Origin of the sequence: Rathayibacter sp. PhB186, from assembly GCF_003751825.1 — a bacterium.
Lineage (GTDB): Bacteria > Actinomycetota > Actinomycetes > Actinomycetales > Microbacteriaceae > Rathayibacter > Rathayibacter festucae.
Map to the genome: position 1 here is coordinate 1 of NZ_RJKO01000009.1, position 187,229 is coordinate 187,229.

A 187,229-nucleotide genomic window follows, 5' to 3' on the forward strand; every position below is an offset into this window, starting at 1 on the left:
AACGCCCTCCGAACCCTCGCGACCCTCGGCTACGACGTCACCCTCACCCCCAGAACCGCGTGAAAGGTCACCATCCCTTTCCAAGTAGATCCACCCGCGTCCGCAGACCCGCCGTGCTGATCACGGGGGTCTCGATGCGCCGCGGGTCGCGGCTGCTCGACCAGCATGTGCAGGCAGGCGCCTTCATGCTGATCGAGTAGCGCGCGCAGCGGGCGTATCGAGATCCACCCACGTCAGCAGGATGAGTCTGCAGACCCGCCCTGCTCATGACGGCGGGTCTCGATACGCGCCTGTGGCGCTACTCGACCAGCAGGGGGAGGACCGTCCGCCGCGCGGCCGATCACTGCTCGACCGATGCAGCGCCCTGCCCGGCTGCCGATCGAGTCGCCGCGAGGAACTGCTCGAGGGACAGCGGGGCGCGGCCCGTCAGGCGCTCGACGTCGCCGGAGACGTGCTGCATCTCGCCGGCGGCGACGGCGGTGTAGGTGCTGATCCAGGCGTCGAGCTGCCAGTCGGGGGCGTTCCAGCGGCGGCGGGAGGCGCGCGCCTCCTCGAGTGTCTCGTCGACGAAGACCGCGGGGTGGCCGGCGGCGGTGAGGACGGCCGCGATCTCGTCGAAGGTGAGGGCCTCGGGACCGGTCAGCTCGTAGGTCGCGCCGCGGTGCTCCTCGGGGGCGCGCAGGATCGCGGCGGCGGCGCGGGCGACGTCCTCGCGGGCGACGATCGCCGCGCGGCCGGTGCCGGCCGGGCCGCGGATCGCGCCGTCGTCGCCGAGCATCGCGGGGACGAAGTCCAGATAGAGGTTGTCACGGAGGAAGGTCCACGACATCCCGGAGGCGCGGATCGCCTCCTCCGTCGCGGCGTGGTCGCGCGCGAGCGTGAAGGTCGCGGTGGGGGAGGCGCCGGCGAAGGACGTGTAGACGACGTGCTCGACGCCCGCAGCGGCGGCGGCCGCGACCATCGAGAGGTGCTCGGCGAGCCGGTCCTCGTTCTCGGCCGCGGACACCATCAGCAGGAGGCGGACGCCGTCGAGCGCATCGCCCGGATCGGTGAAGGACGAGCGGACGGCCGTCGCCCCCGGCAGCTCGGGCGCACGCGAGGGGTCGCGGGCGAGGAGGCGGAGGGGGAGGCCGGCGTCGGCGAGCAGGCGCGCGACGCGGCCGCCCACCGCCCCGGTGGCTCCGGTCACTGCGATCGGGGGCTGAGGGGTCACGGCGGCGCTCATGCCCCCATGATCCTCCGCGGGCCCGGTCGCCGTCAGCTCCGCCTGCGTCCGTCCCCGCCGGACCGGCCGGTCCCTAGGCTGGACGCATGAGCGCCCACGCCTCCCTCCTCGCCATCGCCCGCTCGATCGCCGTCGAGGCGGCGCACCTCGCCCGGCAGCGCCGCCAGGACGGGGTCGAGATCGCCGCCTCGAAGTCGTCGCCGGAGGACGTGGTCACGGCCGCCGACCGCGAGGTCGAGCAGCTGATCCGCCGTCGGCTCGCCGAGGCGCGGCCGGACGACGGCTTCCTCGGCGAGGAGTCCGGCGCGGGCGGCGGGACGAGCGGACTCACCTGGGTCGTCGATCCGATCGACGGCACGGTCAACTACCTCTACGGCATCCCCTCCTACGCGGTCAGCATCGCCGTGGTCGAGGGCGAGCCGGAGCCGGAGACCTGGACGGCGCTCGCCGGGGCGGTCGTGAACGGCGCGACCGGCGAGGTCTACACCGCGAGCAAGGGCGGCGGGGCCGAGCGCGACGGGGTCGCGCTGCACGTCTCTCCGCCCGCCTCGCTCTCGCTGGCGCTGGTCGGCACGGGCTTCGGCTACGACGCCGGGCGCCGGATGCGCCAGGGCGCGGTCGTGCAGGAGCTGCTCGGCTCGGTGCGCGACATCCGCCGCATCGGCTCGGCGGCGCTCGACCTCTGCGCGGTCGCCTCCGGGTCGCTGAACGCGTACTACGAGCGCGGGCTGAACCCGTGGGACCTCGCGGCGGGCGCCCTCGTCGCGGAGGAGGCCGGAGCGATCGTCGCCGGCTTCGACGGCCGCCCGGCGGGCAACGGCCTGCTGATCGCGGCCCCGGAGCCGATCTTCAGCGAACTCGAGGCTCTGCTGCGGCGGCTGCGCGCCGACGAGGTCTGACGGGGGCTCGGTCCGCGCGGGGTCGATGCATGCGCGCGCATGATCACGCAGGATCCGAGCGCCGAGCGCGGATCGGATGACGAGGATCCGGCCTCTCACGGACCCGCTCTGGCCGGATCGGGAGTCCGTGGTTATCCTTTATGAATTCGTGACATTCGCACAGGATGCGGTCGCGGATCCCCGAGAAGCGCTTCGACTCCCTGGCGGAGCGCCGCTCGTCCCCCGCCCCCGACGGAAGATCCGGATTTCGTGAGCCCCGATTCGCCCTTGCCCGCTGCCTCCGCATCGACCCCCGGCGAATCCCTCCCACCCCTCACCCGTCGCGAGCTGCGCGAGCGCGAGCGCGCTCAGGCCCTCGCCGCCGACGTGCAGGACGGGGGAGTGCCGGTCGCCCCGGCCGAGCTCCGCGACGCCGAGCTGCGGGTCGCGTCCGTCCGCTCGGCGCCGCCGGCGCCCGTCTCCGCACCCCGCGTCGCACCGCTGCGACCCGTGCGGTCGAGCCGCCGGATCGGCGGGCTCGTCGCGCTGTCGTTCGTCGCCGCGATGGTGGCCGCGACCTCGCTGCCGGCCACGTCGCTCCTCACGGCTGAGGAGGTGCAGGCGCAGAACCTCGTCGTCGCGCCCGGCGGCACCGTCGACCGCGGAGCGCAGTCGTTCACCACCGGCGAGGTCAGCGCCGAGACCGTCGCCCGCGACGGCTTCGGCGTGCAGGAGCGCAAGACGCAGACGGACGTCACCGCCATCGGCCGCACCTCCGACGCCGGCTTCACCAACGACCCGAACGCCTCGATCCAGTGGCCCTTCGCCGTCGGCGTGCCGGTAGGCGACCGCTTCGGCTACCGCAACTGCGCGGGCTGCTCGGTCAACCACGGCGGCACCGACTTCAACCCGGGCAACGGCTCGCCGATCCAGGCGATCGCCGACGGCGTGGTCCGCACCGTGATCGACGGCGAGGGCTCGCTCGGCGTGCACGTCATCGTCGACCACGAGATCGACGGCCAGCTCGTCTCCAGCGTCTATGCGCACATGCAGCACGGCTCCGCGGCGGTGAACGAGGGCGACCCGGTCAAGGTCGGCCAGCTGCTCGGCCTCGTCGGCACGACCGGCATGTCGACCGGGCCGCACCTGCACTTCGAGATCCGCCTCGACGGCGTGACCAAGGTCGACTCCTACCTCTGGCTCAAGGCGAACGCCGGGCGCTGAGCCGCCGCGGGCCCGCCCGCTCCCGTTCGATCTGCAGGCGATCCGCGTCGCAGCACCCGTTCCGCCGCGGCAGCGCAGCCCGCGGCGGCGGATCACCTGCAGATCGAACTCTGGGACGTCAGTCCTGGCGCAGCCAGACCGTCGTGTCGCCCGGCAGTGCCGGCTCGTGCAGCTCCTCGGAGGAGAGCACGACCGTGCCGACCGGAAGCTCGACGAGCGATGAGCCGGTGTTCGCGATCACCGTGACGCCGCCGTTGCGGAACGCCACGACGTCCTCCGGGTAGCCCTCGAGCCACTCGATCGCGCCCGAACCGAGGTCCTCCGCGCGGCGCACCGCGAGGAGCGCCCGGTAGAGCTCGAGGGTCGACCCCTCGACGCCGGTCTGGCGGTCGCGCGCGAACGGCGCCCAGTCGCCGGGCTGGGGGAGCCAGGAGTCGCCGGAGTCGTTGAAGCCGTAGGCGGGCGCGTCCGCCTCCCAGGGCAGGGGCACGCGGCAGCCGTCGCGGCCGTAGCGCTCGCCGCCGGTGCGGAACCAGGTCGGGTCCTGGCGCGCCGCGTCGGGCAGGTCGATCGCCTCGGGCAGGCCGAGCTCCTCGCCCTGGTAGACGTAGGCGGAGCCGGGCAGCGCGAGCATCAGCGCGGTCGCGGCCCGCGCGCGGCGGAGGCCGAGCACCGGGTCGGGAAGGCCGGGGGTGCGCGGGCCGATGCCGTAGCCCTGCGGGTTGTCGGAGGTGAGGGCGAGGCGGCTGGCGTGGCGCACGACGTCGTGGTTCGAGAGGACCCAGGTCGAGGGTGCGCCGACCGCGGCGAACGAGCTCAGCGAGGAGTCGATGATGTCGCGCAGCGCGGGTCCGCCCCACGGCGTCTCGAGGTAGGCGAAGTTGAAGGCCTGGTGCATCTCGTCGGGGCGCACCCAGCGGGCGAGCTTCGAGAGCGGCTGCACCCACGCCTCCGCGCAGAGCACGCGGTCGGCCGGGTACTCGGCGAGCAGCGCATGCCAGTCGCGGTAGATCTCGTGCACGCCGTCCTGCGCCCAGTAGGGAGCGGTGACGGGCTCGGCGTCGTCGCCGGGCGCCACGCCGCCCATCGAGCCGCTGTCCGCGGGCGGGGTGTAGTCGGGCAGGCCCTCGGCCTTGATCATCCCGTGCGCCACGTCGACGCGGAAGCCGTCGACGCCGCGGTCCAGCCAGAAGCGCAGGACCTCGCGGAAGCGCTCGCGCACCCACTCGTTCGTCCAGTCGAAGTCGGGCTGCGAGGTGTCGAAGAGGTGCAGGTACCACTGGCCGAGGGTGCCGTCGGGTTCGGTGACCCGGGTCCAGGCGGGGCCGCCGAAGACCGACTCCCAGTTGTTCGGCGGCAGCTCGCCGGCGGCGCCGCGGCCGTCGCGGAAGAGGTAGCGGGCGCGCTCGTCGCTGCCGGCGGGAGCGGCCAGTGCGGCCTGGAACCAGCGGTGCGCGCTCGAGGAGTGGTTGGGGACGAGGTCGACGATCACCCGGATCCCGAGCGCGTGGGCGCGGGCGAGCATCGCGTCGAAGTCGGCCAGCGTGCCGAAGAGCGGGTCGACGTCGCAGTAGTCGGCGACGTCGTAGCCGGCGTCCTTCTGCGGGGAGGTCATGAACGGCGAGAGCCAGATCGCGTCGATGCCGAGCTCGGCCAGGCTGTCCAGGCGCGAGGTGATGCCGGGGAGGTCGCCGATCCCGTCGCCGTCGGCGTCCGCGAAGGAGCGCGGGTAGATCTGGTAGATGACCGCGGTGCGCCACCACTCCGCACCGGGCCGGCCGGCCGCCTCCGGGAACGAGACGGGCGAGCTCCCGGGAGCAGGGGAGTTCTCGGGCGCGCCGGAGAGAGCGGAGTCCAGGGTCATGGCATCAAGGGTAGCGGGCGCCCCGGAAGCGCCCGGCCCGGCGGAGGCGCCGCCTGGCCTAGGGTCGACGGGTGAGCGAAGAGACCCCGGAAGCCGCCCGCGCCCGACGCCGGAGGGCCCTGCTCTGGGTGGTGCCGCTGCTCGTGCTGCTGATCGGCGGGCTGTTCGCGGTGACGCTCGCAGTCGGCGGCTACGCGCTGCGGACGATGACCGGCGGCTAGGCGGTCGCGGCCGGTCCGTCCTCGTCCTCGGGCTGCGGGGCGCTCGAGCGCTCGGCGGCCTCCTCGGACGCGTGCGCCGTCTCCGGACCCGTCGCCCGCGAGGCGTCGTCCGCGCGCTGCACGGCGTCGGCGAGCTCGTCCGAGACGAGGAACCCGGTGGAGACGGCCTCGGCCCGGTAGGCCGCGCGGCCGACCATGTGCGCCGAGATCGGCACGGTCAGCAGCTGGAAGCCGATCACCAGGACGACGGTGCCCGCGGCGGCGAAGCCGGGGTTCCGGATCGCGACGGCGAGCATCACGCAGATGATGCCGAGCACCTGGGGCTTCGTGCCCGCGTGCATCCGCGAGAGCAGATCGCCGAAGCGGAGCAGGCCGATCGCGGCGACCAGCGAGAGCAGCCCGCCGACGGTGACGAGCACGGCGGTGACGACGTCGAAGAAGACGTCCATGTCAGTCCTCCTCGCGGTTGGCCATGAACTTGGCGACGCTGATCGAGCCGAACACCGCGAAGAGCGCGAGCCCGAGCGCGACCGGCAGCGTCGTCGCGTGGTGGTTGATCGCCATCTCGGCGCCGAGGCCGCAGAGGATCGTCGCCACCAGCACATCGGCGGCGACCACGCGGTCCAGGACCGACGGGCCGATCAGGATGCGCACGAGCGAGAGCAGGGCGGCCGCTCCGAAGATCGGCACCAGGATCCAGACGAGCCACTCGATCATCGGAGCACCCCCGCGTTCTCGCCCAGCGGCTCGCTGACCCGGGCGACGTCCTCGCGCGAGCCGATCGCGCGGACGATGCGCGCCTCGGTGCGCAGGACCGTGCGGCGGACCTCGTCGATCCGGTGGCCCTCGTCGTGAGTGACCCCGAGCACGTGCAGGTAGAGGACGTTCAGCTGGGGGTCGACGTCGATCACGAGCGAGCCGGGGACGAGCGAGACGGCCTCGGTCGTCCAGACCAGCATCCCCTCGGAGCGGCTGCGCAGGTGCACGGCCACGATCGCGTTGTGCACGGGGACCGGCAGGGTGAGGATCTGGTACGAGACGCGGACGGACGCGACCGCGATGTCCAGCGCGAGGCGCAGCAGGAAGACCAGCAGGTGCCAGGGGTTCACCCGGTTGGAGAACTCCACCGGCGGCAGGTAGAAGACCCGGGTGATGATCAGCGCGACCAGGAAGCCCGAGACGATCGAGAGCACCGAGACGTCGTCCCAGAGCAGGACCCAGATGCCGACGAGCGTCACGAACATCGCGAACCGGTTCCAGAAGTCGACGCGGCGGCGGGGGCTCATCGGGGGCCCTCCTCTCCGAAGGACGAGTCGCGGTAGACCGTGGCGATGTAGGTGGAGGGGTCGGCGATCGCGGCGGCGGCCTGCTCGCTGGCGTCGTAGAGCGGGCCGGCGGCGATCGTCAGGCCCACGCCGAAGACGACCATGCCGGCGGTCGCGAGGACCATCATCGGGGGGGAGTGCCGGGTGCGGACCGTGCCGGTGTCGTGCGGGTCCTCCTGCAGCTGGTCGATCAGCGGGGACTCGTAGCCGGGCACCTCCTCCTGGCGGCGCCAGAACGCCATGTTCCAGACGCGGGCGACGGCGTAGAGGGTGAGCAGCGAGGTGACCGCGCCCGCGGCGATGACCGCCCAGATCAGCCAGGACGGCTGCTCCGCGGCGGACTCGGTGCCGGCGACGAAGAGGCCGACCTTGCCGAGGAAGCCGGTGAAGGGCGGGATGCCGCCGAGGTTCATCGCGGGGATGAAGTAGAGCAGCGCGAGCAGCGGCGAGGCCTTCAGCAGGCCGCCCAGCCGGAGGATCGAGGTGGTGCCGCCGACGCGCTCGATCAGCCCGGTCGCGAGGAAGAGCGTGGTCTGCACGGTGATGTGGTGGATCACGTAGAAGATCGTCGCGGCGTAGCCCGCCTCCGTGCCGATCGCGATGCCGAAGACCATGTAGCCGATGTGCGACACCAGGGTGAAGGAGAGCATCCGCTTGATGTCCGCCTGCGCGACGGCGCCGAGGATGCCGACCACCAGCGTCAGCAGCGCGACCACCATCAGCACTTCCGTGAGCCTGCCGCCCGGGAAGAGCAGCGTCTCGGTGCGGATCAGCGCGTAGACGCCGACCTTGGTGAGCAGGCCGGCGAAGACGGCCGTGACCGGCGCCGGAGCGGTGGGGTAGGAGTCCGGCAGCCAGAACGACAGCGGGAAGACCGCGGCCTTGATCCCGAAGCCGAGCAGCAGCACCACGTGCAGCACGAGCTGGACGTCGGCGGGCAGCTCGGCGATGCGGATCGACAGCTGCGCCATGTTGATGGTGCCGGTGGCGCCGTAGAGCAGGCCGATCGCGGAGAGGAAGAACACGCTCGAGACCAGGCTGACGACCACGTAGGTCGTGCCCGCCCGGATCCGCGGCGCCGTGCCGCCGAGGGTGATCAGCACGTAGCTCGCCGCGAGCAGGATCTCGAAGCCGACGTAGAGGTTGAAGAGGTCGCCCGCGACGAAGGCGTTGAGGATGCCGGCCGAGAGGATCAGGTAGGTCGGGTGGAAGATCGTGACCGGCGTCTCGCGGTTGCCGTCGACCAGGCCCTGGCCGACCGAGAACAGCAGGACGCCGAGCAGCGTGACCGAGGTGATCACGAGCATCAGGGCGGCGAGCGGATCGACCACCAGCACGATGCCCCACGGCGGCTCCCAGCCGCCGACGTAGACGGCGCTGCCGCCCTCCTGGCCGGTGAGGACCAGGACGAGCAGCACGGAGGAGATCACGAGGACCGCGGACAGCGTGACGATGTTGACCGTGATCTGCGCGCGCCGGTGGCGGCCGAGCACGAGGGCGACGGCGGCTCCCAGCAGGGGGAGGGTGACGACGAGGGGGATCAGCACGTTCATCGGTCCTCCTTCCTGTCGTCGGTCATGGCGCTCTCGGCATGCTTGGCGGCGGTGCCCTCGTCGCTCGATTCGAGCAGGACGTCCAGGGCCCGGTCGTCCGCGGTGGTCTGCGCCGAGATGCCGGCCGCGTCCGCGCGGACGGAGGCGTCGGTCTCGTCGTCCTCGACCTGGTCGGCGTTGGCGAGGCGCCAGCGCCGGTAGATCATCGCGAGGAGGAAGGCGGACACCCCGAAGGTGATCACGATCGCCGTCAGGATCAGGGCCTGCGGCAGCGGGTCGGCCATCTCCTCGGCGATCTGCTCGTAGGAGCGGCCGTCGTCGGTGACGAACGGCGCGACGCCCGAGCGGCCCGCCATCAGCAGGATCAGGATGTTCGTCGCGTTGCCGACCAGGAGGAAGCCGATCAGGATCCGGGTGAGGCTGCGCTCGAGCATCTGGTAGACGCCCGCGGCGTACAGCACCGCCATCACGACGACGAGGACGAGGGTGATGCTCATGCGTCGTCCCCCCTGCCCGGTCCGCCGACGACGGTGGAGCCGGTCGGCAGCTTCGTCTCGAGGCCGTCGACGGTGCCGGCGCCGGGGCCGGGGGTGCTGTCGGTCGAGTGGGTGACGCCGTCGCCGGACGGGTCGCCCTGCTCGGCCTCCTCGCCGTGGCGGTCGACCTCGCCGCCGAGGCTGCGGAGGATGTCGAGGGTCAGGCCGATCACGATCAGGTACACGCCGATGTCGAAGAGGGTGGAGGTGCCCAGGTGCAGCTCGCCGAGGACCGGCAGGTAGAGGTCGAGCCAGCTCGACTCGAGCACCTCGAGGCCGAAGGCGAGCGAGGAGACGGCGGTGCCGACCGCGAAGAGCAGGCCGAGGCCGAGGACCTTGCCCGCGTCGATCGGCGCGGCCTCGCCGAGCTCGAACCGGCCACCGGCCAGGTAGCGCGCGACGAGGGCGAGACCGGCGAGCAGGCCGCCCGCGAAGCCTCCGCCCGGGGTGTTGTGACCGGTGAAGAGCAGGTAGACGGAGACGATCATCGCGGGGTGGAAGAGCAGGCGCACCAGCACCTCGAGCACGATCGAGCGGTTCTCGGGGCGGAGCGTGCGGCCGGCGACCAGCCAGGAGCCGCGGTCGCCGGTCTTCTCCGCGTCGGCCGAGGGGGCGGTGAGGTCGGTCGCGCGCTCCTCGCGGTCGGCCGCGCTCTGGTGCTCGAGGCGCGGAGCGCCGCCGGCTCGGCTGGAGAGGAAGATCAGGCTCGCGACACCGGTCGCCACGACGACCAGCACGGAGATCTCGCCCATGGTGTCCCAGGCGCGGATGTCGACGAGGAGGACGTTGACGATGTTGCGTCCCTTGCCCTCCTCGTAGGCCAGGCGGGGGAGGTCGACGGAGATCGGGGTCGCGGTGCGGGCGCCGAGGGCGATCGTCGCGGCGAGGGCCATCACGGCGCCGACCGCGATGCCGATGACGGCGCGCAGGCGCTTGCGCATCGGCTGGTGCTTCTGCGCGATCCGGGTCGGGAGGCGGCGCAGCACGAGGACGAAGACGACCAGGGTGATCGTCTCGATCAGCGCCTGGGTGAGCGCGAGGTCCGGGGCGCCCTGGATGGCGAAGAGGGCGACCATCCCGTAGCCGGTCGCACCGGCGAGCAGCACGGCGGCGACGCGGTTGCGCGCGACGGCGCAGAGGATCGCGGCGAGGATCATCACGGCCGCGACGGCGAGCTGGCCGGGGGAGTCCCAGAAGACGAGGTCGCCGGGCCAGGTGCGGTTGAGGGCCGCGGCGCCGCCGACTCCCAGCACGAAGACCGCGAAGATCACCGTGAGGTAGCGGGGGAGCGAGCCGCGCTGGACGAACTCGGTGACGGTGCTGGCCACGCGGTCGAGCCAGCGGACGGTGGCCCAGTAGCCCTCGGCGGAGTCGATGGTGTTCGGGACCTTGGACTGGATCCGCGCGACCGCGATCCGCTTGGCGAAGAGCAGCAGGCCGATCGCGATGACGATCGCGCTGAGCGCGAGGGCGGGCTCGAAGCCGTGCCAGAGCGCGAGGTGGTAGCCGCCGTGGTCGGACTCCTCGGCCGCCGCGGCGAGCCGCGGGTCGGCGTCGGGGGCACCGTAGGGGAGCGTGTCGGCGTAGACCGCGACCAGCGGGTCGAGGAGGGAGGCGCCGATGCCGCCGACGACGCTCGCGACGGCGAGGACGACGGTCGGGGCGGTGAAGGTCCACGGCTCCGCGTGCAGGTGGGTGTCCTCGAGGCCCTTCTTGCGGGCGAACGCGCCCCAGAAGAAGCGGGCCGAGTAGGCGACGGTGAGGATCGAGCCGAGGACGAGGCCGATCAGCGCGACCCAGGCCCAGAACGAGCCCTGCTCGATCGCGGACAGCAGGCTGGTGAAGACAGCCTCCTTCGCGACGAAGCCGAGCAGCGGCGGGATGCCGGCCATCGAGAGCACGCCGAGCAGCGCGGCACCCGCGAGCACCGGCGCCTGGCGGCCGAGACCGCTGAGCTTGCGCAGGTCGCGGGTGCCGGCCCGGTGGTCGACGATGCCGACGGCGAGGAACAGCAGCGCCTTGAACAGCGCGTGCCCGATCAGCAGGGTGAGGCCGGCGAGGGCCGCGTCGCGCGAGCCGAAGCCGACCGCGACAGTGAGGAAGCCGAGCTGGCTGACGGTGCCGTAGGCGAGGACGAGCTTGAGGTCGTACTGGCGGAGCGAGCGCCAGCCGCCGACGAGCATCGTCCAGACGCCGACGCTGACGATCACGGGCAGCCAGACGGCGTCGTCCGCGAAGCCGGGCGCGAGGCGGGCGACCAGGTAGATGCCGGCCTTCACCATCGCGGCGGCGTGCAGGTAGGCGCTGACCGGGGTGGGCGCGGCCATCGCGGCCGGCAGCCAGAAGTGGAAGGGGACCAGCGCCGACTTGGAGAAGGCACCGAGCAGGACGAGGACGAGGGCGACGGAGACGATCGGCCCGGACGGGGCCGCGGCGACGATGCCCGCGAGGCTCGAGGTGCCCGACTCGACGATGAGGATGATCACGCCGACGAGCATCGCCAGGCCGCCGAGGGTGGTGACCAGGAGGGCCTGGAGGCCGGCTCCGCGGCTCTCCTTGCGACCGCTGTAGTGCCCGATCAGCAGGTAGGAGAGGACGCTCGTCGCCTCCCAGAAGACGAAGAGGATGATCACGTCGTCGGCGGTGACGAGCCCGTACATCACGCCGGCGAAGGCGAAGAGCAGGGCGGCGAACCGGCCGAGCGACGGCTCGTCGCGCTTGAAGTAGCTGCCGCAGTAGGCGAGGACGAGGGCGCCGACGCCGCTGACGACGAGCGCGAGGACGATCGAGAGCGCGTCCAGCCGGAAGGAGAGCGAGATGTCGAGGGAGGGGATCCACGGGATCTCCTCGCGCAGCTCTCCGCCGGCGAGGACGGTCGGCAGCGAGGCGGCGGTCGAGACGAAGGTCGCGGCCGGCACGAGGGCGAGGGCGTAGAAGACCTTCGGACCGAAGCGGTCGACGATCCACGGCGTGATCACCGCGAGGGCGAACGTGATCGCGAGGGTGAGGAGCATCACACAGTCCTCCCCGGTTCCACTCAGCACAGTTGTCCAGACAAGGATAAGGGAGGCCGGGCGGCGGGAACCTGAGTGCGGACGGGCTTGACGACCCCCGTTCCCTTACCGTGGTGCGCATGGCCCGCTCACTGCTCCCCGCTCAGACCTGCCGGATCCGCGTGCTCGACGTCGCGAGCGGCGAGGTCACCACGGTCTTCTCCTCCGACTCGCTCCTCGTGGAGGCACCGAACTGGTCGCCGGACGGGTCGTTCCTGGTGGTCAACGGGGACGGCGGGCTGTTCCGGCTGCCGCTCGGGGACGCGCCGGTCGGTCCCGCCGGGCTCGAGGCGATCCCGCTCGACGGGGTGCCGGACGAGCTGAACAACGACCACGTTCTCGCTCCCGGTGGCGGCACCGCCTACGTCTCGGCTCGCGACGGCCATCTCTACGCGGTGGCGCTGGACGGCTCGGCGCGCGCCCGGCGGATCACGACCGAGGGCCCCGGTTCGCGCTTCAAGCACTACCTGCACGGCGTCTCGCCCGACGGCCGGCTGCTCGCGCTGATCGGCGGCGGCGAGGACGCCACCGGCCGCTGGGTCACCAACGTCTACACGATGCCGGCCGAGGGCGGCCCGCTCACCGCGCTCACCGCCGACGAGCACCCGGACGACGGCGTCGACTTCTCCGCCGACGGCGAGTGCCTGCACTTCAACTCCGAGCGGGAGGGCGGCGTCGCCCAGCTGTTCCGGATGCGGCGGGACGGCTCCGGGATCGAGCGGCTCGTGGTGTCGGACACGGTCGACTGGTTCCCGCACGAGTCGCCGGACGGCGCGCACCTGCTGTACCTCGCCTACCCCGAAGGGACGGCCGGGCACCCGGAGAACCTGCCGGTCGAGCTGCGGCTGATCGCGCTCGAGGGGCGCGCGGCCGGCGACACCTCGCCGGGCCGGGTGGTGCAGTCGCTCTTCGGCGGCCAGGGCACGATCAACGTCGCCGGCTGGTCGCCGGACGGGGCGCGCTTCGCCTACGCGGACTACCCGCTCGGCGGCTGACACCCGCCGCCCTGCGCGGGTGCGCGAGGCCCGCCCCACCTCCGGCTCGCGGAACCCCCTCCGGCTCGCGAGAACCGGCCGTTCCGGCGTGCCGGAGTCGGTTCCGCGTGCCGGAGGGTCCGCCGGTGCGCACCTCCGGCTCGTGGAACGTGCCCGGGCTCGCGAGAACCTGCTGTTCCGGCGTGCCGGAGTCGGTTCCGCGTGCCGGAGGTACTGCTCGGCGCCGGGTGGCTGAGTGCTTGCTCCGCATGCGCGGCGGGGGATCGGCAGTGCGGCCCGCGGCGAGTTGAATCGGGGGATGACGATCGACAGCGCAGCTCCGTCCCACGACTCCCTCACCCGCACGCCCCTGGGCGACTCCGGCATCGAGGTCTTCCCGCTCTCCCTCGGTGGCAACGTCTTCGGCTGGACCGCCGGGAAGCAGACCTCCTTCGACGTCCTCGACGGCTACGTCGCCGCGGGCGGCGACTTCATCGACACCGCCGACTCCTACTCCGCCTGGGTGCCCGGCAACCACGGTGGTGAGTCCGAGACGATCATCGGCGAGTGGCTCTCGCGCCGCTCGGGCTCCCGCGACGACGTCGTGATCGCGACCAAGGTCAGCAGGCACCCCGAGTTCCTCGGCCTCGCGCCCGACAACGTCCGCAAGGCCGCCCGCGCCTCGCTCCAGCGCCTGCGCACCGACCGGATCGACCTCTACTACGCGCACTTCGACGACGACGCCGTCCCGCTCGAGGACATCGTCCGAGTCTTCTCCGAGCTCGTCGATGACGGCCTCGTCCGCGCCATCGGCGTCTCGAACTTCAGCGCCGACCGCATCGCGGAGTGGCTGCGCCTCGCGAAGGAGGAGGGCCTGCACGCGCCGGTCGCCGTGCAGCCGCACTACAACCTCGTCGAGCGCGGCATAGAGGCGGACGTCCTGCCGCTCGCCCGCGAGGCCGGGCTCGCCGTCGTCCCGTACTACGCGCTCGCGTCCGGCTTCCTGACGGGCAAGTACCGCGACGGCTCGACGCCCGACAGCCCGCGCGCCTCGGGTGCCGCGCAGTACCTCGACGCCCGCGGGCGCCGCGTGCTGGCCGCCCTCGACGCGGCAGCGGCCGCCCACGACGCCGAGGTCGCGACCGTCGCCCTCGCCTGGCTGCGCTCGCAGGACGGCGTCGCCGCGCCGATCGCGAGCGCCCGCGTCATGGAGCAGCTGCCCGCCCTCGTCGCCTCCGCGACTCTCGAGCTGACGGCGGAGGAGCTGGCCGCACTCGACACGGCGAGCCGCTCGTAGGCGGGTCTCGATACGCCGCTGCGCGGCTGCTCGACCGGCATGAGGCCCCGCTGCGCGGCTGCTCCGCCCGCGCCTTCATGTTGATCGAGTAGCCCGCGAAGCGGGCTTATCGAGATCCACCCCGCCCGGACCACCCCCTCCACCCCGCGGTCAACACGGCCCCGTGGAGGTGCTATCGTCTAACGGTGCCAAATCGCGGGCACGCCCCGAGAGGGGCAGTCAGACCCGCAGGTGCGCCCCCTTAGCTCATTGGTAGAGCACTTCCTTGGTAAGGAAGAGGTAGTGGGTCCGATTCCCACAGGGGGCTCCGTTCCCGGCAGGCCAGCCTCCGGAAACGTGCGGCGGGGTAGCTCAGGTGGTTAGAGCACACGGCTCATAATCGTGGTGTCGCGGGTTCAAGTCCCGCTCCCGCTACATCGAGAAGGCCCCGGTTCGCACGTCGAGCCGGGGCCTTCGTCGTCCCCGCTGCCCTCCTCCCGCGAGATGCCACTTGTGCACGCGACACGCCGTGAAAGGCGTGCACAAGTGGCATCTCGCGGAGACGACCGGTCGTCAGAGCATCGAGATCGTGCGGTTCTCGATCCGGAGGACGCCGTCGCACTCGGCGAGGAAGTCCGCCTCGCCGTGCATCGTCAGCAGAACGGTGACGCCCTGAGCCACCCGCTCGCGGAGGACGTCCTTGACGACCGCGACGCTCTCCGTGTCGAGCGCGGTGAACGGCTCGTCGAGGAGGAGCACCTTCGGCTCCTCCATCAGGGCCTGCGCGAGAGACAGCTTCTGCTTCATCCCCGAGGAGAAGGTGCGGACCGCCGCGCGCCCCGTGCTCTGCAGACGTACCGAGGCGAGCGTCGCGCGGATCTCCTCGATCCCGATGCGCCTGCGGATCGCGGCCAGTCGCAAGAGGTTCTGCTCCGCGGAGAGGCCGGCGATGTAGGCGGGGCCGTCGATCGTGATCCCGAAGCTGTCCGGGAACGTCCGCCCCTCCGGCGAGATCGAAGGGTCGACGCTGATGCTGCCCGAGTCCGGCCTGAGGAAGCCGCAGAGCAGTCGCAGCAGGACCGACTTCCCGGAGCCGTTCGGACCGAGGAGGGCGTAGAGCCCGCCTCGGCGCAGCTCGAACGCGACCTCGCTGTAGAGCAGATTCCCGCGGATGCTCTTGGACACACCCTCGACCGTGATGGCGTTCGTCATGAGCGACCTCTTTCTGTTCTTGGATGCCTCTCGACCAGTCGAGACGCGATGACTGCTGCGATGAGGACGATGCAGGCGCTCCCCAGCGCCAGCGCCGTCCCGTGGAGGACGCTCGGCCAGCCCCCCGCGCTCCTCCACAGACCCGCGATGCCGAGCGGGTTGCCCTCGAGGAGCTCGCTCGGCAGGAAGGCCAATCCGGCCGAGAAGGCCGCGGGGGCCGCGCCCGATCCGGCGAGCGGCGCGAAGGCGGAGGCGGCGACCGCGACCAGTGTCAGCTGCAGCGTTCCGTTCACCAGGAGCTGATAGCCCACCACCGGGTCGACGAAGGACGCGAGCTCGCCGGGGGCGCCCCGCAGGAGCGCCTCGGCACCGGCCAGAGCGCCGACGAGCGCGCTCACTCCGAGTGCACGGGCGAGGAGCCCTGCGCCGAGTCGCCGATTCCGAGCGCCGCTCGATCCGAACCGGATCAGCTCGCAGCGGAGGATCGGGCGCCGGGGATCGAGCTCGCTGAGCTGCCAGGTCATCGCGAAGCCCGTGACGACGAGGACGGAGAGCAGGGTGGGTGCGAGAGCGCCCACTGGGCCCGCGAAGAGAGGACCGAGGACTCTTCCCTCGACCCCGGGTGCCGGATTCCCCTCGGAGACCGACTGGAGCCCCGTCGGCCCGAGCGTGGCCGTGCCGAGGAGGAGGACGTACGCCGCCCATCCGGCACCCCAGGACCGCGCCGCTCCGGACAGCCGGCGATCCTGGACCCGGACGGCGCCGAGGAGGACGACCTCGATCGAGAGGAGGACGACGACGGCGGCCAGCATGCCGAACGGCCGCCCGAGGTGGAGCGAGGAACTGGAGAGGAACGCCGAGCTGACGGCGGAGTCCCTCGGGAGTCCCCCCGCCGCCGAGACGGCGAACCAGCCGAGCAGCACCGTCGCCGCCGGCCCGACGAGGACACTCCCGCCTGAGAGCACCCAGCAGGCGGAGAGGAGGGACCCGATCGTCGCGAGGAAGAGCAGGAGGAGCGGGAGCTGGAGCAGCACTCCGACGGGCGGGGGCAGCGCAACGTCCGAGAGCAGCGCACTCACCGATCCGGGCACGCGCGCGACGTCGTTCACCAGCCCGAGGGAGCACACCCAGCACGTCGTCAGCACACCGAACAGGACGACCGCAGCACTCGCCGCGTCGCTGCGCAGGAGGACGAGGAGCACGTTCTTGAGGGATCCTGCCCGAATGCACACGGTTTCCGGAGGGAGGACCTCGACGCCAGGAAGAGGGCGATGCACCACGGCGCTCCCAGTCCGTAGCAGACGAAGAGCGGGTCGTTCACGACTTCGACCGCCACGTCGACGAATCCGAACGAGGAACCCGACGCGGTCCAGAGCATCCGCTGGTGGATCGAGTACGCGGCGGCAGCCGCGAGCGCCCAGCCGGCGAGCAGCAGGCGGACACGGCGGGAGAGCGAGGCGATCATGTCAGCGCCGGGAGTCGCTGGGCTCTGCCGAGGACCCGCCGTGCGGCGAGAACCGTCGCGGCTCCAGCGACCGCGAGCGGCAGGACCATGATGCCGATCGGTGACTGATCGAGACCGAACGGGAAGGCTCCGTACATGAATCCGAGAAGTGGATGGTCGACCAGAGCGACAGCCATCGTCTCGACGAAGAAGATCACTGCGGGCAGCACCATCGCCAGCCCCAGGTTCTTCAGTGCGACCAGTGCGAGCACCCCGGCCACCGCCGTGATCGCGCCCCAGGCACCCAGCACCGAGGAGTAGCCGATCAGGTACACCGGCCACCCGAAGGCGAGCAGCTGCGAGTAGTTCACGCGCTCCAGGGCGTTCCGTTCCACCTCGTCCGGTGCGAGTCCGTACACGACCGGATCGATGAAGGGCGCACCCAGCTCCGGCCAGATCCCGAAGGCGATCAGTCCGGGAAGGAGTGCGGCGACGAAGCCGAGCACGAATCCTCCGAGGGCGACGCTCATCATCCGGGTCGCCAGGTAGGACCGGAGATCCGTCCGCGCGCGGACGAGGACGACGAACCTGTTCCTGATCTCGGCAGCGGTGCCGCTGCAGCAGGCCGTCGTGATGAAGACGGGGAAGAGAATGATCATCGGGGAGATCATGAACTGGGAGTAGACGTCCAGCTCATCGCGGTAGACACCGCCGCCCACCTCCGCCAGCCCGAGAGCCGTCGGACCGAGGACGAGGATCGCACCGAGGAGCGCCTGCAGCCAGCGCAACGACGACCCCAGATCGGTGAGGACCAGTGCGAAGCGCGACGGCACGGTCGTGTCGATGGTCGGGTTCCGGCTCTACCAGGCCTGCCACTGACCGCGCACGTGCACCTGATAGATGGTGAAAGGGGTCGTTCGAAGCGCGGACGTGAGAGTCTCGGTACCCGCCGCATAACTGTTCGGGAGCCCGTGGACGATGTTGTCGTCGGTGATCGAGAAGATCTTCGTGCCTTTGTCGCAGTTGACGAGCGCCTGGCACATCTGCGCGTCCATCTTGTAGTCGCTGCCGATCTCCCGGAGCTGGATGGTGCCGTTGCGATTCGACTCGTACTTCGTCTGGTAAGTGGTCGACGTCGGCGACTGGAACCCGCCGGCGTTCTTGTCGAAGCTGTCAGCGAAGACGTTCGCCTGCGCCGTCGCCGCCATTCCGACGCTCAGCAGGACTGCTCCTGCGATGGAAGCGATTCGTGTCGATCTCTTCATGGCCGTCCCTCGATCCGTCGGTCGGACCCAGCGCCGCGACCACATCTATATGACCACTAAGCGAGGAAATATCACATACCCCTCTTCGAGGGTCAGACGAGCGACCGTGTACCGGCCTGTGCTCAGCACGGCTGACCTGTCGGCCTCTGGCGACGACCGCTCCGCCCGCCGACCCTCTACGGCGCGCCCGCTTCGTCCCTGCTGCGCGGGCTGCACCCCCTCCGCGAGATGCCACTTGTGCACGCGACACGCCGTGAAAGGCGTGCACAAGTGGCATCTCGCGGAGCTCATCGTCGGCGCGCTCCCGGATGCTCGAGGAGCGGCTGGGTAAGGTAAGCCTCACCAAACCCGGCGGTGCGTCCGCCCGCAGCACGGAGGCTCCGCATGGCCCGCTCGTCCGCCCCGACCCGCCCCACCGATCCGCAGGTCGTCACCGTCGAGGTCGTCCGCACCGCGCGCGTGACGCCGGGGATGCAGCGCGTCACCTTCGGCGGGCCCGGGGTCGCGCTGCTGCATCCGCTCGGCCACGACCAGTGGTTCCGCCTCTTCCTGCCGCGGCCCGGGCAGGAGGCGCTGCGGCTGCCGACCCGCTCGAGCGCGCTCTGGTACGCGCAGTACCTCGCGATGCCGAAGGCGCAGCGGCCGGTGGTCCGCAACTACACCGTGCGCCGCTACCGGGCCGAGGGTGCCGACGGCGGACCCGAGATCGACGTCGACTTCGTCGTGCACGGCGAGCCGGGGGAGGCGGGGCCCGCCGTGACCTTCGCCCTCACCGCCGCGGTCGGCGACCGGGTCGGCATCCTCGACCAGGGGCTCGGCTACCGCCGGGCCGACGGCTCCGACTGGTGCCTGCTCGTCGCCGACGAGACGGGTCTGCCGGCGGTCGCGGGCATCCTCGCCTCGCTGCCCGAGGACCGCGCCGCTCACGTCTTCCTCGAGCTGCCCTCCGAGGCGGACCGCCAGCCCGTCGTCGCCTCCGACGCCGTCACCCTGCACTGGCTGCCCCGTGCCGACGCGCACGCCCGCCCCGGCGAGCACGCGCTCGCCGTCCTCCGCGACGCGACCCTGCCCGCGGGTCGCCCCTCCGTCTTCGCCGTCGGTGAGTCCTCCCTCGCCACCGGCGCCCGCCGCCACCTCGTCGCGGACCGCGCCGTCGACAAGCGCGCCATCACCTTCATCGGCTACTGGCGCCACGGCGTCGTCGCCCCCTGACCGGCGCCCCCGCGAGATGCCACGTGTGCACGCGACACGCCGTGAAAGGCGTGCACAAGTGGCATCTCGCGGAGAAGCGTCAGACCTCGCAGCCGGCGAAGAGGACGTCGGGGGAGGAGACGAGGTCGTCGAGGGTCAGCAGGCGGGTCAGGTCGTGGCCGGCGGCCAGGGCGTTCGCGCGCTCGAGGGCGGTCTGCGGGGCGAGGCGGCCCTCCATCACGCCGCCGAGGGCGCGGACGGCGCAGGCGGCGACGACGCCCTCGGGCGTGCCGCCGATGCCGAGCACGAGGTCGACGCTGCCGTCCGGGTCCGCCGCCTCGATCGCGACCGAGACGTCGCCCTCGCCGCGCAGCGACAGCGCGACGCCGGCCTCCCGGAGGGCGGCGATCAGTCCGGCGTGCCGCGGCTTGTCCAGCACGGCGACCACCAGCTCGGAGACCGGCTTGCGAAGGGCGTCGGCCAGCCGCTGCGCGTTCTCGGAGGGCGGCAGGTCCAGCCCGACGACTCCCGCCCCCGCGCCGGAGCAGACCAGCTTGTCCATGTAGAACACGTCGCGCGGGTCGAGCATCGTGCCGCGCGGGGCGAGCGCGATGACGCAGACCGAGCCGGGGATCCCCTCCGCCGCCAGCCGCGTGCCGTCGAGCGGGTCGACCGCGACGTCGCAGGAGGGGGAGTCCGCCCGGCCGAGCCGCTCGCCGTTCGCGAGCATGGGCGCGTCGTCCTTCTCGCCCTCGCCGATGACGACGACGCCGGCGAACGGCGCCTCGGCCAGCACCGCGCGCATCGCCGCGACCGAGGCCGCGTCGGCGGCGAGCTTGTCGCCGCGGCCGTACCAGCCGCGCGCCGCCTCCGCCGCCGCCCGGACGCTCGCGGCCACCGCCTCCCGCAGCTCGGCGGAGTAGGACGGCGACGCGATCAGCCGCACGTCGCTCACGCGCGCGCCGGCTGCGAGGTCGCGGTGCGGACCAGTCGCTCGAGCGTGCGCAGGCCGTCGGACGACAGCACCGACTCGAGATGCCCCTGCACGGAGGCGACTCCCTCCCCGCGCAGCGCGTCCACGATCCCCGTCGCCGGGTCGCGCGAGATCTCGAGGTCGAGCAGCGGGGTGCTCGACACGTCCGCGCCGGCGACCGAGGAGAAGGTGTTGTAGAAGCCGATCGCCGCGTCCTCGCCGAACACGTCGACCGCGAGCCGCACGCCCTGCCGGGGCGCGGGCAGCGGCTCGACCGGCAGCCCCGCGAGCAGCGAGAGCATCTGGTGGCTGAGGCAGACGGCGAGCATCGGCCGCTCCGAGGCGAGCCGCTCCGTCATCAGGGCCCGCAGGCGCGCGATCCGCGGCTCGGAGTCGTCGCGCGGGTCGCCGGGGCCGGGGCCGAACACCACGAGGTCGTCGCTCAGCACGTCCTCGACGCTCGACCAGCGCTCGACCCGGGCGTCCATGCCGAGGTGGCGCAGCTGGTGCGCGAGCATCGTCGTGAACTGGTCCTCGTTGTCGACGATGAGCGCCGTGTGCCCGGCGAGCCCCTCGATGTGCTCCGGCGCCTGGGGCCGCAGCCAGAACGACGCGAGCCGCTCGTTGCGCGCCTCGAGCGCCTCCTGCACGCCGGGCTGCGCGTTGAGGTCGATCGCCGGCGGGATGTCGCGGTGGGGGAGCAGCCCCAGTGCGGAGAGCACCCCGGACGCCTTCGCGCGGGTCTCGGCGACCTCGCCCTCCGGCGTCGAGTGCCGCACGAGCGTCGCGCCGGCCGGCACGGTGAGCCGGCCGTCCTCGCGGAGGTACGCGGTGCGGATCAGGATCGGCGCGTCGACCGTGTAGCCGTGCTCCTCCGGCTCGAACAGGGCGAGGACACCGGAGTAGTAGCCGCGCGGTTCCTTCTCGTACTCCGCGATCACGGCGCAGGCGTTCTCCATCGGCGAGCCGGTGACGGTCGGCGCGAACATCGTGAGCCGCAGCACCTCGCGGACGTCGAGGTCGGTGCGCCCCTCGAGCAGGTACTCCGTGTGGCTGAGGCGCGACATCTGCTTGAGGAACGGCCCGAGGATCCGGCCGCCGTTCGGGCAGACCGCGCTCATCATCTTCATCTCCTCGTCGACCACCATGAAGAGCTCCTCGCTCTCCTTGACGTCGGCGAGGAACGCCAGCACCTCGGCGCCGGTCGGGCCGGCCGCGGGGTGGCGGAAGGTGCCGCTGATCGGGTTCATCATCGCCACGCCGTCGCGGACGGAGACGTGGCGCTCGGGCGTCGCGCCGACCGCGGTGACGGTCGGCGAGCCGTCGGAACCCGGGGTGTGGATCGCGAAGGTCCAGTAGGCGCCCGATTCGTCGGTCAGCAGCCGGCGGAACCAGGCCAGCACCGCCTCGACTGCGGGAGCGTCCGTGTGCGCGACGAACGCGCGGTTGATGACGAAGTTCGCGCCCTCGCCGCGGCCGATCTCGTCGTCGATCACCCGCCGCACGATCTCCGCGTACTCCTCGTCGGGCACGTCGAAGCCGCGCTCCTCGACCGGGATCTCGCGCTCGGGCAGCAGCCGCAGCACCTCGGTGAGCGGCACGCTCTCGCGCTCGCGGACGACGAGGTTCCGCAGCGGGGCGCCGTCGTCCTTGGCCGCGAAGCCGCGCTCGCGCACCTGGCGGTAGGGCACGAGGGTCAGCACGTCGGCGCCGTCGAGCGGGATGTCGGCGAGGCCCTCGACGTCGACGACGTCGCCGGTGAAGACGTCGACGTCCGTCCGGCCCTGCCGGAGGACGACCGCGAACGGCAGCGATCCGTCGGAGGCGAGGATGCGGGAGAGGAGCGAGGTCATCGTGGTCCTTGGGTCGGGGTGTCCCTCACCCGGGCCCCGACATGCAGAACGACCGCCCGGTCGAGGCGGTCGTGTGCGAGAGGAGTCTGCGCGTCGGCCTGCCTAGGAGGCGGGCCACCAGGGGCGGAGGGTCGACGTGAGCACGGGGGAAGTCTAGGGGAGGCGCCGCTCGGGCGGCCACCCGATCAGGCGGTCGCGGCGTCGGACGCCGGTTCGATCCGCTCCGTCGACTCGCCGCGGAGAGTGCGGAGCAGGAGGGTCGCTCCGGCCGTCGCCGCGGGTGTCGCGATCACCGCGCCGCCCGGGATGAGGAAGGCGAGGTAGACCGCGATGCCGAAGCCGAGCGACACCGCTCGGCGCTCGCCGAGGAGCCGGCGGCGGTCCCGGAGCGCGAGGCCCCGCGCGTCGCCGGCGAATCCGGTCAGCTCGAGGGCGAGCGCCCGGCCGCCGACGAGTGCGCCGGCGATCAGCCCGACCACCTGCCCGACGACCGGGATGATCCCGAGCAGCACCAGCACGACACCGATCGCCAGCGAGGTGCCGACCAGCACCGAGGAGTCGCGGAGCGAGCGCCCGAGTCCGCTCCAGAACCCCGTCTCGTGCTCGTCGGGCACACCGCCGAGCTCGTTCTCGACGCCGCGCCAGATCCGCTCGTAGAAGGGGTCGCCGACGAGCAGGGTCACCGCGGCGAAGAGGACGACGCCGAGTGCGATGATCGCCCCGACCGCGGCGATCGAGAGCAGGAGGCGGACGGTGCCGGCCGAGGCCTCGTCCCAGCCGTCCACGAACGGCGTCAGCGCGCGCACCACGGCGTCGATCCGGGTGACCACGAGCACCAGGACGCCGACGAAGACGAGCCCGACGATCAGCGGCGGGACCGCGCCGAGGAGCATCGCCCGGGGCGAGCGGAACCAGGTGCCGAACCCCCTGCCGAAGAGCCGTGCGCCGAGGGCCAGGTCGCGGAGGATCGCCATGGCTCGATCCTCCCAGAAGCGCCGTTACGCGATCGATGCAGAGCGTGGCCTCGCGGGGGATGTGCGGATGTTCAGGCCGCTGATAGACATCAGCCAGGCGCCACGGGGGCAGCTTCGGCGCCGATCCCGCTTCCACATTCTCGAGAAGGAATACATCCATGTCTCTCCGGGGGACCTCTCTCCGCTCGCGCTCGCGTCTCGCGTGCCTCACCCTCGTCGTCGGCCTCGCCGGCGGCCTGATCGCCCCGGCTGCCGCCGCGTCGACCAGCACTCCGGAGCCGACCGCGACCGCCGTTGCGACGTCGACTCCCACCGCTACCCCCACTCCGACGGCTGTCCCGACCGCGACTCCGCAGCCGACCGGAACCGCGATGCCGTCGGCGACGCCGACCGCGACTCCCACGGTCGTGCCCACGACGACCCCGTCCGCGACCCCCGAGCCGACGACGACCCCGACCGCGACTCCCGAGCCGACGCCTGCCGAGCCGCAGCCCGCCGCGCCCGGCTGCGACCCGTTCGTGCCGCCGGCTCTCCCCTTCGACGCCGCGGCTCTCACCGTCGACCTGACCCAGCCGGGGACCGTGACGGCGACCGTGCCGCCCTCCGAGCTGGCGGACTGCACCGATGGGTCGACGATCATCCTCGCGATCATGCCGACCCTCACCGAGACCACGGAGGACATCGCCAGCGCCGAGGTCGTCGTCGGAGACGAGGGCTACGCCGGCGGGACCCTGACCGTCCCGGTCCGCACCAGCCGCGAGTACACCGTCACCGTCACCGTCATCCAGTCGGTGGACGGGTCCCCGATGTGGATCCTCGAGCCCTACACGCAGGTGGCGACGCTCTACGCCACCGACCTCGAGGCCTGCCTCGGCGCGAACCGCAACTACGTCGTCGAGTCGCTCTCGGGCCCGGTGACCGCGACCGCCGGTGTCCGCTCCGTGACCGTGACCGTCCCCGAGCTCGACACCATCGCCTGCGTCCCGCGCGGTGAGATCCGGATCTTCTCCTTCGACTACGAGCGGCCGAACGAGCTCGACGACTTCACGCCAGTCCTCCTCGGCACGATCCCCTTCGACGGCAGCTACTTCCCCGGCGCGACGCGGACCTACGCGACCACTCCCGGTCACAACGACGTCCGCGTCACCATCGTCGGATTCGTGGACGGCGGTGAGACCGGACGCGAGTACGTCGGCGATCAGATCCACCTGACCGTCGCGTCCGGTGCCGTGACCACGACCTCGGGTGGCTCGGCGCTCGCCGAGACCGGTGTCGAGACCGCGGGCCTCGTCTCCGGTGCGGCCGCGCTGCTGGCCCTCGGCCTCGTGTCTCTCGTCGTGACGTGCCGTCGCCGGAGCGCTCAGCAGTCCTAGCCGCTGCACACGAAGGGCCCGGGAGCATCTGCTCCCGGGCCCTCTCGTGCGTCCCGCGTCGTGCGCTCGCCTCAGGTCAGCGCGAACGGGGCGAGCAGCCCCGTCATCTCCTTCGGGCGCGGCGCTGCGAACTCGTCGCGGCGCGAGGTACGGCTGTCCCGACCGCGACTTCGACCGCGACCCCCGAGCCGACCGGCACCGCAACGCCGACGCCGGCTGCGACCCCCACGGCCGTCGCGTCGACGTCCCCGGAACCCACTCCGGAGCCGACGGTCGCGCCCGGAACCGTGACATTCGACGGCGAGATCTCGGTCGCCACCGGCCCCGGGGCCATCGCACTGTCGGTGCCGGCGCGCTTCACCGCCGGGGCCCGGGAGTCGTCGCTTCCGGCCTTCGGCGTGCCCGCGGGAGGGTCCGGTCGGCAGCTGCTCGAGCCGCCCGAGACGTGTGTCCAGACCTGCCGGAAGCACCGTTACGCGATCGATGCAGAGCGTGGCCTCGCGGGGGATGTGCGGATGTTCAGGCCGCTGATAGACATCAGCCAGGCGCCACGGGGGCAGCTTCGGCGCCGATCCCGCTTCCACATTCTCGAGAAGGAATACATCCATGTCTCTCCGGGGGACCTCTCTCCGCTCGCGCTCGCGTCTCGCGTGCCTCACCCTCGTCGTCGGCCTCGCCGGCGGCATGATCGCCCCGGCCGCCGCCGCGTCGACCAGCACTCCGGAGCCGACCGCGACCGCCGTCGCGACGTCGACTCCGACCGCTGTCCCGACCGCGACTCCGACCACCCCGACCCCGACGGCTGTCCCGACCGCGACTCCGACCGCGACGACGGAGCCGACAGCGACCCCGACCCCCACGGCGACGCCGACGGCGACTCCCACCGCCGTCCCGACGACATCGCCGATTCCGTCGCCGGAGCCGTCGGCCACTGCGACCCCCACCGCGACGCCGGCCCCCGGCATCGACCCGATCTGCGACGTCCCCGGCGGCGGGCCGGTCGCGGAGGAGGTCATGGGCGACGTGTCGGCCACCCTGTCCGGCGCCGCGGTCAGCGTGACGATCCCGCCGATCCGCACCACGTCCTGCTGGGAGCGCGCGGAGCTGCGCGTCTGGAACCTCGATTACGAGCGCCCGACCGACCTGGGCTACTCGCTCGAGCTGCTGACGACGATCCCGATCGAGGGCCGCGACTTCCGCGGCGTCACCCTCGGGCTCGGCGACCTGCCCGCCGGCGATCAGGACATCCTCGTGGCGATCTACGGCTTCGACGGCGACGTCCAGGGCAGCACCCGCGAGACCATCGGCGAGCAGATCCACCTCGACGTCCCCGACGTCTCGGCCGAGCAGTACGAGGCCGACGCGGCCGCCTACCACGCGTGCCTCGCCCCGAACGACGGACGCATCGTGAAGAGCAAGAGCGGCGACGTCACCGCGAGCACGACGAACGGCGTCATGACCGTCGTCCTGCCGTCGGTCGAGACCGTCGACTGCCTCGACAGCATCACCTTCGTCATCTGGGCGGCCGACTACGACCGCCCGACCGAGGACCACCCCTTCGTCGCGGTGAAGCTCGATGAGATCGTGCTCGACTCCTCCTCCTACGCCGGCGGCACCTACAGCTACCCGGTGACCCCCGGCCACGTCGACGCCATGGTCACGATCGTCGGCACCCTGGGCGTCCTCGAGGGCGGTCTCGAGTACCTGCAGTACCGCGCTCACGTCCCGCAGCCCGGTGAGGGCACGACGACCACCGTCTCCACCACGGGCGGCAGCACCCGCGGCGGCTCGGCGCTCGCCGAGACCGGTGTCGAGACCGCGGGCCTCGTCTCCGGTGCGGCCGCGCTGCTGGCGCTCGGCCTCGTGTCGCTCGTCGTGACGCGCCGTCGCCGGAGCGCTCAGCAGTCCTAGCCGCTGCAGACGAAGGGCCCGGGAGCGTCTGCTCCCGGGCCCTTCGTGCGTCCCGTCTCGTGCGCTCGCCTCAGGCCAGCGCGAACGGGGCGAGCAGCCCCGTCATCTCCTTCGGGCGCGGTGCCGCGAACTCGTCGCGGCGCGAGGTCGTGACTCCCATCGCGACGAGGCCCTCGACCAGCCGGACCGCGGCGGCGACCCCGTCGATCACCGGGACGCCGAGCTCGCGCGAGAGGTCGCGGCAGAGGTCGGCCATCCCCGCGCAGCCCAGGACGATCACGTCCGAGCCGTCCGTCGCGAGCGCGGCCGCGCACTCCTCGAGGATCACCCGGCGCGCGTCGGAGTGCGGGTCGTCGAGCTCGAGCACCGGGATGTCGCAGGCGTGCACTCCCGCGCAGGCCCGGTCGAAGCCGGCCCTGTGCGCGATGTCCCAGGCCCGCCCGCTGGTGCGCGAGAGCGTGGTGACGACGCTGAACCGCCGGCCGACCAGGGACGCCATGTGCATCGCGGCCTCGGCGATGCCGATCACCGGTCCGCGGGCGAGCTCGCGGGCCGCGTCGATCCCCGGGTCGCCGAAGCACGCGACGACGTAGCCGTCACTGCCCTCGGCGTCGCCGCGGACGATCTCGTGCAGCAGCCCCGGGACGGCGAGCGCCTCGTCGTAGTGGCTCTCGATCGAGGCCGGTCCCATCGGCGGCGTGACGGCGACGATCTCGGTGCCGACGGAGGCGACGGACCGCGCGGCGCGGCCGATCGCCTCGGTCATGTGCTCGCTGGTGTTCGGGTTGACGACGGTGATGCGCACGGCGCTCCTCGGGATGCTGCGGGGGTGGAACGGCCGCCACGCCACCGGCCGGTCCTCGAAAGTCGCTGTAGTCACGCGCGACTACCGCAACTTCTGGAGGATGGAGTGGATGGCGAGGCGGGGTGGGGACGGGTGGGGAGGGCTCGGGTCAGACCGTGCTGCCGTCGCTGACGTTCGCGAGGTCCTCCTCGAGGCGGCCGATCCGCGGGGAGCGGCGCTCCAGGACGGCCATCGCGACGAAGCCGAGGCCGCAGCCGAGGAACCAGCTGTAGTCGCCGAGCCAGGTGAAGGACGGGCCGCCCGCCTCCTCGATCCAGCGCGGGACGAGCACCGACAGGACGGAGGGGAGGCCGCCGATCACGGTGGCCCAGACGGCGTTGGGGTTGAAGCCGCGGGAGAACCAGTAGCGGCCCTTCTCGCTCATCGTGTACAGGTCGTCGACCCAGACGCGCTGACGGCTGATCAGGTAGTAGCCGGCGATCAGGACGCCGAACAGCGGGCCGATCAGGGCGCCGAGGATGCCGAGCGTGTAGTGGATCGCGGTGTCGTTGGAGTACCAGTTCCACGGGGTGAGCAGCACCGAGCCGACGGCGGCGATCATGCCGCCCATCCGCCAGCTGATCTTCTTCGGGTTGACGTTGGAGAAGTCGAACGCCGGCGAGATGAAGTTGGCGACGATGTTGATGCCGATCGTCGCGATGACGAAGGTGAGCCCGCCGAGCAGGACGGCGAACCAGGTGTCGATCCGCTCGACGGTCTCGATCGGGTCGGTGATCAGCTCGCCGAAGACGGGGACCGTCGCGGAGGCGGTGATCACGGTGAGCAGGGAGAAGAAGAGGAAGTTGATCGGCAGGCCGAGGAGGTTGCCCTTCTTCACGGCGCGGTAGCTGCGGGCGTAGCGGGAGAAGTCGCCGAAGTTCAGCATCGGGCCGGAGAAGTAGGAGACGACCAGGGCGACCGCCGAGATCATCACGGGGATCGAGGCGCCGAGGTCGAGGGGCTCGCCCGAGCCGAGGCTCAGCGAGATGTTCTCCCAGCCGGCCTGCGACACGAGGTAGATCGCGAGCACGAGCATCACCACGTAGACGGCGGGGCCTGCCCAGTCGATGAAGCGGCGGATCGACTCCATGCCCCGCCAGAAGAGAGCGGCCTGGGCGACCCAGAGGATCGCGTAGGAGAGGTAGCCCAGGGCGGAGAGGCCGAGGAAGGAGGCTTCCGGGGTGTTCCAGGAGGCCATCGCCGGGAAGAACTTGAGGAACACGATGTTGAGCGACTGCGCGGCGAGGTAGGTCTGCACGCCGTACCAGGCGATGGCGATCAGCCCGCGGATGATCGCGGGGATGTTCGCCCCGCGGACGCCGAAGATCGCCCGGTTGATCACCGGGTAGGGGACGCCGGTGACCTGGCTGGGCTTCGCGACGAGGTTGCAGAAGACCTGCACGATCACGATGCCGACCACGAGGGCCACCAGCACCTGCCAGCCGGCGAGGCCGAGCGCGAAGAGCGAGCCGGCGGTGACGTAGCCGCCGACGCTGTGCACGTCCGACATCCAGAACGCGAAGATGTTGTAGCTCGACCAGCGCTGCTTGACGAGCGGGGCGAGGTCCTCGTTGGCGAGGCGGTCGTCGTAGCCCGGCTTGACGAGCGAGGGGCCGGCGAGCCCGGCGCTCTCGGCGGGCGGCGCGGTCGACGGGTCGATGCGGGGTGCAGTGGCGCGGTCGGTCATGGTGGATCCACCTCTCGGGCGGGCGTGCGCGGGTGGGCGCACGGAGCGGATGTGTCAGGGTGGTCGAGGCGGTCGGCCGTGGCGATCGGCCGCCTCCGCGCGAGCGGTGGGCGTTCGGATCGTGTGAAGTGATGACTTCACACGGGAGAACCTAGGGCTCCGCCGGGCCGAGTTCGTTTCGCCCCCGTTACAGCTGTGTGACGATCACCGAGGAGAGGACGGCGTCCCGCATGCCCACCGACGAGACCGCCCGGGATTCCGCGGACTCCGCGGCTCCGGACGTCGCCGCCGCGCTCCCCGGGGCGGTCCGCGAAGGCGTCGGCGCGCGCCTGCGCGAGCTGCGTCTCGCGTCAGGGATGTCGCTGCGCGCACTCGCCCGCGAGCTCGGAATCTCGGCCAGCGCCGTCTCGCAGATCGAGCGGGGGGCCATGCAGCCGTCGGTCGGGCGCCTCATCGCGATGGTCGGCGCCCTCGGCGTCCCGCTCTCCGCCGTCTTCGACGAGACCGCCGCCGGCGGCACGGCGGTCGGTGAGCCGGGCGGGCCCAGCGGCGGAGAGGGCGCGGGCCTGACGACGGCCGTCGTCCGCGCGGGCGAGGTCGCTCCCGTCCTCCTCGAGGGCGGCGTGCTGTTCCGCCGGCTGGCCCCGCAGCCCGTCGACGCGGTCGACTTCTTCGAGTCGACCTATCCGCCGGGGGCGACCTCGACCGCGCAGCGCCGGTTCCTGCGCCACGACGGGATCGAGATCGGGACCGTCACGCTCGGCGAGCTCACCGTCGAGTTCGAGGACGAGACCGTGGTCCTCGCCGCGGGGGACGCGATCACGTTCCCCTGCGAGCGCGGCCACCGGATGATCAACCGCGGTGCCACGACGGCCGTCGCGACCTGGCTGATCGTCCACCGCTGACGCGGCCCGCGGGCCCGCCATCCCGGTATGGCACAGTGACAGCATTCCTCCACAGGGGGGAGGTGCCGGGTGCCTGTCCACATCCCTGGGGGATCCGGTCGGCGGGCCCGCCGCGATGTCGGTGCCGCCTGGTGTGCTGTGCGCCTCGAACGATTGGTGCGGAACATGGACGGACGACAGAACAGGCGAGACGACGACGAGTGCCCCCGCTGGTGCGCAGGGGAGCACGACGAGATCGAGTGCCCCGAGGAGCGGCTGCACCGCTCCCGGGCGCAGTCGCTCCCGCTCGTGCTCTGGTGCGGTGAGGGTGCGGCGGGGGAGCCCGTCGCCGCCGTCGTGCACGTCTCGCTGTGCCGGCCCGGCGGCCGGGGCGAGGAGCGGCTGCGCCTCGAATCCGACGGGCTCGGCGCGGTGGACCTCGATCTCAGCGCGGCGGCGCGGCTGGCGCGCGGCGTCGAGGCGACGCTGCGGCTACTCGGCCCCGGCGGAGCCGGATGAGCGGGGCGGGTTCGGCGGCAGCAGGTCGGAGAGCTCGATGTCGAGAGCCTCGCAGAGGGCGAAGAGCGTCTTCAGCTGCGGGTTCGCGGGCGAGCCCGGCTTCGACTCGCCCTTCTCGAACTTCTGGTAGGTGTAGCCCGCCAGTCCGGCGGCGTGGGCGATGCGCTCCTGACTCTCGCCCTTGGCCATCCGGGCGCGGTGGAGGTTCGTGCCGAGCTCGCGGGCGTAGGTCATCCAGTCGCGTTCGGGGTCAGGTGTGGACATGCTCGCCAGCTTCGGAGAAGAATCGTCCGCGGTCACCCATACGCGCGTGGGTAATTGCCGATGGTCATACGTGCATGACCCTCGTCGAGGGGGGAGGGGTCTCGGAGGGGGCCGGGGGCCGTGGAGGGCTCCGAGACCAGCGCCTAAGATGGCCGGGTGCCAGTGAACCCCGACCTCACCGGGCGCGTCTTCGCGCCGACGGAGCCCTACCAGGTGGGCCGCGAGAAGGTGCGCGAGTTCGCGCGCGCCGTCTCCGCCGAGTCCCCTCTCCACCTCGACCCCGAGGCCGCGCGCCGTGCCGGCTACCGCGACGTCGTCGCCCCGCCGACCTTCGCCGTGGTGGTGCAGGAGTTCACCCTCGCCCAGCTGCTCGCCGCGCCCGACGCCGGCATCGACTTCAGCCGGGTCGTCCACGGCGATCAGCGCTTCAGCTACTCGCGTCCCATCGTCGCGGGTGACGAGCTGACCGCGACCCTCTCGGTCGCCGGCATCAAGCAGCTCGGCGCGCACTCGATGATCACCACGCAGTCGACCATGGTCGACGCCGACGGCGCCCACGTCGTCACCGCCGTGTCCACCCTCGTCGTCAGGGGAGACGAATGAGCGCCGAGCGCCCCGTCCTGTCCGAGCTCACCGTCGGCGACGTCGTCGGCGAGCGGCGCTTCCACCTCGAGCGCGGCTCGCTCGTGCGCTACGCCGGCGCCTCGGGTGACTTCAATCCGATCCACTACCGCGACGACGTCGCGGCCGAGGTCGGGCTGCCCGGCGTGCTCGCCCACGGCATGCTGACGATGGGCACCGCCGTGCAGGTCGTCGTCGACTGGGTCGGCGATCCCGGCCGTGTCGTCGACTACCAGGTCCGCTTCACGCGGCCCGTCGTCGTCGACCCGAAGGAGGGCGCCGAGCTCGACGTCGTCGCGAAGGTCGGGGCGCTCGACGCCGAGGCCGGGATCGCGCGCATCGACCTCGCCGTGACGTACGGCGGCCAGGCGGTGCTCGGCAAGGCGCAGGCGCGCGTCTCGCTGGCCTGACCCCGCACCGATGACGACACCCGCCCTCTCCACCCTCACCACGCTGCGCGTCGGGGGAGTCCCCGAGCGCCTGCTCGAGCCGGCCACCGAGGCCGAGCTGGTCGCCGCCCTCCGCGAGGTGTGGGCGGACGACGAGCCCTGGCTGCTGCTCGGCGGCGGCTCCAATCTCCTGGTCGGCGACGACGGAGTCGAGGGGACCGTGGTGCGCGTGCGCACGACCGGGATCGAGCGGCTCGAGACGGACCGGCCCGGCGCGGTCCACCTCCGCGTGCAGGCGGGCGAGTCGTGGGACGGCCTGGTCGCCGCGACCGTCGAGCGCGGCTGGGCGGGACTCGAGGCGCTCAGCGGCATCCCCGGGACGGTCGGCGCGTCGCCGGTGCAGAACATCGGCGCCTACGGCCAGGAGCTCTCCGACACCCTCGTCGCGGTCGACTTCCTCGACGAGGGCGCGCAGGAGCCCGTGCGGCTGACGGCGGCCGAGCTCGAGCTGGGCTACCGGACGTCCGCCGTCAAGCAGGGTCGACGCGGCGCCGTCCTCGCCGTCGAATTCGCCCTCGAGGACGTCGGTGGATCGGGTCTCGGTGCTCCCGTCGCCTACGGCCAGCTGGCCAGTGCGCTCGGCGTCGAGCTGGGCGACCGCGTGCCGCTCGCGGAAGTGCGCGCGAGCGTGCTGCGGCTGCGCGGCGCGAAGGGGATGGTGCTCGATCCGGAGGATCCGGACACCGCCAGTGCCGGCTCCTTCTTCACCAACCCGATCGTCACCGTCGCGGCCGCGAGCGGACTGCCGCCGACCGCGCCGCGCTGGCCGGAGACGCCGGCGAGCGAGGCCCCGCTGGTGACCGCCCTCGCCGACGTCGAGGCGGGGGCGCCGATCCGGCTGCCCGCCCCGACCTCGCCCGACGCGCTGGTCAAGCTCAGCGCCGCCTGGCTCATCGAGCACGCCGGGATCGCCCGCGGCTTCTCGCTCCCGGGCTCGCGCGCCGCGGTGTCGAGCAAGCACACCCTCGCGCTCACGAACCGCGGCGGAGCGACCGCCGAGCAGATCGCCGAGCTCGCCCGCTACGTGCAGGGCCGCGTGCTCGCCGAGTTCGGCATCCTGCTGCACCCCGAGCCCGTGGTGGTCGGCACCACCGTCTGACTCCCCGCGCCACGGACCGCGCGGCGCGCGCCAGCATGCTGATCGAGCAGCCCGCGAAGCGGGCCCCTGCATGCTGATCGAGTAGCCGGCGGAGCGGGCCCCTGCATGCTGATCGAGTAGCCCGCGGAGCGGGCGTATCGAGATCCACCGGCGTCAGGACGATGGTCTGCAGACCCGCCCTGCTGGGAACGGTGGGTCTCGATACGCCCCTGCGGGGCTACTCGACCAGCATGTGGGCGTCAGGCGTCGCGGCGGATCCAGCGGAAGGTGAGGCGGCTCGCGATCAGGCCCAGCACCAGCCAGATGCCGAGGGCGATCGCGACCCCGGTCAGGTCCCAGTCGCCGTTGACCTCGGCCTGCTCGAAGTCGGCCGGCAGGAAGACCGCCCGCATGCCCTGCGCGATCCACTTGAGCGGGAAGACGCTCGCGATCGTCTGCAGCCAGTCCGGCAGGGTCGTGAAGGAGAGGTAGGACCCCGAGACGAACTGCAGCACGAGCAGCGGTGGGACGATGACGGCCGTCGCGCTCTTCCCGGTGCGGGGGAGGGCGGAGACCGCGATGCCCAGGATCGCCGAGGTCGCCACTCCGGCCACATAGATCCAGGCGAAGGTCGCCCAGCGACCGCCGTCGGTCGGCAGCGGCACCGAGAAGACGGTCGCGGCGACAGCGAGCAGCAGCGCCGTCTGCGCGACGCTCGTCACGAGCACCTGGCCGAACTTGCCGAGGAAGTAGCTCAGGACGGGCAGCGGTGCTCCGGCGAGTCGCTTGAGCGTGCCGTCGCCGCGCTCGACGGCGATGTCGACGCCGAGGTTCTGCACCCCGGAGAGCAGGATGCCCGCCGCCGCGAGTCCCGGCACGTAGTACTCGGCCATGCTGATGCCCGGGTCCTGCGGGTCCGCCTGCATCACCGCGCCGTCGCCGAACGCGACCGAGAAGATCGCGAGCAGCAGCACCGGGAAGAGGAAGGTGAAGAAGACCTGGTCCGGCGCGCGGAAGTACGAGCGCACCTCGTAGCGGGCGCGGGCGGCGCCGAGCCGGAGGGTGCGGCCGACACCGGTGCGCAGCGCGGGGCGGGGGGCGGCAACGGCGCTCATGCCGGCTCTCCGATCACATCGAGGGCGGTGTCTCCGGCGCGGTCGTCGCGGATCAGGTCCAGGTAGATGTCCTCGAGGCTGGGCCGGAGGACCTCGAGGGCCGTCGGCTCGCCGAGGCGGGCGCTCAGCTCGGCGACGACGCGGGCCGGCTCCGGGGTGCGGAGGCGACGCTGCGCGCCGTCCTCCTGCCACTGGACGATCGGCACGCGGGCCTCGTCGCCGCCGATCTCGTCCATCCGCCCGATCGCGAGGAGGCGGCCGCCCGCGATGACCGCGGCCCGGTCGGCGAGGTGCGCGGCCTCGTCGAGGTAGTGCGTGGTGAGCAGGATGGTCGTGCCCTCGCTCTTGAGCAGCGCGACCAGGTCCCAGAACGCGTGCCGCGCCTCCGGGTCGAAGCCCGTCGTCGGCTCGTCGAGGAACACCAGCTCCGGACGGCCCACGATGCCCAGCGCCACGTCGACGCGGCGGCGCTGCCCGCCGGAGAGCTTGCCGATCCGCGAGCGCGCCTTCGCCGTGAGGCCGACCGCCTCGATCGTCTCGTCGACGTCGCGCGGGCTCGGGTAGAGGCTCGCGAAGTGGGCGATCTGCTCGCGGACCGTGGCGTTGCCTGATTCCCCGCTGGACTGCAGCACGATCCCGAGCCGCGACTTCCAGGCGAGGTCGCCGTGCCGCGGATCGACGCCGAGCACCGACGCCTCGCCGCCCGAGCGGTCGCGGTAGCCCTCGAGGATCTCGATCGTCGTCGACTTGCCGGCCCCGTTGGGCCCGAGCAGTGCGAACGTCTCGCCTCGCGCGATCTCGAACGACACCCCGGTGAGGGCGGGCGCACCGCCGTAGTCCTTCCGCAGATCACGGACACGAACGGCGTCGTCAGGCGTCATCCCCCCAGCGTGCCCTGTCCCACCCCCCGAGCACAGTCATCCACCCCCACAAGACGCCACTTGCGCACAATCCGTTCGGTGTGTCATGCCCACAACCGGCATCTCGCGAGACCTCACACCCCTGGCACGGACACGTCCCGCGAGGCGCGGCAGCAGTGCCGAGCGCAACCGGCGATTCGCGTGCTAGCGAATCGTCGTGGGCGGACGCGAGACGCTCTGCGAAACGCATCCACCTCAGGAAGCCGACCGCGGCTGATCGACGACGAAGGAGGAGATCAGCTCAGAGGCACCGTGCAACCGGCGATTCGCGTGCGAGCGAATCGTCGTGCGCGGACGTACGACGCTCTGCGGAACGCACCCGTCTCAGGACGCCGACCGCGGCTGACCGACGACGAAGGAGGAGATCAGCTAGTGGAACCGAACAGCGCTTGAAGGCGCTTCGCGCCTTCAAGCAGGGCGTCGTCGCCGAGCGCGTAGGAGAGGCGGAGGTAGCCGCTGGGTCCGAAGGCCTCGCCGGGGACCGTGGCGACCTCGGCCTTCTCGAGGATGAGGTCCGCGAGCTCCAGCGAGGTGGTCGGCGTCACGCCGTCCCACTCGCGGTTCAGCAGTCCGCGGACGTCCGGGTACACGTAGAACGCGCCACCGGGGGTCGGGCAGTCGACACCGTCGATGGCGTTCAGCGCGTCGACGATGGTGCGGCGGCGGCGGTCGAAGGCGAGGCGCATCTCCTCGGCCGGCTCCTGCGGGCCGGTGAGGGCGGCGATCGCGGCGCGCTGCGAGATGTTGGAGACGTTGCTGGAGAGGTGCGACTGCAGGTTCGAGGCGCCCTTGATCGCGTCGGCGGGGCCGACCATCCAGCCCACGCGCCAGCCGGTCATCGCGTAGGTCTTGGCGACGCCGTTGACGAGGATCGTGCGGTCGCGCAGGGCGGGGACGGCCTCGACGATCGAGGTGGCGCGGGTGAGCGGGCTCGCGTCGTCCTGGCCGTCGGCCGCGTAGACCAGGTTCTGGTAGATCTCGTCGGCGATCACCCAGAGGCCGTGCTCCTCGGCCCACTCGCCGATCTCGCGGGTCTGCTCGGCGGAGTAGACCGCGCCGGTGGGGTTCGAGGGGGAGACGAAGAGGAGGACCTTGGTGCGCTCGGTGCGCGCCGCCTCGAGCTGCTCGACGGTGACGAGGTAGCCCTGGTCCGCGCCGGCGAAGACGTCGACCTGGACGCCGCCGGCCAGCTTGATCGCCTCGGGGTAGGTGGTCCAGTAGGGGGTCGGCACGAGCACCTCGTCGCCGTCGTCGAGCAGGGTCTGGAACGCCTGGTAGACGGCCTGCTTGCCGCCGTTGGTGACGACGACCTGCGATGCCTCGACGGCCCAGCCGGAGTCGCGCGCGGTCTTCTCGGCGATGGCCTCGCGGAGGTCGGGCAGACCGGCCGCCGGCGTGTACCGGTAGTTCCTCGGGTCGAGCACCGCGGCCGACGCGGCCTCGACGATGTGCTGCGGCGTGGTGAAGTCGGGCTCGCCCGCGGCGTAGGAGATCACCGGCCGCCCCTGGGCCTGGAGGGCCTTCGCCTTCGCGTCGACCTTGAGGGTCGCGGACTCGGCGATGGCGGCGATGCGGGCGGAGATGCGCGTGGTGGAGGACACGACGGCCAGCGTATCGCGCGGGCGCGGGGGCCTCCAGGCGACGGGTCGCGCCCGGCTGGACACGTCCAGCGGGTCCACGTACACTCGTCTGCGGTAGTCGAACGCTGCCAGGATTCACAGCGCCCGAGGCGGTTGCTGAGGCTCCCGAAGACGTTCGACTCCTCCTCGGATGCTCGCAACGGCATCCATAGGGCGGTGGCTCAATTGGTAGAGCAGCGGTCTCCAAAACCGCAGGTTGCAGGTTCGAGCCCTGTCCGCCCTGCACATCGATGCCCGTCGCTCGCGGTCCCCGCGATGCAGCGGTCATCGGTCCAGGACCGCCCACGGGCGGTCGGCCACACCGGAGGTTCCGGTGCGGGAAAGGTGCGTGCAGGTGGCCGGGAAAGCAGTCGACGAGCCGAGCGAGGACGTCGTCGCGATCGCCAATCAGCAGCGCGAGGCGCGGCGCAGTCCGTTCGCGCGCATCGCCCTCTTCATCCGGCAGGTCATCGCCGAGCTGAAGAAGGTCGTCACGCCGACGCGCAAGGAGCTCGGCAACTACGTCGTCGTGGTCCTGATCTTCGTCGTGATCATGATGGCGCTGGTGTCGCTGCTGGACTGGGTGTTCGCGCTCGCCGTGACCTACGTGTTCGGCACACCGGCGTCCTGACCCCCGCCACCCGACCCGGGAGCGTCCCGTCCGCACGAGCGGGGGACGCCGACGGCAGCGGCACGCGAATCCCGACGGGACGCGGCCGATCGATCGAGAGAGAGTTACGAGTGTCTGACAGAAACCGCGACGACGTCGACTGGGCCACCGCCGCCGAGCAGTCGTCCGAGGTCGACGAGGTTCAGGAGGGCGACACCCAGATCCAGGCTGAGGACGCCGTCGAGCCCGCCGAGGAGGGCGCCCTGAGCGTCATCGACGAGAACGAGTCCGAGGACGACCTCGCGTCGGACCTCGAGGCCGCGCTCGACGCGATCGGCTCCGTGGACGACCCCGAGGCCGACTCGGCAGTCGACGAGGCCGCGCACATCGACACCGTCGAGGAGGCCGAAGCGGCCCTCGAGGCCGTCGAGGACGAGGCCGAGGTCGCCGCGGAGGACGCGGAGGCCGAGGGCGAGGACCTCGCCGACATCGACCCGTACGAGGCGTTCCGCGCCGAGCTGCGCGGCAAGATGGGCAAGTGGTACGTCATCCACTCCTACGCGGGCTTCGAGAAGCGCGTGAAGTCGAACATCGAGAACCGCAAGGTCTCCCTCGAGGCCGAGGACTACATCTTCGAGGTCCAGGTCCCGATGGAGGACGTGGTCGAGATCAAGAACGGCCAGCGCAAGATGGTCACCCGCGTGCGCATCCCCGGATACGTGCTGGTGCGCATGGACCTCAACGAGGACTCGTGGTCGGTCGTCCGCCACACTCCGGGCGTCACCGGCTTCGTGGGCAACGCCCACAACCCGACGCCGCTGCGCTTCGAGGAGGCCTTCACGATGCTGAAGAGCCTGGTCGAGATCAAGGAGGTCGCGCCGTCCAAGACGGCCGGCGTCAAGGGTCAGAAGCAGGCGCAGCGCGTGCTGCCCGCCGAGGTCGACTTCGAGATCGGCGAGACCATCACGATCAAGGAGGGCTCGTTCGCGGGTCTTCCCGGCTCGATCAGCGAGATCAAGCCCGAGAGCGGCAAGCTCACGGTCCTCGTCTCGCTCTTCGAGCGCGAGACCCCGGTCGAGCTCTCGTTCGACCAGGTCACCAAGCTCTGACGACGGACCCCCGTCCGGCCGAGGCCCTTCCCGCACTGTCGGGGAGGGCCTCCGCCGTGTAAGCTCGTACGGGTTTTCGTGTCGGCGCCCGTCCGCGTGCGCGCCGACCGACCCTCCTCCACCGCGATCCGGCTCCGTCGGATGCGCGGGAGAGCGGCCGGGAGCCCCCGACCGCTCGAACCCTGAGAAAAGGAATCCTGAATGGCCCCCAAGAAGAAGGTCACCGGCCTGATCAAGCTCCAGATCAAGGCGGGCGCCGCGAACCCGGCCCCCCCGATCGGTCCGGCGCTCGGTCAGCACGGCGTCAACATCATGGAGTTCTGCAAGGCGTACAACGCGCAGACCGAGTCGCAGCGCGGCAACGTCATCCCCGTCGAGATCACCGTCTACGAGGACCGCTCGTTCACCTTCATCCTGAAGACCCCGCCCGCGGCGGAGCTCATCAAGAAGGCCGCCGGCGTCGCCAAGGGCTCGTCGACCCCGCACACCGTGAAGGTCGCGAAGCTCACCATGGCGCAGGTCCGCGAGATCGCCGAGGCCAAGCAGGCCGACCTGAACGCGAACGACATCGAGGCCGCCTCGAAGATCATCGCCGGCACGGCTCGCTCGATGGGCATCACGGTCGAGGGCTAGTCCCTCCGCCTTTCCAGAACTCACACCGTGGGAGAGCCCGCCAGGCTCTAGAACCACATTCTCGTTTCAAGGAGAAACAACATGGCACAGAAGTCGAAGGCCTACCGGGCCGCCGCCGCCAAGCTCGAAGAGGGCAAGTTCTACACCGCCGACGAGGCCGTCGCGCTCGCGCGCGAGACCGGCTCCGCGAAGTTCAACAGCACCGTCGAGGTCGCGCTCAAGCTCGGGGTCGACCCGCGCAAGGCCGACCAGATGGTCCGCGGCACGGTCATCCTGCCGCACGGCACGGGCAAGACCGCCCGCGTCATCGTGTTCGCGACCGGTCCGGCCGCTGAGGCCGCGATCGCCGCGGGCGCCGACGAGGTCGGCGGCGCCGAGCTCATCGAGAAGGTCGCCGGCGGCTACACCTCGTTCGACTCCGCGGTCTCGACCCCGGAGCTCATGGGCCAGGTCGGCCGTCTCGGAAAGGTGCTCGGCCCCCGCGGCCTCATGCCCAACCCGAAGACCGGCACCGTGACCCCGGACGTGGCGCGCGCCGTGACCGAGATCAAGGGCGGCAAGATCGAGTTCCGCGTCGACAAGCACGCCAACGTGCACCTCGTCGTCGGCAAGGCCGCCTTCACGGAGGAGCAGCTCCAGGAGAACTTCAAGACGGCTCTCGACGAGATCGTCCGCCTGAAGCCGTCCTCCTCGAAGGGCCGCTACATCCAGAAGGCCGCCGTCTCGACGACCTTCGGCCCCGGCATCCCGCTGGACGTCAACGTCCTGGCCTGAGCCTCGGCACAGCACTGAGCTGCGCAGGCAGTGACGGGAGGGGATCCGCTTCGGCGGGTCCCCTCCTTCGTCGTTCCGGGGGAGTCGCGCGCGCCGGGCATACTGAACGGCGTGTCCGACTCCCTGCCCCCGAGTGCCGACCCCGTGACCGTCCGCCGCGCCTCGGCCGCTGACGCCGAGGAGCTCGCCGCGGTCGCGGCCGCGACGTTCCCGCTCGCCTGCCCGCCGCATGTCACGGAGGAGGCGAAGGCGGACTTCATCCGCACCGTGCTGTCGGTCGAGCGCTTCCGCGGCTACCTCGCCGATCCCGGCCGCGTGCTGTTCGTGGCGGAGGACGACTCCGGGGCGCTCGGCTACACGATGCTCGTGCGGGGCGAGCCGTACGACCCCGAGGCGGCGGTCGCGGTCACGGTCCGGCCGACGATCGAGCTGAGCAAGTGCTACGCGCTGCCCGACCGGCACGGCTCGGGGATCGCGGCGCGGCTGATGGCCGCGACCCTCGACGAGGCGCGCGCGATCGGCGCCCTCAGCGTCTGGCTCGGCGTGAACCAGGAGAACGAGCGCGCGCGCCGCTTCTACGCGAAGCACGGCTTCGCGCCCGTCGGCGTCCGGCACTTCCTCGTCGGCGGCCGCCTCGAGGAGGACTTCGTCCTCGAGCGCCCCCTGCCCTGACGTCCTGCTCCCCGCCGCGAGATGCCACTTGTGCACGCCCGACACGGCGTGTCGCGTGCACAAGTGGCATCTCGCGGGAGGGGAGGGGGTCAGCCCTCGGCGACCGTGAGGACGAGCTTGCCGCGGGTGTGGCCGGTCTCGAGCTGCGCGTGCGCGGCGCCGGCGGCGGAGAGCGGGAAGACGCCGTCGATGAAGACGCGGACGTCGCCGGACTCCAGCAGGCGTGAGACGACGCCGAGCGTGGCGCCGTCGGGGGCGACGCGGAAGGTGGAGGCGCGGACTCCCGCGGCCGCCGCCTCCTCGAAGAACTCCGGCCAGCTGCCGGTCGGCGCGTTGACGATCAGCCCACCGGGGCGCAGCACCGACAGTGAGCGGGAGCCCGTGCTGTCGTGCACGTTGCCGACGAGGTCGATCACCACGTCGACGCCGTGCAGCAGCTCGTCGAAGCGCTCCGTGGTGTGGTCGATGACCTGGTCGGCGCCGAGCTCGCGCAGCCACTGCAGGTTGCGGGTCGAGCCGGTCGCGATCACCGAGGCGCCGAAGTAGGCGGCGAACTGCACCGCGAAGTGCCCGACGCCGCCGGAGCCCGCGTGGATGAGGATCCGCTGGCCCTCGTGCGCCTTCGCCAGCTCGACGACCATGCCCCAGGCGGTCAGCGCGGCGAGCGGCACCCCGGCCGCCTCGACGTGCGAGAGCGTCGACGGCTTGCGGGCCAGGGAGACGCTCGGGACGCTGACGTACTCGGCGTAGGAGCCGGAGTAGCGCGGCACCATCACGAAGCCGTAGACCTCGTCACCGGGGCGCAGCGGGTGCGCCGGGGAGGGGCTCGAGACGACGATGCCGGAGAAGTCGTGGCCGAGCACCGCCGGGTAGGAGGGGATCTGCGCGGCGACTCCCTTGCCCGCTCGCGTCTTCACGTCGAGCGGGTTCACTCCCGCCGCGATCACCTTGACGGCGAACTCGGCGTTGATCGCGGTCGGCGTGGGCACCGTCGCCAGGTGGAGGACCGAGCAGTCGCCCGGGGCGTCGATGACCGCCGCCGTCATCGTCTCGGGGAGCACCACCTCCTCCGGGATGTCGCCGATCGCGAGGCCGTGGCCGAGCGCGCTGTTGTGCATCATCGCCCTTTCCTGATCCGGCGCCGGTGGTCCTTCGAGCAGGCGGGAGGCGGCTGTCCGCCCCGACCGACCCCGCTTCCGCGCGCCGCGTTCAGTCAAGCCCGGTAATGAGTCCGGGCTGTTTCGGCGGTGTCACCCCTCGGAGAAGAAAGCCCTCATGTCCCCCGTACGGGAGGGGTGGGCGCCCGGTCGTCTCCTGAGTGGCGCTCCAGGTGCGGTCTGGCACGATGAGGGGGTGCGACGACGAGCGAACGGCCCCCTTCTCGTGGTCGGGGCGCTCCTGGTCCTCGCGGGGCTTGCTCTGCTGCTGGCCGCGCGGTTCAGCATCGGCACGAGCCGCTGGGTCTACGTCAGCGAGATGGGCGCGCCGGACCTGCCGACCGCCGGGACGTTCCGCATCGCCCTGCTGCTGGTCGCGGCGGGCGGCGTCGCGATCGCGATCGGGGCGCGAGCGGTGCGGACGCGGCTGCTGCCCGGCTTCCGGCCCGCACTGGCGATCCTCCTCGCCGCTCTGTGCTTCGCGCTCGCCTCGCAGGTGACCTGCTCGGCGGGCTGCCCGCTCCCGGTCGGACCGCGGTTCAGCTGGCAGGACCTGATCCACACCTCCGCCGCGGTGCTCGGCTTCTCCGCGGCCTGCCTGGCGATGCTGCAGCTCGCCACGGCTCGGGAGCGGCCCGGCGTCGCCCGACTCTCGCTGGTCGCAGGAGTCGCGGTGGCCCTGGTCGCCGGGACCGGCGCGATCTTCTCGCTGCTGCGGCTGTGGCTGGGAGTCGGCGGCACCCTCGAGTTCGTCGCGACGGCGATCGCGGTGCTCTGGCTGGCCGTCGTCGGGCTCGTCCTCGCTGGCGAGGAGTTCAAGGGTGGGCGGGCGGGCGAGGAGTTCCGGGCGGCCGCGACCGGCCGGGAGCTCAGCGACCGAGCCACTCCCGGACGTGACCGCGGATCCGCTCCTGCTGCTGCGACAGACCTGCGTCCCGCGACGGGACCTGCTCGAGGTCTGCGTCCGGAAGAGCCCTAGCCCACTGCTCGGCGACCGCGACCGGGTGCACCGGGTCGCGGTCGGCCGCGATCACGAGCGTGCGCGCGATGACCTCGCCGAGCTCGCCGGAGTCGCGGTAGGCGGCGTTCCGCGGGATCTCGGCCAGGCGGACCGCGCGCTCCTGGGCCTGCGGCGAGCGGAACTGCAGGCAGAGCGCCTCCGCCGACGCGGGCGACACCTGGGCCGCGCGCTCGAAGAGGCCGGAGGCGCGGAAGAGCCGCTCGCCGCGCTTGGCGCCGTGGTCGTGCAGCAGCTGCGCGATGACGGGGAAGACCGTGAGGTTGTCCGGCAGCGGCTCCGCGGTGAAGGCGGGGCGGACGAACACGGCCCGGTCGATCGGCAGGACCTTCCTGCTGGCGAGCCGCAGGGCGATCGCGGCGCCCATCGAGATGCCGAGGACGGTGAGCGGCTTGTGCGCGGCTCCGGCCCGGATCACGTGCTCGGTCACCTCGTCCGCCAGGGCGTCGAGCGAGAAGTCGGCCGCGCCGCCGATCAACTCGGAGGCGCCGTGGGCGCGGACGTCCGGCGCGATGACCTCGGTGCCGGCCGGCAGTGCCGCGCGCAGGAGGCCGAGCGGCTGGGAGCGGTCGCCGCCCAGGCCGTGCAGGAGCAGGGCGGTCATCGCCGGCCCGCGCGCGTTCTCTCGTGCAGCTCGGCCATCAGCATGCCGGCGAGGCGGACCAGCACGTGGATCTCGTCCTCGTCGCGGTCGACCCAGCGGAACTCGGGGACGGCGTCGATCGGCACGAAATCGCGGTGCTGCTCCCAGACGACGAGGGTGCGCTCGGCGCCGAGGACGTACTGCTGCCAGAAGACCTGGCGCAGGTAGTGGCGCGGGATGCTGCGCCACTGCTTCGAGGTCGTCTTGATCTCGCAGAGCTCGAGGCGGCCGTCCTCGCGGAGGCCGATGCCGTCGGGAGTGGCCAGGTGGCGGCGCTCCTGACTCGCGTGGAAGAGGGTGCTGCTCGGCTCGATCGCGTGCTCGCGGAGCACCCAGGCGGCGATCTCCGGCTCGCGGGCGCGGCCGTGGTCGGTGAAGGCGTTGCCACTGAAGCTCGAGCCGTAGAGCTTGTCGAGCGCGGCGCGGTCGATCGCCGCGGGGGAGGACAGGCGCGCGACGTCGGTCGCGGTGATGCCCCGCGAGCGGGCGCGCAGCCAGGCGACGCGGTCGGAGGAGTCGGCCACGACCCGGCGGAGGTGCGGCGGCTTCGCGTCCACGAAGACGGGTTGCGTCTCCCAGGGGAACGAGAGCTGCAGATCGGGCACCGATTCATTCTCTGCCTGTCGGGCCGTCCTGCCCAACCGGCACGCCGTCGGCGGGGGGAGGTCGGCGCGGGTGCGGGCCGGGTCAGGCGCTGAGGAAGGCGTCGACCTCGGCGGGGGAGAGCAGGTGGCGGCGGACCATCAGGGCGGCGCCGCGGACGCCGCCGCCGGTGTCGCCGGAGGCCTGCACGATGTCGAGGGCGCGGGTCGCCAGGGGGAGGGAGCGGCGGTAGACCACCTCGCGGACGCCGGCGAGGACCTCGTGGCTCGCCTCCGCGATGCTGCCGCCGATGACGATGACGGAGGGGTTGAGCAGGTTGACGCAGGTCGCGAGCACCTCGCCGAGGTCGCGGCCGGCGGCGCGGGTCAGCTCGACGGTGGTCGGCTCGCCGGCGGTGAGCAGGGCGACGACGTCGGAGGTCCGGGCGACGGGGAGGCCGGCCGCGGTGTGCAGGCCTGCGGCGGTGAGGCGGCGGGCGATGGCCGAGCCGCTCGCGATCGCCTCGAGGTCGGCCTCGCCGCGGTCGCCGGGCACCTGCACGTGGCCGAGATCGCCCGCCGCGCCGAGGGCGCCGCGCTGGAGGGCGCCGCCGCTGACGATGCCGGCGCCGATGCCGGTGGAGACCTTCACGTAGAGGAGGTCGTCGACGTCGGCGTAGTGGGCGGCGTGCTCGCCGAGCGCGAGCAGGTTCACGTCGTTGTCGACGAGGACGGGGACGGCGAGGCGGCGGCCGACCGCGGCGGGGATGTCGAAGCGGTCCCAGCCGGGCATGATCGGCGGCTTCACCGGGCGGCCGGTCGCGTGCTCGACCGGGCCGGGGACGCCGACGCCGACGCCGACGAGCGGACCGGCGCCGGGGGTCTGCGCGAGCAGCGCGTCGGCGACGTCGAGGGCGTGGCCGAGGACGACCTGCGGGCCGTCGGCGATCGCGATCGCCTCGCGCCGCTCGGCCAGGACGCGGCCGTCGAGGTCCGTGAGGGCGACGGTGGCGTGCGCGGCACCGAAGTCGATGACGAGGAGGCTGCGTGCGCGGACGTCGAAGGCGACGCGGCCGGCCGGGCGCCCGCCGGAGGAGGGGGCGTCGTCGCGGCGGGCGACGAGGCCCGTCGCGATCAGCGCGTCGAGCTGCGCGGACACGGCGGCGCGGGGCAGGCCGGTCTCGGCGACGACGTCGGCCCGGGTGCGCGGCGCTCCGTCGGCGAGGAGGAGCAGCAGCTCGCCCACCGCGCTGATCGAGGAGCGGCGGCGCGGGGACATGGCTGGAGTCAACCACAGGGGGGTTGGCTTCTGCGCGTCGGGAGCACGCTTTCCCGCGCCGCGGCCCAGGGTTTTGCTTGGCGGGAAGCAAAAGTCCGCGTAGGGTCGGGGGACCAATGTTCGACGTCGATCAGGAGCACCCCCCGGTGGCCACACCCTCAGACCTCTCCGTCCAGCTCTACTCGGTCCGCGACGCGCTCGCGGAGGACCTGCCGGCCGCGCTGGACCGGCTCGCCGGACTCGGCTTCGCGAAGGTCGAGCTGTTCGACCTGGTGAACCGCGCCGACGCGTACCGCTCCGCCCTCCCGGCCGCCGGCCTCACGGCGCCGAGCGCGCACGCCCGGCTGCTCGAGACCGGGGCGCCGGTCGAGGAGATCCTCGACATCGCGGCCTCGCTCGGGGTGCAGACCGTGATCGACCCGATGGTCGACCCGGAGCGCTGGACCAGCGCCGACGGCGTGAAGGCGATCGCCGACGAGCTCAACGGGTTCGTCGACTCCGCCGCCTCGCGCGGGCTGGTGCTGGGCTACCACAACCACGCCTTCGAGTTCGAGAACCGCGTCGACGGCCGCAGCGCCTTCGAGCACCTCGCGGGCCTGCTCGACCCGCGCATCGTCCTCGAGCTGGACACCTACTGGGCCGCGGTCGGCGGTGACGACCCGGTCGAGGTGCTCGGCCGCCTCGGTGATCGCGTGCAGTTCCTGCACGTGAAGGACGGGCCGATCTCGAAGGAGACGTCCGAGCAACTGCCCGCGGGCGAGGGGGCGATGGACGTCCCGGCGATCCTCGCTGCAGCCCCGCAGGCCCTGGCCGTCCTCGAGTTCGACGCCTACGCGGGCGACGTCTTCGAGGGCCTCGCCTCCGGCCTCCGCTACGTCTCGGAGCTCAGCGCATGAGCGGCGCGGGGCGCGTCGGCGTCGGCGTCATCGGCGCCGGCAACATCAGCACGCAGTACCTGACCAACCTCACCGTCTTCCCCGACCTCGAGGTCCTCTTCGTCGCCGACATCGACCTCGAGCGCGCGAAGGCGCAGGCCGAGGCGTTCGGCGTGCCGGCCTCGGGCACGGTGGACGAGCTGCTCGCGCACCCCGGCATCGAGATCGTGGTGAACCTCACGATCCCGGCCGCGCACGTCGAGGTCGCGCGCAAGGCCGTCGAGGCGGGCAAGCACGTCTGGACCGAGAAGCCGTTCTCGCTCGACCGCGACAGCGGCGTCGAGCTGCTCGCGCTCGCGAAGGAGAAGGGGCTGCGCGTCGCCACAGCGCCCGACACCTTCCTCGGTGCCGGCCTGCAGACCGCGCAGCGCCTCATCGAGGGCGGAGCCATCGGCACACCGCTCTCGGCGATCACGCTCTTCCAGGGCCCCGGCCCCGAGGGCTGGCACCCGAACCCCGAGTTCTTCTTCACCACCGGCGGCGGACCGCTGCTGGACATGGGGCCGTACTACATCACGACCCTGGTGCAGAACCTCGGCCCGGTCGAGAGCGTCACCGCGGTCTCCTCGCAGGCCCGGGCGACCCGCACGGTCGGCTCCGGCCCGCGCGAGGGCACCGAGTTCCCCGTGACGATCCCCACGCACATCGGCGGGCTCCTGCGCTTCGAGTCCGGCGCCTCGGCGCAGGGCGTCTGGAGCTTCGAGTCGAGCCTGCCGCGGATGGGCTTCGTCGAGATCAACGGCTCGGAGGGCACCCTCGTGCTCCCCGACCCGAACATGCACGACGGCGAGCTGACGCTGTACCGGCGCGGCGAGTCCGAGCCGGAGGTCGTGCAGGCGACCGGCTCGACCGCCTCGCGCGGCACCGGCGTGCTCGAGCTCGCGCGCGCGATCCGCGCCGACCGTCCCGAGGCGGCCTCGGGCGATCTGGCCTACCACGTGACCGACGTGATGCTGTCGCTGCTCGAGGCCGCCGAGACCGGCGAGAAGGTGCTCGTCGAGAGCACCGTCGCGCCGCGCCCCGCTCTGCCCGAGGACTGGGACCCGAGCGAAGCGACGCTCGTCTGATGGGCGGACCCCTGCGGGTCGGCGTGCTCGGCGGCGGCTTCATGGCCGCCGTGCACAGCCGGGCGGCCCGCAGTGCGGGCGCGGTGCTCGCGGGCATCGCCTCCTCCAGCCCGGCGAAGGGCGAGCGGGCGGCCGGCGAGCTCGGCTTCGAGGTCGCCTACGACGATGCGCGCGCGCTGATCGAGGACGACTCGATCGACGTGGTGCACGTCTGCACGCCGAACGGGACGCACGCCGAGCTCGCCCTCGCGGCGATCGCGGCGGGCAAGCACGTGGTCTGCGAGAAGCCGCTCGCGGCGACGACGGCGGAGGCGACCGCGCTCGTCGACGCCGCGTCGGCCGCCGGGGTGGTCGCCACCGTGCCGTTCGCCTACCGGTTCCACCCGATGGTGCGCGAGGCGCGGGCCCGCGTCGCGGCCGGTGAGACCGGGCGGCTCGTGACGGTGCGCGGGAGCTATCTGCAGGACTGGCTGCTCGGCGCGTCCGACGACAACTGGCGCGTCGACCCGGCGGCGGGCGGGCGCTCCCGCGCCTTCGCCGACATCGGCTCGCACCTGGTCGACCTGCTCGAGTTCGTGACCGGCGAGCGGATCGCGGCGCTCGCGTCGCTCACGAGCACGGTGCACGCGGAGCGCGGCGGGCGTCGGGTCGAGACGGAGGACGCCGCCGGGGTGATCGTCCGCCTCGAGGGCGGCGCCGTCGGCACGCTGCTCGTCTCCCAGGTGACCGCCGGGCACCGCAACGAGCTGGTGCTCGAGGTGTCGGGGCTCGAGGAGTCGCTGCGGTTCGAGCAGGAGCTGCCCGAGACGCTGTGGGTCGGGCGGCGCGACAGCGCGACGCTCGTTCCGCGCGACGGGTCGATCCTCCGCCCTGATGCGGCGCGGCTCTCGATCGTGCCGAGCGGGCACCCGATGGGCTACCAGGACGCGTTCACCGCGTTCGCCCGGGACACCTACGCCGCCGTCGCGGGTGCCGAGGTCGAGGGTCTGCCGACCTTCGCGGACGGCCTGCGTGCCGCCCGCATCACCGACGCCGTCCTCGACGCCTCGGCGGCGGGCGCCTGGGTGGACGTGCCGGCCTAGCCCCCTCCGCGAGATGCCACTTGTGCACGCCTTTCACGGCGTGTCGCGTGCACAAGTGGCATCTCGCGGGAGTCCGGCTTACGCGGACTCGGCGTCCTTGGCGGCTCGCTCGGACTTCAGGCGGGCCTGCTCGCGGCGGACCTCGGCGTAGGAGTTCTGCTCGACGCGGAGCCACTCGGGGACCTCGTCGAGGAGGGCCTGGATCTGCTCGGTGGTCAGCGCCTCGTCGATGCCGCCGCGGGCGAGACCCGAGATCGAGACGTTGAGGCGCGAGGCGATGACGGGGCGCGGGTGCGGGCCGGTCTCGCGGAGCTTGGTCAGCCACTCCGGCGGGTTCGCGACGAGGTCGTCGTACTGCTCGCGCGTGATCGCCGACTCCTGGAACTCCTCCGGAGTCGCGGGGAGGAAGATCTGGAGCTTCTTCGCCGCGGTCGCAGCCTTCATCGTCTGTGTCGCCTTGGCCATGCGGCAACCCTACCGGTGGGCGCGCAGGACCTACCCTGGTCGGATGAGCGACGAGCCGGACCCCCGCGAGCAGCCGGCACCCCGCGAGGACGCGGTCGGCCTGGACGACGGGGCCGATGCCACTGAGACGGACGTGGAGACGCCTGCGCCGGACGCCACCGAGCCGGTTGACGTCGAGCCGGACGACGTCGAGCCGGAAGGTCCCGCGCTTCTGATCGCCCTGGTGCCCGGCGTCACGCCGACCAAGTGGACCCGGGTCTGGTCCGAGCGCCGCCCCGACCTGCGGCTCCGCGTGCTCCCGATCGCGGAGAGCGAGCAGGAGGAGGTGCTGCGCGACGGCCGCGCGCAGATCGTCTTCGTGCGCGGGGACCTGCGCAGCGACTCCGTCAGCTCGATCCTGCTCTACGAGGAGCAGCCCGTCGCGATCCTGCCCCGGGACCACCCGTTCGCGGACGCCGAGGAGATGGACGTCGCCGACCTCGCCGACGAGCACCTGCTGCAGGAGCCGGAGACGGTGCCGGAGTGGGCGGCGCTCGCCGCGGAGATCGCGGACGGCACCCGCCGGGCGCTGCCGCGGATGGCCGGCCTCGACGACGCCGTCGAGCAGGTCGCCGCAGGAGTCGGCGTGCTGATCGTGCCGCAGTCGGTCGCCCGCGTGCACAGCCGGAAGGACGTGCGGGTCGTCCCCGTCACCGGCGTCGCGCCCACCAGCATCCGCCTCGCCTGGGCGACCGAGGACAAGACCGACGACGTCGAGGACTTCATCGGCGTGGTCCGCGGCCGCAGCGCGAACACGACGCGCGGCACAGCGGCGACGCCGAAGGTCGAGTCGCGGGCGAAGGCGGCGAAGGCGAAGGCCCGCGAGGCGCGGGAGAAGCTGGAGAAGGCCGGCGGCGGGAAGAAGAAGCCCGCCCGCCCCGGCGGTACCGCACGGCCGGCTGTGCGGCGGACCCGGAAGCCCCGTGGGCGCTGAGCTCGACGGGGTTCCGCGCTGGAGCCTCCGGGCGGGGCGGCTCGACGACGCCCCGGTGATCGCCGAGCTGCGCGCCGTCGTGATGCGGCCCGACCTCGAGCGGCTCGACCGCTACGACGAGCACCGGGTGCGGCACCGCTTCCTGGACGGCTACCGGCCCGAGCACACCCGCGTGATCGAGGCGGACGGCCAGGTCGTCGGCTGCATCGCGTCGCGCCTCGAGGACGACGCGGTCTGGATCGAGCACTTCTACCTCGCGACCGCCGCGCAGGGGCGCGGGATCGGCGGGGCGGTCCTCCGGCGGGTGATGCTCGAGGACGGGCGCGCCGACCGGCCCTTCCGCCTCGACGTGCTGCGGGGGAGCGCCGCACGCCGGCTCTACGAGCGGCACGGCTTCCGCTGGGAGCGGCCCGAGGGGGAGTGGGACGAGATCCTCGTCGCGCCGCCGCTCGCGGCTGCCGTGGATTGACCGCGACTCCGGAGCACCTCCGGCTCGCGGAATCGGCTCCGGCTCGCGGGAATCGGCCGGTTCGACGAGCCGGACGAGGTTCCGCGTGCCGGAGGTCCATCGGTGGGCCCGCTCCCGGCCGGCGGGGCTAGGGTGCGCAGATGCCCACGAGCGATGAGACCTGGACCCTGGCCGACCACGATGTACCGGTGTACTGCAGCGGAGAGGGCGGGCGCGTCCTGATCCTGATCCACGAGGTGTGGGGGGTCGACGGCCACATCCGCTCGGTCGCCGACCGGTACGCGGCCGAGGGCTTCCAGGTCGTCGCGCCCGAGCTGCTCGCCGACAGCGGTCTGCTCGAGCAGCTCGAGACCGAGCAGCGCGCGGACTACGACCACCCGGTCCGCCGGCTGCCGCGCCAGGTGGAGCTGCGGACGTTCTTCGCCCCGGTGTTCACACCGCAGCACGCGGTGCGGACGATCGCGATCCTCCGGGCGCTGGTCGAGCGGCTCCTGCGCGAGGAGGGGACGACGAGCGTCTCCGTCACCGGCTTCTGCTACGGCGGCACCTTCAGCTGGGCCCTCGCGCTCGCGGAGCCGCGCGTGGCCGCGGCCGTGCCGTTCTACGGGCACAACACCGCCTCGGCGGAGGAGCTCGGCTCGCTGCGCGTGCCGGTCCTCGCGTTCTACGGCGAGCAGGACGAACCGCTGATGGCGCAGGTCCCCGGGATCCGCGAGGCGACCGCGGGCAAGGACGTGGAGATCGTCGTGTATCCGGGAGCCGGGCACGCGTTCTTCAACGACGCGAACGAGGGCATGTACCGGGCGGATGCGGCGACGGACGCGTGGCCGCGTGCGCTGGCGTTCCTGCGGGAGCACGCGGGCTGAGGCGGGGCCTCAGCGGGAGGCGCGGCCGACCGAGGAGCAGGCGCTTTCTGCTGGTCGAGTAGCGCGCAGCGCGTATCGAGACCCGCTGTTCGAACGGTGGTGGATCTCGATACGCCCGCTGCGCGTGCTACTCGATCAGCATGGCTGTGCTGCCTGCTGCCTGCTGCCTGCAGCTCCGCGCCGTGCATGCTGGTCGAGTGGCGCCGGAGGCGCGTATCGAGACCCGGCCTCGTCTGCGGTGGTGGATCTCGAAACGCCCGCTGCGCGGGCTACTCGATCAGCAGGACTGCGCTGCATGGTGCATGCAGCTCCTCGATCAGCATGGGCTCACGCGACGTCGCGGACGTGGCCGTTCTTGAGGTGCAGGCGGCGCTGGGCGCGGCGGGCGACGGCGGAGTCGTGGGTGACGATGACGAGGGTGAGGCCGAGGTCCTTCCAGAGGGTCTCGAGCAGCGTCATGATGTCGTCGCGGGTGTCCTCGTCGAGAGCGCCGGTCGGCTCGTCGGCGAGGAGCACCGTCGGGTTCTTGACCAGTGCGCGGGCGATCGCGACGCGCTGCTGCTGACCGCCGGAGAGCTCGGCGGGCAGGTGGTCGAGCCGGTCGGCGAGACCGACGGAGGCGAGGGCCGTCTTCGCCCGCTCGGCCCGCTCCGCCCGGGGGACGCGCTGGGGAGCGAGCGCCGTCTCCACGTTCTCGAGCGCGGTGAGCGTCGGGATCAGATTGAAGCTCTGGAAGACGATCCCCACCTCCCGCGCCCGGATCGAGGCGAGACGCGCGTCGCCCGCCGAGGAGATCTCGTGCTCGCCGAGGACGACGGTGCCCGAGGTGGGCCGGTCGAGGGCGCCGAGCATCTGCAGCAGCGTCGACTTGCCGCCACCGGTCGGTCCCTGGATCGCGACCATCTGCCCGTCCGGGATCGTGAGGGTGACGTCCTTCAGCGCGGTGACCGTCGTCTTCGCGCCGTCGTAGCTCTTGGTGACGTTCGTGAGGGTGTACATGCGGGTGTCCTTCCGGGGACGAGGAGTCGAGGGGACGAGGAGACGAGGGGGTCAGCCGACCGAGCGGAGCGCGGCCGCGGGGCGCAGACGCGAGGCGCGCCAGCCGCCGAGGGCTCCGGCGAGGAGTCCGCCGAGGACGGCGAGGCCGACCGCGAGCAGGATCACCGGCACGGTGACGGGGAGCGAGAGCGCCACCTCGGTGGCCGCGGCGGTCTGCGCGGCGCCGGGGCCGCCTCCGCCGAAGCCGCCGCCAGGACCGCCGGCGCCCATCGCCGAGGTGGTGGTGGAGGTGCCCGAGAGGGTGGGCGCGATCAGATTCACGATCGTGACGCCGACGAGCCCGAGGACGATGCCCGCGGCACCGCCGATCAGCCCCTGGACGACGGACTCGCCGGCCACCTGGCGGACGATCGCGCCGTTGCTCCAGCCGATCGCCTTGAGCGTGCCGAACTCGCGGGTGCGCCGGGTGACGCCCGAGACGGTGAACAGGATCGCGATCAGGAACGCGGCGGCGAGGACCAGCAGCGAGAGCCAGGTGCCGAGGTTCGCCACGAGGCTGCCCGCCGTGGAGAGCGAGCCGGAGACGCTCGAGGCGAGGTCGGCCTGCGTCGAGACGGTCGCGTCGGGCAGCGCGGTCTGCAGGGCGGTCTGGATCGAGGAGATGTCCGCGGAGGAGGCGGCCTGGACGTAGACGGAGGAGATCAGTCCGGCCTGGCCGGAGAGGGTCTGGGCGACGTCGAGCGGGATGTACGTGTCGGAGGCGGTGCTCGCGTCCGTGGAGTCGGTCGTGACGATGCCGATCACGCTGAAGTCGGTGCCGCCGATGTCGACGGTCGAGCCGACGGACAGCGCGGCCGTGGTCGCGTAGGAGGAGTCGACGACGACGACGTTCTGGCCCGCGTCGTCCGCGGTGAACGTGCGGCCGTCGGTGAGGCTCACGTCGGCCAGGGGGCCGATCGCGGAGCCGGCCGGGTCGAGGCCGAGCACCGAAAAGGAGTCGACGCCGAAGGAGGAGCCCCCCGCGCCGTCCGGGCCGCCCGTGGGCGCCTCGCCGGCCGCCGGAGCGGTGCCTGCGGCGCCCTGACCCGCGGTGCCGCCGGTGCCGCCCTGCTGGGCGGAGTCGGGCAGCTGCCCGCTGAAGGTCGTGTTGTTCAGCGCGAGGACGCCGATCGCGGCGGAGACGTCGGTCACGCCCTGCGCGGTGGCGACGGCCGAGGCGTCGAAGGTGGTCGTGCCGCGGTCGGCCTCGAGGCGCGACTGGCTGACGGAGGTGGTGCCGTCGTCGGTCGTCCCGTCGGTGGAGCCGAAGTCGAAGCGCTGGCCGGGGGCCTGCCCCTCCGTCGGGGCGACGGCGGCCTGGGTGACGGTGATGTCGGTGCCGACGCCGTAGACGGACTCGAGGACCGAGGCCTGGGCGCTGCGGACTCCGGCGGAGAACGAGGTGACGAGGATCACGAGGGCGATGGCGAGCGCCATTCCGGCGGCGATGATCATCGTCTGCCGGCGGCGGTTGGTCAGCTCTCGCCGGAGATAGGTGGCGAACATGGCGTCCTTCGGTCGGGGAGGCCGAGCGGTGGGGTCCGCTCGACGTCCCGACAGTAGGAAGGCGCGCTATGCAGCTCGTCTCGGTCGTCTATGAGTCGCCGATGTGCGCCGCCGGGCCCGTCGGCTCGCCGTGGGGTGCCGCGCCGGTCAGCGCCGCTCCGCGCCGGGACGGAGGAGCCCGGCGACCAGCTCGAAGGTCCGCTCCGGCGCCTCGAGGTGCAGGTCGTGGTGCACGCCGGGGACGCGCCGCACGCCCCAGCCCGCCGCCTCGAGCCGGTCGACGACGGCATCGGGCAGCACGGCGGGCGAGTCGTCGGAGAGCACGAGGACCGACGGCACGGCCGGAGCGCCGACCGCGACCGGGTGGAAGGCGACGTCGCGGAAGACGCCGATCGCCATCGAGGTGTCGAACCGGCCGCGCGCGTCGTCCAGCGAGGCGCGGATCTCCGGCGGGTAGGCGCGGCGCACCGCGGCCCCCTTGCGGGCCTGCACCAGGCCGGCGACGCCCATCGTGAGCTGCGGGACCGCCCAGAACAGCCGCCCCGCGACTCCGCTGGTCGGCAGCGCGAGCGCGAAGCCCGGATCGAGGTAGACCGCCTGCGCGGGGCGGAGGCGCGGCACCGCGCGCACCAGCACCGCGCCGCCGAGCGAGTGGCCGACGACGCCGTCCAGGCCCGCCGGCAGGGTCTCGACGAGGTCGTCGGCGAAGTCGTCGAGGCGGTAGCGGGAGGCGCGGTCGCTCAGGCCGTGCCCGCGGAGGTCGACCGTGGTGACGGTGTACTCGCCGGTCGCGAGCAGCCGCTCGGCGAGCGGCGCCCAGGTCGCCCCGTCGGCGCCGAGGCCGTGGACGAGGGCCAGCCGGCGCTCGCCGTCTCCGGTCGTCGTGGTGTGCAGTCGCATCGGTCCGTCTTTCTCGAGGGGCGGGCGGGGGAGCAGGGGGCGGCGGGCGCAGGTCGGCCCCGGGACCCCGCCGCGGGTCCCGGGGCCATGCCGGTCAGCGGACCGACTTGATCGGGATCACCGCGAGCGCTCCGAGCACCACGAACACGATGCCCGAGACGAACAGCACGGGGTAGCCGCCGGTGAGCGAGACGAGTCCGGCCGCGATCGACGGGCTGAGCGCCTGGGGGAGCGTCGTGGCGAGGCCGAGGATCGCGAGGTCGCGGCCCGCGGTGCTGGCGCCGGAGGTCATCGAGACGGGCAGCACCTCGGTCATCAGGGCGAGGTCGATCGAGATGTAGGCGCCGAAGCCGAGTCCGAGCAGGAAGCTGTAGATCAGGATGCCGGTGGTGGTCGGCAGCACCAGCGGGACGGCGAGGCCGATCGCCATGATCACCGAGGCCCAGACGATGAAGGGCTTGCGGCGCCCGATCCGGTCGGACAGCACTCCGCTGGTGAGCGCGGAGATCAGCACGCCGAGCAGGAGGACGATGCCGATCTGCGCGGCGAAGCCGTTGGACGCCTCGTCGCTGAGGCCGATGTAGTCGCGCAGGATGTAGAGCCCGAAGGTCTGCGCGCCGTAGAAGCCGATCACCATCAGGAAGCGCGCCGCGAAGGCCCAGGCGAAGTCGGGGTGCTTGCGGGGGTCGACCCAGAAGCCGCGGAGGAATTCGCCGAGGGTCTGGCGGGGCGCGGCGACGTCGTCGCGGCTGGAGCGGTCGGGGTTGACCACGACGAAGAGCGCGACGATCACGAGCAGGACCACGGCGAGGACGACGTAGGGCAGCGCACCCGAGCCGACCGTGGATCCGGCGATGACCGCGCCGGCCGCGTTGCCGACGGTGATGCCGAGGCCGATCATGCCGGAGACGCCGCCGCGCTTGGCCGCGGGGAAGCGGTCGGGCACCAGGGCGGTCGCCGCGGCCTGCAGGGCGTTGAGGCCGAGCTGGACCACGAGCCAGATCACGGCGACCATGACCACCGAGCTCGCCAGCGGGAGGCCGAGGACGAAGCCGCCCGCGAGCAGCGCCCCGCCGATCATCCAGGGGGAGCGGCGGCCGAAGCGCGAGCGGGTCGCGTCCGACAGCGCGCCGGCGATCGGCTGCGCGAAGACGTTGGCGAGGAAGGCGACCGTGGTGACGATCGCGAGGTTGCCGATCTTGTTCGCGGCGTCGAGGTCGGCGACGAGGTTCGGGATGAGGATGCCGAGGCCGCCGGAGTTGATCGCGAGGATCGCGACGTAGACGAGGGCGAGGCCGACCGAGAGCCGGCGCAGCCGGAGCGGTCCGGTGAGGACGGGCGGGGTGTCGGCGACGGCGGCGGGGCCGGCGCTGCCGGGCGTCGGCGCGACGTCGGAGAGGCCGTGATCGGGCTGGGGAACGACGTTGTTCATGGGGAGCTCCTGAGCTGGGGGCGGCGGTGCCGCTCGGGGACGCTCCACTCTCGGTCCTCCCCGCCCTCGCCGACAATGGACGGACCTTCCACTCTCGAGCCGCAGGGTGGAGGATGCCTCCATGGCACGGCAGCAGTGGCTCGACCTCCTCGCGGACCAGGCCGACCTGCCCGCGCTCGAGGCGCACCGCGTCGCGCTGCTGGCGGCGGGCGCTCAGGAGTCCGTCGTCGACGCCGAGGCGCGCGCGGCCGTCGAGATCGCGGTGCTGCTGCAGGAGCGGCGCCACCGCGCGGTCGAGCTGGCGGCACTGAACGACATCGCCGGCCGGCTCGCCTCCGTCGCCGATCCGGGCGAGCTGCTGGTCGAGGTGGTCGATCAGGCCCGGCGGCTGCTGGGCGTCGACCTGACCTACGTGGTGCTGATCGCCGAGGACGACCTCGAGATCCGGGTCGCCAGCGGGGACCGCTCGGCGCACCTGGTCGGCGTGCGCCTGCCGAGCTCGGCCGGGCTCGTCGGCGCCGTGCTCGAGGCGGGAGCGCCCCGGTGGACCTCGGACTACGCGGCGGACGAGACCCTCGTCCACGAGCCGCGCGCCGATCGCGCCGCCGCCGCCGAATCGATCCGCGGCCTGCTCGGCGTGCCGCTCAGCGTGCGCGGGCAGGTCCTCGGCGTGCTGCTCGCCGCCAAGCGGGAGGAGCGGCGCTTCGGGCAGCACGAGATCAGCCTGCTGACGGCGCTCGCCGCGCACGCGGCGGTCGCGCTCGACAACGCCAGCAGAGCGCAGGAGCTGCGGGACGCGCGCGACGGGCTGGCGGCGACGCTGCGCCTGGACGCCGAGCTCACCGCGGCCGTGCTCGCGGGCGGCGACCCCGACTCCCTCGTCGAGCGGGTGCGGGCGATGACGGACGCGCCGGTGCGCTGGTTCGCGCACCCCGGCGCCGGGCCGATCGGGGCGGCGCTCGCCCGGGCGGGCGAGTCGGGCGATCCGGGCCGGATCCGGGTGGGCGACGCGCTCGTGCAGCCGGTGCTGGCGGCGGGCACCCTCTTCGGCGCGCTGGTCGTCGACGACACGGAGCCCGGCGCGCCCGGCTCCGCTGCACCCGCCGTCGATGCGGCGCTGCTCGTCGAGCGCGCCGCTCCGCTGATCGCGCTGACCCTCGCCGGCGCTCGGGCGACCGCCCGCGCGGTGCAGCTCGGCCGCGACATCGCCACCATCGACCTGCTCAGCCGGAGCGAGGAGGACCCGGCCGCCGAGAGCCGGCGCTGGTGGGGAGCGGGCCTCGATCCCCGTCGAGCGCACCTCGTGGTGGTCGCGGGCGGCGACCCCGAGCGCGCCCGGCGGTTCGTGGCGGGCCTGCGCCTCGGCGAGCGCGTCGCCTCGGCAGTGCACCGCGGTCAGCTGGTGCTCGTCGTCCCCGCCGACCTCGACCTGTCTCTGCGCTGGGGCGGCGAGGAGGCGCCGGCGGCGGGCTTGGCCGGGCCGGTGCTCGAGCCCGCGGGGCTGCGAGCGGCGCACGCGGAGGCCAGCCGGACCGCGCGGGTCATGACGACGCTCGGCCGGACGGCCGTACTGGCGCGGGCCGCCGACCTCGGCGTCTTCGCGGTCCTGCTCAGCCGCACCGGTCGGCAGGAGCTGCGCGACCAGACGGCGCGCGAGCTGGGACCGGTGCTCGCCGAGGAGGCCGCGCGCGGCGTCCCGCTGCTCCGGACGCTCGAGGTGTTCCTCGACCAGGGCCGCCGGCCCACGGCCACCGCAGCGGCGCTGCGCGTGCACGTCAACACCGTCTATCAGCGGCTCGCGGCGCTCGACCGGCTGCTCGGACGGGAGTGGCGGGGGCGGGCGCTGGAGCTCCAGGTGCTGCTGCGGTTGCGGCGCGCCGCGGAGGACCTCGACGACGCCTGAACCGGCGGGACGTCCGGAGACGCGACCGGCGGGGGAACCGTCGGGGGCCGACAGCGGCGCGCTGTTTCGCGACGCCTGATCGGCCTCCTCGGCGGGTCGGCTCGCCTCGGCGAGGAACGCGACCGAGGTACCGGTCGCCGGAGCGGCGCTCGGTGGCGCCCGGAACGGCGCGGATCCTCGCGCGCGGCCGTGCAGGCGGCTCTCAGCCCGGAGACAGGTTCTTCCGGATTCGAGTGATCCTCGCCGCATTCGCCGGGATGGATCGAAAGGGGGACAGCTCCCTAGCTTTCCCCTTGTCCGGTCGCGGGGGTCTCCTCCGACGCACGGCCTCCGCTCCGACTCCTCGAAAGGGAACCCGTGCCCGAGAACTCCCTCTCCCGCCGCTCGCTCGCCAAGACCGCCGCCTGGAGCGTGCCGGTCGTCGCCGTCGCCATCGCCACTCCCGCTGCCGCCGCGTCGAACGCGACCGTCGACATCGTCGTCTCGCGCGCCTGCCGCACGCTCACGCTCGGCGGCTCCGTGCCGCGCTTCACGGTGTCCGCCGTGACGGGCAACATCCCCGCCGGCACGACCTTCACGCTGTCCAGCCCGCGCCTGGCGAACGTGAGCGTCTCGGCCGCGGGTGCGACCGTCGGCGTCCTCGTCAACAACACCATCACCTTCACCATCGCAACGGCGACCCCGTCGGCGATCATCGACATCACCGGCGTCCTGGGCGTCTTCGCGGTGGCCGAGTTCCGTCTCTCCCTCGCCAGTGTCCCCGCCGGCTTCACGGAGACCAACACGGGGAACAACACGGCGGCTGCGAACCTCACCGGTCTCTCCGCCTCCCCGCTGACCGGCTTCCTCGGGGTCTGCCTCGGGATCTAGGTCTCGATCACCTGAGCGGGCGACTTCGGTCGTCCCCGGTGACCGACCACCACAGAAGCGCCAGGACCGGTTCGGGGTCCTGGCGCTTCTGCGTTCCCGGACGCGATCGCGCCGTCGTTCCCGTCCTCGGGGCTTCCCCCTGCCTCCCGCGCGGCCCTAGGCTCACGCCACCCGGTACGAACCGATGGAGGCGCGATCATGACGGCGACCAGCGAGAAGACGGCACCTCCCGAGCTCAAGCGGGTCCTCGGCCCCAAGCTCCTCCTCCTCTTCGTGGTGGGGGACATCCTCGGCACCGGCATCTACGCGCTGACCGGGCAGGTCGCCTCGGAGGTGGGCGGTGCCGCCTGGCTGCCGTTCGTGATCGCCTTCGTCGTCGCGACGCTGACCGCCTGCTCCTACCTCGAGCTGGTGACCAAGTTCCCGCAGGCCGCCGGCGCCGCGCTCTACGCGCACAAGGCGTTCAGGATCCACTTCGTCACCTTCCTGGTCTGCTTCACCGTGATGGCGAGCGGGATCACCTCCGCCTCGGCCGCCTCCGGCGCGTTCGCCAGCAACTTCGCGATCGGCTTCGGCCTGGGCGACGGCGCGGGCACGCGGCTGAGCATCGCGCTGATCTTCATGGTCTGCATCGCGCTGGTCAACCTGCGCGGCGTCGCCGAGAGCGTCGGCCTGAACGTGGTGCTCACCCTGATCGAGCTGTCGGGCCTGCTGCTGGTGATCTTCGTCTGCTTCTTCGCGGTGTTCGGCGGCCAGGCCGACTTCTCCCGCGTCGTCGCGTTCGAGACGCCCGAGGACAAGTCGCTCCTGCTCGCGGTCAGCACCGCGACCTCGCTGGCCTTCTTCGCGATGGTCGGCTTCGAGGACTCGGTCAACATGGCGGAGGAGACCAAGGACCCGAGCCGCATCTTCCCGAAGGTGATGCTGACCGGACTCGGCATCACCGCCGTCGTCTACGTGCTGGTCTCGACGCTCGCCGTCGCGATCGTGCCGATCGGCGAGCTGGCCGGCAACGACACCCCGCTCGTGACGGTCGTGGAGACGGCCGCGCCGGACTTCCCGATCTCGACGCTGCTGCCCTTCATCTCGCTCTTCGCCGTCGCGAACAGCGCGCTGATCAACATGATGATGGCCAGCCGACTGCTCTACGGGATGAGCAAGCAGGGCGTGCTGCCGCCGTTCCTGAAGAACGTGCTGGCCGGCCGGCGGACGCCGTGGGCGGCGATCCTGTTCACCACGGTCCTCGCGCTGCTGCTCACCGCGTACGTGTCGCGCGACCCCTCCGACCCGATCGCGGTCCTGCTCGGCGGCACCACGTCGCTGCTGCTGCTCGCGGTCTTCGCGGTGGTGAACGTCGCGGTGCTCGTGCTGCGGCGCCAGCCGGTCGAGCACAAGCACTTCCGGACGCCGACGGTGCTGCCGGTGCTCGGCGCGATCGCCTGCCTCTACCTGGTGCTGCCGATCACCTCCGGCCGGGACATCGCGCAGTACGAGATCGCGGGCGTGCTGCTCGTGATCGGCGTGCTCCTCTGGTTCGCGACCTTCATCGACCGGCGCGTGCGCGGCTACGCCCGCTCGGCCGTCGTCGACCCGGAGGAGTTCGACGCGGACCCGGCCGACGAGCCGGCTCCGGGATCGAAGCGCTAGCTGCACTTGGCGCGAGAGTCGACGCGCACGTCCCTGCTGATCGAGTAGCCCGCGGAGCGGGCGTATCGAGATCCACCCGTGGCAGACGGCGGGTCTGCAGACCGCTCCACCGAGGATGGTGTGCTCCTCCTGTCGGGCGTCACGGCCCGGTGGGCCTCGAGCGCTCGGGTCCGGCGATCAGCTCGACGTCCGCGCCGACGCCCGCGAGGAGGTCCCAGAACTCGGGGCAGGTCTTGTCGACGGAGCGCGGGTGGTCGAGCGCTGCTCCCGCTCCGCCGAGAGCGACGAGGGCCGTGGACATGGCGACGCGGTGGTCGTCGCGGGTGCCGATCTCGGCGGAGCGCGGGGTCCCGGGGTGGATCAGCCAGCCGTCCGGGCGCTCCTCGACCTCGATCCCGAAGGCGGTCAACGCGGCTGTGAGTGCGTCGATCCGGTCGCACTCGTGCTGGCGGATGTGCTCCACTCCGACGATCTCGGTCGGGGCGTCGGCGAAGACGGCGAGCGCGGCGGTCGTCAGCGCGACGTCGGAGCAGTCGTTCAGATCCAGCCGCGCGCCGCCGCGCAGGCGGTCGAGATCGCCGGGCCGCGTCACCGTCAAGCCGCGACCTCCGTCGTCCCACACGGTCTCGCAGCCGAACCGCTCGAGGATCTCGAGGAAGCGGGTGTCCGGCTGCCGGCTCGCGCGCACCACGTTCGGCAGCCGGATCGACCCGCCGAGGATCGCGGGGAGCGCGGCGAAGTAGGAGGCGGTCGACGCGTCCGCCTCGATCTCCAGGTCGGTCGCAGAGGTGGGTCCCGCGTGCACGGTGATCGAGCGGCGGTCGGCGCTCCGCTCGACGGTCGCGCCGAAGCGGCGGAGCGAGTCGACGGTCATGTCGACATAGGCGCCCTGGACGACGGCGCCCCGCGCGCGGACGGTGACGTCGCGGTCGAGCAGCGGCGCCGAGAGGAGGAGCCCGCTGAGGTACTGGCTGGAGACGCCGCCGTCGACCTCGATCGCCGCGGGCACGCGGCCGCCGCCCCGGACGCGAAGCGGATAGCGGTCGGGCTCGCCGAGGGCGGTGAGGGCGCCGGGGAACGACTCGAGCGCGGCGAACAGGCCGGCCATCGGGCGCCGCGTCATCTGCTCGCTCGCGGTCAGCGTCCACTCGCCCGGCCCGCCGAAGGCGAGGAAGCAGGGCAGGAAGCGGGCGATCGTGCCCGCCGAGCCGACGTGGAGCTCCGCGTGATCGACAGGGCGAAGGGCACCGAGCCCGGTGATCGAGATCGTGTCGTCCTTGTCGATCGCGGTGGCGCCCAGTGCACGGGCGACGGTCGCGCCGTGCCGGGTGTCGTCGCTGCGGAGGGGGCGCCGCAGCACCGACGTGCCCCGCGCGGCGAGGGCGAGGACGATCGCCCGGTTCGTCAGGCTCTTGCTCCCGGGGACCGTGACGCAGCCCGAGACGGCGGCGTTCAGCGGCCGCACGATCGCGCGCGAGGAGTCCGGCATCGTTCTGCTCCGTCCGTTCGGGCGCGCGAGTGTGCGCCAGCTGCACGATAGCGGCGGGCGATCCGCCCGCTGTCCGTGATGGCGCGCGGTGCGGCGGTCACCGGCGCGCCTCTCCGGCCGCGCACAGTCGAGGCATCGCCAGGTCATAGCGCGCTCATAGGAAACTCCTGATACTGGGGAGACATGAGCACCCCGGCCCCCTCGAAGCATCTCGCCTCCGCGCAGCGCACCCGCCTCAAGCGAGCGGACGGCACGCCGATCCGCGTCCTCGTCGTCGACGACGAGAGCACCCTCACCGATCTGCTGCAGATGGCGCTGCGCTACGAGGGCTGGGAGGTGCGCACCGCCGCCGAGGGCCGCTCCGCGATCACGATCACCCGCGAGTTCCGCCCCGACGTCATCGTGCTCGACGTGATGCTGCCGGACATCGACGGGCTGCAGGTGCTCCAGCGGATCCGCGCCGACGGCAGCGAGACCCCGGTCCTCTTCCTCACCGCGAAGGACGCGCTCGACGACCGGATCGCCGGGCTCACCGCCGGCGGCGACGACTACGTCACCAAGCCGTTCTCCCTCGAGGAGCTCGTCGCCCGGATGCGCGGGCTCATCCGCCGCTCCACCCTGCTCGCCAACGACGCCGACGACCCCGAGGTCGTGGTGGGCGACCTCGTCCTCAACGAGGACAGCCACGAGGTGCGCCGGGCCGGCACCGACATCGAGCTGACCGCGACCGAGTTCGAGCTGCTGCGCTTCCTGATGCGCAACCCGCGCCGCGTGCTCAGCAAGGCGCAGATCCTCGACCGGGTCTGGTCCTACGACTTCGGCGGCAAGTCGAGCGTGGTCGAGATCTACATCTCCTACCTCCGCAAGAAGATCGACGCGGGCCGCTCGCCGATGATCCACACGGTCCGCGGCGCCGGCTACCTGCTGAAGCCCGCCGAGCAGTGACGACCGAGGGCGGGCGGCTGCGGCCCACACTCGGCGACTTCGCGACCCGGTCGGCACTGCGCCGTTCGAACGCCACCCGACGCGCGCCCTGGACGCTGCGGCGCCGGATGGTCGTCGCCGTCGTCGCGCTGGTCGCGGTGATCGCGGGGATCGTCGGGACGGTCAGCGTGCTGTCGCTGCGCGGCATCCTCTACGACAACGCGGAGACGCAGCTCTCGGAGTCGCTGGACCGGCTGGCCGGCTTCGACGGGCCGGGCCAGTTCGCCGGCTCCAGCGCGATCGAGCGGGCGACCACCTGCCCGAGCGGCGACTTCGAGGGACGCCCGAACCAGGACACCCAGACGATCACGGCGGTGCTCGGGGCGTCCGGTGCCTACACCGGCGCGTACATCGACAGCTCCGGGGCCTGCCAGGAGTTCGCCGACCCGGCCGACTCCGTGCTGGCCGCCGCGGTCGCCGACGCCGGTGACGCGACCACCCTCGATCTCGGCGACGCCCTCGGCCAGTACCGCGCAGAGGCGCGCGTGATCGACGGCTCGGTCGTGATCGTCGGAGTGCCCCTCGGCGAAGCCGAGGACACGCTCCGGACCCTGACCACCGTGGTGGTCGTCGTCGTCCTGCTCGCGATGCTGCTGGTCGCCCTGATCGCGACCGCGATCATCCGGGTGGCGCTGCGGCCGCTCGAGCGGGTGGAGGCGACCGCGACCCGTGTCGCCGAGCTGCCGCTCGAGCGCGGCGAGGTCGAGCTGATCGAGCGGGTGCCGGAGGAGGACGCCGACGTCCGCACCGAGGTCGGCCGGGTGGGCGCCGCCTTCAACCGCATGCTCGACCACGTCGGCGGTGCTCTGGAGTCGCGCCAGGCCAGCGAGAACAAGGTCCGCCAGTTCGTCGCCGACGCCTCGCACGAGCTGCGCACGCCGCTCGCGGCGATCCGCGGCTACGCCGAGCTGCCCCGCCGCGGCGACGTCGAGCTGTCGGAGTCGGCGAGCTACTCGCTCGACCGGATCGAGTCGGCCGCCACCCGGATGACCTCGCTGGTCGAGGACCTCCTCCTGCTCGCGCGCCTCGACGAGGGCCGCGATCTCGAGAAGGAGCCGGTCGACCTGACGATGGTGCTGATCGAGGCCGTGTCCGACGCCCACGTCGCCGGACCGGACCACGAGTGGGACCTCGACCTGCCGGAGGAGCCGATCGAGATCCGCGGCGACGGCTTCCGGCTGCACCAGGTGGTCGCGAACCTGCTGCGGAACGCCACCGTGCACACGCCGCCGGGCACGCGCGTCGTCGCGGCGCTCGCCGAGGACCGCGACGAGCGCGGCCGGCCGATCGCGGTGGTGACGGTCACCGACTCCGGTCTGGGGATCGACGAGGCGCTGGTGCCGGTGCTGTTCGAGCGCTTCGCCCGCGGCGACTCCTCGCGGGCGCGGACCACCGGCTCGACCGGGCTGGGCCTGGCGATCGTGGCGGCCGTGGTCGAGGCGCACGGCGGGCGCGTGCTGGTCGAGTCGGAGCCGGGGCGCACCAGCTTCCGGGTGGAGCTGCCCGCGGGCTGACGCGGCGGGTGCGATCTGCAGGCGATGCCGTCCGGAACGCGCTCTCCTCCGCGGGGGAGTGCCGCGCGGTTGGCGGATCGCCTGCAGATCGAACCGCTGTCGTCAGACCTCGACGCCCAGGCGGCGGCGCGCCTCGTCCAGCGTGCGCACCACCTGCACCGTCTCGTCCAGCGGGTGCACCGGCGACTCGGTGAGCCCCTCCGCTACGTACTCCGCGAGGTGCACCGCCTCCCACGCGAGGCCCTCGCCGCCCTGCAGCCCCGTCTCATCCCGCCACGAGGCGCTCTCGGAGCCGCGGGTCAGGGTGACGCCGCTCGGCGTCCAGAACGAGGGGTGCACGTCGATCCGCCCCTCGCTGCCCGCGACGCTCGCCGCGTGCAGGGTGTCGGCCAGCACGGTCGACGTCGCGACCGACTGGACCCCGTGCGCGTGCCGCCCGACGATCGTCGCCATCGCGTCCACGCCGGTCGAGGTCAGCGCGCCGGCGACGACGGTGCTCTGCGGCGCGCCCGCGACCATCGACACGAACGAGGAGGCGTAGACGCCCACGTCGAGCAGGCCGCCGCCCGCCAGCGCCGGATCGAAGATGCGGCTGGCCGGGTCGAACGCGAACGCTGCGCCGAAGTCGGCGGAGACCAGCGCGGGAGCGCCGACCGCGCCGTCCGCGAGGAGCTGCCGCACCACGTCCATCTGCGGCAGGTAGCGCATCCACATCGCTTCCATCGCGAAGACGCCGGCGTCGCGCGCCGCATGGACGATCATCTCGGCCTCGCCCGCCGTGGTGGCGAACGGCTTCTCGATGAGGACGTGCTTGCCCGCGGCGATCGCGCGCAGGGCCTGGCGCGCGTGCTCCGAGTTCGGCGAGGCGATGTAGACGACGTCGACCTCCGGGTCGTTCACGACCGCGTCGGAGCCGACCGAGGCCCGCTCGACGCCGAAGCGCCGCGCGAACTCCTCGGCGCGCTCCTGCGAGCGCGAGCCGACCGCGACCACGCGCTGCCGGGTGTGCTTCTGCAGCGCGGCGACGAAGGTGCCGGCGATCGAGCCGGGGGCGAGGACTCCCCAGCGCAGCACCGGGGAGTCGAGGAGCGAGGGGAGCCGGGGCTCGGGAAGCGTCAGTGCCATCCCGCCACGCTATGCCCTCCCCCTGGGCGGCTCCGAGCCCCCGCCACGCGGGCCCGGAGCTCCTGAGTCGCCCGAGAAGGCTCGTTCTCGGGCTGGAGAACGAGCCTTCCCGGGCGACTCAGCGGACTTCAGCGGAGTGCAGCAGACCTCAGTCGACCGCGGTCATCGCCGCTCCGAAGCCGCGCAGCCGGGCGACCGTCAGGGTGCCGATCGGCTGCGGGGCGCCCTCCGGCGAGAGGACGAACGCGTTGCGGGCGACGTAGAGAGCGCCGTCCCGCAGCTCGATCGCCGCGGGCGAGACGACCGCGAGTCCGGTGATCGGCGTCGAGGTGCGCGGCAGGATCAGCGCCACGCGTCCCGTGCCGTCCGGGCCGCCGAACAGCTCGGTCACCACGACCGTGCCGGTGACGCGGTCGACCGCGAGGCCGGTCGCGCTCAGCAGGCCGGTGGCCACCGTGCGGATCTCGCCGGTCGCCGGGTTCACCCGCACCACGGAGCCGCGAGCGCCGAGGCTGGCGTCCTCCGGTCCGCCGGGCAGCGTCGACACGTAGAGCCAGCCGCCGGGGCCGACCTCGACGTCGGTCGGGACGGGCTCGAACGAGTAGCGGTAGCCGGCTGTGCAGGCCGGGAAGCCGAAGGCCGCCGCCTGCTCCGCCGTGATCGTGATCGGGGCCGTGGGCGGCAGCACCGCCACGGTCGAGACGACGCCGTTCGGCGTGACCTTCAGGATCGCGTTGCCGGCCGCGTCGGCGACGTAGACGCCGGCGCTGGTCGCGGCCGACGCGTAGGGGTGCACGTCGATCCGGCCGGTGTAGGAGGCGGGGCCGGCGACCGCCGGGTCCACCTGGGCGGCGCACTCGGCGGGCAGGCCGAGGAAGCCGTAGCTGTTGCCCGCATCCGGGTTCGCGCTCGCCTCGTACGCGCCGAGGTCGGCGAGGGTCGTCGGCGCTCCGCCGCCGCTCGGCACCGATTGCAGCAGCGCCTCGCCCTCCTCCTGGACGCCCTCGCTGTAGTAGACGGTGGAGCCGCGGACCGAGACGGCCCCGATCTCGGTTCCGGGCGCACTGACCAGGGTCGAGGTCGCGCCGGAGGGAGCGACCTTGGTCAGCATTCCGGCGAAGTTCTGCGCGACGTAGGCGGTGCCGCCCGCATCGACGGCGAAGCTGAGCGGCGAGACGAGTCCGGTCGCTCGATCGGTGACGGAGACGAAGGACAGCGGGGAGGGGGTGGCCTGGGCGACGGGGGCCGAGACGAGAGTCGTGACCGCGACGGCGGCGGCCGCGGTGAGGAGGAGGCGTTTGTTCACGAGGTGCTCCTTTGCACTCGGGATGCGGGCAGAGCAGTGCTGCGGGTCGAACGATCCGCGGCTCCGACCGCGGCGACGGGAATCGCCGATGCGCACACCGTAGGACCGCGGTGGCCAGGAGTCCATGGGGCGGACCCCGTCACGCGGCAGACCCGCGTGGCGGCGCGGGTGCTCTGCGCCGGATCCTCCGCACCCCTAGGGTGTGAGAGCCCGCGCCGCCGCGGGCGGAGGAGGCGTCATGCCGGAGTGGTACACCCTCGGCGTCGTCGCCCTGGTCATCGTCGTGGTCGTCGTCGCGATCGTCCGCTTCCGCTTCAACCCGGTGCTCGCGCTCGCCGTGGGTGCGGCGGCCATCGGGCTGCTCACCGGGCTCGGCCCCGTCGACACCGTCTCGACGATGACCCGCGGCTTCGGCGAGGTGATGATGGAGGCGGGGCTCCTGATCGGCTGGGGGGTGCTGATCGGCGCGATGCTCAACGAGATGGGCGCGGTCGTCCGCCTCGTCGAGGGGCTGCTGCGGGTCTTCGGCAAGCGCGGCATCCCGTACGCGCTCGGGCTGTCCTTCGCCACCTATCTGCAGACGATCTTCGTCGACGCCCTGATCGTCATCGCGGCGCCGCTCGCCCGGCGGATCGCGCCGCGGCTCGGCCCCGCCGGCACGGGGATCGTCGCCGTCACCTTCGCCGTCGGCCTCGAGATGGGCATCGTGATGATGGTGCCGGGCTTCGCGGCCGTGGCGCTCGCCGGGCTGCTCGGCGTTCCGCTCGGCGTGATGCTGCTGGGCGGCTTCGTGGTGGTCGCACCGACCGTCGTGGTCACGATCCTGCTGATGTCGCTCGCCTTCCGCCTGGGCTTCTGGGATCCGGCGCGCGACGAGCAGCTCGTCGTGCGCGACGAGACCGCCGGGCTCGCGACGGTGCCCGCGGGGGAGCGGGCCGGGAGCGAGGCGGTCGGCGGATCCGGGTCGGCGGGGTCCGGGCGGTCCTCGAGCGGTGGCTCCGCGGCCGGTCGCTCCACCGCTGACGGCGACACAGACGCGCGCGACGCCGACGCCCCGCGCGAGCGCCCGCTGCTCCTGCTGTTCGCCCCGATGCTTCTCGCGCTGCTGCTCATCGCCGCGCAGGCCGTGCTCTCGGTCGCGGGCGCGGAGGTGCCGGTGCTGCAGTTCCTCGGCAACCCGGTGATCGCGCTGCTGCTCGCCGTGATCGCGACCGGCCTCGTCGGCCGCTCCGTCGTCGGGACTCCGCGGATGGAGAAGGCGGTCGCGAAGGGCTTCCAGGACGGCGGGCAGATCTTCCTGCTCACCGGCGTCGGCGGCGCGCTCGCAGCGGTGATCGCGGAGGGCGACCTCGGCGAGCTGCTCAAGGGCTACTTCTCGGCGAACGCCGCCGCGCCGCTGCTGCTGGTCTGGCTGATGGCGGCCGTGCTGCACATCGCCGTCGGCTCGGTCACCCTCTCGGCGATCACCGCCGCGGGCGTCGTGGCCCCGGTCGCCGCGACGCTCGGACTCGATCCGCTGCTGATCGCGCTCGCCGCCGGCTCCGGCGCGCTGTTCTGCATCCACGTCACCTCGAACACCTTCTGGCTGCTGCAGAGCTTCCTCGGCCAGTCCGTCCGCGGCGCCCTCAAGTCGGTGACGGTCGGCGTCTCCCTCGCCTCCGTCCTGGCCCTCGGCATGGTCCTCCTCCTCTCGCTGTTCCTGGGCTGACCCCCCTGCTGATCCCCGCCGCGAGATGCCACTTGTGCACGCCTTTCACGGCGTGTCGCGTGCACAAGTGGCATCTCGCGGAGGGGGACCGGCGTGACACGTGCCGGAAACACGGGTGGCCTAGGTTCCTGAGAGGGTTCACACGTTGCTCCGAGGTCGATGACGCAGGAGCGAGCGCGGAGCCTCGTCCGCGCCGACCTCCGACACGAAAGATCTCCGCTTGAGAACACGCACCGCCCTGACCTCCGGCTGCGCGGCCCTCGCGCTCGCCGCCGGCGGTCTGCTGATCGCGCCCGCCGCGACAGCGACCACCACCGCGACACCGACCACCGCCTCCGCCTTCGAGCGGGTGGACCTCGTCCGCCCCGCCTCCGCGCCGATCACCGAGCCCGCGAGCTACCCCTACCGGGAAGCCCTCACCGAGGTCGCGGTCGACCCGACCGACGCCTCGCTGACCCGCGGCGTCACGCCGTACGACCGGATCGCCCCAGCCCTGAACGACCTCGCTGCGCGCTCCGACCGCGTCTCGACCCAGGTGGTCGGGAAGTCGGGCCTCGGCCGCGACATCTACCTGGTCACCGTCACCGCTCCCGAGACCGCCGCCGAGACGGCGCAGCAGGCCGAGTGGCGCGACCGCCTGAAGAACGAGCCGGAGGCGGCCGCCGCCGACGCCGAGCTGATGGCCGAGTACAAGGTGCCGACCTGGTTCAACGGCAACATCCACGGCAACGAGTGGGAGGGATCCGACGCGATCCTGAACTACATCGAGAAGGTGGCCACCGCCGAGGACGCCGAGACCGAGGCGCTCCTCGAGGGCAACCGCCTCTACTTCACCGTCACCAACAACCCCGACGGCCGGGCCCTCGGCCAGCGCGCCGTCGCGGCCGGCTACGACCCCAATCGCGACATGATCACCGGCGCGACCAACGAGGCGGCCGTCATCCGCGACCTCTCCAGCGTCCTGCAGCCGACCTACTTCATCGACATCCACGGCTACACCGGCATCCTCCAGGTCGAGCCCTGCGGCCCGCCGCACGGCGAGAACTACGAGTACGACCTGTTCCTGCCGCACGCCTACGCGACCGCGCTCGAGATCGAGCGCCGCGTCGTCGAGGCGGACGTGCCCGGCAACACCTACAAGGCCGCCGACGGCAGCGTCACGACCGAGAACACCGGCCAGATCCTGATCCCCTACCGCGACATCCGCGCGGGCTGGGACGACTGGCCTCCGATCTTCGCGCCGCAGTACGTCGCCTTCCAGGGCGCGATCACCAACACGGTGGAGCTGCCGCTGGGCCGCACGGCGAACGAGACGCCCGAGGAGATCGCCGAGGGCCAGGCCAACGCGGACATCGACATCGAGGTCGCCGGGATCGTGATGGACGCCTCGGTCGACTACATCGAGGCCAACCGCGACGCCCTGCTGAGCAACCAGGTGCAGATCTTCGAGCGCGGCGTCACCGGCGCCCCCGCCGTCGAGATCCCCGCCGACGTCGCCGCGTCCGACCTGCCGGCCGGCACGCCGACCGAGTGGACCGAGATCTGGGACGAGACCGACGTCTACACGACCGAGTACCCCCGCGCCTACGTCATCCCCGCCGGTGACGCGCAGCGCTCCTCGTCCGACGCCGAGACCCTCGTCGCGCAGCTGCTCGCGCACGGCGTCGAGGTCGATCGCACGACCGCGGCGATGACCGCGGGCGGCACGACCTACGCCGCCGGCTCCTACGTCGTCGACATGCACCAGCCCGTCCGCGGCCTCGCGAACGTGCTGCTCGCCGACGGCACCGACATCTCCGACCGTGTGCCCGAGATGTACGACGTCTCGGCCTGGAGCCTCTCGCTGCTCTGGGGCGCCGACGTGATCCCGGTCGGCTCCACGCTCGACCCGATGCCCGCCGTCGAGCTCGAGCCGGTCACCGCCGTCGCCCCGAGCGGCAGCGTCCCCGCCGACGCCGGCTACCTCGCCTTCGAGCCGCGCGGCGTGCTCGAGTACCAGGCGGTGAACGCGCTCCTGGGCGCCGGAGTCGCGCTCGAGCAGTTCGCCGACGGCACGATCGCCCTCCGCGCCGACGCCGACGGTCTCGCCGCCGCGAAGGCCGCCGCCGCCGAGTTCGGCGTCGACTTCACGGCGACCACGGCGGAGCGTATCGAGGACGAGGACGGCACCGCGCTGTCCGCCGTCCGCGTCGCCTACTCCGGCTCGCACGAGGACCGCGACGCGCTGGCCAAGCTCGGCTTCGCCGACGCGGTCGCCGTCACGGCGGACACGCTCGCCTCGGGCGAGACCGTCCTCACTGACGCGGACGTGCTGCTGCTGGGCCGCGCGCTGTCCTTCACCCCGGAGCAGGCCGCGGGCCGCACCGCCGTCGAGGAGTTCCTCGCGGCGGGCGGCGACGTGGTCGGCCGCGGCGGAGCGGGAGCGGCCTTCGCGACCGACTTCGGCCTCGCGACGCTGACCGCGCAGACCGGTACGAGCGGCTCGAACGGCATCGTCTCGGTCGAGACGCCGGCCGACGGGATCCTCGGCGACTACCCGCAGGACACCGCCTTCGTCTCGCCGGCGCTCTGGTTCGAGGGCTTCGACGCGTCCGTGACGGTGGAGCAGAGCTACGCCGCCGAGGACACCTTCGTCGCCGGGCACTGGGTCGCGTCCGAGCGGCAGTCCCGGAGCGACGCGGCCGGGCAGGCCTCGGCCGTCTCGTTCGCGACGGAGTCGGGCACCGAGGGCTTCCTCTTCGGCACCTCGCCGGTCTTCCGCAACCACCCGGTCGGCGCGTTCAGCGACGTCGCCCGGGCGCTGTTCGCCGTGGCGCCCGAGGGCGCGGCCGTCGAGCTGCCGGGGACCCCGGAGCCGACGGCGACGCCGACCGCGACGCCGGAGCCCACGGCCACGCCTGAGCCGACGGCGACTCCCGAGCCGACCGCGACTCCGGAGCCGACGGTGACCCCGGAGCCCACCGCGACCCCGGAGCCGACCGCGACTCCTGAGCCGACGGTGACCCCGGAGCCCTCCGCGACTCCGGAACCGACCGCGACCGCCACGCCGACGGCCGCGCCCACCGCGGCTCCGGAGCCGACCGCCACGGCGACCGCGGCTCCCGTCGCGAAGCCGGGTACCGGCGGTCTCGCCTCGACCGGAGTCGAGACCGGCCCCTGGCTGCTGCTCTCGGGAGGTGCGCTCGTGCTCGGTCTCGGCGCCCTGCTGATCGCCCGCAGCCGCCGCGAGGTCGAGGAGGCGTAGCCTGCGCCGCGGGAGGGCCGGCGAGCACGATCCGCCGGCCCTCCCGCACTGCTCTCTCCGCACAACCCCACCACTGCACACCCGCGCCACCGCACCCGCACCACCGAGGAGTCCCGATGCCGCCCCGTACCGCCCGCACCCTCGGGATCGTCCTGGCCGTCCTCGGTCTCGTCGCCGTGATCGTCGCGATCGTCCTCCTCGTCCGCCCCGCCGACGGCGCCGGAGCCCCGACCTCCACCCCGGTCGCCCCCTCCGCCTCGGCCGCCGCCGCCCCGTCGACCGCGCCCACCGAGGCCGAGTCCACGGAGACCGCGACGGGACCGACGGCCACCGATGCCCCCGCGGAGACCTCCCCGACCGAGGGCGTCGTCGCCTCGGCCGCCCCCGGCTCCGCCGCCACTGCGGCCGCCGTCCTCTCCTTCACCGCCTCGCCCGCGACGATCGACTGCGCCGGCGACCGCACCGCCTCCGTCCCCGTCGCGCTCTCCTGGCAGACCGAGGGCGGCGTCTCGGCCCGCCTCGCCGTCGGTACCACCGACGCGCAGTCCGGCACCCCCGTCGACCTCAGCGCGACCGGCTACTCCGCCCTCTCCGTCCCCTGCCGCGACGCCGAGACCCTGATCACCCTCGCCGTCGAGTCCCCCGACGGAACCCTCACGCAGCGCACCCTCGTCCTCCCCACGGACTGATCTCCTCCCCGCCGCGAGATGCCACTTGTGCACGCGACACGCCGAGGAAAGCGTGCACAAGTGGCATCTCGCGGGGACGGCCGGACGCGCCCGCACGGCAGAATGGAGACGATGACCTCCACCCCGCCTCCGCTCGGCCTGCTCCTCGACGTCGACGGCCCGATCGCCAGCCCGATCAGCCGCACGATCGCCATCGACTCGATCGCCGACGACCTCGTCGCGCTCGCGAACGCCGGCATCCCGCTCGTCTTCAACACCGGCCGCTCCGACGCGTTCCTGCGCGAGCGCGTGCTGCCGCCGCTCCTCGAGCGCGGCGTCTCGGCCGACGCGCGGATCGTCTGCGTCTGCGAGAAGGGCGCCGTCTGGTTCACCGTCGACTACCGTGGCACCTCCGAGCCGATCGTCGACGAGTCGCTCGCGATCCCGGAGGCGGTCGCCCGCGACCTCGAGCGGATGATCCGCGAGGACTACGACGACCTGGTCTTCTTCGACGAGACCAAGCGCGCGATGGTCTCGGCCGAGCAGCTCGTCGACCTCTCCAGCGAGGACTACCTCGAGCGCCAGCTCGTCTTCGACGCCGACGCCCTGCAGATCATGACCGCGGCCGGCCTCGGCGTCGAGCGCCGCGGCATCCGCTACCCGAACGACACCGGCGCCGTCGAGTACCGCATCGACCCGACCGTGATCTCCACCGACATCGAGTCCAACCGCCTCGGCAAGGACCTCGGCGCCCAGCGCGCCGTCGAGCTGCTCGGCGCCACCGGCCCGATCCCGCAGCGCTGGCGCACGGTCGGCGATTCCCGCAGCGACTACGCCATGGCCGACTGGCTCTCCGAGCACGCCTACGACGTCGCCCACGTGGACGTCCGCCCCGCGGAGGGCGTCCCGGACAAGCCGTACCCGATCCTCGTGGTCGACGGCGCGATCAACGACGAGGCCGGCGCCGCCGTGCTGCGCCGCTGGACCGAGCTCGTCGCCGACGAGACGACGCCCGAGGTCGGCGGCGGCATCTCCCTCCACGTCGCGGGCTGATCCGCCAGCCCCTCGTCCGCAGGCCCGCGGCCCGTTAGCGTTCGAGGCATGAGAATCGCAGTCACCGGTGGATCCGGGAAACTCGGCCGCAGCGTCGTCACCCGTCTCCGCGAGTCCGGCCACGACGTCTTCGTCCTCGACCGCGCGGGAACCCGCGGCGAGGGCGTCATCAGCATCGACATCACCGACTACGGGCAGGTCGTCGACGCCCTGCAGGCCGTGGGCGACCGCTACGAGGGGATCGACGCGGTCGTGCACCTCGCGGCCGTCCCGGCGCCGGGCATCGTCCCGGACATCGCGACCTTCCAGAACAACATGTCGTCGACCTTCAACGTCTTCCACGCGGCGATCCGCGCGGGCATCCGCAGCATCGTCTACGCGTCCAGCGAGACCGTGCTCGGCCTGCCGTTCGACGTGCCGCCGCCGTACATCCCCGTCGACGAGAAGTACCCGGCCCGCCCGGAGTCGGTCTACTCGCTCACCAAGCACCTCGAGGAGCAGCTGGCGATCGAGCTCTGCCGCTGGCACGAGGACCTGACGATCATCGGCCTGCGCTTCTCCAACGTGATGAACGAGGAGGACTACGCCGAGTTCCCGTCCTTCGACGCCGACGCGACGCTGCGCAAGTGGAACCTCTGGGGCTACATCGACGGCCGCGACGGCGCCCAGGCGGTCGAGAAGGCCCTCGCGCACCGCGAGCCCGGCTTCGACCGCTTCATCATCGCGGCGGCCGACACCGTGATGACCCGCCCGAACGACGAGCTGGTCGCCGAGGTCTTCCCCGGCGTCGAGCTGCGCGGCGATCTCGGCGTCAACGACACGCTGCTCGCGATCGACCACGCCCGCGAGGTCCTCGGCTACGCCCCCGAGCACTCCTGGCGCGACTCGCAGTAGCCACCACCGCCTCCGCGCTGCTCCGGCTCGCGACACGCCCTCCGGCTCGCAGGAATCCACGGATCCCGCGAGCCGGAGCCGTTTCCGCGAGCCGGAGCTGTGCCCGGCCGACCTCGGGCTCGTGGAACGACGTCCGGCTCGCTGGAGTCCGCGGTTTCCGCGTGCCGACGGTGATTCCGCGTGCCGGAGGTGCGGTGCGGGGAGCTTCGGCTCGTGGAACGGTGTCCGGCTCGCTGGAGTCCGCGGTTTCTGCGTGCCGGGGGTGCTTCCGCGTGCCGGAGGTGGGGTGCGGGGAGCTTCGGCTCGTGGATCGGTGTCCGGCTCGCTGGAGTCCGCGGTTTCTACGTGCCGGGGGTGCTTCCGCGTGCCGGAGGTGCGGTGCGGGGAGCTTCGGCTCGTGGAACGGTGTCCGGCTCGCTGGAGTCCGCGGTTTCTGCGTGCCGTGGGTGCTTCCGCGTGCCGGAGGTGGGGTGCGGGGAGCTTCGGCTCGTGGATCGGTGTCCGGCTCGCTGGTGTCCGCGGTTCCCGCGTGCCGGGGGTGATTCCGCGTGCCGGAGGTACAGTCTGCGGAGCTTCGGCTCGTGGAACGGTGTCCGGCTCGCTGGTGTCCGCGGTTTCTGCGTGCCGGGGGTGCTTCCGCGTGCCGGAGGTGTGGTGCGGGGAGCTTCGGCTCGTGGATCGGTGTCCGGCTCGCTGGAATTCGCGGTTTCCGCGTGCCGAGGGTGATCCCGCGTGCCGGAGGTCTCCCACGGGAGGTTCGGCACGTGGAGACGCCTCCGGCTCGCGGGGATCCGAGGATCCCGCGAGCCGGAGGCGTGAGGGCGAGCCGGAGGTGCCGGCTCAGCAGCCGAGGGTCAGCTGGGGATGTAGTTGAACTCGTCCGGGTTCGGGCCGGTGCGCTCGTCGCGGTTGAGCGCGGAGATCGCCGTCATCGACTCGTCGTCCAGCTCGAAGTCGAAGAGCGCGAAGTTCTCCTCCACGCGCTTGCGGGTGACCGACTTCGGGAAGACGATGTCGCCGCGCTGGATGTGCCAGCGCAGGACGACCTGCGCGGGGGAGCGGTCGACGCTGTGCGCGATGCGGACGATCGCCTCGTCGTCCAGCACCTTGCCCTGCGCGATCGGCGACCAGGCCTCGGTCGCGATGCCGTGCTCGACGCCGTAGGCGCGGAGCTCCTCCTGCGTGAGGAAGGGGTGCACCTCGATCTGGTTCACGGCCGGGACGATCGTCGCCTCGGCGCGGAGCCGGTTGAGGTGGTTGGTCTGGAAGTTGGAGACGCCGATCGCCTTCGCCTTGCCGCTGCGATAGATCTCCTCCATCGCCTTCCAGGTCTCCAGGTAGTCGCCGACCTTCGGCAGCGGCCAGTGGATGAGGAAGAGGTCGACGTAGTCGAACTTCAGCTCGGCGAGGGTGTCGTCGATCGCCTGCAGGGCGTCCTCACGGGCGTGGAAGCCGTTGTTGAGCTTCGAGGTGACGAAGACCTCGGAGCGGTCGAGGCCGGAGGCGCGCACGGCCTCGCCGACGCCGGCCTCGTTGCCGTACATCTCGGCGGTGTCGATGTGGCGGTAGCCGACCTCGAGGGCGGCGAGCGTCGCGTCCTTGGTCTCGGCGGGGTCGATCTGGAAGACACCGAAGCCCAGCTGCGGGATCTCGACTCCGTTGTTGAGGGTGATCGTGGGGACAGTGTTCGCGTCCGTGCTCATACTCGAGCGTCCTTTCGTCCGGGGATCGGCCGCATCGGAGAGCTTGCGGCCGGAGTACAGTCCACGCCCCGGGGCCTCCCAGGTGCAAGGCCTTGCGCGTCCCGCGAACATCGGCGGTCGTCCGGCGCCGTCGGACGCCCGGGGAACGACGAAGGCCCCCGGCACGGATGCCGGGGGCCTTCGGGAGGCGCGTGATTACGCGCGGGACTTGCGGCCGGTGATCGCGCCGTAGATCAGCAGCACGATGATGGCGCCGACGACAGCGAGGATGATGCTGACGAGGTTGAAGCCCATCGGGTCGTCGCGCCCGAAGAGCGCGCCGCCGATGAATCCTCCGAGGAGGGCGCCGACGATGCCGAGGATGATGGTGATGATCCATCCGCCGCCCTGCTTGCCGGGCAGGATGAGCTTTGCGAGTGCGCCGGCGATGAGGCCGAGAACGATCCAACCGATGATGCCCATGATGTGTCTCCTTCGTAGTGTGCTCGACCGGCCGTTCCGGTGCGAGCGTCAACGCCTGTCGTGAAGGCGTCCTTGCAGATGATGTCGATCAGCGGAGTGAGCGCTGCACCTTCGCGCGTGCCTTGTCGGCGACCGCGGTGAAGTGCTTCGCCTCGCGCTTCGAGGTCTTCTTGAGCTTCTTGCGCGTCTTCTTCGTGGCCGGGTCGTTCCACACACCGAGTGCGAGATGGCGGAGCTCTTCGTAGCGTCCGCGGCCGGCGCGGGCGCCGAAGACGTACGCGGCGAGGGCGACGAGCGCCAGCAGGACGAGGCGGGGATTCATGCGGTGACCCTTCCATCGGAGAGAGCACAGGGTCGTGCTCGGCCCCCATTCCACTCTCCTGCGGATGCCGTGACAATTCAGGCCCGGACCGTTGACAACGGCCTCGCGGATCTGCTTGCGCCCGCGCGTAGTAGCAGAGGTCGTCCCCGACCGAAGCGGTCAGCAGACCGGAGCGTCCGCGAACCGGTCGTGCAGGTAGGGGCCGTAGCCGCCGTCCACGCGGTTGCGACGGCGTCCGGAGGTGGTCACCTCGCCGCGGTCGGTCGCTCCCACGCGGGCGCCGGCGGCGTGGAGGCGCTCGACCAGCAGGACGTCCTCGTGCAGCGGCTCGCCGCCGAACCCGCCCGCCGCCAGGTACGCGCTCGCGCGCACGCCGAGGTTCGCGCCGTGGATGCTGCCGATCGACTCCTCCCGCTCGCGGGTGCGCTGCCAGCGGCCGTACATCTCCGGCGAGAGGTCGGACGGGTCGGGCCGGACCGTGCCGACCAGCGCGTCGTGGTGGCGGGCGTGCTCGACGTGCTCGAGCAGCCACTCCTCCGGCACGACCGTGTCGGCGTCGGTGTTCGCGAGCCAGACCCGGTCGTCCGGGACGGAGCCGGAGACGGAGCCGAGGGCGTGCGCGATGCCGGCCGCCCGCGCCGCGCCGACTCCGCAGCGCTCGAGCTCGAGGACCTCGGCGCCCGCGGCCCGCGCACGCTCCACCGTCGCGTCCGTGCAGCCGTCCGCCACGACGATCAGCCGGACCGCGACGTCAGGGGCGGTCGTGGCGAGGTGCGCGGCGCTCCGGAGGACCGACGCGACGGTGGCGCCGATCCGCTCCTCCTCGTCGTGGGCCGGCACGACCACCAGCAGCTCCTCGATCCGGGTCACAGCAGCCCCGTCCGCCGGGCGACCGAGCGGCCGTCGCGCGAGTGGACCTCGAGCAGCAGGTCCTCCTCCTCGTGCCGGGCGATCCGGTGCAGGCCGAGACCGGCGACGGCGCTCTGGACGGCGTCGCCGTCGAGCTCGAGGCCGTCGATCGGGTGCCGCCAGTGCACGGTGACGAGCTCGCCGGACGCGGAGAGCCGGTCGCGCACCCCGCGCAGCGTGCGCTCGAGCGTCTCGCGCCCCAGGTAGTAGCCGACCTCGGAGAGCACGATCAGGTCGAACGGACCCTCCGGCACCCCGCGAGTGATGTCGTGGTGCTCGACCCGCACGTGCGCGAGCGGCGCGAGCCGGCGGGCGGCCCGCTCCACGGCGGCCACGGAGACGTCGATCGCCAGCAGGCGCTCGGCCCGCGCGGCGAGGGCCTCGGCCAGCACGCCGATCGAGGAGCCGATCTCGAGGACGGAGTCGTAGCGCCGCTCGGGCAGGCTCGCGAGGGTGAGGGCGCGCTTGCGCTCCTCGTACCAGCGGCTCGTGTACCCCCAGGGGTCCTCGTGCCGCTCGTACAGCTCGTCGAAGTAGCTCATCCCCGTGTCCTCGTCGCCGGGGCCGCGCCCGTCCGTCCCCCCGAGCCTAGGCAGGATCGGGGCTTCTCTCCGCCACTTGTCGGTCGGATCGCCGTGCGCTAGCTCCGGCCGGGCCATCAGCGGACCCGGATCAGGCGGTCGTCGCCGGCGAAGGCCCGGACGAAGAGCGGGTGGAGGACCGGGGCGATCCCGCCGGGTCCCGGCGCGGTCTGGCTCGGATAGCGCTCGCGGGCGCGGGCCTTCCTCTCCCGCAGGTCCTCGTCCGCCTCGACCCGGACGAGCGCCGGCCACGGCACCTCGGCGTCGTCGGGCGCGGCCCAGTGCCAGAGCCAGATCGGCGCCGCGAGCAGCGGGTGACCGAGGGTGTCGGCCGCCTCGGCGCAGACCTCGCCGACGACGCGGTGGTCGCGGTGGCCGTCGCCGGTCCAGGTGGAGAGCAGGAGGACCCGGCCGGGCTCGGCGGCGGCGCGGGCGAGCACCTCGGCGAGGATCCGGTCGCGGTGCTCGGGGGTGCCGGAGTCGGGGACGTCGAGGAAGGCGAGGCCGATCCCGGCGCCGAGCTCGTCGAGCGCGGCCCGGGCCTCGGCGCGGCGCTCGGCGACGAGGGCGGCTGCGGCCCCGGGGGAGGAGGCGCCGTGCGCCGCGCCGCCGTCCGTCACGATCACGACGTCCACGGGGACGCCGAGGCGGCGGGCCAGGGCGATCGTGCCGCCGCAGCCGAGCGTCTCGTCGTCGGCGTGCGCGACGACGGCGAGCACGCGGTCGACGGAGACGAGTGCGTCCTCCGGCAGGACCGGCAGCCGGTCGAGCCGCCCGTCCTCGCGCCAGCGCTCGACCGGGGTGCCCTCGAGGTGACCGTCGAACTCGATGACGCGGCTCACCACTCCTCCGTCTCGCCGCTGGCCAGGACCGCTCGGCCGAGGGCCGCGTCGTCGCGCTCGGCGTGGTGCTGGCGGACGTAGAGGGCGAGGTCGGCGACCCGCTTCGCGTGCTCCGCGTCGAGGGCCAGCGGAGCCGGTCCGAGTGCGCGGCCGGCGCGCAGCAGGATCTCCTCCACGGCGCTCGCGACCGTGCCGCGGACCCGCTTGGCCAGCAGTGCACCGCGGGCGCCCTCGGCCTCGCCCGCGTCGATCAGCGCCGAGGCCTCGTCGAGCGCGCGGCGCCCGGCGGACAGGGCGGTGTCCACCGCGCCGAGGTGCGCGAGCAGGTGCGGGTCCTCGCGGCGGGCGGCCGCCCGGGCCAGCGTCGCGGCGACGCCCCGGGCCCCGCCGAGCCAGCAGGCGGCCACGCCGATCCCGCCCCAGCCGAAGCCCGGTCGCGAGAGGTACCAGCCGGGAGCGCCGACCTCCTGGGCGCGCGCACCGGCGAAGCGCACCGGCCCGCTCGGGATCTCGGTCAGCCCGCGGGGGTGCCAGGCGTTCTCCTCCGGGGTCGCGGTGCCGTCGCCGAGGCGCACCGCGAAGAGCCGGCGCTCGCCCGAGCCGTCGCCGACGTGCGCCGTGATCAGCGCCGCGTCCAGGCGGCCCGCCAGCGAGCACCAGGGCTTCACGCCGTCCAGTCGCCAAGCGTCGCCCTCGGGAGTCGCGACGAGCGGCTCGTCGCCGCCCTCCGCCGCGAAGACGCCCCAGACCGCGTCGTCCTGGACACCGACGTCCGCGGCGGACAGGCCCGCCTCGCCGAGGATCGCGAGCGCGTCGAGGTGCGGCTCGATCGCGCGGGCGACGCCGAGATCGTGCCGGGCCAGGCGCTCGAGCAGGCCGTGCAGCTCGGCGGTGCGGCCGGTGCCGGGCCGCGGCGGGTCGGCGGAGAGGGTGCGGGCGAGGGCCAGAGCGCCGTCGACGTCGCCGGGAAGGGAGGGAGGAGCGAGCGGTTCCATCCCCGTGGACGCTACGCGGTCGGCGCCGCCCCCGCCCCGGATTGTCCGGGGGAGGGCTCGGTGGTAGCGCCGCGCATGTCCAGGGCGGTGATGCGGCGCAGGAGCACGGCGAAGAGCTCGACGTCGCCCGCCTCCCAGCGGCGCAGCTCCTCGTGCATCAGCGCCTGGCGGGAGCTGCGGATCGCCCGCATCCGCTCGGCGGTCTCCGGCGGCACCGAGAGGATCGTCGCGCGTCCGTCGTCGGGGTCGGGGGAGCGCTGCAGCAGACCGAGGCGGTCCAGCGCCGAGATCTGCCGGCTGATCGAGGACTTGTCCGTCTCGAGCAGCTCGGCCAGGGCGCCCGAGTGCATCGGGCCGCGCCGCTCCAGGGTGGCGAGCGTCCGGTACCCGGCGGTGCTGAGGTCGGGGTGCAGGCGCTCGGCGGCGGAGCGCATCGCGTCGCGCACCCGGTTGAAGAGGGTGCTCAGCTCGCCCTCGACGGCGGCGATCGCGGCGTCGGTCGCGCCCTCGGTCGCGCGGTCGCCTTCGGCGTGCCCGCCGGTCTCGGGGTCGGGAGGGGAGGACGGGCCGGTCATCCCTCCAGCATCCCGCGTCGATCCGACTTGCGCACGACCCCGTCCACGTCGTACGCTTCCCGAAGCCAAAGACCGCCGGTTTCCGGTGTGCGCACGAGCAGGGCCCAGGCCCCGCGGATCGCCACCGGACGAAGGATTCGCGAAGCGAATGGCCCGCGCAGGTGTGCAAGAGATGTGTTCCGCGTTCATCGCGTTCCCCAGGCTCCCGCGCTCCTGCGCCGGAGCCTTTTTCTTTGCGTGCCTTCGGGCTACCGGCACGAGAATTCACAGGAGTAGCCATGGCGAACAAGGAAGCCTCGGTCGCCGAACTCACGGAGAAGTTCCAGAGTTCGACCGCCGTTCTGCTGACCGAGTACCGCGGTCTCACTGTTGCTCAGCTCAAGACGCTGCGCAAGGACATCAGTGAGCACGCGACCTACGCCGTGGTGAAGAACACGCTGACCAAGATCGCGGCGAACAACGCCGGGATCTCGTCCTTCGACGCCGAGCTCGCTGGCCCTTCGGCCATCGCGTTCGTGCACGGCGACCCCGTCGCCGTCGCGAAGTCGCTGCGTGCCTTCGCCAAGGCAAACCCTCTCCTCGTGGTCAAGGGCGGTTACTTCGACGGTAACCCGCTGACCGCGGAAGAGGTGGGAAAGCTCGCCGACCTCGAGTCCCGTGAAGTGCTGCTCGGCAAGCTCGCCGGCGCCTTCAAGGCCTCGCTCTTCGGTGCCGCTTACCTGTTCCAGGCGCCGCTGTCCAAGGCCGTTCGCACGGTCGAGGCACTGCGCGAGAAGCAGGAGTCCGCGAGCTGACGCTTCCCTCCGGGAGGCAGTGCGCACGCGGTTCGTAGACAAGAAACAACAAGGAGAAAAATCATGGCAAAGCTCACGCAGGACGAGCTCATCGAGGCCTTCAAGGAGCTCACGCTCATCGAGCTCTCTGAGTTCGTGAAGAAGTTCGAAGAGGTCTTCGAGGTCACCGCCGCCGCGCCCGTCGCCGCTGCTGGTGTCGCCGGCCCGGCCGCCCCGGCCGAAGAGGTCGAGGAGCAGACCGAGTTCGACGTCGTGCTCGAGGCCGCCGGCGAGAAGAAGATCCAGGTCATCAAGGAGGTCCGCGCGCTCACCAGCCTCGGCCTCGGCGAGGCGAAGGCTGTCGTCGACGGCGCCCCCAAGGCTGTCCTCGAGGCCGTCAACAAGGAGACCGCCGAGAAGGCCAAGGCCCAGCTCGAGGCCGCCGGCGCGACCGTCACCGTCAAGTAATCCCCTCGCACCCGTCAGGGTGCACGGGTCCTCCCTCGGGCGGGCCCACCGGCGCAGGGCGTCGTCTCCTCGGAGGCGGCGCCCTTCGTCGTTCCCGCTCGTCGTCGCGCTGTCCTCCCTGCGCTGTGGTCACCGCCCCGGCGTCCCCGACCGGGGGTGACCGGCCTCCCCGGTGCCGCGCGACGCAGCCTCTAGAATCGGCGGGTGACTGCTATCGATCCGCTCGCAGGCCTGCCGGCCCGCGACGTGCCGCCCAGCGAGGTGTCGCTGAGCGAGCTGCTGAGCGACTTCGTCTCGGTGACGCACCGGATCACCCGCCTCGCCGCGCAGGCCACCGACAACCAGGAGTCGCAGGCGGTCTGGCGCACCCTGTCGGTGCTGCTGTCGATGGGGCCGATGCGCCTGGGCGAGCTGGCGACCCAGAGCCGCGTCTCGCAGCCCACGATGACCAAGATCGTGAAGAACCTCGTCGAGGCCGGCTGGCTCGACCGCATCGCCGACCCGGCCGACGCGCGGGCCTGGCAGATCCGCCTCGCGCCCGACGGCGCCGCCGCGCTCAGCGCCTGGCGCACCCAGCTGGGCGACGCCCTCACGCCGATCTTCGCCGACCTCCGCCCCGAGGACCGCCGCGTCCTCGAGCGCGCCGTCGAGATCATGCACGAGCGCCTCGTCGTCGCCCCGCGCGACTGACCCCGCCCTCTCCCTGCTGGTCGAGTAGCCCGGGAGGGGCGCATCGAGACCCGCGGTCGTCAGCAGTGAGTGCTGACGGTGGGCGATCTCGATACGCCCGCTGTGCGGGCTACTCGATCAGCATGGAGGGCCGCGCCGCTCCGGACCGGGTCGGCAGGGGGTGCAGGATGAGCGGGTGCAGATGCGACTCGAACTCGTCCCCGTGCCCGTCTCCGACGTCGATCGGGCGCTGGCGTTCTACGCGGACGTCGTCGGCTTCCACGTCGATCACGACGTCCGGCCCTCGCCGTCGATGCGGGTCGTCCAGCTGACACCGCCCGGCTCCTCCTGCTCGATCGTGATCGGCACCGGGATGGGGCCCGGGCCGGAGGACGGCGTCGTCCGCGGGCTGCACCTCGTCGTCGACGACATCGCCGCCGCGCGCGCCGAGCTGGTCGAGCGCGGTCTCGAGCTGTCGGACGTCCAGGACATGGGCGGCGTGAAGTACTCCCACTTCGCCGACCCCGACGGCAACACCTGGTCCCTCCAGGAGATCGGCTCCCGCACTCCGCCCGCCTGAGCGGCGGCGCTCGCTTCCATGCTGGTCGAGTAGCCGGGCAGGGGCGTATCGAGACCCGCGGTCGTCAGCAGTGAGTGTTGCCGGTGGTGGATCTCGATACGCCCGCTGCGCGGGCTACTCGATCAGCGAAGAAGCGCGCGCTGTGAGGCGCGTCGGCACGATGGTCCGCAAGCCCCGAGGCGTCCGCCTCGGCTCAGTCCTCGGGCCAGCGGACGCGGGCGCCCGAGTCCGGGTGCTTGCGGAGCCAGGCCGCGACGAAGGGGCAGCGCGGGACGACGGTGCCTCCCGCCTCCGTCACCGCGAGGACCGCGGCACGGGCGAGGACGCTGCCGAGGCCGTGTCCCTCCCAGGCGTCGTCGACGACGGTGTGGGTCAGCACGACCTCGTCGCCGCGGCGGACGTAGGCCGCGAAGCCGGCCGTCTCGCCGCCGACGGAGATCTCGAAGCGCGAGCGCTCGGGCGCATCGCGGACGACGGGGGAGGGGGACTCGGAGTCGCTCATGCTCCGATTCTCGCGCCCCGCGGCGCCGACGTGCTGGTGCGGATGACGAGCGAAGCGGGGATGGTCGTGTGCCGGGCGGGCGGCGGCGCCTCGCCCCGGGCCAGCGCGGCCAGCGCCTCCAGAACCAGCGCGACCGCGAGCTCGCCCTGCTGCCGCGGGTCCTGGCGGATCGAGCTCAGGCCGAACAGCTCGGCCAGTGGGTGGTCGTCGATCCCGATGATCGAGACGTCCTCCGGCACCGAGAGCCCGAGCTCGCGCGCCGCGAGGATGATGCCGATCCCGATCTCGTCGGAGGCGGCGAAGATCGCGGTCGGCCGGGTGCGCGGGTCGCCCAGCACCTGACGCCCGGCCCGGTGCCCGCCGGGGATGTCGAACCGGGTCGGCACGAAGTGGCCGGCCTCGCGCTCGAGTCCGGCCGCCGCGAGGGCCTGCGAGAAGCCCTCGTGGCGCTTGGTGTGCACGTGGAAGTCCATCTCCTCCTCCGCCAGTCCGCCGATGTGGACGATGCGCTCGTGGCCGAGGGAGAGCAGGTGCTCGGTGGCGAGCCGGGCCGCGGCGACGTCGTCGATGCTGAAGGTGGGGATGCCGGGGAGCGAGCCGCCGATCCCGACGATCGGCTTGCCCAGGGCGAGCAGCGCCTCCGTCTCGTCGGGCGAGATCTCGAGGGTCACGGCGACGATCGCATCGACGCGCTTGCGGACGAGGTAGTACTCGAAGACGCTGCGGCGCGCGTCGCGGTGCTTGTCGATGTTGTAGAGGAGCAGGTCGTAGCCGGCGGCGAGCAGGGCGCGCTCGATGCCCTCGATGATCCCGCCGAAGAACCACTGGTTGATCACCGGGATGATCACGGCGACGTTGTTGCTGCGCCCGGTGACGAGGCTCGAGGCGTTGGCGGAGACGACGTAGCCGAGGCTCGACGCGGCGTGCTCGACCCGCTGCTTCGTCCCGGCGGAGACGTAGCCGCGGCCGCTCAGGGCGCGCGAGACGGTCGCCTTCGACACTCCCGCGAGCTCGGCGACCTCTTCGATGCCTGGCACGGCGTTCCTCCCGGACCGTCCGGCGTCGGTGCTGGAAACGGTTCCAGAAAGTTATACCCCGGGCTCGACGCGAGGGGGAGCGTCGAGATCGATCTCCCGCGGCGCACGGCCCGATTTCCCGCGGTTCGTCGCCGGATCGTTATCTGAGAGAGCGCTCTATCGCCGCCGTTGTGCTTTCATCGATCTTGTGGAAAGGTTTCCCTCCGTGGAGGCCCGAGCCACACGAACCCGGTGTTCCGCTCGGAGAGTCTCCGCACGGAACCACCAACAGCATCCGAGTCGTCGCAGCACCTGCTTCGAGTCGCCTCAGCCCGCCGGCCCGCCGGACGGCACCGGCCCTCGGCTGAACCACCACTCAATGAGGAGGAACCATGCGGTCATCCCTGCACCGCCGTATCACCCTTCCCGTCGCCGTTCTCGCAGCGGCCGGGATCGCCCTCGCCGGCTGCTCGAGCAGCAGCGACCCGAACGACCCGAACGCGGGCGGCGGCAGCTCTGCCGGCACCGTGGGCACCGCCGACGGCGTCGTCAACGTCTACGGCACCATCAACGGCGACGAGGCCACCCTTCTCGAGCAGTCCTGGGCGGACTGGGAGAAGGAGTCGGGCATCGACATCAAGTACACCGGCGACAAGGAGTTCGAGAAGCAGATCGGCATCAAGGTCCAGGGTGGCGACACCCCCGACCTCGCGATCTTCCCGCAGCCGGGTCTGCTCGCCGACACCGTCGCCTCCGGCAAGGTCCAGGAGCTGCCCGCCGGCGCGCTCAAGAACGTCCAGGACAACTGGTCCGAGGACTGGCAGAAGTACGGCCAGGTCGACGGCACCCAGTACGGCGCGCCGCTGATGGCCTCCGTCAAGGGCTACATCTGGTACTCGCCGAAGAAGTTCGCCGAGTGGGGCGTCTCCGTTCCCACCACGTGGGACGAGATGGAGGCGCTGGGCAAGACCATCGCCGAGAAGACCGGCGGACCGTCCTGGTGCGCGGGCTTCAACTCCGGTGAGGCGTCCGGCTGGCCGGGCACCGACTGGATCGAGGACGCCGTCCTCCGCGAGGCCGGCCCCGACGTGTACGACTCCTGGGTCGCGGGCGACACCCCGTTCACCGACCCCGAGATCAAGGCGGCCTTCGACAAGGTCGGCTCGATCCTGCTCGACCCGACGCTGGTCAACGCCGGCTACGGCGACGTCTCCTCGATCAACTCGACCGCCTTCGGCGACGTCGCGCAGAACGTCGCCAACGGCACCTGCGCGCTGACCCACCAGGCCTCGTTCTTCGAGGGCTTCCTGATCTCGGCCGGCGCCAACGTCGCCGAGGACGGCGACGTCTGGGCCTTCCTCACCCCGCCGGCCGAGGCGGGCGACGCCCAGGCCGTCACCGGTGGTGGCGAGATGGTCGCCGCGTTCTCGAACGACGAGGACACCGCCAAGGTCCAGGAGTACCTGGCCAGCGCCGACTGGGCCAACAGCCGCGTCAAGCTCGGTGGCGTCATCTCGGCGAACACCGGCCTCGACGCCGCCAACGCCGGCAGCGACATCCTGAAGGACTCCATCGGGATCCTCCAGGACCCGGACACCACCTTCCGCTTCGACGGCTCGGACCTCATGCCGAAGTCCGTCGGCGCCGACAGCTTCTGGAAGGGCATGGTCGACTGGATCGACGGCTCGAGCACCGATCAGGTCCTCGAGGAGATCCAGGCCGGCTACACCTCCTAGCAGTCGCGGAGAGGGCCGTCGCTCCCCGGAGCGGCGGCCCTCGACCGATGCCCGTCCGGCCGGATCGCACCCGCGGTCCGGCCGGACCGGGCCTCACCAGAGTTCAGAGTCGCACTCGAAAGGGCGTCCATGTCCGGCTTCTTCCAGTGGCTGGCGAGCATCCCCCCGCTCGCGCAGATCCCCATCATCCTTCTGGCGTTCGCGGCGGTCGTCGCGATCATCCTCTTCTTCGTCGAGATCGCCCCGCGGCGCGGCACCGGCTACACGATCCTCCGCCTCGCCGTCACGGTCCTCCTCCCGGTGGTCCTCCTCCTCGCGTTCGGCCTCTACAACTCGGTGATGTGGGTCGCGGTCGTCGCGGCGGTCATCGGCGGCATCCTCTTCCTGCTCGACTTCCGGTCCCGCAAAGGCGCGGGCTACGGACTGCAGCTGATCGCGTTCATGGCTCCGGCCGCCTTCTTCATCCTGATCGGCCTGATCTACCCGACGATCACGACCGCGCTGAACGCCTTCATGAAGAACGACGGCTCCGGCTTCGCCGGCCTCGACAACTTCATCTGGGTCTTCACCAGCCCGGACGGCGTGACCGCCTTCCTCAACACCGTGGTCTGGGTGCTCCTCGCCCCGATCACCGCCACCGCGATCGGCCTCGCCTACGCGGTCTTCATCGACAAGAGCCGCGGCGAGAAGTTCTTCAAGCTGCTGGTCTTCATGCCGATGGCGATCTCGTTCGTCGGCGCGTCGATCATCTTCAAGTTCTTCTACGACACCCGCCAGGGCGAGCAGATCGGTGTCCTCAACGGCATCCTCACCGCGTTCGGCGGCTCGCCCGTCGACTGGCTGGGCCTCGAGCCGTGGAACACGCTGTTCCTGGTCGTCGTGCTGATCTGGACCCAGGCCGGCTTCGCGATGACGGTCCTCTCGGCCGCCATCAAGGGCGTGCCGTCCGAGCAGCTGGAGGCGGCGTCGCTCGACGGCACCAACGCCTGGCAGTCGTTCTGGAACGTCGTCGTCCCGGGCATCCGCTCCTCGATCGTCGTCGTGCTGACCACGATCTCGATCGCGTCCCTGAAGGTCTTCGACATCGTCTCGGCGATGACCGGCGGCCGCTCCGACACCACCGTCCTCGCCTTCGAGATGGTGCGCCAGTTCCAGCTCGGCGCCCGCAGCGGCTACAGCGCGGCCCTCGCGGTCATCCTGTTCCTGCTCGTGCTCCCGATCGTCGTCTACAACGCCCGCCAGCTCGCCAAGCAGAGGGAGATCCGATGAGCGTCACGCCCACTCCGATCCAGGTTCCGGTCGACCGCAGCACCGAGCGCGCGCTCGCCCGCGGCGAGTCGAAGATCGAGGCGGCCAGCGGCAAGGTCCGCAAGGCGACCACCTCGCGCGGAGCGACGCTCGCGGCCGCGATCATCGCGGCGATCTGGACCATCCCGACCCTCGGGCTGTTCATCTCGTCGTTCCGCCCCGCGAACGACATCAAGACGACCGGCTGGTGGACGATCTTCGCCAACCCCGGCTTCACCCTCGACAACTACGCGAACGCGCTCAACTCCGGCGACAGCCTGACGCTGGGCAAGGCGTTCGTGAACTCGCTGGTCATCACGCTGCCGGCGGCGCTCATCCCGATCACGATCGCCAGCCTCGCGGCCTACGCGTTCGCCTGGATCGACTTCAAGGGCCGCAACACGCTCTTCGTGCTCGTGTTCTCGCTGCAGATCGTGCCGATCCAGATGGCCCTCGTGCCGCTGCTGCAGCTGTTCTCGGACGGCCTGCGCATCGGCAACCTCTACATCCTCCCCGGACTCGGAGTGAACGGGTTGGACGGCTCGTACGCGAAGGTGTGGATCGCGCACACGATCTTCGCGCTCCCGCTGGCGATCTTCATGCTGCACAACTTCATCTCGGAGATCCCCGGCGAGGTCATCGAGGCGGCGCGCGTGGACGGAGCCGGCCACGGCCAGATCTTCTTCCGCATCGTGCTGCCGCTGTCGGTCCCGGCGATCGCCTCGTTCGGCATCTTCCAGTTCCTCTGGGTCTGGAACGACCTGCTGGTCGCGACGGTCTTCACCTCCGGGCAGGGCTTGCCGATCACGAAGGCTCTGCAGGACCTCTCGGGCTCGTACGGCCAGTCGTGGGAGCTCCTCACGGCCGGCGCGTTCATCTCGATCATCGTCCCGCTGATCGTGTTCTTCGCCCTCCAGCGCTTCTTCGTCCGCGGCCTCCTCGCCGGCGCGACGAAGGGCTGACGGTCCGCGGCACCGCCGTCTGCGGCGTTGTCGTCGTCGGCAGTAGCTCCGCTACAGCTCTCCTCCTCCGCCTTGCAGCCGACGGCGCCGCGAACCGCCAGCGAGTGCGAGGGAAGGCCCGGGTCCTGCTCACGCAGGGCCCGGGCCTTCTGTCGTTTCCGGCTCGTCGGTGCGGGTGCCCCCATGCTGATCGAGCAGCCCGCGAAGGGGGGCCGCTCATGCTGATCGAGTAGCCCGCGAAGCGGGCGTATCGAGATCCACCACCGTCAATACCTGAGTCCGCAGACCCGCCGTGCTGGTGCCGTCGGGTCTCGATACGCCCCTGCGGGGCTACTCGACCAGCATGAAGGCGGTGGCCGGACAGGCATGCCGCGGACGGTCGGTGATCCATGCCGGTCGAGTAGCCGCGGGACGCGGCGTATCGAGACCCGGGGAGCGGAGTCCGCGGAACGCGGCCCGTCGGGGTCGGCAGGTACGCCGCCGAGGGCCCGCCGCTGAGCACATCTTCGCCGTGGGCGGAAGCCGCGGGCGGTGTCGGCGGCCGGGGTTATGGTCGAGCGATGAGCAGGATGGGTGACGTCGCGAGCGGCGGCGGGATGCGCGCGGGCGCGGTGCGCGGGAAGATCTCCAGCAGCGACCCCGACGCCCAGCGGCGGAAGAACTCCGACGCTCCGCGGATCGACCACCTCTTCTCCCGGATCGCCTCGCTCTTCCACGCCCACCGCACGAAGCTCACTCTCACCGTCGCCCTCGTGCTCGTCGGCGCCGCCCTCACCGTCGTGCCGCCGCTGCTCACCCAGCTCGCCTTCGACCGCGGGCTCTTCCCGCCCGGCGGCCGCCCGAACCTCCCCGTCCTGCTCGAGCTGGTCGGCGTGATGGTGCTGATCTGGGTGGTCTCCGCCGTGCTCGGCGTCTGGCAGACCTTCCTCACCGCCACGGTCGGCAACAGCGTGATGGGCGAGCTGCGCATCCGGCTGTTCCGCCACCTCCAGGCGATGGAGCTCGGCTTCTTCACCCGCACCCGCACCGGCGTCATCCAGTCGCGCCTCGCCAACGACGTCGGCGGCGTGGCCAGCGTCCTCACCAACACCGTCTCGAGCGTGCTCGGGAACACCGTCACCGTGATCGCGGCCGTCGTCGCGATGCTCCTGCTCTCCTGGCAGATGACGATCGTCGCGGTGGTGCTCACTCCGGTGCTCGTGATCGCGCAGCGCCGGGTCGGCCAGGTCCGCGCCCGGATCGCCACCAAGACGCAGGAGTCGCTGTCCGAGATGACGGCGATCACGCAGGAGACGCTGAGCGTCTCGGGCATCCTGCTCGCCAAGAGCTTCGGCCGTCAGGAGTCGGAGGTCACCCGCTACGCCGATGAGAACGGCCGGCAGATCGACCTCCAGGTCCGCCAGCAGATGTCCGGGCAGTGGTTCTTCGCGACCGTGCAGATCTTCCTCTCGGTGATCCCCGTGGTCGTCTACCTCGTGGCCGCCTGGCTGATCCTCGGCGGGACGACCGTCACCGCGGGCACCGTCGTCGCGTTCACGACCGTGCAGGCCCGGTTGATGTGGCCGCTGCTCGGGCTGATGCGCGTCGCGCTCGACCTGCAGACCGCCGGTGCGCTCTTCGCCCGCATCTTCGAGTACCTGGACCTGCGGCCCGCCATCGCCGACCGCGCGGGCGCCCGCGACGTCGACGGCGAGCTCGGCCGCGTCGAGCTGGACGAGGTCGTCTTCCGCTACCCCGACCAGACCGACGACGTCCGGCCGACCCTCGACCACGTCTCGGTCTCGATCGCGCCGGGTGAGTTCGTCGCCTTCGTCGGTCCCTCCGGCGCCGGCAAGACGACCATCTCGTACCTCGTGCCCCGGCTCTACGACGTCACCGAGGGCTCCGTCCGCTTCGCCGGCACGGACGTCCGGGAGCTGCGGCAGGAGTCGCTCGTCTCGCACATCGGCATCGTCAGCCAGGAGACCTACCTCTTCCACGCGACGATCGCCGACAACCTCCGCTACGCCCGCCCCGGCGCGACGCAGGAGGAGCTGGAGGCGGCCGCCCGGTCCGCGAACATCCACGACACGATCGCGTCCTTCCCCGACGGCTACGACACCCTCGTCGGCGAGCGCGGCTACCGGCTCTCCGGCGGCGAGAAGCAGCGCCTCGCGATCGCGCGGGTGCTGCTGAAGGACCCGGCCGTGCTCATCCTCGACGAGGCGACCAGCGCACTGGACACCGTCTCGGAGCGGATCGTGCAGACCGCCCTCGACGACGCCGCCCGCGGCCGCACCACCATCGCGATCGCGCACCGCCTCTCGACGGTCGTCTCGGCCGACGTCATCCACGTCGTCGATGGCGGACGCATCGTCGAGTCGGGCACCCACCTCGAGCTGATCGAGCGCCGCGGCCTCTACGCCTCCCTCTACGCCCAGCAGGTCGAGACGGCCCTCAGCTCCTGAGGACGCCCTCGGCCACTCCGTCGCTCCCGCTGTCGCATCCCGCCGAGCGGACCTGCAGCGGCGTCGACTCTCGGGCCGTCTCAGCGCTGAGACCCCGGTCGACTCCGTCTCAGCCCTGAGACGGCCCGAGAGAGGGGATCGCCCGGTCGCTGTGCGGGGTGATGGTGCAGGACATCAGCTGAGACGGCCCCTCATCGCCGATGGCGGATGAGCACGGCTCTCCGCTGACGTTCTGCACGCAGGACGCCGGTCAGACCGCCGGGCGGTCGGTGAGCATCTGCTCCATCAGGGAGATCTCGGCCTCCTGGGCCTTCACCACGGAGGAGGCGAAGTCGGTGGCGACCGTGGCGCGGCTGCGGGCGAGCAGCGCCTCGGCCATGTCGATCGCGCCGCGGTGGTGGGCGATCATCAGCTCGAGGAACCTGCGGTCGAAGTCGCGGCCGGTGAGCGTGCTCAGCTCGGCGATCTGCTCGGGCGTCGCGAGGCCGGGCATGCTCTCCGGGACGACGTCCTCCTCGGTGGACATGCCCATCGAGGAGTGCTCGTCGGCGGCGCCGGCGAGGGTCGGCCGGCCCATCCAGGTCATCGACGGCTCGGGGGCCGCCTGCGGGAGGCCCCAGGAGTTCAGCCAGCCGAAGAGCTGACCGGCCTGCTGCTGCTGGGTGAGCAGGATGTCCTTCGAGACGGTGAGCACCTCGTCGTCGGCGCTGCGGTTCCGCGCGATCATCGCCAGCTCGGCGCCCTGGAGGTGGTGCACCTGCATGTCGCGGGCGAAGCCGGCCTCCGCGCTGGTGCTCGACGGGGTGGCCGAGGAGGAGAACGGGGCGAGGGCGCCGAAGAGGTAGCCGCCCGCCGCGCCCAGGAGGAGGGCGACGACGGCGACGGCCGCGACGAGGAGGCGGCCCCTACTGCTTGCCGGGCGCATCGATGCCTCCGGTGCACGGGGCACCGGGCTCGGGTGCGGTCGAGGACTGCCAGAAGCGCTCGATGAACGCGTCGATGCGCGGGTCCTCGGGGGAGTCGATGGCGACCTGGGCGTCCCAGGCGCTGAGCACGATGGGGGAGTCGAGACCCTCGTAGGGCGAGACGACCGCGTAGGTGTCGGGCATCGCGGCGATCAGGGCGTCGACCTCGCTCTGCGGGAGGGACGGGTCGTAGGTCGCCCAGACGGCGCCGTGCTCGAGGTCGTGCACGGCGTTCTCGTTCGGGACGGGCTCGTTGTAGACCCCGCAGTTCATCCAGACGGCGTTGTGCGGGCCGCCCGCGGGAGGGGTCTGCGCGTAGTCGACGGTGCCGGCGACGTGGGTCGCGTCGTTCTCGAAGGTCTGCAGGCCGTCGATCTGCCGGGCCTCGACGATCTGCTGGTTGCCGAAGACGGTGACGGCGACGATGCCGCCGATCGCGACGACGGCGAGGGCCGAGAGCGACCAGATCCAGATCCGGCCGCTGCGCTTGCGCTTGGCCTGCTCGCGCTTGTAGGCCTCGACCTTGTCCTGGCGGGCGCGGTTCTTGGCGGACATCGTGTCTTTGGGCACGGTGGCGTCTCTCGTTCTGATCGCGGGGTGGCGCGCCGGGGGAGGCGCAGGCGCCTGAGAGGCGCTCTCAGAGGATAACGAGCGAGGCTCCGGATCGGATCAATGCGGGGTGGGAGTGCTCGGGGTGGGCGGGTCTCGATACGCCCCTCCGGGGCTGCTCGACCAGCATGCAGCGCAGAGTGGTCGGGCCGCGCTCGCAGAGGGCGTCGCCTCATGGTGATCGAGTAGCCCTCGAAGAGGGCGTATCGAGATCCGCCGCGCTCAGCCGGTGAAGGTCAGCCAGAGGAGCAGGCCGTTGAGGACGATCAGGAAGAGGGCAGCGAGGATCGCGCCGAGGGTGGTGAACCAGCGGTTCGCCTGGTCGCCCATCAGGGCGCGGTCGCGGGTGAGGGCGACGAGCGGCACGAGTGCGAACGGGATGCCGAACGAGAGCACGACCTGGCTGAGCACGAGCGCGCGGGTCGGGTCGAAGCCGATCCCGAGCACGATCAGCGCCGGGATCAGCGTGACGAGGCGGCGGGCGACGAGCGGCACCCGCAGGTTCAGCAGCCCGTGCATGATCTCCGCGCCGGCGTAGGCGCCGACCGAGGTCGAGGCGAGGCCGGAGGCGAGGAGGCCGACCGCGAAGAGCGTCGCGACGACCGGGCCGAGGGCCGCGCCGATCGCGGCGTGCGCACCCTCGAGGCTGTCGGTGCCGGCGACGCCGGACAGCGAGTGCGCGGCGAGCAGCAGGATCGCGAGGTTCACGGTGCCGGCGATCGCGAGGGCGACGGTGACGTCGATCCGAGTGGCCGTGAGGATCCTCCGGCGGGCGGTCACCCCGTCGACGCGGCCGAAGCGGTCGCGCGCGAGGGCGGAGTGCGCGTAGATCGCGTGCGGCATCACGGTGGCGCCGAGGATCGACGCGGCGAGGAGCACCGACTCGGAGCCGTCGAAGCGGGGGAGGAGCCCGGCCGCCGCCGCGCCCGCGTCCGGCGGATCGACGACCACGCCCACGGTGAAGCCGACGGCGATGACGACCATCAGCGCCGTGATCACGCGCTCGAACGGCTGCGCGCCGCCGCGGGTCTGGATCACCAGCAGCACCAGTGACACCGCCCCGGTGACGAGTCCGCCCGCGAGCAGCGGCAGTCCGAACAGCAGGTTCAGCGCGATCGCGCCGCCGATGACCTCGGCGAGGTCGGTGGCGATCGCCACCGTCTCGGCCTGCAGCCAGTACGCCCGACGGCCCCAGCGGCCGCGGAGGCGCTCGCCGAGCAGCTCGGGCAGCGACTTGCCCGTCATCAGGCCGAGCTTGGCCGAGAGGTACTGGATCAGCCAGGCCATCAGGTTGCCGAGGACGACCACCCAGACGAGCAGATAGCCGAAGCGGGCGCCCGCCGTCATGTTGCTGGCGACATTGCCCGGATCGAGGTAGGCGACTCCGGCGACCATGGCGGGGCCGAGCAGTCTGAGCAGGCGTGCATCGGCCGGACCCCGCGTCGTGGCGGTGATCGGAGGGGTCATTGCAGGCGGTGTCCGTTCCGGTCGGCGGTGACGCGAGGACCCCCACGATAGGGCACTCCTCTGCGCTGAACCACTCTCCCGCGGACCGTGCCGGGGCCGCGTCCGGGGGTCTCGGCGACCCCCGTCATCCGGCGATCCGCGGTTGATACGCTGGCCGCATGACCCTCGATCGAGCCCTTCCCGCACGCCCGGACACCGGGATGGCGTACGCCGATTCGGTGCTCGACCTGATCGGCGACACCCCGCTCGTGAAGCTCGGCCCGGTCGCCTCCGGCGTGCAGGCCACCGTCCTGGTCAAGGTGGAGTACCTCAACCCCGGCGGCTCGTCCAAGGACCGCATCGCGACCCGCATCATCGACGCGGCCGAGCGCGACGGCCTGCTGAAGCCCGGCGGCACGATCGTCGAGCCGACCAGCGGCAACACCGGCATCGGCCTGGCCCTCGTCGCGCAGCAGCGCGGCTACCGCTGCGTGTTCGTCCTGCCCGACAAAGTCGGCGAGGACAAGCGGAACGTGCTCACCGCGTACGGCGCCGAGATCGTCGTCACCCCGACGGCCGTCGCTCCCGAGGACCCGGACTCCTACTACTCCGTCTCCGACCGGCTGGCGCGGGAGATCCCGGGCGCCTTCAAGCCCAACCAGTACGCGAACCTCAACGGCCCGCTCAGCCACTACGAGACCACCGGCCCCGAGATCTGGCGCGACACCGCCGGGAAGCTGACGCACTTCGTGGCGGGCGTCGGCACCGGCGGCACCATCAGCGGCGTCGGCCGCTACCTCAAGGAGGTGTCGGAGGGCCGCGTGCAGATCGTCGGCGCCGACCCCGAGGGCTCGGTCTACTCCGGCGGCGGCGGCCGCCCGTACCTGACCGAGGGCGTCGGCGAGGACTTCTGGCCGAGCGCCTACGACCCGAGCGTCGTCGACCGGATCATCGCCTCGAGCGACGCGGAGTCGTTCGCGATGACCCGCCGGCTCGCCCGCGAGGAGGGCCTGCTGGTCGGCGGCTCGAGCGGCCTCGCCGTCTCGGTCGCGCTCAAGGCCGCCGCCGAGCTCGGACCCGACGACGTGGTCGTCGTGCTGCTGCCCGACGGCGGGCGCGGCTACCTCGGCAAGATCTTCAACGACCGCTGGATGCGCTCCTACGGCTTCCTCGAGCACCGCGAGGAGGGCACCGTCCGCGACGTGCTCTCGGCGCGGGCCGCGAACCCCAGCACGGGCGACCTGCCGGCCCTCGTGCACGTGCACCCCAGCGACACCGTCCGCGACGCGATCGAGATCATGACGACCTACGGCGTCTCGCAGCTGCCCGTCCTCACCGCCGAGCCGCCCGTGGTGATGGGCGAGGTCGTCGGCGCGGTCGACGAGCGCGAGCTGCTCGACCGCGTCTTCAGCGGTGCGACCTCGATGACCGATCCGATCGGCGCCTCCGCCGGCGACGCGCTCCGGCTGATCGGCCTCGGTGAGAGCATCACGGCGGCCCGCGCCGCGCTGAGCGAGGCGAACGCCCTGCTCGTCACCGACGAGGGCAAGCCCGTCGCCGTGATCACCCGGCAGGACCTCCTGTCGTTCGCGACGGCCTGAGCGCCGCCCCCTCCCTTCTTCTCCACCCCCTCGACCAGGAAAGCCCCGCGATCATGCCCAAGAAGCAGCACTTCGACACCCGCGCCATCCACGCCGGTCAGGAGTTCGACCCGACCACCGGCGCCGTCGTCCCGCCCGTCTACATGACGTCGACCTTCGTCCAGGACGGGATCGGCGGCTTCCGCGGCGGCTACGAGTACGCCCGCTCGGCGAACCCGACCCGCGACTCGCTGCAGGAGCTGATCGCCTCGCTCGAGGGCGCGGACGTCGCCTACTCGTTCTCCTCCGGCCTCGCCGCCGAGGACACCCTGATCCGCGCGGCGCTCGCTCCCGGCGACCACATCGTGCTCGGCAACGACGCGTACGGCGGAAGCCACCGGCTGATCGACCGGGTGCACGCGGCCTGGGGCATCAGCAACACCGCGGTCGACATGTCGAACCTGCGCGAGGTGCAGCACGCGATCCGCCCCGGCGAGACCAAGATGCTCTGGGTCGAGACGCCGTCGAACCCGCTGATGACCATCAGCGACATCGCGGAGCTGGCCGACCTGGCGCACGCGCACGACCTGATCGTGGTCGTCGACAACACCTTCGCCTCCTCGGCGCTGCAGCAGCCGCTCGCGCTCGGCGCCGACGTGGTCGTGCACTCGACGACGAAGTACCTCGGCGGGCACTCGGACGTGGTCGGCGGGGCGCTCGCGCTGCGCTCCGGCCCGCTCGCCGAGAAGGTCGCCTTCCTGCAGTTCGCGGTCGGCGCGATCTCGAGCCCGATGGACGCCTGGCTGACCGTGCGCGGCATCAAGACGCTCGCGATCCGGATGGAGCGCCACTCCAAGAACGCTCAGGCGGTCGCCGAGTTCCTGGCCGGGCACTCCGCGGTGACGGCCGTGCACTACCCGGGGCTGCCCTCGCACCCGGGCCACGAGCTGGCGAAGCGCCAGATGTCGGGCTTCGGCGGCATGCTCTCGGTCGAGCTGGCGACGCCGCGCGCGGCGCGGAAGTTCGCGGAGTCGACCGAGCTGTTCCAGCTGGCGGAGTCGCTGGGCGGCGTGGAGTCGCTGATCGGCTACCCGAGCGAGATGACCCACGCGTCGGTCAAGGGCACGCCGCTCGAGGTGTCGGAGTCGCTGGTGCGGCTGTCGGTCGGCATCGAGGACGCGAGCGACCTGATCGCGGACCTCGCGGCGGCGCTGCCGAAGAAGTAGCGGCGCAGGCGGCCCGGGCGGAGTCCGGCGTCGCCCAGGCGTCTGCTCGCACCTCCGGCTCGTGGGATCGCGTCCGGCTCGCAGGAGTCGGCGGATTCCGCGTGCCGGAGGTGTTTCCGCGTGCCGGAGGTGCGCCCGGCAGTCACCTGCGCATGTTCGGCTCGTGATTCGCGGTCGGGCTCGCCGGATCCGGTCGTTTCCGCGTGCCGGAGGTGGTTCCGCGTGCCGGAGGTGGCCGACGGCTGGCCTTCTTCGGGCGATGAGTGGCAGTTCTTCGAGGGACGCGGTGATCCTGCCACTGCCAGCATCGGAGGCATGACCTCCTCCGCGCGCCGCATCGTCGATCTCAGTCACACCGTCGCGGACGGGCTGGTGACCTACCCGGGCCTGCCGTCGCCGCGGATCCGACCGCACCTCACGCGGGAGGCCTCGCGTGCCTCCTACGCCCCGGGCACGGAGTTCGCGCTGGACGTCATCGAGATGATCGGCAACACCGGCACCTACCTCGACAGCCCGTTCCACCGCTACGAGGGCGGCACCGACCTGGCCGGGCTCGACCTCGAGACACTGGTCGACCTCCCCGCCGTCGTCGTTGACGCGCGCGCGGCCGGACGGCGCGGGATCGACCACGACGCGCTCGGCGGACTCGACGTCTCCGGGGCCGCGGTGCTGCTCTCGACCGGCTGGGACGCGCACTTCGCCACGCCCGGGTACGCGAGCGGCGCGCCGTTCCTCACCGCGGCCGGGGCGGAGGCGCTGATCGCCGGCGGCGCGGTGCTCGTCGGCATCGACTCCGTCAACATCGACGACGTCGAGGGCGGGGGCGAGCGGCCCGCCCACAGCCTCCTCCTCGCCGCGGGAGTGCACGTCGTGGAGCACCTCCGCGGGCTCGAGCAGCTCCCCGCCGCGGGCGCCCGCTTCACCGCGGTCCCGCCCAAGGTGAGCGGCTTCGGCACCTTCCCGGTGCGGGCCTATGCGGTCCTCGGCGGCCGCTGAGACCACCGGCCGTCCAGGGGTGCCTGGTTATCCTGGACCGATGCACTCCGCCCTCGCCGCGCTCGGCCGACGTCTCCGGCCCCGCACGCGCCTCGCCGCGCTGGGGGCCCGGCTCCGCCCCCGCACCCGCCTGCTCCGCCTGGCGCGCCGGGCCCGATCCGCGCCGCAGAGCCTCCGCGAGCGCCGCGCCGCGGTCGTGGCCGCCCGCCCGATCGACCACCCGCGCTCGCTCGCGTTCCGGCGCGAGCTGCTCGGCCTCGACCTCGCCAACCGCGTCTCGCGCCGCCCGGTCGTCGACCCGGCCGGCGAGGTCGTCGTCACGATGACGACCCACGGCCAGCGGATCCGGCGCGTGCACGTCGCGATCGAGTCGATCGCCCGCGGGTCCGCCCGCCCGGCCCGGCTCGTGCTCTGGCTGGACGACCCGGCGCTGTTCACCGCGCTGCCCGCGAGCCTCGAGCGCCTGCGCCGCCGCGGCCTCGAGATCCGGCTGGTCGACGGCTACCGCGTGCACACCAAGTACTACCCGCACCTGCTCTCCGGGCGGGCGGGGGAGCGCGACCTGGTCACCTCCGACGACGACATCGTCTACCCGCGCAGCTGGCTCCGGGGTCTGCTCGACGCCCGCGCGCGCTACCCGCGCGAGACAGTGCTCTGCTACCGCGCGCACCGGGTGCTCGTCGCCGACGGCGTCGTCGCTCCGTACACGAGCTGGCCGCCCGTCGCGGACACGCGGGCCGGTTTCGACGTCTTCGGCACCTCGGTGTCCGGGCAGCTGTTCCCGAGCGAGCTGATGGTCGCGATCGCCGAGCACGGCGACGCCTTCCGGGAGGTCGCGCCCGACGCCGACGACATCTGGCTGCACGTGCGCGCCGTCGACGCGGGCTACCGCGTCGCGCAGATCGAGCCGGCCGCCGAGCTCTTCCCGTTCGTCCCGCGGACGCAGCAGACCGGCCTCTACCTCGTCAACTACTGGGACGGCGGCAACGACCGCCAGGCCGGCGCGAGCTACACGCCCGAGGTCACCGCCCGCATCGCCGCGGACGCCGGCCGGCAGGGAGCGAGCGCATGAGACTTCTCTTCCTCAGCAACCTCTACCCGCCGCAGGTGCTCGGCGGCTACGAGATGACCTGCGCCCGCGTCGCCGAGGCGATGGCCGCCCGCGGCCACGACGTCCGGGTGCTGACCACGCCGACCTACCTGCCGCCGGAGCCGTCCGGCGTCGAGGTGCACCGCACCCTGAGCCTCCGCACCTACTTCCCGCTGCCGCAGACCGGCGGCGAGATCGCCCGGCTGATGCACCACGAGAGCGCGGTGTCGCGGTTCGAGAACACCCGCATCCTGCTCGAGGAGCTGCGCGACTTCGCTCCGACCCACGTGGTGGCCTTCAACCTGCTGGGGATCGGCGGGCTCGCGATCGTCGACCTGCTGCGCCGGGTCGAGGCGGGCTGGCTGTGGAACCTCGGCGACCGCACGCCGAACGCGCTCGTCGACGGCCTGCCGGAGAAGGTGCTCGCGGTCTACGGAGCGGATCGGGCCGACCACTTCGACCGCGGCGAGATCGTGGCCGTGAGCCGCTCGCTCGTCGAGTCGATCGAGGCGGGCGGGCTGCAGCTCGGCGACGTCGAGGTGATCGGCCGCGGCGTCGTCGTGCCCGAGGACGACGGCCCGCGGACGTACCGCGAGGGCGGCGTCACGCGCTTCACCTTCGCGGCGTCGCTGGGCGAGCACAAGGGCGTCGACCTCGTGCTCGAGGCGTCGGCCGCGCTCGCCGAGCGGACCCGCGACTTCCGGGTCGACCTCTACGGCGACGGCGACGTGGACGGCTACCGCGCCGCCGCCGCCGCGGCCGGGCTCGAGGGTGTCGTGACGTTCCACGGCCCGCGCCCCCGCGACGAGGTGCTCGCCGCGCACGGGCGCGCCGACGCCTTCCTCTTCCCGACCTGGGCGGGCGAGCCGTTCGGCGTCGCGCCGGTGGAGGCGGCCGCGGCCGGCTGCGTGCCGATCGTGACCGCCGCGAGCGGAGTCGCCGAGTTCCTCGTCGACGGGGTCGACTGCGTCAAGATCCGCCGCTCGGCGCCTGCGCTGCTCGAGGCGATGAGCGACGTGGTGAGCGGCGCGACCGACCTCGAGGCCCTCGGCCGGCGGGGGCGCGCGGCGGCCCGCGGACCGCTCTCGTTCGGGCGCTCGATCGAGCTGCTCGAGCGGTCGCTGGAGCGCCGCTCGCGACCGGGCCTCGCCGAGCGCGCCGCCGACACGGCCCTCGAGGCCGAGATCATGGACAAGGACCACCGCGCGATGGACGTGCTCCACCGCCGCTTCTCCGGACGGGACGACGAATGACCGACGACCACGACTTCAGGGCCGACCCCGCCTCCGCACCGACCCGCTTCGGCCGGGGCGGCGTCGCGCTGCGCGAGGCGGTGCACCGGATGGTCGCGCCGTACTTCGAGCAGGCGCGACTGCGCACCGAGGAGGTGCGCGAGGAGGTCGCGGCGGTCCGCGGCGAGCTGGCCGGGCTCCGGGACGAGCTCGCGGCGGTGCGCGCCGAGACGGCGGCGCTGCGCGAGGAGACGGCCGGGCTGCGCGCGGCCCTCGACGAGGACCGCGCCGCGCTGGCGGAGCTGCGCCGCGAGACCGAGGAGTCGCTGGCCGTCACTCCGCCGCTGCTCACCGCCGGAGAGTCGCGGACGGCCGACCTCGAGGAGCGCGTCCGCGGCGCCGAGCTCGAGCTGCGCGCGGTGACCCGCCGCCTGGCGGAGGCGCTGGACGCCGCGGACTGAGCGCCTCAGGGAGCTGTGCTCCGTTCGGCACTTTCTGCTGGAATGCGGGGGCCGAAGCAGCAGGAAGTGGCGAACGGATCAGGCGTCGGGGTGCATTCGGGAACCGGGGCCTGATACGGGTCCGCTCGTGGACGTCTCAGGCCGGGACGGCCGTGCGGGCCAGGAGCTCCGCGATCCGGCCGGTGCAGCCGCCGCAGCCGGTGCCGGCCCGGGTGGCCGAGCCGATGCAGGCGACCGTGTCGTGACCCGCGGCCGCCGCGTCCGCGATCGTGCCGGCCGAGACGCCGTTGCACCAGCAGACCGTCGCGTCCGGAGCGAACGGGTCGCCGGTCGGGGCCGCGCCCGCGTCCGGGGCGTCGAGCCGCAGCAGACTCGAGCGGTCGGCCGGCAGCTCGGAGCCGCGCTCGAACAGCAGCGTCAGCTCCGCGCCGACGCGCGGCAGGCCGACCGAGACGAAGCCGCGCAGCACTCCGCCGACGGTGACGAGCTTCGCGTAGCCGCCCCTGGCGGGGTCGGCCCAGACGGTGACCTCGGGGTGCGGGGCGCCGTCGCACGCGTCCCAGGGCTCGGCCGTCGGATCGCCGCCCGCCACCAGGTCGACGCCCTCGGCCTTCAGCATCACCACGGCGGGGCGCGCGGCCGGCACGCGCTCGTCGGCGAGGCGACCCGCCGCCTCCGCCGCGATGCGCGCCGCGAGGCGGTCGGCCTGCTGCCAGCCGGGCCCGATCAGCCCGCTGGGGCCGCCGGGTACGCGGCCGTCCGGCAGCGCCGAGCCCCGGGCCGCGACGTGGGCGCAGTCGCCGATCGCGAAGACGCGCGGGTCCGTCCAGCTGCGCTGGTGCTCGTCGACGAGGATCCCGGTCGAGACCGCGAGGTCGGCGCTCGCCGCGAGCTCGGTGCGCGCCCCGACGCCGCAGGACAGCACGAGCAGGTCGCCCTCGATCTGCTTGCCGTCCGCGCAGACCAGCGCCTGGAAGTGCGCGCGGCCGAGGTCGTCGTGGGCGAGCAGGATGCTCTCGGAGCGGGTGTGCGAGACCATGTCGACGCCGGCGGCGCCGGCGGCCGCGGCGAGCATCCGCCCGCCGCCGTGATCGAGGTTCCGTCCCATCGGGATGTCGCCGTGATACACGACGACGACATCGGCGCCCTGCTCGGCGGCGGCGAGCGCGAACTCGACCCCGAGCACCCCGGCGCCGAGCACCACGATGCGGGACCGGGCGCGCACCGCGTCGAGCACGACGTGCGCGTCGTCGAGGTCGCGCAGCGCGACGACGCGCTCGGGCAGCGGGCTCGCTCCCTGGTCGAGCGTCGCGGGCAGCGCCGAGCGCACTCGCCGGTCGCGCCGCGAGCGCTCCATCCCGGCGAGGGTGGGCACGTTCGCCCGGGCCCCGGTCGCGAAGACGAGGCGGTCGTAGGGGAGGCGCTCGTCGTCGTGCAGGCGGACGACCCCGCGCGCGCGGTCGAGGCCGACGGCGGCGGCCCCGAGCCGGAAGACCACGCCGGCCGTCTCGGCCGTGGCGCGGTCGCCGAGGTCGAGCCGCTCGCGGGTCGCCCGCCCGACGGCGTACTCGGCCAGCAGCACGCGGTTGTAGGCGTCGGCGGATTCCGCGCCGACGACGGTCAGCGCGACCGCCCCGGCGCGGACGGCCGGCAGCAGCTCCTCGACGAAGCGCGCGCCCACCGGCCCGTAGCCGAGCAGGACGACCCGCTCGGGCGCGACTGCTCCGCTTGCCGCCGTCATCGGCTCAGACATCGAGCACCCCTTCCGCGCGGATCCAGACCCGCGTCCGCTTGAACTCCGGCATCGAGGAGATCGGATCGACGACCGCCTCGGTCAGCAGGTTGGCGCACTGCTCGCCCGCGTAGTGGAACGGCAGGAAGACCGTGTCGTGCCGGATGTCGGCCGTGACGCTCGCGCGCGCCCGCACCACTCCGCGCGCGTTGCCGACCGAGACCGGCCCGCCGTCGCGCACGCCGAGCCGGGAGGCGGTGGCCGGGTGGATCTCCAGCCGCGCCTCGGGCCGCGCCGCGTCGAGCTCGGCGACCCGCCGGGTCTGCGTGCCCGACTGGTACTGCTGGAGGTAGCGGCCGGTGATCAGCGTCAGCTCGTCGCCGACGTCGACCGGCGCCGGGGGAGCGGTGCTGACGGCGACCATCCTGGCCCGGCCGTCGGCGTGGCCGAAGCGCTCGCCGAAGAGCCGCGGTGTGCCGGTGCTGCCGACGGGGTACGGCCAGTACGCGGCGATCCCGGTGTCGAGCAGCGCGTGCGAGAGCCCGGAGTAGTCCGCGACGCCGCCGGCCGAGGCGCGGGCCAGCTCGTCGAACACCTCCGCCGGGTCGGTCGACCAGGTCGACGGCGCGGCGAGGCGGCGGGCGAGCTCGCTCAGGATCCACAGCTCGCTGCGGACGCCGGCGGGCGGGTCGAGCGCGCGGCGGCGGCGCAGGACGCGGCCCTCGAGCGAGGTCATCGTGCCCTCCTCCTCCGCCCACTGCGGCACCGGCAGCACGATGTCGGCCAGTGCCGCGGTCTCGGAGAGGAAGAAGTCGCAGACGATCAGCGTGTCCAGCGCGGAGAGCCCGGCCCGCACCGCGTCGACGTCGGGTGCCGAGACGACCACGTTCGAGCCGTGCACGAGCAGGCAGTGCACCGAGCGGCCGAGCTCGCCGAGCAGCGCGACGGCCGGCAGCCCCGGTCCCGGGATCGTCGACGGGTCCACGCCCCAGACGCCGGCGACGTGGCGCCGCGCCTCCGGATCGCGGATCGAGCGGTAGCCGGGGAGCTGGTCGGCCTTCTGCCCGTGCTCGCGTCCGCCCTGGCCGTTGCCCTGGCCGGTGAGGGTGCCGTAGCCGGAGCCCGTCCGCCCAACCAGCCCGAGCACGAGCGCGAGGTTGATCGCTGCGGTGGCGGTGTCGGTGCCGTCCACGTGCTGCTCGACCCCGCGGCCGGTCAGCACGAAGGTGCGACCGCTCGCGAGGCGGCGGGCGGTGCCGCGGAGCAGCTCAGCCGGCACGCCGGTGACGGAGGCGGTGCGCTCCGGCCACCAGGACGCGACGCTGCGGCGCACCGCGTCGAACCCGGTCGTGCGCGCGGCGAGGTAGTCGCGATCGGCCAGCTCCTCGGCGAGCACGAGGTGGGTGAGGCCGAGCAGCAGCGCGAGGTCGGTGCCGGGCGCCGGCTGCAGGTGCAGCCCGGCGCCGTCCTCGGTGAGCCGGGCGGTGGCGGAGCGGCGCGGATCGACGACGATCAGCCCGCCGCGCGAGCGCGCCCCGGCCAGGTGCGCCAGGAAGGGCGGCATGGTCGCCGCGACGTTCGAGCCCAGCAGCAGGATCGTGTCGGCCTCGTCGAGGTCGGTCACCGGGAACGGCAGCCCGCGGTCGACGCCGAAGGCCCGGTTGCCGGCGGCGGCGGCCGAGGACATGCAGAAGCGGCCGTTGTAGTCGATCCGCGAGGTGCCGAGCGCGATCCGGGCGAACTTCCCCAGCTGGTAGGCCTTCTCGTTGGTCAGCCCGCCGCCGCCGAAGACCGCGACCGCGTCCGCTCCGTGCCGCTCCTGAGCCTTCGTGACGGCCGCCGCGACCGCGTCGAGCGCCTCGTCCCAGGAGACCTCGACGAAGGTGCCGTCCGATCCGCGCATCAGCGGCGCCCGCAGCCGCTGCCCGCTCGCGAGCAGCTCCGCGGCCGTCCAGCCCTTCGCGCAGAGCCCGCCCCGGTTGGTCGGGAACTCCCGCCCCGCGATGCTCACCGGCGTCGGGTCGTCGATCCGGGTCAGCGTCATCGCGCACTGCAGTGCGCAGTACGGGCAGTGCGAGTCGGTCGGGGCGGGAGCGGCGGTCATCGTCAGATCCGGGTCCCGGTCTTCGCGGCCAGGCGGAGGTAAACGCCCGCCGTGATCGCGAGCATCACCGCGTAGGCCGCGACGAACCAGCCGAGCGCCGTCGTGTAGTCGCCGAAGGTCGTCTTCGAGTAGCCGAGCAGCTGCGGGATGACGAAGCCGCCGTACGCGCCGATCGCCGAGATCAGGCCGAGGGCCGCGGCCGCGGTGCGCTGAGCGCCGACCCCGTCGTCGCCCTTCTGCCGGGCGCGCAGGGCGAAGACGGTCGGGATCATCCGGTAGGTCGCGCCGTTGCCGATGCCCGCCGAGGCGAACAGCACGAGGAAGCCGGCGAGGAAGAGCCAGAAGCTGCCGAGCGGCAGCGTCGCGATGACGAAGAGGATGCCGGCGCCCATGGCGACGAACGCGGCGATCGTCACGGGTGCCCCGCCGAAGCGGTCGGCGAGACGGCCGCCGTAGGGCCGCGAGAGCGAGCCGACCAGGGCGCCGAGGAAGGCGAGCGTCAGCGTCGCGGAGCCGACGGAGAACTGCGAGAACTCGGGGAAGGTGTCGGCGATGAGCTTCGGGAAGACGCCCGCGAAGCCGATGAACGAGCCGAAGGTGCCGATGTAGAGCACCGCCAGCAGCCAGAGGTGCGGCTCGCGCAGCGCGGCGAGGGAGGCGGCGACGTCGGCCTTCGCCGTCGAGAGGTTGTCCATCCGCTTCCAAGCCCCGATCATCGCGACGATGATCAGCGGCACCCAGATCAGGCCGGCGAGCGGCAGGTTGACCGTGGCCGCGGCGCCGATCGTGACGGCGATCGGCACGATGAGCTGTGCCACCGAGGCGCCGAGGTTGCCGCCCGCGGCGTTCAGGCCGAGCGCGTAGCCCTTCTGAGCGTGCGGGTAGAAGAAGGTGATGTTGGCCATCGAGCTGGCGAAGTTGCCGCCGCCGAAGCCGGCCAGCGCCGCGACGAGGAGCATCACGCCGAAGGGCGTGTCCGGGTTCCCCACCGCGAGCGCGAGCCCGATGCTCGGGATGAGCAGGAGCCCGGCCGACACGATCGTCCAGTTGCGCCCGCCGAAGCGGGGGACCATGAAGGTGTACGGGATCCGCAGCGTCGCGCCGACGAGGCTCGGCATCGAGATCAGCCAGAAGATCTCGCCGGTGCTGAAGTCGAAGCCGGCCGCGGGCAGCTGGACGACCACGACCGACCAGAGCTGCCAGACGACGAAGCCGAGGAACTCGGCGAAGATCGACCAGCGCAGGTTGCGGCCGGCGACCTGTCGGCCCTCCGCCTGCCACTGCGCGGGGTCCTCGGGGTTCCAGCCGTCGATCCAGCGGCCGGGGCGGCGGGTGATGCCCGACGGGGTGGTCGTCGCGGCGCTCGTGGTGGTGGGGGCGGTGGTGGGCGGTGCAGCAGTCATCGGATCCTCCGGGGAGTGGGCGCGGGCGCGCCGAAGAGAGTGCGGGGAGAGAGCGGGGCGAGCGGCCGGGCGCCTAGGCGCTGCGGCCGAAGAGCTCGGAGACGATGTCGACCAGCTCGCGCGCGGGCGGGTCGACGGCGGTGAGCAGCGGGGCGGTGGCGAGGTCGGCTCCCGCCGAGGCGGCGAGCGAGGCGAAGTAGCCGGGGGCGAGGAGGTAGGTGGAGACGAGCACGCGGGCGCCGGGGTGGGCGGCGCGCTCGGCGGCCACCGCCTCCGGGACGCGCGGCTCGGCGGCCGAGATGAAGGAGACGGCGACCTCGCGGCCGAGCTCGGCGGCCAGGAGGCGGCCGGTGGCCCAGCAGTCGGCGACCGCGCCGGCGTCGCTCGAGCCGGCCGCGGCCAGCACGACGCGGTCGCCGTCGGCGAGTCCCGCCTCGCGCAGCCGGCGGGCCAGCACGCGGGCGAGCCGCGGATCCGGGCCCAGGGCGCCGGTCACGCGGACGGGGCGCTCCGCCTCCGCCGCGGCCTCGGCGAGGTCGACGTGCACGTGGTAGCCGGCCGAGAGCAGCAGCGGCACGACGACGGCCGGGCGGTCGGGCTCGAGGGTGCCGAGGGAGGCCGGCACGTCGGGCTGCTGCACGTCGACGAAGGAGTCGAGCACATCCGCTGCGGGGTTCGCCTCGCGGACCGCCTGGACCAGCGCGGCGACCGCGGTGCGGCCGTCGTCGTCGGAGGTGCCGTGCGAGGCGCAGACCAGCGCGGTCCGCTGGGCGACCTCGATCACTCCGTCCGTCTCCCGCACGCTCCAGGTGGCGAGGTGCAGCCGCGGCGAGGTGTAGCAGACGCCCGTCTCGAGGTCGAAGACGTCCTTGTACAGGGGCGAGGCGATCGTCGCGCGCTGCACGCCGTCGACCGCGCGGGAGCCGACGATGCCCCGGGAGAGCACGGCCGCACCGGTCGCCGGGTCGAGGTTCGAGACGGCGAAGACGCGGCCGTCGGGCAGGAGGAACAGCGCGAGCTGCACGCCGCCGACGAGCGCGGCCTCGCCCCAGAGCGGCTCGAGCTCGAGCCGGTCGCAGACGGGGACCCAGGTCGCGGCCGGAGCAGTGCGGGCCGTCGCGGGGCCGGCGGTGACGTGCTGATCGAGGAGGGTCATCGTCCCGCCTTCCGAGAGGAGTGCTGCCCGCGGCCGGTCGGCGGCGGTGAGCCCCACGGTAGAGAGCGCAGGTTTCGCGGGAGCACCCCTCCGGAGTCACGGGCGTAACGAAGCCCTCACGATGCCGGTCCGCTGTCGTGAGAGGTCGGTCACACGACGTTACGCAGGGGCAACGGGGGCGAAACCGCGCCTGCCTACGGTGGAGCCCATGACATCCCGAGGTGCGATCCCCACCGGCCCCCGACGCGTGCTCGTCGTCGGCGCCGGCCCCGCCGCCCACCGCCTGGTCGACGCGCTCGTCGCCCGCGCCGGCGCCACCGCCCTCGCGATCACCGTCTTCGGCGAGGAGGCGCACCACCCCTACGACCGCGTCGCCCTCTCCAAGCGCCTCGAGGGGATGACCGACCTCACCCTCGGCGACGGCGCGCTCTGGGAGTCGGCGACGCTCGTCACCTCCTCCCGCGTCGTGGCGCTCGACCCGGAGCACTGCCGCGTGCAGCTCGCCGACGGCCGCTGGTTCGAGGGCGACGAGATCGTGCTGGCCACCGGCTCCTCCGCCACCGTGCCGCCGATCGAGGGCGCCGAGCACGGCCGCGTCTACCGCACCCTCGAGGACGTCGACGGCCTCGTCGCCGACCTCGCCGCCTTCCGCGCCCGCCGCGGCCGCCCGGCGAGCGTCGTCGTGGTCGGCGGCGGACTGCTCGGCCTCGAGGCCGCGGGCGGCGCGCACCGGCTCGGCGCGCGCACCGCGCTGATCCACTCCGGCCGCTGGCTGATGAGCGCCCAGCTCGACGAGGGCGCGGGGCAGGCGCTCGGCCGCATCATCGCGGCGCAGGGCGTCACCCTGCACCTCGGCAACCGCCCCACCGCCGTCCTCACCTCGCCGCAGGGGACGGTGCTCGGCGTCACGATGACGGACGGCACCAGCATCGGCGCCGACATGGTCGTCTTCTCGATCGGCATCACGGCGCGCGACGAGCTCGCCCGCGCGGTCGGCATCGAGGTCGCGCCCCGCGGCGGCGTCGTCGTCGACGAGGCCTGCCGCACCAGCCGCCCGCACGTCTGGGCGATCGGCGAGGTCGCCGCGATCGACGGCCGCACCGTCGGCCTCGTCGCCCCGGCCAACGCGATGGCCGAGGTCGTCGCCGACCGCCTGCTGGGCGGCGACGCCACCTTCCCCGGCGTCGACGACGCCACCAAGCTCAAGCTCTCCGGGGTCGAGGTCGCCAGCTTCGGCGACGCGCTCGGCGCGGGGGAGGGAGCGCTCGAGGTCGTCTACGCCGACCCCGCCCGCGGGCTCTACCAGAAGATCGTCGTCTCGGACGACGCGCGCACCCTGCTGGGCGGCATGTTCGTCGGCGACGCGGGGCCCTACTCCTCGCTCCGCCCGCTGCTCGGCCGCGAGCTGCCCGCGGAGCCCAGCGCCTACCTCGCGGCGGCCGGCGGAGAGGCGCCCTCGGGCGACCTGCCCGACGACGCCCAGCTCTGCTCCTGCAACAACGTCTCGGTCGGCGACGTCCGCCACGCGATCGGCGAGGGCTGCACCGAGCTCGGCCCGCTGAAGGCCTGCACCCGCGCCGGCACCCAGTGCGGCTCCTGCGTGCCGCTGGTGAAGAAGCTGCTCGACACCGAGCTGACCCGCGCCGGCGTCGAGGTGTCGCGCGCGCTCTGCGAGCACGTCTCGCTCAGCCGCAGCGAGCTGTTCGAGTCCGTCCGGATCCTCGGCCTGTCCTCGGCCGAGCAGGTGATGGAGCGCTTCGGCTCGGGCCTGGGCTGCGACGTCTGCAAGCCGGTGATCGCCTCCGTGCTCGCGACCCAGACCAACGGCTACATCCTCGACGCCGGCCAGGCGCCGCTCCAGGACACCAACGACCGCGCGCTCGCCAACATGCAGAAGGACGGCACCTACTCCGTCGTCCCGCGGGTGCCGGGCGGCGAGATCACGCCGGCGAAGCTCAAGGTGATCGCCGAGGTCGCCGAGCAGTACGGCCTCTACACGAAGATCACCGGCGGCCAGCGGATCGACATGTTCGGCGCGCGCCTCGAGCAGCTCCCCGAGATCTGGCGCATCCTCGTCGACGCCGGGATGGAGTCGGGCCAGGCCTACGGCAAGTCGCTGCGCACCGTGAAGTCCTGCGTCGGCTCGACCTGGTGCCGCTACGGCGTGCAGGACGCGGTCGGCATGGCGATCTTCCTGGAGGAGCGCTACCGCGGCCTGCGCTCGCCGCACAAGTTCAAGCTCGGAGTCAGCGGCTGCGCCCGGGAGTGCGCCGAGGCGCGCGGGAAGGACATCGGCGTGATCGCGACCGACACCGGCTGGAACCTCTACGTCGGCGGCAACGGCGGCTACCAGCCCGCCCATGCGCAGCTGCTCGCGCAGGACCTCGACGACGAGACGCTGGTGCGCTACATCGACCGCTACGTCATGTACTACGTCCGCACCGCCGAGCGGCTGCAGCGGACCGCGCGCTGGCAGGAGGACCTGCCCGGCGGCCTCGACCACGTCAAGGAGGTGGTCTGCGAGGACTCGCTCGGGATCGCGACCGAGCTGGAGGCGGCGATGGCCACCCACGTCGACACCTACGTGGACGAGTGGGCGGCGACGCTCGCGGACCCGGACCGGCTGCGCCGCTTCCGCTCGTTCGTCAACGCGCCCGACACCGCGGATCCGCGGGTGAGCACCGTGCGCGAGCGCGGGCAGAGCCGGCCGGCGGGGCGCGACGAGCGCTCGGACGGGCCGGTGCTCGTGGCCGGGACGTCGATCCCGATCGGGCCGGGCGCGGTCTCCGTGGTCGGGCCGTCGGCCTCGGTGCCGGCGCCCGCGCCGCTCGCACCGTTCGCTCCCTCTGCTCCCGGATCGGAGGCGTGATGCAGCTCTCCGTCGATCTCACCGGCCGCCGCGTCCTCGTCGTCGGCAGCGTCGCCGGCACCCGCCGCGTCCTCGCGCGCTACCGCGCGGCCGGCGCCCGGGTCGAGCGCTGGGACGCGGACGACGCGCTGTGCCTGCGCCTCACCTCCGCGTCGCTCCTGCCCGCCGCCCGCCCCGCCCTGCTCGCCTGGGTCGAGGGGGCCGCGTCGCTCCGCTCGGCCGCGGCCGCGGAGGCCGCCCGGCACGGCGTCTGGGTCGTCGACGAGGAGCCCGCCGCGCACCGCCGCGTCGGGCACGTGAGCATCGTCGGCGGCGGACCCGGCGACCCCGAGCTGATGACCCTCGCCGCGCACCGGGCCCTCCGCGAGGCCGACGTCGTGCTCTTCGACCGCCTCGGCCCGCACGACGGCCTCGCCCACTGGGCGCCCGGCGCCGAGCTGATCGACGTCGGCAAGACCCCCGGCCACCACGCCGTGCCGCAGCACGAGATCGAGCGGCTGATGGTCTCCCGCGCGCTCGACGGGCTCGAGGTCGTCCGGCTGAAGGGCGGCGACCCGTTCGTCTTCGGCCGCGGGTCGGAGGAGGTGCGCGCCTGCCGCGTCGCCGGCGTGCCGTTCACGATCGTTCCCGGTGTCACGAGCGCGATCTCGGTCCCCGCCGCCGCCGGCATCCCGGTCACCCACCGCGAGGTCAGCCGCGCGTTCACCGTGGTCTCGGGCCACGCGCCCTTCAGCGAGGAGGAGCTCGGGCACCTGGCCGGGCTCGGCGGGACCCTGGTCGTGCTGATGGGCGTGAACACGCTCCCGCACCTCGTCGCGGGACTGCAGCGCGCCGGGATGCCGGCCGGGATGCCGCTGGCGATCGTCGAGCGCGGCTGGTCGCACGCCCAGCGCACCACGATCTCCTCGGTCGGCGGGGTGCTCGGCCTGCTCGCCGAGCTGGCGCCCCGCTCGCCCGCGGTCATCGTGATCGGCGAGGTCGTGCGCCAGGCGGCGTGCGATGATGCTCAGGATCCCGAGAGCATCGCCCGCGCGGTCGATGCGCTCACCCTGTGACCGCCCGAGGGGGCCGCTGATGACCGGCACCGAGGCGAGCGGCGCGGCGACCGGTGCTGTCGCGGGCGCCGCCCCCGGCGCCGACGGACCCGACGCCGACGCCGCATCGCCCGGCTTCCGGGCCGATCAGCTCGTCGGCTTCCGGATCGGCGTCACCTCCGACCGCCGCTCCGAGGACCTGATCGCCGCCTTCGAGCGCCGCGGCGCCGACGTCACCCACGCCCCCACCATCCGGATGCGCGGCGTCGACACCGAGGGCGTCCTCGAGGCGGAGACCCGCGCGATCGTGGCGGCGCGCCCCGACGTGCTGCTCGCGACCACCTCCTACGGCATGCGCCGCTGGCTCGAGGCGGCCGACGCCGCCGGCCTCGGCGACGACCTGACCGACGCGCTCTCCGACGCCCGGATCCTCGTCCGCGGCCCGAAGGCGCGCGGGGCGATCCGCGCCGCCGGCCTCGACGACCACGGCATGAGCGAGCGCGAGACCACCACCTCCCTGGTCGACCTGGCCCTGCGTGAGGGCGCCGCCGGCCGCACCGTCGCGGTCCAGCTGCACGGCTTCACCGACCCGGCGCAGCTGCAGCGCCTCACCGACGCCGGCGCGACCGTGCTCACCGCCGCCCCCTACCGCTGGAGCGCCCACGAGGACTCGGCCCGCGTCCTCCGGCTGATCGAGGCGATCTGCTGCGGCGGCCTCGACGCCGTCACCTTCACCAGCGCGCCCGCCGTCGAGGCGCTCTTCACCGTCGCGGAGGCGGCCGGCCGGCTCGACGAGCTCCAGGCCGCCTTCCGCGAGACGGTCGTCGCGGCCGCCGTCGGCCCGGTCACCGCCGCCCCGCTCGTCGAGGCGCAGATCCTGCCGATCGTCCCCGACCGGTTCCGGATGGGCGCGCTCATCCGCCTCACCTGCGAGCACCTCGAGCAGTCCGCCCCCCGCATCGACACCGACTTCGGCCCCCTCGAGCTGCGCGGCCGGCACGCCGTGCTCGCGGGCACCCGCGTCGCCCTCACTCCCGTCGCCCTCGCCCTCTTCCGCACCCTGGTCGCCGCCGAGGGCGCCACCGTCGCCCGCGCCGTCCTCGCCGCCGCCGCCCCCGAGCCCCTCGACGACCACGCCGTCGACGTCGCCATCAGCCGCCTCCGCCAGGCCCTGCCCGAGCCGCGCCTCGTCGCCACCGTGATCAAGCGCGGCTTCCGCCTGTCCCTTCCCACGTAGGCTCGCGCCTCTCCACACGGCGATCCGCGGCGTTGTCGTCGGTTGCGATACCGCCGGTATCGCGCCCTCCTCCGCCTTGCGGCTCACCGCGCGGAGACCCGCGAGCGGTTTGCCGCAGCGCGGCCAGCCATTCGACACTTTCTGCTGGAATGCGGGGGCCGAAGCAGCAGAAAGTGGCGAACGGATCACAGGTCGGGGAGTGAAGCAGCAGGAAGTGGCGAACGGTCAGGGGTCCGGGCGCCAGCCCGCGTCGAGGAGGCGGGCGCGGACGCGGGCGGCGCAGCCTGCGGGGTCGCGCAGGAACGAGGCCGCGGCGACGCGGACGATCGAGAAGCCTGCGGCCGCGAGGCGCTCGTAGCGGATCAGGTCGCGGTCCCACTGGACCCGGTCGGTGCGGTGCTGGTCGCCCTCGTACTCGCCGCCGACCTTCCAGCGCGGGTAGAGCGTGTCCAGCCGGCCGATGAAGCCGGCCGCGTCGTGCACCGGGACCTGGAGCTCCGGCTCGGGCAGGCCCGCCCCGAGGAGCGCCAGCCGGAACTCCGTCTCCTTCCGCGACTCCGCACCTGAGCGGACGAGGGGGAGCGCCCGCCTGGCCGCGGGAGCTCCCGGTCCGCGGTAGGCGGCGACGCGAGCCTCGAGGGCGCCGCGGGCGACCCACGGCCGGTGATCTCCCACGACCTGGCGGAACGGCTCGCGGACGAGCGCGTCGCCGACCGCCACCAGGTCCTCGAGCCGGAGGATCGGCGCGAGGTGGCAGAACAGGCTCGCGCCGTCGGTCAGTCGGAGCCCGTGCCGGACCACGGCGCGCACCTCCGGATCCGCGATCGCGTGGCCGACCACGCCGCGTCTGCGCGGCGCGCGCCCGGGGTGGCGGACCGCCACGTGCAGCGGCTCGTCGGCCGACTCGCGGGGGAGCTCGAGCGGCCAGAGTCGGGCCGCGGTGAGGTGGCTGAAGACGACGCCGTCTCCGAGCACGGTCGAGAGCGCCCGCGCCCGTGCCGCGACGGTCGTCGCCGACCCCCGCGGCACGCGGACCCCCGAGAAGGGAGCCTCGAGGTCCGCTGCTCTCAGCCGGGCGCCCGATACCCCTTCCGTGCCGGCGCGAGCGGTCGAGAACGGCCGTCCTTCGAGCTCGCGGGGGAGAGGTGCAGGTCGACGCATCGCAGCAGAGTGCCCGGTCCCGAGCCCTCCCCGCTCGAGTTCTCCACAGGCCGACCCGTGGGCGCACCGCTGCCAGACTGGAGTGCATGAGCAGCGGAGCCCTGAGAGTGATCATCGCGCCCGACTCCTTCAAGGGGTCGGCGACCGCCGTCGAGGTGGCGGAGGCGCTCGCCGAGGGCTGGCGCGGTGTGCGGCCGGACGACGAGCTGGTGCTCGCGCCGATGGCCGACGGCGGCGAGGGCACGGTCGACGCGTTCGCGGTCGCGGTGCCGGAGGCGGAGCGCCACGCGCTCACCGTGGTCGGGCCCGACGACCGCCCGGTCGAGACGGCCTGGCTGCTGCTGCCGGACGGCACCGCTGTGGTCGAGCTCGCCTCCGCGAGCGGCATCACGCTGCTCGATCCGCTGCGCCCGCTCACCGCGCACACCCGCGGCTTCGGCGGGGCGATCGCCGCCGCGCTCGACGCCGGCGCGCAGGCGCTCCTGCTCGCGATCGGCGGCAGCTCCTCGACCGACGGCGGAGTCGGAGCGCTGCGCGAGCTCGGCGCGCGCTTCCTCACCGTGTCCGGGCACGACCTCGGCGACGGCGGCGGCGCCCTGCACGAGCTCGCGGTCGTCGACCGGCACGCGCTGCGCCCCGTCCCCGTCGGCGGCGCCCGGATCCTCAGCGACGTCACCAACCCGCTGCTCGGCGACTCCGGGGCCGCGCACGTCTTCGGACCGCAGAAGGGCGCGACCCTCGACGACGTCCTCCGCCTCGACGACGGCCTGCGCCACCTCGCGGCGCACCTCGACGCGGATCCGGAGGAAGCCGGCACCGGCGCGGCCGGCGGCACCGGCTTCGGCCTGCTGGCCTGGGGCGCGCGCCTGGCCCCCGGCTCGGCCGCGGTCGGCGAGGCGCTCGGGCTCCCGGCCCTCGTCGCGGGCGCTGACGTCGTGCTCACGGGCGAGGGGCGCTTCGACGCGCAGTCGATGGCGGGCAAGGTCCCCTCCTACCTGCTCGGGCTGGCGGAGGCGGCGGGCGCCCGCACGATGCTGGTCGCCGGAGCGATCCAGGCGCCGACCACCGCGTTCGCCGCGGCGGGCTCCCTCACCGAGGCGGCGGGGTCGGCGGCGGCGGCCATCGCCGACCCGCTGCCGCACCTGCGGGCGGTCGCGGCGGAGCTCGCGCGCGCCGCCTGATCACCCGTCGTGAGGCCTCGCGCGGCCCGTGGTGCGCCGTCCTCGCGGTCCCGTCCGCCCCGCCGCCGCGACCCGTTTGCAGCCCGCCCGCGGAGCCGCCGATGTCGGTGGTCGGCCGTAGCGTCGACGTATGGCCCGCGACGCGCGACGACCCCCAGATGTAGTGGTCGGAGTGCGTCCGGATCCCCGCATGTCGGGCATGCCGACACGCCGGGGAGCGTTGTACCCAGGGAACGGATCGCGACTGTCCACAGCGGTGGATAACTCCAGAAGATCCGCGTCCTTCCGCGGGTCCGCGGGCCCCGGCCTGTGGATGGATCGGGGGAGGACCGGTGGATAACTACACGGATGTAACTACTACTCCTAGTGGGCTGCCGCCGGGCCGCCCACTATATGTAGTATTGCTGAGCAGGTCGGGCCGAGAGGCCCATCGGCACCGCCGCTCGGTCTCCGAGCGCCCCGCACCACTCCACATCAGAACTCCCCACGACCGCCTCCCCGCCCGCCCGGACCCCCGGCGCGGCACCGGATCCGGCCCTCGGGACACCTCCTTCCGAAAGGACGACACCCATGGCTGTGACGGTCTACACCAAGCCCTCCTGCGTGCAGTGCACCGCGACCTACCGGGCCCTCGACAGCAAGGGCATCGACTACGAGATCTTCGACCTCTCCGTCGACGAGAAGGCCCTCGACGCCGTCAAGGCCCTCGGCTACCTCCAGGCGCCGGTCGTCATCACGGACGACGATCACTGGTCCGGCTTCCGCCCCGACAAGATCTCCGCTCTCTGAGCCGTCCGGCCGGCCATCTGCGGCGTTGTCGTCAGTCGCCGTAGCGCCGCTACGACTCCTTCCTCCGCCTTGCAGCTGACCGACCGGACGCCTCAGAGCGGGTTCTGGTCAGGGCATGGCGACAAGGGCAGAGCACACAGCTTCGCCGGTCCGGGTGCGCAGGTTCTACCCCGGGCCGGCGAAGGATCCGCGTGAGCGGGTCCGCAAGCGCCCGAGAGGGCGGACGACGGGAAGACGGGGGAGGCGCGCGATGAGCGGACTCGTGTACTTCTCGAGCAGCTCGGGCAACACCCACCGCTTCATGCAGAAGCTCGGGCGGCCCGCGCAGCAGATCCCCCTGCACTCCCGGCGGGACGGCGCCGCGGTCGACACGCTCCACGTCGACGAGCCGTACGTGCTCGTACTCCCCACCTACGGCGGGGGCAACGGCGGGGGAGCGGTCCCCAAGCAGGTCATCCGCTTCCTGAACGTCCCGCGCAACCGCGCCCTGCTCCGCGGCGTCATCGGCGCCGGCAACACCAACTTCGGCGAGGCCTACTGCCTCGCCGGCGACATCATCGCCCGCAAGTGCGAGGTGCCGCATCTCTACCGTTTCGAAGTATTCGGCACACCCGACGACGTCCGCGCCGTCGACGAAGGATTGGACTCGTTTTGGACGCAGCAGTGATCGACGCCCCCCGGGACGCCGCGCAGATGGACTACCACTCGCTCAACGCGATGCTGAACCTGTACGGCCCGAACGGGGAGATCCAGTTCGACAAGGACCGCGAGGCGGCGCGCGAGTACTTCCTGCAGCACGTCAACCAGAACACCGTCTTCTTCCACTCCCTCAAGGAGCGCCTCGACTACCTGGTCGAGAAGGAGTACTACGAGAAGGCCGTCCTCGACCAGTACTCGTTCGACTTCATCCAGGAGCTGAACGACCTCGCCTACTCGAAGAAGTTCCGCTTCGCGACCTTCCTCGGCGCCTTCAAGTACTACACGTCGTACACGCTGAAGACCTTCGACGGGAAGCGCTACCTCGAGCGCTTCGAGGACCGCGTCGTCATGTCGGCCCTCGGCCTCGCCCAGGGCGACGAGAAGCTCGCGATCGCCCTCGTCGAGGAGATCGTCGCCGGCCGCTTCCAGCCCGCGACCCCCACCTTCCTCAACACGGGCAAGGCGCAGCGCGGCGAACTCGTCTCCTGCTTCCTCCTCCGCATCGAGGACAACATGGAGTCGATCGCCCGCGGCATCAACTCCGCGCTGCAGCTCTCCAAGCGCGGTGGCGGCGTCGCCCTCTCGCTCTCCAACATCCGCGAGGCCGGCGCCCCGATCAAGCAGATCGAGAACCAGTCCTCGGGCATCATCCCCGTGATGAAGCTCCTCGAGGACAGCTTCAGCTACGCGAACCAGCTCGGCGCCCGCCAGGGTGCGGGAGCGGTGTACCTCTCGGCGCACCACCCGGACATCCTGCGCTTCCTCGACACCAAGCGCGAGAACGCCGACGAGAAGATCCGCATCAAGACGCTCTCCCTCGGCGTCGTCGTGCCCGACATCACGTTCGAGCTCGCGAAGAACAACGAGGACATGTACCTCTTCTCGCCGTACGACGTCGAGCGCGTCTACGGCCTGCCCTTCGGCGACATCTCGATCTCCGAGAAGTACCGCGAGATGGTCGACGACCCGCGCATCAAGAAGACCAAGATCTCGGCGCGCGAGTTCTTCCAGACCATCGCGGAGATCCAGTTCGAGTCGGGCTACCCCTACATCGTGTTCGAGGACACGGTGAATAAGGCGAACCCGATCAAGGGCCGCATCAACATGTCCAACCTGTGCTCCGAGATCCTCCAGGTCAACACGCCGACGACCTACAACGAGGACCTCTCCTACAACAGCATCGGCAAGGACATCTCCTGCAACCTCGGCTCGCTGAACATCGCGCTGACGATGGACTCGCCCGACTTCGGCCGCACCATCGAGACCGCGATCCGCGGCCTCACCTCGGTGTCCGACCAGTCGCACATCACCTCGGTGCGCTCCATCGAGGACGGCAATGACAAGTCGCACGCCATCGGCCTCGGCCAGATGAACCTGCACGGCTACCTCGCCCGCGAGCGGATCCACTACGGATCCGAGGAGGGCATCGACTTCACCAACATCTACTTCTACTCGGTGCTCTTCCACGCCCTGCGCGCGTCGAACAGCATCTCCATCGAGCGCGGCACCACCTTCGAGGGCTTCGCCGACTCGAAGTACGCCTCGGGCGAGTTCTTCGACACCTACACCGAGAAGGAGTGGACGCCCGCCACCGAGCGCGTCTCCCGCCTCTTCTCCGAGGCCGGCATCGCCGTCCCCACCCAGGACGACTGGCGCGCGCTCAAGGCCTCGGTCATGGAGCACGGCATCTACAACCAGAACCTGCAGGCCGTCCCGCCGACCGGCTCGATCTCGTACATCAACAACTCGACGTCCTCGATCCACCCGATCGCGTCGAAGATCGAGATCCGCAAGGAGGGCAAGCTCGGCCGCGTCTACTACCCGGCGCCGTTCATGACGAACGACAACCTGGAGTACTACCAGGACGCGTACGAGATCGGCTACGAGAAGATCATCGACACCTACGCCGCGGCGACGCAGCACGTCGACCAGGGCCTCTCGCTGACGCTGTTCTTCAAGGACACCGCGACCACCCGCGACATCAATCGCGCGCAGATCTACGCCTGGCGCAAGGGCATCAAGACGATCTACTACATCCGTCTCCGCCAGCTCGCGCTGGAGGGCACGGAGGTCGACGGCTGCGTCAGCTGCATGCTGTAACGTCCTCCGTCGATCCCCCGACAGCCTCGAACGACCTATCCGCACGAAGAAGAGATCATGACTCCCCCTGAGAAGCTCAAGCTGGTCAGCCACGTCGACGCCATCAACTGGAACCGCATCCAGGACGACAAGGACGTGGAGGTCTGGAACCGCCTGACGAGCAACTTCTGGCTGCCCGAGAAGGTCCCGCTGTCCAACGACATCCAGTCGTGGAACACGCTGACCCACGACGAGCAGCAGCTCACGATGCGCGTGTTCACGGGCCTGACCCTGCTCGACACCATCCAGGGCACGGTCGGCGCCGTCTCGCTGATCCCCGATGCGCTCACCCCGCACGAGGAGGCCGTCTACACGAACATCGCGTTCATGGAGTCGGTGCACGCGAAGTCGTACTCCTCGGTGTTCTCGACGCTGTCGAACACCCAGGACATCGACGAGGCGTTCCGCTGGTCGGTCGAGAACCCGAACCTGCAGAAGAAGGCGTCCATCGTCATGGACTACTACCGCGGCGACGACCCGCTGAAGCGGAAGGTCGCCTCCACGCTGCTGGAGTCGTTCCTCTTCTACTCGGGCTTCTACCTGCCGATGTACTGGTCCTCGCGCGCCAAGCTCACCAACACCGCGGACCTGGTGCGGCTGATCATCCGCGACGAGGCCGTGCACGGCTACTACATCGGCTACAAGTTCCAGAAGGGACTCGAGCTGGTCGACCAGGCCAAGCGCGACGAGATCAAGGACTACACGTTCTCGCTGCTCTACGAGCTCTACGACAACGAGGCGCAGTACACCCAGGACCTCTACGACCAGCTCGGCCTGACCGAGGACGTCAAGAAGTTCCTGCACTACAACGCCAACAAGGCCCTGATGAACCTCGGCTACGAGCCGATGTTCCCCAAGCAGGTCACCGATGTGAACCCCGCGATCCTGTCGGCCCTCTCGCCCAACGCGGACGAGAACCACGACTTCTTCTCGGGCTCCGGCTCCTCCTACGTGATCGGCAAGGCCGTGAACACCGAGGACGAGGACTGGGACTTCTAGGCGTCGACACCACGTCCCGGCCCCCACGGCGAACGGCTCCTCCCCTCCGGGTGAGGAGCCGTTCCTCGTTCCCGGGGTGCCTGCAGTCACATGCTGGTCGAGTAGCCCGACACGAGCGTTTCGCATGCTGGTCGAGTAGCCCCGCAGGGGCGTATCGAGACCCGCCGTCCTCAGAAGGCGGGTCTGCAGACCGTCGTCGGACGCTGGTGGATCTCGATACGCCCGCTCCGCGGACTACTCGATCAGCATGAAGCGCGGCCACCAAGGCGTGTCGGCGTGCTCACTTCAGCGGCAGCCGCATCAGGATGCGCGGGAAGCCGTTGAGCACCGAGGTCGTGTCGGCCGCGTGCGAGAAGCCGGCCTTCTCGAAGAGGGCGCGGGTGCCGACGTAGGCCATCGTCTGCTCCACCCGCGCGACGGCGTTGTCGACGGGGTAGCCCTCGATCGCGGGAGCGCCGTGAGAGCGGGCGAAGTCGACGGCGCCCGCGAGCAGGGCGTGCGAGATCCCGCGCCTGCGGAAGCCGGGCCGGACCCGGATGCACCAGACGCTCCAGACGTCGACGTCGTCGACGTGCGGGATCCTCCGGTTCTTCGCGTAGCTGGTGTCGGCGCGACGGTGCACGGCGGCCCAGCCCGCCACCTCGCCGCCGTCGTAGGCGAGGACGCCGGGCGGGGGGTCCTGCGCGACGAGCTCGCGCATCCGCTCGCCGCGGGCCGGGCCCCGGAGGGCGTTGTTCTCGGTGGAGGAGAGCAGCCGGTAGCTCAGGCACCAGCACACGCTCGCGTCGGGCCGCTTCGGGCCGTTCATCGTCGCCAGGTCGTCGAAGACGGTGGCTGGGCGCACTTCGATCGTCATGGCGGCAGCCTCCCACCGCGGCGTCCCTCCGGCAAGGCGCTCGATTCACCACTCCGGCGAATGAATCGCACCAGCACCCCCTGTTGGACGGCGCACAGGCGGCGCCCGTACCGTGGTCGAGGTATCCAACGAAGGAGCACTCCCTTGAAGCACGTCCCCCTCGGCGCCTCCGGCCTCGACTCCCCGAACGTCGTCCTCGGCCTCATGCGCATCCCCGACATGACCGACGACGCCATCCGCGACCTCGTCCGCACCGCCCGCGACTCCGGCATCGACTTCTTCGACCACGCCGACGTCTACGGCGGCGAGCTGCACCGCTGCGAGGAGCGCTTCGCCGAGGCGCTGGCGCTCACTCCGTCCGAGCGTGAGCAGGTCGTCCTGCAGACCAAGGCCGGGATCGTCGGCGACGGCCCGTACTTCGACTTCTCCTACGAGCACCTGATGCAGTCGGTCGAGGGCTCGCTGAAGGCGCTGCGCACCGACTACATCGACGTGCTCCTGCTGCACCGCCCCGACGCGCTGGTCGAGCCCGACGAGGTCGCCCGCGCCTTCGACGAGCTGCACGCCGCCGGCAAGGTCAAGCACTTCGGTGTCTCCAACCAGACGCCGTACCAGATCGAGCTGCTCAAGAAGTCGCTGAACCAGCCGATCGTCGCAAATCAGCTGCAGCTCTCGATCACGCACTCGCCGATGATCGCGCAGGGCGTGGCCTCGAACATGATCGCCGAGGACCAGTCGGTGATGCGCGACGCGGGCATCCTCGACTACTGCCGCCTCAACGACATCACCGTGCAGGCCTGGTCGCCGTTCCAGAGCGGCTTCTTCACCGGCGTCTTCCTCGACAACCCCGAGTACGGCGAGCTGAACGCGGTCCTCGACCGCCTCGCCGCCCAGTACGACGTCCCGCCCCTCGCCGTCGCGACCGCCTGGATCACCCGCCACCCGGCGAAGATGCAGGTCGTCCTCGGCACGACGAACGAGCAGCGCGTGCGCGATGCAGCCCTCGGCTCCGACCTGCCGCTCACGCGGCCGGAGTGGTACGAGCTGTTCCGCGCCGCGGGCCACATCGTCCCCTAGAGCTCCCACCCCGGAGGAACGCGCGTCGGCGCACAGGGAGGCACGGACCGGACAGGGTCCGTGCCTCCTCTCCGTCTGCCCCCTCCGCGAGATGCCACTTGTGCACGCGACACGCCGCAGAAGGCGTGCACAAGTGGCATCTCGCGGGCGGGAATAGGGGAGGGCCCCCTGCGTTGAACTTGAGTGCAAGTGACTCAACTCTTTCAGGAGGACTGGTGCCCGACAACTTCAACGAGGCCGGAGCGAGCTCGTTCGACGACTTCCTCGCCCGCTACCTCGACGGTGAGCGCGCCCGCGCGGCGCGGTCCATCGACCTCAGCCGCTTCCTCAGCGCACGCACCCAGAGCATCCTGCAGTCCGCAGGACGCTTCGCTCTCGAGCGCGGCCAGACCGAGCTCGACGCCCTGCACGTGCTGCGGGTCCTCGTCGACGACGAGGTCGTGTCGCAGGCGGTCCGCCGCATCGGCGTCGACCCCGGCGCCATCGCGACCGCCACGGAGGCGCGCCTGCCGCAGGCGAGCGAGGCTCCGGCCTCGCAGAACGCGGCGACCATCACCCCGAGCGCCCAGCGCGCGCTCTTCCACTCCTACCAGGTCGCCCGCTCCAGCGGCTCGACCTACATCGACCCCGAGCACCTCTTCTTCGCGCTCGTGCTTGGCCAGGACGCGCCCGCCGGGCAGGTCCTCGCCCGCGCCGGCGTGACTGCGGAGGCGCTCACCCAGGGCCTGCGCGAGACCGTCGCCGGCGAGCAGACCGTCCCCGAGCAGGGCGCACCCGCGTCCGAGACCCCGATGCTCGACAAGTTCGGCACCGACCTCACCGAGCTCGCCCGCGAGGGCCGGCTCGACCCGGTGATCGGCCGCTCCGACGAGATCGAGCAGGCCGTCGAGATCCTCAGCCGCCGCACCAAGAACAACCCGGTGCTCGTCGGCGAGGCCGGCGTCGGCAAGACCGCCGTCGTCGAGGGCCTGGCCCGCGCGATCGTGGCCGGCGAGGTCCCGGAGCAGCTGCGCGAGAAGCGCGTCGTCTCGCTCGACCTGCCCGCCATGCTCGCGGGCACCCGCTACCGCGGCGACTTCGAGGAGCGCCTCACCACGACGATGGACGAGATCGCGGCCCACTCGGGCGAGCTGATCGTCTTCATCGACGAGGTGCACACCGTCGTCGGCGCCGGTGGCGCGGGCGAGGGCGGCATGGACGCGGGGAACATCCTCAAGCCCCGGCTGGCCCGCGGCGAGCTGCATCTGATCGGTGCGACCACGCTCAAGGAGTACCGCACCATCGAGAAGGACCCGGCCCTCGAGCGCCGGTTCCAGCCGGTCCGCATCGGCGAGCCGAGCATCGAGGACGCCGTGGCGATCCTGCACGGCCTCCGCGGCGCCTACGAGGAGCACCACCGCGTCGCCTTCACCGACGACGCGCTGCGAGCCTCCGTCGAGCTCTCCGCCCGCTACCTGCCCGACCGGGTGCTGCCCGACAAGGCGATCGACCTGATCGACCAGGCCGGCGCGCGCCTGCGCCTGAAGCTCGGCGCGGGGGTCGACACCGACGCGCTGCTCGCGCGGCTCGCCACCCTCGAAGGCGACAAGAACGCGGCCGTCTCGGCCGAGCACTACGAGGAGGCGTCGCGCCTGCGCGACGAGATCACCGCGGTGCAGGCGTCGCTCGACGCGGCGACCGCCGGGGGAGCCGTCTCGCAGGAGGCGGTCGTCGGCGAGGCCGAGATCGCCGCGGTCGTCGCCCGTGCCACCGGCATCCCGGTGTCGCGGCTGACCGAGGGGGAGCGCGACCGGCTCGCGCAGCTCGAGACCGAGCTGCACCGGCGCGTCATCGGCCAGGACGCCGCGGTCGCCGCGGTCGCCCGCGCCGTCCGCCGCAGCCGGACCGGGATGGGCGACTCCTCGCGGCCCGTCGGCTCGTTCCTCTTCCTCGGCCCGACCGGCGTCGGCAAGACCGAGCTGGCCCGCACCCTCGCGGGCTCGCTGTTCGCCGACGAGCAGTCGGTGATCCGCTTCGACATGAGCGAGTTCGGCGAGCGGCACACCGTCTCGCGGCTGGTCGGCTCCCCTCCCGGCTACGTCGGCTACGACGAGGCCGGTCAGCTGACCGAGCGCGTGCGCCGGAACCCGTACTCGGTCGTGCTCTTCGACGAGATCGAGAAGGCCCACCCGGACGTCTTCAACCTGCTGCTGCAGGTGCTCGACGACGGACGCCTGACCGACGGTCAGGGCCGCACGGTCGACTTCCGGAACACGGTGATCATCATGACCTCGAACCTGGGGTCGGAGTTCCTCGCCTCGCGCTCCGGTGCGCTCGGCTTCGTCGCGCAGAGCGACGAGTCGGCCGAGGGCTTCGCCTCGGAGAAGGACCTGCACGACCGCGTGATGGGCCGGCTCCGCGAGGCGATGCGACCGGAGTTCCTCAACCGGATCGACGAGATCGTGCTGTTCCGCCGGCTCGGCCGTGCGCAGCTGCGCGAGATCGTCGGGCTGGTGCTCGAGGCCAGCCGTGCGCGGCTCGCCTCGCGCGACGTCTCGCTCGAGGTCGCCGAGGCCGCGGTCGACTGGCTCGCCGAGCACGGCTACGAGCCGCAGTACGGCGCCCGGCCGCTCCGCCGCCTGGTGCAGCGCTGGGTCGACGACCGCATCGCCGACCTGTTCGTCTCCGGCGACGTGACCGACGGCGGCGTCGTCCGCGTCGACGCCGTCGCCGGCGACCTCGTCGTGACCTCGAAGGCGACCCTCCCCCTGGCAGCCTGACCCCCTGGTGAGCGGACGCCCCCGGCGTCCCTCCCGCGAGATGCCACTTGTGCACGCTTTTCACGGCGTGTCGCGTGCACAAGTGGCATCTCGCGGAGGGGGAGGCCGGGGGTTTCGTGCGCTCGGGGGCCGTGCGGGGACGGGTGTCGAGTGGTTGCGGGGGGTCGCGCGGGTGGGTAGACACGAGGGACGAGAACCGGAGGCACGATGACGAACCCGCGCTACTACGACCCGGTCGGCAAGGCGGTCCGCGCACTCCTGGTCATCAGCTTCGTCTGCTTCGGACTCGCGGTCGGCTTCTTCGCCCTCGACATCGTGATGCCCGGCAGCATGACCGACGCACACCGCCCCTGGTCGGAGGCGAGCGGCGGACTGGCCTGCTTCGGGATCGCGGCGCTGATCGTCCACTACGCGACGGTCGCCATCGTCGGCGCGCTGCGCGGCCGCGGCTGACTCACTCCCCGAAGGCTGCCACGGGCTGCCGTCTGTCTGAGACAGAACTCTTGTCCGCTGTGACAGTCCTTGGCCTCCAGAAATCACCAAGAGCATGATCGCTGATGTCCGCCAGATCATCAGCGAAGGGACTCCGTCTACGTCGTGTAATGGGTTATTACTCTGGTTTCGACGATGACGGATGAAAATCAATATGTGGTCAGCGGCACGACGGCCCGGACCGGCTCGACCATTGCGCATATCTTTCCGAGGACGGGCTGGTCGACCAGATGTAGTTGTACACCACCAGGTTTCCATCGTTCTGCATGTCGAGGGAGAGGCCGGCGCCGGCATGGCAGCTGTTGGTCTGAGTGGACCAGAGTGCGGTATTTCCGCGATAGATGACGACATTCCCATCTTTCTGGAACACTATTCTCGTCGCCCCCTTGCCGGCAGTCCCGGAGTGCCACACGGCACTGGAGCCGTTCCGGTACACGACCAGATTGCCATCGCTCTGGAAGACGAGCCGATACTCTCCGCTCGTCGACGTCAGCCGCATCTTCATCGTGCCATTGGCATACGTGCAGCCGTTCGAGATGTTCCACATGAAGGTGCTGTCTCCGGTGCCGATGACGCAATACGGATATCCGCCCCAGCCGGACGGATTCGAGTAGTCCGCCGCCGCTCCCGGCGCGAACATTGCCGAAATGACGAGCGACAATGACGCTAAGAGGGCGGAGCGCCGAGCTCGAACAAACCCTTTCGGAGCTGGGTTCATCGCTTTCGCGCTCGCGCAGAGTTTGTTTCGCATCGATTAGACCTCCAAAGTCTCAGCTTCGACCTGCTTCTGGTCGCCAAAAAATGACAAAAAATCTACCGCCGCACGAGGGGTGAGGAAACCTCCCCTTTTGGGTGTCGCGCTAGCTTGCCTCGACCGAGCGAGGACCTTCCAAACGAGGCCGTATGGACTCCCACCGGTTGAACGGCCCACGTGGACCGCGTCGCTGGTACGCGAGCTAGCTGCGGGAGTCTGCAGACCTGGCCTGCTGGGGACGGTGGGTCTCGATACGCCCCTGCGGGGCTACTCGACCAGCATGAAGGCAGCGTCGGCGCTTCCTCTGCTGATCGAGTAGCCCGCGCAGCGGGCGTATCGAGATCCGCTGGCGTCAGAAGCCGAATCCGCAATGACCGGCATGAGGCGCGAGCTCCGGCACGCCGAAACGGCTCCGGCTCGCGGGAACCGAGGGGTTCTGCGAGCCGGAGGCGGATTCACGTGCCGGAGGTGGGGGCTACGGGCACTTCTTCGCGGTGATGGCGACGCGGAGGGTGGCGTCGGGGGAGACGCCGGTGCCGCCCGCGGGGTCCTGGCCGGTGACCTGGCCGGCGTCGGGGGCGTTGCCGTTCTCGGTGCAGGACAGGGTGATCTTCGAGAAGCCGGCCGAGGCGAACGCGGCCTTGGCGGTCTCGAGGTCCTGACCGACGACGTTCGGCACCGTCTGCTGACCGGCGGCGGGGGCGGCCGGAGGGGCGGGTTCCGCGGTCGGGGCGGGGGCGGGCGCCGGGCCCGAGCTCGGGATGATCGTCACCATGGTGCCGCGGGTCGCGGTGCCGGAGGGGCTCTGGCGGACGACGGTGCCCGACGCGGCGGAGTTCGCCTCGGCGGCGCCCTCGCTCACGCTGAAACCGGCCGACTCGAGCTTCGCCCGGGCATCGCCGACCGACAGGCCGGTCACGTCGGGGACGTTGACGCGCGGCACGACCTGCAGGGAGCCGTCCGCCTCGGGGAACGTGGTGCCGCCGTACTTAGCGTTGGCGGCGGCCATGACCACCGGCCAGATTCGGTGGCGAGCGGTCGCCGCGGATCCGGAGTCGAAGGAGTAGCGCGGAGCACGGAGGCTCGCGGCACCCTTGATGTTGAAGACACCCACGGCGGTCGCGACGCGGGTGCTCGCCCCGGTCATCCAGGTCGCGACGGCGTCGTCGGTGGTTCCGGTCTTGCCGATCAGCGGGATGCTGTCGGGAGTGCGGGAGGAGACCGCGGTGCCGCCGTTAGTGAACGTCGACTGCAGTGCGACGGCAGCCGTAGCGGCGACATTGCGGTCGATCGACTGCCGGCAGTCCGCCGACGGGACCGGCTGCTCGGCGCCAGTGGCATCGGTGATGCGGTCGATCGCGATCGGGTTGCACGTCGATCCGCCCGAGGCGATGGTCGCGTAGGCGCCGGCCATCGACAGCGGCGAGACGTAGTTGGTGCCGAGGACCGTGGCCGGGAACTTGTCGAGCTCGCCGTCGCTGCCCTGCACCACGCCCATGTCCTTCGCCGTGTTGCGGATGGCACACAGGTCGAGCTCGCGAGCCATCCCCACGAAGCCGGTGTTCAGGGACGTCTTGGTGAAGCTGACGGGCGTGCCGACCTGGCCGTTGCCGCCCTCGTCGTTCCGGGCGGCGGTGTCGGAGCTGGTCGTCGAGCCGCCCGGCTCACACGAGTCCTCGAACGTCCCCCACGTCGCCTTCCGGGTCCCGTCCACGGACTCGTTGATGCTGTGCCCCTCCTTCAGCCACTCCACCAGGGTGAAGAGCTTGTAGGTGGAGCCGGGCTGGATGCCCGAGGAGCCGCCGTAGGCGCGGTCGGTGCTGAGGTTGATGGCGCTGTAGGAGGGGTCGGCCGCGAGGACGTCCGGGTCCTGCGAGTACTTCTTGTTCTGCGTCATCGCGAGGACGCGGCCGGAGCCGACCTCGACGCTGACGGAGACCGCTCCGACATCGAAGTTCCAGGTCTGCGGGACCTGCGCGTTGACGGCGGCGACGGCCGCGTTCTGCAGGTCGACGTCGAGCGTCGTGTAGACGTCGAGGCCGCCGCGGCGGAAGTTCGTCCAGCGGGTGTCCTCGTCGTCGCCGAACACCGGGTCGTTCTTGAGGATGTTCGTGACGTAGTCGCAGAAGTAGCCCGCGTCGCCGGCGGTGGAGCAGCCGGTGCTCGGCTCGGTGATCTGCGGCTCGATCGGCGACGCGATGGCGGCGTCGTGATCCTCCTGCGAGATCTTCCCCTCCTCCAGCATCTTGCCGATGATGTAGTCGCGGCGGTCCTTGTTGCGCAGGTAGCCGTTCGCGGCGCCGTTGTCGGGGTTGTCCGGCTGGTCGAGGCGGAGCACGGCCGGGTTGTTCACGATCGCGATGAGGCTGGCGGCCTGGGCGACGGTGAGGTTCGCAGCGGTGGTGTTGTAGTAGTAGTTGGCGGCGGTCTCGATGCCGTAGGTGGTGCCGCCGAAGAAGGCGATGTTGAGGTAGCCCTGGAGGATCTGGTCCTTCGAGTACTCCTTCTCGAGGCCGATCGCGAGCTTCATCTCGCGGAGCTTGCGCTCGGGGGAGGTGCGCGTCGCGGCGTCGATGGCGGCGGCGCGCTCGGCCTCGTCGGTGATGTTGCGGACGGCCTTCTCGACCAGCACGTTCTTCACGTACTGCTGCGTGATGGAGGAGCCGCCCTGGGTGTCGTTGCCGAGGACGTAGGTCTGCGCGACGGCGCGCAGGGTGCCGGGGAGGTCGACTCCGCCGTGCTCGTAGAAGCGGGGGTCCTCGCCGGAGACGGCGGCGTCCTTCGCGAACTGCGAGATCTGGTCCAGCGGGACCTCGATGCGGTTCTCGACGTAGAAGGAGGCGAGCAGCTGCGGGGAGCCGTCCGCGCGGGTCGCGTAGATGTTGCTCTTCTCGGAGAGCTTGTCGACCTCGAGGTACTCGGGGAGACCGTCGAACACTCCGATGGACTGGTTCGCGGCGACGCCGGCGATCGCCACGGCAGGAGTGACGGTGGCGGTCACGAGGACTCCTGCCACGACACTCATGCCGAGGAAGCCCACGACCGCCTTGATCACGCCACCGGTTGTCCTGCTGTCGGACGCCAAACCTTCTCCTTCGGGTAACCCCCGATCATCGCGACGGCCGCCACCGACGCCCCGGACGCCCATCTGCGCCGGGTCAACCCCGACAGACTAACCCGAGACCCGGGAATGACGAAGGGCCGGTCCGGGGCCTGAAAAGGACCTGTGCGCAGGCGAAGCACACTCCGTGCACCGCGCGAGCGTCGGCGGGCGTCCGGATCGGGCTCCTGCGGCGGGCCGTCAGCCGCTGACCGGCCAGACGTAGTCGAGCCCGGGCAGCGTGTCCGGGAAGAGCGGCGCGTAGTGCTCCGGGTCCTTCTCCACCAGCTTCGAGCGGTGCGAGAGGTGCACGTCGTCGCGGCCGAACCAGGGCGGCAGCTCGATCGTCCCGGCGCGGTACAGCGCCAGGTCGGCGCGCTGCGTCGCCAGGGCCGCCTCGGTCTTCTCGAGGCAGGTGTCGGCGAAGCCGCGGTCGGTCCAGGCGTCGCAGGTCTCGCGCTGGTAGGCCATCACGGCCGGCCGGTAGCCGCGCCACATCCGCACGGCGGGGTGGTGCTGCCAGCCGTACCCGGGAAGGGTGAGCGCGCGCATGATCTGCAGCGTCTCGATCCGCTGCTTCCCGAGCCGCTTGCTGTCGAGGGCGCGGGCGCTCGCGCGGAGGTCGGGGACGGGGAGGAAGGTCTGCACCCGCCCCATCCAAGACGACGCGGATGCTCCCCGGCTGAATCCGGCCGGACGCCGCCCGGCCACCGGACCGTCACGCCGATGTCGCCTGCGCGGCGTACCGTGCGGCGCATGACCGGTCTCCCCCTCCTCGCCACCGACGACGTCCAGCTGCGCTGGGCGCGCCCCGAGGTGCTCGACTCCGCCCGGCACCGGATGCTCCGGCTGCTCACCCTCGCCGAGCGCCTGCGCTACGAGGCCACCGGCCGCCGCGAGGTGCGCGACGGCTTCCTCCTCGGCCGGGTGCTGGTCCGCGAGCTGGCCGCCGAGACGCTCGGGATCGATCCGCTCGACGTCCGCGTCGACGCGCGCTGCGGCGAGTGCAGCGGACCGCACGGCCGCCCGGTGCTGGGCGGCGACCACCCGGCGCTCGAGCGGATGCGGATCAGCATCGCCCACTGCGACGGCGCGGTCGTGGCCGCGCTCGCCACCGGTCGCGAGATCGGCATCGCCGCCGCCCGGACCCGTGCGGTGCGCGAGCGGATCGCCTCGGGGAGCGCGAGCGCGGAGCAGGTGCTGCAGGAGCTGCGGACCCGCGCCGTGAGGAAGGCCGACGGACGCGGGGCGTCGAGCGGCGACCCGGTCCTCTTCCGCACCCGCGAGGGGGCGACGGAGGCGTGGATCGAGGGCTCCGAGGGCTACCTCGCCGTCTCGGAGCCGGTGGTGCATTCGGCGCTCGTCGTCACGGTCGCGGTCGCGCAGGACTGAGGGCGCGTCGCGCCGCACTCGCGCGGTGCCGGGCGGCACGCGGCGCGCGCCGGGGCACCCGACGGCGGGCGCCGCCGACCGGTGATCCCGCCGTCGCGCCCTACTCTCCGAGGACTCTCCTCCCACCGAGTCCTCGGGAGTCCTGCATGCCCGGTCGACCTGGGCGCGTCCGCGCGCCCGTCCGCCCTCCCGTCCACGCGCCCGTCCGCCCTCCCGTCCGCCCTCGTCGGGCGAGGCGCCCGCGCGCTGCCGCGGCCGTCGCGGCGGCCCTGATCGCACTGGTCCTCGCGGGCTGCGCAGCGTCGGAGCCTGCTGTCCCCGTGCGGAGCGACGACGTCGACATCAGTGCCTCCGCCGACCTCGGCGCCGTCCTGGACCGATCGACCGCCGTGATCGTGCTCCCGATCGACGCGTACTTCCTCGATCCGGCCGCGCAGGGGCGGGTGGCGCAGGCGAACGCGCTGCTGCTCGACGCGTGCCTCCGGGAGGCCGACCGGTCCTACCCACCGGCCCGGCTCGGACCGATGGTCCGTCCGCCGCTCGCCGACAGCGTCTACGGGGTGTGGACCGAGGAGCAGGCGTCGCGCTCCGGCTACGAGCTCGACGGGGAGCGGACGGCCTTGATGCACGCGCTGGACGAGTCGCTCCTGGCCGCGAGCCGGGCGGATCCGGGCTGGGGGCCCGCCTTCGCCGGCTGCCTCGAGTCGACGGAGCAGCTGCCCGGGCTCGGCCGCGACAGCGCGGACGCGGAGTCGCTCGCGATCACGGAGCTGCCGCGGCGGATCCGCGAGCGGGCGAGGTCCGCCGGCGAGGCGCGGCCGGAGTGGGCGGCGACCCGCGCGCGCTGGAGCGCCTGCCTGGTCGAGCGCGGCCTCGTGCTGCGCACCGGCGAGCACTCGCCGGGGACGCCGGAGGTGCCGGTCGACCGCGAGGCGGCGATCCGGGCGGCCCTGATCGACGTGGGGTGCAAGGAGGAGACGGCCCTGGTCGAGACGCTGAGCGGGCTGGAGGCGCGGTACCAGGCGGCGCTGATCGAGCAGCACCGCGAGGCGCTCGCCGAGGTCGCCGAGCGGGAGCACGCCGTCGCGGTGCGGGCGGACGAGATCCTGGCGACGCTCGGGGAGTGAGGGTCGGGCCGGCTCACTCGAAGAGCGAGAGGGTGAGCGTCGAGCGGTAGCCGCCGGCCGCGACGGTGGGCTCGGTGCCGAGCAGGAGGGTGGCGGTCGCGGACCACGAGCCGGACGCCGCGGGGGAGTCGTCGGCGGCGCTGAGGAGCACCGCGTCGCTGAGGCCCGGGCCGCCGTCGAGGGTTCCTGCGACGTGGGGGCCCGCGGAGACCGCGTCACCGGTGCCCCTCAGCTCCGGGGTCCAGCCGAGGTGCTCGGCGCCGATCGCGCGGCCGCTCGCGCCGGTGAAGTCGCTCGCGGAGCCGAGGACGTACCAGCCGGCGAAGGCCGGGCTCTGCGCGGAATCGCGGGTGTCGGTGACCGTGACGGTGGGCAGGGCGCCGAGGAACTGGCGGCGCAGGGGGGTGGAGCCGGATTCGACGAGAGTGGCGGACGAGTCGGCGACGGTCATCGACAGGGCTCCGGGGGCGGTCGGCGGGTCGATGCTGACGCCCACGTCGACGCCGCCGGCGTCCTGCTGCTCGGGGACGCGCTCCGGGGACTCGGGCGCGGGTGTCGCGGCGGGGGAGGCTCCGTCGGGGGAGTCGCTCTCAGCGGGGGAGCCGTCTGCGGAGTCGTCAGCGGGCGAGGCGACGGCGCTCGGGGTGCTCGTCGGCGGGGGGACCGCGCAGCAGGCGGTCGTCGCGTCCGTGACGGAGCCGCGACCGCTGCGCGTGGCGGTCGACGGCCAGGGCAGGGCCGTCGGCGAGGCGGACGCGGAGGCGACGGGGACGGGCGCGGCGGTGGCGGTGGCCTCCGGCGCGGTGACCGCCTCCGGAGCGACAGCCGCCGAGGCGAAGACCAGGCTGAGCGCGAGGGCGGTGGAGGGGACCGCGGTCGCGAGGACGGCGCGGGTGGTGCGGATCACTGAGGTTCCCGTTCTGCCGGACGCGGCGATGCGCCGGCCTGAGATTCCTATCAGTGGCGGGCGGGCGGGGGAGACCCCGCTTCCGGGTGCAGTGGGTGGGTGAGTCTCGATACGCCGCGTGCCGCGGCTACTCGACCAGCATGCAGAGGAGGGGCTGCGGTTCGGCAGGCGAGGGCAGCGCTCCATGCTGATCGAGTAGCCCGCGCAGCGGGCGTATCGAGATCCACAGCGTCAGAAGGACGAGTCTGCAGACCTGCCTGCTGAGGACGGTGGGTCTCGATACGCCGCTGCGCGGCTACTCGACCAGCATGAACGGGGCCGCTGCGCGGCTACTCGACCAGCATGGAGGGGGCCGCTGCGCGGCTGCTCGACCAGCATGAAGGGTGCCGCTGCGCGGCTACTTGACCAGCATGGAGGGCCGGGTCAGCAGGTGCGGGCCGGGTAGCTCACCTTCTGCTCGAGGGTGGACGGGCCGGACGTCGCGGTCACGGTGACCTCGCCGGCCGGCATCGACGCCTGGCGGGTGGTCCAGCTGTGGCTGGCGTTCGCGCCGGCCGCGACGCTCGCGAAGGCCTTCTGCCCGTACGAGGACGAGACGGTGACGCCGATCGGCACGGTCTCGCCGTTGGTCGCCGTCACCGACAGCACCGCCTTGCCGGCGATGCAGCGCGAGGACACGACGGCCGGGACCTTCAGAGCGGGAGCGGCCGCCTCGGGCACCACGATCTCGGTGATCTTCAGGTACGAGTTCGGCGTCGAGAAGCTGAGCTTCAGCCCCGTGGCGTCGACCGCGGTGAAGGGGATCGTCGTCAGTGCGCCGTTCACTGCCGGAGCGACGTTCTGCGCGGACGTCGGGCGCCAGACGCCGTCGGTGCCGCGGTAGGCGATGCTCACCGAAGCCAGCGTGCCCTCGGTGTTCGTGAACGACAGCCCGGCGACGCGGTGCGCCTCCGTGTTCGTCAGCGTGAAGTCCGCACTGCCAGCGAAGGCCTGGTCGGTCCAGGTCGACCACGCCGTCGCGACGTTCCCGTCGCAGGCGTTGCCGGCGGGCAGGGTCGCCCACTTCGTCTGGCTGAAGGACGCCGAGACGGCGGCGCCCTTCACCCGGCAGACGTTCACGGGCGGCGCGGTGCCCCAGATCTGCACCTCGGCGATCGACTGCCAGGTGTTCGCGGCGCTCGTCAGGTGCAGGCGGAGGCCGGTGGTGTCCGGGAGCGAGGACAGGTCGAGGGCGACCGTCGGCGCGGCGTCGGACGCGGCCTGCGAGAGAGTCGCGGCGACGGTGCTCGTGGTCCAGGCGCCGTTCACCTGGTACTCGACCTCGATGCGCGACGGCCAGGTCGCCGTCGCGCCGTCCTTGAAAGCGTGCACCGTCACCGAGTCGAGGTTCTGCGGGCTGCTCCAGGAGAAGGCGAGCCGGCTGTCGCGGGGGTAGCCGGTGCCGGTCCAGTCGTCCCAGCCCTTCGCCTTCACGTTCCCGTCGATCAGCGTCGGCGCGAGGTCGGTGCGGCTCGAGACCGTCAGCGAGGCGCCGGGCGCGAGATTCGCGATCCCGGGCTCCGCGACCTCGATCGTGCGGGTGAAGGTGCGGCCGCGCGCGAACTCGGAGTCGGCGGCGAGCGTGCCCGTCACCGTCAGCGTGCCGAGGAGCGCGGGGCCGGTGGGCGCCCAGGTGACCGCGACGTCGCGGGTGGCGGTGTCGGTCTTCACCGAGACCGTCGCGGGCAGGACCGCGGCGACGTCGGCGTTCCGGCGCACCGCCTCGGGGAGGCGGTCGTCGACGACCGACCAGGTGCCGGCTCCGACGCCCTTGTCGTCCCAGTAGGACTCGTTCCAGCCGGTCGCCCAGCGCGCCGGGTCCTCGACGGCGGGGTTGCGCATCTCGAGGCGGCCGTTCTCGCCGATGGTCATCGGCAGCCAGACGTAGTTCGAGTTCGACTCGCCGTCGGCCCAGCGGTCGCCCATGTAGACGTACTTGCCGGGCGCGAGGGTCAGCACGTTGGTCGATTGCGAGCCGAAGGTGGTCTTCCGGGTGTCGCCGACGGAGAGGAGTCCGTCGCCGCCCTCGGGGATCGCGTTGTAGGCGACATTCTCGTTGACGTCGCCCTTCTCCACTCCGCGGATCCACGAGCCGAGGATCGAGTCGGCCGTGTAGTAGGTCTGCGGGTTGGGCGCCCAGCCGGTCGCTCCGGACGCGATCGTGTAGTACTTCCCGCCGTTCGCGAAGATCGCGGGCGCCTCGAGGTGGCCGCACTCCTTCACGATCTGGAAGTCGGTGCCGCGGACCGGCGCTCCGGCCTTCCCGTCGGCGAAGACGTAGGGGTAGGTGCCGTCGGCCGAGTACTGGTCGGCGTCGAGGGTGTCCGTCGTGGTCGTGCGCTCGACGTTCGTGTAGTCGGCGTCGAGCTTCGCGATGTAGAGGGAGTAGTTCTCCTCGGAGGAGTAGGAGATGTACGCGGTGCCGTCCTCGTCCTGGAAGACGGTCATGTCGCGCGCCTGGCCGGGGACCGCCGAGGTGGTGCAGGCCTGGTAGTTCGACCGGTTGTAGAGCCGGTAGACGCCCTGCATCGTGAAGGGGCCGGTCGGGCTGTCGGAGGTCGCTACTCCCGCCATCGACCGGGCGTAGGTGCTGCCGCCGGGGGTGATCCGGCCGTCGGAGTGCCACCACATGACCCACTTGCCGGTCTTCTCGTTGAAGAGCACCTTGGGCCGCTCGAAGATCGCGGTGTTCGGCGAGGCCTGCGTGGTGTCCAGGTGGTAGTCGAGCTCGGCGATGCGGTCGGCACGCGGCTGGCCGGCGTCGTCGACGGTGTCGTAGAGGGCGTCGAAGTAGGGGGACTTCAGGTCGTCGGGAGTGGCGACGCTGTGCAGCGCGACTCCCTTGTTCTCCCAGTTGTGGCCGTCGGTCGAGCGGTAGACGGCGACGCCGGGGCTGCTCCAGTAGCCCTTGGTGCGGTCCTCGCCGTACCAGTACTGCACCTCCTGGCCGTTCTCCTGCGTGGTGACGATCTGGCCGCCGTGCGCCTGGATGTGGCGCCCGTCGGTGTCGTACCAGGAGGGCTGGAAGTAATCGGCGGCGGCGCGACCTGGGTCCTGGATCGCGGGGTAGTCGGTGTAGACGGGCGGCGGACTCGTCCGCGGGACACCGTCGTTCGGGTCGGTGACCACGCCGGAGGGGGCGGCCGCCGCGGGGGACGCTCCCGCTCCGAGGAGGACGGCCGCGAGGAGGGCCGCCACTCCCGCCGCCACGGATCGCTGTCGAGGACTCATGCTGTGCTCCTTTGCACGCCGGACCGATGTTCACGCAAACACCGCTTCTCGACCGTACATGGCGACGTCAACACTTGGCGAGGGGTGAGTGCCGCTCCGCTGGAGGACGTGGGTCTCGATACGCCCCCGCGGGCCTGCTCGACCAGCATGCGGCGGGGAGCGTTGCGATGTGAGGTCCGCCCATCGGGGGGTCGGAGTTCATGCTGATCGAGTAGCCCGCGGAGCGGGCGTATCGAGATCCACCTTCGTCGGGAGTCGAGTCTGCAGAGCCGGCCTGCTGAGGAATGTGGGTCTCGAGACGTCCCTGCGGGACTACTCGACCAGCAGGGAGCGCGGGGCGCGCAGCTGCGCGAGCGGGCCGTCGTGCAGGGGCTCCGTCTCCCAGTGCGCCGCGAAGGTGCCGTCGTTCGGGTCGAGCGCGAGGTGCAGGCGGTGCGGCGTCTCGAGGAAGAGGACGTCGACGAGGATGGTCCCGCCCTCGCCCGGGCCGGCGCTCGCCGCGAACGCGTCCGTGACGGTCCACTCGCCGGAGCCGGGGGCCAGCAGCAGCCGTTCCTCGCCCTCGATCAGCGCGAGCGACCAGCCGGCCGCGTCGCCCGCGATCTCCAGCGCGGTCAGCGAGCGGATCGCCGACCCGGCCGCGGGCGAGAAGCGCCCGGGCTCCGGCGTCGTGGGCAGTGCGGGGAGCGGCGCGAGCCCGAGCGAGCCGAGGCGCGTGAGCAGTCGCGCGTCGGCCTCGACGGAGGAGCCGCGGCCGACCGCCGGCAGCAGGTGCTCCCAGACCGCGGCGAGGAGTGCGCCTGTATCGGTGCTCTGCCCGGTGATCGCGACGACGAGGTCGTGCTCGGGCAGGATCAGGCTGAACTGCCCGTAGGCGCCGTCGGCCCGGTAGCCGTGCAGCGAGCGCCAGAACTGGAAGCCGTAGCCCTGCTCCCAGTCGGGGGAGTCGGCCGGGGGAGTGGCGACGTGGGCGGTCGACGCCTCGGCGACCCACTCCGGCGAGAGGATCGTCGCGTCACCCCAGCGCCCGTCCTGGAGGTAGAGCTGCCCGAGGGCGGCGGCCGCCTCCGTCGTCGTGTGCATCCCGCTGTAGCCGATCTCGCGGTCGGAGGCGTCGCGGATCCAGGCGACTTCGCCGATCCCGAGCGGGTCGAGCAGGCGCGGGCGGAGGTACTCGGTCAGCGGCAGGCCGCTCACCCGCTGGACGATCGCGGCGGCGGCGAAGGTGCAGGGCTGGTTGTAGGCGAAGACGCTGCCCGGCTCCTGCTCCGGCGGCAGCAGCAGGAAGCCGCGGACCATGTCCACGGGATCGAGCTCGCGCGCCCGGTCGATGGTCTCGGCGGAGTGACCGCTCGCCATCGCGAGGACGTCGCGGACGCGGATCGCCCGTGACCGCGGATCCGTGATCTCGGCGTTCAGCTCCGGGAAGAAGGAGAGGACGGTCGCATCGAGGTCGACGAGGCCCTCGCCCACCGCGAGGCCGACCGCCGCGGCGGTGAAGCTCTTGCTCAGCGAGTAGAGCAGGTGCAGCCGCTCGGCGGAGTACGGCGCCCACCACCCCTCGGCGACCACTGCCCCGGCGTGCACGACCATCAGGCCGTGCAGCTCGACGCCGGGAGCGGCCTCGATCGCGTCGAGCAGATCGAGGACGCCACCGGCGTCGAGGGCGTGGGCGGAGGGGGAGCTTCTCGGCAGTGAGCGCGTCATGCCTCGATGCTACGGCGGGTGTCGACCGTCAATTCAGCAGCACCGGTTCCCCGCGTTAGGCGATGTATCGCGCCAAGAACCTTGAGAGGTTGCTTCGAAGACCATACGAGTATTCAATACTCACAAACGACGACGAGAAGGCCTCGGCCCAATCAAGCCGTCGAGGACGTCTTCCCCGATGGTCGATTCGTCCACGACCAGGAAGAGAGAGAAGCGTGACTGAACTGAAAATCACCAGGCGGCGGAGCGTATCCAAAATATGGACGGCGGCGGGCGCCTCTTTACTGGCGATCGCGGGAGGGCTGGCGCTCAATGCGTCTCAGGCCGAGGCAGCGGGAGGTACCGTGACCGTGACGCTCTACTACAACACTGAGACCAGCCAGTACGACTACAAGTGCGTCGGCGCCGGCTTCCATCCCGTCAAAACGCGAACGTGGACATGTCGGCTCGAATCAGCTGACGGGGTGCTGCAGGAGTCCCACAGCGACACTTTCAAGGACACGTACTTCCGGACGCAGCTGTTCGACTTCAAGCGAACCAACACGGTGATGTGTGTCGTCGGAACTGCGACCGGCGGCGCTTCTGATCGCAAGTGCAATTAGCGATGACTGCAGGGAAGTGGCGGTGGCATCGGGGCATCATCCTCAGCGTGGCCGCTCTCGCTCTCCTGCCGGGGTGTGTTCCGAGCCGCGTTGCAGACATTGACGCAGACGTGTTCGGCTCGACCTGCGGTGCCGGCTCGCATGCTCTCACGCGCACATTCGATGCGGGTTCGCAGTGGTCCCTCTGCTGGGCGGACGAGCCGATGGTCGGGCTGACGCTCTCGAATGTCGAATTCACTGCTCCTGATGCCGATCGCCCTACGGTTCTCGCTGAGGCGGCACTAGCCCAGATCCACGTCCCCTATGACGACGGCGAGCACGGCCAGCTGGACATGCCCGCCTTCGGATCTCATACGGCGGATCTGCGCCCTTCGGACTGCCCGGGTGGCGAGATCGTGAGCAACGGTCGTCCGCTTCTCTGCGCGACGCTGATCCAAGATAATTTGAGGTACGCGTGGTCCGACGACAGCTTCGACTCCGGCAATCATTCGCAACCCGGGCAGTGCCTGGACCTTTTCACGATGACGCCGGTGGACTGGTACACCTATGTGAACCGCTGGACTCTTTGCGACGACGGCTCGATGCGTCCAAGCGTCGGAGCGGGCGGCAGGCTCGCCCCGTCGTTCCTCGGCGACGATACGAACTCGGTTCCACTCGGTGAGGGTGTTAAGGACAAGCGTCTCGCCCACTTCCACAACATCTTCTGGCGCGTGCAGTTCGATCTCGGTTCCCCGACTTCCTTGCGGCTGGACGAAATCAGCTATTCAATGCAAGAGTCGAAGGTGACGACGACCGCTTCGCCGATACGCGTCGAAACGGCGACGCGAAGCAGTCTGAGGCACTCCTGGCGGTTGACCAACGAGAAGGTCCTCAACTCTGATGCTCATGCGGTCGGATACGACATCGATCTGCAGAACAGGGACTCGTACCAGAGTGTCCCGGGAGCTGAATATGCGGAGAACGACCTGATCGTGACCCAGAATCGCCCGTGCGAGCTGCTGGCAGCGGGCAACACCACGCCGCACTGTGGCCGTTCTCTCATCGACTATGTGAATGAGGAGCGACTGACCGAGCCGATACTCTGGCTTCAAAGCAGCTTTCATCATCTTCCCCGCGATGAGGATCAGCCTGTCATGAACGAGCATTGGCAGGGATTGAGCTTCACTCCACGCGGATTGTCAGCGGAGAACCCGCTGACATCGGAAGGTCACTAAGCGTCGGACTCTCTCGCTTCGTCACCCGACCAGACGGGGTGATGGTTGCCGAGCTCGTCCGTTTCATAGAGGACGTAGAGCATCCGGTGGAAGAGATCCTCGAGCGCTTGGCGGATGTCCATGTCGGCCGGATCTGTGACTTCCGTTCCGCCGAGGAGTCCACTGTCTCGCAGCGAGATCCTGATTCTGCCGACCGCGTGACTGTCGACGATCTCTGCCAACAGGAGCGAATGGAGAGTGTTGACGAGTCCGCGCAATGCGAGGAGATCCTGACGGGAAAGGTTGCGGCTGCTCATGGAGTGCATTGTGCCACCTCTTGTGTATGGGTGTATCGAGGCGCATCCCGTCTGCGTGCCGGGGACGGCAAGTGCCCAGCTCCTTCGTCGGATTCCCGTTATCCGCATGCTCGCCTCAAAACCGCGATGCGAGGTGGCGAGCGCCTCTTCCTTCTTCGTATAGCGACGCCGGGTGGCTGAGCTCGAATGGGAAGAGGCTGAGCCCGAGCAGGAAAGGTCGGCCCCTGGTCAGCCGGACTGGGTGGGGAACGGCCCGAGGTCGAGCAGGAAGCGGAGGATCTCGCCGGCCGGGGCGCGGACGGCGGGGCCGGAGCCGAGCGACCAGGAGGCGTCGGTCGGCACGAGGGAGCTGCCGCGGGCCGCCGCGCGGATGGCGAGCGGGGCGCGGAGCGAGCGGTCCAGCGCCACGGCCCCGCTCACCTTCTCGGGGAGCACGGTCTCGGGGGCGAGGGCGAGCTCCACCCGGACGGCCTCGACCAGCTCGGCGACGCCGGTGGGGCCGTGACCGGCGCGGCGGGCGGTGGCGAGGGCGGTGAGAGCCGCCGGCAGCGCTGCCGGGGCGGGAGGATCGGCGGCCTCGCGAGCGCCGAGGCGGGAGGCGAGCCGCTGCGTCGTGCTGCTGGAGAGCCGCACGACGAGGGCGCCGAGAAGAGGGGTGGAGACGGCACTGGCCGCCCCGCCCTCCGCGAAGGAGGGGGAGGCGGCCAGGACGGCGAGCCGGTCGAGCCGATCCGCGACGAGCGGGCGCCAGTCGTTGCTGACCCCCGACTCGTCGACCGAGGCTCCGGAGCTGAGCGGCAGGAACCGCGACCAGTCGGCCACGACCGGAGCGGCTAGCGTCCGCCGGAGCGGCGCTTGTTGTAGACGTCGAAGGCGACCGCGAGCAGGAGCACGAGGCCCTTGACCGCCTGCTGCCACTCGATGCCGATGCCCATGATCGACATGCCGTTGTTCAGGACGCCGATGATCAGACCACCGAGGATCGCGCCGCCGATGGTGCCGACGCCGCCCTGGACGGCCGCGCCGCCGATGAACGCGGCCGAGATGGCCTCGAGTTCGAAGCCGTCGCCGGCCTTCGGGCCCGCCAGGTTGAGGCGGGCGGTGAAGACGAGGCCGGCCAGCGCCGCGAGGACGCCCATGTTGACGAACAGCCAGAAGGTGACGTTGCGCGTCTTGATGCCCGAGAGCTCCGCGGCGTGCAGGTTGCCGCCGATGGCGTAGACGTGGCGGCCGAAGACCGAGCGGTTCATCACGACGCCGTAGACGAGGACGAGGACGGCGAGGACGATCAGGGTCACCGGGATGCCCTTGAACGACGAGAGCGCGAAGGCGAACGCGGCGACGACGACGGCGATGAGGACGAGCTTGGTGACGAACCAGGCGCCGGGCTCGACGCCCTGGTTGTACTTCTGGCGGCCGCGGCGGGTGCGCACCGACTGGACGGTGAACGCGACGATCGCGAGCGCGCCGACGCCGAGCGACAGCGGGTCGAGACCGGTGGTCTCGCCGAACAGGTCGGTGAGGAAGCCGTTGCCCAGGGCGCGGTACTCGATCGGGAAGGAGCCGATGTTCGCGTTGCCGAGGACGACGAGCGCCAGGCCGCGGAAGATCAGCATGCCCGCCAGGGTCACGATGAACGCGGGTATCCCCACGAACGCGATCCAGAAGCCCTGCCAGGCGCCCACCAGAGCTCCGATGAGCAGCGAGAGCACGATCGAGACGAACCACGGCAGGCCCATGTTGACGGCGAAGACACCGGACATGGCGCCGACGAACGCGGCGATCGAGCCGACCGAGAGGTCGATGTGCCCGGCCACGATGACCATCACCATGCCGATGGCGAGGATGAGGATGTAGCCGTTCTGGACGATCAGGTTCGAGATGTTCTGCGGACGCAGGAGGATCCCGTTGGTCATGATCTGGAACAGCAGCACCACCACGATCAGGGCGATGAAGATGCCGTTCTTGCCCAGGTCGCCCAGCACGTGGCTGAGGCGCTTGGTGAACGCGTTCTCGGTGGGGTTCACCTGCGCTCCCGCCGCCGTCGGCGGGGTGTTCTGCAGATCGGTCATCGTTGCTTCTCCTGGGTCATGAGGGTGAGGACGGCCTCGGGCGTGGCCTCGGCGATGGGCAGCTCGCCCGTGATGCGGCCCTCCGACAGCGCGTAGACGCGGTCGCAGATGCCGAGCAGCTCGGGCAGCTCGGAGGAGATGACGATGATCCCCTTACCCTCCGCCGCGAGCTTGTTGATGATGGTGTAGATCTCGTACTTCGCACCCACGTCGATGCCGCGGGTGGGCTCGTCGAGGATCAGGACGTCCGGGTCGGAGTAGATCCACTTCGACAGGACGACCTTCTGCTGGTTGCCGCCGGAGAGCTTCCCGGTCTTGGCGAGCACGGTCGGCGACTTGATGTTCATGCTGCCGCGGTACTCGTTGGCGACCTCGAACTCGCGGTTGTCGTCGACGAGTCCGGCGCTGGACACCTTGGGCAGCGACGCGAGCGAGATGTTCCGCTTGATGTCGTCGATCAGGTTCAGGCCGTAGTGCTTGCGGTCCTCGGTGGCGTAGGCGAGGCCGTGGGCGATCGCCTCCGACACGTTGCGCATCTTGATCTCCTTGCCGGCCTTGAAGACCTGGCCGGAGATGCGGCTGCCGTAGGAACGGCCGAAGAGGCTCATCGCGAACTCGGTGCGGCCGGCGCCCATCAGGCCCGCGATGCCGACGATCTCGCCGCGGTGCACGGTGAGGTTCACCTTGTCGACCATGACGCGCGTCGGGTCCTGCGGGTGGTGCGCGGTCCAGTCGACGACGCGGAGGATCTCCTCGCCGATGTGCGGCGTGTGGTCCGGGTAGCGGTGGTCGAGGTCGCGGCCGACCATGTCCTTGATGATCCGGTCTTCGGTCACGTCGTCGTGCGCGATCGTCTCGATCGTCTTGCCGTCCCGGATGACCGTGACGGTGTCGGCGATCTTCTTGATCTCGTTGAGCTTGTGGCTGATGATCAGCGAGGTGATGCCCTGCTCCTTGAGGTGCAGGATCAGGTCGAGCAGGTGGTCGGAGTCCTCGTCGTTGAGCGCCGCGGTGGGCTCGTCGAGGATGAGCAGCTTGACTCGCTTGGACAGCGCCTTGGCGATCTCGACGAGCTGCTGCTTGCCGACTCCGATGTCCTGGATCTTGGTGGTGGGGTTCTCCTTCAGGCCGACCCGGGCGAGCAGCGAGGCCGCCTCCTGGTTGGTCTTGTTCCAGTCGATCAGACCGGCGAAGCCGCGGACCTCGTTGCCGAGGAAGATGTTCTCCGCGATGGAGAGGTAGGGGCTGAGGGCCAGCTCCTGGTGGATGATGACGATGCCCTTCGCCTCCGAGTCGCGGATGCTGGCGAACTGCATCACCTCGTCCTCGAAGACGATGTCGCCCTCGTACGTGCCGTGCGGGTACACGCCCGACAGCACCTTCATCAGCGTCGACTTGCCGGCGCCGTTCTCTCCGCAGATCGCGTGGACTTCGCCGCGCTCGGCGTTCAGCGTGACGTCCTGGAGCGCCTTCACGCCCGGGAACGTCTTGGTGATGCCGCGCATCTCGAGGATGTTCGTGGTCACGCGTGCCTCCCTTCCTTCGTAGTGGGGGAGGGCGCCCGATGGGCGCCCTCCCGGGGTCGTGCTGACTTCAGTGGAGGTGGCGCTTAGCCGTTGACCTCGGCGTCGGTGTAGTAGCCGCCGTCGACCAGCACGGACTGGATCTGGTCCTTGGTGACGATGACCGGCTCGAGCAGGAAGGACGGGACGACCTTCTCGCCGTTGTCGTAGGTCTCGGTGTCGTTGACCTCGGGCTCGGTGCCCTCGAGGACGGCCTGGGCCATGAGCACGGCCTCCTTGGCGAGCTCGCGGGTGTCCTTGTAGATGGTCGCGTACTGCTCACCCGAGATGATCGCCTTGACGGAGTCGAGCTCGGCGTCCTGACCGGTGATGATCGGGAAGTCGGTGCCCACGGTGTAGCCGGCGTCCGTCAGCGCGGAGATGATGCCGCGGCTGAGGCCGTCGTAGGGCGAGAGGACGCCCTGGATCTTCGAGCCGTCGGAGTACGTCTTGGTGATGATGTCCTCCATGCGGCTCTGGGCGACCTCGGGGTCCCAGCGCAGCGTGGCGACGGTGTTGAACTCGGTCTCGCCCGACTTCACGACGAGGGTGCCCGCGTCGATGAATGGCTTGAGGGTGTCCATCGCGCCGTTGAAGAAGAACGTGGCGTTGTTGTCGTCGGGGCTGCCGGCGAAGAGCTCGATGTTGAAGGGGCCGGCCGGGGCGCTCGCCGCGGCGGTGCCCTCGAGGTCGGTCAGGCCGAGGCCCGCGAGGAGCGAGGTGGCCTGCTGGACGCCGACCTTGTAGTTGTCGAACGTGGCGTAGTAGTCGACGTTCGGCGAGTCGCGGATGAGGCGGTCGTAGGCGATGACGGGGATGTCGTTGGCCTTGGCCTCCTCCAGCACGCTGGTGAGGGTGGTGCCGTCGATCGAGGCGACGATCAGGGCCTTGGCGCCCTTGGTGATCATGTTCTCGAGCTGCGAGACCTGGGTGGGGATGTCGTCCTCGGCGTACTGCAGGTCGACCTGGTAGCCGGCGTCCTCGAGCTGCGACTTGACGTTGTTGCCGTCGGCGATCCAGCGCTCGGAGGACTTGGTCGGCATCGCGACGCCGACGAGGCCGCCGTCGCCCGAGCCGGAGCCCGAGTCGCCGGAGCCGCTCGAGCAGGCCGCGAGGGAGAGGATCATCGCGCCGCCGGCGAGGCCGGCGATGAGAGCGCGCTTCATTGTGGTCACTGTGATTCCTTCGTCATTGAATGCAGCGGGTGCTGGGCTGCCGCGGGGTGCCAGCGGCGGCGGGACGCTCATGTGAGCGATCACATGGAGTGATGCTAGACCCGCTGGCGGCAATCGTGCCACCACGGATGTCTCGACTCGATAACGGCGCGGATCATCGGTGCGCCGCGCGCACGACGGCCGCGAGCGACCGGGGAACGGCGGTGGAGCCGCGGACCATCAGCTGCGGGTCGATCGGCGGAGACGCCTCGGGACGCTCGCCCTCGATCAGGCTCAGCAGCGTGGCCACGCAGCGTCGGCCGAGCTCGGCGAAGTCCTGCCGCACGCTCGTCAGCGGCGGCCAGTAGTAGGCGGCTTCGGGGATGTCGTCGAAGCCGATGACGCTGACGTCCTCGGGGACGCGGATCCCGCGCTCGTGGAACGCGCTCATCACGCCGAGCGCCATCTGGTCGTTGGCGGCGAAGACCGCGGTGACGTCGAGGAGGCGGCTGAGCTCGAGGCCGACGTGGTGGCCGCGCTCGGCGCTCCAGTCGCCGAGGATCGGCGGGCGCAGCGGCAGGTTCCGGTCGCCGAGCTCCACCAGGTAGCCGCGCATCCTGGCCTCGGCCTCGATCCAGTCCTGCGGACCGGAGAGGTGCACGATCTCGGTGTGGCCGAGCTCGATCAGGTGCGCGGTCGCCATCCGTGCGCCGGCCATCTGGTCGACGTAGAGCGCGTCGCCGCGCTCGGCGTCGGTGGTCTGCAGGGTGACGTTCGGGATCCGCAGCGCGACGCCGGAGAGGATGTCGAAGACGCGGATCTGCGGGGCGATGACCACCAGACCCTCGACCGCCTGGTTGAGCAGGTGCCGGATCCCGGCCTGGATGGAGTCGCCGTCGGTGCCGTCGACGTTGGCCGTGACGACGAGGTAGCCGGCGTCGCGGGCGGCGACCTCGATGGCCTGGATGCTCGACGCGGGGCCGAACTGGAGGCTCTGCGAGGAGAGCACGCCGATGGTGCGGGTGCGGCTGGTGACCAGGGCGCGGGCGGCGAGGTTGGGCCGGTAGTCGAGCTCGGCCATCACGCCGAGCACGCGCTTCTTGGTCTCGGCGCGCAGGCTCGGGTGGTCGTTGAGCACGCGGGAGACGGTCTGGTGCGACACTCCGGCGGCCCGGGCGACGTCGTAGATGCTCGGGGCCCGCGGCGCGGGCTTGTCTTCCGGCATCGGGCACCGTGGCTTCCTGTGATCGGGCGGCGCTTCGTCGCAGGGACGCGGGTGCCGCTGCGATGCGGGGCCCGCCCGTCCGCGGGCGCGTGTGAGCACACCTTACGTCTCCCGCGGGGCGGAACCCCTCTCAGGGGGACGCGGGGGTGCTCGGAGGTCCGGCTCGCGGGATGAGGTCGGGCTCGCGGGATCGCGGGGTTCCGGCGTGCCGGGGGTGGTTCCGCGTGCCGGAGGTGGGGCGGGCGGAGGTTCGGCTCGTGGAATGGAGTCGGGCTCGTCGGATTGCGCAGTTCTTGCGTGCCGGGGGTGTTCTCGCGTGCCGGAGGTGATGGGGCGGAGGTTCGGCTCGTGGGATGGAGTCGGGCTCGTCGGATCGGGGGGTGGCGGCGTGCCGGAGGTGGTTTCGCGTGCCGGAGGTGGGTGGGGCGGAGGTTCGGCTCGTGGGATGGAGTCGGGCTCGTCGGATCGGGGGGTTCCGGCGTGCCGGAGGTGGTTCCGCGTGCCGGAGGTGGGTGGGGCGGCGGTTCGGCTCGTGGAATGGAGTGGGGCTCGCGGGTTTGCGGGGTTTCGGCGTGCCGGGGGTGGTTCCGCGTGCCGGAGGTGGCGCGGACGGAGGCTCAGGCGGGCGGGGTCGGCGCGTCGTCGGGGCCCGTGGCGGGGGCGGCGTGGCGGCCGCGGGTGGCGAGCGCGCCCTCGCTGATGCGGAGGACGCGGTCGGCCGAGGCCTGGACGGAGGCGTCGTGGGTGGCGATCAGGGCGGTCGCCGACTCGGCGTGCACGACCGCGCGGATGAGGTCCATGATCGCCGCGCCGGTCGCCGCGTCGAGCTGGCCGGTCGGCTCGTCCGCGATCAGGAGCCGCGGCGAGGCGGCGAGGGCGCGGGCGATCGCGACGCGCTGCTGCTGGCCGCCGGAGAGCTCACCCGGGCGGGAGCGGCCGCGGCCGGCGAGGCCGACCAGGTCGAGGAGGTGGGCGACGCGCTCGTCCCGGCGGGCCGGCTCCTCGCGGCGCAGGCGGAGCGGGAGGCCGACGTTCTCGGCGATGGTCAGGTGCGGCAGGAGCCCGAAGGTCTGGAAGACGAAGGCCAGGGAGTCGCGGCGCAGGCGGGTGCGGGCCGCTTCGTCGAGGCCGGTGACCGGCTCGCCGTCGAGGAGGACGGTGCCGGAGGTGGGCACGTCGAGGCCGCTGATGCAGTTCAGCAGCGTCGTCTTGCCGGAGCCGGAGCGGCCGGAGAGGGCGACGATCTGGCCGCGCGGGATGCGGAACGAGACGTCGCGCAGGGCGGTCACGTCGCCGGCCGGGGTGCGGAAGGTGCGGGTGAGGGACTCGACCACGAGCACGTCGGTCATCGCGGGGGCTCCTCGGGGGCGGAGTCGGCGGCCGGGTCGATCTCGCGGCGCTCGGGCCAGACGCCGACGTGGTCGCCCTCGAGCGTCAGCCGCACCCGGTCCTCGAGCTTCAGCGCGTCGCGGTACTCGGCGGGCAGTTGCAGCCGACCGACCCGGTCGAGGACGGCGAACTCCTCCTCGGAGGTGGTGGTGCCGCCGCTCGCGTCGAGCTCGTCGCGGCGGAGGGTCTCGGAGGAGATCCGGCCGTCGCGGATCGCGACCGCGCGCTGCACCTGGCCGGCGACCGTCGGGTCGTGGGTGACGATCAGGATCGTGCAGCCGAGCGACTCGTTCACCGCGCGGAGGGCGGCGAAGACCTCGTCGCCGGTGCGGGCGTCGAGCTGGCCGGTGGGCTCGTCGGCGAGCAGGACGCGCGGCGAGCCGGCCAGGGCGACGGCGATGGAGACGCGCTGCTGCTCGCCTCCTGAGAGCGCGGCCGGTCGGCGGTCGGCCTTCTCGGCGAGGCCGAGCATCCCGAGCAGCTCGTGCGCCCTCGCCGCCCGCTCGCGCCGGCCGCGCCCCGCCAGGGCGAGCGGCAGGGCGACGTTCTCGGCGGCGGTGAGCGCGGGCAGCAGGTTCCTCGCGGACTGCTGGCGGACGAAGCCGACGCTCGAGCGGCGGTAGCGGACCAGCTCGGCGCCGCGGAGGGCGGAGAGGTCGTGGCCGTCGAGACGGGCGCGGCCGGCGGTGGGGGCGTCGAGTCCGGAGAGGATGCCGAGCAGCGTCGACTTGCCGGAGCCGGACGCGCCCACGATCGCCAGGACCTCGCCCGCGCCGACGAGCAGGTCGAGGCCCTGCAGCGCCTGCACCTCGACGCCGCCGGCGCGGAAGACGCGGACGAGGGCGTCGCAGACGATCAGCGCCTCGGCGCCGTACTCGCCGGTGCGGCGGGCGGCCAGGGTGCCGGTGGGGAGCGGCGCGCCGGCGGGCGCGTTGTCACGCCCGGGTGATCGGCCGATTCGTGCCGTCCTCGTAGGGCTCGCTGCGCTGCTGGGGCTCATGATTCCTCTCCGGATCTCAGGATGTCGGCTGTGCGCACGCGGCGCGAGAGCGGGGCGTCGACCGCGAGGGCGAGCGCGAGGGCGGCGACGGCCGCGCCGAGCAGGCCGACGGGCAGCGGCCACGGGATCGAGAGGGCCGCGTCGCCGCCGACGAGGGTCTCCACGCCGAACGCCGGCCAGGCCGCGGCGAGGACGACGGCCGCGGCGACCGCTCCGCCGACGACCCCGCTCAGCACCGCCGGGACCAGCTCGCCGGCCGCCAGGACGAGCCGCGCACGACCGGGGACGCCGAGCGCGCTGAGCAGGGCGAGGGTCCCGCCGCGCCGGCGTGCGCCGAGGACCGTGGTGACCAGGAGGGCGAGGACGGCGAGCGCCGCGGTGGCCAGGAGCGAGAGTCCGGTCGCGTCCGCGACGCCGGCGACGAGGGCGGAATCGCGCTGCCGTTCCAGCACGTCGGAGCGGAGGATCGTGCCATCCGGGAGGGCCGCGCGGTCGACTGCGCCGACGGCGAGGACCGTGCCGGGCGGTGCCGGGGAGTCGCCGCCCGCGGCGGTGACGGCGGCGGTCAGCGCCTCGCGGTCGACCACGACGACGGAGGTGTCGATCCGGTCAGGGCCCGCCACAGGCTCCCCGGTGACCACCGCCTGCAGCAGTGCGCCGTCCACCTCGAGCCCGAACGGCGCGGTGCCGAGGGAGGCGGCGAGTCGCGCGTCGACCAGGACGGGCACCGGTTCGGCGGGGCCGGTCGCGACGAGGGCGCGGACGGCCTCGGCGGAGGCGTGCTGCGGCTGGTCGTCGGGCAGCGCGGCGAGCAGGTCGGCGTAGTCGTCGTCGACGCTCAGCACGGTCGCGGTGAGGGAGGCGGTGGGGCTGCGGACCTCCACGGCGTCGAGGGCGCCGATCGCGGCGGTGACCGCGCCGCCGTCGGCGAGGCTCGCGGCGAGCGCGGGACCGGCGGCGGCGTCGTCGACCCGGACGTCCGCGCCGACGGTACGCCAGGACAGCGACTCCTGACCCGCCGCGACGGTCTGCAGCAGCACCAGCGAGGTGAGGGCGGTGCTCGCCGCGAGCACCAGGGTCGCGAGGGTGAGCAGCGAGCGGCCCTCCTGCGCGCCGGCGCCGGCGAGCAGCGGACCGGGGCCGCGCATGCCGGCGGCCGCCCGGCGCAGCGGGGCGAGCAGCGCGGCGGGCAGGGGCGCCAGCGCCAGCGCGATCACCGCCGCGCAGAGCACCGGCGCGACCAGGGCGAGCGGGTCGACGCCGCCGCTCGAGCGCGCCCCGCCGCGCAGCGCCGCGACCGCGATGACGGCCAGTGCCAGGAGGAGGCCCGCCCCGGCGAGGCGGAGGACGCGGATCCGGCGCGGCGGGCGGAGCAGCGGGCGCAGCACTGCGACGACGGGCGCGACCACGAGCACGCCGGCGACGGCGATCAGGAGGCCGGGCGACTCCGGCGGGGCACCGAGGGCGGCGGCGGTCGCGAGCCCGAGCGCGGCGCCGAGCGCGGTGAGGATCAGCGCCTCGACGCCCGCGTGGCTCCCGAGCAGGCCGAGGGAGGCGCCGTGCGAGCGCAGCAGCGCGATCTCGGGGCGCCGCCGCCGGGTGAGCGCGGTACTGGCGAGACCGGTGACCAGCACCGCGACGCCGAGCAGCCCGGCGGCGAGGGTGGACAGCTGCGCGGTGGCGGCCGCGGCGGCCGGCGGGAGCGCGGCGAGGGCCTCCTCGTAGCCGGACTCCGCGGCGACGCTCAGCGGAGCGCCCTCGGTGATCGTCGAGGTCGACGTCTCGAGCGCGTCGATCTCGCGGCGCACCGTCTCCGTCCGCGCCAGGTCGAAGCGCGCGGGCTCGACGCTGACGCGGATCGTGCCCACGGCCGGTTCTTGAAGCAGCAGGCCGATCCGGTCGAAGACGACGGGACTCGTGAGGGCGACGACGACGGGCTGCGGCTCGCCGCCGCTGCTGCCGGAGGTGCCGGGCTGCCAGAGGCCGGGCAGGTCGGTCCAGGCGGCGGCGGACGGGTCGACGGGCTCGATGACACCGGTGATGCGGAGCGAGGGGCCGCCGCCGCGGGAGGCGCCGTCGATCGCGTCGCCCACCGAGAGCCCGGCGGCGGCGGCGCTCGCCGAGGAGACGACGACCGGGGCGGGGTCGCCCGGGTCCTCCTCCGCGGGCAGCGCGCCGGCGACCAGCCGGACGCCGTCGGCGGCCGCCGGATCGAGGACGCCGACGCGAACGACGGCGTCGCCGGCGGGGATCCGCGCGGGCTCCTCCGGACCGAGGATGGCGGTGTCGATGCTCCGGACGACGTCGAGGAGCGGCGCGGGCAGGCGCTCGGGGAGCTCGTCGGCGAGGGTGAGCAGGCGTTCGGAGGTGGTGGTGTCGTAGCCGGAGACGTCGGCGACGGTGCTCAGGAGGCGGAGGTCGGCGTCGCTCCCGGCTGCGCTGACCGCCTCGACCGCGGCGGCGTCGAGGGTGGTGCGCAGCTGGTGCGGCACGGCGACGGCGAGGGCTGCGGTCAGGGCCGTGAGCACGAGGATTCCGAGCAGGGCGACGAGGTCGCGGCGGGCGCGGCGGGCGATCAGGAAGGCGGCGGCGCCGACGGCGCGGAGGCCGTCGGTGCGGCGGGCTGGGGAGGGGGCGGCGGTGACCTGCGCCGGGCGGGCGGCGGCGCTCGGGCGCCCGGACGCGGTCATCCGTCCGCCCCCTGCCGGAGCAGCTCGGACAGCGGCAGGCGCCGCTGGGCGAGGGCGAGGGCCGCCGAGACGGCGGCGAGCGCGAGCAGCAGGGCCACCGGCAGGAGCGAGACGGCCTGCCACGGCACCACCAGCTCGACCGGGCGGCCGCTCGCGCCCGCGGCCAGGCGGCTGCCGGTGAGCGCCAGCACGGCCCAGCCACCGGCCAGGCCGACGAGCACGCCGGCCAGCGCGGTCGCGGCGGTGTCGGCGGAGAGGACGGCGAGCATCCCGCGCCGGGAGAGCCCGATCGCCCGCAGCTGCGCCGCCTCGAGGCGTCGCGCGCGGGCGACCGCGGCGGCCCGGGCCGAGAAGCCGGCGAGCGCGAGCAGCAGGCTCGCCCAGACGACGACCGCGGAGGCGGCGGGGATCTCGGCGCGCAGCGGCGCCTCCTGCATCCGGCGGGCGAGGGACGCGGCGGTGACGGTCTCGGGCTCGTCCGCGGTGGTCGCGCCCGCCGCGTCCGCCGCCTCCGCCGACCAGTACTCGTCCACCAGGCTCCCGAAGGCGTCGGCCTGCACCAGTCGGTGCGCGAGCGCGCGGCCGTCGACCACGATCGTCGAGTCGGATCGCGGGCTGGACGCCAGCCCGGCCGCGAGCGACGCCAGATCGCCGGAGGTCGCGGCTCCCGGCACCTCCGGAGTGTCGCCGACCATGCGCAGCGAGACGGGGGTGCCCGCGACGAAAGCGGTGACCGCGGCCCCCGCCAGGACGTCGAGGTCGTCGGCGAGCGTCTCGGGCAGGACCGCGCCGACCGGCTCCTCCGGGTCCCAGCCGACGGCGCCGTAGGTGGTCGGCGCGGAGGAGAGCTGGGTCAGGATCGAGAGGCGCACCCCGGTCGCGGTGACCGCGACCTCGGGCGGTCGTCGGCCGGTGTCCTGGCGCGAGCCGGCCCACTCGGCGGCGCCGGTCAGCGCGAGCGGGACCGGCGTGTCCGAGCCCGCGGACAGCGTGGCGAGCGACTCGAGCGAGACGTCGACGGTGACGAAGGTGTCCGTCTCGACGTCGCGCAGGGTCGCGGTGAGCGCGACGAGGCGGAGCGACGCGGCCGGGTCGATCGCTCCCTCCGCGGTGGCCAGCGGCACCGGCTCGGTCGGCGAGGTCAGCGCGCCGAGCGGCAGGATGTCGATCCGCCCGCGCTCGTCCTCCACGGCGGCCGACACCTGCACCTCGAGCCCCTCCGGCGCGTCGAGTCCGGCGAGCAGCTGGAGCCCGGTGGTCCCGGCGGGCAGGGCGGGGCCGGTGTCGACGCGGTCCTCAGCGCGCAGCTCCCCGGCGATGTCGGCGCCGCCCGCGCGCGGGACCGGGCCCGATCCCGTGCCGAGCAGCTGCCGGGCGCGGGCGTCGAGGGCGAGGATCTGCGCCGCCGCGCCGGGTCCCTCGCTCCCGAGACCGGGCGGGGCCTCCTTCGCCACGAGACTCTGCCGGCGGAGCACGGGCGCGCCGTCGGCCGAGACCGACGACCGGGCGGGAGCGCCGAGGGCGACCGCGGCCTCGTCGCGGACGCCCTGCTGCCAGGTCGCGCTCGCACCGAGCGCCACGACCGAGGCGCCGACGGTGAGCGCGACGAGCACGATGCCGGTCGAGCGACCGCGTCCGCGTGCGGCGAACCAGCCGGCCAGCGGAGCGACGGCGCCGCGCGAGCGGACCGCGAGGGCCGCGACCGGCCGCGCGCACAGCTCCGCCAGCCGCGCGCCGACCACGGCGATCGCGCCGAGCAGCAGCGCGGGGGTGAGAGTGAGCAGGAGGTCGCCGCGCTCGGTGCCGCCGGTCGCCGCGCGCCAGACCAGCACGGCCGCGACGACGACGAGGATCGTCTGGCCGGCCGCGGCGAGCGGGCCCTCGCCTGCGGCCGGCGCGGGCGGCAGGGCGACGAGGACGCCGACGACGAGCGCCACCGCGGCGGCGCAGAGCAGGGCGGCGGCGTCCGGCAGCACCCAGCGGGGGAGGCCCGCGGCGTCGAGCGGCGGCGCGGAGACGACCAGCGCGTGCAGCAGGACACCGCCCCACGGGCTGAGCGCCGCGATCACCGCGGCGACCGCGAGGCCGTCGACCGCCACCGCGCCCACCCGCTGCAAGGGAGTCGCTCCGCGCTCGCGCAGCCGCTCGATCTCCTCGCGGCGCGCCTCGGCGAGCAGCCCGGTGACGGCGCGGGCGCAGACCACGAGGACGACCGCCAGCAGCAGCGCGACGACGAGGGCGGCGGCGCGCGACCCGGCGAGACCGTCCGCCACGTCGTCGAGGGCGGCGGGCAGCTCGGTGTCGACGAAGAGCGAGCCGTTCGGATGCGGGACGGCGCGGGCGATCTCGAGGTCCGCGTCCCCGGCCGCGGCGCGCAGCTCGGCGAGGCCCTCGACTCCGGTGCTCGGGAACCGCGGGCTCTCGACGGCCTCGAGTTGCGCAGGGACGAGGCCGGAGGCGTCCAGTCCGCCCGGCGCGGTGATCAGCGGACCGACGGCGTGGACGGGGTTGTAGAAGGAGCGGTTCGGCTCGGCGAAGTCCTGCACGTCGCCCTGCGCGAGGAGCGGGTCGTTCTCCCAGTAGTCGGTGGAGTCGCGGGAGGCGGAGTAGAGGCCGTCGATCCGGAGGGGGGCTTCGTCGCCGAGGGTGATCGAGTCGCCGACGGCGAGACCCAGGGAGCGGGCGGCGATCTCGGGGAGGGCGACGCCGGGCGCGGCCGTCGGCCAGGCGCCCGCGGTGAGGACGGCGTCGGTGGCCGGGTCGTCGAGCTCGACGAGGTAGGAGTAGACGCCCTCCGCGGTCGTCGCCCACTCGGAGCTCGCCCAGCCGCTGCTCGTCCACATGACGTCGCCGCCGTAGGCCTCGCGGGTCGCGGTGTCGGCCGCCTCGCGCGCCGCAGTGACCGGGCTGCCGGGGCCGAGGACGCGCACGGTGACGTCGACGCGCTCCGAGCCGAGGGAGGTCAGCGCTCCGCTGACGCCGGCCTGCTCGGACGAGCGGACGAGCAGGAGCGCCCCGCAGAGCACGGAGCCGGCGAGGACCGCGACGGCGACGACGAGCGCGAAGAGCCGGGAGTGGCTGCGCCAGCGGCGCACCGCCAGCGACCCGGCCCAGGCGGGCAGCGAGCCGGACGCGGTGACGACCGTGCACCTCCATCGGTGAAGCAGGACCAGCGGACGGGACCGCCAGCCGAGTCTAAGGCGGCGGTGCGGTCGCGGGGGTGCGCTGGACCCGTCGTTCTGCGGCGCGGGTCCGGGGCGGGCGGCTCCTGTGGACTCCGGCTCGCCGAACGCCGTCCGGCTCGCGGGATCAGCGGGTTCCGGCGTGCCGGAGGTGGTTCCGCGTGCCGGAGGTGGCGCATCGGAGGTTCGGCTCGCGGAACGGCGTCCGGCTCGCAGGATCGCGCGGTTCCTGCGTGCCGGAGGTGTTCTCGCGTGCCGGAGGTGGGGGCGTCGGAGGTTCGGCTCGTGGAACGACCTCGGGCTCGTCGTTTCGGGAGCTTTTCGCGTGCCGGAGACGGTTCCGCGTGCCGGAGGTGGGCGGGGGAGCGGCGGTGGGCGGGAGGGTAGGCGCTCGACAGCGAGATGGCCAGCACCTCGCCAGCGGAGCGGGGGTGGACCGACGATGAAGGGGCAGGCGGGACGCGCATCGGCGCACGACCGGCGCGACGGCCCGCCCCATCCGCACCGCTCCGCATCACCGCGGGCACCGACGAGAGGACGACCGATGGGCTTCTGGGGACAGGACGACGACGACTCGCACGGCAGGCCGCGCCCGGTCGACGAGCCGCTGGGCGAGCTGGAGCTCGTGCACGAGTTCACCGAGGGGCCGATGCCGACGGGTGTGAGCGTGTCGCACACGGGCCGGATCTTCGTGAACTTCCCGAAGTGGGGCGACGAGGTGCCGGCGACGGTCGTGGAGCTGCGGGACGGCGTCGCGGTGCCGTTCCCGGACGAGGCGTGGAACTCGCCCGACGGGGACGACGACGCGGGGGCGCTGGTCTCGGTGCAGAGCATCGTGGTCGATCCGGCCGACCGGCTGTGGATCCTGGACACGGGCAGCCCGCTGTTCCAGCCGACGAAGCGCGGCGGGCCGAAGCTCGTCTGCGTCGACCTGGCGACGGACACGGTCGAGAAGGTGATCGTCCTCGAGCCGGACGTCGCGCTGCCGACGACCTACCTGAACGACATCCGCTTCGATCTGCGGCGCGGGATCGCCTACATCACCGACTCCGCCGACTCCGGGCCGAACGGGATCATCGTCGTGGACCTCGAGTCCGGCACTGCCTGGCGCCGCCTGCACGAGCACCCCAGCACCAAGGCGCTGACGCCGCCCGAGCTCGTGCCGATGGCCGAGGGGCGGGTGCTGATGAAGCGGCCGGCCGACGGCGACCCCGAGCCCGTGACGATGGGCGCGGACGGCATCGCGATCTCGGCCGACGGCGAGCGGCTCTGGTACTGCCCGCTCGCCTCGCGGCGCTGGTACAGCGTGGCGACCGACGCGCTCGTCGACCGCGGCGTCTCCGACGAGGACGTCGCTGCGACGGTCGTCGACGAGGGCGACAAGGGCGGCGGGGCGGACGGACTCGAGACGGACGACCGGGGCCGCTTCTACGCGACGAGCTACGAGAACAACGCGATCGTGCGCCGCCGCACCGACGGCACCATCGAGACCCTCGTGCACGACGAGCGCCTGCTCTGGCCCGACACGATGTCGCTCGCGACGGACGGGCACCTCTACGTCACCGCCAACCAGCTGCACCGGCAGGCGGACTACCAGGGCGGGACGGACCTGCGGACCTACCCGTACTCGCTGTTCCGCCTCGCGGTCGACGCGGGGCCGGTGCTGCTGCGCTGATCGGCGATGCATGCCGGTCGCGGACAGGACCGTGCCGATCGTGCGCCGAACGATGCCGGTCACGGGCCGAACCATGCCGGTCGCGCGTCGAAACATGCTGGTCGAGTAGCCGTCCGCGGGACGGCGTATCGAGACCCCGCGTCTGCAGAACGGTGGATCTTGATACGCCCGCTGCGCGGGCTACTCGATCAGCAGGAGGCGGGTTTCTCGCTGGAAGCGCCGCCTTTCATGCTGGTCGAGTAGCCCCGAAGGGGCGTATCGAGACCCTGCGTCTCCAGAAGGGTGGATCTCGATACGCCTGCTGCGCGGGCTACTCGATCAGCATGGGTGGGCCTGCTGCGCGGGCTACTCGATCAGCATGAGCCGTCAGGCGACGCCGGCCGCGCGGCGCACGAGCTCGGCGACCGTGGCGCGGGTCCCGTCGTCGGCCGCGGTGAGCGCGTAGGCCGTCGGCCAGATCGTGCCGTCGTCGAGCTGCGCGCCGTCCTGGAAGCCGAGTGTCGAGTAGCGGGTGCCGAACTTCGCGCCCGGCTGGAAGAAGACGATCGCCTTGCCGTCGGCGCGCGCGTACGCGGGGAAGCCGTACCAGGTCTTCGGCAGCAGCTCGGGCGCCTCGGCGGCCACGACCTCGTGCAGCATCTGCGCGATCGGACGCTCGACGTCCGTCATCGCCGCGATCGCCGCCTCCGCGTCGGCCTTCTCCGCGGCGGTCTTGTCGGCGCTCTTCTGGCGCTTCGCCTCCTCGCGCAGCTCGGCGGCGCGCTGCTTCATCGCGGCGCGCTCCTCTTTCGTGAAGCCGTCAGCCATGGGAGTCTCCTTCGCGCGGGCCCGGGCGGTCCGTCGGGGCTCATCGTGGCAGTCGGCGGCGATCGCGGCAACGGCGGAGACGGCCGCCCGCTCGGCAGCCGTGTCGGCGGCCGCCGGTAGCGTGGACGGATGCGCCTCCTCCTGATCCGCCACGGCCAGACCCCCTCCAACGTCGACGGCATCCTCGACACCCGCATCCCCGGACCCGGGCTCACCGAGCTCGGCCGCAGCCAAGCGGCGGCCCTGCCGACGACGCTCGCCGACGAGCCGATCGGCGCGCTCTTCGTCTCGACGATGAAGCGCACCCACGAGACGGCCGCGCCCCTGGCCGCCGCGCTCGGGCTCGAACCGGTCGAGCGCGCAGGCATCCGCGAGATCGCGGCCGCGGGCCTGGAGATGCGGGGCGACGAGGCCGCGGTCGAGGAGTACATGGGCACGGTGTTCCGCTGGGCGGGTGGCGAGACCTCGCTGCGCCTGGCGGGCGGCGAGACCGGTGACGAGTTCGCCGCCCGCTACGACGCGGTGGTGGCGGAGGCGGAGGCCACCGGCCACGACGTCGTCGCGCTGGTCAGCCACGGCGCCGCCATCCGCTGCTGGGCCGGGCTCCGCTCGCTCGACCTCGATGCGGACTTCATCGCCGACCACCTCCTCGACAACACCGGCATCGTGGTCCTCGAAGGCTCGGGCTCGGAGTGGTCGCTCGTCTCCTGGGAGGGCGAGCCGGTCAGCGGCGTCGGCGTCACGGCCCCGTCCGGGCCGGCGGGCGAGACGACGGACTGACGGCGGGGGATCTCGATACGCCCGCTTCGCGGGCTGCTCGATCAGCATGAGAGGTCCGCTGCGTGGGCTGCTCGATCAGCATGAGAGGTCCGCTGCGCGGGCTGCTCGATCGACATGAGAGGTCCGTTGCGCGGGCTGCTCGATCATCCGGGCGCAAGCGGGCATCCGCTGGTAACGATCGGGCAACGGCGCGGAAAACAGCCCTGACCAGCACGGACGTCACCGCATAGCCCGGCTCTGCATCGTTGCAGACCGCCTGATGCGGGGCCCGCCGTTTGTCCGGACGGACACCCGCGGCTACCGTGGACGGCGGTCCTCGAGACCCCGATGAATCGGTCCGCGCTCGTGCGGCGTCCTCCCCGACGTGCCGCGAGCGTACGGTCAACGGGTGCGCGAGGCGGCCCCGTGGCCGCCTCCCGGACGAACCGGAATCGCCTCTGCGCCCCCTCCGCTCACCGCGGCGGGACGCCCGCGGAGGCTGGAGAGACGGACGTCCCCCGCACCCGACCCGGCACCACGAGATGAGAGTGCAGGGATGCGTCCCTGCGCGCCGACGGAGTGCACGTGCAGCAGAATCAGCAGGACATCAGCGAGCCCGGGAACGGAGCCGGAGCCGCCACAGCGACCCTCGAGCGGGAGGGCCCGGCCCTCGAGGCGAGGAACCTCTTCAAGGTCTTCGGGCGCCGGCCCGAGGAGGTCGTGCGGCGGCTGCGCGAGGGCGCCGACCGCGCCGACCTCGCGGGCCAGGGCACCGCGGCGGTGATCGACTCCTCCTTCGAGGTGCGCCGCGGCGAGATCTTCGTCGTGATGGGGCTGTCCGGCTCCGGCAAGTCGACGCTCATCCGCATGCTCAACGGCCTGCAGGAGCCGACCGCGGGGGAGGTGCTGATCGAGGGCAGCTCGATCACCGGCGTCTCCGACAAGGAGCTCCGCCGCGTGCGCCGCTCCTCGATCTCGATGGTCTTCCAGCACTTCGCGCTGCTCCCGCACCGCACCGTGCTCGACAACGTGGCCTACCCGCTCGAGATCCAGGGCGTGCCGGCGGCCGAGCGCCGCGAGCGCGCGCTGCTCGCGGTCGAGCGGGCCGGCCTCGCCGGCTGGCACGAGAAGATGCCCGACGAGCTCTCCGGCGGCATGCGCCAGCGGGTCGGACTGGCCCGGGCGCTCGCCGCCGACACCGACATCGTGCTGATGGACGAGGCGTTCTCGGCGCTGGACCCGCTCATCCGCCGCGAGATGCAGGAGCAGCTGATCGAGCTGCAGCACGAGCTCGGCAAGACCATCGTCTTCATCACCCACGACCTCAACGAGGCCATGCTCCTCGGCGACCGGATCGCGGTCATGCGCGACGGCCGGATCGTGCAGATCGGCACCCCGGAGGAGATCCTCACCGACCCGGCGAACGACTACGTCGCCCAGTTCGTGCAGGACGTCGACCGCGCCCGCGTGCTCACCGCGTCCGCCGTGATGGAGCCGGCGCGCTCCGTCGTGACGCTCGCCGCCGGCCCCCGCGCCGCCCTGCGCACCATGCGCGACCAGCAGACCGCGGCGGCCTTCGTCGTCGGCGCCGGTCGCAGGCTGCTCGGCACCGTCCGCGACCGCGACGTGATCGAGCAGGTCCGCGCGGGCACCACCGACCTCTCGCTCGTCGTCACCGAGGCCGTCGTCAGCGTCGGCCCGGACACCGCGCTCAGCGAGATCATCGAGCCGGCCGTCGAGTCGGCGCTGCCGGTGGCCGTCGTCGACGAGGCGGGGCGGCTCCTCGGCGCGATCCCGCGCGTGACGCTGCTCGCGGCCCTCGGCAATCTCGGCCCGCAGACCGGCGGACTGCCGCTCGTCGAGCCGCCTGCGACCCTCCCCACGGAGATGGTCACCGCGACCCTGCACGCGACCGGCGGCCCCGTCGACGACGCCGTGCTCGCGAACGAGGGGGGCGTGCGATGAACCCGGACCTCCGCCTCCCGCTCGGCGCTGCCGCCGAGAACGTCGTCGACCTGCTGACGCAGACCTTCCAGCCCGTCTTCGACCTGCTCCGCACGGTCTTCGGCGCCGCCTACACCGGCGTCGACTTCGTGCTGGCGACCCCGCCGTTCTGGGTCGTCATCGCCCTGATCGCGGTGCTCGCCTACGCCGCGCGCGGCTGGGTCTTCGGGCTCGGCTCCGCGGTCGGGCTCCTGCTGATCGCGAGCGTCGACCAGTGGGACAACGCGATGGACTCGCTCGCCCTGGTGCTCGTCGCCTCCGCCGTCGCCATCGCGCTGAGCGTGCCGCTCGGGATCCTCGCGGCCCGCAACCGGACCGCCTCGGCGATCCTGCGCCCGGTCCTCGACTTCATGCAGACCATGCCGGCGTTCGTGTACCTCATTCCGGCGCTGATCCTCTTCCGCGTCGGTGTCGTGCCGGGCATCGTCGCGACGATCGTCTTCGCGATGGCGCCCGGCGTCCGGCTGACCGAGCTGGGCGTCCGCGGGGTCGACTCCGAGCTGGTCGAGGCGGGCGAGTCGTTCGGCTCGTCGAAGTGGCGCATCCTCCGCCAGATCCAGCTGCCGCTCGCGCTGCCGTCGATCCTGGCCGGCCTCAACCAGGTCATCATGCTGTCGCTCTCCATGGTCGTCATCGCGGGCATGGTCGGCGCGGGCGGTCTCGGCGGGGACGTCGTGGCCAGCATCGGCCGGATCGACGTGGCGCTCGGCTTCGAGGCCGGCATCGCGGTGGTGATCCTGGCGATCATCCTCGACCGGATGACGAGCGCCCTCGGCGCCCCGTCGCCGGCCCGCGTCGCCCGGGCGAGCAGCCGCAAGGCCGTCGTCGCGACCCGCACGGCCATCGCCGCGGTGTCGGTCGGCGTCGTCGCGTCGCTCGGTGCGTCGGCCGTCGCCGGCCCGGCGACCACCGCGGCCGTCGACAACGGCGACCGCACCGACGTCACCCTCGCCGTCTTCCAGGGCTGGGACGAGGGCATCGCCGCGTCGCGGCTGTGGGGCGCGGTGCTCGAGGAGGAGGGCTACGACGTGACGCTGCAGAGCATCGACGTGGCGCCCGGTTTCTCGGGTCTCGCCAGCGGCGACTACGACCTGGCGCTGGACACCTGGCTGCCGATCACCCACGGCGACTACCTCGACGAGTACGGCGACCGGATCGTCGACCTCGGCGCCTGGAACGACGACGCGAAGCTCACCATCGCGGTGAACGAGGACGCGCCGATCGACACCCTCGAGGAGCTCGCGGCGAACCCCGAGGTGGTCGGGAACCGCCTCGTCGGCATCGAGCCCGGCTCGGGGCTGAACGGGATCACGACCGACGCGGTCATCCCCGGCTACGGCCTGGAGGGGATGGAGTACCTCACCTCGTCCACGCCCGCGATGCTGCAGGAGCTCTCCAGCGCGACGGCGGCCGGCGAGAACATCGCGGTGACGCTGTGGCGCCCGCACTGGGCCTACGACGCGTTCCCGGTGAAGGACCTCGAGGACCCGAAGGGACTGCTCGGCGAGGCCGAGGGGATCCACGCCTTCGGCTCCGCGTCCTTCGACAGCGACTTCCCGACGCTGAGCAGCTGGCTGCGCGACTTCCGGATGGACTCGGACACGCTGTACTCGCTCGAGAACGCCCTGTTCAACGAGGGGGCCGACGACCAGGACGCGGCCCTCGAGTCGTGGCTGGCGGAGAACCGGGAGTACGTCGACGGCCTGACGAGCTGACGGCGGGATCTACTTGGAAGAGACGCCCGCAGACATGCTGGTCGAGTAGCCCCGCAGGGGCGTATCGAGACCCACCACCGCATGAACGTCAGTCTCTTCCCCGCCCTGCGCTGGCGCCGAAGGCGCCCCCTCCGCTCGATACGGGCGCTGCGCGCCCTCCTCGGTCAGCATGATGCGGCTGTGCCGTCGGCATGAGGGGAGCGGTCGCCCGATGGGCGGCAGCCCTCTCCCCATGCTGGTCGAGTAGCGCGGAGCGCGTATCGAGACCCGCCCTCCGCCAGAACATCAGCTGAGAGCCGCCCTCATCGCTCATGGGCGATGAGACGGACTCTCAGCTGATGTTCTGCGCGCGGGTCAGGCGCGGGCCGCGGCGTACTGCTCGCGGATGACCGGGCGGTGGTCCGGCGCCGGCTCGGCGAGGGAGGTGACCTCCCAGGTCGGGCGCGCGCCGGTCAGCGCCCAGGCGGCCTGCACCGCGGCGCCGTCGGCGACGTACTCGCCGGGCGTCGGCACGACCACGGGCACGTCGAAGACCTGCGAGGCCGCCAGCTGCACCGCGCTGTTCTGCGCCGCCCCGCCGATCAGCAGGATGCGCCGCGCCTCGACGCCCTGCGCCCGCACCGCGTCCAGGCCGTCGGCGAGGCCGCAGAGCATGCCCTCGATCGCCGCGCGCGCCAGGTTCGGCCGCGTGGCCGACGCGATCGTCATCCCGTGCAGGCTCGCCGTCGCGTCGGGCAGGTTCGGCGTCCGCTCGCCCTCGAAGTAGGGCACGAGCACGAGGCCGCCGGAGCCCGGCTCCGCCTCGAGCGCGAGCGCCGAGAAGGCGTCGAAGTCGCTGCCGAGCAGCCCGGCCGTCGAGGCCAGCACTCGCGCCGCGTTCAGCGTCGCGACCAGCGGCAGGAACCGACCGCTCGCGTCCGCGAACCCGGCGACCGTCCCGGAGGCGTCGCGCACCGGGTCGTCCGTCACCGCGAAGACCGTGCCGCTGGTGCCGATGCTCACCACGACGTCGCCGGGACCCGCACCGAGTCCGAGCGCCGCGCCGGCGTTGTCACCCGCGCCGGGACCGACGACGAGACCGCTCTCGGTCGTGCCCGCCTGCTCCGAGGGCCCGAGCACGCGGGGGAGGAGCGCCCGGTGCCCGAGCGCGCGCTCGAGCAGGTCGAGGTCGTAGCCGTCGGCGCCCCAGTACGAGGTGCCGGAGGCGTCGGAGCGGTCGGTGGTCAGCGCGTCCAGCTGCGGCCCGCGCGCGGAGTCGGGGCCGTAGCCGAGCAGGCGCCAGGTCAGCCAGTCGTGCGGGAGCGCCACGGCCGCGACGCGCGCGGCGTTCTCCGGCTCGGCGTCGCGCAGCCAGCGCAGCTTGGTGGCGGTGAAGGACGCGACCGGGACGCTGCCGGTGCGCTGCGCCCACGCCTCCGCGCCGAGCTCCTCGATCAGCTCGCGCGCCGCGCCGGCACTGCGGGTGTCGTTCCAGAGCAGCGCGGGCCGGACGACCCGCCCGTCGGCGTCGAGCACGACCATCCCGTGCTGCTGCCCGCCGACCGAGATCGCAGCGACGTCGTCGAGTCCGCCCGCGTCCGCGAGCGCGATCTGCAGCGCCTCCCACCAGGCGGCCGGGTCGACCTCGGTCCCGTCCGGGTGCGAGGCGCGGCCGGTGCGGACCACGGCTCCCGTGTCGAGGTCGCGGACGACGACCTTGCAGCTCTGGGTGGACGAGTCGATCCCTGCGACGAGCGTCATCGCCGTCTCCGTTCGTTGTGGCGGGTGCGGAGGCGCGGCCTCCGCTGAAGTCGGGGTGCGGAGACGGTGCCTCCGTCGGGTGGAAGGGCGGGGGCCATGCCTCCGCGGAGGAGAGGCGGGGGAGGGCCGGAGCCGTCACCCGAGCATGCGAGAACGGACGAGACCCCCTGCCGAGGCAGAGGATCCCGTCCGTCTCAGGACGTCCCGCGGCGCACCGCGGGAGCGGCCGGGTGGGTCAGCCGCGCGCGCCGAGCAGGTGCTCGGTGGCGAGCTGCTGCAGGCGGACGAAGCCGAAGCCCTTGCCGCCGAGGTACGCGTCGGTGTCGAACGACTCGTAGGACGCGGTGTCCGCGAGCAGGTCGTCGTAGGACTCGCCCTCGTTCAGCGTCGGGGTCGACAGCTCGCCGACCTTGGACGCTGCGAGCGCCTCCTGGACCTCGGGGTCGGCGCGGAAGGCCGCGGCACGCTCCTTGAGCAGCAGGTAGGTGCGCATGTTGGCCGCGGCCGAGTCCCAGACTCCGGTCTCGTCCTCGGTGCGCGAGGGCTTGTAGTCGAAGTGGCGCGGGCCGTCGTATGCCGGGACGCCGCCGGGGCCGCCGTTCTCCAGCAGGTCGACGAGCGAGAACGCGTTGTGCAGGTCGCCGTGACCGAAGACGAGGTCCTGGTCGTACTTGATGCCGCGCTGGCCGTTGAGGTCGATGTGGAAGAGCTTGCCGTGGTACAGCGCCTGGGCGATGCCGGCCGTGAAGTTCAGGCCCGCCATCTGCTCGTGGCCGACCTCGGGGTTCACGCCGACGAGCTCGGGGCGCTCGAGCGAGTCGATGAACGCGATCGCGTGGCCGAGGGTCGGCAGCAGGATGTCGCCGCGGGGCTCGTTGGGCTTGGGCTCGATCGCGAAGCGGATGTCGTAGCCCTTGTCGGTGACGTAGTCGCCGAGCAGGTTGACGGCCTCGCGGTAGCGCTCGAGGGCCGCGCGGATGTCCTTGGCGGAGTCGTACTCGGCGCCCTCGCGGCCGCCCCACATCACGAAGGTCTGCGCGCCGAGCTCGGCGGCGAGGTCGATGTTGCGGAGGACCTTGCGCAGCGCGAAGCGGCGCACGTCGCGGTCGTTCGAGGTGAAGCCGCCGTCCTTGAAGACCGGGGCGCTGAAGAGGTTGGTCGTCACCATCGGGACGATCAGGCCGGTGGACTCGAGCGCGCCCTTGAGGCGGTCGATCTCGGTCTGGCGCTCGGCGTCGGTCGAGCCGAACGCGAAGAGGTCGTCGTCGTGGAAGGTGAGGCCGTAGGCGCCGAGCTCGCTCAGCTTCTCGACCGCGTGCACGGTGTCGAGGGGCTTGCGGGTCGGGCCGCCGAACGGGTCCGTCCCGTTGTAGCCGATGGTCCAGAGGCCGAACGAGAACTTGTCGGCGCGGGTGGGGGTCAGGGACATTGATCCGAATCCTTTCCGGCGACGTCGCCGAATTGTTGTTGCGCCCAACATATCGAGCGGCGGCGTGCGGCGCAACGGTCGTCGCGACGTGTCGCGCGGTGGTGCCCCTCGATCGACGCGACGTCCCGCGTCACTGTGCTGATCGATCGACGCGACGTCTCGCGCCGATATGTGGCGTGGCCCGACGAATTCCTTGCGGAAGCGTTTCGACTGTGCGTACAGTGCTCAGCAGCAACCCGGTCGAAGCGTTTCGAAGCACTGCTCTCCCGAGCAGGGCGGAGCGGCCGGGCACCGACGACGAGGTCCGGCAGGAGGAACGATGGCGAGCATCCACGACGTCGCCCGCGTGGCCGGAGTCTCGATCAGCACCGTCTCCTACGCCCTCTCCGGCAAGCGATCGATCGCCGCCTCCACCCGCCAGCGGGTCGACGAGGCCGTCCGGCAGCTGGGCTACCGGCCGCACGCCGGCGCCCGCATGCTCGCCGGAGCGCGGACCCACATCCTCGCCCTCTCGGCGCCGATGCGCGGCGAGCTGCACCTGCCCACCCACATGCGCTTCGTCACCGAGGTGCTCGAGCGGGCCCGCGAGTCCGACTACGACGTCCTCCTCCTCGTCACGGACGAGGCCTCCAGCGGCATCGCCCGCGTCTCCTCCTCCTCGCTCGTCGACGGCGTCGTCCTGATGGGCGTCGACGACGAGGACGACCGCGCGGCCCTCATCCGCGCGGCCGGCGTCCCGGCGACCTTCATCGGCGTCCCGGCCGACGCGCACGACCTCGCCTGCGTCGACCTCGACTTCGCCGAGGCCGCCCGCCGCAGCGTCCGCCTGCTCGCCGAGCAGGGCCACCGCTCGATCGGCCTGATCGAGCACCCGCAGTCGTACACCGACCGCAACGCCGGCTTCGTCCGCCGTTTCGACGACGCCTTCGAGGCGGAGTGCGCGGCCCTCGGCCTCGCCCTCAGCGTCGAGCGCCCGCACATCGGCCGCGCGAGCGCGTCGGCGGCGGTCGACGCGCTGCTCACCGCCCCGGTCTCCGCCCTCGTGCTGCACTGCAACGAGCCGGTGGCGGAGGCGGCGATCGAGCGCCTCGTCGAGCGCGGCCTCTCGATCCCCGGCGACCTGTCGGTCCTCGCGGCCTGCGCGAGCTACGACGGCGCGGCGCTCCCGGTGCCGGTCAGCAGCATCCCCCTCCCGTTCGACGCGATGTGCCGCGCGGCCGTCGCCCGCACGCTCCAGCAGATCGACTCCGGCCGCACCACCGGCGTCGACCTCCTCCCGCCCCACTACGTCGACCGCGGCTCCGTCGCGCTCGCCGCGACCGGCGCCCCGGTGCCGGCCGCTCCCTGACCCCTCCCCAGTCCTCTTCGCCTCCGCGCTCTCCGCGCCGATCGTCGAAACGCTTCGACAGCTCGCCGGTCTCAGAGAGCGCTCTTCGACTCGCACGATCCACCACTCACAGCCCTCGTCCACAGCCCCGCGGCACCGTTTGAAGGAGAACTCCCGCTATGTCGCTTCGTCCCCGCACCGCCTTCCACCGCCCTTCCGCCGCCACCGTCGGCTCGCTGAGCCGCCGCGGCCTGATCGCCGGCGGTGTCGGCATCGGCGCGATGTTCGCGCTCGCCGCCTGCTCCGGAGGCGGCTCCGACGCCGGCTCCGACGCCCTCGCCACCGACGTCGACGGCGCCGGTCGCACCCTCACCATGTGGGACTTCGAGACCCCCGACAGCGACCGCGGCATCGCCTGGCTCGCCGCCCGCGACATCTTCACCAAGGAGACCGGCGCCGAGATCGCCTACGAGTTCAAGGCCTTCGAGCAGCTGCGCACCGGTGCCAGCCAGATCTTCAACTCCAACTCCGCACCCGACGTCGTCGAGTACAACAAGGGCAACGCGACCAGCGGTCTGCTCTCCAGCCAGGGGCTGCTGACCAACCTCGACGAGGCCGTCGAGTTCTACGGCTGGGACAAGCTCATCCCGGGCGCTCTGCAGACCACGGCCAAGTACGACGACAAGGGCATCATGGGCTCCGGCTCCTGGTACGGGATCCCCAACTACGGCGAGTTCACCTTCGTCTACTACAACAAGGACGTCTTCGCGGCGAACGGCCTCGAGGTCCCGACGACCTACGACGAGTTCACCGCCGTGCTCGACGCCTTCGTCGCCAAGGGGATCACTCCGCTCGCCGAGGCCGGCGCTGAGTACCCGCTGCAGCAGCTCTTCTACCAGCTCGCGCTGCTGAAGGCCGATCGCCAGTGGATCACCGACTACCAGACCTACACCGGCGAGGTCGACTTCGAGGACGCGGCCTGGAGCTACGCGGCCGACCAGCTGCACACCTACGTGGACAAGGGCTACTTCTCCGCGGACGCCTCCGGGCTCAAGGCAGAGGACGCGGGCACCGCCTTCATCTCCGGCGAGTACCCGATCTTCTTCTCGGGCTCGTGGTGGTTCGGCCGCTTCAAGACCGAGATCACCGGCTTCGAGTGGGACACCTTCCTCTTCCCGGGCGCCGAGTTCACGATGGGCTCCGCGGGCAACCACTGGGTCATCCCCGAGACGGCGAAGAACAAGGACCTCGCCTACAAGTGGATCGACATCACGATGCGCCCCGAGATCCAGAACCTCATCGGCAACAACGGCGGCATCCCGCTGGTCGTCGACGAGACGGCGATCACCGACGAGAAGAGCAAGGCGCTGCTGTCGCAGTGGAAGACGGTCGTCGACCAGGACCAGCTCTCCTTCTACCCCGACTGGCCCACCGCCACCTTCTACGACGACCTCGTCGCCGCCTCGCAGGAGCTCATCAACGGCTCGGTCGACCCCAGCGGAATGCTGACGGAGCTGCAGGGCAAGTACGACGACGGAGTGGCCGACATCAAGTAACTGCAAGGTCGCCCCCTCCCGCGAGATGCCACTTGTGCACGCGACACGCCGTGAAATCCGTGCACAAGTGGCATCTCGCGGCCACCCCGGGCTCCGCCGCCCCCCCCCATAGCCCCCACGTTCAAGGAGTACCCATGACGACGACCGTTCCGCGTCGCGCGGAGAGCGCCCCGCCGCCTCCCACGGCGGAGAAGCCGCCCCGCGAGAAGCGCTCCGGCGGCTACTGGCTGTACCTGATCCCGGGCTTCGTGCTCTTCGTGTTCATCGTGCTGATCCCGTTGATCTGGAACATCTACATCAGCTTCACGTCGTGGCGCGGCATCAAGCCGCCGATCTTCATCGGCCTCGACAACTGGATCGAGCTGATGGGCGACGACCAGTTCTGGACGTCGTTCCTCAACTCCGTCTACATGATCATCGCGATGGTGATCGTGCCGACGATCCTCGGCCTCCTCCTCGCCGCGATCCTCTTCGATCTCGTCGGCAAGAAGTTCGGCGGGAGGATCGCCTCCTTCCTCCGCGCGACCTACTACCTCCCGCAGATCCTGCCGACGGTCATCGCCGCCATCGTGATCGGCTGGATCCTGCGGCCGGACAACGGCGCCCTCAACTCGATCCTCGAGGCGGTCGGCCTCGGCTCGCTCGCGCACGACTGGCTCGGCAAGCCCGACACCGCGATGCTCTCGATCATGGTCGTGATGATCTGGGTGCAGCTCGGCTACCCGGTCGTCATCTTCATGGCGGCGCTGCAGCGCGTGGACCCCGAGCTCTACGAGGCCGCGGAGCTCGACGGCGCGAACTGGTTCCAGCGCTTCCGCTGGATCACCATCTCGATCATCCGGCCCGAGGTCTTCGTCGTCACCCTCACCTGCACCATCGCCGCGCTGAAGGTCTTCGGCCCGATCTACGCGCTGACCCGCGGCGGCCCGGGCGACTCGACCATCGTGCCGAGCTACTACTCCTACACCGAGTTCTTCCAGAAGCAGCAGGTGGGCTACGGCGCCACCATCGCGACCGCGCTGACCATCGTCATCGTGATCCTGGCCGTCCTCTTCATCCGCGCCCAGGAGCGCGTCGAGCGCAGCGAAGGAGCCCGCTGATGTCGGCCATCGAAGCCCTGCCGTTCACCCAGGCCGGAACCGACGACACCGATCTGACCACGCCGAAGAAGGCGCCCAAGGCCTCGAAGGGCGCGACCAAGCGCACCCTCGGCGACTGGGCGATCCTGGTCGTGGCGGTCGTGATCGGACTCGTCATCATCAGCCCGGTGCTGCTGATCCTGCTCAACTCGTTCAAGACCCCGGCCGAGTACTCCGTGGGCGGCCCGCTCGCCTTCCCGACCGGCCTCTCCTTCGACGGCCTCTCGACCTTCTGGGAGCGGGTGAACTTCCCGGAGAAGCTCGGCAACTCGATCCTGATCTCGGGCTCGGTCGCGATCCTCGCGGTCGCCCTCTCGGTGCTCAACGCCTATGCGATCGGCATCGGCCGGGTCAAGGGACGCAGCTGGATCATCATCCTGTTCCTGCTGGCGAACATGCTGCCGCAGGAGGCCCTGCTCTACCCGCTGTACTACATGTTCAAGGCCGTCGGGATCTACGACAGCCAGCTCTCGGTGATCATCATCTTCACCGTCATCCAGTCGGCGTTCGGCACCTATCTGCTCTCCAGCGTCTACGGCACCTTCCCGAAGGAGATCCTCGAGGCCGCGGCACTCGACGGCGCCTCCAAGTGGCAGGTGCTCACCCGGGTGATCGTGCCGATCTCGCGGCCGACGCTCTCGGTGCTGATGATCTTCTTCTTCATCTGGACCTGGAACGAGTTCCTCATCCCGCTGGTCTTCCTGGTGAGCGATGCGACGCAGACCGTCCCGATCGCCATCTCCAGCCTCCAGGGCGACAAGATCATGGACGTCACGACGACCAGCGCGAGCGCCCTGCTGGGCCTGCTGCCGACGCTGATCTTCTTCCTGATCTTCCAGCGCACCCTGACCCGCGGCATCACCGCCGGCGCGGTCAAGTAGCCCCTTCTCACCGCGGCGCGGGTCCTTCCACCGGGGCCCGCGCCGCTGATCCCCTCGGCGCGCCCGGCCGGGAATCGAAGCGCTTCGACCTCGCCCCGGCATCGGCCTCCCCATCAGAAAGGCACCACCCCATGAAGTTCACCGACGGGTTCTGGCAGACGAGGGCCGGATTCACGCCCCTCTTCGCGCAGGAGGCGTACGACATCCGCTCCCACGGCACCTCGCTCGAGGTGATCGCGCCGACCAAGGTGATCCAGGGCCGCGGCGACGTGCTGAACCGGCCGACGCTGACCGTCACCGTGTCCTCGCCGGCGGAGGGCGTCGCGAAGGTCCGGATCGAGCACTGGCGCGGCACCGCGACCCGCCGCGGCTTCGACCTGGTCGACGACGCGGTCGGCGAGGCGAGCCTCACCGAGACCGGCGGCGTGCTGCGCACCGGCGACCTCGAGGTGCGCGTCGCGCAGGGCGCGCCCTGGTCGCTCGAGTTCTGGGACACAGCAACGGACACCCGTCTCACCGGCTCCGGGCACAAGGCCGAGGGCTACCTCACCGGCCCGGACGGGAAGGCCTACCTGCACGAGCAGCTCGACCTCGGCGTCGGCGAGCTCGTCTACGGCCTGGGGGAGCGCTTCGGCCCGTTCGTGAAGAACGGCCAGACCGTCGACGTCTGGAACGCCGACGGCGGCACCTCCTCCGAGCAGGCCTACAAGAACGTCCCCTTCTACCTCTCCAGCCGCGGCTACGGCGTCCTCGTCAACGACCCCGGCCTGGTCTCGTTCGAGATCGGCTCCGAGACCGTCGAGCGCGTGCAGTTCTCCGTCGGCGGCGAGGCGCTGGAGTACCTGGTGATCCAGGGCCCGACCAAGAAGGACGTGCTCCGCCGCTACACCGGGCTGGCCGGCCGCCCCGCGATCGTCCCCGCCTGGAGCTACGGACTCTGGCTCACCACGAGCTTCACCACCAGCTACGACGAGGAGACGGTGAACTCCTTCATCGACGGCTTCGCCGAGCGCGAGCTGCCGCTGTCGGCCTTCCACTTCGACTGCTTCTGGATGCGCGAGTTCCAGTGGACCGACCTCGAGTGGGACCCGCGCACGTTCCCGGACCCGGAGGGGATCCTCGCCCGCCTGCACGAGCGCGGCCTGCACACCTGCGTCTGGATCAACCCCTACATCGGCCAGGCCTCGGCGCTGTTCGAGGAGGGCCGCGAGAAGGGCTACCTGCTGCGCACCACCGCGGGCGACGTCTGGCAGTGGGACCTGTGGGTGGCCGGCATGGCGCTGATCGACTTCACGAACCCGGAGGCGACCCGCTGGTTCCAGGACAAGCTGCGGGTCCTCGTCCGCCAGGGCGTCGACTCGTTCAAGACCGACTTCGGCGAGCGCATCCCGTCCGAGGGCGTGGCCTGGTCCGACGGCTCCGACCCCGAGGGCATGCACAACTGGTACACCCAGCTCTACAACCGCGCGGTGTTCGAGGTGCTGGAGGAGGAGCTCGGCGAGGGCCGCGCGGCGCTCTTCGCCCGCAGCGCGACCGTCGGCGGCCAGGCGCTGCCGGTGCACTGGGGCGGCGACAACACCTCCTCCTACGTCTCGATGGCCGAGACCCTGCGCGGCGGGCTCTCGCTCGCGCTCGGCGGCTTCGGCTTCTGGGCGCACGACATCGGCGGCTTCGAGGGCACGCCCGACCCGGGCGTCTTCAAGCGCTGGCTCGCCTTCGGCCTGCTCTCCTCGCACTCGCGGCTGCACGGCTCGTCGTCGGTGCGGGTGCCGTGGGCGTTCGACGAGGAGGCGGTCGACGTCACCCGGCTCTTCACCCGGCTGAAGCTCTCGCTGATGCCCTATCTCTACGCGGCGGGGGCGGAGGCGGCGCGCACCGGCACCCCGGTGATGCGGCCGATGACGCTCGAGTTCGAGGACGACCGCAACGCGGCGCACCTCGACACGCAGTACATGCTCGGCCACGACCTGCTGGTCGCGCCGGTGTTCACCCCCGACGGCTCGGTCGAGTTCTACCTGCCGCGCGGGCGCTGGACGAACTGGTGGACGGGCGAGAGCACCGACTCGGCGGGGGAGTGGCGCCGCGAGGTGCACGGCTTCGACTCGCTGCCGCTCTACGTCCGCGAGGGTGCGGTGATCCCGGTCGGCGCGCGCAGCGACGTCGCCGAGTACGACTACGTCGACGGGCTGGAGCTGCGGGTGTTCCCCGGCGCGGACGGCGAGACGGTCGTGCGGGTGCCGGCGCACGACTCCGGTGCGGAGACGGTGTTCACGGTGACCCGCTCGGGCGGCGACGTGAGCGTCGACGCGCCCGCCGGCAGCTGGACCTGGACCCGCGCGGGGTCCTGACCGGCGAGGCCCGCGCACAACATCAGCTGAGAGAGGGGTCCCTCCTCTGTGGGGCGAGGGACCCCCTTCTCAGCTGATGTTGTGCGGCCGGAAGCGCCCGCACCCGCGGATAGGCTGGCCCCGGAGAGCAGAGGAGACCGCGGAATGGCCGAGAACGCGACGCGCGGCAACAACCTCGACCGGGTCCGCCGGCACAATCTGTCCGCGCTCCTGCGCCTCGTGCACCGCGGCGGCCCGCGGTCCCGCTCGCAGCTCACCCGCCTCACCGGCCTCAACCGCTCCACCATCGCCGCCCTCGTCGGCGAGCTGGTCGAGCTGGGCGTCGTGCACGAGCTGCAGCCCGAGACCCTCAACCAGGTCGGACGGCCGAGCCCGATCGTCGAGACCGATCCGCGGGTCGTCGCGATCGCGGTGAACCCGGAGATCGACGCCGTCACCGTCGCGATCGTCGGCCTGGACGCCGAGGTGCGCCGCCGCATCCGCCGCACCGCCGCAGTGCCGAGCGCCGAGGCCGCGGCGGCGCTCGCGGCCGGCGCCATCGCCGAGCTGGTCGCCGAGCTTCCCGTCGACGCCCGTACGGTCGGCATCGGCGTCGCCGTCCCCGGCCTCGTCCGGGACGCCGACGGCCTGGTCCGGGTCGGCCCGCACCTCGGCTGGACCGATGAGCCGTTCTCCCGGATGCTCGCCGAGGCGACCGGGCTGCCGGTGCTCTCGGCCAACGACGCGAACCTCGGTGCCCTCGCCGAGAGCGTCCTCGGCGCCGGGCGTGACGTGTCCCACCTCGTCTACCTCAACGGCGGCGCGAGCGGCGTCGGCGCCGGCGTGATCGTCGGCGGCACCCCGCTGCACGGGATCGACGGCTACGCGGGCGAGATCGGCCACACCCTCGTCAACAGCGCCGGCGTCGACTGCCACTGCGGCGCGGTCGGCTGCCTCGAGACCGAGGTCGGCCGGGCGGAGCTGCTGCGGGTGCTCGGCCTCGACGAGAGCGCCGACGTGAGCGAGCGGCTCGAGGAGGCGCTCGCCGCCTCGAGCGATCCCGCGGTGCGCGCCGAGGTGGAGCGGCAGCTGGGACACCTCGCCGTGGCGCTGCGCAACGTCGTCAACATCTTCAACCCGCAGCTGGTCGTGCTCGGCGGGTTCCTCGGCGCGCTCGTCGGCGTCGCACCGGGCTTCCTCGAGGAGCGGCTGGGCCGCGGCGGGCCGTTCCGGGTGGCGCTCGACTCCGTGCGCATCGCCCGCACCGAGCTCGGCGCCGACCTGCTGATGCTCGGCGCGGCCGAGCTGGCCTTCGAGCGCCTGCTCGCCGATCCGCTCACCGCCGAGCTGCACCCGGCCGGCGGCGCGCGGCCGGCGGCCTGAGCAGCGCTCCCCGCATCCCGAAGGCGCACTCCGGTCCACGGGCTCGGCTCAGGCCCTTGCGCGACCCCCGGTCGAATTGATTCGATAGTCGGGGAATGAATCCGGTCTCCCGTCGCTTGGCGGTAGAGGCGGTGCCCTTCCGCGCTCCCCTCTCCCTTCTCCGCTCTGCGCCCCGCAGGAAGGCTCCGTGACCTCTCTCGCCCCGACCCCCACCGGCTCGATCTCCGTGCACCGGCACGCCGGCGACGCCCTGACCAACCGTCAGCGCCTCGTCTACGTGATCGTCCTCGGCGCGCTCACCGCGCTCGGCCCGTTCACGATCGACCTCTACCTCCCCGCCTTCCCGGCGCTGCAGGGCGAGCTGAACGTGTCGGAGGCGGCGGTGCAGCTGACCCTCACCGGCACGACGCTCGGCTTCGCGCTCGGGCAGCTGGTCGTCGGGCCGTGGAGCGACGTGGTCGGGCGGCGGCTGCCGATCCTGCTCGCGACCTCGCTGCACGTGCTGGCCTGCGTCGGAGCGGCGTTCGCCCCCGAGATCGTCTCGCTCGGCGTCTTCCGCTTCCTGATGGGAGCCGGCGCCGCCGCGGGCGGTGTCGTCGCGATGGCGATGGTCCGCGACCTGTTCGGCGGGCGTCCGCTCGTGAAGATGCTGTCGCGGCTCGCGCTGGTCTCCGGCCTCGCGCCCGTGCTCGCGCCGGTCATCGGCTCGCAGCTGCTGCTGGTGATGGACTGGCGCGGCATCTTCGTCTTCCTGGCCGCCTACGGCCTGCTGGTGATGCTGGCGGTCGCGCTGCTGATCGTCGAGACGCGCCCCCGGGTGGCGCGCGCCGACCGCGACTCCCGCTCGCTCGCGCAGCGCTACCGCGCGGTCCTCAGCGACCGGGTGTTCGTCGGCGTCGCGATCATCGGCGGCATGACCTTCGGCGGTCTGTTCACCTACCTCTCCAGCTCGTCGTTCCTCTTCCAGGGGCTCTACGGCCTGGACGCGCAGCAGTACGGCCTGCTCTTCGCGGTGAACTCGCTCGGCGTGGTCTCGGGCGTCCAGGCGTCCTCGTACCTCAGCCGCCGCGGTGTCGGCCCGCAGTGGATCCTCGCCATCACCACGGTCACGCTCTTCGTCACCGCCGGGCTGATCGCGCTCTTCGACGGCCTGGGCTTCGGCATCGGGGGCACCCTCGTCCCGCTCTGGTTCTTCATCGCGGCCTGCGGCTTCAGCTTCCCCTGCGTGCAGGTGCTCGGCCTGGTCAACCACGGCCGCGAGGCGGGCACCGCCGCGTCGCTGCTCGGCGCCGTGAACTTCGGCACCGCAGGCATCCTCTCGCCGATCTCCGGCCTCTTCGGCGCCGAGTCGGCCGTGCCGATGGCCGGCGTGATGATGGCCACCGCCGCCGTGTCGATCCTGGCGCTCTGGCTCGTCGTCCGCCCCCGCACGGTCCCGGCCCTGCAGGACTGATCCGCCGAGGCGACCTCCGGCTCGCGGAACCGGCCCCGACTCGCCGGATCCTCGGATTCGGGCGTGCCGGAGCGCGTTCCGCTTGCCGGGAGATGTTCGGCTCGCGGAAGCGCCCTCGGCCCGCGAAATCGCCATCTTCCGGCGTGCCGGACCCGTTCTGGCGAGCCGAAGGTGCGGGCGGATGACCTCCGGCTCGCGGATCCGGCTCCGGCTCGTCGGATGGCCCGCTTTCGACGTGCCGGACGCGTTGTCGCGAGCCGGAGGTGTCCGCGGTTGACCTCCGGCTCGCGGAACCGGCTCCGGCTCGCGAGAAGGTGCCGATCCGACGTGCCGGACGCGTTTCCGCGAGCCGGAGGTGATCACGGCCGATCTCCGGCTCGTCGTTCCGGCTCCGGCTCGCGAAAACGTGCCGCTTCCACGTGCCGGAAGCGTTTCCGCGAGCCCGACCCCGCCGCGTCAGCCCGCAACCCCCAGCGCGTGAACGTCCGGTGGCGCCATCATGTCCGGATGGATCCTCGCCACGACCCCCTGAAGACCGAGCCCGGCGTCGCCCAGCCCGACGCCGTGCAGCGCGAGCGCCTCCACCGGCGCGCCCCCTCGGACGACGTCGTCGCGAAGGTCCTCACCACGGAGGCCGCCCGGCACGTCTCGCGCCGCTGGCCGCTGATCTCCGCCTCGATCGCGCTGGCCGTGACGATCGTCCTCGCCGTGATCATCGCGTTCCGCCCCACCTCCGCGTTCTCGTTCGACGTCGAGTGGATGGACGAGATCGTCGAGCACCGCTCGAGCGTCTGGGACGTCCCGGCGCTCATCATGAACACCGTCGGCGCCGGGATCGTCGGCACCGCGATCATCCCGGTCGCGATCATCATCGTTCTGCTGGTCTTCCGCCGGCGCTGGGCCGCCCTCTACTACGCGCTCGCCGCCCTCGTCAGCGTCGGCGCCACCCAGCTCGTGAAGGAGCTGGTCGGCCGCGCCCGCCCCGAGGACATGCTGGTGACCAGCGACTACGGCTCCTTCCCCTCCGGCCACACCGCGAACGCCTCGACCACCGCGATGGTGCTCGCTCTGGTCTTCCCGCTGCTCTGGGTCTGGATCGCCGGCTTCCTCTACAGCGTCGCGATGATGGCCAGCCGCACCTACCTCGGCGCCCACTGGCTCACCGACACCATCGGCGGCCTCCTCCTCGGCCTCGCCGTCGCCCTGATCGTCTGGGCCCCCCTGGCCGGCCGCCTCCGCACCGAGTCCGAGCTCCCCCACCCGCCCCTCTGGGTCCGGCGCACGCACTGATCCCCGCCGCGAGATGCCACTTATGAGCGCGACACGCCGCAAAAGCCGCTCACAAGTGGCATCTCGCGGAGGGGGTCAGAACTCGCGCAGGCCGTCGAGCTCGTTGAAGGTGTAGACGTGCAGGCCGGCGAGGCGGTCGCCCACGGCGGCTTCCAGCCGGCCGACGAAGGCGGACGGGTCGAAGCGGTGGCCGCGCAGCAGCCCGCCCGCCACCGACGAGCTCCGCTTGAGGAAGCCGAGCGACGACCCGACGCCGATCCGCGCGCCGAGCGACAGCAGCCGCGCCCGCTCGACCGGCCCCGGGACGCCTGCCCACAGCTCCGCGTCGATCCCGTCCGCCCGCAGCCGGTCGGCGTAGCGGACAACGGCGTCCACGTCGAAGCACATCTGCGTGACGATCCCGCGGAGGTACGGCGCCCGCTCGCGCAGGTGCTTCGCGATGCTCTCGTCCGACAGGTGCGGGTGCCCCTCCGGGTAGCCGGCGACGTCGACGGCCAGCTCGGGCCGCAGCTCGCGGGCGTCGCGGATCAGCTCGAGCGACGTCGAGTAGCCGCCCGCGGCGCTCCTCGCGTCGCCCGAGATCACGAACGCCTCGTCGATCCCCGCGTCCCGCATCCGCCCGAGTGCGCGCTCCAGAGCCTCGTGCCCCTCCACGTTCCGCGCCGCGAGATGCGGCACGACCCGGAAGCCGCGGCCGGCCAGCTCCACCGCGGAGTCGATCGTCCGCTCCGTCCCGTGCTTCGGCAGGCTCGTCACGGTCAGCGTCACCGCGGCCGGATCGGGGAACGCCCGCTCCGCCTTCTCGCCGATGCCGTCCGACGGGATGATCTCGAAGCGCGCCCTGGTCATCCGCCCAGCCTCGCACGCGCCGGTGTCGGAGGGTCGCCCTACCCTGGAGGCGGTCGTCGCCCGGCGGCCCGGGAGGGAGTCGCGTGTATCTCGAGGACGACCGCAGCGGGGGAGTCCGCCTCGTCACGAGCCCGACCGACCTCTCCTCCTGGTCGGCCTGCGAGTGGGCGGTGCTCCGCCGGCTCGACGCGACCCTCGGCCGCGCGCCCCGCGTCGTCGTCGCGGAGGACGCGATGCTGCAGCGCACCGCCGTGCTCGGCGACGAGCACGAGGTCGCCTTCCTCGCCGAGCTGAAGCGCACGCACGAGGTCCTCGAGTTCGCCCGCCCTGAGCGCGCCGACTACGCGAGGGCCGCGGACGAGGCGGTCGAGGCGATGCGCGCGGGTGTCGACGTGCTCTACCAGGCCACCTTCTACGACGGCACCTTCATCGGCTTCTCCGACTTCCTGCTCCGCACCGAGGACGGGGCCTACGAGGTCTACGACACCAAGCTCGCCCGGCACGCGAAGATCCCGGCGCTGCTGCAGCTCGCCGCGTACGCGGAGCAGATGGCGGCGCGGGGGATCCGTGTCGGCGAGAAGGTCCACCTGGTCCTCGGCGACGGCACGACCACCAGCCACGACCTCGCGATGATCGCCCCCGTGCAGCGGGTCCAGCGGGCGCGCCTGCGCGCGGTTCTGGAGGAGCACCTCGCCGCGACCGAGCCGGTGGCGTGGGGCGATCCGCGCTTCACCGCCTGCGGCCGCTGCGGCCTCTGCGCCCCCGAGGTGCAGGCCCACCGGGACCCGATCCTCGTCGCCGGCATGCGGCTCGACCAGCGCGCGAAGCTCGCCGCCGCCGGCATCACCACCCTCGACGCGCTCGCGGCCAGCGAGGGGCCGGTCCCCGGGATGAGCGCCGGCGCCGCCGAGACGCTGCGCGCCCAGGCCCGCCTGCAGCTCGCCACCGAGGCCTCGGCCGACCGCGTCCCCGCCGTCGAGGTCGTCGACGCCTCCGTGCTGACCGCCCTGCCCGCCCCCGACCCGGGCGACCTCTTCTTCGACTTCGAGGGCGACCCGCTGCACGCGGAGGACGGCCAGTGGGGCCTCGACTACCTCTTCGGCATGGTCGACCAGGACGAGGCCTTCACCGCGTTCTGGGCGCACGACCTCGCGGCCGAGCGCCGCGCCCTCGTCGACTTCCTCGCCCTGCTCCGCGAGCGGCGGGCGCGATTCCCGCGGATGCACGTCTACCACTACGCCTCCTACGAGCGCAGCCACCTGCTCTCGCTCGCCCAGCGGCACGGCACGGGGGAGGAGGAGGTCGACTCCCTCCTGCGCGACGGCGTCCTCGTCGACCTCTACCCGGTCGTCCGCCGGGCGCTGCGGGTGGGCTCGCGCAGCTACTCGATCAAGAAGCTCGAGCCGCTCTACATGGGCGAGGAGGCGCGCGACGCCGAGGGAGTGACGAACGCGGCGGACAGCATCACCGAGTACGTCGAGGCGCGGGTGCTGCTGCAGTCGGCCGATCGGGACGCCGCGTCGGCGGAGAGGGACCCGGCGAGGGCCGAGCTCGACCGCCGCGAGGGCGAGCGCCGCCTCGCCGAGATCGGCGAGTACAACGCCTACGACTGCCGCTCCACTCTGCGCCTGCGCGACTGGCTGCGCTCGCTCGTCCCCGCCCGCGAGGAGGAGCCGCTCCCGCTCGTCGACGTCGACCTGCCCGTCCCGCGCGAGCCGGACCCGGTCGCCGTCGCCCTCCTCGCCGAGGTCGAGGGCGTCGAGCCGCGCGAGCGCACCCCCGACCAGACCGCCCTCGCCCTCGCCGGCGCGGCGATCGACTACCACCGCCGCGAGGCGAAGACCTTCTGGCAGGAGCACTTCGACCGCCTGCGCCAGCCGCTCGACGACTGGGCCGACGCCCGCGACGTGGTCGTCGTCGAGCGGGTCGAGGTCGTCCGCGACTGGTCGACGCCGGCGCGGGCGCGCACCCTCTCCCGCGAGCTGCGGATCCTCGGCCGCCTCGCCCCGGGCAGCCGGCTCGGCATCGGCGCGAAGCCGTTCCTCGTCTACGACTCCCCGGCGCCGCCCGGGGCGCCCTCGCCCGGCCCGGGAATGCGCGGAGCCTCCGACCGCTCCGAGATCCTCGCCGCGTCCGACGACGGCGAGCGGATCGTCGTGCTCCTCAAGGAGGGCCTGCGCGCGGGGGAGGACCCGCACGACGACGTCCCGATCGCCCTCGCGCCCGCGCCGCCGCCCCGGGCCGCCCCGCAGCCCGAGGCGATCGCGGAGTGGGGCGGTCAGGTGCTCGACGCCCTGCCCGCGCTCCTGGCAGACCCCGCCCTCGACGTGCTCCGGCGCGTGCCCCCGGCCGTCGTCGCGCCGGTCGAGGGCGACGACGTCATCGCCGCGGTCGTCGAGACCCTGCTCGGCCTCGAGCGCGCGACGCTCGCCGTCCAGGGCCCGCCCGGCACCGGCAAGACCTACGTCGGCTCGCACGTCATCGCCCGGCTCGTCACCGAGCACGGCTGGCGGGTCGGCGTCGTCGGGCAGTCGCACTCCGTCGTCGAGAACGTGCTGACCGCGGTCGTCGCGAAAGGCGTCGACCGTACCCGGGTCGCGAAGGTGCCCAAGGCCGGCAGCTCCGCGGAGGCCCTCGCCGCTGCCGCCTGGACGCCGGTGAAGAACGGCGCCGCCCTCGCGGCGCTCGCCGAGGGCGGCGGCTGCGTCGTCGGCGGCACCGCCTGGACCTTCGCCAACGCGGGCAGCGTCCCGCGCCGCTCGCTCGACCTGCTGGTGATCGACGAGGCCGGCCAGTTCTCGCTCGCGCCGACCATCGCCTCCGCGATCGCCGCCGAGCGGGTGCTCCTCCTCGGCGACCCGCAGCAGCTGCCGCAGGTCAGCCAGGGCTCGCACCCCGAGCCGGTCGACGAGTCGGCGCTCGGCTGGCTCGCCGACGGCCACGACGTCCTGCCGCCCGCCTACGGCTACTTCCTCGCGCAGACCTACAGGATGCACCCCGCGCTCGCCGCCGCCGTCTCCGAGCTCTCCTACGAGGGCGCCCTCTCCTCCCGCGCCCCGGAGGTGCGCCGGCTCGACGGCGTCAGGCCCGGACTGCACGCGGTCCCGGTCGTGCACGCCGGCGACACCACCTCCTCCCCGGACGAGGCGCGCCGAGTCGTCGAGATCGCCCTCTCGATGGTCGGCCGCGCCTGGACCGACGAGCACGGCGAGCGCCCGCTCACCGCCGCGGACGTCATCGTCGTCGCCCCCTACAACGCGCAGGGCGCGCTCCTCCGCGACGCCCTCGACGCGGCCGGGCTCGAGGAGACGCTGGTCGGCACGGTCGACCTCTTCCAGGGCCGGGAGGCGGTCGTCGCGATCGTCTCGCTCGCCGCCTCCTCCGGCGCCGACGTCCCGCGCGGCCTCGAGTTCCTGCTGCTGCCCAACCGGCTGAACGTCGCGATCTCGCGGGCGAAGTGGGCCGCCTACCTCGTGCACTCGCCGGCGCTCGCCGCCTCGCCGCCCACCTCGATGGCGGCGCTCGAGCGGCTCTCGCGCTTCATCCGCCTCCTCGAGATCGCGGAGGAGACGGCGCAGGAGTGACGGATTCCGTCGTGCAGATCCGCTCCGCCTCCCGATTCCCGCGGTCCCGACCTTGAATCACGAGCGATTCCGTCGCTACGGTGGCTGCATGAGAATCCTCCTGGTCGGCGCCGGCGGCGTCGGCGACGCCTTCGCGAAGATCGCCGCCCGCCGCTCCTTCTTCGAGCAGATCATCGTCTGCGACTACGAGCTCGCTCGGGCCGAGCGCACCGTCGCCTGGATCCTCGAGCGGCACGGCGCCGACGGCGTCGAGAACCGCTTCGTCGCCGCGCGCATCGACGCCTCCGACGCCGAGAACGTCGAGACCGTCGCCCGCGCGCACGGCGCCACCCACGTGATGAACGCGGTGGAGCCGTCCTTCGTGCCGACGATCTTCGCGGGCGCCCTCGCCGCCGGCGCCGACTACATCGACATGGCGATGAGCCTCTCCCGGCCGCACCCCGAGGAGCCGCACGCGAAGACCGGCCTGAAGCTCGGCGACGAGCAGTTCGCCGCCGCCCCGACCTGGGAGGCGGCCGGCCGCCTCGCCCTGGTCGGCATGGGCGTCGAGCCCGGTCTCTCCGACGTCTTCGCCCGCTACGCCGCCGACCACCTGTTCGACGAGATCGACGAGCTGGGCGTCCGCGACGGCGCGAACCTCGTCGTCCGCGACGACTCCGGCGCCGAGATCTTCGCGCCCTCCTTCTCGATCTGGACGACCATCGAGGAGTGCCTGAACCCGCCGGTGATCTTCGAGAAGGACCGCGGCTGGTTCACGACGCCGCCGTTCTCCGAGCCGGAGGTGTTCGAGTTCCCCGAGGGGATCGGCCCCGTCGAGTGCGTCAACGTCGAGCACGAGGAGGTGCTGCTGATGCCGCGCTGGCTCGATGCGAAGCGGGTCACCTTCAAGTACGGCCTCGGCGCCGGTTCATCGGCGTCCTCCGCACGCTCAACCTGCTCGGCCTCGACCGCACCGAGCCGGTCCGGGTCCGCTCCGCCGACGGCCCGGTGCTGGTCTCGCCGCGCGACGTGGTCGCCGCCGGCCTGCCCGACCCGGCGAGCATCGGCCCGCGGATGACCGGCAAGACCTGCGCGGGCCTCTGGGTCTCCGGCGCGAAGGACGGCGAGCACCGCGAGGTGTACCTCTACCACGTGAGTGACAACGAGTGGACGATGGCGGAGTACGGCACTCAGTGCGTCGTCTGGCAGACCGCGCTCAACCCGGTGATCGCCCTCGAGCTGCTCGCGACGGGCGCCTGGTCCGGCTCCGGCGTACTCGGGCCGGAGGCGTTCGACGCCGAGCCGTTCCTCGAGCTGATGGCCCGCCCGCTCGACGAGGGCGGCTACGGCCAGTCGTGGCACGTCCGCGAGGACTGAGTCGGGGCAAGCGCGGATCCGGGCCGAGTTCTCGCGCCGCCGCGACCCTAGGCTGACCCCATGAGCAACGACGACGGGCTCGCCTCGGCGAGGGACGACGCACGCACGGCCCTCGAGGCCGCCCGACGACTGCAGGCCGAGGCCGCGGAGGCGCTGGCCCGCGCGGAGGCGGCCGCCGCGGCCCTCGAGGCGGTCGCGGGCCCTGAGGAGGCGGCCGCGGTCGTCGACGACGTGCGGCTCGTCGACGGCGGGCCGGGGGAGGAGTCCGGGCCTGCCGCTGTACCCGCACCGGTCGAGGCGCCTGCGCCCGCCGCGGCATCCGCACCCGCACCGTCCGCCGCCCCCGCCCCCGCCCCCGCGCCCGGACCGCTCGCCGAGTCCGCCGTCGACGCCGTCCGCGCCGGCTACGCCTTCACCGGCCCCGCCCTCGAGATCGGCGCCCTCGTCAACGGCGACGCCCGCGCCGACGTGCCGGTCCGCATCCCGCTCGGGATGCTCAACCGCCACGGCCTCGTCGTCGGCGCGACCGGCACCGGCAAGACCAAGACGCTCCAGGTCCTCGCCGAGCAGCTCTCCGCGCACGGCGTCCCCGTCTTCGCCGCCGACATCAAGGGCGACCTCTCCGGACTCGCGACCCCCGGCACGCCCGACGAGAAGCTGCTCGCCCGCACCCGCACCATCGGCCAGGACTGGACCCCCGAGGCCGCTCCTGCCGAGTACTTCGCGCTCGGCGGCGTCGGCACCGGCGTCCCGGTCCGCGCGACGGTCACCGGCTTCGGCGCCCTGCTGCTGGCCAAGGTCCTCGGCCTCAACCACACCCAGGAGTCGAGCCTCGGCCTGGTCTTCCACTACGCCGAGAGCGCCGGGCTGCCGCTCGTCGACCTCTCCGACCTCCGCGCCGTGCTCACCTACCTCGTCGGCGACGAGGGCAAGGCCGAGCTGGCCGAGCTCGGCGGGCTGTCCAAGGCGACGGCCGGCGTCATCCTGCGCGAGCTGATCGCCTTCGCCGACCAGGGCGCCGACGTCTTCTTCGGCGAGCCCGAGATCGACACCGCCGAGTTCCTCCGCCTCGCGCCCGACGGCCGCGGCGTGGTCAGCCTGCTCGAGGTCCCCGGAGTCGCGGACAAGCCCGCGCTGTTCTCGACGTTCCTGATGTGGCTGCTCGCCGACCTCTTCAACGACCTGCCCGAGGTCGGCGATCTAGACCGGCCGAAGCTCGTCTTCTTCTTCGACGAGGCCCACCTGCTCTTCCGCGACGCGTCGAAGGACTTCCTCGCCGCCATCACGCAGACGGTCCGCCTGATCCGCTCCAAGGGCGTCGGCATCGTCTTCGTGACGCAGACCCCGAAGGACGTGCCGAGCGACGTGCTCGCGCAGCTCGGCTCGCGGATCCAGCACCAGCTGCGCGCGCACACCCCCGACGACGCGAAGGCCCTGCGCGCCACGGTCTCGACCTACCCCGAGAGCGACTACGACCTCGGCGAGGTGCTGCAGGCGCTCCCCATCGGCGAGGCGATCGTCACGGTGATGAACGAGCGCGGCGCCCCGACCCCGGTCGCCTGGACCCGGCTCCGGGCACCGCGCGGCTCGATGGCGCCGACCCCCGAGGCCGAGCGGGAGGCGAGCGTCCAGCGCTCCCCGCTGCTCGCCCGCTACGGCACCCCGCTCGACCGCGACTCCGCCCGCGAGATCCTCACCCGCCGCCTCGACGCGGCCGCCGACGCCGAGGAGGCCCGCGCCGCCGCCGAGGAGCAGGCCGAGGAGGAGGCCCGCCGCGCGAAGGAGCAGGCCGCCGAGGCCGCCCGCAGCGCCAAGGAGCAGGCCGCCGACGACGCCCGCCGCGCCAAGGAGGACGCCCGCGCCGCCGCCCAGCGCGCCAAGGACCGCGCCGCCGCCGAGCGCCGCGCCGACCAGGCCGCCGAGCGCTCCCGCCGCCGCACCGCGCCCACCACCCGCTCCCGCTCCACCCGCCGCGACAAGACCGTCGTCGAGGAGGTCCTCGGCTCCTCGGTCGGGAAGACCTTGTTGCGCGAGGTCGTCCGAGGCATCTTCGGCACGGCCCGCCGCGGCCGCTGACACCACCGTCTGCGGCGTTGTCGTCAGTCGCGATACCGCCGGTATCGCTCCTTCCTCCGCCTTGCAGCCGGCGGCGTCAGCGCCCGCGGCCTGCGGGTGCTGACGGGGCGATCTGCGGCGTTGTCGTCGGGCGCGATACCGGCGGTATCGCTTCCTCCTCCGCCTTGCAGCTCATCCCGTCAGCGCCCGCGGCCCGCTCGGGCTGCGCCGCGCTGCCCCAGCTGATCGAGTAGCCCACGCAATGTTCCACACAGTGGAATTCCATGCTGATCGAGTAGCCCGCGCAGCGGGCGTATCGAGATCCACGTCACCAGCACGCGCCGTGCTCGTCCGCTAACGCCGCCGTGTTAGCGTCGTTACTCGTGACCGAGAGCCCGACGACCCGCGACCGCATCCTCAGCGCGACGGCGGCGCTGCTCGCGGAGGGCGGCCGCGACGCCGTCTCGACCCGGGCGATCAGCTCGGCGGCCGGCGTCCAGGCGCCCACCATCTACCGCACCTTCGGCGACCTCCGCGGCCTGCTCGACTCCGTCGCCGCCGCGGGCTTCGCCGCCGCCCAGGCCGAGTTCGACGCCGTCGACGCACCCGCCGACGCCGTCGACGCCCTCCGCGCCGCCTGGGACCACCACATCGCCTTCGGACTCGCCGAGCCGCACCTCTACGCCCTGATGTTCACCGGGCGTCCGGGGGAGGAGTCGGAGGCGGCCCGCCTCGCCCGCGGCGTCCTCGCCGCCCACGTCCGCGCCGTCGCCGAGGCCGGCCGCCTGACCGTCGAGGTCGAGCACGCCGCCCGCCTCCTGCAGTCCGCAGCCCTCGGCTGCACCCTCACCCTCGCGTCCGCGCCGGACGACGAGCTCTCCGCCCGCTCCCGCGAGGCCGTCCTCGCCGCGATCACCACGGCGGAGGCGGGCCCGACCGACCCCGCCGCCCGCGCCTTCGCCGCCCACGCGGTCGCCCTGCGCACCGCGCTGCCCGGAGTCGACGGCCTGACCGCCGCCGAGTCCGCCCTCCTCGACGAGTGGCTCCTGCGCCTCACCCGCTGACGCGCGCACTGAGTCGCCCGAGAAGGCGCGTTCTCCGCACCGGGAACGAGCCGTCTCGGGCGACTCGGCGGGGGAGGCGCCATGCGCCGGGAAACACCACGCGCCGGAAAGCAGAGAACGGCGCCGCAGCTGGCGAGAGCGTGCGGCGCCGTTCGGCGGAGGATGGGGGATTCGAACCCCCGAGGGCTTGCACCCAACACGCTTTCCAAGCGTGCGCCATAGGCCACTAGGCGAATCCTCCTGGCGCGACCGTGGCCGCGACTCATCGATACTAGCCGGTACCGGCGCCCTCCGCTGACCACGGCACCGCGACGGCCGTGCCCGCACCCCGCCGGCGTCGGTTAGACTGTCTCCCGGCTCCCCGCGTGGCGCCATCCAGGCCAACTCCCCCAGGGCGGAAACGCAGCAAGGGTAACCGGGCTCTGGCGGGTGCGCGGGGGGTCTCTTCCGTTAAGCGGCGCGAGCGCCTGTGCGCCGCCCGAGGGCGGCGCCGCCCTGCGGGCGCCTGGCTCCGGAACGCCGCAGGCTCACAGCAGTCGACGCACGGGCTCGGGCGTCGACTGCGGCCCACCTCTCCTCCCCACACCGCCGCTCCTGCACGCTCTCCCATCCGGGGCACCCGCCCAGCCTCCGGAGGGCGCCCGTCGCTAGGCTTGCGCCGATGGTTCAGAGCATCTACATCTCGTCCGCCGAAGGTCATTCGGGCAAGTCCACGGTCGCCCTCGGCGTCCTCGACCTGCTCAGCAGTCAGGTGCAGCGGGTCGGCGTCTTCCGCCCGATCGCCCGCTCCACCTCCGAGCGCGACTACGTGCTCGAGATGCTGCTCGGCCACTCCGACTCGGGTCTCGCCTACGACGACTGCATCGGCGTCACCTACGAGGACGTGCACGCCGACGGCGAGGCAGCCCTCTCCCGCATAGTCGAGCGCTACAAGGCCGTCGAGGCGCAGTGCGACACCGTCGTGATCCTCGGCTCCGACTACACCGATGTCGGCAGCCCGACGGAGCTCGGCTACAACGCCCGCATCGCAGCGAACCTCGGCGCTCCCGTCCTCCTCGTCCTCACCGGCCGCGACCCGTCGCGGAGCGAGCAGCTCGGCCAGGCTCCCGCCCGGACGCCCGACGAGATGCGGCAGATCACCGAGCTCGCCGCGGTCGAGCTGCGCACCGCGCACGCGAGCCTCATCGGCGTCGTCGCCAACCGCGCCGACCCGGGCACCTCGGAGCAGGCCGTCGCCGCGATCCGCGAGGCCCTGCCCTCCGGCGCCCCGGTCTGGGCGATCCACGAGGACCCGTCCCTCGTCGCCCCGAGCGTGTCGCGCATCATCGACGCCGTCGACGGCGTCTTCGTCGCGGGCGACCCGGAGCTGCTCGGCCGCGAGGCGCTCGGCGTCGTCGTCGCCGGCATGTCGATGGTCAACGTGCTGCCGCGCCTGATGGAGGGCGGAGTCGTCATCGTCCCCGGCGACCGCCCCGAGGTCGTGCTCGCCGTGATCATGGCGCACGCCTCCGGCAACTTCCCGACGGTCTCCGCGATCATCCTCAACGGCGGCTTCGAGCTGCAGGAGCCGATCGTCCGCCTGATCGAGGGCGTCGACAACCGCCTGCCGATCGTGATGACCGAGCTCGGCACCTACGACACCGCGGTGCGGGTCACCGCCGCACGCGGTCGCCTCGCCGCCGACTCGCCGCGCAAGCGCGACACCTCCCTCGCCCTGTTCGCCGAGGCGATCGATCCGGTCGAGCTGCTCACCCTCCTCGACGTCGGCCGCTCCGAGGTCGTCACGCCGCTGATGTTCGAGTACGGCCTGATCGAGCGCGCCCGCATCGCCGACCGGCACATCGTGCTGCCCGAGGGCGGCGACGACCGCATCCTCCGCGCCGCCGCGACCGTGCTCAAGCGCGGCATCGCCCGCCTGACGATCCTCGGCGAGGAGGTCGAGGTGCGCTCCCGCGCCGCGAGCCTCGGCCTGGACATCGACGGCGCCCGCGTCCTCAGCGTCCTCGACCCGGAGCACCGCAACCGCTTCGCCGAGGAGTACGCCCGCATCCGCGCGCACAAGGGCATCACCTTCGACCACGCCTACGACACCGTCACCGACGTCTCCTACTTCGGCACGATGATGGTCCAGCTCGGCCTCGCCGACGGCATGGTCTCGGGTGCCGCGCACACCACCGCGCACACCATCCGCCCCGGCTTCGAGATCATCAAGACCAGCCCCGGCGTCTCCGTCGTCTCGAGCGTGTTCCTGATGGCGCTGGCCGACCGCGTCCTCGTCTACGGCGACTGCGCCGTGAACCCCGACCCGACCGAGGCGCAGCTGGCCGACATCGCGATCTCCTCCGCCGAGACGGCGCAGCAGTTCGGCATCGACCCGCGGATCGCGATGCTCTCCTACTCCACCGGCGAGAGCGGAGCGGGCGCCGACGTCGAGAAGGTCCGCGCGGCCACCGCGCTCGTCCGCGAGCGCCGCCCCGACCTGCTCGTCGAGGGCCCGATCCAGTACGACGCCGCCGCGGACGCGGCCGTCGCCGCCTCGAAGATGCCCGGCTCGCAGGTCGCGGGACGTGCGACGGTGTTCATCTTCCCCGACCTCAACACGGGCAACAACACCTACAAGGCCGTGCAGCGCTCGGCCGGCGCCGTCGCCATCGGGCCGGTCCTGCAGGGCCTGCGGAAGCCGGTCAACGACCTCTCCCGCGGCGCCCTCGTGCAGGACATCGTCAACACCGTCGCGATCACCGCGATCCAGGCGGCGACCCAGGCCATCGTCCCGCCGACCTCCGCCATCCCCGTCGTGCGCTGAGGGCCACCCGCCCGAGCGCCCCGTCCGACCCCGAACCCCCAGGAGTCCCACCGTGTCCGTCGTCCTCGTCGTCAACAGCGGCTCGTCGTCCTTCAAGTACCAGCTCATCGAGATGACGACGGAGGAGACGCTCGCGAGCGGCCTCGTCGAGCGGATCGGCGAGGAGACCGGCCGCACGAAGCACAGCCACGACGGCGACACCGTCGAGTTCGAGACGCCGATCCCGGATCACACGGCCGGCTTCGACGCGATGATCCGCGCCTTCGCCGAGCACGGCCCGAGCCTCGACGAGTTCCCGCCGATCGCCGTCGGCCACCGCGTCGTGCACGGCGGCAAGCGGTTCTACGAGCCGACCGTCGTCACCGACCTCGTCAAGATCAACATCGAGGACCTCAGCGACCTCGCCCCGCTGCACAACCCCGCCAACCTCGAGGGCATCGAGGCCGCGCAGAAGGCGTTCCCGGACGTCCCGCACGTCGCCGTCTTCGACACCGCGTTCCACCACACCATCCCTGCGGCGGCCTCCACCTACGCGATCCCGGCCGAGCTCGCCGACAAGCACCGCATCCGCCGCTACGGCTTCCACGGCACCTCGCACAAGTTCGTCTCCGAGGCGGCCGCCGCGTTCCTCGGCCGCCGCCGCTCCGACCTCAAGACGATCGTCCTGCACCTCGGCAACGGCGCCTCCGCCTGCGCGATCGACGGCGGCGCCTCCGTGGAGACCTCGATGGGCATGACGCCGCTCGAGGGCCTCGTGATGGGCACCCGCTCCGGCGACCTCGACCCCGCCGTCGTCTTCCACCTCGCCCGCAAGGCAGGCCTCTCCACCGACGAGCTCGACGCCGTCCTCAACCGCCGCAGCGGACTCCTCGGCCTCTCCGGCCGCGGCGACATGCGCGACGTGCAGGACGCGGCCGAGTCCGGCGACGAGACCGCCATCGCCGCCCTCGAGGTCTACTACCACCGCCTCCGCCACTACGTCGGCGCCTACTACGCCCAGCTCGGCCGCGTCGACGCCATCGTCTTCACCGCCGGAGTCGGCGAGAACGTCCCCGCCGTCCGCGCCGGCGCCCTCCGCGGCCTCGAGGGCCTCGGCATCGAGCTCGACCCCGAGCGCAACACCGCCCGCGACCGCGGCCCCCGCCGCATCTCCACCGACGACTCCCGCGTCGCCGTCCTCGTCATCCCCACCAACGAGGAACTCGAGATCGCCCGGCAGTGCTTGTCGGTCGTCTAGCTGTAGTTCCCCGTGAGGTTGTGGACGCGTTCTGCGGGGGTTGATCCGCCGATTCCGGTGTGGGGTCGGTGGTGATTGTAGTGATGGAGC

The 187,229-nt window shown here is 72.4% G+C and carries 153 protein-coding genes, 4 tRNA genes, 1 other RNA gene and 1 pseudogene; 86 read left to right on the forward strand and 73 right to left on the reverse strand.

Features of this window, described 5'->3' with window-relative positions; genetic code table 11:
* Window positions 1–340 precede the first annotated feature (340 nt).
* Window positions 341–1,225, reverse strand: a complete 885-nt coding sequence (locus EDF45_RS17860) for an SDR family oxidoreductase (protein ID WP_123737417.1) — start codon at window positions 1,223–1,225, stop codon at window positions 341–343.
* 86 nt (window positions 1,226–1,311) lie between these two features.
* On the opposite strand from EDF45_RS17860, the gene EDF45_RS17865 reads away from it, so the two are divergent.
* A complete protein-coding gene (locus EDF45_RS17865; RefSeq protein ID WP_123737416.1) occupies window positions 1,312–2,124 on the forward strand; it encodes an inositol monophosphatase family protein in 813 nt (270 codons plus the stop codon).
* Window positions 2,125–2,391: 267 nt separating this feature from the next.
* Window positions 2,392–3,327, forward strand: a complete 936-nt coding sequence (locus tag EDF45_RS17870) for a M23 family metallopeptidase (protein WP_123737415.1) — start codon at window positions 2,392–2,394, stop codon at window positions 3,325–3,327.
* 118 nt (window positions 3,328–3,445) lie between these two features.
* Here EDF45_RS17870 and EDF45_RS17875 read toward each other — a convergent pair whose 3' ends face one another.
* Window positions 3,446–5,191, reverse strand: coding sequence for an alpha-amylase family glycosyl hydrolase (locus EDF45_RS17875; RefSeq protein WP_123737414.1), 1,746 nt, complete (start codon window positions 5,189–5,191; stop codon window positions 3,446–3,448).
* Between the two features lie 71 nt (window positions 5,192–5,262).
* On the opposite strand from EDF45_RS17875, the gene EDF45_RS21425 reads away from it, so the two are divergent.
* Window positions 5,263–5,412 (forward strand): hypothetical protein, encoded by a 150-nt coding sequence (locus tag EDF45_RS21425; RefSeq protein ID WP_159422145.1) that lies wholly within the window; start codon window positions 5,263–5,265, stop codon window positions 5,410–5,412.
* Here EDF45_RS21425 and mnhG read toward each other — a convergent pair.
* Genes mnhG through EDF45_RS17905 form a run of 6 tightly spaced genes read right to left on the reverse strand, consistent with a single transcriptional unit; the run spans window position 5,409 to window position 11,840 of the window.
* Entirely contained in the window at window positions 5,409–5,861 is a 453-nt protein-coding gene (gene mnhG / locus EDF45_RS17880; protein WP_123733724.1) for a monovalent cation/H(+) antiporter subunit G, read from the reverse strand. The genes EDF45_RS21425 and mnhG overlap by 4 nt on opposite strands.
* Window position 5,862: 1 nt before the next feature.
* Window positions 5,863–6,129, reverse strand: a complete 267-nt coding sequence (locus EDF45_RS17885; protein WP_123447850.1) for a monovalent cation/H+ antiporter complex subunit F — start codon at window positions 6,127–6,129, stop codon at window positions 5,863–5,865.
* Window positions 6,126–6,698: a Na+/H+ antiporter subunit E gene (locus EDF45_RS17890; protein ID WP_123737413.1), complete on the reverse strand. Its 573-nt coding sequence runs from the start codon at window positions 6,696–6,698 to the stop codon at window positions 6,126–6,128. Before EDF45_RS17890 ends, EDF45_RS17885 begins: the two co-directional genes overlap by 4 nt.
* Complete coding sequence (locus EDF45_RS17895; protein WP_123737412.1) at window positions 6,695–8,290, reverse strand: Na+/H+ antiporter subunit D; 1,596 nt, start codon at window positions 8,288–8,290, stop codon at window positions 6,695–6,697. The genes EDF45_RS17890 and EDF45_RS17895 overlap by 4 nt, the downstream gene beginning before the upstream one ends.
* Window positions 8,287–8,787: a Na(+)/H(+) antiporter subunit C gene (locus tag EDF45_RS17900; RefSeq protein ID WP_123737411.1), complete on the reverse strand. Its 501-nt coding sequence runs from the start codon at window positions 8,785–8,787 to the stop codon at window positions 8,287–8,289. The genes EDF45_RS17895 and EDF45_RS17900 overlap by 4 nt, the downstream gene beginning before the upstream one ends.
* Complete coding sequence (locus tag EDF45_RS17905; protein ID WP_123737410.1) at window positions 8,784–11,840, reverse strand: Na+/H+ antiporter subunit A; 3,057 nt, start codon at window positions 11,838–11,840, stop codon at window positions 8,784–8,786. The genes EDF45_RS17900 and EDF45_RS17905 overlap by 4 nt, the downstream gene beginning before the upstream one ends.
* Before the next feature lie 119 nt (window positions 11,841–11,959).
* Between EDF45_RS17905 and EDF45_RS17910 the strand changes: the two genes are divergently transcribed.
* The 4 genes from EDF45_RS17910 to EDF45_RS17925 all read left to right on the forward strand — a co-directional run bounded on the left by EDF45_RS17910 (window position 11,960) and on the right by EDF45_RS17925 (window position 14,564).
* The gene (locus EDF45_RS17910; RefSeq protein WP_123737409.1) at window positions 11,960–12,874 is read left to right on the forward strand and encodes a biopolymer transporter Tol; all 915 of its coding nucleotides are present in this window, start codon (window positions 11,960–11,962) and stop codon (window positions 12,872–12,874) included.
* A gap of 298 nt (window positions 12,875–13,172) precedes the next feature.
* Entirely contained in the window at window positions 13,173–14,150 is a 978-nt protein-coding gene (locus EDF45_RS17915; RefSeq protein WP_123737408.1) for an aldo/keto reductase, read from the forward strand.
* Window positions 14,151–14,385: 235 nt separating this feature from the next.
* Window positions 14,386–14,457, forward strand: a tRNA-Thr gene (locus tag EDF45_RS17920).
* Between the two features lie 33 nt (window positions 14,458–14,490).
* Window positions 14,491–14,564, forward strand: a tRNA-Met gene (locus EDF45_RS17925).
* 138 nt (window positions 14,565–14,702) lie between these two features.
* On the opposite strand, the gene EDF45_RS21430 is transcribed toward EDF45_RS17925, so the two are convergent.
* From EDF45_RS21430 to EDF45_RS17940, 4 genes are all read right to left on the reverse strand, one after another.
* Window positions 14,703–15,341, reverse strand: a complete 639-nt coding sequence (locus EDF45_RS21430; protein WP_185020257.1) for an ATP-binding cassette domain-containing protein — start codon at window positions 15,339–15,341, stop codon at window positions 14,703–14,705.
* Window positions 15,338–16,543, reverse strand: coding sequence for a hypothetical protein (locus EDF45_RS21435; protein ID WP_185020258.1), 1,206 nt, complete (start codon window positions 16,541–16,543; stop codon window positions 15,338–15,340). Before EDF45_RS21435 ends, EDF45_RS21430 begins: the two co-directional genes overlap by 4 nt.
* Before the next feature lie 259 nt (window positions 16,544–16,802).
* Entirely contained in the window at window positions 16,803–17,618 is an 816-nt protein-coding gene (locus EDF45_RS17935; protein WP_123737407.1) for a hypothetical protein, read from the reverse strand.
* Between the two features lie 27 nt (window positions 17,619–17,645).
* Entirely contained in the window at window positions 17,646–18,050 is a 405-nt protein-coding gene (locus EDF45_RS17940; protein ID WP_132437558.1) for a hypothetical protein, read from the reverse strand.
* Window positions 18,051–18,434: 384 nt separating this feature from the next.
* On the opposite strand from EDF45_RS17940, the gene EDF45_RS17945 reads away from it, so the two are divergent.
* On the forward strand, window positions 18,435–19,262 hold the full coding sequence (locus EDF45_RS17945; RefSeq protein WP_123737405.1) for a siderophore-interacting protein: 828 nt from the start codon (window positions 18,435–18,437) through the stop codon (window positions 19,260–19,262).
* Window positions 19,263–19,341: 79 nt separating this feature from the next.
* Here EDF45_RS17945 and EDF45_RS17950 read toward each other — a convergent pair whose 3' ends face one another.
* The 3 genes from EDF45_RS17950 to EDF45_RS17960 form a co-directional block, all read right to left on the reverse strand.
* Window positions 19,342–20,196 carry a fructose-bisphosphatase class II family protein gene (locus EDF45_RS17950; protein WP_123737404.1) on the reverse strand — a complete coding sequence of 285 codons (855 nt, stop codon included), beginning with the start codon at window positions 20,194–20,196 and terminating at the stop codon, window positions 19,342–19,344.
* Window positions 20,193–22,067 (reverse strand): anthranilate synthase family protein, encoded by a 1,875-nt coding sequence (locus EDF45_RS17955; RefSeq protein WP_123737403.1) that lies wholly within the window; start codon window positions 22,065–22,067, stop codon window positions 20,193–20,195. Before EDF45_RS17955 ends, EDF45_RS17950 begins: the two co-directional genes overlap by 4 nt.
* 185 nt (window positions 22,068–22,252) lie before the next feature.
* A complete protein-coding gene (locus EDF45_RS17960) occupies window positions 22,253–23,041 on the reverse strand; it encodes an EI24 domain-containing protein (protein ID WP_123737402.1) in 789 nt (262 codons plus the stop codon).
* Window positions 23,042–23,199: 158 nt separating this feature from the next.
* On the opposite strand from EDF45_RS17960, the gene EDF45_RS17970 reads away from it, so the two are divergent.
* Window positions 23,200–24,414, forward strand: a complete 1,215-nt coding sequence (locus EDF45_RS17970) for a hypothetical protein (protein WP_185020259.1) — start codon at window positions 23,200–23,202, stop codon at window positions 24,412–24,414.
* Between the two features lie 606 nt (window positions 24,415–25,020).
* On the forward strand, window positions 25,021–26,325 hold the full coding sequence (locus EDF45_RS21440) for a hypothetical protein (protein WP_185020260.1): 1,305 nt from the start codon (window positions 25,021–25,023) through the stop codon (window positions 26,323–26,325).
* Between the two features lie 70 nt (window positions 26,326–26,395).
* On the opposite strand, the gene EDF45_RS17980 is transcribed toward EDF45_RS21440, so the two are convergent.
* Together EDF45_RS17980 and EDF45_RS17985 are read right to left on the reverse strand one after the other, a co-directional pair.
* A complete protein-coding gene (locus tag EDF45_RS17980; protein ID WP_311316900.1) occupies window positions 26,396–27,205 on the reverse strand; it encodes an aspartate/glutamate racemase family protein in 810 nt (269 codons plus the stop codon).
* Between the two features lie 73 nt (window positions 27,206–27,278).
* A complete protein-coding gene (locus tag EDF45_RS17985; RefSeq protein WP_123737398.1) occupies window positions 27,279–28,856 on the reverse strand; it encodes an NCS1 family nucleobase:cation symporter-1 in 1,578 nt (525 codons plus the stop codon).
* 230 nt (window positions 28,857–29,086) lie between these two features.
* Here EDF45_RS17985 and EDF45_RS17990 point away from each other — a divergent pair, with 230 nt between their 5' ends.
* Both EDF45_RS17990 and EDF45_RS17995 read left to right on the forward strand, forming a co-directional pair.
* Window positions 29,087–29,761: a helix-turn-helix domain-containing protein gene (locus EDF45_RS17990; RefSeq protein WP_123737397.1), complete on the forward strand. Its 675-nt coding sequence runs from the start codon at window positions 29,087–29,089 to the stop codon at window positions 29,759–29,761.
* A 165-nt stretch (window positions 29,762–29,926) separates the two neighbouring features.
* The gene (locus EDF45_RS17995) at window positions 29,927–30,259 is read left to right on the forward strand and encodes a DUF6907 domain-containing protein (protein WP_123737396.1); all 333 of its coding nucleotides are present in this window, start codon (window positions 29,927–29,929) and stop codon (window positions 30,257–30,259) included.
* Here the strand turns inward: EDF45_RS17995 and EDF45_RS18000 are convergent.
* Window positions 30,233–30,523 carry a helix-turn-helix domain-containing protein gene (locus EDF45_RS18000; protein WP_123737395.1) on the reverse strand — a complete coding sequence of 97 codons (291 nt, stop codon included), beginning with the start codon at window positions 30,521–30,523 and terminating at the stop codon, window positions 30,233–30,235. The two genes, EDF45_RS17995 and EDF45_RS18000, sit on opposite strands and share 27 nt — an antisense overlap.
* Window positions 30,524–30,679: 156 nt before the next feature.
* Here EDF45_RS18000 and EDF45_RS18005 point away from each other — a divergent pair, with 156 nt between their 5' ends.
* Genes EDF45_RS18005 through EDF45_RS18015 form a run of 3 tightly spaced genes read left to right on the forward strand, consistent with a single transcriptional unit; the run spans window position 30,680 to window position 32,692 of the window.
* Window positions 30,680–31,126 carry a MaoC family dehydratase N-terminal domain-containing protein gene (locus tag EDF45_RS18005; RefSeq protein ID WP_123737394.1) on the forward strand — a complete coding sequence of 149 codons (447 nt, stop codon included), beginning with the start codon at window positions 30,680–30,682 and terminating at the stop codon, window positions 31,124–31,126.
* The gene (locus tag EDF45_RS18010; protein ID WP_123737393.1) at window positions 31,123–31,554 is read left to right on the forward strand and encodes a MaoC family dehydratase; all 432 of its coding nucleotides are present in this window, start codon (window positions 31,123–31,125) and stop codon (window positions 31,552–31,554) included. The genes EDF45_RS18005 and EDF45_RS18010 overlap by 4 nt, the downstream gene beginning before the upstream one ends.
* Before the next feature lie 10 nt (window positions 31,555–31,564).
* Window positions 31,565–32,692: a UDP-N-acetylmuramate dehydrogenase gene (locus tag EDF45_RS18015; protein WP_123737392.1), complete on the forward strand. Its 1,128-nt coding sequence runs from the start codon at window positions 31,565–31,567 to the stop codon at window positions 32,690–32,692.
* A 239-nt stretch (window positions 32,693–32,931) separates the two neighbouring features.
* Here EDF45_RS18015 and EDF45_RS18020 read toward each other — a convergent pair whose 3' ends face one another.
* The 3 genes from EDF45_RS18020 to EDF45_RS18030 form a co-directional block, all read right to left on the reverse strand.
* Window positions 32,932–33,786 carry an ABC transporter permease gene (locus tag EDF45_RS18020; protein WP_123737391.1) on the reverse strand — a complete coding sequence of 285 codons (855 nt, stop codon included), beginning with the start codon at window positions 33,784–33,786 and terminating at the stop codon, window positions 32,932–32,934.
* Window positions 33,783–34,667 (reverse strand): ABC transporter ATP-binding protein, encoded by an 885-nt coding sequence (locus EDF45_RS18025; RefSeq protein ID WP_123737390.1) that lies wholly within the window; start codon window positions 34,665–34,667, stop codon window positions 33,783–33,785. The genes EDF45_RS18020 and EDF45_RS18025 overlap by 4 nt, the downstream gene beginning before the upstream one ends.
* A 404-nt stretch (window positions 34,668–35,071) precedes the next feature.
* Window positions 35,072–36,316: a pyridoxal phosphate-dependent aminotransferase gene (locus EDF45_RS18030; protein WP_397460061.1), complete on the reverse strand. Its 1,245-nt coding sequence runs from the start codon at window positions 36,314–36,316 to the stop codon at window positions 35,072–35,074.
* 180 nt (window positions 36,317–36,496) lie between these two features.
* Between EDF45_RS18030 and EDF45_RS18035 the strand changes: the two genes are divergently transcribed.
* From EDF45_RS18035 to EDF45_RS18060, 6 genes are all read left to right on the forward strand, one after another.
* Window positions 36,497–36,569: transfer RNA gene (locus tag EDF45_RS18035), tRNA-Trp, on the forward strand.
* A gap of 111 nt (window positions 36,570–36,680) precedes the next feature.
* Window positions 36,681–36,956 (forward strand): preprotein translocase subunit SecE, encoded by a 276-nt coding sequence (gene secE / locus EDF45_RS21445; RefSeq protein WP_123447877.1) that lies wholly within the window; start codon window positions 36,681–36,683, stop codon window positions 36,954–36,956.
* Between the two features lie 110 nt (window positions 36,957–37,066).
* Complete coding sequence (gene nusG / locus EDF45_RS18045; protein ID WP_123447823.1) at window positions 37,067–38,044, forward strand: transcription termination/antitermination protein NusG; 978 nt, start codon at window positions 37,067–37,069, stop codon at window positions 38,042–38,044.
* A gap of 201 nt (window positions 38,045–38,245) precedes the next feature.
* Window positions 38,246–38,677 carry a 50S ribosomal protein L11 gene (gene rplK, locus EDF45_RS18050; protein WP_123737387.1) on the forward strand — a complete coding sequence of 144 codons (432 nt, stop codon included), beginning with the start codon at window positions 38,246–38,248 and terminating at the stop codon, window positions 38,675–38,677.
* An 81-nt stretch (window positions 38,678–38,758) separates the two neighbouring features.
* Window positions 38,759–39,451 carry a 50S ribosomal protein L1 gene (gene rplA, locus EDF45_RS18055; RefSeq protein ID WP_123447821.1) on the forward strand — a complete coding sequence of 231 codons (693 nt, stop codon included), beginning with the start codon at window positions 38,759–38,761 and terminating at the stop codon, window positions 39,449–39,451.
* Between the two features lie 111 nt (window positions 39,452–39,562).
* Window positions 39,563–40,123, forward strand: a complete 561-nt coding sequence (locus tag EDF45_RS18060) for a GNAT family N-acetyltransferase (protein ID WP_221181157.1) — start codon at window positions 39,563–39,565, stop codon at window positions 40,121–40,123.
* Between the two features lie 89 nt (window positions 40,124–40,212).
* On the opposite strand, the gene EDF45_RS18065 is transcribed toward EDF45_RS18060, so the two are convergent.
* Complete coding sequence (locus tag EDF45_RS18065; protein WP_397460062.1) at window positions 40,213–41,241, reverse strand: NADP-dependent oxidoreductase; 1,029 nt, start codon at window positions 41,239–41,241, stop codon at window positions 40,213–40,215.
* Window positions 41,242–41,476: 235 nt separating this feature from the next.
* On the opposite strand from EDF45_RS18065, the gene EDF45_RS18070 reads away from it, so the two are divergent.
* Window positions 41,477–42,259 (forward strand): DUF998 domain-containing protein, encoded by a 783-nt coding sequence (locus EDF45_RS18070; protein ID WP_260312290.1) that lies wholly within the window; start codon window positions 41,477–41,479, stop codon window positions 42,257–42,259.
* Here EDF45_RS18070 and EDF45_RS18075 read toward each other — a convergent pair.
* From EDF45_RS18075 to EDF45_RS18085, 3 genes are all read right to left on the reverse strand, one after another.
* Window positions 42,150–42,902 carry an alpha/beta fold hydrolase gene (locus EDF45_RS18075; RefSeq protein ID WP_123737385.1) on the reverse strand — a complete coding sequence of 251 codons (753 nt, stop codon included), beginning with the start codon at window positions 42,900–42,902 and terminating at the stop codon, window positions 42,150–42,152. The two genes, EDF45_RS18070 and EDF45_RS18075, sit on opposite strands and share 110 nt — an antisense overlap.
* Window positions 42,899–43,546: a YqaJ viral recombinase family protein gene (locus EDF45_RS18080; RefSeq protein ID WP_159422160.1), complete on the reverse strand. Its 648-nt coding sequence runs from the start codon at window positions 43,544–43,546 to the stop codon at window positions 42,899–42,901. Before EDF45_RS18080 ends, EDF45_RS18075 begins: the two co-directional genes overlap by 4 nt.
* A gap of 82 nt (window positions 43,547–43,628) precedes the next feature.
* Window positions 43,629–44,801: an ROK family protein gene (locus EDF45_RS18085; protein ID WP_123737383.1), complete on the reverse strand. Its 1,173-nt coding sequence runs from the start codon at window positions 44,799–44,801 to the stop codon at window positions 43,629–43,631.
* A 146-nt stretch (window positions 44,802–44,947) separates the two neighbouring features.
* Between EDF45_RS18085 and EDF45_RS18090 the strand changes: the two genes are divergently transcribed.
* The 3 genes from EDF45_RS18090 to EDF45_RS18100 are packed head-to-tail and all read left to right on the forward strand — an operon-like array spanning window position 44,948 to window position 47,885.
* The gene (locus EDF45_RS18090; RefSeq protein WP_260312287.1) at window positions 44,948–45,697 is read left to right on the forward strand and encodes a sugar phosphate isomerase/epimerase; all 750 of its coding nucleotides are present in this window, start codon (window positions 44,948–44,950) and stop codon (window positions 45,695–45,697) included.
* Window positions 45,694–46,803, forward strand: a complete 1,110-nt coding sequence (locus EDF45_RS18095; protein ID WP_123737381.1) for a Gfo/Idh/MocA family protein — start codon at window positions 45,694–45,696, stop codon at window positions 46,801–46,803. The genes EDF45_RS18090 and EDF45_RS18095 overlap by 4 nt, the downstream gene beginning before the upstream one ends.
* Entirely contained in the window at window positions 46,803–47,885 is a 1,083-nt protein-coding gene (locus tag EDF45_RS18100) for a Gfo/Idh/MocA family protein (RefSeq protein ID WP_123737380.1), read from the forward strand. Before EDF45_RS18095 ends, EDF45_RS18100 begins: the two co-directional genes overlap by 1 nt.
* Window positions 47,886–47,963: 78 nt before the next feature.
* Here the strand turns inward: EDF45_RS18100 and EDF45_RS18105 are convergent, their stop codons facing one another.
* A complete protein-coding gene (locus EDF45_RS18105) occupies window positions 47,964–48,350 on the reverse strand; it encodes a DUF5997 family protein (protein ID WP_123447814.1) in 387 nt (128 codons plus the stop codon).
* A gap of 43 nt (window positions 48,351–48,393) precedes the next feature.
* Here EDF45_RS18105 and EDF45_RS18110 point away from each other — a divergent pair, with 43 nt between their 5' ends.
* From EDF45_RS18110 to EDF45_RS18120, 3 genes are all read left to right on the forward strand, one after another.
* Window positions 48,394–49,323 (forward strand): LysR family substrate-binding domain-containing protein, encoded by a 930-nt coding sequence (locus EDF45_RS18110; protein ID WP_185020261.1) that lies wholly within the window; start codon window positions 48,394–48,396, stop codon window positions 49,321–49,323.
* On the forward strand, window positions 49,313–49,792 hold the full coding sequence (locus EDF45_RS18115) for a GNAT family N-acetyltransferase (protein WP_260312284.1): 480 nt from the start codon (window positions 49,313–49,315) through the stop codon (window positions 49,790–49,792). The genes EDF45_RS18110 and EDF45_RS18115 overlap by 11 nt, the downstream gene beginning before the upstream one ends.
* Window positions 49,793–49,932: 140 nt before the next feature.
* Window positions 49,933–50,658, forward strand: a complete 726-nt coding sequence (locus tag EDF45_RS18120; RefSeq protein ID WP_123737378.1) for a dienelactone hydrolase family protein — start codon at window positions 49,933–49,935, stop codon at window positions 50,656–50,658.
* 327 nt (window positions 50,659–50,985) lie between these two features.
* Here EDF45_RS18120 and EDF45_RS18125 read toward each other — a convergent pair whose 3' ends face one another.
* From EDF45_RS18125 to EDF45_RS18140, 4 genes are all read right to left on the reverse strand, one after another.
* Complete coding sequence (locus EDF45_RS18125; protein ID WP_123737377.1) at window positions 50,986–51,657, reverse strand: ABC transporter ATP-binding protein; 672 nt, start codon at window positions 51,655–51,657, stop codon at window positions 50,986–50,988.
* 51 nt (window positions 51,658–51,708) lie between these two features.
* Complete coding sequence (locus tag EDF45_RS18130) at window positions 51,709–53,202, reverse strand: ABC transporter permease (protein ID WP_123737376.1); 1,494 nt, start codon at window positions 53,200–53,202, stop codon at window positions 51,709–51,711.
* 147 nt (window positions 53,203–53,349) lie between these two features.
* Window positions 53,350–54,102 carry an alpha/beta fold hydrolase gene (locus EDF45_RS18135; RefSeq protein WP_123737375.1) on the reverse strand — a complete coding sequence of 251 codons (753 nt, stop codon included), beginning with the start codon at window positions 54,100–54,102 and terminating at the stop codon, window positions 53,350–53,352.
* A 94-nt stretch (window positions 54,103–54,196) separates the two neighbouring features.
* On the reverse strand, window positions 54,197–55,534 hold the full coding sequence (locus tag EDF45_RS18140) for an MFS transporter (protein WP_185020262.1): 1,338 nt from the start codon (window positions 55,532–55,534) through the stop codon (window positions 54,197–54,199).
* Between the two features lie 121 nt (window positions 55,535–55,655).
* Here EDF45_RS18140 and EDF45_RS18145 point away from each other — a divergent pair, with 121 nt between their 5' ends.
* From EDF45_RS18145 to EDF45_RS18155, 3 genes are all read left to right on the forward strand, one after another.
* Window positions 55,656–57,437 (forward strand): GAF domain-containing protein, encoded by a 1,782-nt coding sequence (locus EDF45_RS18145; RefSeq protein ID WP_123737373.1) that lies wholly within the window; start codon window positions 55,656–55,658, stop codon window positions 57,435–57,437.
* 357 nt (window positions 57,438–57,794) lie between these two features.
* Window positions 57,795–58,307, forward strand: a complete 513-nt coding sequence (locus EDF45_RS18150) for a hypothetical protein (RefSeq protein WP_123737372.1) — start codon at window positions 57,795–57,797, stop codon at window positions 58,305–58,307.
* 198 nt (window positions 58,308–58,505) lie between these two features.
* On the forward strand, window positions 58,506–59,954 hold the full coding sequence (locus EDF45_RS18155) for an APC family permease (RefSeq protein WP_123737371.1): 1,449 nt from the start codon (window positions 58,506–58,508) through the stop codon (window positions 59,952–59,954).
* Between the two features lie 139 nt (window positions 59,955–60,093).
* Here EDF45_RS18155 and aroA read toward each other — a convergent pair whose 3' ends face one another.
* Window positions 60,094–61,443: a 3-phosphoshikimate 1-carboxyvinyltransferase gene (aroA, locus tag EDF45_RS18160; RefSeq protein ID WP_185020263.1), complete on the reverse strand. Its 1,350-nt coding sequence runs from the start codon at window positions 61,441–61,443 to the stop codon at window positions 60,094–60,096.
* 183 nt (window positions 61,444–61,626) lie between these two features.
* Here aroA and EDF45_RS18165 point away from each other — a divergent pair, with 183 nt between their 5' ends.
* Both EDF45_RS18165 and EDF45_RS18170 read left to right on the forward strand, forming a co-directional pair.
* Complete coding sequence (locus EDF45_RS18165) at window positions 61,627–62,388, forward strand: response regulator transcription factor (RefSeq protein ID WP_123447806.1); 762 nt, start codon at window positions 61,627–61,629, stop codon at window positions 62,386–62,388.
* Entirely contained in the window at window positions 62,385–63,941 is a 1,557-nt protein-coding gene (locus tag EDF45_RS18170) for a cell wall metabolism sensor histidine kinase WalK (protein ID WP_221181156.1), read from the forward strand. The genes EDF45_RS18165 and EDF45_RS18170 overlap by 4 nt, the downstream gene beginning before the upstream one ends.
* Window positions 63,942–64,043: 102 nt before the next feature.
* Here the strand turns inward: EDF45_RS18170 and EDF45_RS18175 are convergent, their stop codons facing one another.
* Both EDF45_RS18175 and EDF45_RS18180 read right to left on the reverse strand, forming a co-directional pair.
* A complete protein-coding gene (locus tag EDF45_RS18175) occupies window positions 64,044–65,066 on the reverse strand; it encodes a Gfo/Idh/MocA family protein (RefSeq protein WP_123737369.1) in 1,023 nt (340 codons plus the stop codon).
* Window positions 65,067–65,214: 148 nt separating this feature from the next.
* Window positions 65,215–66,372: a ScyD/ScyE family protein gene (locus EDF45_RS18180; RefSeq protein ID WP_185020264.1), complete on the reverse strand. Its 1,158-nt coding sequence runs from the start codon at window positions 66,370–66,372 to the stop codon at window positions 65,215–65,217.
* Window positions 66,373–66,610: 238 nt separating this feature from the next.
* Here EDF45_RS18180 and EDF45_RS18185 point away from each other — a divergent pair, with 238 nt between their 5' ends.
* The 5 genes from EDF45_RS18185 to EDF45_RS18205 all read left to right on the forward strand — a co-directional run bounded on the left by EDF45_RS18185 (window position 66,611) and on the right by EDF45_RS18205 (window position 73,939).
* Window positions 66,611–68,080, forward strand: a complete 1,470-nt coding sequence (locus EDF45_RS18185) for a GntP family permease (RefSeq protein WP_123737367.1) — start codon at window positions 66,611–66,613, stop codon at window positions 68,078–68,080.
* A gap of 220 nt (window positions 68,081–68,300) precedes the next feature.
* Window positions 68,301–71,324, forward strand: coding sequence for a M14 family zinc carboxypeptidase (locus tag EDF45_RS18190; protein ID WP_123737366.1), 3,024 nt, complete (start codon window positions 68,301–68,303; stop codon window positions 71,322–71,324).
* A gap of 116 nt (window positions 71,325–71,440) precedes the next feature.
* Window positions 71,441–72,013 carry a hypothetical protein gene (locus EDF45_RS18195; RefSeq protein ID WP_123737365.1) on the forward strand — a complete coding sequence of 191 codons (573 nt, stop codon included), beginning with the start codon at window positions 71,441–71,443 and terminating at the stop codon, window positions 72,011–72,013.
* Window positions 72,014–72,124: 111 nt separating this feature from the next.
* Window positions 72,125–73,045 carry a hypothetical protein gene (locus tag EDF45_RS18200; RefSeq protein WP_185020265.1) on the forward strand — a complete coding sequence of 307 codons (921 nt, stop codon included), beginning with the start codon at window positions 72,125–72,127 and terminating at the stop codon, window positions 73,043–73,045.
* 48 nt (window positions 73,046–73,093) lie between these two features.
* Window positions 73,094–73,939, forward strand: coding sequence for an NAD(P)-dependent oxidoreductase (locus EDF45_RS18205; RefSeq protein ID WP_123737363.1), 846 nt, complete (start codon window positions 73,094–73,096; stop codon window positions 73,937–73,939).
* Between the two features lie 854 nt (window positions 73,940–74,793).
* On the opposite strand, the gene EDF45_RS18210 is transcribed toward EDF45_RS18205, so the two are convergent.
* The 8 genes from EDF45_RS18210 to EDF45_RS18245 form a co-directional block, all read right to left on the reverse strand.
* Window positions 74,794–75,642: an aldo/keto reductase gene (locus tag EDF45_RS18210; protein WP_123447799.1), complete on the reverse strand. Its 849-nt coding sequence runs from the start codon at window positions 75,640–75,642 to the stop codon at window positions 74,794–74,796.
* Between the two features lie 195 nt (window positions 75,643–75,837).
* A complete protein-coding gene (locus EDF45_RS18215) occupies window positions 75,838–76,104 on the reverse strand; it encodes a GlsB/YeaQ/YmgE family stress response membrane protein (protein WP_056041656.1) in 267 nt (88 codons plus the stop codon).
* Window positions 76,105–76,192: 88 nt separating this feature from the next.
* On the reverse strand, window positions 76,193–76,426 hold the full coding sequence (locus tag EDF45_RS18220; protein WP_123447798.1) for a YtxH domain-containing protein: 234 nt from the start codon (window positions 76,424–76,426) through the stop codon (window positions 76,193–76,195).
* Between the two features lie 159 nt (window positions 76,427–76,585).
* Window positions 76,586–77,296 (reverse strand): glycosyltransferase family 2 protein, encoded by a 711-nt coding sequence (locus EDF45_RS18225; RefSeq protein WP_123737362.1) that lies wholly within the window; start codon window positions 77,294–77,296, stop codon window positions 76,586–76,588.
* On the reverse strand, window positions 77,293–77,877 hold the full coding sequence (locus tag EDF45_RS18230; protein ID WP_123737361.1) for an SAM-dependent methyltransferase: 585 nt from the start codon (window positions 77,875–77,877) through the stop codon (window positions 77,293–77,295). Before EDF45_RS18230 ends, EDF45_RS18225 begins: the two co-directional genes overlap by 4 nt.
* Window positions 77,878–77,993: 116 nt before the next feature.
* A complete protein-coding gene (locus EDF45_RS18235; RefSeq protein ID WP_185020266.1) occupies window positions 77,994–78,758 on the reverse strand; it encodes a PIG-L deacetylase family protein in 765 nt (254 codons plus the stop codon).
* Window positions 78,755–79,753 (reverse strand): acyl-CoA/acyl-ACP dehydrogenase, encoded by a 999-nt coding sequence (locus EDF45_RS18240; RefSeq protein ID WP_123737359.1) that lies wholly within the window; start codon window positions 79,751–79,753, stop codon window positions 78,755–78,757. Before EDF45_RS18240 ends, EDF45_RS18235 begins: the two co-directional genes overlap by 4 nt.
* A gap of 11 nt (window positions 79,754–79,764) precedes the next feature.
* Window positions 79,765–80,328 (reverse strand): MarR family winged helix-turn-helix transcriptional regulator, encoded by a 564-nt coding sequence (locus EDF45_RS18245; protein ID WP_185020267.1) that lies wholly within the window; start codon window positions 80,326–80,328, stop codon window positions 79,765–79,767.
* A gap of 278 nt (window positions 80,329–80,606) precedes the next feature.
* Here EDF45_RS18245 and rplJ point away from each other — a divergent pair, with 278 nt between their 5' ends.
* The 4 genes from rplJ (at window position 80,607) to EDF45_RS18265 (ending at window position 82,818) form a co-directional block, all read left to right on the forward strand.
* The gene (gene rplJ / locus EDF45_RS18250; RefSeq protein WP_123447792.1) at window positions 80,607–81,122 is read left to right on the forward strand and encodes a 50S ribosomal protein L10; all 516 of its coding nucleotides are present in this window, start codon (window positions 80,607–80,609) and stop codon (window positions 81,120–81,122) included.
* Between the two features lie 63 nt (window positions 81,123–81,185).
* Window positions 81,186–81,569, forward strand: a complete 384-nt coding sequence (gene rplL / locus EDF45_RS18255) for a 50S ribosomal protein L7/L12 (protein ID WP_055791021.1) — start codon at window positions 81,186–81,188, stop codon at window positions 81,567–81,569.
* 204 nt (window positions 81,570–81,773) lie between these two features.
* Window positions 81,774–82,259: a MarR family winged helix-turn-helix transcriptional regulator gene (locus EDF45_RS18260; RefSeq protein ID WP_243581350.1), complete on the forward strand. Its 486-nt coding sequence runs from the start codon at window positions 81,774–81,776 to the stop codon at window positions 82,257–82,259.
* Window positions 82,260–82,434: 175 nt separating this feature from the next.
* Window positions 82,435–82,818 (forward strand): VOC family protein, encoded by a 384-nt coding sequence (locus EDF45_RS18265; protein WP_185020268.1) that lies wholly within the window; start codon window positions 82,435–82,437, stop codon window positions 82,816–82,818.
* A 193-nt stretch (window positions 82,819–83,011) separates the two neighbouring features.
* On the opposite strand, the gene EDF45_RS18270 is transcribed toward EDF45_RS18265, so the two are convergent.
* Both EDF45_RS18270 and EDF45_RS18275 read right to left on the reverse strand, forming a co-directional pair.
* Entirely contained in the window at window positions 83,012–83,320 is a 309-nt protein-coding gene (locus EDF45_RS18270) for a GNAT family N-acetyltransferase (RefSeq protein WP_123737357.1), read from the reverse strand.
* Window positions 83,317–84,357 carry a LacI family DNA-binding transcriptional regulator gene (locus EDF45_RS18275; protein ID WP_123737356.1) on the reverse strand — a complete coding sequence of 347 codons (1,041 nt, stop codon included), beginning with the start codon at window positions 84,355–84,357 and terminating at the stop codon, window positions 83,317–83,319. Before EDF45_RS18275 ends, EDF45_RS18270 begins: the two co-directional genes overlap by 4 nt.
* 371 nt (window positions 84,358–84,728) lie before the next feature.
* On the opposite strand from EDF45_RS18275, the gene EDF45_RS18280 reads away from it, so the two are divergent.
* From EDF45_RS18280 to EDF45_RS18295, 4 genes are all read left to right on the forward strand, one after another.
* Window positions 84,729–86,072, forward strand: a complete 1,344-nt coding sequence (locus EDF45_RS18280; RefSeq protein WP_123737355.1) for an ABC transporter substrate-binding protein — start codon at window positions 84,729–84,731, stop codon at window positions 86,070–86,072.
* Window positions 86,073–86,201: 129 nt separating this feature from the next.
* Complete coding sequence (locus EDF45_RS18285) at window positions 86,202–87,341, forward strand: carbohydrate ABC transporter permease (RefSeq protein WP_123705268.1); 1,140 nt, start codon at window positions 86,202–86,204, stop codon at window positions 87,339–87,341.
* The gene (locus tag EDF45_RS18290) at window positions 87,338–88,321 is read left to right on the forward strand and encodes a carbohydrate ABC transporter permease (protein WP_123447787.1); all 984 of its coding nucleotides are present in this window, start codon (window positions 87,338–87,340) and stop codon (window positions 88,319–88,321) included. Before EDF45_RS18285 ends, EDF45_RS18290 begins: the two co-directional genes overlap by 4 nt.
* A gap of 569 nt (window positions 88,322–88,890) precedes the next feature.
* Window positions 88,891–90,768 (forward strand): ABC transporter ATP-binding protein, encoded by a 1,878-nt coding sequence (locus EDF45_RS18295; protein ID WP_123737354.1) that lies wholly within the window; start codon window positions 88,891–88,893, stop codon window positions 90,766–90,768.
* A gap of 250 nt (window positions 90,769–91,018) precedes the next feature.
* On the opposite strand, the gene EDF45_RS18300 is transcribed toward EDF45_RS18295, so the two are convergent.
* From EDF45_RS18300 to EDF45_RS18310, 3 genes are all read right to left on the reverse strand, one after another.
* The gene (locus EDF45_RS18300) at window positions 91,019–91,693 is read right to left on the reverse strand and encodes a DUF305 domain-containing protein (RefSeq protein WP_123737353.1); all 675 of its coding nucleotides are present in this window, start codon (window positions 91,691–91,693) and stop codon (window positions 91,019–91,021) included.
* The gene (locus EDF45_RS18305) at window positions 91,674–92,303 is read right to left on the reverse strand and encodes a DUF3105 domain-containing protein (RefSeq protein WP_260303445.1); all 630 of its coding nucleotides are present in this window, start codon (window positions 92,301–92,303) and stop codon (window positions 91,674–91,676) included. The genes EDF45_RS18300 and EDF45_RS18305 overlap by 20 nt, the downstream gene beginning before the upstream one ends.
* 261 nt (window positions 92,304–92,564) lie before the next feature.
* Window positions 92,565–93,809, reverse strand: a complete 1,245-nt coding sequence (locus tag EDF45_RS18310) for an Nramp family divalent metal transporter (RefSeq protein WP_123447783.1) — start codon at window positions 93,807–93,809, stop codon at window positions 92,565–92,567.
* Window positions 93,810–94,009: 200 nt separating this feature from the next.
* Here EDF45_RS18310 and EDF45_RS18315 point away from each other — a divergent pair, with 200 nt between their 5' ends.
* From EDF45_RS18315 to EDF45_RS18340, 6 genes are all read left to right on the forward strand, one after another.
* Window positions 94,010–95,389 carry a cystathionine beta-synthase gene (locus tag EDF45_RS18315; protein ID WP_123447782.1) on the forward strand — a complete coding sequence of 460 codons (1,380 nt, stop codon included), beginning with the start codon at window positions 94,010–94,012 and terminating at the stop codon, window positions 95,387–95,389.
* Window positions 95,390–95,442: 53 nt separating this feature from the next.
* A complete protein-coding gene (locus EDF45_RS18320) occupies window positions 95,443–96,594 on the forward strand; it encodes a cystathionine gamma-synthase (RefSeq protein ID WP_123447781.1) in 1,152 nt (383 codons plus the stop codon).
* 315 nt (window positions 96,595–96,909) lie between these two features.
* The gene (locus EDF45_RS18325; protein ID WP_123737352.1) at window positions 96,910–97,590 is read left to right on the forward strand and encodes a cyclase family protein; all 681 of its coding nucleotides are present in this window, start codon (window positions 96,910–96,912) and stop codon (window positions 97,588–97,590) included.
* Window positions 97,591–97,630: 40 nt separating this feature from the next.
* A complete protein-coding gene (locus EDF45_RS18330; protein ID WP_123737351.1) occupies window positions 97,631–98,662 on the forward strand; it encodes a glycosyltransferase in 1,032 nt (343 codons plus the stop codon).
* Window positions 98,659–99,933, forward strand: a complete 1,275-nt coding sequence (locus tag EDF45_RS18335; protein ID WP_123737350.1) for a glycosyltransferase family 4 protein — start codon at window positions 98,659–98,661, stop codon at window positions 99,931–99,933. Before EDF45_RS18330 ends, EDF45_RS18335 begins: the two co-directional genes overlap by 4 nt.
* Window positions 99,930–100,373 carry a hypothetical protein gene (locus EDF45_RS18340; protein WP_123737349.1) on the forward strand — a complete coding sequence of 148 codons (444 nt, stop codon included), beginning with the start codon at window positions 99,930–99,932 and terminating at the stop codon, window positions 100,371–100,373. Before EDF45_RS18335 ends, EDF45_RS18340 begins: the two co-directional genes overlap by 4 nt.
* 136 nt (window positions 100,374–100,509) lie before the next feature.
* Here the strand turns inward: EDF45_RS18340 and EDF45_RS18345 are convergent, their stop codons facing one another.
* The 4 genes from EDF45_RS18345 to nirD form a co-directional block, all read right to left on the reverse strand.
* Complete coding sequence (locus tag EDF45_RS18345; protein WP_260312279.1) at window positions 100,510–102,126, reverse strand: NAD(P)/FAD-dependent oxidoreductase; 1,617 nt, start codon at window positions 102,124–102,126, stop codon at window positions 100,510–100,512.
* Window positions 102,119–104,209, reverse strand: coding sequence for a molybdopterin oxidoreductase family protein (locus EDF45_RS18350; protein WP_123737347.1), 2,091 nt, complete (start codon window positions 104,207–104,209; stop codon window positions 102,119–102,121). The genes EDF45_RS18345 and EDF45_RS18350 overlap by 8 nt, the downstream gene beginning before the upstream one ends.
* 2 nt (window positions 104,210–104,211) lie before the next feature.
* Window positions 104,212–105,612 carry an MFS transporter gene (locus EDF45_RS18355; protein ID WP_123737346.1) on the reverse strand — a complete coding sequence of 467 codons (1,401 nt, stop codon included), beginning with the start codon at window positions 105,610–105,612 and terminating at the stop codon, window positions 104,212–104,214.
* A gap of 73 nt (window positions 105,613–105,685) precedes the next feature.
* Window positions 105,686–106,768 carry a nitrite reductase small subunit NirD gene (nirD, locus tag EDF45_RS18360; RefSeq protein ID WP_123737345.1) on the reverse strand — a complete coding sequence of 361 codons (1,083 nt, stop codon included), beginning with the start codon at window positions 106,766–106,768 and terminating at the stop codon, window positions 105,686–105,688.
* Between the two features lie 208 nt (window positions 106,769–106,976).
* Here nirD and nirB point away from each other — a divergent pair, with 208 nt between their 5' ends.
* From nirB to EDF45_RS18375, 3 genes are read left to right on the forward strand one after another with little or no spacing between them, the layout of a single operon-like run.
* A complete protein-coding gene (nirB, locus tag EDF45_RS18365) occupies window positions 106,977–109,637 on the forward strand; it encodes a nitrite reductase large subunit NirB (protein ID WP_123737344.1) in 2,661 nt (886 codons plus the stop codon).
* Window positions 109,637–110,692, forward strand: coding sequence for a uroporphyrinogen-III C-methyltransferase (gene cobA, locus EDF45_RS18370; RefSeq protein WP_123737343.1), 1,056 nt, complete (start codon window positions 109,637–109,639; stop codon window positions 110,690–110,692). The genes nirB and cobA overlap by 1 nt, the downstream gene beginning before the upstream one ends.
* A gap of 19 nt (window positions 110,693–110,711) precedes the next feature.
* Window positions 110,712–111,908, forward strand: a complete 1,197-nt coding sequence (locus EDF45_RS18375; protein WP_123737342.1) for a uroporphyrinogen-III synthase — start codon at window positions 110,712–110,714, stop codon at window positions 111,906–111,908.
* A 225-nt stretch (window positions 111,909–112,133) separates the two neighbouring features.
* Here the strand turns inward: EDF45_RS18375 and EDF45_RS21450 are convergent, their stop codons facing one another.
* Complete coding sequence (locus tag EDF45_RS21450) at window positions 112,134–112,937, reverse strand: hypothetical protein (RefSeq protein ID WP_221181155.1); 804 nt, start codon at window positions 112,935–112,937, stop codon at window positions 112,134–112,136.
* 218 nt (window positions 112,938–113,155) lie between these two features.
* On the opposite strand from EDF45_RS21450, the gene EDF45_RS18385 reads away from it, so the two are divergent.
* From EDF45_RS18385 to nrdF, 5 genes are all read left to right on the forward strand, one after another.
* On the forward strand, window positions 113,156–114,250 hold the full coding sequence (locus tag EDF45_RS18385; RefSeq protein WP_123737341.1) for a glycerate kinase: 1,095 nt from the start codon (window positions 113,156–113,158) through the stop codon (window positions 114,248–114,250).
* Between the two features lie 570 nt (window positions 114,251–114,820).
* Window positions 114,821–115,039: a glutaredoxin-like protein NrdH gene (gene nrdH / locus EDF45_RS18390; RefSeq protein WP_123447771.1), complete on the forward strand. Its 219-nt coding sequence runs from the start codon at window positions 114,821–114,823 to the stop codon at window positions 115,037–115,039.
* A 250-nt stretch (window positions 115,040–115,289) separates the two neighbouring features.
* Complete coding sequence (gene nrdI, locus EDF45_RS18395; RefSeq protein ID WP_123447770.1) at window positions 115,290–115,706, forward strand: class Ib ribonucleoside-diphosphate reductase assembly flavoprotein NrdI; 417 nt, start codon at window positions 115,290–115,292, stop codon at window positions 115,704–115,706.
* Between the two features lie 26 nt (window positions 115,707–115,732).
* Window positions 115,733–117,838, forward strand: a complete 2,106-nt coding sequence (nrdE, locus tag EDF45_RS18400) for a class 1b ribonucleoside-diphosphate reductase subunit alpha (protein ID WP_123737423.1) — start codon at window positions 115,733–115,735, stop codon at window positions 117,836–117,838.
* Between the two features lie 57 nt (window positions 117,839–117,895).
* Window positions 117,896–118,876 (forward strand): class 1b ribonucleoside-diphosphate reductase subunit beta, encoded by a 981-nt coding sequence (gene nrdF, locus EDF45_RS18405; protein ID WP_123447769.1) that lies wholly within the window; start codon window positions 117,896–117,898, stop codon window positions 118,874–118,876.
* Between the two features lie 280 nt (window positions 118,877–119,156).
* Here the strand turns inward: nrdF and EDF45_RS18410 are convergent, their stop codons facing one another.
* Window positions 119,157–119,732, reverse strand: coding sequence for a GNAT family N-acetyltransferase (locus tag EDF45_RS18410; RefSeq protein WP_123737340.1), 576 nt, complete (start codon window positions 119,730–119,732; stop codon window positions 119,157–119,159).
* 144 nt (window positions 119,733–119,876) lie between these two features.
* Between EDF45_RS18410 and EDF45_RS18415 the strand changes: the two genes are divergently transcribed.
* The 3 genes from EDF45_RS18415 (at window position 119,877) to EDF45_RS18425 (ending at window position 124,021) form a co-directional block, all read left to right on the forward strand.
* Window positions 119,877–120,809 carry an aldo/keto reductase family oxidoreductase gene (locus EDF45_RS18415; RefSeq protein WP_260300739.1) on the forward strand — a complete coding sequence of 311 codons (933 nt, stop codon included), beginning with the start codon at window positions 119,877–119,879 and terminating at the stop codon, window positions 120,807–120,809.
* Between the two features lie 215 nt (window positions 120,810–121,024).
* On the forward strand, window positions 121,025–123,568 hold the full coding sequence (locus tag EDF45_RS18420; protein ID WP_123737339.1) for an ATP-dependent Clp protease ATP-binding subunit: 2,544 nt from the start codon (window positions 121,025–121,027) through the stop codon (window positions 123,566–123,568).
* Between the two features lie 207 nt (window positions 123,569–123,775).
* The gene (locus EDF45_RS18425; protein WP_123447765.1) at window positions 123,776–124,021 is read left to right on the forward strand and encodes a hypothetical protein; all 246 of its coding nucleotides are present in this window, start codon (window positions 123,776–123,778) and stop codon (window positions 124,019–124,021) included.
* Between the two features lie 199 nt (window positions 124,022–124,220).
* Here EDF45_RS18425 and EDF45_RS18430 read toward each other — a convergent pair whose 3' ends face one another.
* The 3 genes from EDF45_RS18430 to EDF45_RS18440 form a co-directional block, all read right to left on the reverse strand.
* The gene (locus tag EDF45_RS18430) at window positions 124,221–124,811 is read right to left on the reverse strand and encodes a hypothetical protein (protein WP_123737338.1); all 591 of its coding nucleotides are present in this window, start codon (window positions 124,809–124,811) and stop codon (window positions 124,221–124,223) included.
* A 478-nt stretch (window positions 124,812–125,289) separates the two neighbouring features.
* Window positions 125,290–127,899, reverse strand: coding sequence for a transglycosylase domain-containing protein (locus EDF45_RS18435; protein ID WP_132437613.1), 2,610 nt, complete (start codon window positions 127,897–127,899; stop codon window positions 125,290–125,292).
* 216 nt (window positions 127,900–128,115) lie between these two features.
* The gene (locus EDF45_RS18440) at window positions 128,116–128,562 is read right to left on the reverse strand and encodes an MSMEG_6728 family protein (protein ID WP_123737336.1); all 447 of its coding nucleotides are present in this window, start codon (window positions 128,560–128,562) and stop codon (window positions 128,116–128,118) included.
* Window positions 128,563–128,670: 108 nt separating this feature from the next.
* Here EDF45_RS18440 and EDF45_RS18445 point away from each other — a divergent pair, with 108 nt between their 5' ends.
* Together EDF45_RS18445 and EDF45_RS18450 are read left to right on the forward strand one after the other, a co-directional pair.
* Window positions 128,671–129,306: a 4'-phosphopantetheinyl transferase superfamily protein gene (locus EDF45_RS18445; protein ID WP_123737335.1), complete on the forward strand. Its 636-nt coding sequence runs from the start codon at window positions 128,671–128,673 to the stop codon at window positions 129,304–129,306.
* Between the two features lie 320 nt (window positions 129,307–129,626).
* Complete coding sequence (locus EDF45_RS18450) at window positions 129,627–130,433, forward strand: hypothetical protein (RefSeq protein ID WP_123737334.1); 807 nt, start codon at window positions 129,627–129,629, stop codon at window positions 130,431–130,433.
* Between the two features lie 13 nt (window positions 130,434–130,446).
* Here EDF45_RS18450 and EDF45_RS18455 read toward each other — a convergent pair whose 3' ends face one another.
* The 3 genes from EDF45_RS18455 to EDF45_RS18465 all read right to left on the reverse strand — a co-directional run bounded on the left by EDF45_RS18455 (window position 130,447) and on the right by EDF45_RS18465 (window position 136,317).
* A complete protein-coding gene (locus EDF45_RS18455; protein ID WP_123737333.1) occupies window positions 130,447–131,340 on the reverse strand; it encodes a hypothetical protein in 894 nt (297 codons plus the stop codon).
* Between the two features lie 423 nt (window positions 131,341–131,763).
* Window positions 131,764–134,610, reverse strand: a complete 2,847-nt coding sequence (locus EDF45_RS18460; RefSeq protein WP_123737332.1) for a glycoside hydrolase family 43 protein — start codon at window positions 134,608–134,610, stop codon at window positions 131,764–131,766.
* Between the two features lie 312 nt (window positions 134,611–134,922).
* On the reverse strand, window positions 134,923–136,317 hold the full coding sequence (locus tag EDF45_RS18465; protein WP_123737331.1) for a serine hydrolase: 1,395 nt from the start codon (window positions 136,315–136,317) through the stop codon (window positions 134,923–134,925).
* Between the two features lie 215 nt (window positions 136,318–136,532).
* On the opposite strand from EDF45_RS18465, the gene EDF45_RS18470 reads away from it, so the two are divergent.
* Both EDF45_RS18470 and EDF45_RS18475 read left to right on the forward strand, forming a co-directional pair.
* A complete protein-coding gene (locus tag EDF45_RS18470; protein ID WP_148060325.1) occupies window positions 136,533–136,919 on the forward strand; it encodes a hypothetical protein in 387 nt (128 codons plus the stop codon).
* Window positions 136,920–136,966: 47 nt separating this feature from the next.
* Complete coding sequence (locus EDF45_RS18475; protein ID WP_185020269.1) at window positions 136,967–138,133, forward strand: hypothetical protein; 1,167 nt, start codon at window positions 136,967–136,969, stop codon at window positions 138,131–138,133.
* On the opposite strand, the gene EDF45_RS18480 is transcribed toward EDF45_RS18475, so the two are convergent.
* From EDF45_RS18480 to EDF45_RS21455, 10 genes are all read right to left on the reverse strand, one after another.
* Window positions 138,130–138,429: a hypothetical protein gene (locus EDF45_RS18480; protein WP_148060324.1), complete on the reverse strand. Its 300-nt coding sequence runs from the start codon at window positions 138,427–138,429 to the stop codon at window positions 138,130–138,132. The two genes, EDF45_RS18475 and EDF45_RS18480, sit on opposite strands and share 4 nt — an antisense overlap.
* Window positions 138,430–138,657: 228 nt before the next feature.
* Window positions 138,658–139,251, reverse strand: a complete 594-nt coding sequence (locus EDF45_RS18485; protein WP_123737327.1) for a hypothetical protein — start codon at window positions 139,249–139,251, stop codon at window positions 138,658–138,660.
* Between the two features lie 11 nt (window positions 139,252–139,262).
* Window positions 139,263–140,501, reverse strand: coding sequence for a multiple monosaccharide ABC transporter permease (gene mmsB, locus EDF45_RS18490; protein WP_123447756.1), 1,239 nt, complete (start codon window positions 140,499–140,501; stop codon window positions 139,263–139,265).
* The gene (gene mmsA, locus EDF45_RS18495; protein WP_123705243.1) at window positions 140,498–142,027 is read right to left on the reverse strand and encodes a multiple monosaccharide ABC transporter ATP-binding protein; all 1,530 of its coding nucleotides are present in this window, start codon (window positions 142,025–142,027) and stop codon (window positions 140,498–140,500) included. The genes mmsB and mmsA overlap by 4 nt, the downstream gene beginning before the upstream one ends.
* Before the next feature lie 83 nt (window positions 142,028–142,110).
* Entirely contained in the window at window positions 142,111–143,229 is a 1,119-nt protein-coding gene (chvE, locus tag EDF45_RS18500; protein WP_123705242.1) for a multiple monosaccharide ABC transporter substrate-binding protein, read from the reverse strand.
* Between the two features lie 163 nt (window positions 143,230–143,392).
* Window positions 143,393–144,442 (reverse strand): LacI family DNA-binding transcriptional regulator, encoded by a 1,050-nt coding sequence (locus EDF45_RS18505; protein ID WP_123705241.1) that lies wholly within the window; start codon window positions 144,440–144,442, stop codon window positions 143,393–143,395.
* A 617-nt stretch (window positions 144,443–145,059) separates the two neighbouring features.
* Entirely contained in the window at window positions 145,060–145,791 is a 732-nt protein-coding gene (locus tag EDF45_RS18510) for an ABC transporter ATP-binding protein (protein WP_123737326.1), read from the reverse strand.
* Window positions 145,788–146,831 (reverse strand): ABC transporter ATP-binding protein, encoded by a 1,044-nt coding sequence (locus EDF45_RS18515; protein ID WP_123737325.1) that lies wholly within the window; start codon window positions 146,829–146,831, stop codon window positions 145,788–145,790. The genes EDF45_RS18510 and EDF45_RS18515 overlap by 4 nt, the downstream gene beginning before the upstream one ends.
* Window positions 146,828–149,521: a hypothetical protein gene (locus EDF45_RS18520; RefSeq protein ID WP_123737324.1), complete on the reverse strand. Its 2,694-nt coding sequence runs from the start codon at window positions 149,519–149,521 to the stop codon at window positions 146,828–146,830. The genes EDF45_RS18515 and EDF45_RS18520 overlap by 4 nt, the downstream gene beginning before the upstream one ends.
* Window positions 149,518–152,616, reverse strand: coding sequence for an ABC transporter permease (locus EDF45_RS21455; protein ID WP_185020270.1), 3,099 nt, complete (start codon window positions 152,614–152,616; stop codon window positions 149,518–149,520). The genes EDF45_RS18520 and EDF45_RS21455 overlap by 4 nt, the downstream gene beginning before the upstream one ends.
* Before the next feature lie 631 nt (window positions 152,617–153,247).
* On the opposite strand from EDF45_RS21455, the gene EDF45_RS18530 reads away from it, so the two are divergent.
* The gene (locus EDF45_RS18530) at window positions 153,248–154,378 is read left to right on the forward strand and encodes an L-dopachrome tautomerase-related protein (protein ID WP_123737323.1); all 1,131 of its coding nucleotides are present in this window, start codon (window positions 153,248–153,250) and stop codon (window positions 154,376–154,378) included.
* A 366-nt stretch (window positions 154,379–154,744) separates the two neighbouring features.
* Here EDF45_RS18530 and EDF45_RS18535 read toward each other — a convergent pair whose 3' ends face one another.
* Complete coding sequence (locus EDF45_RS18535) at window positions 154,745–155,185, reverse strand: hypothetical protein (protein WP_123737421.1); 441 nt, start codon at window positions 155,183–155,185, stop codon at window positions 154,745–154,747.
* A 129-nt stretch (window positions 155,186–155,314) separates the two neighbouring features.
* Here EDF45_RS18535 and EDF45_RS18540 point away from each other — a divergent pair, with 129 nt between their 5' ends.
* From EDF45_RS18540 to EDF45_RS21920, 3 genes are all read left to right on the forward strand, one after another.
* A complete protein-coding gene (locus EDF45_RS18540; protein WP_123737322.1) occupies window positions 155,315–155,965 on the forward strand; it encodes a histidine phosphatase family protein in 651 nt (216 codons plus the stop codon).
* Between the two features lie 585 nt (window positions 155,966–156,550).
* Window positions 156,551–157,909 carry a glycine betaine/L-proline ABC transporter ATP-binding protein gene (locus EDF45_RS18545; RefSeq protein ID WP_260312305.1) on the forward strand — a complete coding sequence of 453 codons (1,359 nt, stop codon included), beginning with the start codon at window positions 156,551–156,553 and terminating at the stop codon, window positions 157,907–157,909.
* Window positions 157,906–159,663 carry an ABC transporter permease/substrate binding protein gene (locus tag EDF45_RS21920; RefSeq protein ID WP_123737321.1) on the forward strand — a complete coding sequence of 586 codons (1,758 nt, stop codon included), beginning with the start codon at window positions 157,906–157,908 and terminating at the stop codon, window positions 159,661–159,663. Before EDF45_RS18545 ends, EDF45_RS21920 begins: the two co-directional genes overlap by 4 nt.
* A 354-nt stretch (window positions 159,664–160,017) precedes the next feature.
* Here EDF45_RS21920 and xylB read toward each other — a convergent pair whose 3' ends face one another.
* Together xylB and xylA are read right to left on the reverse strand one after the other, a co-directional pair.
* Window positions 160,018–161,403: a xylulokinase gene (gene xylB / locus EDF45_RS18555; protein WP_123737320.1), complete on the reverse strand. Its 1,386-nt coding sequence runs from the start codon at window positions 161,401–161,403 to the stop codon at window positions 160,018–160,020.
* Between the two features lie 235 nt (window positions 161,404–161,638).
* Window positions 161,639–162,832 carry a xylose isomerase gene (gene xylA / locus EDF45_RS18560; protein WP_123447721.1) on the reverse strand — a complete coding sequence of 398 codons (1,194 nt, stop codon included), beginning with the start codon at window positions 162,830–162,832 and terminating at the stop codon, window positions 161,639–161,641.
* 319 nt (window positions 162,833–163,151) lie between these two features.
* Here xylA and EDF45_RS18565 point away from each other — a divergent pair, with 319 nt between their 5' ends.
* The 8 genes from EDF45_RS18565 (at window position 163,152) to EDF45_RS18600 (ending at window position 174,188) form a co-directional block, all read left to right on the forward strand.
* A complete protein-coding gene (locus tag EDF45_RS18565) occupies window positions 163,152–164,180 on the forward strand; it encodes a LacI family DNA-binding transcriptional regulator (RefSeq protein WP_165909145.1) in 1,029 nt (342 codons plus the stop codon).
* Window positions 164,181–164,338: 158 nt separating this feature from the next.
* The gene (locus EDF45_RS18570; protein WP_260312272.1) at window positions 164,339–165,715 is read left to right on the forward strand and encodes an ABC transporter substrate-binding protein; all 1,377 of its coding nucleotides are present in this window, start codon (window positions 164,339–164,341) and stop codon (window positions 165,713–165,715) included.
* A 134-nt stretch (window positions 165,716–165,849) separates the two neighbouring features.
* Window positions 165,850–166,815 carry a carbohydrate ABC transporter permease gene (locus EDF45_RS18575; protein ID WP_123447720.1) on the forward strand — a complete coding sequence of 322 codons (966 nt, stop codon included), beginning with the start codon at window positions 165,850–165,852 and terminating at the stop codon, window positions 166,813–166,815.
* Window positions 166,815–167,735, forward strand: a complete 921-nt coding sequence (locus EDF45_RS18580; RefSeq protein WP_123447719.1) for a carbohydrate ABC transporter permease — start codon at window positions 166,815–166,817, stop codon at window positions 167,733–167,735. The genes EDF45_RS18575 and EDF45_RS18580 overlap by 1 nt, the downstream gene beginning before the upstream one ends.
* Window positions 167,736–167,866: 131 nt before the next feature.
* A complete protein-coding gene (gene yicI, locus EDF45_RS18585) occupies window positions 167,867–170,083 on the forward strand; it encodes an alpha-xylosidase (protein ID WP_123737318.1) in 2,217 nt (738 codons plus the stop codon).
* A gap of 144 nt (window positions 170,084–170,227) precedes the next feature.
* The gene (locus EDF45_RS18590; protein WP_123737317.1) at window positions 170,228–171,445 is read left to right on the forward strand and encodes an ROK family protein; all 1,218 of its coding nucleotides are present in this window, start codon (window positions 170,228–170,230) and stop codon (window positions 171,443–171,445) included.
* A gap of 187 nt (window positions 171,446–171,632) precedes the next feature.
* On the forward strand, window positions 171,633–172,898 hold the full coding sequence (locus EDF45_RS18595; RefSeq protein WP_243582282.1) for a multidrug effflux MFS transporter: 1,266 nt from the start codon (window positions 171,633–171,635) through the stop codon (window positions 172,896–172,898).
* 507 nt (window positions 172,899–173,405) lie between these two features.
* Window positions 173,406–174,188, forward strand: a complete 783-nt coding sequence (locus EDF45_RS18600; protein WP_123737316.1) for a phosphatase PAP2 family protein — start codon at window positions 173,406–173,408, stop codon at window positions 174,186–174,188.
* Window positions 174,189–174,263: 75 nt separating this feature from the next.
* Here the strand turns inward: EDF45_RS18600 and EDF45_RS18605 are convergent, their stop codons facing one another.
* Entirely contained in the window at window positions 174,264–175,037 is a 774-nt protein-coding gene (locus tag EDF45_RS18605) for a methylenetetrahydrofolate reductase (RefSeq protein ID WP_123737315.1), read from the reverse strand.
* An 83-nt stretch (window positions 175,038–175,120) separates the two neighbouring features.
* Between EDF45_RS18605 and EDF45_RS18610 the strand changes: the two genes are divergently transcribed.
* The 4 genes and pseudogenes from EDF45_RS18610 to EDF45_RS18625 all read left to right on the forward strand — a co-directional run bounded on the left by EDF45_RS18610 (window position 175,121) and on the right by EDF45_RS18625 (window position 183,096).
* Window positions 175,121–178,621 carry a bifunctional RecB family nuclease/DEAD/DEAH box helicase gene (locus EDF45_RS18610; protein WP_123737314.1) on the forward strand — a complete coding sequence of 1,167 codons (3,501 nt, stop codon included), beginning with the start codon at window positions 175,121–175,123 and terminating at the stop codon, window positions 178,619–178,621.
* Window positions 178,622–178,709: 88 nt separating this feature from the next.
* Window positions 178,710–179,977 (forward strand): annotated as a pseudogene (locus tag EDF45_RS18615) (saccharopine dehydrogenase family protein).
* A gap of 60 nt (window positions 179,978–180,037) precedes the next feature.
* Window positions 180,038–182,053: a helicase HerA-like domain-containing protein gene (locus EDF45_RS18620; protein ID WP_123737313.1), complete on the forward strand. Its 2,016-nt coding sequence runs from the start codon at window positions 180,038–180,040 to the stop codon at window positions 182,051–182,053.
* A 362-nt stretch (window positions 182,054–182,415) separates the two neighbouring features.
* Window positions 182,416–183,096: a TetR/AcrR family transcriptional regulator gene (locus EDF45_RS18625; protein ID WP_221181154.1), complete on the forward strand. Its 681-nt coding sequence runs from the start codon at window positions 182,416–182,418 to the stop codon at window positions 183,094–183,096.
* 156 nt (window positions 183,097–183,252) lie between these two features.
* Here EDF45_RS18625 and EDF45_RS18630 read toward each other — a convergent pair.
* Window positions 183,253–183,337 (reverse strand) — tRNA-Ser (locus EDF45_RS18630).
* 111 nt (window positions 183,338–183,448) lie between these two features.
* Here EDF45_RS18630 and ffs point away from each other — a divergent pair.
* From ffs to EDF45_RS18645, 3 genes are all read left to right on the forward strand, one after another.
* An RNA gene (gene ffs / locus EDF45_RS18635) (signal recognition particle sRNA small type) lies at window positions 183,449–183,545 on the forward strand.
* 212 nt (window positions 183,546–183,757) lie between these two features.
* The gene (pta, locus tag EDF45_RS18640; protein WP_123447710.1) at window positions 183,758–185,902 is read left to right on the forward strand and encodes a phosphate acetyltransferase; all 2,145 of its coding nucleotides are present in this window, start codon (window positions 183,758–183,760) and stop codon (window positions 185,900–185,902) included.
* 52 nt (window positions 185,903–185,954) lie between these two features.
* Window positions 185,955–187,139: an acetate/propionate family kinase gene (locus tag EDF45_RS18645; protein WP_123737311.1), complete on the forward strand. Its 1,185-nt coding sequence runs from the start codon at window positions 185,955–185,957 to the stop codon at window positions 187,137–187,139.
* The last annotated feature ends 90 nt before the right edge of the window (window positions 187,140–187,229 follow it).

Bases quoted from the DNA above. Each gene is read 5' to 3' on its own strand.
- EDF45_RS17860 (WP_123737417.1), bottom strand. From the start codon at position 1,225: ATGAGCGCCGCCGTGACCCCTCAGCCCCCGATCGCAGTGACCGGAGCC.
- EDF45_RS17865 (WP_123737416.1), top strand. From the start codon at position 1,312: ATGAGCGCCCACGCCTCCCTCCTCGCCATCGCCCGCTCGATCGCCGTC.
- EDF45_RS17875 (WP_123737414.1), bottom strand. From the start codon at position 5,191: ATGACCCTGGACTCCGCTCTCTCCGGCGCGCCCGAGAACTCCCCTGCT.
- mnhG (WP_123733724.1), bottom strand. From the start codon at position 5,861: ATGGACGTCTTCTTCGACGTCGTCACCGCCGTGCTCGTCACCGTCGGC.
- EDF45_RS17885 (WP_123447850.1), bottom strand. From the start codon at position 6,129: ATGATCGAGTGGCTCGTCTGGATCCTGGTGCCGATCTTCGGAGCGGCC.
- EDF45_RS17890 (WP_123737413.1), bottom strand. From the start codon at position 6,698: ATGAGCCCCCGCCGCCGCGTCGACTTCTGGAACCGGTTCGCGATGTTC.
- EDF45_RS17895 (WP_123737412.1), bottom strand. From the start codon at position 8,290: ATGAACGTGCTGATCCCCCTCGTCGTCACCCTCCCCCTGCTGGGAGCC.
- EDF45_RS17900 (WP_123737411.1), bottom strand. From the start codon at position 8,787: ATGAGCATCACCCTCGTCCTCGTCGTCGTGATGGCGGTGCTGTACGCC.
- EDF45_RS17905 (WP_123737410.1), bottom strand. From the start codon at position 11,840: ATGCTCCTCACCCTCGCGATCACGTTCGCCCTCGCGGTGATCACGCCG.
- EDF45_RS17910 (WP_123737409.1), top strand. From the start codon at position 11,960: ATGGCCCGCTCACTGCTCCCCGCTCAGACCTGCCGGATCCGCGTGCTC.
- EDF45_RS17915 (WP_123737408.1), top strand. From the start codon at position 13,173: ATGACGATCGACAGCGCAGCTCCGTCCCACGACTCCCTCACCCGCACG.
- EDF45_RS21430 (WP_185020257.1), bottom strand. From the start codon at position 15,341: ATGACGAACGCCATCACGGTCGAGGGTGTGTCCAAGAGCATCCGCGGG.
- EDF45_RS17940 (WP_132437558.1), bottom strand. From the start codon at position 18,050: ATGAAGAGATCGACACGAATCGCTTCCATCGCAGGAGCAGTCCTGCTG.
- EDF45_RS17945 (WP_123737405.1), top strand. From the start codon at position 18,435: ATGGCCCGCTCGTCCGCCCCGACCCGCCCCACCGATCCGCAGGTCGTC.
- EDF45_RS17955 (WP_123737403.1), bottom strand. From the start codon at position 22,067: ATGACCTCGCTCCTCTCCCGCATCCTCGCCTCCGACGGATCGCTGCCG.
- EDF45_RS17960 (WP_123737402.1), bottom strand. From the start codon at position 23,041: ATGGCGATCCTCCGCGACCTGGCCCTCGGCGCACGGCTCTTCGGCAGG.
- EDF45_RS17970 (WP_185020259.1), top strand. From the start codon at position 23,200: ATGTCTCTCCGGGGGACCTCTCTCCGCTCGCGCTCGCGTCTCGCGTGC.
- EDF45_RS21440 (WP_185020260.1), top strand. From the start codon at position 25,021: ATGTCTCTCCGGGGGACCTCTCTCCGCTCGCGCTCGCGTCTCGCGTGC.
- EDF45_RS17985 (WP_123737398.1), bottom strand. From the start codon at position 28,856: ATGACCGACCGCGCCACTGCACCCCGCATCGACCCGTCGACCGCGCCG.
- EDF45_RS17990 (WP_123737397.1), top strand. From the start codon at position 29,087: ATGCCCACCGACGAGACCGCCCGGGATTCCGCGGACTCCGCGGCTCCG.
- EDF45_RS17995 (WP_123737396.1), top strand. From the start codon at position 29,927: ATGGACGGACGACAGAACAGGCGAGACGACGACGAGTGCCCCCGCTGG.
- EDF45_RS18000 (WP_123737395.1), bottom strand. From the start codon at position 30,523: ATGTCCACACCTGACCCCGAACGCGACTGGATGACCTACGCCCGCGAG.
- EDF45_RS18010 (WP_123737393.1), top strand. From the start codon at position 31,123: ATGAGCGCCGAGCGCCCCGTCCTGTCCGAGCTCACCGTCGGCGACGTC.
- EDF45_RS18015 (WP_123737392.1), top strand. From the start codon at position 31,565: ATGACGACACCCGCCCTCTCCACCCTCACCACGCTGCGCGTCGGGGGA.
- EDF45_RS18020 (WP_123737391.1), bottom strand. From the start codon at position 33,786: ATGAGCGCCGTTGCCGCCCCCCGCCCCGCGCTGCGCACCGGTGTCGGC.
- EDF45_RS18025 (WP_123737390.1), bottom strand. From the start codon at position 34,667: ATGACGCCTGACGACGCCGTTCGTGTCCGTGATCTGCGGAAGGACTAC.
- rplK (WP_123737387.1), top strand. From the start codon at position 38,246: ATGGCCCCCAAGAAGAAGGTCACCGGCCTGATCAAGCTCCAGATCAAG.
- rplA (WP_123447821.1), top strand. From the start codon at position 38,759: ATGGCACAGAAGTCGAAGGCCTACCGGGCCGCCGCCGCCAAGCTCGAA.
- EDF45_RS18065 (WP_397460062.1), bottom strand. From the start codon at position 41,241: ATGCACAACAGCGCGCTCGGCCACGGCCTCGCGATCGGCGACATCCCG.
- EDF45_RS18075 (WP_123737385.1), bottom strand. From the start codon at position 42,902: ATGACCGCCCTGCTCCTGCACGGCCTGGGCGGCGACCGCTCCCAGCCG.
- EDF45_RS18085 (WP_123737383.1), bottom strand. From the start codon at position 44,801: ATGTCCCCGCGCCGCCGCTCCTCGATCAGCGCGGTGGGCGAGCTGCTG.
- EDF45_RS18095 (WP_123737381.1), top strand. From the start codon at position 45,694: ATGAGCGGCGCGGGGCGCGTCGGCGTCGGCGTCATCGGCGCCGGCAAC.
- EDF45_RS18100 (WP_123737380.1), top strand. From the start codon at position 46,803: ATGGGCGGACCCCTGCGGGTCGGCGTGCTCGGCGGCGGCTTCATGGCC.
- EDF45_RS18105 (WP_123447814.1), bottom strand. From the start codon at position 48,350: ATGGCCAAGGCGACACAGACGATGAAGGCTGCGACCGCGGCGAAGAAG.
- EDF45_RS18110 (WP_185020261.1), top strand. From the start codon at position 48,394: ATGAGCGACGAGCCGGACCCCCGCGAGCAGCCGGCACCCCGCGAGGAC.
- EDF45_RS18120 (WP_123737378.1), top strand. From the start codon at position 49,933: ATGCCCACGAGCGATGAGACCTGGACCCTGGCCGACCACGATGTACCG.
- EDF45_RS18125 (WP_123737377.1), bottom strand. From the start codon at position 51,657: ATGTACACCCTCACGAACGTCACCAAGAGCTACGACGGCGCGAAGACG.
- EDF45_RS18130 (WP_123737376.1), bottom strand. From the start codon at position 53,202: ATGTTCGCCACCTATCTCCGGCGAGAGCTGACCAACCGCCGCCGGCAG.
- EDF45_RS18135 (WP_123737375.1), bottom strand. From the start codon at position 54,102: ATGCGACTGCACACCACGACGACCGGAGACGGCGAGCGCCGGCTGGCC.
- EDF45_RS18140 (WP_185020262.1), bottom strand. From the start codon at position 55,534: ATGAACAACGTCGTTCCCCAGCCCGATCACGGCCTCTCCGACGTCGCG.
- EDF45_RS18145 (WP_123737373.1), top strand. From the start codon at position 55,656: ATGGCACGGCAGCAGTGGCTCGACCTCCTCGCGGACCAGGCCGACCTG.
- EDF45_RS18155 (WP_123737371.1), top strand. From the start codon at position 58,506: ATGACGGCGACCAGCGAGAAGACGGCACCTCCCGAGCTCAAGCGGGTC.
- aroA (WP_185020263.1), bottom strand. From the start codon at position 61,443: ATGCCGGACTCCTCGCGCGCGATCGTGCGGCCGCTGAACGCCGCCGTC.
- EDF45_RS18165 (WP_123447806.1), top strand. From the start codon at position 61,627: ATGAGCACCCCGGCCCCCTCGAAGCATCTCGCCTCCGCGCAGCGCACC.
- EDF45_RS18175 (WP_123737369.1), bottom strand. From the start codon at position 65,066: ATGGCACTGACGCTTCCCGAGCCCCGGCTCCCCTCGCTCCTCGACTCC.
- EDF45_RS18185 (WP_123737367.1), top strand. From the start codon at position 66,611: ATGCCGGAGTGGTACACCCTCGGCGTCGTCGCCCTGGTCATCGTCGTG.
- EDF45_RS18195 (WP_123737365.1), top strand. From the start codon at position 71,441: ATGCCGCCCCGTACCGCCCGCACCCTCGGGATCGTCCTGGCCGTCCTC.
- EDF45_RS18200 (WP_185020265.1), top strand. From the start codon at position 72,125: ATGACCTCCACCCCGCCTCCGCTCGGCCTGCTCCTCGACGTCGACGGC.
- EDF45_RS18205 (WP_123737363.1), top strand. From the start codon at position 73,094: ATGAGAATCGCAGTCACCGGTGGATCCGGGAAACTCGGCCGCAGCGTC.
- EDF45_RS18210 (WP_123447799.1), bottom strand. From the start codon at position 75,642: ATGAGCACGGACGCGAACACTGTCCCCACGATCACCCTCAACAACGGA.
- EDF45_RS18215 (WP_056041656.1), bottom strand. From the start codon at position 76,104: ATGGGCATCATCGGTTGGATCGTTCTCGGCCTCATCGCCGGCGCACTC.
- EDF45_RS18220 (WP_123447798.1), bottom strand. From the start codon at position 76,426: ATGAATCCCCGCCTCGTCCTGCTGGCGCTCGTCGCCCTCGCCGCGTAC.
- EDF45_RS18230 (WP_123737361.1), bottom strand. From the start codon at position 77,877: ATGAGCTACTTCGACGAGCTGTACGAGCGGCACGAGGACCCCTGGGGG.
- EDF45_RS18240 (WP_123737359.1), bottom strand. From the start codon at position 79,753: ATGGAACCGCTCGCTCCTCCCTCCCTTCCCGGCGACGTCGACGGCGCT.
- EDF45_RS18245 (WP_185020267.1), bottom strand. From the start codon at position 80,328: ATGACCGGCCCGTCCTCCCCTCCCGACCCCGAGACCGGCGGGCACGCC.
- rplJ (WP_123447792.1), top strand. From the start codon at position 80,607: ATGGCGAACAAGGAAGCCTCGGTCGCCGAACTCACGGAGAAGTTCCAG.
- rplL (WP_055791021.1), top strand. From the start codon at position 81,186: ATGGCAAAGCTCACGCAGGACGAGCTCATCGAGGCCTTCAAGGAGCTC.
- EDF45_RS18270 (WP_123737357.1), bottom strand. From the start codon at position 83,320: ATGAGCGACTCCGAGTCCCCCTCCCCCGTCGTCCGCGATGCGCCCGAG.
- EDF45_RS18280 (WP_123737355.1), top strand. From the start codon at position 84,729: ATGCGGTCATCCCTGCACCGCCGTATCACCCTTCCCGTCGCCGTTCTC.
- EDF45_RS18285 (WP_123705268.1), top strand. From the start codon at position 86,202: ATGTCCGGCTTCTTCCAGTGGCTGGCGAGCATCCCCCCGCTCGCGCAG.
- EDF45_RS18290 (WP_123447787.1), top strand. From the start codon at position 87,338: ATGAGCGTCACGCCCACTCCGATCCAGGTTCCGGTCGACCGCAGCACC.
- EDF45_RS18295 (WP_123737354.1), top strand. From the start codon at position 88,891: ATGGGTGACGTCGCGAGCGGCGGCGGGATGCGCGCGGGCGCGGTGCGC.
- EDF45_RS18300 (WP_123737353.1), bottom strand. From the start codon at position 91,693: ATGCGCCCGGCAAGCAGTAGGGGCCGCCTCCTCGTCGCGGCCGTCGCC.
- EDF45_RS18310 (WP_123447783.1), bottom strand. From the start codon at position 93,809: ATGACCCCTCCGATCACCGCCACGACGCGGGGTCCGGCCGATGCACGC.
- EDF45_RS18315 (WP_123447782.1), top strand. From the start codon at position 94,010: ATGGCGTACGCCGATTCGGTGCTCGACCTGATCGGCGACACCCCGCTC.
- EDF45_RS18320 (WP_123447781.1), top strand. From the start codon at position 95,443: ATGCCCAAGAAGCAGCACTTCGACACCCGCGCCATCCACGCCGGTCAG.
- EDF45_RS18325 (WP_123737352.1), top strand. From the start codon at position 96,910: ATGACCTCCTCCGCGCGCCGCATCGTCGATCTCAGTCACACCGTCGCG.
- EDF45_RS18330 (WP_123737351.1), top strand. From the start codon at position 97,631: ATGCACTCCGCCCTCGCCGCGCTCGGCCGACGTCTCCGGCCCCGCACG.
- EDF45_RS18335 (WP_123737350.1), top strand. From the start codon at position 98,659: ATGAGACTTCTCTTCCTCAGCAACCTCTACCCGCCGCAGGTGCTCGGC.
- EDF45_RS18340 (WP_123737349.1), top strand. From the start codon at position 99,930: ATGACCGACGACCACGACTTCAGGGCCGACCCCGCCTCCGCACCGACC.
- EDF45_RS18345 (WP_260312279.1), bottom strand. From the start codon at position 102,126: ATGTCTGAGCCGATGACGGCGGCAAGCGGAGCAGTCGCGCCCGAGCGG.
- EDF45_RS18350 (WP_123737347.1), bottom strand. From the start codon at position 104,209: ATGACCGCCGCTCCCGCCCCGACCGACTCGCACTGCCCGTACTGCGCA.
- EDF45_RS18355 (WP_123737346.1), bottom strand. From the start codon at position 105,612: ATGACTGCTGCACCGCCCACCACCGCCCCCACCACCACGAGCGCCGCG.
- nirD (WP_123737345.1), bottom strand. From the start codon at position 106,768: ATGACCCTCCTCGATCAGCACGTCACCGCCGGCCCCGCGACGGCCCGC.
- nirB (WP_123737344.1), top strand. From the start codon at position 106,977: ATGACATCCCGAGGTGCGATCCCCACCGGCCCCCGACGCGTGCTCGTC.
- cobA (WP_123737343.1), top strand. From the start codon at position 109,637: ATGCAGCTCTCCGTCGATCTCACCGGCCGCCGCGTCCTCGTCGTCGGC.
- EDF45_RS18375 (WP_123737342.1), top strand. From the start codon at position 110,712: ATGACCGGCACCGAGGCGAGCGGCGCGGCGACCGGTGCTGTCGCGGGC.
- EDF45_RS18385 (WP_123737341.1), top strand. From the start codon at position 113,156: ATGAGCAGCGGAGCCCTGAGAGTGATCATCGCGCCCGACTCCTTCAAG.
- nrdH (WP_123447771.1), top strand. From the start codon at position 114,821: ATGGCTGTGACGGTCTACACCAAGCCCTCCTGCGTGCAGTGCACCGCG.
- nrdI (WP_123447770.1), top strand. From the start codon at position 115,290: ATGAGCGGACTCGTGTACTTCTCGAGCAGCTCGGGCAACACCCACCGC.
- nrdE (WP_123737423.1), top strand. From the start codon at position 115,733: ATGGACTACCACTCGCTCAACGCGATGCTGAACCTGTACGGCCCGAAC.
- nrdF (WP_123447769.1), top strand. From the start codon at position 117,896: ATGACTCCCCCTGAGAAGCTCAAGCTGGTCAGCCACGTCGACGCCATC.
- EDF45_RS18410 (WP_123737340.1), bottom strand. From the start codon at position 119,732: ATGACGATCGAAGTGCGCCCAGCCACCGTCTTCGACGACCTGGCGACG.
- EDF45_RS18425 (WP_123447765.1), top strand. From the start codon at position 123,776: ATGACGAACCCGCGCTACTACGACCCGGTCGGCAAGGCGGTCCGCGCA.
- EDF45_RS18430 (WP_123737338.1), bottom strand. From the start codon at position 124,811: ATGCGAAACAAACTCTGCGCGAGCGCGAAAGCGATGAACCCAGCTCCG.
- EDF45_RS18445 (WP_123737335.1), top strand. From the start codon at position 128,671: ATGACCGGTCTCCCCCTCCTCGCCACCGACGACGTCCAGCTGCGCTGG.
- EDF45_RS18460 (WP_123737332.1), bottom strand. From the start codon at position 134,610: ATGAGTCCTCGACAGCGATCCGTGGCGGCGGGAGTGGCGGCCCTCCTC.
- EDF45_RS18465 (WP_123737331.1), bottom strand. From the start codon at position 136,317: ATGACGCGCTCACTGCCGAGAAGCTCCCCCTCCGCCCACGCCCTCGAC.
- EDF45_RS18480 (WP_148060324.1), bottom strand. From the start codon at position 138,429: ATGAGCAGCCGCAACCTTTCCCGTCAGGATCTCCTCGCATTGCGCGGA.
- mmsB (WP_123447756.1), bottom strand. From the start codon at position 140,501: ATGACCGATCTGCAGAACACCCCGCCGACGGCGGCGGGAGCGCAGGTG.
- chvE (WP_123705242.1), bottom strand. From the start codon at position 143,229: ATGAAGCGCGCTCTCATCGCCGGCCTCGCCGGCGGCGCGATGATCCTC.
- EDF45_RS18505 (WP_123705241.1), bottom strand. From the start codon at position 144,442: ATGCCGGAAGACAAGCCCGCGCCGCGGGCCCCGAGCATCTACGACGTC.
- EDF45_RS18510 (WP_123737326.1), bottom strand. From the start codon at position 145,791: ATGACCGACGTGCTCGTGGTCGAGTCCCTCACCCGCACCTTCCGCACC.
- EDF45_RS18515 (WP_123737325.1), bottom strand. From the start codon at position 146,831: ATGAGCCCCAGCAGCGCAGCGAGCCCTACGAGGACGGCACGAATCGGC.
- EDF45_RS18520 (WP_123737324.1), bottom strand. From the start codon at position 149,521: ATGACCGCGTCCGGGCGCCCGAGCGCCGCCGCCCGCCCGGCGCAGGTC.
- EDF45_RS18530 (WP_123737323.1), top strand. From the start codon at position 153,248: ATGGGCTTCTGGGGACAGGACGACGACGACTCGCACGGCAGGCCGCGC.
- EDF45_RS18535 (WP_123737421.1), bottom strand. From the start codon at position 155,185: ATGGCTGACGGCTTCACGAAAGAGGAGCGCGCCGCGATGAAGCAGCGC.
- EDF45_RS18540 (WP_123737322.1), top strand. From the start codon at position 155,315: ATGCGCCTCCTCCTGATCCGCCACGGCCAGACCCCCTCCAACGTCGAC.
- EDF45_RS21920 (WP_123737321.1), top strand. From the start codon at position 157,906: ATGAACCCGGACCTCCGCCTCCCGCTCGGCGCTGCCGCCGAGAACGTC.
- xylB (WP_123737320.1), bottom strand. From the start codon at position 161,403: ATGACGCTCGTCGCAGGGATCGACTCGTCCACCCAGAGCTGCAAGGTC.
- xylA (WP_123447721.1), bottom strand. From the start codon at position 162,832: ATGTCCCTGACCCCCACCCGCGCCGACAAGTTCTCGTTCGGCCTCTGG.
- EDF45_RS18565 (WP_165909145.1), top strand. From the start codon at position 163,152: ATGGCGAGCATCCACGACGTCGCCCGCGTGGCCGGAGTCTCGATCAGC.
- EDF45_RS18570 (WP_260312272.1), top strand. From the start codon at position 164,339: ATGTCGCTTCGTCCCCGCACCGCCTTCCACCGCCCTTCCGCCGCCACC.
- EDF45_RS18575 (WP_123447720.1), top strand. From the start codon at position 165,850: ATGACGACGACCGTTCCGCGTCGCGCGGAGAGCGCCCCGCCGCCTCCC.
- EDF45_RS18580 (WP_123447719.1), top strand. From the start codon at position 166,815: ATGTCGGCCATCGAAGCCCTGCCGTTCACCCAGGCCGGAACCGACGAC.
- yicI (WP_123737318.1), top strand. From the start codon at position 167,867: ATGAAGTTCACCGACGGGTTCTGGCAGACGAGGGCCGGATTCACGCCC.
- EDF45_RS18590 (WP_123737317.1), top strand. From the start codon at position 170,228: ATGGCCGAGAACGCGACGCGCGGCAACAACCTCGACCGGGTCCGCCGG.
- EDF45_RS18600 (WP_123737316.1), top strand. From the start codon at position 173,406: ATGGATCCTCGCCACGACCCCCTGAAGACCGAGCCCGGCGTCGCCCAG.
- EDF45_RS18605 (WP_123737315.1), bottom strand. From the start codon at position 175,037: ATGACCAGGGCGCGCTTCGAGATCATCCCGTCGGACGGCATCGGCGAG.
- EDF45_RS18620 (WP_123737313.1), top strand. From the start codon at position 180,038: ATGAGCAACGACGACGGGCTCGCCTCGGCGAGGGACGACGCACGCACG.
- pta (WP_123447710.1), top strand. From the start codon at position 183,758: ATGGTTCAGAGCATCTACATCTCGTCCGCCGAAGGTCATTCGGGCAAG.